This is a genomic window from Pararhizobium capsulatum DSM 1112, from assembly GCF_030814475.1.
Classification (GTDB): domain Bacteria; phylum Pseudomonadota; class Alphaproteobacteria; order Rhizobiales; family Rhizobiaceae; genus Pararhizobium; species Pararhizobium capsulatum.
Map to the genome: position 1 here is coordinate 3,637,454 of NZ_JAUSVF010000001.1, position 172,547 is coordinate 3,810,000.

General features: G+C 60.1%; 143 protein-coding genes, 1 tRNA gene, 2 rRNA genes and 4 pseudogenes (2 of these 150 running past the window's edge). 51 read left to right on the forward strand and 99 right to left on the reverse strand.

Annotated elements, in window-relative coordinates:
* The 10 genes from QO002_RS17575 to urtA form a co-directional block, all read right to left on the reverse strand.
* Positions 1 to 103 carry the beginning of a glycosyltransferase family 29 protein gene (locus QO002_RS17575; protein ID WP_307233487.1) on the reverse strand. The gene continues 536 nt to the left of window position 1, outside the view, so 103 of the gene's 639 nt are visible here — the first part of the coding sequence; its start codon is at positions 101 to 103; its stop codon lies off the left edge, out of view.
* A gap of 61 nt (positions 104 to 164) precedes the next feature.
* A complete protein-coding gene (locus tag QO002_RS17580) occupies positions 165 to 470 on the reverse strand; it encodes an urease subunit beta (RefSeq protein WP_307231986.1) in 306 nt (101 codons plus the stop codon).
* 16 nt (positions 471 to 486) lie between these two features.
* Complete coding sequence (locus QO002_RS17585) at positions 487 to 741, reverse strand: DUF1272 domain-containing protein (RefSeq protein WP_307231988.1); 255 nt, start codon at positions 739 to 741, stop codon at positions 487 to 489.
* 8 nt (positions 742 to 749) lie between these two features.
* A complete protein-coding gene (locus QO002_RS17590) occupies positions 750 to 1,052 on the reverse strand; it encodes an urease subunit gamma (RefSeq protein ID WP_307231990.1) in 303 nt (100 codons plus the stop codon).
* A gap of 26 nt (positions 1,053 to 1,078) precedes the next feature.
* Positions 1,079 to 1,906, reverse strand: a complete 828-nt coding sequence (locus QO002_RS17595; RefSeq protein WP_307231992.1) for an urease accessory protein UreD — start codon at positions 1,904 to 1,906, stop codon at positions 1,079 to 1,081.
* An 8-nt stretch (positions 1,907 to 1,914) separates the two neighbouring features.
* Positions 1,915 to 2,610 (reverse strand): urea ABC transporter ATP-binding subunit UrtE, encoded by a 696-nt coding sequence (gene urtE / locus QO002_RS17600; protein ID WP_307231994.1) that lies wholly within the window; start codon positions 2,608 to 2,610, stop codon positions 1,915 to 1,917.
* Positions 2,611 to 2,838: 228 nt separating this feature from the next.
* On the reverse strand, positions 2,839 to 3,609 hold the full coding sequence (urtD, locus tag QO002_RS17605; protein WP_307231996.1) for an urea ABC transporter ATP-binding protein UrtD: 771 nt from the start codon (positions 3,607 to 3,609) through the stop codon (positions 2,839 to 2,841).
* A 5-nt stretch (positions 3,610 to 3,614) separates the two neighbouring features.
* Positions 3,615 to 4,811 (reverse strand): urea ABC transporter permease subunit UrtC, encoded by a 1,197-nt coding sequence (urtC, locus tag QO002_RS17610; RefSeq protein WP_307231998.1) that lies wholly within the window; start codon positions 4,809 to 4,811, stop codon positions 3,615 to 3,617.
* Positions 4,808 to 6,412 (reverse strand): urea ABC transporter permease subunit UrtB, encoded by a 1,605-nt coding sequence (urtB, locus tag QO002_RS17615; RefSeq protein ID WP_307232000.1) that lies wholly within the window; start codon positions 6,410 to 6,412, stop codon positions 4,808 to 4,810. The genes urtC and urtB overlap by 4 nt, the downstream gene beginning before the upstream one ends.
* Positions 6,413 to 6,789: 377 nt before the next feature.
* On the reverse strand, positions 6,790 to 8,079 hold the full coding sequence (gene urtA / locus QO002_RS17620) for an urea ABC transporter substrate-binding protein (protein ID WP_307232002.1): 1,290 nt from the start codon (positions 8,077 to 8,079) through the stop codon (positions 6,790 to 6,792).
* A 225-nt stretch (positions 8,080 to 8,304) separates the two neighbouring features.
* Between urtA and QO002_RS17625 the strand changes: the two genes are divergently transcribed.
* Complete coding sequence (locus tag QO002_RS17625; protein ID WP_307232005.1) at positions 8,305 to 11,700, forward strand: hybrid sensor histidine kinase/response regulator; 3,396 nt, start codon at positions 8,305 to 8,307, stop codon at positions 11,698 to 11,700.
* A complete protein-coding gene (locus QO002_RS17630) occupies positions 11,693 to 12,613 on the forward strand; it encodes a response regulator (RefSeq protein WP_307232007.1) in 921 nt (306 codons plus the stop codon). Before QO002_RS17625 ends, QO002_RS17630 begins: the two co-directional genes overlap by 8 nt.
* A gap of 8 nt (positions 12,614 to 12,621) precedes the next feature.
* Here QO002_RS17630 and QO002_RS17635 read toward each other — a convergent pair whose 3' ends face one another.
* From QO002_RS17635 to QO002_RS17690, 12 genes are all read right to left on the reverse strand, one after another.
* Positions 12,622 to 13,596, reverse strand: a complete 975-nt coding sequence (locus QO002_RS17635) for a 2-hydroxyacid dehydrogenase (protein ID WP_307232008.1) — start codon at positions 13,594 to 13,596, stop codon at positions 12,622 to 12,624.
* Between the two features lie 210 nt (positions 13,597 to 13,806).
* On the reverse strand, positions 13,807 to 14,925 hold the full coding sequence (locus QO002_RS17640) for a branched-chain amino acid ABC transporter substrate-binding protein (RefSeq protein ID WP_307232010.1): 1,119 nt from the start codon (positions 14,923 to 14,925) through the stop codon (positions 13,807 to 13,809).
* A 118-nt stretch (positions 14,926 to 15,043) separates the two neighbouring features.
* Entirely contained in the window at positions 15,044 to 15,388 is a 345-nt protein-coding gene (locus tag QO002_RS17645; RefSeq protein WP_307232012.1) for a DUF6867 family protein, read from the reverse strand.
* A 24-nt stretch (positions 15,389 to 15,412) separates the two neighbouring features.
* Positions 15,413 to 16,138, reverse strand: a complete 726-nt coding sequence (locus QO002_RS17650; RefSeq protein ID WP_307232015.1) for an ABC transporter ATP-binding protein — start codon at positions 16,136 to 16,138, stop codon at positions 15,413 to 15,415.
* Positions 16,135 to 17,025, reverse strand: a complete 891-nt coding sequence (locus QO002_RS17655) for an ABC transporter ATP-binding protein (RefSeq protein WP_307232017.1) — start codon at positions 17,023 to 17,025, stop codon at positions 16,135 to 16,137. The genes QO002_RS17650 and QO002_RS17655 overlap by 4 nt, the downstream gene beginning before the upstream one ends.
* A complete protein-coding gene (gene livM / locus QO002_RS17660) occupies positions 17,025 to 18,416 on the reverse strand; it encodes a high-affinity branched-chain amino acid ABC transporter permease LivM (RefSeq protein ID WP_307232019.1) in 1,392 nt (463 codons plus the stop codon). The genes QO002_RS17655 and livM overlap by 1 nt, the downstream gene beginning before the upstream one ends.
* Before the next feature lie 4 nt (positions 18,417 to 18,420).
* Positions 18,421 to 19,323: a branched-chain amino acid ABC transporter permease gene (locus QO002_RS17665; RefSeq protein WP_307232021.1), complete on the reverse strand. Its 903-nt coding sequence runs from the start codon at positions 19,321 to 19,323 to the stop codon at positions 18,421 to 18,423.
* A gap of 304 nt (positions 19,324 to 19,627) precedes the next feature.
* Complete coding sequence (locus tag QO002_RS17670; protein ID WP_307232023.1) at positions 19,628 to 22,054, reverse strand: GcvT family protein; 2,427 nt, start codon at positions 22,052 to 22,054, stop codon at positions 19,628 to 19,630.
* A gap of 179 nt (positions 22,055 to 22,233) precedes the next feature.
* Positions 22,234 to 22,800, reverse strand: coding sequence for a sarcosine oxidase subunit gamma (locus QO002_RS17675; protein ID WP_307232025.1), 567 nt, complete (start codon positions 22,798 to 22,800; stop codon positions 22,234 to 22,236).
* 4 nt (positions 22,801 to 22,804) lie between these two features.
* Positions 22,805 to 25,765 (reverse strand): sarcosine oxidase subunit alpha family protein, encoded by a 2,961-nt coding sequence (locus QO002_RS17680; protein WP_307232027.1) that lies wholly within the window; start codon positions 25,763 to 25,765, stop codon positions 22,805 to 22,807.
* Complete coding sequence (locus QO002_RS17685) at positions 25,762 to 26,040, reverse strand: sarcosine oxidase subunit delta (protein ID WP_307232029.1); 279 nt, start codon at positions 26,038 to 26,040, stop codon at positions 25,762 to 25,764. The genes QO002_RS17680 and QO002_RS17685 overlap by 4 nt, the downstream gene beginning before the upstream one ends.
* A 7-nt stretch (positions 26,041 to 26,047) precedes the next feature.
* Positions 26,048 to 27,298, reverse strand: coding sequence for a sarcosine oxidase subunit beta family protein (locus tag QO002_RS17690; RefSeq protein WP_307232031.1), 1,251 nt, complete (start codon positions 27,296 to 27,298; stop codon positions 26,048 to 26,050).
* A 298-nt stretch (positions 27,299 to 27,596) separates the two neighbouring features.
* Here QO002_RS17690 and cysQ point away from each other — a divergent pair, with 298 nt between their 5' ends.
* Together cysQ and QO002_RS17700 are read left to right on the forward strand one after the other, a co-directional pair.
* Positions 27,597 to 28,373, forward strand: a complete 777-nt coding sequence (gene cysQ, locus QO002_RS17695) for a 3'(2'),5'-bisphosphate nucleotidase CysQ (protein ID WP_307232033.1) — start codon at positions 27,597 to 27,599, stop codon at positions 28,371 to 28,373.
* Positions 28,374 to 28,494: 121 nt separating this feature from the next.
* Positions 28,495 to 29,523: a DUF2793 domain-containing protein gene (locus QO002_RS17700; RefSeq protein ID WP_307232035.1), complete on the forward strand. Its 1,029-nt coding sequence runs from the start codon at positions 28,495 to 28,497 to the stop codon at positions 29,521 to 29,523.
* On the opposite strand, the gene QO002_RS17705 is transcribed toward QO002_RS17700, so the two are convergent.
* A complete protein-coding gene (locus QO002_RS17705; protein WP_307232037.1) occupies positions 29,524 to 29,865 on the reverse strand; it encodes a response regulator in 342 nt (113 codons plus the stop codon).
* Positions 29,866 to 30,049: 184 nt separating this feature from the next.
* Positions 30,050 to 30,805 (reverse strand): Crp/Fnr family transcriptional regulator, encoded by a 756-nt coding sequence (locus tag QO002_RS17710; protein WP_307232040.1) that lies wholly within the window; start codon positions 30,803 to 30,805, stop codon positions 30,050 to 30,052.
* Positions 30,806 to 30,993: 188 nt separating this feature from the next.
* On the opposite strand from QO002_RS17710, the gene QO002_RS17715 reads away from it, so the two are divergent.
* Both QO002_RS17715 and QO002_RS17720 read left to right on the forward strand, forming a co-directional pair.
* A complete protein-coding gene (locus tag QO002_RS17715; RefSeq protein WP_307232043.1) occupies positions 30,994 to 31,854 on the forward strand; it encodes an SDR family NAD(P)-dependent oxidoreductase in 861 nt (286 codons plus the stop codon).
* A gap of 119 nt (positions 31,855 to 31,973) precedes the next feature.
* Complete coding sequence (locus QO002_RS17720; protein WP_307233489.1) at positions 31,974 to 33,524, forward strand: VOC family protein; 1,551 nt, start codon at positions 31,974 to 31,976, stop codon at positions 33,522 to 33,524.
* 9 nt (positions 33,525 to 33,533) lie between these two features.
* Here the strand turns inward: QO002_RS17720 and QO002_RS17725 are convergent, their stop codons facing one another.
* The 11 genes from QO002_RS17725 to speB all read right to left on the reverse strand — a co-directional run bounded on the left by QO002_RS17725 (position 33,534) and on the right by speB (position 43,487).
* Positions 33,534 to 34,094 (reverse strand): NADPH-dependent FMN reductase, encoded by a 561-nt coding sequence (locus QO002_RS17725; protein ID WP_307232045.1) that lies wholly within the window; start codon positions 34,092 to 34,094, stop codon positions 33,534 to 33,536.
* Positions 34,095 to 34,188: 94 nt separating this feature from the next.
* Positions 34,189 to 35,157, reverse strand: a complete 969-nt coding sequence (locus tag QO002_RS17730; RefSeq protein ID WP_307232047.1) for a ring-cleaving dioxygenase — start codon at positions 35,155 to 35,157, stop codon at positions 34,189 to 34,191.
* Between the two features lie 142 nt (positions 35,158 to 35,299).
* On the reverse strand, positions 35,300 to 36,085 hold the full coding sequence (locus tag QO002_RS17735) for a carbon-nitrogen hydrolase family protein (protein WP_307232049.1): 786 nt from the start codon (positions 36,083 to 36,085) through the stop codon (positions 35,300 to 35,302).
* A complete protein-coding gene (locus QO002_RS17740; RefSeq protein ID WP_307232051.1) occupies positions 36,082 to 36,882 on the reverse strand; it encodes an ABC transporter permease in 801 nt (266 codons plus the stop codon). The genes QO002_RS17735 and QO002_RS17740 overlap by 4 nt, the downstream gene beginning before the upstream one ends.
* On the reverse strand, positions 36,879 to 37,733 hold the full coding sequence (locus QO002_RS17745; protein ID WP_307232053.1) for an ABC transporter permease: 855 nt from the start codon (positions 37,731 to 37,733) through the stop codon (positions 36,879 to 36,881). Before QO002_RS17745 ends, QO002_RS17740 begins: the two co-directional genes overlap by 4 nt.
* Positions 37,730 to 38,761 carry an ABC transporter ATP-binding protein gene (locus QO002_RS17750; protein WP_307232055.1) on the reverse strand — a complete coding sequence of 344 codons (1,032 nt, stop codon included), beginning with the start codon at positions 38,759 to 38,761 and terminating at the stop codon, positions 37,730 to 37,732. The genes QO002_RS17745 and QO002_RS17750 overlap by 4 nt, the downstream gene beginning before the upstream one ends.
* 211 nt (positions 38,762 to 38,972) lie before the next feature.
* Positions 38,973 to 40,061 carry an ABC transporter substrate-binding protein gene (locus tag QO002_RS17755; protein WP_307232058.1) on the reverse strand — a complete coding sequence of 363 codons (1,089 nt, stop codon included), beginning with the start codon at positions 40,059 to 40,061 and terminating at the stop codon, positions 38,973 to 38,975.
* 92 nt (positions 40,062 to 40,153) lie between these two features.
* Positions 40,154 to 40,801, reverse strand: coding sequence for an amino acid ABC transporter permease (locus QO002_RS17760; protein WP_307232060.1), 648 nt, complete (start codon positions 40,799 to 40,801; stop codon positions 40,154 to 40,156).
* Positions 40,798 to 41,466, reverse strand: a complete 669-nt coding sequence (locus tag QO002_RS17765; protein WP_307232062.1) for an amino acid ABC transporter permease — start codon at positions 41,464 to 41,466, stop codon at positions 40,798 to 40,800. The genes QO002_RS17760 and QO002_RS17765 overlap by 4 nt, the downstream gene beginning before the upstream one ends.
* Before the next feature lie 4 nt (positions 41,467 to 41,470).
* The gene (locus tag QO002_RS17770) at positions 41,471 to 42,277 is read right to left on the reverse strand and encodes a transporter substrate-binding domain-containing protein (protein ID WP_307232064.1); all 807 of its coding nucleotides are present in this window, start codon (positions 42,275 to 42,277) and stop codon (positions 41,471 to 41,473) included.
* Positions 42,278 to 42,425: 148 nt separating this feature from the next.
* Positions 42,426 to 43,487, reverse strand: coding sequence for an agmatinase (gene speB, locus QO002_RS17775; RefSeq protein WP_307232066.1), 1,062 nt, complete (start codon positions 43,485 to 43,487; stop codon positions 42,426 to 42,428).
* A 235-nt stretch (positions 43,488 to 43,722) separates the two neighbouring features.
* Between speB and QO002_RS17780 the strand changes: the two genes are divergently transcribed.
* Together QO002_RS17780 and QO002_RS17785 are read left to right on the forward strand one after the other, a co-directional pair.
* Positions 43,723 to 44,739: a LysR substrate-binding domain-containing protein gene (locus QO002_RS17780; protein WP_307232068.1), complete on the forward strand. Its 1,017-nt coding sequence runs from the start codon at positions 43,723 to 43,725 to the stop codon at positions 44,737 to 44,739.
* 19 nt (positions 44,740 to 44,758) lie between these two features.
* The gene (locus tag QO002_RS17785; RefSeq protein ID WP_307232070.1) at positions 44,759 to 45,937 is read left to right on the forward strand and encodes an aminotransferase; all 1,179 of its coding nucleotides are present in this window, start codon (positions 44,759 to 44,761) and stop codon (positions 45,935 to 45,937) included.
* Positions 45,938 to 45,994: 57 nt separating this feature from the next.
* Here QO002_RS17785 and QO002_RS17790 read toward each other — a convergent pair whose 3' ends face one another.
* From QO002_RS17790 to QO002_RS17845, 12 genes are all read right to left on the reverse strand, one after another.
* Positions 45,995 to 47,428 carry an aldehyde dehydrogenase family protein gene (locus tag QO002_RS17790; protein WP_307232072.1) on the reverse strand — a complete coding sequence of 478 codons (1,434 nt, stop codon included), beginning with the start codon at positions 47,426 to 47,428 and terminating at the stop codon, positions 45,995 to 45,997.
* A gap of 158 nt (positions 47,429 to 47,586) precedes the next feature.
* Positions 47,587 to 47,721 carry a hypothetical protein gene (locus QO002_RS17795; RefSeq protein WP_307232074.1) on the reverse strand — a complete coding sequence of 45 codons (135 nt, stop codon included), beginning with the start codon at positions 47,719 to 47,721 and terminating at the stop codon, positions 47,587 to 47,589.
* A 162-nt stretch (positions 47,722 to 47,883) separates the two neighbouring features.
* On the reverse strand, positions 47,884 to 48,798 hold the full coding sequence (locus QO002_RS17800; RefSeq protein ID WP_307232076.1) for a transglutaminase-like domain-containing protein: 915 nt from the start codon (positions 48,796 to 48,798) through the stop codon (positions 47,884 to 47,886).
* A gap of 256 nt (positions 48,799 to 49,054) precedes the next feature.
* Positions 49,055 to 50,323 carry a glycerate kinase type-2 family protein gene (locus QO002_RS17805; protein WP_307232078.1) on the reverse strand — a complete coding sequence of 423 codons (1,269 nt, stop codon included), beginning with the start codon at positions 50,321 to 50,323 and terminating at the stop codon, positions 49,055 to 49,057.
* A 6-nt stretch (positions 50,324 to 50,329) separates the two neighbouring features.
* On the reverse strand, positions 50,330 to 50,647 hold the full coding sequence (locus QO002_RS17810) for a Dabb family protein (protein WP_307232080.1): 318 nt from the start codon (positions 50,645 to 50,647) through the stop codon (positions 50,330 to 50,332).
* Positions 50,648 to 50,671: 24 nt separating this feature from the next.
* Positions 50,672 to 52,327 carry a GMC family oxidoreductase gene (locus QO002_RS17815; RefSeq protein WP_307232082.1) on the reverse strand — a complete coding sequence of 552 codons (1,656 nt, stop codon included), beginning with the start codon at positions 52,325 to 52,327 and terminating at the stop codon, positions 50,672 to 50,674.
* Between the two features lie 199 nt (positions 52,328 to 52,526).
* Positions 52,527 to 53,294 carry a 3-ketoacyl-ACP reductase gene (locus QO002_RS17820; protein ID WP_307232084.1) on the reverse strand — a complete coding sequence of 256 codons (768 nt, stop codon included), beginning with the start codon at positions 53,292 to 53,294 and terminating at the stop codon, positions 52,527 to 52,529.
* Positions 53,291 to 54,799 (reverse strand): FAD-dependent oxidoreductase, encoded by a 1,509-nt coding sequence (locus QO002_RS17825; RefSeq protein ID WP_307232086.1) that lies wholly within the window; start codon positions 54,797 to 54,799, stop codon positions 53,291 to 53,293. Before QO002_RS17825 ends, QO002_RS17820 begins: the two co-directional genes overlap by 4 nt.
* An 8-nt stretch (positions 54,800 to 54,807) precedes the next feature.
* On the reverse strand, positions 54,808 to 55,920 hold the full coding sequence (locus tag QO002_RS17830; protein ID WP_307232088.1) for an ABC transporter ATP-binding protein: 1,113 nt from the start codon (positions 55,918 to 55,920) through the stop codon (positions 54,808 to 54,810).
* 3 nt (positions 55,921 to 55,923) lie between these two features.
* Entirely contained in the window at positions 55,924 to 56,868 is a 945-nt protein-coding gene (locus tag QO002_RS17835) for a carbohydrate ABC transporter permease (RefSeq protein ID WP_307232090.1), read from the reverse strand.
* A complete protein-coding gene (locus QO002_RS17840; RefSeq protein ID WP_307232092.1) occupies positions 56,865 to 57,818 on the reverse strand; it encodes a carbohydrate ABC transporter permease in 954 nt (317 codons plus the stop codon). The genes QO002_RS17835 and QO002_RS17840 overlap by 4 nt, the downstream gene beginning before the upstream one ends.
* 90 nt (positions 57,819 to 57,908) lie before the next feature.
* Entirely contained in the window at positions 57,909 to 59,171 is a 1,263-nt protein-coding gene (locus tag QO002_RS17845) for an ABC transporter substrate-binding protein (protein ID WP_307232094.1), read from the reverse strand.
* Positions 59,172 to 59,504: 333 nt separating this feature from the next.
* On the opposite strand from QO002_RS17845, the gene QO002_RS17850 reads away from it, so the two are divergent.
* Positions 59,505 to 60,554: a LacI family transcriptional regulator gene (locus QO002_RS17850; RefSeq protein ID WP_307232096.1), complete on the forward strand. Its 1,050-nt coding sequence runs from the start codon at positions 59,505 to 59,507 to the stop codon at positions 60,552 to 60,554.
* 261 nt (positions 60,555 to 60,815) lie between these two features.
* On the opposite strand, the gene QO002_RS17855 is transcribed toward QO002_RS17850, so the two are convergent.
* Genes QO002_RS17855 through QO002_RS17875 form a run of 5 tightly spaced genes read right to left on the reverse strand, consistent with a single transcriptional unit; the run spans position 60,816 to position 66,762 of the window.
* Positions 60,816 to 62,324, reverse strand: a complete 1,509-nt coding sequence (locus QO002_RS17855) for an aldehyde dehydrogenase family protein (protein WP_307232098.1) — start codon at positions 62,322 to 62,324, stop codon at positions 60,816 to 60,818.
* Positions 62,324 to 63,103, reverse strand: a complete 780-nt coding sequence (locus tag QO002_RS17860) for an enoyl-CoA hydratase/isomerase family protein (protein WP_307232101.1) — start codon at positions 63,101 to 63,103, stop codon at positions 62,324 to 62,326. The genes QO002_RS17855 and QO002_RS17860 overlap by 1 nt, the downstream gene beginning before the upstream one ends.
* Complete coding sequence (locus tag QO002_RS17865; protein ID WP_307232103.1) at positions 63,096 to 64,709, reverse strand: acyl CoA:acetate/3-ketoacid CoA transferase; 1,614 nt, start codon at positions 64,707 to 64,709, stop codon at positions 63,096 to 63,098. The genes QO002_RS17860 and QO002_RS17865 overlap by 8 nt, the downstream gene beginning before the upstream one ends.
* A gap of 5 nt (positions 64,710 to 64,714) precedes the next feature.
* The gene (locus QO002_RS17870; RefSeq protein WP_307232105.1) at positions 64,715 to 65,716 is read right to left on the reverse strand and encodes a Gfo/Idh/MocA family protein; all 1,002 of its coding nucleotides are present in this window, start codon (positions 65,714 to 65,716) and stop codon (positions 64,715 to 64,717) included.
* Complete coding sequence (locus QO002_RS17875; RefSeq protein WP_307232107.1) at positions 65,713 to 66,762, reverse strand: LacI family DNA-binding transcriptional regulator; 1,050 nt, start codon at positions 66,760 to 66,762, stop codon at positions 65,713 to 65,715. The genes QO002_RS17870 and QO002_RS17875 overlap by 4 nt, the downstream gene beginning before the upstream one ends.
* 372 nt (positions 66,763 to 67,134) lie before the next feature.
* Between QO002_RS17875 and QO002_RS17880 the strand changes: the two genes are divergently transcribed.
* Complete coding sequence (locus QO002_RS17880) at positions 67,135 to 68,298, forward strand: dihydrodipicolinate synthase family protein (RefSeq protein ID WP_307232109.1); 1,164 nt, start codon at positions 67,135 to 67,137, stop codon at positions 68,296 to 68,298.
* Here QO002_RS17880 and QO002_RS17885 read toward each other — a convergent pair.
* The 9 genes and pseudogenes from QO002_RS17885 to QO002_RS17930 all read right to left on the reverse strand — a co-directional run bounded on the left by QO002_RS17885 (position 68,295) and on the right by QO002_RS17930 (position 76,649).
* On the reverse strand, positions 68,295 to 69,389 hold the full coding sequence (locus QO002_RS17885) for a protein-glutamate methylesterase/protein-glutamine glutaminase (RefSeq protein ID WP_307232111.1): 1,095 nt from the start codon (positions 69,387 to 69,389) through the stop codon (positions 68,295 to 68,297). The genes QO002_RS17880 and QO002_RS17885 overlap by 4 nt on opposite strands.
* 63 nt (positions 69,390 to 69,452) lie before the next feature.
* A complete protein-coding gene (locus tag QO002_RS17890) occupies positions 69,453 to 70,307 on the reverse strand; it encodes a CheR family methyltransferase (protein ID WP_307232114.1) in 855 nt (284 codons plus the stop codon).
* Between the two features lie 9 nt (positions 70,308 to 70,316).
* Positions 70,317 to 70,802 (reverse strand): chemotaxis protein CheW, encoded by a 486-nt coding sequence (locus QO002_RS17895; RefSeq protein WP_307232116.1) that lies wholly within the window; start codon positions 70,800 to 70,802, stop codon positions 70,317 to 70,319.
* Between the two features lie 3 nt (positions 70,803 to 70,805).
* Positions 70,806 to 72,482, reverse strand: coding sequence for a methyl-accepting chemotaxis protein (locus tag QO002_RS17900; protein ID WP_307232119.1), 1,677 nt, complete (start codon positions 72,480 to 72,482; stop codon positions 70,806 to 70,808).
* 43 nt (positions 72,483 to 72,525) lie between these two features.
* Positions 72,526 to 73,307: pseudogene (locus QO002_RS31130) on the reverse strand (IS5 family transposase).
* Positions 73,308 to 73,376: 69 nt separating this feature from the next.
* Positions 73,377 to 73,880, reverse strand: coding sequence for a chemotaxis protein CheW (locus QO002_RS17915; RefSeq protein ID WP_307232121.1), 504 nt, complete (start codon positions 73,878 to 73,880; stop codon positions 73,377 to 73,379).
* Positions 73,877 to 75,958: a chemotaxis protein CheA gene (locus QO002_RS17920; protein ID WP_307232123.1), complete on the reverse strand. Its 2,082-nt coding sequence runs from the start codon at positions 75,956 to 75,958 to the stop codon at positions 73,877 to 73,879. The genes QO002_RS17915 and QO002_RS17920 overlap by 4 nt, the downstream gene beginning before the upstream one ends.
* Positions 75,955 to 76,323: a response regulator gene (locus QO002_RS17925; protein ID WP_056321325.1), complete on the reverse strand. Its 369-nt coding sequence runs from the start codon at positions 76,321 to 76,323 to the stop codon at positions 75,955 to 75,957. The genes QO002_RS17920 and QO002_RS17925 overlap by 4 nt, the downstream gene beginning before the upstream one ends.
* A complete protein-coding gene (locus tag QO002_RS17930; RefSeq protein WP_307232125.1) occupies positions 76,320 to 76,649 on the reverse strand; it encodes a hypothetical protein in 330 nt (109 codons plus the stop codon). Before QO002_RS17930 ends, QO002_RS17925 begins: the two co-directional genes overlap by 4 nt.
* 354 nt (positions 76,650 to 77,003) lie before the next feature.
* Between QO002_RS17930 and QO002_RS17935 the strand changes: the two genes are divergently transcribed.
* Positions 77,004 to 78,749 (forward strand): methyl-accepting chemotaxis protein, encoded by a 1,746-nt coding sequence (locus QO002_RS17935; protein ID WP_370878513.1) that lies wholly within the window; start codon positions 77,004 to 77,006, stop codon positions 78,747 to 78,749.
* A gap of 93 nt (positions 78,750 to 78,842) precedes the next feature.
* Entirely contained in the window at positions 78,843 to 79,709 is an 867-nt protein-coding gene (locus tag QO002_RS17940) for an FkbM family methyltransferase (RefSeq protein ID WP_307232127.1), read from the forward strand.
* Positions 79,710 to 79,712: 3 nt separating this feature from the next.
* Here QO002_RS17940 and QO002_RS17945 read toward each other — a convergent pair whose 3' ends face one another.
* Positions 79,713 to 80,192: a class I SAM-dependent methyltransferase gene (locus tag QO002_RS17945; protein WP_307232129.1), complete on the reverse strand. Its 480-nt coding sequence runs from the start codon at positions 80,190 to 80,192 to the stop codon at positions 79,713 to 79,715.
* Between the two features lie 150 nt (positions 80,193 to 80,342).
* On the opposite strand from QO002_RS17945, the gene QO002_RS17950 reads away from it, so the two are divergent.
* Entirely contained in the window at positions 80,343 to 81,524 is a 1,182-nt protein-coding gene (locus tag QO002_RS17950; protein ID WP_307232131.1) for a DUF3095 domain-containing protein, read from the forward strand.
* On the opposite strand, the gene QO002_RS17955 is transcribed toward QO002_RS17950, so the two are convergent.
* Positions 81,514 to 82,890 (reverse strand): nucleotide sugar dehydrogenase, encoded by a 1,377-nt coding sequence (locus QO002_RS17955; RefSeq protein ID WP_370878514.1) that lies wholly within the window; start codon positions 82,888 to 82,890, stop codon positions 81,514 to 81,516. The two genes, QO002_RS17950 and QO002_RS17955, sit on opposite strands and share 11 nt — an antisense overlap.
* Positions 82,891 to 83,234: 344 nt before the next feature.
* Here QO002_RS17955 and QO002_RS17960 point away from each other — a divergent pair, with 344 nt between their 5' ends.
* From QO002_RS17960 to QO002_RS18005, 10 genes are all read left to right on the forward strand, one after another.
* A complete protein-coding gene (locus QO002_RS17960; RefSeq protein ID WP_307232133.1) occupies positions 83,235 to 84,581 on the forward strand; it encodes an adenylate/guanylate cyclase domain-containing protein in 1,347 nt (448 codons plus the stop codon).
* A gap of 203 nt (positions 84,582 to 84,784) precedes the next feature.
* Positions 84,785 to 86,692, forward strand: a complete 1,908-nt coding sequence (locus tag QO002_RS17965) for an ABC transporter ATP-binding protein (protein ID WP_307232135.1) — start codon at positions 84,785 to 84,787, stop codon at positions 86,690 to 86,692.
* Positions 86,689 to 88,593 (forward strand): ABC transporter substrate-binding protein, encoded by a 1,905-nt coding sequence (locus QO002_RS17970; protein ID WP_307232137.1) that lies wholly within the window; start codon positions 86,689 to 86,691, stop codon positions 88,591 to 88,593. The genes QO002_RS17965 and QO002_RS17970 overlap by 4 nt, the downstream gene beginning before the upstream one ends.
* A 2-nt stretch (positions 88,594 to 88,595) precedes the next feature.
* Positions 88,596 to 89,594 (forward strand): ABC transporter permease, encoded by a 999-nt coding sequence (locus tag QO002_RS17975; RefSeq protein WP_307232140.1) that lies wholly within the window; start codon positions 88,596 to 88,598, stop codon positions 89,592 to 89,594.
* Entirely contained in the window at positions 89,591 to 90,766 is a 1,176-nt protein-coding gene (locus tag QO002_RS17980; RefSeq protein ID WP_307232142.1) for an ABC transporter permease, read from the forward strand. The genes QO002_RS17975 and QO002_RS17980 overlap by 4 nt, the downstream gene beginning before the upstream one ends.
* A 67-nt stretch (positions 90,767 to 90,833) precedes the next feature.
* A complete protein-coding gene (locus QO002_RS17985; protein WP_307232144.1) occupies positions 90,834 to 92,042 on the forward strand; it encodes a glycosyltransferase family protein in 1,209 nt (402 codons plus the stop codon).
* Positions 92,043 to 92,051: 9 nt separating this feature from the next.
* On the forward strand, positions 92,052 to 93,293 hold the full coding sequence (locus tag QO002_RS17990) for a glycosyltransferase (RefSeq protein ID WP_307232147.1): 1,242 nt from the start codon (positions 92,052 to 92,054) through the stop codon (positions 93,291 to 93,293).
* Positions 93,293 to 94,453: a glycosyltransferase family protein gene (locus QO002_RS17995; protein WP_370878515.1), complete on the forward strand. Its 1,161-nt coding sequence runs from the start codon at positions 93,293 to 93,295 to the stop codon at positions 94,451 to 94,453. The genes QO002_RS17990 and QO002_RS17995 overlap by 1 nt, the downstream gene beginning before the upstream one ends.
* Before the next feature lie 258 nt (positions 94,454 to 94,711).
* Entirely contained in the window at positions 94,712 to 97,429 is a 2,718-nt protein-coding gene (locus QO002_RS18000) for an ABC transporter transmembrane domain-containing protein (protein WP_307232149.1), read from the forward strand.
* 111 nt (positions 97,430 to 97,540) lie between these two features.
* Positions 97,541 to 98,002, forward strand: coding sequence for a cyclic nucleotide-binding domain-containing protein (locus QO002_RS18005; RefSeq protein WP_307232151.1), 462 nt, complete (start codon positions 97,541 to 97,543; stop codon positions 98,000 to 98,002).
* A gap of 10 nt (positions 98,003 to 98,012) precedes the next feature.
* Here QO002_RS18005 and QO002_RS18010 read toward each other — a convergent pair whose 3' ends face one another.
* On the reverse strand, positions 98,013 to 99,770 hold the full coding sequence (locus tag QO002_RS18010) for a metallophosphoesterase family protein (protein ID WP_307232153.1): 1,758 nt from the start codon (positions 99,768 to 99,770) through the stop codon (positions 98,013 to 98,015).
* 224 nt (positions 99,771 to 99,994) lie between these two features.
* Between QO002_RS18010 and QO002_RS18015 the strand changes: the two genes are divergently transcribed.
* A complete protein-coding gene (locus tag QO002_RS18015; RefSeq protein WP_307232155.1) occupies positions 99,995 to 100,825 on the forward strand; it encodes an MBL fold metallo-hydrolase in 831 nt (276 codons plus the stop codon).
* Positions 100,826 to 100,827: 2 nt separating this feature from the next.
* On the opposite strand, the gene QO002_RS18020 is transcribed toward QO002_RS18015, so the two are convergent.
* Together QO002_RS18020 and QO002_RS18025 are read right to left on the reverse strand one after the other, a co-directional pair.
* Entirely contained in the window at positions 100,828 to 101,577 is a 750-nt protein-coding gene (locus tag QO002_RS18020) for a polysaccharide deacetylase family protein (RefSeq protein ID WP_307232157.1), read from the reverse strand.
* Entirely contained in the window at positions 101,577 to 102,662 is a 1,086-nt protein-coding gene (locus QO002_RS18025; RefSeq protein ID WP_307232159.1) for a glycosyltransferase family 4 protein, read from the reverse strand. Before QO002_RS18025 ends, QO002_RS18020 begins: the two co-directional genes overlap by 1 nt.
* 198 nt (positions 102,663 to 102,860) lie before the next feature.
* Here QO002_RS18025 and QO002_RS18030 point away from each other — a divergent pair, with 198 nt between their 5' ends.
* From QO002_RS18030 to QO002_RS18040, 3 genes are all read left to right on the forward strand, one after another.
* A complete protein-coding gene (locus tag QO002_RS18030) occupies positions 102,861 to 104,885 on the forward strand; it encodes a mechanosensitive ion channel family protein (protein WP_307232161.1) in 2,025 nt (674 codons plus the stop codon).
* A gap of 96 nt (positions 104,886 to 104,981) precedes the next feature.
* Positions 104,982 to 106,961 carry an adenylate/guanylate cyclase domain-containing protein gene (locus QO002_RS18035; protein WP_307232163.1) on the forward strand — a complete coding sequence of 660 codons (1,980 nt, stop codon included), beginning with the start codon at positions 104,982 to 104,984 and terminating at the stop codon, positions 106,959 to 106,961.
* Between the two features lie 203 nt (positions 106,962 to 107,164).
* Positions 107,165 to 107,539 carry a winged helix-turn-helix domain-containing protein gene (locus QO002_RS18040; protein WP_307232165.1) on the forward strand — a complete coding sequence of 125 codons (375 nt, stop codon included), beginning with the start codon at positions 107,165 to 107,167 and terminating at the stop codon, positions 107,537 to 107,539.
* Positions 107,540 to 107,580: 41 nt separating this feature from the next.
* Here the strand turns inward: QO002_RS18040 and modC are convergent, their stop codons facing one another.
* From modC to QO002_RS18060, 4 genes are all read right to left on the reverse strand, one after another.
* Complete coding sequence (gene modC / locus QO002_RS18045; RefSeq protein ID WP_307232169.1) at positions 107,581 to 108,654, reverse strand: molybdenum ABC transporter ATP-binding protein; 1,074 nt, start codon at positions 108,652 to 108,654, stop codon at positions 107,581 to 107,583.
* Positions 108,651 to 109,352 carry a molybdate ABC transporter permease subunit gene (gene modB, locus QO002_RS18050; RefSeq protein ID WP_307232172.1) on the reverse strand — a complete coding sequence of 234 codons (702 nt, stop codon included), beginning with the start codon at positions 109,350 to 109,352 and terminating at the stop codon, positions 108,651 to 108,653. The genes modC and modB overlap by 4 nt, the downstream gene beginning before the upstream one ends.
* A gap of 143 nt (positions 109,353 to 109,495) precedes the next feature.
* Positions 109,496 to 110,284 carry a molybdate ABC transporter substrate-binding protein gene (modA, locus tag QO002_RS18055; RefSeq protein WP_307232174.1) on the reverse strand — a complete coding sequence of 263 codons (789 nt, stop codon included), beginning with the start codon at positions 110,282 to 110,284 and terminating at the stop codon, positions 109,496 to 109,498.
* 302 nt (positions 110,285 to 110,586) lie between these two features.
* Complete coding sequence (locus QO002_RS18060; RefSeq protein ID WP_307232176.1) at positions 110,587 to 110,745, reverse strand: cupin domain-containing protein; 159 nt, start codon at positions 110,743 to 110,745, stop codon at positions 110,587 to 110,589.
* Positions 110,746 to 110,774: 29 nt separating this feature from the next.
* Here QO002_RS18060 and QO002_RS30915 point away from each other — a divergent pair, with 29 nt between their 5' ends.
* Positions 110,775 to 110,927, forward strand: coding sequence for a helix-turn-helix domain-containing protein (locus QO002_RS30915; RefSeq protein WP_370878557.1), 153 nt, complete (start codon positions 110,775 to 110,777; stop codon positions 110,925 to 110,927).
* On the opposite strand, the gene QO002_RS18065 is transcribed toward QO002_RS30915, so the two are convergent.
* The 4 genes from QO002_RS18065 to QO002_RS18080 form a co-directional block, all read right to left on the reverse strand.
* On the reverse strand, positions 110,909 to 112,924 hold the full coding sequence (locus QO002_RS18065; RefSeq protein WP_307232178.1) for a beta-N-acetylhexosaminidase: 2,016 nt from the start codon (positions 112,922 to 112,924) through the stop codon (positions 110,909 to 110,911). The two genes, QO002_RS30915 and QO002_RS18065, sit on opposite strands and share 19 nt — an antisense overlap.
* Positions 112,925 to 112,938: 14 nt before the next feature.
* Positions 112,939 to 113,415: a GNAT family N-acetyltransferase gene (locus QO002_RS18070; RefSeq protein ID WP_307232180.1), complete on the reverse strand. Its 477-nt coding sequence runs from the start codon at positions 113,413 to 113,415 to the stop codon at positions 112,939 to 112,941.
* 80 nt (positions 113,416 to 113,495) lie between these two features.
* Positions 113,496 to 114,749 (reverse strand): adenylate/guanylate cyclase domain-containing protein, encoded by a 1,254-nt coding sequence (locus QO002_RS18075; RefSeq protein ID WP_307232182.1) that lies wholly within the window; start codon positions 114,747 to 114,749, stop codon positions 113,496 to 113,498.
* Between the two features lie 296 nt (positions 114,750 to 115,045).
* Positions 115,046 to 119,053 carry a beta strand repeat-containing protein gene (locus QO002_RS18080; protein ID WP_307232184.1) on the reverse strand — a complete coding sequence of 1,336 codons (4,008 nt, stop codon included), beginning with the start codon at positions 119,051 to 119,053 and terminating at the stop codon, positions 115,046 to 115,048.
* Positions 119,054 to 119,603: 550 nt separating this feature from the next.
* Here QO002_RS18080 and QO002_RS18085 point away from each other — a divergent pair.
* Positions 119,604 to 121,640, forward strand: coding sequence for an O-linked N-acetylglucosamine transferase, SPINDLY family protein (locus tag QO002_RS18085; RefSeq protein WP_307232186.1), 2,037 nt, complete (start codon positions 119,604 to 119,606; stop codon positions 121,638 to 121,640).
* Between the two features lie 70 nt (positions 121,641 to 121,710).
* Here QO002_RS18085 and QO002_RS18090 read toward each other — a convergent pair whose 3' ends face one another.
* The 5 genes from QO002_RS18090 to QO002_RS18110 all read right to left on the reverse strand — a co-directional run bounded on the left by QO002_RS18090 (position 121,711) and on the right by QO002_RS18110 (position 128,112).
* Positions 121,711 to 122,694 (reverse strand): ABC transporter ATP-binding protein, encoded by a 984-nt coding sequence (locus tag QO002_RS18090; protein WP_307232188.1) that lies wholly within the window; start codon positions 122,692 to 122,694, stop codon positions 121,711 to 121,713.
* A gap of 4 nt (positions 122,695 to 122,698) precedes the next feature.
* Positions 122,699 to 123,526 (reverse strand): carbohydrate ABC transporter permease, encoded by an 828-nt coding sequence (locus QO002_RS18095; RefSeq protein WP_307232190.1) that lies wholly within the window; start codon positions 123,524 to 123,526, stop codon positions 122,699 to 122,701.
* The gene (locus QO002_RS18100) at positions 123,523 to 124,395 is read right to left on the reverse strand and encodes a carbohydrate ABC transporter permease (RefSeq protein ID WP_307232192.1); all 873 of its coding nucleotides are present in this window, start codon (positions 124,393 to 124,395) and stop codon (positions 123,523 to 123,525) included. The genes QO002_RS18095 and QO002_RS18100 overlap by 4 nt, the downstream gene beginning before the upstream one ends.
* A 69-nt stretch (positions 124,396 to 124,464) precedes the next feature.
* Positions 124,465 to 125,721: an ABC transporter substrate-binding protein gene (locus QO002_RS18105; protein ID WP_370878558.1), complete on the reverse strand. Its 1,257-nt coding sequence runs from the start codon at positions 125,719 to 125,721 to the stop codon at positions 124,465 to 124,467.
* A 66-nt stretch (positions 125,722 to 125,787) separates the two neighbouring features.
* Positions 125,788 to 128,112 (reverse strand): family 78 glycoside hydrolase catalytic domain, encoded by a 2,325-nt coding sequence (locus QO002_RS18110; protein WP_307232196.1) that lies wholly within the window; start codon positions 128,110 to 128,112, stop codon positions 125,788 to 125,790.
* Between the two features lie 126 nt (positions 128,113 to 128,238).
* Here QO002_RS18110 and QO002_RS18115 point away from each other — a divergent pair, with 126 nt between their 5' ends.
* The 6 genes from QO002_RS18115 to QO002_RS18140 all read left to right on the forward strand — a co-directional run bounded on the left by QO002_RS18115 (position 128,239) and on the right by QO002_RS18140 (position 134,459).
* Positions 128,239 to 129,285 (forward strand): LacI family DNA-binding transcriptional regulator, encoded by a 1,047-nt coding sequence (locus QO002_RS18115; protein WP_307232197.1) that lies wholly within the window; start codon positions 128,239 to 128,241, stop codon positions 129,283 to 129,285.
* Positions 129,286 to 129,507: 222 nt separating this feature from the next.
* Positions 129,508 to 129,762: a hypothetical protein gene (locus tag QO002_RS18120; RefSeq protein WP_307232199.1), complete on the forward strand. Its 255-nt coding sequence runs from the start codon at positions 129,508 to 129,510 to the stop codon at positions 129,760 to 129,762.
* Positions 129,763 to 129,878: 116 nt separating this feature from the next.
* Positions 129,879 to 130,865 (forward strand): HAD family hydrolase, encoded by a 987-nt coding sequence (locus QO002_RS18125; RefSeq protein WP_370878516.1) that lies wholly within the window; start codon positions 129,879 to 129,881, stop codon positions 130,863 to 130,865.
* Positions 130,866 to 130,966: 101 nt separating this feature from the next.
* The gene (locus QO002_RS18130) at positions 130,967 to 132,376 is read left to right on the forward strand and encodes a DUF3300 domain-containing protein (RefSeq protein ID WP_307232201.1); all 1,410 of its coding nucleotides are present in this window, start codon (positions 130,967 to 130,969) and stop codon (positions 132,374 to 132,376) included.
* Positions 132,377 to 132,400: 24 nt separating this feature from the next.
* A complete protein-coding gene (locus QO002_RS18135) occupies positions 132,401 to 133,363 on the forward strand; it encodes a DUF2950 family protein (RefSeq protein WP_307232203.1) in 963 nt (320 codons plus the stop codon).
* Positions 133,364 to 133,499: 136 nt separating this feature from the next.
* Positions 133,500 to 134,459, forward strand: a complete 960-nt coding sequence (locus QO002_RS18140; protein ID WP_307232205.1) for a formylglycine-generating enzyme family protein — start codon at positions 133,500 to 133,502, stop codon at positions 134,457 to 134,459.
* Between the two features lie 109 nt (positions 134,460 to 134,568).
* Here QO002_RS18140 and QO002_RS18145 read toward each other — a convergent pair whose 3' ends face one another.
* Positions 134,569 to 135,582, reverse strand: a complete 1,014-nt coding sequence (locus QO002_RS18145) for a hypothetical protein (protein WP_307232207.1) — start codon at positions 135,580 to 135,582, stop codon at positions 134,569 to 134,571.
* A 302-nt stretch (positions 135,583 to 135,884) separates the two neighbouring features.
* Here QO002_RS18145 and QO002_RS18150 point away from each other — a divergent pair, with 302 nt between their 5' ends.
* From QO002_RS18150 to QO002_RS18180, 7 genes are all read left to right on the forward strand, one after another.
* A complete protein-coding gene (locus QO002_RS18150; protein ID WP_307232210.1) occupies positions 135,885 to 136,688 on the forward strand; it encodes a transporter in 804 nt (267 codons plus the stop codon).
* Positions 136,689 to 136,767: 79 nt separating this feature from the next.
* Positions 136,768 to 137,739, forward strand: a complete 972-nt coding sequence (locus QO002_RS18155; RefSeq protein WP_307232212.1) for an AAA family ATPase — start codon at positions 136,768 to 136,770, stop codon at positions 137,737 to 137,739.
* A 16-nt stretch (positions 137,740 to 137,755) separates the two neighbouring features.
* On the forward strand, positions 137,756 to 138,751 hold the full coding sequence (locus QO002_RS18160) for a DUF58 domain-containing protein (RefSeq protein ID WP_307232214.1): 996 nt from the start codon (positions 137,756 to 137,758) through the stop codon (positions 138,749 to 138,751).
* Positions 138,748 to 139,275: a DUF4381 domain-containing protein gene (locus QO002_RS18165; protein WP_307232217.1), complete on the forward strand. Its 528-nt coding sequence runs from the start codon at positions 138,748 to 138,750 to the stop codon at positions 139,273 to 139,275. The genes QO002_RS18160 and QO002_RS18165 overlap by 4 nt, the downstream gene beginning before the upstream one ends.
* Positions 139,262 to 140,266: a vWA domain-containing protein gene (locus QO002_RS18170; RefSeq protein WP_307232219.1), complete on the forward strand. Its 1,005-nt coding sequence runs from the start codon at positions 139,262 to 139,264 to the stop codon at positions 140,264 to 140,266. The genes QO002_RS18165 and QO002_RS18170 overlap by 14 nt, the downstream gene beginning before the upstream one ends.
* Positions 140,263 to 141,834 carry a VWA domain-containing protein gene (locus QO002_RS18175; RefSeq protein WP_307232221.1) on the forward strand — a complete coding sequence of 524 codons (1,572 nt, stop codon included), beginning with the start codon at positions 140,263 to 140,265 and terminating at the stop codon, positions 141,832 to 141,834. Before QO002_RS18170 ends, QO002_RS18175 begins: the two co-directional genes overlap by 4 nt.
* The gene (locus QO002_RS18180) at positions 141,831 to 143,195 is read left to right on the forward strand and encodes a BatD family protein (protein ID WP_307232223.1); all 1,365 of its coding nucleotides are present in this window, start codon (positions 141,831 to 141,833) and stop codon (positions 143,193 to 143,195) included. The genes QO002_RS18175 and QO002_RS18180 overlap by 4 nt, the downstream gene beginning before the upstream one ends.
* A gap of 122 nt (positions 143,196 to 143,317) precedes the next feature.
* Here QO002_RS18180 and QO002_RS18185 read toward each other — a convergent pair whose 3' ends face one another.
* The 4 genes from QO002_RS18185 to QO002_RS18200 form a co-directional block, all read right to left on the reverse strand.
* The gene (locus QO002_RS18185) at positions 143,318 to 144,955 is read right to left on the reverse strand and encodes an arylsulfatase (protein ID WP_307232226.1); all 1,638 of its coding nucleotides are present in this window, start codon (positions 144,953 to 144,955) and stop codon (positions 143,318 to 143,320) included.
* Between the two features lie 375 nt (positions 144,956 to 145,330).
* Entirely contained in the window at positions 145,331 to 146,017 is a 687-nt protein-coding gene (locus tag QO002_RS18190; RefSeq protein ID WP_307232228.1) for a hypothetical protein, read from the reverse strand.
* On the reverse strand, positions 145,995 to 146,741 hold the full coding sequence (locus QO002_RS18195; protein ID WP_307232230.1) for a CbtA family protein: 747 nt from the start codon (positions 146,739 to 146,741) through the stop codon (positions 145,995 to 145,997). Before QO002_RS18195 ends, QO002_RS18190 begins: the two co-directional genes overlap by 23 nt.
* Positions 146,742 to 146,752: 11 nt before the next feature.
* A complete protein-coding gene (locus QO002_RS18200; RefSeq protein WP_307232232.1) occupies positions 146,753 to 146,962 on the reverse strand; it encodes a CbtB domain-containing protein in 210 nt (69 codons plus the stop codon).
* Between the two features lie 206 nt (positions 146,963 to 147,168).
* Between QO002_RS18200 and QO002_RS18205 the strand changes: the two genes are divergently transcribed.
* Complete coding sequence (locus QO002_RS18205; protein WP_307232234.1) at positions 147,169 to 147,762, forward strand: histidine phosphatase family protein; 594 nt, start codon at positions 147,169 to 147,171, stop codon at positions 147,760 to 147,762.
* A gap of 30 nt (positions 147,763 to 147,792) precedes the next feature.
* Here QO002_RS18205 and QO002_RS18210 read toward each other — a convergent pair whose 3' ends face one another.
* From QO002_RS18210 to QO002_RS18235, 6 genes are all read right to left on the reverse strand, one after another.
* Positions 147,793 to 148,776, reverse strand: coding sequence for a CRISPR-associated endonuclease Cas3'' (locus tag QO002_RS18210; RefSeq protein WP_307232236.1), 984 nt, complete (start codon positions 148,774 to 148,776; stop codon positions 147,793 to 147,795).
* Positions 148,777 to 149,158: 382 nt separating this feature from the next.
* The gene (locus QO002_RS18215) at positions 149,159 to 150,016 is read right to left on the reverse strand and encodes a transporter substrate-binding domain-containing protein (protein ID WP_370878517.1); all 858 of its coding nucleotides are present in this window, start codon (positions 150,014 to 150,016) and stop codon (positions 149,159 to 149,161) included.
* Between the two features lie 46 nt (positions 150,017 to 150,062).
* Positions 150,063 to 150,845 (reverse strand): ABC transporter ATP-binding protein, encoded by a 783-nt coding sequence (locus QO002_RS18220; protein WP_307232238.1) that lies wholly within the window; start codon positions 150,843 to 150,845, stop codon positions 150,063 to 150,065.
* The gene (locus QO002_RS18225) at positions 150,842 to 151,567 is read right to left on the reverse strand and encodes an ABC transporter permease (RefSeq protein ID WP_307232240.1); all 726 of its coding nucleotides are present in this window, start codon (positions 151,565 to 151,567) and stop codon (positions 150,842 to 150,844) included. Before QO002_RS18225 ends, QO002_RS18220 begins: the two co-directional genes overlap by 4 nt.
* On the reverse strand, positions 151,567 to 152,286 hold the full coding sequence (locus QO002_RS18230; protein WP_307232242.1) for an ABC transporter permease: 720 nt from the start codon (positions 152,284 to 152,286) through the stop codon (positions 151,567 to 151,569). Before QO002_RS18230 ends, QO002_RS18225 begins: the two co-directional genes overlap by 1 nt.
* Positions 152,287 to 152,337: 51 nt before the next feature.
* Positions 152,338 to 153,765, reverse strand: coding sequence for a M20 family metallopeptidase (locus QO002_RS18235; protein WP_307232244.1), 1,428 nt, complete (start codon positions 153,763 to 153,765; stop codon positions 152,338 to 152,340).
* A 177-nt stretch (positions 153,766 to 153,942) separates the two neighbouring features.
* Between QO002_RS18235 and QO002_RS18240 the strand changes: the two genes are divergently transcribed.
* A complete protein-coding gene (locus QO002_RS18240; RefSeq protein WP_307232247.1) occupies positions 153,943 to 154,572 on the forward strand; it encodes a GntR family transcriptional regulator in 630 nt (209 codons plus the stop codon).
* A 44-nt stretch (positions 154,573 to 154,616) separates the two neighbouring features.
* On the opposite strand, the gene fabI is transcribed toward QO002_RS18240, so the two are convergent.
* The 4 genes from fabI to QO002_RS18260 are packed head-to-tail and all read right to left on the reverse strand — an operon-like array spanning position 154,617 to position 159,823.
* Entirely contained in the window at positions 154,617 to 155,402 is a 786-nt protein-coding gene (gene fabI, locus QO002_RS18245) for an enoyl-ACP reductase FabI (RefSeq protein WP_307232249.1), read from the reverse strand.
* 29 nt (positions 155,403 to 155,431) lie between these two features.
* Entirely contained in the window at positions 155,432 to 156,610 is a 1,179-nt protein-coding gene (locus QO002_RS18250) for an acetate/propionate family kinase (RefSeq protein WP_307232252.1), read from the reverse strand.
* A gap of 3 nt (positions 156,611 to 156,613) precedes the next feature.
* Positions 156,614 to 157,570, reverse strand: coding sequence for a phosphate acetyltransferase (locus tag QO002_RS18255; RefSeq protein ID WP_307232254.1), 957 nt, complete (start codon positions 157,568 to 157,570; stop codon positions 156,614 to 156,616).
* Positions 157,571 to 157,591: 21 nt separating this feature from the next.
* Positions 157,592 to 159,823 (reverse strand): DUF3141 domain-containing protein, encoded by a 2,232-nt coding sequence (locus QO002_RS18260; protein ID WP_307232256.1) that lies wholly within the window; start codon positions 159,821 to 159,823, stop codon positions 157,592 to 157,594.
* Between the two features lie 160 nt (positions 159,824 to 159,983).
* Between QO002_RS18260 and QO002_RS18265 the strand changes: the two are divergent.
* Positions 159,984 to 160,088: pseudogene (locus QO002_RS18265) on the forward strand (AraC family transcriptional regulator); the annotation flags it as partial.
* A gap of 289 nt (positions 160,089 to 160,377) precedes the next feature.
* On the forward strand, positions 160,378 to 161,373 hold the full coding sequence (locus QO002_RS18270; protein ID WP_307232258.1) for a Gfo/Idh/MocA family protein: 996 nt from the start codon (positions 160,378 to 160,380) through the stop codon (positions 161,371 to 161,373).
* Between the two features lie 414 nt (positions 161,374 to 161,787).
* On the opposite strand, the gene QO002_RS18275 is transcribed toward QO002_RS18270, so the two are convergent.
* Positions 161,788 to 164,784 (reverse strand): beta strand repeat-containing protein, encoded by a 2,997-nt coding sequence (locus QO002_RS18275; protein ID WP_307232260.1) that lies wholly within the window; start codon positions 164,782 to 164,784, stop codon positions 161,788 to 161,790.
* 530 nt (positions 164,785 to 165,314) lie between these two features.
* Here QO002_RS18275 and tnpA point away from each other — a divergent pair.
* The 3 genes and pseudogenes from tnpA to tnpC all read left to right on the forward strand — a co-directional run.
* Positions 165,315 to 165,677, forward strand: a complete 363-nt coding sequence (gene tnpA / locus QO002_RS18280) for an IS66-like element accessory protein TnpA (RefSeq protein ID WP_307226568.1) — start codon at positions 165,315 to 165,317, stop codon at positions 165,675 to 165,677.
* Positions 165,674 to 165,994 (forward strand): IS66 family insertion sequence element accessory protein TnpB, encoded by a 321-nt coding sequence (gene tnpB / locus QO002_RS18285; RefSeq protein WP_307226570.1) that lies wholly within the window; start codon positions 165,674 to 165,676, stop codon positions 165,992 to 165,994. Before tnpA ends, tnpB begins: the two co-directional genes overlap by 4 nt.
* 98 nt (positions 165,995 to 166,092) lie before the next feature.
* Positions 166,093 to 167,447, forward strand: a pseudogene (gene tnpC, locus QO002_RS18290) (IS66 family transposase); the annotation flags it as partial.
* A gap of 284 nt (positions 167,448 to 167,731) precedes the next feature.
* Here tnpC and QO002_RS18295 read toward each other — a convergent pair.
* The gene (locus tag QO002_RS18295; protein ID WP_307226573.1) at positions 167,732 to 168,853 is read right to left on the reverse strand and encodes an IS110 family RNA-guided transposase; all 1,122 of its coding nucleotides are present in this window, start codon (positions 168,851 to 168,853) and stop codon (positions 167,732 to 167,734) included.
* 56 nt (positions 168,854 to 168,909) lie between these two features.
* Here QO002_RS18295 and QO002_RS18300 point away from each other — a divergent pair.
* Together QO002_RS18300 and QO002_RS18305 are read left to right on the forward strand one after the other, a co-directional pair.
* Positions 168,910 to 169,146 (forward strand): annotated as a pseudogene (locus QO002_RS18300) (transposase domain-containing protein); the annotation flags it as partial.
* A complete protein-coding gene (locus QO002_RS18305; RefSeq protein ID WP_307226575.1) occupies positions 169,146 to 169,472 on the forward strand; it encodes a hypothetical protein in 327 nt (108 codons plus the stop codon). The pseudogene QO002_RS18300 and the gene QO002_RS18305, both read left to right, overlap by 1 nt.
* A 129-nt stretch (positions 169,473 to 169,601) precedes the next feature.
* On the opposite strand, the gene QO002_RS18310 is transcribed toward QO002_RS18305, so the two are convergent.
* The 3 genes from QO002_RS18310 to QO002_RS18320 form a co-directional block, all read right to left on the reverse strand.
* Positions 169,602 to 169,678 (reverse strand) — tRNA-Met (locus QO002_RS18310).
* 311 nt (positions 169,679 to 169,989) lie between these two features.
* Positions 169,990 to 170,104 (reverse strand): 5S ribosomal RNA (gene rrf, locus QO002_RS18315).
* Positions 170,105 to 170,466: 362 nt separating this feature from the next.
* Positions 170,467 to 172,547 (reverse strand): 23S ribosomal RNA (locus QO002_RS18320); it runs 855 nt beyond the window's last position.

Below are 172,547 nucleotides of genomic sequence, written 5' to 3' on the forward strand. Positions count from 1 at the left end.
CTGCCTCGCCGAAGGTGCGGCAATCGTTGAAGCGGATGACAAGATCGGCGGAATCGATGAGCGTTGCCGCTCCCGGAGGCACCTCACCATTCCCAACGATCATGATCTTCTGTTTCATGTCGCTCCCGAAGCGATTAGCCGCCCCATCGTCACACCATTGGCAGTCACAGTTTCCCCATGACCTTCTGACGAAAACCATAGACCTCACGTTTTCCGCTCAACGGAATAAGCGTCACGGTCCGCGTCTGGCCGGGTTCGAAACGCACTGCCGTTCCCGCCGGGATATCGAGCCGGCGGCCATGCGCGGCTTCTCGGTCAAAGGCGAGACCCGCATTGGTTTCGGCGAAATGATAGTGGCTGCCGACCTGCACCGGCCGGTCGCCGGTGTTCGATACATCGATCGAAACGGTATCCAGCCCGACATTCAGCTCGATCTCGCCCTCGGCAGCAATGATTTCTCCGGGTATCATGGTCATCTTCCTTTTATCAGGCGGCCTTGACCGGCACGCAGCCTTCGGCTTTCAGCACACGCTCTGTCGAGGCCGGAAATTTATCGAGCTTGGATGCGGGCCGGATTGGCCGGCGCACCAGTTCGCCGCTGCAATTCGGGCAACGGCTGTCGAGCACGTTTTCCACGCAATCGAGGCAGAAGGTACATTCGAAGCTGCAGATCATCGCCTCGCGGCTACCCGGCGGCAGATCCTTGTCGCAGCACTCGCAATTGGGTCGAAGCGCAAGCATGGCGGGCCTCAGCGAATGGGTTCGTGGACGGTCACCAGCTTGGTGCCATCGGGAAAAGTCGCCTCGATCTGGATGTCGTGGATCATCTCGGGGATACCCTCCATCACCTGATCGCGGGTGATAACATGGGCGCCGGCCTCCATAAGCTCGGCAACCGAGCGGCCGTCGCGCGCGCCTTCCACGACATAATCCGATATCAGCGCGATCGCTTCGGGATGATTGAGCTTGACGCCGCGCTCCAGCCTCCGGCGCGCCACCATCGCGGCCATGGAAATCAAGAGCTTGTCTTTTTCGCGAGGAGTGAGGTTCATGCGTGACCACCAGTTTTTATTATAGGCTACAGGGTCCAGACTTTCGGCACTGACGCCCCTTTGCGCAAGTGTGAAATGACCGGGATCAGGATTTTTCTAAGCGCAAAGCCGTCGGCAGCGACAAGGCGCGCCATAAGCTTCTCTTGCCCGCAGATTTCCACACGGCTGGCCCCGCCAGCGTCTCCAATCTTCGATCGGATCGCCGCAAGCTGCGCCTCGCAATCCGGCCCCGTATAGAAAAGCGTCGCAAAGGCCACCTGCCCGCCGAGAACCGGCACCCGCCGCGAAAGGTCTCCAACGGCATCGGCAAGCCGCAGGTTTTCCGCATGCAGCAAAACACCACCCTTGCGAATGCGCCAGCGATCCTGGAAAAGCCCGTTTTCCATCGTCTCGCCCATCGCCTTTCGGCCGAGAAGCACGGCCTCGACGGCAAGGAACTGGGCATCTTCGGCGATGTCCACTTCCAGAGTTCGCGACATCGAGGCGTTGTCAAACAGGATGGTTTCCTGCGGCAGCCAGTGCACCGTCGCACCGGCGCCGACATCGATGCGGGTCGCAACCGTCGCCGTGCCGGCGCTGGCCTTGTAGATCTTTTCGCAGGCCTGGGTGGTGAGCGTCAGGTGGGTATTCTCGCCGCTGTTGAACTCCCAGCCGATCCAGTCGCCGCCGGTCAGGCCGCCGGAACTGTTGATCAGTACAGCTTCCATCGTGTGGTCGAAAGTGTCGGGAAGCCGGATCTTGGCGCAGCCTTCCTGATAGAATTCCGATAGCCGGGTGCGGCCGGCAAAGGGTTTTGCCGTCAGCCGTCCCTTGCCCCATGCTCTTTGCGGAGCGATCGCCGCCGCTTCTGCCATTTTTGACCCTAAACCGTCAGGTGACGGCGCGCTTCCGGAGTATCCAGCGTTTCGGCCGGTCCCTCATGCACGATCTCGCCCCGATCCATGATGTAGACATGGTCGGCAAGCTCCCGGCAGAAGTCAAGATATTGTTCCACAAGCAGAATCGCCATCCCCGTGGAATCACGCAGATACTGGATCGCCCGGCCGATATCCTTGATGATCGACGGCTGGATGCCTTCCGTCGGCTCGTCCAGAACAAGGATCTTCGGCCGTGTCACCAGCGCCCGCCCGATAGCAAGCTGTTGTTGCTGGCCGCCCGACAAGTCACCTCCCCGGCGGCCGAGCATGGTGCGCAGGATCGGGAACAGACTGAAGATATCGTCTGGAATATAACGGTCCTTGCGCGGCACCGGGGCGTAACCGGTCTCGAGGTTTTCCTTCACGGTCAAAAGCGGAAAGATTTCGCGGCCTTGCGGCACGAAACCGATGCCATGCTTGGCGCGATTATAGGGCGCCAGGCCATTCAGCGTTGCATCGTTGAAGGTGATCGTGCCGGCGCTGGTCGCGGCCTGACCGGTGACTGCCCGGAGCAGACTGGTCTTGCCGACGCCGTTACGGCCGAGGACACAGGTGATCTTGCCCATCGGCGCCATGATCGACACACCGCGAAGAGCCTGCGCCGCGCCGTAGTGAAGATTGATGTTGTCGACGGTCAGCATCGGGCGGCTCCTTTTGAGATTGCGGAGGCTTTACCCCCCCCTGTCGCGCCGCTTGCGGCCTCTTCTCCCCAGCGGGGAGAAGGTGGCGCGTAGCGCCGGATGAGGGAGACGGCTTCCTCGGAGTTCGCGGCAAAGCCCCCCTCATCGCCTCGCCTGCGCTCGGCACTTCTCCCCGCTGGGGAGAAGAGGGTGTTCGCCGCAAACATAGAAACGTTATAGTGCATCGCCTTACCGCCCCAGATAGTTTTCGATCACCTTCGGATCGGAACTGACGAAATCGATCGATCCCTCCGCCAGCACCGAACCTTCGGCAAGACACGTCACCTTGACGCCGAGATCGCGGATGAAGCCCATGTCGTGCTCGACCACCACTACGGAACGGGTCTTGGCGATCTCCTTCAGGAGCACCGCCGTCTCCGCCGTTTCCGCATCCGTCATACCGGCCACCGGCTCGTCGACCAGCAAAAGCTTCGGTTCCTGCGCAAGCAGCATGCCGATTTCCAGCCACTGCTTCTGGCCGTGGGAAAGATTGGCCGCAAGGTCGTCCTTGCGGGCGGTCATGCGCACGGTTTCGAGGATTTCCTCGATGCGCGCCTTGTCCTCCGGCGTCAGCTTGTAGAACAGGGTGGCGAAGACACCGCGTTTGCGGTTCAGCGCCAGTTCGATGTTGTCCCAGACTGTGTGGCTTTCGAACACCGTCGGCTTCTGGAACTTGCGGCCGATGCCGAGCTGGGCGATCTCGGCTTCATCCTTCTGGGTAAGATCGACCTCACCGTTGAAGTAGACGATGCCCTCGTCCGGCCGGGTCTTGCCGGTGATGATGTCCATCATCGTCGTCTTGCCGGCGCCGTTGGGGCCGATGATGGCGCGAAGCTCGCCAGGCTCGACGACGAAGGACAGGGAGTTCAGCGCCTTGAAGCCATCGAAGGAAACGGAAACACCATCAAGGTAGAGGATGCTGCTGGTCGTCTTCAGACTTGCCGGTTTGATGACAGTCATGACATTCACTCCGCGGCCTGGGTATGGGCAGATACGATGGCGTCGTCGCCGGCAGATTTGGCGGATTGCGCCTGATAGGCATGTTCCTTCGCAGCCGCCACCTTGAGCTCGTCGCGGTTCTTGGCGAACTGTTGGAACGTGCCGACGATGCCCTTGGGCAGGAACAAGGTGGTCGCGACGAACAGCGCGCCCAGCGCAAACAGCCAGAATTCGGGGAAGGCAGCGGTAAAGACGCTCTTGCCGAAGTTGACCAAAACCGCGCCGATGATCGGGCCGATCAACGTGCCGCGCCCGCCTACTGCAGTCCAGATGACCACTTCGATGGAGTTGGCCGGGGCGAATTCGCCCGGATTGATGATACCGACCTGCGGGACATAGAGTGCGCCGGCCACGCCCGCCATCATCGCCGAGACGGTGAAGATGAAGAGCTTCATGTTCTCGACCCGGTAGCCGAGGAAGCGAGTGCGGCTTTCCGCGTCACGCACCCCGACCAGCACCTTGCCGTATTTCGATTTGACGATGGCTGAGCTGAGGAGAAGCGCCAGAGCAAGGGAAATCGCCGTTGCCGCGAAGAGCGTGGCACGGGTGCCGCCGGCCTGGATGTTGAAGCCGAGGATATCCTTGAAGTCGGTCAGGCCGTTGTTGCCGCCGAAGCCCATCTCGTTGCGGAAGAAGGCGAGCAGCAGCGCGTAGGTCATCGCCTGGGTGATGATCGACAGATAGACGCCGGTGACGCGCGAGCGGAAGGCGAGCCAGCCGAAGACGAAGGCAAGCAGGCCGGGCACAAGCACTACCATCACCGCCGCAAACCAGAACTGGTTGAAACCGTACCAGTACCAGGGCAGCTCCTGCCAGTTGAGGAACACCATGAAATCGGGCAGCAACGGATTGGCATAGACGCCGCGTGGGCCGATCTGGCGCATCAGGTACATGCCCATCGCATACCCACCGAGCGCGAAGAACGCGCCGTGGCCGAGCGAGAGGATGCCGCAATAGCCCCAGACGAGATCAAGCGCGAGCGCCAGAAGTGCGTAGCTCAGATATTTGCCGAGCAGCGGCACCAGATGGTCCGGTACATGCAGCGGGTTGCCATCCGACAGCAGCAGGTTGGAGAGCGGCACGAAGATCGCCGCCAACAAGATACCGAAGGCGAACCAGAGAACCTTCTTGTCGTGGGTGCGAAACAGCATTTGCGTGATCATTGTTCGATCGCCCTTCCCTTGAGCGCGAACAGACCGCGCGGCCGCCGCTGGATGAAGAGAATGATAAGCACCAGGATCAGGATCTTGCCAAGCACGGCGCCGGCATAGGGCTCCAGAAACTTGTTGGCGATGCCGAGCGTCATGGCGCCCACCAGCGTGCCCCAGAGATTGCCGACACCGCCGAAGACAACGACCATGAAGCTATCGATGATGTAGTTCTGGCCGAGGTTCGGCGAGACGTTATCGATCTGCGATAGCGCCACGCCCGCCATGCCGGCAATGCCGGAGCCGAGGCCGAAGGTAAAGGCATCGACCCAGGGCGTGCGGATACCCATGGATGAGGCCATGCGCCGGTTCTGGGTCACGGCGCGCATCTGCAGGCCGAACTTGGAGCGCTTCAGCAGCAGCAGCAGCGCGAAGAACACCGCGATTGCAAACACGATGATCCACATCCGGTTCCAGGTGATCGACATGCCGCCGAGATCGAAGGTGCCGGACATCCAGCTCGGATTATCGACCTGCCGGTTGGTGGGGCCGAAGATCGTGCGGATCGTCTGCTGCAGGATGAGGGAGAGGCCCCAGGTCGCCAGCAGCGTCTCAAGCGGTCGACCATAGAGCCAGCGGATGATGCTGCGCTCGATGGCAACGCCGATCGCGCCGGTGACGAGGAAGGCTGCAGGAACGGCGAAGGCGAGCGAGAAATTGGTGAGCTCCGGCGCCGCTGCGCTGATCGTCTGCTGCACCACATACGTCGTATAGGCCCCGAGCATGACCATCTCGCCATGGGCCATGTTGATGACGCCCATGACACCGAAAGTGATGGCAAGGCCGATGGCCGCGAGAAGCAGGACCGAGCTGAGTGAGAGGCCATACCAGATATTCTGCACCACATCCCAGACCGCGAGGCTGCGGTTGATACTGTCGATATGCGCCTGGATGGCCGGCTGCAGATCGGCCGGGGCGCTGGAGAAGGCGGCGTTCAGGATATTGACGGCATCACGGTTGTCGCGGGCGGCGATGGTATCGATCGCAGCTTTCTTGTCCTCGAAACTGGCGTCTGTTTTCAGGAGGATGACGGCGCGGGCTGCCTCCATCGTCGCCTTGATCTCAGCATCCGCTTCCTTGGCGAGTGCGGTGTTCAGAAGATCGAGATTTTCGGGGTTGGCGTCCTTGAGAAGATCCTGTGCTGCGGCATAGCGTGCACCGCGATCCGGGCTCAGCAATGTCAGCTGGCTCAGCGCTGCGCCGATCGCTCCGCGCAGACCGTTGTTGAGGCGGATCTTGGCAAGATTGCTGGGGACATCGGTCACCGCAGCGCCCGTCAGGACATCGGCATAACCGCCGCCATCGGCTTCAAGGAATACGGCGCCCCCGGTTTTGGGCGCATAAAGCTTGCCGTCGTTCAGATATCCGAGGATTTCACCGACTTTGGGATCGCCGGAGGCGGCAAGCGCCTCGACGGCCTCGATCTTCTGGGGGAAACCGCCGGTGCCCAGAGCATCGACCAGCGGCCGAATGTTTTCCTGGGCCCGCACGCCGGTCGCAAGGGCGCTGATGATCAGGCAGAGGGCGACGAGAAAAATCTGGATCGTGCGATACATGGTTCTTCCGTTCCGTTGGCGTTTTGAGCGATGAGCGCCCGCAACTGCCTAAGATTTCCGCATTCCGCCCACATGCCGCTCACTCTGGCCACGCAATCCGGCCAATGATCTGAAAGAGAGCGGCGCCTGCCAGCCGGATCTATCCATCCGACATTTACAAAGCAGGAAGCGTGCCAACCAGCCGTTGGTGGCTTTTCCGGACTTCCAGGTGAGCCGGCGGATCAAGGGGCTTCCGCGAAAATCCCTCCGTCCCGGTGGGAGACTGGAACGGAGGGCTGTTCATGAAAAATCAGTTGGTAAATTTAAGGATGTCCGAAGCGGCCTTGTGGACCGCTTCGTCGTTACGCTGGCCTTGATAAAATCAGGAGCCCCGATACTCAGGAACCCTTGCCGCCGCACTTGCCGGTGGCAACGTTGAAGTTGCCGCAGGACATCGGCTTGCGCCAATCGGAGATCAGGTCCTTCGAGTCCGGCAGGTAGTCGGACCATTCGTCGCCGACGACTGGAGGCGTTTCCTGGACGATTTCGAACTGGCCGTCTGCCTGGATTTCGCCGATCAGGACAGGCTTGGTGATGTGGTGGTTCGGCATGACGGTGGCATAGCCGCCCGAAAGGTTCGGAACGGTGGTGCCGATGATCGTGTCGAGAACAGCATCCGTGTCGGTCGTGCCGGCAGCTTCTACAGCCTTAACCCAGGCGTTGAAGCCGATATAGGCAGCTTCCATCGGGTCGTTGGTCACGCGCTTGTCGTTCTTGGTGTAGGCATGCCACTGCTTGATGAACTCGGCGTTCACGTCGGCATCGACGGACTGGAAGTAGTTCCAGGCAGCGAGGTGACCGACGAGCGGCTTGGTGTCGAGACCGGCGAGTTCTTCTTCGCCGACGGAGAAGGCGATAACCGGGATGTCGGTTGCCTTGACGCCCTGGTTGCCGAGTTCCTTGTAGAACGGAACGTTGGCGTCACCGTTGATGGTGGAGACGACGGCGGTCTTCTTGCCGGCCGAGCCGAATTCCTTGATCTTGGCAACTTCCGTCTGCCAGTCAGAGAAGCCGAACGGCGTGTAGTTGATGATGATGTCTTCCTTCGGGATGCCCTTGGCGATCAGGTAGGCTTCCAGAATCTTGTTGGTGGTGCGCGGGTAGACGTAGTCCGTGCCTTCAAGAACGAAGCGCTCGACGCCTTCGGTTTCCATCAGGTAATCGACAGCCGGAATGGCCTGCTGGTTCGGCGCGGCACCGGTGTAGAAGATGTTGCGCGAGGATTCTTCACCCTCGTACTGGACGGGGTAGAAGAGGATCGAGTTCAGTTCTTCGAAGACCGGCAGAACCGACTTGCGCGACGAGGAAGTCCAGCAACCGAAAACGGCCGAAACCTTGTCGACGGAGATTAGCTCGCGGGCCTTTTCAGCAAACAGCGGCCAGTCGGACGCCGGATCAACGACGACAGCCTCAAGCTTCTTGCCGAGAAGACCGCCCTTTTTGTTCTGCTCTTCGATGAGCATCAGCATGGCGTCCTTGAGCGTCGTCTCGGAGATGGCCATGGTGCCGGAAAGCGAATGCAGGACGCCGACCTTGATGGTGTCGTCGGCTGCAAAGGCACCGGTGATTGCGGTCGTGGTGAGCGCAGCGGCGAGAAACGCGCTGTGGATGTGAGATGTGAATTTCATTGTGAACCCCTCTCGTTCTTTTGGCGACGGCATTTGGGAGACATTTACCGTTCGCTAACGAACTATCGGGCAGCGGCTTGGGAAACTATATACGTCAATTAACGTAGGTGCCGGGGCGAAACGTGCAGCTTTGAGCACCAGCCCACCCTTAAGCACCGTGATCTTCTGTGCTACGACCGAAGCCAGCAATGCCGTTTCAGGGTTTTGAGGGAACAGACGTCACCGATGACAGCACGCCAGCGCATCATTCCGGTTCGGCGCGAGTATAATCGCTGGGTCGCCAACCAGACGCTGGAAGACTACGCGCTGCGCTTCACCGCCAAGAGCGCGCGGCAATTTTCCTCGCAGCGCATCTCGCAGACGGCCATCGGCGCCATCTCCTTCCTGGCGCTGGAGGCGATCGGCGGCGCGATCACTCTCTCCTACGGCACGACCAACGCCATCATCGCCATTTTGGTCGCCAGCGTCGTCATGCTCGTTGTCGGGCTGCCGATCGCGCGCTACGCCATCCGTCACGGCGTAGATATCGATCTTCTGACCCGTGGCGCGAGCTTCGGCTATATCGGTTCGACCATCACCTCGCTGATCTATGCCAGCTTCACCTTCATGCTGTTTGCGATCGAGGCCTCGATCATGTCCGCTGCGCTGGAGCTGGCGCTCGGCATTCCGCTCTGGATCGGCTACATCATCTCCGCCGTGATGGTGATCCCGCTCGTCACCCACGGCGTCCGGCTGATCAGCAAGTTCCAGCTGATCACCCAGCCCTTCTGGATCATTCTCAACATCCTTCCCTTCATCTTCATCGCGCTCGCGGATTGGAGCAAGTTCGACCTCTGGCTCGCCTTCACCGGCGCCGGCCATCCGGAAGGTGTGCCGGGCACGCTCGCCCCGTTCGCGCTGGTGGAATTCGGCGCCGCTTCCGCCGTCATCCTCGCCTTGATGGCGCAGATCGGCGAACAGGTGGATTTCCTGCGCTTCCTGCCGCCAGAGGGCCAGAGCCGCCTTCGCCACCGCTTTGCCGTCTTCATGGCCGGTGCGGGCTGGGTCGTTGTCGGCGCGCCTAAACTGCTGGCCGGCTCGTTCCTCGTTGTCCTGACGCTCGGCTCGGGCGTGCCAGTGTCCGATGCAGCTGATCCCGCCCATATGTATCTGACCGCCTTCGGCTACATGATCCCGTCCCATACGGCGGCGATGCTGCTGATGGCGGCTTTTGTCGTTGTCTCGCAGCTCAAGATCAACGTGATGAACGCCTATGCCGGCTCGCTCGCATGGTCGAATTTCTTCTCGCGCCTCACGCATAGCCATCCCGGTCGCGTCGTCTGGCTGATTTTCAACGTCGCCATCGCGCTTCTCTTGATGGAACTCGGCATCTACAAGCTGCTCGAAGAAACACTCGGCATCTTCTCGATCATCGCCATGTCCTGGCTCTGCACGATCTCTGCCGACCTTTTCGTCAACAAGCCGCTGGGGCTGGCGCCGCCGGATATCGAGTTCAAGCGCGCCCATCTCTATGACATCAACCCCGTCGGCGTCGGCGCGATGACGGCTTCGGCCTTGGTGGCTCTGACCGCCCATTTCGGCCTGTTTGGCGAAATGGCTGCGTCGCTAGCCCCCTATATCGCCCTTGTGACGGCCTTCATCGTCTCGCCGCTGATCGCGTGGCGCACCAAGGGTAAATACTACCTCGCCCGTCGGCAGCGCCATAGCTGGAAGAAGCTCTCTACCGTCACCTGCTCAATCTGCGAGCATCCTTTCGAACACGAGGATATGGCCTGGTGCCCCGCCTATTCGGCGCCGATCTGTTCGCTCTGCTGTTCGCTCGACAGCCGCTGCCACGACATGTGCAAGCCGCATGCGAGCTTCAACGCCCAGACGGCCGTGGTCGCAAAAACGCTGCTGCCGCCGAAAATCATCGAAACCCTGTCGAGCCGCCTCGGGCGCTACGGCATCGCCGTGGTGCTGGCGGTCGCCGGCATCGGCGTCATCCTCGCCATGATCGCCCACCAGACGGGCACCGCATCGCCGGAAACCGCTGTCGTGGTCAACCGAACGGTCGGCGTCGTGTTCTTTGTCTTTTCGGTCGTCGCGGGTGTCGTCTGCTGGTTCTACGTGCTTGCCCATGACAGCCGGCTGGTGGCCGAGGAGGAATCCTCACGCCAGAACACGCTTCTGCTCAAGGAAATCGCCGCCCATAAGAAGACGGACGCCGCCTTGCAATATGCCAAGGAAACGGCCGAAGCTGCGAACCGGGCCAAGAGCCGCTATGTCGTCGGCTTGAGCCATGAGTTGCGCACGCCGCTCAATGCCGTGCTCGGCTATGCCCAGATCCTCGAGCGAGACGAAACCATCCCCGCCCCGCGCCAGTCGGCGATCAAGGTCATCCGCCGCTCGGCCGACCATCTCTCCGGCCTCATCGACGGATTGCTTGATATCTCGAAGATCGAGGCCGGACGTCTGCAAGTCTATTCCAACGAAATCAACATCCAGGATTTCCTCGACCAGATCGTCGATATGTTCCGTCCGCAGGCGCAGGCGAAGGACCTCGCCTTCGATCATATCCGGGCGCCTGCCCTGCCGCGCTATGTCCGCACCGACGAGAAGCGGCTGCGCCAGATCCTCGTCAACCTGCTCTCGAATGCCATCAAGTTCACCGATCGCGGAACCGTCCGCTTCGAGGTGAGCTATCGCAGTCAGGTCGCGACCTTCACCGTTTCCGATACCGGCCGAGGCATTTCTGCCGAGGACTTGCCACGCATCTTCGAACCATTCCAGCGTGGCGAGGCTGAGCATATCCGGCCGATGCCCGGCCTCGGGCTCGGGCTGACGATCACCCAATTGCTGGCAAATACCCTTGGTGGGGAAATCTCCGTGACCAGCGAGCGCGACAAGGGCTCGACCTTCCGGGTAAGGCTCATGCTGTCGGCCATCGAACGGCCGCGCGCGCTTGCTCCCTCGGTGCGCAAGATCGCCGGCTATGCCGGCGCCCGACGCACCATCGTCGTGGTGGATGACAACGAGGATCATCGCGATCTGATGCGTGAAGTGCTGATGCCCCTCGATTTCATCGTCCTGACGGCATCCGGTGGCGCCGAATGCCTGACGTTGATCGAGGGCATCAAGCCAGACCTGTTCCTCATCGACATCTCGATGCCCGGCATGAACGGGTGGCAACTGGTGTCACGGCTACGCGAATATGGCCAGAGCGCGCCAGTGATCATGCTGTCGGCCAATATCGGTGATGGCACGGCCGCCGCAGCCGGCGATGCCGACTACAACGACACGCTGGCGAAGCCCTTTGATATCCGCCAGCTCAACGACAAGCTGGCGCTGCATCTCGGCCTTGAATGGCTGTACGACGATGAGCAGCGCCCGCCCCCATCGGTTCGGCCCATCCGGCCCGTCCGCACGCCAGGCCCTGCCCATGTCGAAGAGCTCATCCGACTCGGCGAGATCGGCTACATCAGGGGCATTGAGGCCAAATTGAACGATTTGGCGCGGATCGAGGAAAACCAGCCGTTTACCGAAGTCGTGCGTGTCTATGTGCAGGCCTTCGATCTTGCAGGCTACGCCACATTCCTGCAGAAGATCAGCGACAACAACGGGAGACTCGCCGGTGAATGAGGCTGCGCATCCGCGCAATATCGTATTGATCGTCGATGATTCCCCCGAAACACTCGGCTTCCTCACCGATGCACTGGAACAATCCGGTTTCTCCGTGCTGATCGCGACCTCCGGCAATGCGGCCATCAACGTCGTCGAGCGCATCACCCCCGATATCGTGCTGATGGATGCCGTCATGCCCGGCATGGACGGCTTCGACACCTGCCGCCGACTGAAGGCGAATGCCGCGATCGCGCAAGTCCCGGTGATTTTCATGACGGGCCTCACCGAGACCGAGCATATCGTTCACGCGCTCGAATCCGGGGGCGTCGATTACCTCTCCAAGCCGATCAATATCGACGAGCTGCGTGCCCGCATCCGGGTGCATCTCGCCAACGCCCGCTCGACCCAGTCGGCCCGCGTTGCGCTCGATGCCGCCGGCCGTCATCTGCTGGCCGTGCGCGGCAATGGCACGCTGCAATGGTCGACGCCGCAGGCGACGCGGCTGATCAATGCCGCAACCGGCCGTGACGACGGCATGGAAACGCTCGCCGGACATATTCGCCTCTGGACACAGGAGCGCGAAAAACATGGCGGCCGGAGCGAACCGCTGATCATCCAGCAGAACGGCCAGCCGGTGCTGCAGCTCGCCTATCTCGGCGCGATCGGCTCCGACGAATTTCTCTTCCGGCTGACCGGCATCAGCCAGACCAGCGACGATGAAATTCTGCGCCGTGCCTTCGCATTGACCGTGCGCGAGGCGCAAGTGCTTCTATGGATCGCCAAGGGCAAGGCAAACCGGGATATCGGCGAGATCCTGGGCCTCAGCGCCCGCACGGTGAACAAGCACCTTGAGCAGATCTACGTGAAGCTCGGCGTCGAAAACCGTGCCTCCGCTGCCGTCAAGGCCGCCGCCGTTCTCTATCAGGAATAGGCTTCGCCTCAGGCGACCCGATCCGGAGGCTCGCGGCCTTCGAAGAACGCGGTGATATTGTCCACCACCTTCATACCCATGGCCGTTCGGGTTTCGTCGGTCGCGCTGCCGAGATGCGGCAGCAGCACGACGTTCTGCAGACGTCGCAACGCTTCCGGCACGCCGGGTTCGGCCTCATAGACGTCGAGGCCCGCGCCACGAATGGTCCCGGCCTCCAGCGCCGCAATCAGCGCGGCTTCATCCACGACATCGCCACGTGCGGTGTTGATGAGGAATGCGCCCCGTTTCATCAATGACAGACGCTTCGTATCGATCAGATGCCGGTTCTCACCGCCGCCTGGGCAATGGAGGGAAACGAAATCCGAGACAGCCAGCACCTCCTCGATGCTATCGAGTTGCCGGGCGCCGTAGCGTGCAGCCTCGGCCGGATCGATCCGCGAACGGTTCTGGAAAACGATATCCATATCGAAGCCGAAATGGCAGCGCTTGGCCATGACCTTGCCGATGCGGCCAAAACCGATGATGCCGAGCGTCTTGCCGGTCACCTTCGATCCAACCATGTGGGTGGGGCGCCAGCCTGTCCACTGGCCGGCCCGAACTTCCCTCTCCCCCTCGCCCGCGCGCCGAGCAACCGACAGAAGCAGCGTCATGGAGATATCGGCGGTGCAATCCGTCAGGACGTCGGGCGTATTGGTAACGACGATGTCAGCAGCTTTTGCGGCAGCAATGTCGATATGATTGTAGCCGACGCCATAATTCCCGAGGATCTTCGCCTTCATCGATGCGTTTGCAAAGACCACGGCAGGCAGCTTGTCGGATACGGTCGGCAGAACCGCATCGAAGGTCTGCAAGGCCGCGCCCAGCTCAGCCTCAGACAAGGGAACATCCGTGGCATTCAACGCAGCGTCAAAGCGCTCGACCAGCACATTTTCCACCGCCTTTGGCCATTTGCGAGTAACGAGGATACGTGGCTTGGCTGACATTTCGGACTCCGAGGCTTTGAGATTCGCTGTGCGAACGCACTAAACCAAGGCCGCCCCTCGAACACCAGCAGGTTTCGCAACTTTCGTCCGCAGGGACGCACATCGCGCATGACCCGAACCCCAGCATTCCCAACGCAAAAGGCCCGGCAATGCCGGGCCTTCGCGATCTGACGATCCCTTCGAAAACCCAGTGGTTTTCGAACGAAAACCTTACTGGTTTTCGAAGTAGCTGTACTTGCCGTCTTCACCCTTCTTCCAGGTGTACATGACGTAGTCCGGGCGGGTGATGTCGCCCTTTTCGTCGAAGCCGAGTTCGCCGATTGCGGTTGCAAACGGACCCTTGGCCTTGATCGCTTCGGCAACAGCCTGCGAGTCGTTGCCGCCGGCAGCCTTGGCAGCTTCAGCGATAACCTGCAGAGCAGCGTAGGCGTAGAGCGTGTAGGCTTCCGGTTCGAAACCAGCAGCGCGGAACTTCTCGACGAGTTCCTTTGCAGCCGGGTTCTTGCGCGGATCCGGAGCAAACGTCATCAGCGTGCCGTTAACAGCGTCGCCAGCGATGGAAGCCAGTTCGTTCGAGACGATACCGTCGCCCGACATGAAGGCAGCCTTCAGACCCTGGTCGGCAGCCTGACGTTCGATCAGACCGAATTCAGTGTGCAGACCGCCGTAGTAGACGACCGTTACGCCGGCTTCCTTCATCTTGGCGATCAGAGCCGAGAAGTCCTTGTCGCCGGTGTTGATGCCTTCGTAGATGACTTCAGTGACGCCGGCTTCGTTCATAGCCTTCTTGGTTTCGTCAGCAAGGCCCTGGCCGTAAGGCGTCTTGTCGTGAACGACAGCGACCTTGCCGTCCTTGAAGTTGGTGGCGATGTAAGCGCCGGCAACTGCGCCCTGCTGGTCGTCACGACCGCAGGTACGGAAGGTGTTCCACAGCCCACGCTCGGTGAAGGTCGGGTTGGTGGAAGCAGGGGTTACCTGAAGGATACCGTTTTCGGCGTAAACTTCCGAAGCCGGGATCGAAACGCCCGAGTTGAAGTGACCGACAACAAACTTGACGCCATCGGCAACGAACTTGTTGGCAACCGAAACGCCCTGCTTGGCGTCGGAAACGTCATCGCCGAGAACGACCTTGATCTGCTCGCCATTGATGCCGCCAGCAGCATTGATGTCAGCAGCAGCCTGCTCTGCACCCTTCTGGAGCTGTGCGCCGAAGGCTGCATTCGGGCCGGTCAACGGGCCAGCGACGCCGACGATAACGTCAGCCCATGCGGCGCCGCTGAAAGCGACCATTGCACTGAAGGCAACGGCCGACAAAAGTGACTTCTTCATTTTGTTACTCCCAAATCTCGAGCGGGTCTGGTTTCGATATCCGGCGCAATACCCACCTTCATTGCGCCGGTATTTTTACTTCCGCCCCGGTGTTTGCACCGTGAGCCGGAATCCCTCTTTATTTATTCTTCCACGAAAAGGGCGAGGCCTTCTCATAGAGCCAGTAGTAATTGCTGGTCATCTGCCGCGTCCTGTAGAAGCGGAAGCCCGCGGTAGAAAACAGCAAAAGAACGATCGTGTCTATCAGGTAGTAGTGGAGGCTGAACATCGTACCGCCAAACAGCGCGTGATGGACGAAACGGATGCCGACGCCCAGAAGAAGGGTGTAGATCAGCACCGTGCTGTAGTTCTGCCATCCCTCTGCGACGCTCTTGCCCGTGCGCCAGGCGGTCCACCCACCGATGATGCAGCTGACGAAGAGAAACTGCAGAAACGAGGCTTCTTCGTAGAGAATACCCTGCATGTCAAAAACTCCTGAACGGCGCCATCAATGGCGACCGCCTTCCAGATAGGCTGCGCGAACTTCCGGATTGGCAAGAAGTTCCTTGCCGCTGCCGCTCATCGTCACCAGGCCGTTGACCATCACGTAGCCGCGGTCGGAAAGCTTCAGCGCGCCGAACGCATTCTGCTCGACGAGGAACACAGTGAGCCCCTGTTCCTTGTTCAGCTTCTTGATCGCTTCGAAGATGCCCTTGACGATCAGCGGTGCGAGACCAAGCGAAGGCTCGTCGAGAAGCAGAAGCTTAGGACGTGCCATCAGCGCGCGGCCGATAGAGAGCATCTGCTGCTCACCGCCCGAAAGCGTACCGCCGCGCTGCATCTGACGTTCCTTGAGGCGCGGGAAGAGCGTGAAGATCTTCTCAACGTCCTCGTCGAAATACTTCAGGTTGTCGAGGCTCGCGCCCATCTGAAGATTCTCGAACACAGTCATGCGTGGGAAGATGCGACGACCTTCCGGCGACTGCGCGATGCGCAGACGGGCAATCTCGTGAGTCGGCAGGCGGGTGATGTCCTGGCCGTCGAAAATAACGGAGCCGGTACGAGCCTGCGGACTGCCGCAGATCGTCATCATCAGCGTCGACTTGCCGGCGCCGTTGGCGCCGATCAGGCAGACGATTTCGCCGCTGTTGACTTCGACATCGACGCCGCCGAGTGCGCGGATGTTGCCGTAATAGGCTTCGACGGACTTAACCTGGAGAAGCGGACCGCTCATTTCAGGCCTCCTGCTTCGCCTTCAACCTCGGCAATCACTTCTTCGACCTCATCGTCTTCGACACCGAGATAGGCCGCGATGACCTTCGGGTCGTTTTTCACAAATTCAGGGTTGCCGTCGGAAATCTTCTGACCGTACTCGAGAACGACGACGTGGTCAGAGATTTCCATGACCACCGACATGTCGTGCTCGATAAGCAGGATCGATGTGCCCGTATCCTTGCGAACGCCCTGAAGCAGATCGTTGAGCGCAAGCGATTCACGCGGGTTGAGACCAGCAGCCGGCTCGTCGAGGCAGAGCAATTCCGGGCCGGTGCACATGGCGCGGGCGATTTCCAGGCGGCGTTGTGCGCCGTAAGGCAAGTCGCCGGCCGGATCGTCTGCACGGTCGATCAGCGACGCGCGTTCAAGCCAGTGCTTCGCGAGTTCGATCGATTCCTTCGACGCTTTCTTGTAAGCCGGAAAGCCGAACAGTCCGAGGATCGTGTAGCCCGAGGCGCGCATCAGCGTGTTGTGCTGGGCGACCAGCAGGTTTTCGAGAACAGTCAGGCCCGAGAACAGCCGTATGTTCTGGAAGGTACGGGCGACCTTGGCCTGCTTGGTGATCTCGAAGTCAGGAAGACGCTCAAGGAGATACTCCTTGCCGGCCTTCTGGCGCATGGTGATCATGCCCATCGTCGGCTTGTAGAAGCCGGTGATGCAGTTGAACACCGTGGTCTTGCCGGCGCCGTTCGGACCGATCAGCGCGGTGATATCGCCGCGATAGGCTTCGAAGGAGAAGTCGTTGATCGCCATCAGACCGCCGAAGCGCATCGACAGGTGTTCGACCTTGAGAATAACGTCTTTTGTCATTGTCGTTGCCGCTGTTGTCGTCGTTGCGGAAGCCATCAGCCGTGCCCTTCCTTGGTGAAGCTGCCGGAGACGGACTTGCGCTCATTGAGGAAGGCTGTCGGCTCACGAGAACCAACGAAACCACGCGGCTTCCAGACCATCACAACCACCATCGCCAGGCCGAAGATCAGCATGCGGTAGAGTTCAGGCGTGAAATCGGGACCGAAAATGGCCTTCAGGAAGGAGAGTTCACGCAGGATTTCCGTGCCGCCGATCATGACCACTGCCGCAATCGCAATCCCGGTGAGCGAACCCATGCCGCCAAGGACCACGATGGCGAGGATGACCGCCGATTCCAGGAAGACGAAGCTTTCCGGCGAGACGAAACCCTGACGCACAGCGAAGAACGAGCCAGCGAAACCACCGAACATGGCGCCTGTCGCAAACGCCGTGAGCTTGGTCGTCACCGTGTTGATGCCGAGCGAGCGGCAAGCGATCTCGTCTTCGCGCAAGGCCTCCCAGGCACGCCCGATCGGCATCCGGCGCAGGCGGATCGTGACGTAGGCCGTCAAGGCTGCCAGAGCCAGGATGAGATAGAACAGGAAGATCTTGTAGTAGGCCGAGGACATCGGCAGGCCGAAATACTTCGCGAAGTTGTTCGGTGCGCTGACGTCGAAGGACAGGATACCGAAGATCGAAGCCTTGGCGATGCCGGAGACGCCAAACGTGCCCTTGGTCACTTCCGTCCAGTTGATCAGGACAAGGCGGATGATCTCCCCGAAGGCAAGCGTCACGATCGCCAGATAGTCGCCACGAAGGCGCAGGACCGGGAAGCCGAGCACGACGCCCCAACAGGCAGCCAACAAACCGGAGATCGGCAGCAGCAGCCAGAAGGAAAGGCCGAGATAGCTGGACAGCAGCGCGTAGGAGTAGGCACCAACGGCATAGAAAGCCACGTAACCGAGATCGAGCAGGCCAGCCAGACCAACGACAATATTCAGGCCCCAGGCCAGCATCACGTAGATCAATATCTGGATGCCGAAGTTATCGACCCACTTCAGCGAGCCCTGCGCGCCGAAAAGGACGACAGCAAGGATCGGATAGAGGACGAGCAGGACGCCGGCGATGGCCGTGAAATTACGCTTGATAAAGCCTTCCCGTGTTTCCACCGGAGCCGCCGCATCCTTCGATGCCTTGCGGCTTGCGTTCCAGGGCTGCAGGTAGGCAACCACCGCGAAGCGCCCGACCGCCGCAATGATCACGAAGATCGCGAGCAAGCCCCAGCGTTGCACGAGGATCAGCTCGTTCAGGATGTTCTGGTCGGACTTCAAACCCACGAAGAGGAAGAAGAGACCGAGCGAAATGAGGCCCGCGAAGAACGCCTCGCGCAGAGCCCGCGCCGTCAGATCCCCGCCGGCGTTCTCAAGTTTATTGGTCATGTTTGCCATGAAATTATACCTTCTCGACTTCCGGCCGGCCGAGAATGCCCGACGGCTTGAAAATCAGAACGATGGCCAGGATGGAGAATGTCGCAACATCTTTGTAGTCGATGCTGAAATAGGCCGACCAGAGCGACTCGATAAGGCCGATCAGAAGCCCGCCGAGCACAGCCCCCGGCAGAGATCCGATGCCGCCGAGAACGGCTGCCGTGAAGGCCTTGACGCCCGGAGTGAAACCGTCGGTGAAGACCACAACGCCATAATACATCAGATACATGGTACCTGCGACGGCCGCGAGTGCTGCCCCCATGACGAACGTCACGGAAATCGTGCGATCGACATCGACGCCGAGCAGAGCCGCCATCTTGCGATCCTGCTCCGTGGCACGCTGGGCGCGACCAAGTGGCGTCTTGTTGACGATGTACCAGAAGATCGTCAGCAGAACGGCCGTAACCACGATGATGATAATCTGTTTCAGCGAGATCGAGATGCCGAAGACGTCGTAAACCGAGGAAACCAGCGGGGGGATCGGCTTGTTGCGCGGACCCTGGGTTACCTGGATGAAGTTGGACAGCGCGATCGACACGCCGATGGCCGTGATCAGCGGCGCAAGACGGAACGAACCGCGCAAGGGCCGATAGGCAACCTTCTCGATGGTCCAGTTCCAGAGCGCCGCCGTCAGCATGGCAACGAGCATCATCACGAGAAGCGCAAGCACGACAGGAACGCCGGCGAAAAGGCTCGTCAATGCGAGAAACACGATCAGAGCAGCAAAGCCACCCAGCATGAAGATATCGCCGTGGGCGAAATTGATCATGCCGATAATGCCGTAAACCATTGTGTAACCAATGGCGATCATGCCGTAAATAGAGCCCAGAGTCAGCCCGTTCACGAGCTGCTGTACAAAGTACTGCATCAATTATCCCCCGGACCGGATCCCGTGATGGGTCTGGTCTCTTGTTCTTGTGGAGCCATTTAAGCCCCGGTGATTAAGAGGATTCCATAACGCTTTCGCTTGAAAAGTGAAGCCTAAAAGTGCGCCATCGACAGAATCTTCGCCAGATTTGATTAATTGGCGAATTTGAATCCAGAAAAATCAAAAAACGTGCACAAAAAGCTCGCCGATTGGGCATATCACCGAATGCTTGCGCGGATGGTCCGAAACGGCACAGCCGGGACTTTTGACCCGGCTGTGTTGTTAATCTTTGCAATGGCTTAGGTTACGAGCGCATGCGCGAACCATTGGCGTCGAAGAGCGGTTGGGACTGCAATCGGGCCGGCAAATCCTCGCCGAGAATTTCGATCGACCAGCCGTCAATTTCCTCGGCGACTTCTTTTGGTACATAGCCGATTGCTACCGAAACGCCGGATGCATGGGCATAACCGCCCGACGTTACCCAGCCGCAGACCTTGCCGTTCAGTGCAATCGGTTCGTCGCCGATGACATCGGCATCCTTGGCATCGACGACGAAGGTGCGCAGGCGAAGCGACCCGCCTTCGGCTTTTTCCTTCGCCGCTGCCGCCTTGCCGATGAAGTCGGTCTCCTTCGACAAAGCGACGAATCGCGAGAGTCCGGCCTCCAGCGGCCCATAGAGCGGCCGGAATTCCCGAGACCAACTGCCGAAGGACTTATCGAGACGAAGCGCGTTCAGCGCCCGAAGACCGAAGAGGCGAATGTCAAACTCCTTGCCCGCCTCCATGATCAGGTCGAACAGGTAGCGCTGATATTCCGGTTTCATCCAGATCTCGTACCCGAGATCGCCGGTATAGCTGACACGGCCGACGATGGCCGGCGCCATGCCAAGATCCATCCTGCGGATCGCCATGAAGGGGAAAGCAGCATCGGACATATCGAGATGGGTGAGCTTCTCGATCACGGCGCGGGAATTCGGCCCGGCAATCGACAGGCCGGCCAACCCGGCATTCAGCGCCGTGAGCGACACGCTGCCATCTTCAGGCAAATGGCTCTCGAACCAGCGCATGTGATAATCTTCGGCAATGCCGGAGCCGATCAACAAGAAGTCATTTTCGCCGAAACACGCGAGCGTGAAATCGCCGATCAGCTTGCCATCATCCTTGAGCATCGGCGCAAGCACCATGCGGCCGGGAGCCGGAATACGCGATGCCAGCAGCCGGTCGAGCCATGCGGCAGCCCCCTTGCCGGTGATGGTGTATTTCGCAAAGCCCGAGGTCTCCATAAGGCCGACGCTGTCGCGCACGGCCTTTGCTTCTGCGCCGACTGTCTCGAAGTCCGTCGAACGGCGCCAGGAGAAGGCATCCTCGACATCAGCCGGCGCAAACCACAGCGGCTGTTCCAGCCCGTAGGACGCGCCGAAGACGGCGCCTTCGGCCTTGAGCTTGTCGTAGATTGGGGTCGTCAGGAAGGGACGCGCACCCGGCAGTTCCTCGTTCGGGTAGCGGATCGAGAAGCGGCGGGAATAATTTTCGCGCACCTTGGCGTTGGTATAGCCGAGCGTGGCGAAATCGCCGTAGCGGCAGACATCCATGGCAAAGACGTCGAAGCCCGGATCGCCATGGATCATCCAGTTGGCAAGCGCCAGCCCGACGCCGCCGCCTTGGCTGAACCCGGCCATGACGGCGCAGGCCGACCAGAAATTGGTCATGCCGCGCACCGGCCCGACCAGCGGATTGCCATCCGGCGAGAAGGTGAAGGGACCGTTGATGATCTTCTTGATGCCGGCGTTGTTGAAGGCCGGGAAATGGCGAAAGCCGACTTCGAGTTCGCTCGAAATCCGCTCCAGGTCTTCCGCCAGCAGTTCATGGCCGAAATCCCACGGCGTCGTGATCGGCGACCACGGACGGCAGGCCTTTTCGTAGGTGCCCATCAGCATGCCGTTGCGCTCCTGGCGGATATAGATCTCGCCATCGAAATCGACGCAGTGCATCAGCTCCTTGCCGGAGGTCTCGTTGAACTCGATCACCTCCGGCATGTCCTCGGTGATGAGGTACATGTGCTCCATGGCGAGCACTGGCAGCTCGAGCCCGACCATGCGGCCGACCTCGCGCGCCCAGAGACCGCCGCAGTTGACGACATGCTCGGCGATGATCTCGCCCTTGTTGGTGATCACCCGCCAGCTGCCATCCTCGCGCTGCACGAGGTCTTCGACCTTGGTGTGCAGATAGATGTCCGCACCGTTCTTCTTGGCGGATTTCGCATAGGCATGCGTGGTGCCGTAGGGGTCAAGATGACCTTCATGCGGGTCGAACACGGCGCCGACAAACTGGTCGGGGTCGAGAAGCGGCATCATCTCATAGGCTTCGCGCGAGGAGATCAGGGTCGCCTCGCCGCCGGCATATTTTCCCTTGGCCAGCAGCGACTTCATCCAGTCGAAACGCTCGTTGGTGGCGGCAAGCATCAGGCCCGAAGTCATGTGCAGGCCGATGTCCTGGCCTGAATAATCCTCGATCTCCTTGTAAAGCTCGACCGTGTATTTCTGCAGCTTGGCGACGTTGGGGTCGCCGTTGATCGTGTGCATGCCGCCCGCGGCATGCCAGGTTGAGCCGGAGGTAAGTTCGGAGCGCTCGACCAGCACGACATCGGTCCAGCCGAACTTGGTGAGGTGATAGAGCACGGAACATCCAACGACGCCGCCGCCGATGACAACGACCCTTGCATGGCTCTTCATGATAGTCTCCGGTTTGTCGGGCAATGCCAAAGCAGGGCCACACATGGACGATTGGAACAGAGCCTATTTTGAAGCCTGTCGCTGATAAAGACGCAAGCGCGAAACCATCTTGCCGGTTTCCGCCATCCTATCGGATGCGACACGCAGAAATGCGCCATAAAACGGCGCATTCGATGCCATCACACGGGATCGGCGAGGCCACTGGAAAAACCATAAGACAGATCGAACTCCCGGCCCATCACCAGAAGGTCTTCGAACAGGGATTCGGTAAAGCTTCTGAACACCACGAGCTCGAATTCGTTCTCGCCGGAGCGGGCAAAATTCACAGCGACATGGCCGCAGCGCAGGTTGGCTGACTGCCCGACCGCGAAGGCCGAAGGATCGAGGTCGATCGCCACGCCCTTGGCAAGAATACGCCTCGCATTCGGCCCCGAGAGCCGGAGAAGCACCCTGCCCTCGCTCTGGTCGACGACATCGGCGATATCGGTCAGCAGGCCCGCAAGCCGGCGCTGCAGACTATCCGGCAGATCAGTATGCGAGAGTACCAGCCATTCTCCCGGTGCAACATTGCGCATCACCAGATCACCGGCAGGGGCAAAGCCCGCAATGACAGTGGCGTTATCCGTTTGGCGCGACAACACGGTCACGATCTCGACGGAACGCGGGATTTCCAGATGATCGACGGCGCGGATGGACGAGCCGGAGTCGACCTTGCTTTCGAGCGGATGGCGGGAAAGAAACGGCATCGCCTTACACCTTGAGCTTTGTGGATTCTGGATCGACGAAAACGGGGTCGCAGACCTCGGCAACCGTCTCCTCGTTCTTCAATCGATCCCAGACGACGATGCGTTCGCCATAACGCTCACGGCCGGATTTCAGGAAAGCGAGCGCGATGTCGTGACCCAGCGTCGGCGAAAAACCGGCGGAGCTGACGTAACCCTGGTCATTGATGGTTGAGGGTTTTGCACCTTCGCGCAGCAGATGCGCACCCGCCCGAATGGGCTCGTCCTTCTCGACCGGCTTCAGTCCAACCATCTGCATACGGTCTGCAGCTGTCAGGCCATAGCGGGTGGAAAGCCTCTTGCCGATGAAGTCCGGCTTCTGGGCGGAAACCATGCGGCCGAAGCCGGCATCATCAGGCGTCACGCGTCCATCGAATTCGGCATGGGTGACATAACCCTTTTCAAGCCGCAGCACGTTCAACGCCTCAAGCCCATAGGCGCAAATGCCATACGCCTTGCCGGACTCCATAACGGCGTCCGCAACACTCTCGCCATAACCGGCAGGAACAGCCAGTTCGTAGGCCAGCTCGCCAGAGAAGGAGATGCGGAAAAGACGCGCCTTGAGGCCGCCTTTCAGCGTTACCGCGCCAGCGGACAGATACGGAAACGCAGCGTTGGAAATATCGTCCTCGACCAGAACTTGCATGACCTCCCGCGCCTTCGGTCCGGCAATCGACATCTGCGCCCACTGATCGGTGACGGAGGTGAAGCGCACGTCGAGTTCCGGCCAAAGCACCTGGGCGCAATATTCCATATGGCTCAGCACGCCCACAGCAAGCCCGGTCGTCGTCGTCACGAAGAAATGGTTTTCACCGAAGCGGCTCACGGTGCCATCGTCATAGACGATGCCATCCTCGCGCAGCATCAGGCCGTAGCGCGCCTTGCCGACCGGCAGTTTCAGTATCGGATTGCAATAGAGCCTGTTCAGGAACTCAGCCGCATCCGTCCCGAAGACCTCGATCTTGCCCAGCGTCGAGACATCGCAGAGACCGACATTTTCGCGCACGTTCAGAACTTCGCGGTCCGTCGCCTGCCGCCACGTCTTCTCGCCCTCGCGCGGGAACCAAGATGAGCGATACCAGAGGCCGGCCTCGACAAAGACCGCCCCGTTGCGCTCAGCCCAGCCATGCAGCGGCGAAACCCGCTTGGGGGCTGCGTGCATGTCGCGCGCTGTGCCGGCCAGCGCCCCGAACGAAACCGGCGTGTAGAACGGCCGGAAGGTCGTGATACCGACTTCAGCGGGGCTGACGCCGCGCATGCCCGCCAGAATGCCGGCGGCGTTGACGCCGGAAAGTTTGCCCTGATCCGTCGCCATGCCATTGGTCGTATAGCGCTTGGCATGCTCTATATGGCCAAACCCCTCGCGCAGGGCGAGGCCAAGGTCGCGGGCATGAACATCGTTCTGGAAATCGACGAAGGCCTTCGACTTTGCACCCAGCACATACCAGAGCGCAGTGAAGGACGGATCGACCTCCTCGCCCACCGACGGCACGTCGAAAGTCGCAGCTGTAAAACCGAGATCGGCTGCGATTGCCCGCGCCTTCTCCGCGCCATCGACTAAGCAAGCGGACAGGGTGTAGCGACCGGCTGCGGCACCGGCAACCGAAAGTCCCGCACCCACATCCGGTGCCAGAAACGTATCGAGTTCCGCCGACCAGACAGGCCGCGCGCCGCGCTGGCAGGCGAGGTGGATCACCGGATTGGAGCCGCCGGACATGCCGATGGCGTCGCAGGCGATCACCTCCTCATAACCGGAGCGTTCAAAGACGAGCGAGTTTACACGCTGCCCGCCCGCTGTATCAACAATACCCGCGCCGCGGATGATGCGAACGTCCTTCAGGCCCTCGACATCAGGCGCATCCCGCCTCGTATCGATGATCGCCGCAATCCCCACGCCGCAGCGAACGAGATCCACGGCCGTCCGATAGCCGGCATTACCATTGGTGAAGACCGCGACGGACTTGCCGGCCGCGACGCCGAATCTGTTGGCATAAGTGCTGATCGCCCCCGCAGTCATCACGCCGGGGCGGTCATTGCCACCAAAAACCAGCGGCCGCTCCTCGGCCCCGGTTGCAAGTAGCGCCCGCTTCGCGGCGATGCGCCAAAGACGCTCCACCGGCAGCTTGGCAAGCGGCTCGGCGACATGCTTCTGCACCCGCTCCACCGCACCAAAGACATTGTCGTCGTACCAGCCGAAAACGGTGGTGCGCGGCATCAACGTCACGTTCGGCAGGGTCGCGAGTTCCGCAAGCGACGCCGTGGCAAAAGCAGCCGCCGATGCGCCGCCAATCGCCGTGCTCTCCGACAACAGCGCGCCGCCCATGCGAAAATCCTGCTCGGCCAGCACGACGCGCAGGCCAGCACGGCCGGCCGTCAGGGCCGCCGAAAGGCCGGTTGGCCCGGAGCCGACGATCAGTAGGTCGCAATGTGTCCACGACTTCTCATAGGTTTCCGGGTCGCGCTCCAGCACAGCACGGCCGAGGCCGGCTGCGCGGCGGATCACCGGCTCGTAGAGTTTTTCCCAGAATGCTGCCGGCCACATGAAGGTCTTGTAGTAGAAACCGGCCGACAGGAACGGCGACAGCAGATTGTTCAGTGCACCGACATCATGCTTCAGCGACGGCCAGCGGTTCTGGCTGCGCGCTTCCAGCCCGGCATAGAGCTCCATGACGGTTGCGCGCGAATTGGCATCCGTGCGGGCGCCGCGGCCAGTGGTCGTCAGCGCATTTGCCTCGGAAGGACCTGCCGTCACCAGCCCGCGGGGACGGTGATACTTGAAGCTGCGGGCAAGCAGCAGCTGGTCGTTTGCCAGAAGCGCCGAAGCGAGCGTATCGCCGGAATGGCCCTTGAAGCGCTTGCCGTCAAAGCGGAATTCGAGTGTCGTCGCGCGCTCGACAAGGCCCCCATGGGGAAGACGATACGCCGTCATCGACCACCACCCCGCGCAACGTCAGAACCGTCGCTCACCCCATAAACCTCGTGGGTAACGGTATCACGCTCGACGACGAGAAACCGCCGGCAGCCGAAGACATGCTGCCAGTGTTCGCGGGTGCGACCGCGGGGATTGGCGCGGATGTGGACGTATTCATGCCATGCCTCGTCGGATGCTTCCGGGTCCGGGCGCACGACGGAGGCATCGCCCCTGACGGTGAACTCTTCCTTCGGCCTGACGCCGCAATGCGGACAGTGAATAAGGCTTGCCATGAAACTCTCAGTGCAGGTTGGGCTGGGGACCAGCGCCATGTTCGTCGATCGGATAGCCCCGCTCGAAGCGATCGAGCCGCAGGAACCGCGCCGCAGGATGCGTTTCGCCCTTGGCGATCAGGTGGGCAAAACAGAAGCCGGAGGCCGGCGTCGCCTTGAAGCCGCCGTAGCACCAGCCGCAGTTCAGGTAGAGATTGTCGATATCCGTGCGGCTGATGATCGGTGAGCCGTCCATGCTCATGTCCATCACCCCCGCCCAGGAACGCAGCACGCGGACACGCGACAGGCCGGGAATCATCGTCACCCCCTCCTCCATCACATGCTCGACCGTCGCCAGATTGCCACGTTGGGCATAGGAACTGTAGCCATCGATCTCGGCGCCGAATACCAGGCCGCCCTTGTCAGACTGGGAGATGTAGAAATGACCGGCACCGTAGGTGATGACATGATCGATGCAGGGTTTTAGCCCTTCCGTCACAAAAGCCTGCAGCACATGGCTCTCGATGGGGAGCTTCAGCCCAGCCATCTGACCAACGACAGAGGTATTTCCGGCCGCCGCCAAGCCCAGCTTGCCGCAGCCGATAAACCCGCGCGAGGTCTCGACGCCCATCACCACGCCATTTTCCCGGCGAATGCCCGTCACCTCGCAATGCTGGATGAGGTCGACACCGTGTCGATCGGCGCCGCGGGCAAAACCCCAGGCGACGGCATCATGCCGCGCCGTGCCCGCCCGCTTCTGCAGCAGACCGCCCATGATCGGGAAACGCGCATGGTCGAAATTGAGGAAGGGCATCATCTTCTTCAGCGTCTCGCGATCGAGAAGCTCGGCCGGGACGCCCTCCATCCACATGGCATTGCCACGCCGGATATGGGCGTCGCGATCGGCGTCATTGTGGAAGAGGTTGATGATGCCTCGTTGAGAAAGCATGACGTTGTAGTTGAGATCCTGCTCCAGCCCCTCCCAGAGCTTCAGCGAGAACTCGTAAAACGGCTCATTGCCGGGCAGCAGATAGTTGGAGCGCACGATCGTCGTGTTGCGGCCGACATTGCCGGAGCCAAGATAGCCCTTTTCGAGCACGGCGATGTTCTTCACCCCGAATTCCTTGGCGAGATAATAGGCCGTCGCCAACCCATGCCCGCCGCCGCCGACGATAATCACGTCGTAATGCGCTTTCGGCTGGGGCTCACGCCAGGCCGGCGTCCAGCCCCGGTTGCCTTGAAATGCCTGCTTGATCAGGGCGAGTGCCGAATAGCGCATGCCGTTTACCGTTCCATGATTTTCCCGCCACATTGGCATATCAAGCGGTGGGTGCAAGGTCAGATCGCGGCACGTTTGGCGATTCCTGCAGCGACCTTTTGTCCGTAGCGCGGGGGCAACACTCTCCGCTTTGTGTTGCGATGTCAGCCACAAATCCAAATTTCGACTAACCATTCCTAAGCATGCGGAATGACTGCATTAACGTCCGCGTGTATAGTGTTGCAGAGCAGGCAGATATTCTATAGGGCTCGCCGCCGCAAGAAATCACCGACGCACGCAAAAGGGGCACGAAGAGCAGATGCTCGACATTCTGGAAGAGGCGGCCGTCGCGGCAGGCAAGGCGATCATCGACGTCTACAATGCCGGCCCCGACATTGCCTACAAATCGGACTGTTCCCCTGTGACCGATGCCGATGAAACGGCTGAGCGGATCATCCTCGATAAGCTGGTCGCCGCTTTCCCCGACATTCCTATCGTGGCCGAAGAATCGGTTGCAGCCGGCCATGTTCCAGACATTGACGGCAAGACCTTCTTTCTGGTCGATCCACTGGACGGAACCCGCGAATTCGTCAATCGTCATCACGACTTTACCGTCAACATCGCCCTGATCTCGAAGGGCGAACCGATCGCTGGTGTCGTCTATGCGCCGGCACTGGGCATCATCTATGCCGCAGATCACGGCAAGGCAAAGAAGTCGGTGGTTTCGGGCCTGACCAGCATTGGACGTCCGGTGGTGATTGGCTGTCGAAACCGCGGCGACCGGATTGTCGCCCTGGCGAGCCGCTCCCACAACAGCGAGGAGACGGTTGCCTATCTCGCAGAACACGGCATCACGGATTACGAATCCGTCGGCTCCTCCCTGAAATTCTGTCTGCTTGCCGAGGGGCTGGCCGACATCTATCCGCGTCTCAGCCGCACCATGGAATGGGATACGGCAGCGGGCGATGCCGTTCTGCGCGCAGCCGGCGGCGAAACCGTGACCATGAATGGCGACCCCCTCACCTACGGCAAGCGCAATCAGGCGCATGATGCCGATTTCGCAAACCCGTTCTTCGTTTCCCGCGGCAGAAGCTGACAACATGCGAAGGCCGGGCATCGGTTCCCGGTTTTTTCGTTTTGTATCACGGCCCACAGTACCCGTTCGTCCCCGCCGTCGGTGTTCCCCTTAGGCTTCCCAAAACGCCAAGGAGAGCACCATGAGCGAAACGACCGCCAATCTCGAAATGCCCTATATCCTGCCCTCGCAGGCCCAGAAGCATGTGACCCACAACGAAGCACTGCAGCGCCTCGATGCGATCACGCAACTCACGATCAAGGCCTCGCTTGCGGCGCCGCCGACAGGTCCGGAGGAAGGCGGATGCTATCTCGTTTCGACCGGGGCAAGCGGTGCCTTTTCCGGCAAGAGCGGCAAGCTGGCCTTTCGCCAGGATGGAAGCTGGATTTTCATCACCCCGAAAGCGGGCTGGCACGCATGGTTCATCCAGGATGAGGCCTTGAAAATCCACGATGGCAGCTCCTTCGCGCACGACGCGATCGGCACCCCCGACTTTCTCGGCATCAACACGTCGGCCGACAGCACCAACCGTCTTGCCGTTGCGGCGGATGCGAGCCTGCTCACCCACGACGGAGGCGACCATCAGTTGAAGATCAACAAGGCGGCGGCTACCGATACGGCAAGCCTGCTGTTCCAGACCGGATGGTCCGGGCGCGCGGAGATGGGCCTTGCCGGAAACGACACCTTTTCCATCAAGGTCAGCGGCGACGGAACAACCTGGCAGGAAGCGCTTGATATCACCGCTGCCGGTCAGGTGCTGACGCCGAACCGTCCGCTTGCACGGGCGACCCGCGGCGGCGGCGTCATCACGCCTTCATCCGGCAGTCAGACGGGTTTCTCCACCTTCAGCATCAATCAGGGCGGCTCCAGCCTTGGCGCATCCGTTGCGGGCGGCGGCAACCGGCTCCTCATTCCGGTGACGGCAGCCTATCTCCTCTGCCTCGCCGTCGAGGCCAATCCGGCAGGCGCCTTCAGCGTCTCCGTCAAGTCCGGCGGCACGACCACAATAACAGGTATCAAGGACAATGATGCCGCAACGGCCAGCTACAATGGCGTGGCGGTCGGGCTCGCACTGCTTTCCGCTGGCGACTGGCTGACACTGGAGCATACGGGTTCCACGTCGATCGATTTTGGCGCGGGGAAGACGGAGCTCACGGTTATCATGATGTGATCAGACGCCGCTCTGCGGCGCCATCGTCAGAAGATCACGCAGCATCTCTTCGTTGAACGGTTTTGGCAGGCGCGGATGACCACGCAACGACGGCGGAAAATCTGTATTGTCTTCATAGCCGCTGACAAAACCGAATGGAGTTCCAAGCGTCACGAGCTTCGCTGCAAAATCGAAGCTCGTCTCGTGGCCAAGATCGACATCCAGCAAGGCGAAGTCGAACCTGTGCTCTGCAATCAAAGCGGTTGCCTGAGTCAGATTGATTGCAATTTCGACATGCTCGACCCCGAGTGTCTTCAGCATGTCTTCCGCATCGAGAGCGATGAGGAAATTATCTTCAAGCACAAGTACCCGCCTGGTCGACAAAGGAAATTGCGAATTCACCGTTTCATCCAATTCTAGCTTCCGACCGTAGGCACTCCCTTCGATTCGGACCCAGCGCCGAAACTATTCGACCGCCGACATCGTCCGCAATTAAATAAGACATACCGCGGAATTTTCCGACCGAGGCCGCGGCCTGATGGGCGGCTCAAACGAAAGGCCGCTCAATCTCCTGAATGCCCGACCATCCCGCAATCTGCGCCAGCCCTTTGTCATCGAGAATATCGCACCCTCTCTCCGCCCAGCGGATGAGTTTGCGGTCGGCAAGCTTGCGAAGCGTGCGGTTGGTGTGGACGATCGAAAGACCGAGCGTATCGGCGATATGTTGCTGGGTAATGGGAAGCGAAACACGCTGGCCTTCGAAAAGGCTGGTTGCTTCCGCGCGCCTGTAGAGGAAAGCAAGAAGATAGGCCGCTCGCTCCAGTGCGGAGCGCCGTCCCAGACTGAGCAGATTCTCGTCAAGGATGCGCTCTTCCTGCGCGGCGATCCAGGTCATGTCGTAGCCAAGTCCGGGATGATTGGCGAACAGCTTATGCAACTTGTCGCGCTCGAAGACGCAAAGCGTCACAGGAGAAAGCGCCTCCACCGAATGCTGCATCTCATGCATCAGTGTCCCCTGAAGGCCAATGAGATCGCCGGGCATCATGTAGTTCAGGATCTGCCGGCGGCCGTCATCGAGCATCTTGTAACGGAAACCCCAGCCGGAAAGAACGGTGAAGAGATGGGCGCTGTTTGCCCCCTCGGAGAGGATTGTGGCGCCGGCATCGACCGCAAGCTCACCCATCTTGAAATGGGATACGAATTCCAGTTCCTCCGGCGTAAAATCACGAAAGTGATCAAGCGCCCGCAGGGGACATTGCTGGCAGGGTGTCTGTTTACTTTGCCTTTTTTTGAATGTGGCCATTCAGGAACCTTGCTATGAAACTGACGCCCAGCGCTTTCGCGGGGCCGCCCAGCCAGCACAATTAGCGCTGCCGGCCATTTCGGCAAGCGGTTTCGAATCGCGCTTCGAAACCAGGGATAGATGGTAGACTTCGCCGAGACGGGGCCGTAGGTTCTCCACCGCCTCGCAACCTTGCTATGGATACCACCATGACCCATCCCGCTTTCGCTCAAAAGCACGTCGCCGTTGTCACCGGAGCCGCGTCCGGCATCGGTCTCGCTGCCGCCAAACGCTTCGCTGGACTTGGTATGAACGTGGTTCTGGCAGACCTTGCCGGAGAGAAACTCAATGCAGCCGCACGCGAGGTGGCGGATGTATCAGCCGAGGGTGGCAACGCCGTTCTCTCAGTCGCGACCGACGTATCGAACCTTGCCTCGCTTCAGGCACTGGAAGACGCGGCGCGCGATCGTTTCGGTGCCGTACATGTGCTGATGAACAATGCCGGCATCCAGCCGGGCAGCGCCATGTTCGGCCCGCTCGGCAGCTGGGAAAGCACGCTTGCCGTCAACATGTGGGGCGTCATCAACGGATCGCGGGTCTTTGCGCCCGGCATGATCACCGATGGCGGACCGGGGCTGATTATCAACACCGGCTCGAAACAGGGCATCACCACCCCGCCCGGCGACCCCGCTTATAATGTCTCCAAGACCGGCGTCAAAGCCTTCACCGAGGCGCTGGAGCATGAGCTGCGCAATACCGAAAACTGCAAGGTGAGCGCTCACCTGCTGATCCCGGGCTTCGTCTATACCGGACTGACGGCGGGCAACCGTACGGAAAAGCCGGCCGGCGCCTGGACCTCGGAAGAGACCGTCGACTTCATGTTTTCCAGTCTCGAAAAGGGCGACTTCTACATCCTCTGCCCGGACAATGATGTTGATCGCGCGACCGACGAGGTCCGCATTCTCTGGGCCGCCGGCGATATCGTCGAAAACCGGCCGCCGCTGTCGCGCTGGCACAAGGATTATGCCGAAGCCTTCAAGACGCATCTCACTGAAAGCCTGAAGCGCTGAGCGACTTTCGAGGTTGCGGAGGAACCTTCTATCCGCAACGATTTGAACGGCGATAAAGAGCATACGCAAAGGCAGCGGAAATGCTCCAGGCAACCGAAATTTCAGACAGGCAGGCCCCGATGACCAGCGGCATCCACCACATCACCCTGATTGCCCGCAAGGTGCAGGCCAACGTCGATTTCTATGTCGGCTTTCTCGGGCTGAAACTGGTCAAGCGAACGGCCGGTTTCGAGGATGCGGCCCAGCTTCACCTGTTCTACGGCGATGCCATCGGCTCTCCCGGTTCGCTCGTCTCGTTTCTAGTCTGGGAAGACGGCGCACAGGGCCGTGTCGGTCATGGACAGCCGAGTGAGATCGCCTTTGCAATCCCGTCCGAAAGCATCGGCTTCTGGCTGACGCGCGCGCTCCGCTTCGGTATCGCGACAAGTGGCCCCGCCCAGGAATTCGGCGAGCCGGTCATTCGGCTGAAAGACCCCGACGGCGTCATCGTCAAGCTGGTCGGAACCGACGTCTTCTCATCGAAGCATGTCTTCGACAATGGTGAGGTTCCAAAGTCCGACGCCATTCGCAGGCTGCGCGGGGCAACTATCCTGACCGAGAAGCCCTCGGAAACGACCGAGGTCATCACCCGCCACTTCGGCTACCGCGAACTCGCAGCAACCGACGCCATCCAGCGGCTCGTTTCCGATAGCGGCGATATCATCGACGTGCGCAATGCCGGCGGCTTCTGGACGGCTGCACCCGGCACGGGAACGATCGATCACATCGCCTTCCGCGCCGTCGACAAGGCAGAGGTCAAGGCACTCAAAGATACGCTCGCGGCGGAAGGCGACGACCAGACCGCCGTTCACGACCGCAAGTATTTCTTCTCGCTCTACATGCGCGAGCCTGGCGGCACATTGTTCGAATTCGCAACCGATGCACCCGGCATGGCCGTGGATGAGGAAACACTCGGCAGCCACCTCTTCATCCCCGCCCATTTCACCGGCGACCGGGAAGCGATGACGGTGATGCTGCCGCAATTCGCTTTGCCCGGCGAAGAACGCTTTGCCGCGCGCGAGCTGCCCTTCGTGCACCGGCTGAACCAGCCCGACGAACCGGATGGCAGCACGCTTATTCTCCTCCATGGCAGCGGCGCCAGCGAAACCAGCCTGCTACCGCTTGGCCGCAAGGCCGCACCGCATTCGCTGCTCTTCAGCCTGCGCGGGCGCAGCACCGAAGAAGGTGCGCCACGCTTCTTCCGCCGCCTCACGCCCTTTACCTTCGATCAGGCCGACATCGCCTCGGAGACCGAAGCCTTTGCCGCGACGATGGAAGATGCTGACGTCGGCTACGGCCTCGACGCTGCCCGCATGACCTTCCTCGGCTATTCCAACGGCGCCAACATGATCACGGCCACCATGCTGCTGCAGCCGGGTTTCATTCGCCGTGCAATCCTGCTGCGCGCTATGAACCCCCTGACGAAACTTCCCGATGTCGATCTTTCCGGCATCGAGGTCCTTATCGTGACGGGCGCGACAGACCCATATGCACCACATGCGCCGGCACTCGAAAATCTGCTACTGGAACGCGGGGCGACGGTCGAGGCGATCACCATATCCGCGGGCCACGAGATCGGGGACGCCGACGCGAAGATCGCCGCGGAGTGGTTGTCATCACGAAACGGCTGACGAAGAGCGCTACCGCTCCTTCGTCTCCATCACGTATTCAGCGAAGGCCTCGACAAAGGCCTTCAGCCTGATCTTGGCTTCCTCGTCGGTTAATTTACCGTCCTTGTCGAACAGCGAGCCAGCCTTCGGCAGCATCAGCCGCTTGCCGGCCCAAAGGTCTGCTCCCAGCGTGCGAAACACCGGAAGCCAGGCATTCTGGCTCAGCAGCGTGCCGAACGGACCGGGCGAGGTACCCACAAGCGCGAAGGCCTTGCCGGCGAAAACGTTGGGCGCGCCCGTCATTGACGAACTCGCCCAATCGATCGCATTCTTGAAAACGCCGGGCATGGAATTGTTGTATTCGGGGGTGAAGAGAATGACACCATCCGCATCAGCGATCTGGTCCTTCAAGAGCTGTACCGGCGCCGGCACGCCCTCGCGCTCGATGTCGGCATTGTAGAGTGGGATGCCCTCGATCGTGCCGGCCGTGAAGCGGACATCGGTCAATCGAAGCTCCAACGCCGCATGGAGCAGCGCCTTGTTGAAGGAGCCCTTGCGCAGACTTCCGGAAATGCCGAGCAGCTTGATCATCGTGTCATCCTTTTCGCGATGGAGAGGATGATGGTGCTTGATGCCAAAAAGTCGAGATGGAAAGCCGGATTATCCCGGCTTTCCTGTTGCAGCTTCAGACGAGTGGCTTCAGCCGTGCCTCGATCTGCGCACGGCGATCTTCCAGGAACGGCGGCAGCGAAAGCCCCTCGCCCAGTGTTTCCAACGGTTCATCGACAGCAAAGCCCGGCCCGTCAGTGGCGATCTCGAACAGGATGCCGTTCGGCTCGCGGAAATAGAGCGAGCGGAAATAGAAACGCTCGACTTCGCCGCTCGACGGCAGATGGAAGCTTTCGAGCCGCGCCGTCCATTCATGCAGAGCGCTCTCGTCCGGTGCGCGGAAGGCGACGTGGTGCACGGCACCGGCGCCCTGCCGCGCTGGAGAAAGCCGCGGCTGGACGGCGACATGAAGTTCGGCGGCCGGACCACCCTCGCCCATGCGGAAGACATGCACCGTTCCCTCGCCATCCGGCGAAGGGTAGCGACGGTCTTCCACCATGTTCATCACATGGCTCAGGATCAGTTCCGTGTTGGTGATATCGGGCACGCTCATGACGATCGGCCCGAGGCCCTTGATCTGGTGCTCGGACGGAACCGGGCTCTTCTCCCACGGATGGGAAGGCGCCAGACCGCCGTCGTCGATCAGGCGGAATCTCTGACCTTCGCTGTCCTCGAAGGCCAGCGAGGCACGGCCATCAACCTCGGCGACGTCGCCGGACGTAACCTTAAGTTCATCGAAGCGAGCCTTCCACCAGACGACGCTGTCGCGACTACCGACCCGAAGGCTCGTCGCGATAACGCTGTGGGTGCCGCGCGTCTCGCGGGCAACCGGCCAATCGAAGAAGGTCAGGTCCGTGCCGGGCGTCGCCAGACCATCGGCGTAGAACAGATGGTAGGCGGTCGTATCGTCCTGGTTGACGGTCTTCTTGACCAGCCGCATGCCGAGAACCTGCGTGTAGAAGCGCAGATTTTCCGGCGCATTGGCGGTGATCGCCGTCAGGTGATGAATTCCAGTCAGTTGCAGACTGGTCGGTTGCAGGCTCATGGCCGCCTCCCTTTCAAGGTTTACTTGGGAACCAATATCGCCCCGCCGGAATTTTATACAAGGCAGCCGTCGTCGACGGATTGTTCACTGGACGTGAACGATGAGCCCCTTGCCTCGCAGTCTCTGCACACCCCGAGGCAGCTCACTGTGCGTGGCGGTTGACATCATGGAGATAGGTGTTTTCCGCGCGGGATACGTTGAATTCGGCGGGATCGACCTTGACCAACATCAGCATCTCATCGCGCGGCCCGCCGCTGGCGAGCAGGTTGCCATCCGGCGAGGCGATGCGTGAAAGACCGGCGAAGGAGAAGCGTTCGTCGGAGCCGCAATGATTGATATAAGCAACGAAGACCTGGTTTTCGAAGGCGCGGGTCTGGATCATGTGATCGGCGATAAAGGTGCCCGACCAGCCGGCTGGCAATGCCGTCGGCACCAGCACGGCCTCGGCGCCGGCCAGCGCCAGCCGCCGCACGTTTTCCGGAAATTCGACATCGTAGCAGATCAACATGCCGCATGTGACGCCGCGATGATCGAAGAGATACGTTGCTGGCTCACCCGGCTCGAACAGGCCGCGCTCGTAATCGCCGTAAAGATGGGACTTGCGGTAGACAACCGGCGTCTCGCCGCCATCGACATAGACGGCGCTGTTGAACACCGTACCGTTGTCCAGCTCCGCGAAGCCGGCAATGAGGGCAATGCCGGTCTTCAGCGACAGGGTCTGGAGCGCCTTGACGATCGGACCATCCACGGGCTCCGCCAACAGGCCCACCGCCTCGCCGCCACCATAACCCGTGATGCCAAGTTCGGGGGTGATGAGCAGGCTCGCACCCTTCGCCGCGGCCTCGATGGCCGCCTTTTCGATGCGCGCCAGATTGGCGGAGACATCGCCGCTTTCGGATTTCATCTGCAGTGCCGCCAGTGTGATCATTTGTCGTCAGCCGCCATTGCGCCAAGCAGTTTCGGAAGATCGCCGAAGCGGGCGACCAGCGAGAAGATTACGGCTGCCGTTGCCACGAACAGCACCGTCACCGCCGCCATGGTCGGCGTGTAGCCGTAGCGAAGCGCGTTGAAGATCTTGATCGGCAGCGTTTCCATGGTGAAGCCGACGGTCATGTAGGCAACGATATATTCGTTGAGCGACAGCACGAAGGCAAAGGCATAGCCCGAGACCATATAGGGCAGGATCAGCGGCAGGACGACGGTGCGGAAGATTGTTTTGTCATCAGCTCCCATGGTCGCCGCCGCCTCGACCAGCGAGCGGTCGATGGCGGTGAAGCCGAGCGAGAGCGTCACCAGCGGCAGCGTCACGAAGAAGATCGCGTGGCTGATGACTGCCGTCCATGGCTGGCCGTAGAAGCCGGTGGTCGCCCAGAAGGTCAGGAGCCCGAGCGCGGTGATGACTGGCGGCAGCGTGAAGGGCGCGATGCCGAGAAGCTGGAAGATGTTTGCCCATGGCGCGATCCGCCGCCACAGGAACCACGCGAGCGGCAAGGCGATCGCTACGGCCAAGGCGGCCGAGAGAACTGCCAGCGTCAATGAGGCGAACAGCGCGTTGCGCCATTCGACGTTGAGGAAGATCTCACCATACCAGGACAGCGAAAACCCCTTTGGCGGAAAGGCGAGCGTCTGCTTGGCGTTCACCGAAACGCCGGCGACGACGATCATCGGCAGCGCCAGGAACAGGCCGATGACAGCGAAATAGAGATTGCGAAGCACGTTGTTCATGCGGCTTCTCCCTTGCGGCCGGCAATGACGGTGAGCGCGACAAGGCCGAGCGTGACGAGCACGAGAAACACAGCCATGGCAGCGGCAAACGGCATGTTCGACTGGTAGATCGCCTGATCGGTGATCAGCACCGACAGTGTCCAGTGCTGCGGTCGGCCGAGAAGCTGCGGCAGGAGATACGAACCGAGCGCAAAGATGAAGACCATGATCAGCGTCGCCGTCAGCGTGTTGCGCAGCGCCGGAACGACAACAGTGAAGAAGGCCTTGAGCGGCGATGCACCAAGCGTACGCGCAGCCTCCGTCAGGGTCGGATCAAGCCGCACGATCGCCGGATAGAGGACCAGCACGGTGTATGGAAATGCCTGATAGACCATGCCGGTCAAAACCGCACCGAAGCTTGGCAGCAGCGCCTTGGCCTCTGCCATGATGCCGGCTGCGACCAGCAGATTGGTGATCCCTGCGGTGCGTGACAGAAGCGTCGACCAGGCAAAGCCGATGATGACTTCTGACAGCGACAGCACCGATAGCAACGCAACCAGCCAGACGATCTGCGCCTTCCGCGACATGCGCGCCAAGAGATAGGTGAACGGCACCGCCAGCAGGACGCAGCAGATGGCAACCGTAATCGCCAGCATCAGTGAGAAGCCGAGTACATTGGCAAAGAACAGGCTGATGAAGCGCTCGTAATTGGCAAACTGGAAGGCCGGCGTATAGAACCCGGCCTGCTCTCGCTGGAAGAAGCTGACCGCGATCATCGTCGCGAAGGGAATGACGAAGAAGACCGTGAGCATGATTGCCGGAAAGGCGATCGGCGCATAATCAAGGAGGCTTTGCGGCTTTTCCCGTCTCATTTGGAGAGCACCACGCAGACATCGGGAAGAAGCGTCACGCCAACCGGCTGGCCAACCGTCACATCCGGCCGCGCACGTGGCGTGGAGACCGCAACGATCTGGCGTCCGGCAACATCCACAAAGGTCTCGATCGTGCCGCCGAGATCGCGCACGAAGGTCACCGTCCCGGAAAGTGCGCCGTTTCCAGGCGCCGTCAGGTGCACATCCTCGGGACGTACCGAAAGGGTCGCCTTGCTCGCTGAGCCCAGCGAGATGCCGGACACCGGCTGGCCGAGAACGGTGACTGCGCCAGCCTTTGCCTCGGCTTCGAGCAGATTGGTCGAACCGATGAAATCGGCAACAAAGGTATCGGCTGGACGGCGATAGATCTCGATCGGCGAGGCCGCCTGGCGGATTTCGCCCTTGTTCATGACGACGACGGTATCGGCCATGGTCATCGCCTCGCGCTGGTCGTGGGTGACGACGATGGTGGTGATGCCGAGCTTCTGCTGCAACTGGCGCAGCTCCACCTGCATCGCCTCGCGCAGCTTGGCGTCAAGCGCCGACAAGGGCTCATCAAGCAGGAAGAGTTTGGGGGAAATCGAAAGCGCCCGGGCAATCGCCACGCGCTGGCGCTGGCCCCCGGAGAGCTTCGACACCGGCCGGTCGGAATAACCGGAGAGATGGATCATGGCGAGCAGTTCATCGACGCGCTTCTTCTGCTCTTCCTTGGCAACTCCTCGGATGCGCAGCGGATAGGCGATATTTTCACCAACCGTCAGGTGCGGAAACAGCGCCAGCGACTGGAACACCATGCCGAGATTGCGCTTGTGGGTGGGTACGCGGGTGATGTCATCGCCGTCAAGCTTGATCGCACCGGAGGTCGGAAGATCGAGGCCGGCGATCATGCGCAACAGCGTGGTCTTGCCACAACCGGAAGGGCCGAGCAGGCAGACGAAGGTCCCGTGTGGCACCGTGATGTCGACATTGTTGACGGCGGTGAACGAGCCGAATTCCTTGGTGACGTTGCTGAGCGCGAGGCCTGACATGGGTGGTCCTTTTAGAAGCCGCTGTGATGCGACGCTTATCAATCAATACTGTATCTGCCTCCCTCTGCCCTGTCGGGCATCTCCCGCTCAGGGGGAGATCGCAGGAGGCGAACCCTCTTCTCGACCGCAATGGCAGAGAGGGAAAAAGAACAATCTCCCCCCTTGAGGGGGAGATGTCACGAAGTGACAGAGGGGGTGAACCCGCCTCCCCTTAGCCGACGATCAGCTCGGTCCACTTCTGGTTCAGCCAATCCGACTTGGTCTGGTAGAGATCGTAGCGCGGAATGATCGGTTCGATATCGGAGGAGACGGCTGCAAATTCCGCATCCGTCAGGTCCATCAGCTCGCGCTTGACAGTCGGAGACGTGCCGACCTTGCGCGACAGGATCGCCTGGATCGACGGCTGGCTCATGTAGTCGATGAACACATGTGCTTCCTCGACCTTTTCAGAAGCGCGCGACAGCGCCCAGCAACCACTATCCTGAATGCCGCCTTCCTTCGGGAAGGTCGAGCGGACCGGATTGCCGTCGGCGGCAGCAAGGCCAGTGACGTCGTGATAATACTGGCCCATCGGGATTTCGCCCGACTTCAGCGACTGCTCGAACTGGGCTTCGTCACGATACCAGAGACGCACGTTCGGCTTGACTTCGGCAAGCTTGGCGAAGGCCTTTTCAAGCCCCTCGTCGGTATCCAGCGCATTGGTGCCGCCGAGATAGGTCTTGGCCGTCACTTCCAGCAGGAAGGAGTTGGAGACCAGCGCCAGCAGGCCAAGCTTGTCGGCATTTGCCGGGTCCCAGAGGGCTTCCCAGGACGTCGGCGCTTCCTTGTAGGCGTCGGTGTTGGTGACCAGCGTGATGTACCACGACACGGCACCGATACCGGCGATGCGGCCATCCGGATACTTGTTGACGAAGCGATCGAGCAGGTTCGAAGCGTTCTTGAGCTTGGCCGTGTCGAGCGTTGCCCAGAGGTCGGTTGCCTGCCCCTTCAGCATCGCGACCTGCGACATCATCGAGACGTCGGCCGGTGCCTGGCCTGCCTTGGCGGCCTGCTCCAGCTGTACCAGCCAGGCTTCGCCCGTCGGCTCGGCGATGGATTCGACGGAAATGCCGGTCGCCTTGGTGAAGTCCGGGAAGATGTTCTTGTCGAACGAATCCTTGAAGTAACCGCCATAGACGCCAACCTTCAGCGACTTCTCCTGCGCCCGCAGGATCGACGGCATCGCCAGCATTGAGACGCCGGCAAGGCCAGCACCCAGCACGCCGCGGCGGCTCACGCCGGATTTCAGAAATTCAGTCATCGTCTTTCTCCTTGTGGTTCCGGTGCCGGTTTTTTGGCTTCCGGTCTGTTCCCAATTTTTGTCCGGCCTTGCAAGATCGAACGAACTCTTGATCAGCGTTTAAGTGCCCGAAGTTCCAGCATTTTTGCGTATCGCGTCAGTGGAAAACACAGCGCGAAATAGATCAACGCAACAAATCCGTACACCTTGAAAGGTTCGAACGTCGCATTGTTGATGGCATTCGAGGTTCGAACCAGTTCCTCAAAGCCGATGATCGATGTCAGCGCCGTGCTCTTGATCAGCTGCACCAGGAAGCCGACCGTCGGCGCCCGCGTCATGGCAAAGGCCTGCGGCAGAATGATCAGCCGCAACTGCTTCAGATAATGCAATCCCAGGCTGCTGCCGGCATCCCATTGCCCCAGCGGCACCGCTTGCACGCCACCACGCCAGATTTCCGCCAGAAAGGCGCTGGCGCACAGGGTAAGCCCGAGCACGGCGGCCGTCCAGGGTTCGATGCGCAGCCCGAGAAGCGGAAGGCCGAAAAACAGCAGGAACAACTGCATCAGAAGCGGCGTGCCCTGGAATAGGCCGATGTAGTATTCGGCGAACCGTCGTACCCATGGCCGCTTGGAAATGCGCATGAACAGTATCAGCAGCCCGACGACAGTGCCGCCGGCAAAGGCGACGATCGAGAGCAGGATCGTCCAGCGGGCCGCCAGCAGAAGATTGCGGATGATATCCCAGAGGGTGAATTCAATCATGACACGCCTCCGGAAAGAAAACGATTGCCACCGGCAACCAGCAGCCGGCGCAGGCCGATGCTCATGGCGAGATAGACGAGCGTGACGATGAAATAGGTCTCGAAAGCGCGGAAGGTGCGGGCCTGCAACAAGTCTGCCTCATAGGTCAGCTCGCGCACGGCGATCTGTGAGACAACGGCCGATTCCAGCATCATGATGACGATCTGGCTGGTGAGCGCCGGAAAGATAACCTTCAGCGCCTGCGGCAGCACGATCTTAATGAAAACCTGACGCGGACGAAGGCCGAGCGCCAGTGCCGCCTCACTCTGCCCCTTCGACACGGCATCGAGACCGGCACCAACGATCTCGGTCGTATAGGCCGTCATATTCAACGTCATCGCCAGGATTGCGGCAACCACCGGATCAAGCCGGATGCCAAGGCTGGGCAGCCCGAAGAAGATGAAGAACAATTGCACCAGGAAAGGCGTGTTGCGGATAAGCTCGACATACCAGCCGATTGCCCGGCGCAGCAGGGCGTAGCGACTACGCCCGCCGGCCGCGCCCAGCACGCTGAGCACGATGCCGGCAACTGCCGACACCGCAATCAGGAAGATCGTCATGGCTGCACCGCTTGCGATCAGGGTGATAGCATCGTTCAGCCAGCCGAAATCGAGCGTGTAACCCAAAGGATTAGTCCTTGAGGTTTTCAGGGTTGAGCGGAACCTTCAGCCAGGCTTCCGAGCTCTCGTTCAGCTTGCCCTCGGCAAGCATCTTGGCAACCGCGTCGTTGATCGCGGTCTTCAGGCGATCCTCACCCTTGTTCAGGGCGAGATGCGACGGAGAGGTCATCAGCTGGAACTTCTGCTCCGGCTTCAGGGCTTCCTGACGAGCCAGCACCTGCGCACCGACGTCATTGCCGACGACCATCAGGTCGGTCTGGCCGGAAATAAAGGCCTGGATGACAGAGTTGTAGTTGTCGAAGCGCTTGATATCGGCATCCGAAGGCGCCGCTTCCGTCAGCGAGGTATCTTCGAGCGTGCCGCGGTTGACGGCGATGCTCTTGCCGGCGAGGTCTTCCTTACCCTTCACCTCCATGGCGGCCGGCCCGATCACGGCGATGTAGTAAGGCGCATAGGCCGCAGCGAAATCGATGACTTCGGCGCGCTCCTTGCTGTAGCCGACGCTGACCAGCATATCGACGCGCTTTTCGGTGAGGTACGGAATGCGGTTTTGGCCGGTGACCGGAACAGGAACCAGCTTCACCTTGAGGCTGTCGGCAATGTACTGTGCGACGTCGATGTCGTAGCCCTTGAGGCTCATGTCGGCGCTGGCCGAGGAGAAAGGCGGGAAATCGGCGAAGACGCCAACGTTGAGCACGCCAGCCTTGGTGATGTCATCGATGGCATCGGCCTGGGCGACGGATGCAAAGCCGAGCACGGCACCGCTCAGCAGCAGCGCAGCGGCAAGGCCGGATTTCATGGTCGAAAGTTTCGTCATTTTATTCCCCTTGTGAGTTTTGTTTATAGGCAGGCACGGTATCGGGCGTGGCTTGGGTCTCACCCTACCTCTCTCCCCGAGAACGGGGCGAGAGAAATATTGGCTGGTCCCCCTTCTCCCCGATGGGGGGAAGAGCGGCCAACTGCCCTCAGTCTCTGTTCCCGTTGACGAACGGGCTGAACACCATGAGGCTCAGGATTTCGAACAGGACCTGCGATCCCGCATGGGCGGTATTGGTCGTCGAGTCATACTGCGGTGCGACCTCAACCACGTCGCCGCCGACGAGATTGATGCCCTTCAGGCCCCTGATCAATTCCAGCACCTCGCGGGTGGTAAGGCCGCCGATTTCCGGCGTGCCGGTGCCCGGTGCAAAGCTTGGATCGAGGCTATCGATATCAAAGGAGAGATAGGTCGGCCCATCACCGACGATCGCCTTCGCCTTTTCGATGATGGCGGGAATGCCGAGCCCCGTCACTTCCTCCGCATGGATAACCGTCATGCCGGATTCGTAGGAGAACTCCCACAGATATTCCGAGGACCCCCGGATGCCGATCTGGATCGTGCGGGTCGGGTCAAGCACGCCGTCGAGTACCGCATTGCGGAACGGGCCGCCATGGTGGAACTTGGTGAGATCGTAGGCGCCGCCGGTATCGCAATGGGCGTCGATGTGGATCATGCCGACCGGGCGCTTCTTGCCAACGGCCTTCAGGATCGGATGGCTGATCGAATGGTCTCCGCCGACAGACAAAGGAACAACACCGGCATCGACGATCTGGTTGATGCGCTTTTCGATGTCGTCGTGGCTGAGCTCCAGCCGGTAGCGGCTCTGGAACGGCACGTCACCGATATCAGCGACAACAAGATCATGCACCGGCGCGCAGCCGAGAACATGGTTATAGGGTCCGATGCGCTCGATGGTGCGCATGGCGCGGGGTCCAAAACGCGAACCGGGACGATTGGTCACGCCGAGATCCATCGGAATGCCGACCATGGCAACCTGCAGGTTGCCAAAATCCGGCTCGTTGGCATCGACCGGCATATGTGGCGCCATCAGGAAGGTGGGAATGCCGGAGTAAGGCGCAAGCCGGGTGCCGTTCTTGGAAAAGATCTTGTCGGCGACCTTGCGGAAGGTCGGGTCGAACATCTCGCCGCCATGGGCTTCACCGTATTTCGCCTTCAGGTCCTGCAGCTTCTGATCATCTAAGGCCATGCCGTTATCCCTCCTTCTCGGTACCCGGGGAAGAGCGGCATCTTTTCCAATCGGACAGCGTCGGACAGGAAGCGGTCCACCGCTGTTTGCGGGTGGCGTCGAATGCAGGTTCCCCAGGCTTTTTGCCCTTGTTGGCGATATTAGCAGTCAATTTGATTGGAAAATCAATTGACAATGTTATAGCGTTTTGTGTGAGAAATATTCACGTTCAACCAATCCCGGAATCCTCCCGCCCGTGACCAGTCGTCTGCCTCCGCTCAATCCGCTGCGCGCCTTCGAGGCGACGGCACGACGTGGGTCCGTTTCGGCGGCCGCGCGCGAACTGAACGTCACCCACGGCGCCATCAGCCACCAGATTCGCGCCCTGGAACTCTCTTTTAATGCGCCGCTGTTCGAGCGCGGGGCCAAGCGCATGAAGCTGACGCCGCAGGGCGCATTGTTGCTTCCGGCCGTCACCAATGCCTTTGAGGGGATCGCCGCCGCCACGGCCGCCATGCTGCGACCAACGACCAGTGGAGATCTGCGGATCACCTGCGTTGCGGCTCTTCTGTCCTTCTGGATGATACCACGGCTGCACTTGTTCACCGAACAATATCCCGACATCCGGTTGACGCTGACGGCGTCCAATGATGCGGCGAACCTTTTTTCGCCGGATGTCGATATCTGCCTGCTTTATGGCGATGGCAACTGGGGCGACTGCTGGGCGCGCCTCTGGAGCCGGCTTGAACTTTTCCCCGTGGCCAGCCCGACACTCCTCAACATGCGTCCTCTTCGATCCGTGAAGGACCTTCAGGATCATGTGCTGCTGCATGGCGACGACGGCCGCGAATGGAACACCTGGCTGACAGCCGCCGACGGAAACGACGTGCCACGCGGCCGCCAGCATTTCATGAGCGATGCGCGGCTTTCAACCGAGGCAGCCCTGCACAATCAGGGCGTAGCGCTGGGTGATAATATCACCGCCGGCAGCCTGATCGCCAAGGGCGAACTGATCGTTCCGTTTGCCCTGGCCGTGCCCGCCAATGACGCCTTTTACGTCGCGTGCCGCAACGAGGCGCGCGCCGCCCCGATCGTCAAGGTGTTCATCGACTGGCTGTTTTCCGCGCTGGAAAGTGACCCCATGCCGGAGATGCAGACCTCGGCTCGAACGGTCATTCGCGCCCGCCCCGCCAAGGACAGTTTCCAACCCGTTTCTTCACCTTCGCGCGCCCGTCGTCCGGAAATGACACCGAAGCGCCGCGCAAAATCTTGAGAACCACAGGACATTCCTCATGCCGCATTTCAATCCGCTGATCGCTCGACTGTCACCACCGCCAGTTCCGTCCGTCCTCGCCTGGGCAAAAGCCTATGACGGTGCACGCGGCCCGTTGATCGATCTCAGCCAGGCTGTTCCCGGCTACCCCGCCCATCCGGATATGCTGAAATGGCTCGGCGAGGCAGCAAGCTCGACCGCCTATACCGGCTACGGCGCCATCGAGGGCGAAGCCGTGCTGCGCAGCGCCTATGCCGAACATATGTCAAAGGTTTACGGCGCCAATGTCTCGGCGGATAACATCCATATCACGTCGGGATGCAATCAGGCCTTCATATGCACCGCGATGGCGCTTGCCGGCACCGGCGATACGATCCTGATGACCAACCCCTTCTACTTCAACCAGGAAACCACGTTGTCGATGCTCGGCATCGATATCGAACTCGTGCCCTGCGACCCGTCACGCGGCTTCCTGCCGGATGTCGAAGCCATTGCCCAGGCTCTGCGCCCGGGTATTCGGGCGCTGGCTCTTGTGTCACCCAACAATCCGACCGGTGCCGTCTACCCTCCAGCTCTGCTTGCCCGCATTTTCGAACTGTGCCGCAAGAACGGCACGTGGCTCATTGTCGACGAGACCTATCGCGACTTCCTGCCGGAAGGATCAGTCGCGCCGCATGATCTGCTGTCAATGAATGGGTGGCAGGACAGTCTCGTCTGCCTTTACAGCTTCTCCAAATCCTTCTGCATTCCCGGCCACCGGCTGGGCGCCATCACGGCCAGCCCGGCTCTGGTCGAGCAGATCGCCAAGATCATGGACAATCTGCAGATTTGCGCGCCGCGCTCGGCGCAGGCAGCGCTTGCGAAAGCACTTCCTGCCCTCGACGACTGGCGAGCCGGAAATCGGGCGGAAATCAGCAGGCGAGCCGATGCGTTGCGTCAGGTCATGGCCAAGACACCTGGCTGGAAGCTGCAGGCGATCGGCGCCTATTTCGCCTATATCCGTCATCCCTACCCCGATATCCGCTCCGATTTCGTCGCCGAAAAGCTCGCCAAGATCGCCGGCATTGTCTGCTTGCCCGGCGATTATTTCGGCGAGGGCCAGGAAGGCTATCTGCGCTTCGCCTTCGCCAACGCCGACACAGCCACGATCCTGAAGCTTGAGGAACGTCTGAACGGATTTACGCTGCCGGGCATCTGAAAAACGCTCCGGCAATATTTCGAAACCCGCCGCGCTGGCGGCGGGTTTCTGGATCATTCAAGCCGCGTCGGGCCGATGGATGGTCTTGACTTCGAGGAAGTCTTCAAGCCCGAACAGACCACCTTCTCGGCCGTTGCCGGATTGCTTGTAGCCGCCGAACGGGCTGCCATAGCGGTGCGGCCCGCCATTGATGTGCACCATGCCGGCACGCAGCCGTGAAGCGACACGCTCGGCGCGGTCGGGATTGCCGGTCTGCAGATAGGCCGCCAGCCCGTAGGCCGTGTCGTTGGCAATCGCGATTGCTTCTTCCTCGGTATCGAACGGAATGATCGCCAGCACCGGGCCGAAGACTTCTTCCCGGGCAATACGCATATCGTTGTTCACGTCAGCAAAAATCGTCGGGCGGACGAAGTAGCCAGTCTCATAACCTTCCGGCTTGCCGGGGCCGCCGACGACGACACGCGCGCCTTCGGCAACACCCGCCTCGATCAGCGCTTGCACCCGACCGAACTGGATATGGGATACAAGCGGCCCGATATGGCTGCCCTCTTCCTCCGGATTACCAACTCGCGCTTCGCGGCCCGCCTTTTCTGCTATGGCGACGGCTTTGTCATAGACCGAACGCTGCACCAGCATGCGGGTCGGCGCATCGCAGGACTGGCCGGAATTGTTGAAGCATTCGGCGACGCTGGCCGCCACGCGATCTTCAAGATCGGCATCCTCGAAGACGAGGTTCGGCGATTTGCCGCCAAGCTCCAGCGTCACCCGCTTGACCGTATCGGCCGCATCTTTGCTGACGGCGATGCCCGCGCGTGTGGACCCCGTAAACGACATCATGTCGATGTCCTTGTGCCGGGAAAGGGCCGAGCCGCATTCGATGCCGTCGCCATTGACGAGGTTGAAGACACCGGCCGGGAAACCTGCTTCCTCGACCATCTCGGCATAGAGAAGCGCATTGAGCGGCGTGAATTCCGACGGCTTCAGCACGCAGGTGCAGCCCGTCGCCAGCGCCGGCACGACCTTGAGTGCGATCTGGTTGATCGGCCAGTTCCAGGGCGTGATCAGGCCGCAGACCCCAATTGCCTCGCGGCGAACCACATCGCCATTCGGCAGGACTTCGCGACCTTTCAACCGCTTCAGGCCGTCAATGAAGCCCTGCAGATGGCCAACGCCGACATCCGCCTGCTGCTCGGTGCTCATGGTGATCGGCGCGCCGAGCTCCAGCGTAATTGTGCGGGCCATTTCATCGTAACGCCGCTTGTAGATCGCCAGCAGCGCCTCAAGCAGCGCGATACGCTCGTCGAGCGAGGTCTGGCTATAGCTTGGGAAAGCGGCCTTTGCAGCGGCAACAGCGCGGTCGATATCGGCAGACGTGCCCATGGAAATGACCGCAATCGGCTTTTCCGTTGCCGGGTTGATCACGTCCAGATCACGCGTCTGCAGGGGATCGACCCACGCGCCACCGATAAAGAATTGTCGTTTGTCCAGCATGCTGTTCTCCCGTCATTGCTTTTGCTTCGCCGCCATCCCTGGCGGCGGCGCATGGTGGTCCGGCGAAAATTTCGGGTCAAGCCATGAGCGGACGAGGAATCACCAAAAAAGGCCCATGGCAACGCCACGGGCCTTTTCCAACATTTTATCATTAGACGTCAAATCGCTCCGCAAACCAGTGCGGTAACAAACAGGAACGCTGCGGCAAGGGCTGCGCCCTGGGCGGCAGTATTCCAGGAATACGGAACAGCGGAAATGGGTCGGTTCTGTGCAAGCGGCTTAGAACTCTGCATTCTTGCTCTCCCTATGTTTCTGCCGGCCGGACTTTAAATCCTCTTCTCCGACATTCTCTCCCTATGTTATCCAAAATTTTCCAGTAAGTTTATAGATATTATTTTTCGATTTTTCCCGAACCGAAGAAAAATCAAACCACAAGCAGAAACGCGACGGGCGGCTCAATGTTCCTGGTGTTCGCGCTCGATCACATGGCGCGCCCATCGTTCGCTGAACCAGGGATTCAGCAATGACACTTCGCCATGGCTCGGCGGTTCTGTCAGCGCGGCGTCGGCATCGCGGTAGGTCCAGACACGGAACGTCGTCAGTTCGTGTTTTCCGAAGGTCTGGATCAGCGGAATGTCGGCCGCATCGCAACCCCGGGCAGCCGCAATACGACCGATCATCGGCGCATTGTTACGTGCATCGAAGGTGTACCACCTGTCCTCCAGATAGACCTCGAACCACGAATTGACGTCCATCGGCGCCGGGTTGCCGGCAGTGTCATTTTCGGCCAGATAACCATTCACATACCGCGCCGGCATGTTCATGCAGCGGCAAAGCGTGATGGCAAGATGGGCATAATCCCGGCAGACACCGGAGCGCTCCTCATGCGCCTCCATCGCCGTGCGCATGACGGAGGAATAACCGTAGCTGAAGGTCAGCCGCTCGTGCACATAGTCGCAGATCGCCTGCACGCGCTTCCAGCCGGGCTCGATATCGCCGAAATTCCGCCAGGCGAGCGCTCCGAAACGATCTGTCTCGCAATAGCGGCTCGCTGACAGATACGGAAGACACGACGCCGGGAGCTTTTCTACAGGGACGGCGCCCGCGCCGATTTGCACGTAATCCGGGCGGCCGCTGTCACGAATGACGGCGTCGTAGGACAGGACCGTCTCGCCTTCCGGCAGCACCATTCGTACGCAGACATTGCCGAAGGGATCGGTGATCTCGCCCATTTTAATCGGGGGTTTGGCTATCGGCCCTCTCTCACCGATGATATCGCGCCGACGCTCGTGATCCACTGAAAGATAGGTCATCAGAGGTGTCGGCTGTACACAGCGAATCCCAATTTCGTATCCGAACCGGATGAACATGTTCGACCTCCACAACCCGCGGAAAACGTATTTTCCGCCCGTTTGTTCCGACCTGAAGTTTGAACTGGAGACGATTTTCCGGACCACGCCTCCCTACTCGGGCAAGACAGACCGCACAGGAATCATCCGGGACAAAGTCAAAGGCTGTCTTGGCACAACGCGCCGCACACGGTGCGCAACAGCGCAAGCGGCCCGGTCAATCTAGCGCAGAACGCGGCAAAGAGGAATGGAAAGTTCCGTAAGCGATAGGTCCCGCTCAGAGCACCAGCATGGCGCGGAAATCGTTGACATTCGTTCCCGTCGGCCCTGGCACAAAGAGATCGCCGCTGGCGTTGAAGGCGTTCCAGGCATCGTGGCGCGCAAGATGGTCGCGCGGATCGGCACCGGCTGCGCGCATCGCTGCAACAGTGCCGCCATCGGCAAAGGCACCGGCATTATCCTCGGAGCCGTCGATACCATCCGTATCCGCCGCCAGCGCGTGGATGTTGGCAACGCCATCGATGTCGAGCGCCAGCGACAGGAGCAATTCGCTGTTGCGCCCGCCTTTTCCATATTGATTGCCGGAGATGGTCACAGTCGTCTCGCCGCCGGAGAGGATAACCACGGGCCTGGAAAACGGTCGATCACGCAGCGCCGTCTCGCGGGCGATTGCCGCATGCATGCGACCGATATCACGCGCCTCGCCCTCGATGGCATCGGACAGGATAACCGGCTCGACACCAAGCGCCCGCGCCTTCGCCGCAGCCGCCTCCAGCGAGACGCTCGCAGACGCGATCACATGGCGTACATGGTTCCGGAAGGCCGGATCGTCTGGCCGGGGTGCCCGCGCCTGTTCCGACTTGAGATGCCGCATCACCGCAGCCGGCAGGTCCATGCCATAGCGGGCGACGATCGCCAAAGCCTCCTCCGGCGTTGATGCATCGGGAATGGTGGGGCCTGAAGCAACAAAGGCAGGGTTGTCGCCCGGCACATCTGAAACGATCAGGCTCACGACACGGGCGGGCGCTGCTACAAAAGCCAGCCGTCCACCCTTGATGCGGGAGACGTGCTTTCGCACAACATTCATCGCCGAGATCGGTGCACCAGAGGCGAGCAGCGCCCGGTTAACGGCAATCTCGTCTTCCAGGGTCAGCCCTTCAGGCGGTGCCGGCAGCAGCGACGAGCCGCCCCCGGAGACCAGGGCAATGACGAGATCGTCCGCCGTCAGCCCTTCGACCAGTCTCAACAACTCCGCCGAGCCGGCAAGCCCCGCCTCGTCCGGCACCGGATGCGCCGATTGCAGCACGCGGACACGCTGGCACTCTGCAATCGGCCCATGACGCGCTACAACCGCACCTTCCAGCGGCCCATCCCACAGGCTCTCGAAAGCCGCCGCCATCTGGCTTGCCGCTTTACCCGCGCCGACGACGATGGTGCGTCCCTTGGGCCGTTCCGGCCGATGGGCACGGATGGCGGCCAGCGGATCGGCAGCCGAAACAGCGGCCTCGAAAAGACTGGTCAGGAACGGCCGAGGGGCAAGGGGCATCGGCAATCAATCCGCAATTTCGATATCATAGACGAGCACACCGTCGACCCCACCTTCGCAGGCATCGACAATCCGGCCACCGACCTTCTGGTGTTCAGGATGAACGAGGTAGGCATCGCGGGCGCCAGCATCGGCAAAATCGATGATGAAGCCGCTGGAATAACCTTTGTCCATGCCGGTTTCCGGGCTGACATTCGGCCCGATATGAGCAGCTACAAAGCCGGGGACCAGAGGCTTCAACGCCTCGATCGCGTGGAAGATTTCTGTCTTCCGGCCATCGGGATAATCGGACTTGAAGCGGAGAAAGACGCAGTGGCGGATCATCGGAACTCCTATCTCACGGTGGCGCTATCTTACATCGGCTCTGGCGCGCGGACGCTGGTCGTTGCTCTCATGGCTGAAGATCACGGCCGGCAGGGGCTGTAGGCCACGGATGATATCCGAACCCTTCTCACCCATCATGATCGTCGGACCATTGGTGTTGCAAGAGGGAACGCGCGGCATGACGGAACTGTCGCAGACGCGCAGACCTTCAAGCCCATGCACCTTCAGATCAAGCCCAACGACCGCATCCGCGCCCGTGCCCATCTTGCAGGTGCCGACCGGATGGTGGTCCGTCTTGGCATTAGCGCAACCATATTGGAACAGCTGCTCGTCGGTAACAACGCCGTTGCCCGGCAGCCGCTCCTCCTGAATGAACGGCTTCAGCGCCGCCTGCTGGAAGATCTCGCGGGCGATCTTCAGACCCTCGATCGACATCTTGCGATCATGCGGGTCTTCCCAGTAGTTCGGGTCGATCAGAGGGGCGGCGGCGGGATCGGAAGATTTCAGCCGCACCGTGCCGCGCGAGCGGGGATGCAGATAGGCGGAATTCAACGTCACGCCGGCGTTCTTCAGCTTCTCGACGCCTGCCTCGATGCCGGAACCGAGACCAAGGTGGAACTGGATATCCGGCGAGCGCGCATCCGGATCGGCATACCAGAATCCGCCGGTCTCGAAGAGCGACGAGGCGACCGGGCCGGAGCGAAACAGCACATATTGCAACCCCGCCCAGAGCGTACGGTGCAGCTTTGCCACGCCGTCATAGGTATGGTCACCGGTGCATTCGGAGATGACGAAAAGATCGAGATGATCCTGCAGGTTGGAGCCGACGCCGGGCAGGTCGTGCTTCACCTCGACGCCGACAGAGCGCAGGTGATCGGCCGGGCCGATGCCGGATTGCTGCAAGAGCTTCGGGGAACCGATGGCGCCGGAGGAGACCAGCACCTCGCGCTCGGCGCGAATTGTTTCAAGCCCCTTTGATGTGGCGATCTCGACGCCCACGGCGCGGCTTCCTTCGATCAGGATGCGCGTCACCCGCGCCCCGAGCCGCACCGTCAGGTTCTTGCGGCCGCGGATCGGGTTGAGATAGGCGAGCGAGGCGGATGAGCGGCGGCGGTTTCGCTGGGTCAGCTGATAAAAGCCGACGCCGGCCTGCTGCTTGCCGTTGAAATCATGGTTGTAGGGAATGCCGAGCTCCTGGCCGGCGCGGATATAGGCGTCGCAGATCGGCAGGCCCGATACCGGCATGGAGACGCCGAGCGGCCCACCATAGCCGTGATAGTCGTCGGCGAAACGCTGATTGTCTTCGGAGCGCTTGAAATAGGGAAGCACGTTGCGATAGTCCCAGCCCGTGCAGCCGTCTTCGCTTGCCCAGAGGTCATAGTCGGCCGCATTGCCGCGGGTATAGAGCTGGGCATTGATCGAGGAACCGCCGCCGATGACCTTGGCCTGGGTGTAGCGCAGCACGCGGTTCTTCATGTGCTTCTGCGGCACCGTTTCCCAGCCCCAGCTGGCGACGCCCTTCGTCATCTTGGCAAAGCCTGCTGGCATGTGGAACAGCGGGTTCCAGTCGCTTCCGCCGGCTTCGAGGAGAAGCACCTTCACATCGGCATCTTCGGTCAGGCGGTTTGCCAGCACGCAGCCCGCTGGGCCGGCTCCAGTGATGATGTAGTCGTAGGTCATGTGTCTGTCCTCAAAGTCTCTACCGATCTTCCCTTGGGAACAGGAAGCCGGCCAAATATTCCGTGCCCACTTCTCCCCCGCGGGGAGAAGTGCCGAGCGTATGCGAGGCGATGAGCGGGTCTTGACCGCAAACTCCGAGCCAGCCGCCCCCTCATCCGGCGCTGCGCGCCACCTTCTCCCCGCCGGGGAGAAGAGGCCCTCACAATTTTCCGATCGACAGCGCTCCATCCGCATTGATCACCGAGCCCGTCGCAAACCCGAACCGGCCGGACGCCAGCGCCGAGACGATATCGCCGATATCCGACGGCTCGCCCCAGCGCTTCATCGGCACCAGCCCGCCATCGATCAGCGCGTCGTATTTCGTGGAAACCCCCGCCGTCATCTCCGAGCGGATGATGCCCGGCCGGACCTCGAAAACACCGATGCCGGTATCGGCAAGCCTCAGCGCCAGCCCTTGCGAGAAGGCCGAAAGGCCCGCCTTGCTGATGCAATAGTCCAGACGTTCCGGCGAACTCAGCGAGGACGAGACCGAGGTGATGTTGACGATGGAACGTGCACCCTTCCCGTCGCTCGACAGCATCGCCCGCAGCACGGCTTGCGTGAAAAATACCGTGCCGCGCAGATTGGTCGAAACGATCGTGTCGAAATTCTCCGGCTGCATATCAAGGAAATCGCCGCGCACCACCGAAGCCATGCCGGCATTGTTGACGAGACAATCGATGCGCCCGAAACGCGCGATGACACTATCCACCGTCGCCTGATGCCCGGCGATGTCTGAAAGATCAGCCTGGAAGAAAGCCGCCTCCGCCCCGAGCGCAGCCAGTTCATCGATCACCGTCGAAATGCCCGCACTGTCGCCGATGCCGGTGATGGCGATATCGAAGCCTTCGACGGCAAGCGCCCTGGCGATGCCGAGCCCAATGCCGCGGCGTCCGCCGGTGACGATGGCCACGCGCCGCGCCGTCATGCCCCCAGATCCTTTTCGCGGATATGCGCCCCGACCCTCAGCGCCTGCGCCGCCACCGACAGTGCCGGATTGACGGCGGCCGACGTCGGCAGATAGGAGGCATCAACCACGAAGAGATTGGGATGGTCATAGGCACGGCAATAGACATCGAGCGGTGCACTTGCCGGATCGTTGCCGATTCTGACGGTGCCGCACTGGTGCGACGGCGTGCGCTTGTCGAAGGGACGCGACAGCACGATCGGGAAACCGGCCGCCTTCAGCGCCGCCTTGAGCTTCTTCACCAACATCAGGTGCGCCGGCCAGTTGGTGCGCACCCATTGCAGCACGATGCGCTCGCCATCGACCATGATCCGGCTTTCGGGATGCGGAATATCCTCGCTCATTGCATAGAAATCGATCGCATGGGCCGAGACCTGGTTCAGCATCCATTCCGGCACCGATGGCATCTGCGCCTTGAGGATCGGGCCGGAGATGCGGCCGAGAAGCTGGACATTGCCGAGCGGCGCCCCGCCCTCCCCATCCGAGAGGTAATAGTCGTTGAAGCCGAAGCTCTTCTGGTAGATCGAGGTGTTGCGATAGAAGGGAGAAACCCCGATCACCGCACTCGAATTGTGGTTCATGAAGTTGCGGCCGACCTGATCGGAGCTATTGGCAAGCCCCTTCGGATTGGCATCATTGGCCGAACGCAGCAGCAGAACGGAGGACTGCACGGCGCCTGCCGAGAGAATGACGAGCTTCGGCGAGATCGATTGCTCGGCGCCGTCCTTGACGTAATACACCGTCTCGATGCGCTTGCCATCAGCCGCAGTCTGAAGGCGCGTGACCCGTGAGCCGGTCTGGAGCCTTACATTCGGATGCTGCAGCGCCAAGGCCAAAGCCACCGTCTCTGCATCCATCTTGCCGTCGAAGCTGTTCGGATGGGCATCCCACGGCGTCTTCGCCTTCTTCAGCCACGCATCGATATCGATGCCGAGCGGCAGGGAATAGGGGTGCAGGCCGTTGCGCTGCATCTTTTCGCGCACCGAGGCGATTGCGGGTTCATCCGGCACCGGAGAAAACGCATAGCCCTTCGAATGGGCTGGTTCCGTCGGGTCCTGCCCCAGCGCACCACGCACCTGATAGAGTTGCTCGGCGGCGCTGTACCACGGCTCCAGTTCCTCATAGGGGAACGGCCAGGCGGGCGAGACGCCTTCCAGATGCTGCATCTCCTCGAAATCCTCGCGGCGGTAGCGCACCAGCACCGCCCCGTAGAATTTCGAATTGCCGCCAACATTGTAGTAATTGCCGGGGTTGAACGCCGTGCCATCGGTTTCGTACCAGCTTTCCTTCGGCCTGAAATGACCGCGCTGGAAGATCGCCCTGGCATCGCGGTTCTCCGGCCGGTCCTGGATATGGCCACCGGCCTCGAGGATCAGGATGTCGGCACCAGATGACGCCAGCGCCGAGGCGATGGTGGAGCCGCCGATGCCGGAGCCGATGATGACGATATCGGGCTGCTTGACCATGACAGCAATCAGCCGATGCGCTGCTGGCTTTGCGGATCGAAGAACACCGCCTTGTCCAGATTGAAGGCAAGCCGCGCGGTCTGGCCGGGGGCAATGCGGGCGTCGGCGCGCAGGCGGGCCACCACTTCCTTGCCGCCGAGCTTGGTCACCGCAAATGTATCCGAACCGGCAGGCTCCACCACGTCGATCAGGCAATCGCCTTCGAACAGCGACTGCGCATTGCGGTCGGCACCATCCGGATCGGTCAGCGCTTCCGGGCGGATGCCGAAGACGACCTGCTTGCCGGAATAGGCGGCCAGTCCACGGATCTGCGGCACCGGCACGCGGAGAGGCTCGGCTTCTGGCCGCAGCAGCGACACATGCAGGTCGTTGCCGCCGCCTTCGATCGTCGCGGTCAGAAGATTCATCGCCGGCGAGCCCATGAAATCCGCAACAAACAGGTTCTTCGGATTGTTGTAGATTTCAGCTGGCGTGCCGAACTGCTGCACCTCGCCATCGCGCATGACGGCGATCTTCGTGGCCAGCGTCATCGCTTCGATCTGGTCGTGGGTGACATAGACGATGGACGTGCCGGTCGCCTGATGCAGCCGCTTGATCTCGATGCGCATGTCGACGCGCAGCTTGGCATCGAGATTGGACAGAGGCTCATCGAACAGGAAGAGTTTCGGGTCGCGCACCAAGGCGCGCCCCATGGCGACACGCTGGCGTTGGCCGCCGGAAAGCTGGCTCGGCTTGCGGTCGAGCAGATGGGTGATCTGCAGCACCTTGGCGACCTTGTCGATCGCCTTCTTGCGTTCCTCGACCGGCACGCCGCGCATTTCCATGCCGAAGGAAATATTGCCGGCGACGGTCATGTTGGGATAAAGCGCATAGCTCTGGAACACCATCGCGATATCGCGCTTGGACGGATGCAGATCGTCGATCGCCCTTCCATCGACGCGGATCGTGCCCTCGGTGATCGATTCGAGCCCGGCAATCGTGTTGAGCAGTGTGGACTTGCCGCAGCCGGACGGACCGACGAGCACCAGGAAGCCGCCCTTCTCGAGCTCAAGGTCAATGCCCTTGAGGATTTCCAGGGAGCCGAAACGCTTTCTGAGACCGGATATTTCGAGGAAAGCCATGTGTTATCCTTTGACGGCGCCCGCCATCAGTCCGCGAACGAAATAGCGGCCGGCGAGAATGTAAACGAGAAGCGTGGGCATGGCGGCGATCATTGCGGCGGCCATATTGACGTTGTATTCGACCACCCCGGTCGAGGTGTTGACGACGTTGTTCAGCGCCACCGTCATCGGCATGGACTCGCCCGTTCCGGCATAGGCCGAGGCGAACAGGAAGTCGTTCCAGATATTGGTGAACTGGTAGATCACCGTGACGACGATGATCGGCAGCGAGTTCGGCAGCATGATGCGCCGGAAGATCTGGAAGAAACCGGCACCATCCACTTGCGCGGCCTTGACCAGCTCGGTCGGGAAAGCCTCGTAGAAATTGCGGAAGAACAGCGTCGTAAAACCGAGACCATAGATCACGTGGACCAGCACGAGATTGACGGTCGGATTGCCGAAACCGAAGCTGAGACCCACGGTATTCTGCAACATCACGCCGAAACGGCCGAGACTGCCGAGAATGGTCGCCATCGGGAGAAGCACCGACTGGAACGGGATGAAGCAGGCAAACAGCATCAGGCCGAACACCAGCGTATGGCCACGAAAACGCCATTTGGTCAGCACATAGCCGTTCAGCGCGCCCAGGATCGTCGAGATCAGGACGGCCGGGATGACCATTTTCAGCGAATTCCAGAAATAGCCCTTGATGCCGGCGCAGGTAAGGCCAACGCAGGTCTCGCCCCAGGCCTTCACCCATGGCTCGAAGGTCGGCGCGCTCGGAAGCGCCAGCATGTTGCCGTTCTGGATTTCGTCCATGGTCTTGAACGAGGTGACCAGCATGACGAACAGCGGCATGAGATAGACAATGGCAAAGAATGCCAGCAGCCCATAGATGAAGACGCGATTGAAGATGCGCGCGCCATTGCTGCGGCGTGCCGCCGTGCCCGAGGAGACGATCGCGCTCATCGTGACTTCTCCCTGAGTTCGGAATAGAGATAAGGAACGATGATCGCCGAGATCGTCATCAGCATGATGATGGCGCTGGCGGAACCGACGGCCATTTCATTGCGCTTGAACGTGTATTCATACATGAAGTTGGACGGCAGCCAGGCCGAACCGCCGGGGCCGCCGGATGTCAGCGCCACGACAAGGTCGTAGGACTTGATCGCCATATGGGCGAGCACGATGAACGCGGACAAAAAGACCGGGCGCAGCAACGGTATGATGATGCGGCGATAGAGCTGGATCGTGGTCGCGCCATCAATCTGCGCCGCCTTCATGATCTCACCGTCAATGCCGCGCAAGCCCGCGAGGAACATCGCCATGACGAAGCCCGAAGCCTGCCAGACGCCGGCGATGACGACGGTATAGATCACGAAATCCTTGTTCTTGATCCAGTCGAAATGAAAGCTCGTCCACCCCCATTGATGCAGCGTCTGCTCCAGGCCAAGACCGGGATCGAGGAACCATTTCCAGGCGACGCCGGTGACGATGAACGACAGCGCCATCGGATAGAGATAGATCGGCCGCAACAGGCCTTCGCCACGGATTTTCTGGTCCAGCAGGATAGCAAGGAACAGGCCGAGGCCGAGGCAGATGCCGATATAGAGAAAGCCGAAAATACCCATATTGGTAATCGACGTGTACCAGCTCGACGGCGGGTCGCTCTCGAAGGTCCAGCGCCAGAGCCGTTGATAGGCGCGCGGACCCGTCAGCACATAGGACGGAAATGTCTTGGAATTGGTAAAGGACAGGAAGCCCGTCCAGATGATGAAGCCGTAGACAAAGACCAGCGTGATCGCAAAACTTGGCGCCAGTACCAGCTTGGGCAGCGCATCCTGCAGACGAGAGCGCAGGGAATTGCGCGACGAGCGCTCCGGCGTCAGCTTGATCTCGGTGGTCGCAACAGTGCTCATGAAAATCGTCCCCTCCCAGGGCCGTCATTCGTATTCGTATCTGGAGACCTCCCCCGCTTGGCGCGGGGAAGGGTCCTGTTCAGATGGATATCAGCGTGCGTCGTCGATCGCCTTGACGAGTTCCGTCACGGCTTCGTCGGAGGTCTTGATCTGGCCATGCACGAACTTGGACACGACGTCCTTGTAGGCATTGGCGATGGCCGGAGGAGCGCCGTAACCCTGGGCCAGCGAGCCGAACAGCGTGCCGCCGTCGTTCGCTGCCTTCAGGTCGGCGATGCCTTTCTTGCCGCAAGCGTCGAAATCCGTGTCCGGAACGTCGGTACGGGCAGGAACCGAGCCCTTGACGACGTTGAACGCCGACTGGAAGCTCTTCGACAGTGTTGCCGTCGCGAGCGCGACCTGAGCAGCCTTCTGGTTGTCCGGAACGTTGAACATGCCGAACATGTCGGAGTTATAGATCACGCTGCCGTCGGTGCCGGGGAAGCGGTAGCACAGGAAGTCCGTATCCGGGGTCTTCTTGGCAGCCACGAATTCGCCCTTGGCCCAATCGCCCATGACCTGCACAAGGGCATCACCCTTGATGACCATGGCGGTTGCAAGGTTCCAGTCGCGGCCCGAGAAGTTCGGATCGACATATTTGATGATCGTTGCGAGGTTATCGAACGACTTCTTCATCGTGTCGGACTTGAGCGACTCTTCATCGAGATCGTTGAACGCCTTCTTGTAGAACTCGGGGCCGCCCGTGGAAAGGACGATCGAGTCGAACATCGTGGCTTCCTGCCAGTTCTGGCCGCCCAGTGCGAGCGGGATGACGCCGGCAGCCTTTGCCTTGTCGAGCAGGGCAATCAGGTCGTCGAAGGTCTTCGGCTGCGTGCCGCCGATCTTGTCCATGACGGCCTTGTTGATCCACAGCCAGTTCACCGAGTGAACGTTGACCGGGGCAGCAACCCACTTGCCGTCATAAACAGAGAACTTCTGCAGCGCTGCCGGAACTGACTTGTCCCAGCCTTCCTTCACAGCCGTTTCGGTGAGGTCGCCCATCACGCCGGCAGCCGCATAATCAAGCACTGTGTAGCCGAGCATCTGCGACGCTGTCGGATAGGTGCCAGCGGCAACCATGGCCTTCAGCGCCGTCATCGCCGCATCGCCGCCACCGCCGGCAACCGGCACGTCTTTCCAGGCAAAGCCTTCCTTGGAAAGATCGCCCTTCAAGACGTTCAGAGCAGCCGCTTCGCCGCCCGACGTCCACCAATGAAGCATCTGGACTTCCTTGACGTCCTCGGCCTGGGCGGCAAGCCCGCAGCCTGCCAACATCAAAGCTGCCATTGCCGTCGTCGTCATAAACTTGCGCATCGTATTCCTCCCGTTTGCAAGTTCCCGGCGGTGGATCTTCTCCCCGCCACTACCAAAACCGACCGCCCCAAGCGGCCGATGATCTATCGCGGCTCCCCGCCGCTGCTTCAATTTAAAACGTTATAAATTCACGCAAGTCAAGCGCATGTGCGAAACTTCGAAAATTTGCTTAATTGCATTGATTAATAACGGTAATTTCTCGAGCATGAATGCTGCATCGCAGCATGAACAGTTACATTTTCCGCATTTAAAACGTTTTCACAAACCAAGATTGCGCCTTCGTCTGTTGCGGGTTACAAAGGCGCCCTGTCCCTGCCTTCCGTGAGTCACTCCTTGGCCGAAACTCCTAAATCCGCTCCTGTCGACGCCCCGCTCAAAGCGGCCAGGCCGACCTTGCGCACGATCGCCGATCTGACGGGTTTCGCAGTCACCACGGTCTCGCGCGCCTTGAGCAATGCGCCGCAGATTTCCGCGGAAACCCGCCGGCGCGTGCACGAGGTCGCAAGCGAGATCGGCTATCTTCCCGACCGGGCCGCGCAGCGCCTGAAAACCGGCCGCACCAACGTCATCAGCGTGCTGCTCGACCCGCATGAGGAAATCCTCGGCTATGGCACATCGCTGATGCTCGGCATCGCGCGCGCGCTGAAGGACACACCCTACCATCTCATCGTCACGCCAAGCTTCGCGGCCACCAGCAATGCCGATGCCATCAGTCATATCATCCGCAACGGCATGGCGGACGGCATCATCTTCTCGCGCACCGAGCCCTTCGATCCCCGCGTCCGCCTGCTTCTGGAGCAAGGGTTTCCGTTCGTCACCCACGGCCGCACGGAATTCTCCACGCCGCATCCTTATGTCGACTACGACAACTTCACCTTTGCCTATGAGGCGACGAAGCGGCTGATCGCCCGCGGCCGCCGCAAGCCGACGATCATCCTGCCGCCCAGGCGCATGACGTTTTGTCAGCACCTGCAGCACGGCTTCATGACCGCCGTGCGCGAGGCCGGCGCCGCCTACGAAATCCCTGATGACATCAACCTCGACTGCCCCGTCGATCAGATCCGCGACTTCGTCAGCCGCCGGGCTGGCATGCCCGATGGCCCGGACGGTTTCGTCTGCGGCGGCGAGGTCTCGGCGCTCGCGACCATCACCGGCATGAGCGACCGCGGCCTCACGCTCGGCACCGAATACGACATTGTCGCCAAGCAGACCTCGAAGCTTCTCGTCAACATTCAGCCGAAGGTGGAGACGATCTACGAGGATCTGGTCGATACCGGCTTTCGCATGGGCACGACCCTGCTCGCCGCCATCGGCGGCGAGACTGATCCGGAGAGGCTGCAGACGCTGCTGAAGCCGACGATCGAATTCCCCGAAGGCAGCTGAACTTGCTCCCTCTTCTCCCCAGCGGGGAGAAGGTGGCCCGAAGGGCCGGATGAGGGGGAGCCACAGGCTCTGAATTTGCGGGGGCACCCCCTCATCGCCTCGCATCCGCTCGGCACTTCTCCCCGCTGGGGAGAAGAGGGAGATCGCGGCGGCCCTCGCCATTGCATATGACCTGAGCAGCAGACGGACTAGCGGCATCGCCTTCTCGTCCAGCCGCTCTCCTTTCCGCAAACCTGCCATCGCCATTGCTCTACCCGTCCCCTAGCGCGGCATCCACCAGCCGGTACGCTGGCCGATGTGCATGTTGAGTGTCTTGGTTTCGGTATAATCCTCCACCGCATGGCGCCCGAGTTCACGGCCAAGGCCGGACTGTCGGTAGCCGCCGAACGGAAGCTCGGGCGTGCCGTCCATGAAAGTGTTCATCCAGACAGTGCCGGCGCGCACCTTGCGGCCGATGGTCATGCAGGTGTCGAAATCCCGGCTCCAGACGCCGGCCGAAAGGCCGTAGTCGATGGAATTGGCGATGCGTATCGCCTCGTCCGTCGTCTCGAAGGAGAGAACGGAGAGCACCGGCCCGAACACTTCCTCGCGAGCGACAGCCATGTCCGGTTTCACTGCCGAAAGAATGGTCGGAGACATGAACTGACCGAGCCCGAGATCGAGCGATGAGCCGCCATGGAAGACGGTTGCCCCGTTGCCGGCGGCCGCCGAAACGTAACCGACGATCTTCTCCAGATGCTGCGGCGTGATGATCGCCCCGACCTGCGTTTGCGGATCGAGCGGATCGCCGACCTTAACCTTGGCGGAAAGGGCAGCGACACGGGAGACAACCTCATCGGCGATATCGCGGTGGACGATCAGGCGCGAACCGGCGTTGCAGCATTCGCCGGCGTTGAAATAGGCGCCGAAGACGGCGGCATCGATGAATTCGTCAAGATTGGCGTCGGGAAATACGATCTGCGGGTTCTTGCCGCCGAGTTCCAGCGAGACTTTCTTGAGCGTCTGCGCGGCATTGGCCATGGTGAGCTTGCCGACGCCGGTCGAGCCGGTGAAGGACACCATGTCGACGTCAGCATGGGTCGTCATGATCGCGCCGACATCCGGGCCGGTGCCGGTGATGATATTGACGACACCGGCCGGGACGCCTGCGGCTTCCAGGATTTCGCCAAGCAACAGTGTCGAGCCGGAGGTTAGCTCGGACGGTTTGACGACCGTGGTGCAGCCGGCAGCGAGTGCGAAGGGCAACTTCTGGCTGACGATCAGGAACGGGAAATTCCAGGGCGTGATGATCGAGACGACACCGATTGCCTCGCGCAGCACGACGCCGAGCGTGCCGTCGCCGAGCGTATTGTAGCTTTCGCCGTGAAGATCGCGGGCAAGGGCGGCAGCATAGCGCCAGATATCGGCGGCACCGCCAAGTTCGGCCTTGGCCTGGCTGATCGGCTTGCCGGATTCGATGCAATCGAGATAGGCCAGCTCGTCGGCGCGGGCGGCGATGAGATCGGCGGCCTTCAGCAGCACATGCGAACGCTCGGAGGCGGCCATGCGCGGCCAGGGGCCATCTTCGAAAGCGCGGCGGGCGGCGGCAATGGCGCGCTCGGCATCGGCCTTCTTCGCGGCCGGATAGCGGCTGACGACGACGCCATGACCGGGGGCGACACGCTCCAGCGTTTCGCCGGCTTCCGCCGCCACCCATTTGCCGTCGATCAGCATATGGAAATCGTGCACCGCGATATCACCAAGCACCTTGGGCTTTACCAGAACCGTCATTACCATTCTCCCTTGAATTCGGCCGGGCGCTTGGCGGCAAAAGCCGCGACGCCTTCCTTCATGTCGCCGGTCTTGGCGGCGAGGATCGAGCCCAGCGCCTCGACGGCGGCCCCATTGTCCTCGCCATTGGCGACCGCGATCATCAGCTTGCAGATTTCCAGCGCCGCCGGCCCACGCGCGGCGATTTTCTGGGCCTGTTCCTTGGCCTTCGAGAGCGCAGAACCCGTCCCGACGACGTGATCGACGATGCCAAGCGCACGCGCATCTTCAGCCGTAAACATCTCGCCCGCCAGCACCATCCGGCGCACCGCCTGCACGCCAAACCGCGCCACTAGCCGCTGCGTGCCCGACCAGCCCGGCACCATGCCAAGGCCCGTTTCCGGCAAGCCGATCTTGATCTGCGTTTCGGCGATGCGGACATCAGCGACGGCCGCAAGCTCCAGCCCGCCACCCAGCGCATGGCCGTTCATGGCCGCAATGACCGGCATGCGCATCGTGGCCAGACGCTCGAACACGCGATGGCCGAACCGCACCCAGGCATGACCAAATTCGTTGGGGCTCATCGCCCCCCAGGCCTTGATATCGCCACCGGCGGAAAAGGCCTTGCCCTCCCCGGTCAAGATCGCGACGCGAATTTCCGCATCGTTCTCGATCTCATCGCAGGCAGCAGACAGCCCCCTCAGCATCTCGATATCGAGCGCATTGAGCTTATCGGGCCGCGCCACCGTCAGGATCGCAACATGATCTTCCCTGTCGATACGGATGCGTTCGTCAGCCATGCTGCGCTCCAGTCAACGTCCGCGCCGGCTTTTCCGGCAGCGAAAGACCGATCAGCGCCTCACCGAACAATGCAGCATCCATGACCTTCAGCTTGTCCGAGACGATCAGCGGGAATTCCGATTGGTCGAGAATATGCGTCTGCAGTTCGATGCCGGGTGCGATCTCCGTCAGCATGATGCCATCCGGTGTCAGCTTCAGCACGCAACGCTCGGTGATATAGGTAATTTCCTGCCCCTGCGCCACGCTGCGTGGGCCGGAGAAGGTGACGTGTTCGACAGCCTCGACCAGCTTCTTCAGCTTGCCTTCCTTCTCGATGACCAGCTTGCCATCGGCGACCGAAAGCTTGGCGCCGGCATTGAACATGCCGGAGAAGACGATCTTCTTTGCCCGCGCGGTGATATCGACGAAGCCGCCGGCCCCGGCCGTCACATGCGGTCGGAAGGAGAGCTTCGACACATTCACCGACCCATCGCTGCCGATCTCCAGGAAGGAGAGCAGCGAGGCATCGAAGCCGGCGCCCTGAAAATAGGTGAACTGGTAGGGCGACGGCATGTAGGCATCGGCATTCGAGGCGCAGCCGAAGGCGAAATCGAGAAGCGGAACACCGCCAACAGCACCCTGCTCGATCACCCAGGTCACGGCGCCATGAAGTCCCTCTTCCAGGAGGATACGCGGCACATTGGCCGAGATACCGAAGCCGAGATTGACGCAGCTGCCGCCCTGCAACTCCTGCGCCACGCGGCGGGCAATGACCTTCTGGATGTTGAATTCCGGTACCCGGAATGTCTCGAGCGGCCGGAAAATCTCGCCGGATATAGCCGGATCGTAATCCGTCAGCGTCGTCTGCTTCTGGTCGGGATCAACAACGACATAATCAACCAGCATGCCGGGCACGCGCACATCATGGGGCTTCAGCGATCCGGATTTGGTGATGCGCTTCACCTGCGCGATGATGATGCCGCCATTGTTGCGGGCGGCAAGCGCCTGGTCGAGGCCACCGAGATAGGCGCCCTCATGCTCATAGGTCAGGTTGCCGCGCTCGTCCGCCGTCGTCGCGCGGATGATTGCCACTTGTGGCACGATCGCCTTGAAATAAAGCCACTCCTCGCCCTCGAACTCGACCTTCTTGACGACAGGTTCCGCCGCCGCCTTGGCATTCATCGCGCAGCCCTCGCGGGCCGGATCGACGAAGGTGTCGAGGCCGACTTTGGTCAGCACGCCCGGCCGCTTGGCGGCGGCCTCGCGATGCATGTCGAAGAGAATGCCGGAGGGGATGTTGTAGGCCGGGATATCGTCGTTGCCGATCATCTGCCAGATCACAGGTGGCTCGGACGAGGACGGGCCTGAGGGATAGGAGCCGCCGATGATCCGGGCGAGCAGGCCTTTCCTGGCGATATAATCAACCCCCTTGATGCCGCTCATGTCGCCAGCTGCAATCGGATGCAGCGTCGTGATGTTCTGCGGATGCCCGGTTGTGTCAAAACGCTCGCCGATTGCCTTCAGCATCAGGTCCGGGCAGCCGAGACCGCTGGAGGAGGAGACGGTGACAACAGCTCCATCCGGGATCAGGGCGGCAGCTTCAGCCGGGGTAATATGCTTGCTCATGGGTCTCACAGTCCGGATTCGATCTTGACGCTTGCGCCCGATGCCGCCGCCTTGGTGACGGCAAGGCCAGCCGCGAGCGACCAGATGCCATCCTCGCCGCTGCAGAGCGGCTTGCCCCTGCCGGCAATGGCGGCATCGAAGGCGATGAGCGTGTTTTCATAGAGATTGCCATGGTCTATCGGCAGCTCCTGCTCGCCTTCGACATTGCGCAGGGTCACGGTGCCACCGGGCTTCTGGATCATGCAGTTGCGGCCGAAGAGCGAGCCCGCTGAACCATGCACCTCAAAGCTGGTCACCGCATATTTCGTGGTGAAGCTGTCGTGGAATTGGGCAATGAGGCCAGACTTGAAGCGCATGGCACCCATGACCGCATCCTCCAGCCCCGACTGTGCGAGGCCACCATGCTGGCCGAAGGCAATCGCCTCGACCGGATCATCGCCCAAAACGAAGCGCAGCGTATCCGTGTCGTGCACGGTAATATCGAGAATGACACCGCCGCCGGCTTCCGGCCTGTCGAGACGCCAGCCCTGCAGATGCGCCGGAAGCAGGCCGGCATGGCAGACGCGGGCGGCAAGCGGCTTGCCGATCTGGCCAGCGGCAATCGCGTCACGCATCGCCTGATGGGTTGCGGCACCGCGAAGATGATGGTTGGCCGCCATGACCACACCGGCAGCACGCGCCGCATCGACCATGGCATGGGCATCGCCCAGCGAGGTCGAAAGCGGCTTTTCGCAGAGAATGTGCTTGCCGGCCTGTGCTGCGGCAATCACCTGATCGCGATGCAATTCATTGGTCGTCGAAACATAGACAGCATCGACATCGGGATCGCCGACCAGATCGACGAGCGTCGTCACCGACTTCGGAATGTCGTGATCCCGAGCATAACTCGCGCCGCGCTCGGCGCTTGTACTCATCACCGAAACGATCTCGCCGCCGACGGCGCGGATTGCATCGATGACCCATTCATGCGCGATCGTGCTCGCGCCGATCAAACCCCACCGTGTCATATGAGAGCCAGCCTTTCCCTCTTGTCTGCCGAACTGCCGCAGCTCTGGCGAATGACGAGCCGTACCGAGCCGACGATTGCCTCGGCATCTGCCTTGCCGGCATTGATCTGCTTGAGAAGCAATTGCGCGGTGCGCCACCCCATGCCCTGCGGATCGACGGACACCGTCGTCAGTGCCGGCACCGCCGTCTTCGCCTCGATCACGTCGTCGAAGCCGACGACGGCGAAATCCACACCCGGCTCCAGCCGCTTTGCCCTAAGGCCATCGCAGGCGCCGAAGGCAACCGCATCATTGAAGCAGAGCGCTGCTGTCGGCTGCACCGGTAGCGCCAAGGCGCGCTCGACCGCCGCAACTCCACCGGCCCGCGATGGCGCGGAGCCAATGACGAGATCCTCACCGGCATCAAGACCGGCATGGATCAGCGCGTCGCGATAGCCCTGGAAACGCTCATGAAAGACTGCCGTATCGGCAAAGCCGCCGAGGAAGGCGATGCGACGATGGCCAAGCCCCGCAAGATGGGTGACGGCCGCATGGGCGCCGGCATGATTGTCTGAAATCAGCGAAGAGACCTTCGCGCCGACCACCTGGCGCACGACATTGACCACCGGAATGCCGGCCGCCACCAGCGGCTTCAGGTCCGAAGCCTCCGTGCCGCGTGCCGGTGACAGGATCAGGCCGGAAATGCCATGTTCGCGCATCGAGGCGATAACCTCGCGCTGGCGATCGAGACTTTCACCCGTATTGGCAAGGAACTGCACATAGCCGGCCGATTGCACGACCATGTCGATACCGACGGCAAGCTCGGCAAAGAAGCTGTTGGTGAGATCGTTGACGACAACGCCGATGATTTTCGACTTGGCATTGGACTGACGGAGATTGGCAGCGCCGCGGTTATAGACATAACCAAGCTCGCGAATGACGGCATTGACCTTGGCGCGCGTCACCTCGTTGACCAGAGGGCTTGCCTGAAGAACAAGCGACACGGTCGACTTCGACACGCCGGCGGCGCGCGCAATATCGATGACGGTGACCCGTTCCTTGACCAAGATAATTTCCTCCGATCGAGGTCTCCGCCTCGAGTTAGATTACAAAATAATTGGAACGTTCCAATTTTGTCAAGCGCGAACGTGAAAAAATGATTGGCGCCGTGGTTTGAAGGAAAGAAACCCTGCAACACAGGGGGTCGTCATCCTCGGCCTTGCGCCAAGGATCTACCGGAACTTCGGTAAATCAAAGCCTTGCAGATGTTCGCGACAAGCTTGAGCATGACGGAGGATTCGTTTTCGGACTTTATAAATAACCAAATACGCTCCTCCAAACACAACATACCCAACGTCTCTCCTTCGTCGTGAGCAAAAACAAGACTTGAAATTTGGAACGATCTAAATTATTCGACCGTCATGCCTGAGGAGGAACTGATGTCCGAAGCCCTGATGCTGCCCCGCGCCGATGGTACGGTCGAAACCTATCGCTTGTGCGGAACCCCGATCTTCCGCCCCCCAGCCGCCCCACGTTTCAACCGCATCGCCTATGCGGCCGCGCATGTTGTTTCCGATCCTCTTCGCGACCGGGAACCCTGGGGAAGCCCGGCAATCGACTGGGACACGACACTCGCCTTCCGCCACCATCTCTGGTCGCTCGGCTTCAAGATCGCCGAAGCGATGGACACATCGCAGCGTGGCATGGGATTGGATTGGGCAGGTGCGCAGGAACTGATCCGCCGCTCGCTGGCGGAAGCCCGCACCGTCGAGGGCGCCGATCTCGCTTGCGGCGCCGGCACCGATCATCTGGCACCGGAAAACACCCGTTCGCTGGACGACGTGATCAAGGCTTATGAGACCCAAGTCGGCTTCGTGGAAAAGGAAGGCGGCCGATCGATCATGATGGCGAGCCGGGCGCTCGCCCGTATCGCCCGCTCGCCGGATGATTACCGCAAGGTCTACCGCCATATCCTCAGCCAGACGAAGGATAAGGTGGTGCTGCACTGGCTCGGCGATATGTTCGACCCGCAGCTCAAGGGTTATTGGGGCTCGGAGGATTTCGAGACTGCACTGGAAACCGTGCTCTCGATCATCGAGGAGAACAGGTCCAAGGTCGAAGGCATCAAGATCTCGCTGCTCGACAACGCCTATGAGGTGGCGCTGCGCAATCGCCTGCCGGAAGACGTGCTCTGCTTCACCGGCGACGATTTCAATTATGCCGAACTGATCGAAGGCGACGGCAAAAGATACAGCCACGCGCTGCTTGGCATCTTCGACGCGGTCGCTCCCTCGGCCTCAAAGGCGCTGGCATCTTTGGCGGAGGGAGACATCACAACCTTCCGCGCCGTGATCGAGCCGACCGTGCCACTCTCGCGCAAAATCTTCGAAGCACCGACACAATATTACAAGGCGGGCGTGGTCTTCCTCGCCTGGCTGAACGGCCACCAGAAGCATTTCACCATGCCGGCTGGCATGCAGTCGGCCCGTGGCGTGTTGCATTATGCCGATATCTTCCGGCTTGCCGACAAGGCCAACGTTCTCGACCGGCCCGAACTCGCCGTCAAGCGCATGAAGGCGTTTCTGACGCTGCAGGGAATCTAGAACTTCGCCTGCGTCATCAGGATTTCCTGAGCGATTTTCTCCAGCGGCACGACCTTATCGACGCCACCGCGAGCGATGGCTTCTTTCGGCATGCCAAAGACGACGGAGGTCGCTTCATCCTGCGCCACCGTGAAAGCCCCGGCCTGCTTCATTTCCTCCATGCCGCGGGCACCATCGTCACCCATGCCGGTCATGATCACACCCATGGCATTGGCACCAGCCGCCCGCGCTGCCGAGCGAAACAGCACGTCAACCGAGGGCCTATGCCGCGACACCAGAGGCCCGGTCTTGACCGACACATGATAGCGCGCACCCTGCCGCTCCAGCAGCATGTGCTTGTCGCCGGGTGCGATCAGCACATGGCCGCGCAACACCGGATCGCCATCCTCGGCTTCCTTGACCTCGACTTCGCAAAGACTGTTCAGCCGCTTGGCAAAGGCGGCGGTGAATTTTTCCGGCATATGCTGGACGATGACCATGCCCGGCGCATTCGCCGGCAGGGCTTCCAGCATCTCGCGCAAAGCTTCCGTTCCACCGGTGGAGGCGCCGACACAGACGACCATTTCGGTCGTCTTGGCCATAGCGCGTCCGGTCGGCGGCGGCAGCATTGCGTCCGCGGTCAGCTTTGCCGCGGGTCCCGACGCCGAGGCGCTGCCTCGTGCCGAAGGCCGACGCACGCCAGAAATGCGCGCCTGGGCCGCACTCTTGACCACTTCTCGAATCCGCATGCCGCTTTCGGCCAGATGATCGGCCGCACCGATTTTCGGCTTCAGGATGATATCGACCGCCCCTGCCTCCAAAGCCTGCAGCAATGTTTCCGAACCCGCCTCCGTCAGCGACGAGCACATGACGACCGGAATGGGATGCTGCGCCATCAGCTTGCGCAGAAAGGTAATGCCGTCCATGCGCGGCATCTCGACATCCAGCGTGATGACGTCGGGGATGTCGTCCTGAATGCGCTTTGCCGCCATGAACGGATCTGAGGCTGCCCCCATCACCTCGATATCGGGGTCCTGCTGCAACACTGCCGTCAGTGTCTGGCGGACGCTGGCGCTATCGTCGACAATCAGAACCCGGATCTTTTTTCCCATTTCGATCTGCCTTTCAGCATCTTCGGGCGAACTCCTCCGCTCGCCGAAAACGCATGCTTGAGATTAGACGCGCTGAAACACCGTGTTGGAGACCTGTTTCAGCGGCAGGTCGAAGCCGATGATCGATTCCGAGTGCCCGATGAACATATAGCCCCCCGGCAGAAGGCAATCCGTCAGACGGGAAAGAACCGCTGATTGTGTCGGTTTGTCAAAATAGATCAGCACGTTGCGGCAGAAGATGATGTGCATGGGATCGCCCACCGGATATTTGACGTCCATCAGGTTCATCCGCCCGAAACCGATCCTGGAGCGCAGCCGCGGCGATATACGCACCTCCCGGTTGCGCGGACGAAGCGAGCGCATCACATACTTGCGCAGCATCTCCGGGGGTACCGGCGCGACAAGCTCTGCAGGGTAGATCCCCTGATGGGCCGTCTGCAGCACATCCGTGCTGAGATCGGTCGCGAGGATCGAGTAGTTCAGATCGTTACGACGCTCGACGAACTCCTCAAGGACCATGGCGATCGTATAGGGCTCCGCCCCCGTCGAGCAGGCCGAACTCCAGATGCGCAGATTGCGGTGTCCCTGCTTTGCAAGCGTCGGGAGCGCGCTCTCGCTCATATAGTCGAAATGCTTGGATTCCCGAAAGAAATCCGTCTTGTTCGTGGTCACGGCGTCGATGAGGTAAACCGCCTCATATTCGATCCCGCCATCGTTGAACAAATAGTCGCAATAGTCGTCGAAGCTGACGATGTTGGTTGCCCGAAGGCGGCGGCGAAGCCGGCCTTCGAGCATCGTCAGCTTGCTCTGCGGCATCTTGATGCCGCTATAGTCGTAGATATACCGGGCAAGACGATCGAAGTTCCGTTTGCTGATACGGTCGTTCACCGCCTGCATCGGGCGCGCTACAGCATTCATCTGTTATCCTCAGGCGGCTGCACCCGGCAGGGTGAGAAGAGCGGTTTCCTCGCGCGACAGCAGGCTTGCGAGATCGATGATCACCACAAACCCACCCTCGCGGCGAACGACGCCGGCGATGTAGCCGGAGCGCCAGCGGACCCCGATATCGGGGGCAGCCTCCACCTGATCCTTCCGGAACGGCGTGACTTCGAAAACCCGGTCAGCCACCAGGCCGAGGCAAAGCATGCGGCTTTCCAGGGGCACATCCATGACCAGAACCCGCGTATGGGATGTGGGGATGGTCTTGGAAAGGCCGAGCTTCAGCCTCAGATCGATCGTCGGAACACCCTGCCCGCGCACATCGCGCAGGCCGAGCAGATAGTCGGGACCGTTCGGGATCTTGAAGGCCTCCTCGTAGTCGAGGATCTCCCGGACCACCTCGACGGGAACAGCGAAGACTTCCTCGCCGAGGCTGAACGTCACGTATTGGGATTCGAGAGATGGTGTAACCATGGTTTAAGCGCTTTCCCTGAAGTCGGCGTCGTCAGCATCCGGGCCGCCCATGGAGAGATCGAGGGCAAAGCCCTTGACCCGAGCCTGCTGGGACGAAACCGAGTTGGGTGCCGAAGGCGGACGGCGAACAGCGGCCTTGGCAGCAGGCTTTGCAGCCTTGCGTACTCCACCGCCAACCTTGACGCCGGCACCGTCGACCTTGAAGAAGGCAATCGAGGTCTGCAGTTCTTCCGCCTGTGCCGCAAGTTCTTCCGAAGTTGCCGACATCTGCTCGGAGGCACCAGCGTTCTGCTGGGTTACCTTGTCGAGCTGCTGGATCGCCTCGTTGATCTGGCTGGCACCGATATCCTGCTCGCGGCAAGCAGCCGAGATTTCGGAAACCAGTTCCGCGGTCTTGCGGATATCCGGCACCAGACGGTTCAACATTTCACCGGCTTCGGCAGCCGCCTTGACGGTATCGCCCGACATCTGGCCGATTTCTGCGGCGGCCGACTGCGAGCGTTCAGCAAGCTTGCGGACTTCCGAGGCAACGACCGCAAAGCCCTTGCCATGCTCGCCGGCGCGAGCCGCTTCGACTGCAGCGTTCAGAGCAAGAAGGTCTGTCTGGCGCGCGATTTCCTGCACGATGGAAATCTTCTCGGCGATGGTCCGCATGGCGCCGACGGCGCGGGTGACGGCCTCGCCGCTCATCTCGGCATCCTTGGCCGACTGGCGAGCGATCTTTTCCGTCTGGGCGGCATTGTCGGCGTTCTGCTTGATGTTGGCGGCCATTTCTTCCATCGAGGCGGAGGCCTCTTCGGCAGAGGCTGCCTGCTCGGTCGCACCCTGGGAAACCTGCTCAGAGCTTGCCGAGAGTTCCTGGCTACCGGCCGAGACGTTATCGGCAGCCGACAGCGCATCGCCTACGACACCGCGGAGACGCTCGATCATCACATTGACGTTGCCGAGCAGAACCCCGATTTCGTCGTTGTTGGTAATCTCGACCATCTTGGTTAGATCACCTTCAGCAACATCGCCAACGGCTGTTGTCGCACGACGAAGACCCCTGCCGATTGTGACCGAAATCCAGATCGCGGCAGCGATGGCAATCAGCACGGCAAGACCGGCAGCCGCCATCATCATTAAACGGGTCGTGGCATAAAGCTCATCGGCTGCAGCATCGGCTTCCAGCAGACGCCCTTCCTCGAGCTTGACGATTTCGTCCAGGATCGTATCCATTTCGTTGGCGCTGGCGCGGGCCGTGGTCACGGAGATGTTCTCCGCTGCCGACGCATTCCCCGCCGTAAGCAGGCTGCGGATCTGCTGCTCGGCCTCATCCGACTTGACGGCGAGTTCACGCAGCTTGGACCATTTTGCCTTGCCCTGTTCGGTCGCCTTTGCTTCCGCCTCGCTCAGAAGCTGATCGAAAGCCTGACGCGCAACGTCCCCCTTGGCGCGAGCCGATGCCATTTCCTTTTCCGTCGTCGCCGCAAGCAGGTTCTTCTGCTGACGGATCGCCTGCAGTTCCTCGATATTGATCTTCTGTGCCAGTTTCAGGCGGGCAGCAGGTCCCTGCAGAACCTGCTCCAGATTGTCGTTGAGCGTGCCGAGACTGACGATACCGTATCCGGCCGTCCCCAGAAGCAGGGCGATGACGAAGCCAAAGGCGATCGTCAGTTTAAGCTTGATCGTAAATCGCATTGTCAAAGTTCCTTCTCGGTGAACCGCAGTGGCGGCTTCGGTTCTAGGTTCTGTTGACAAAGTAGGGTAGCCAAATCTTTGCGGCAGCCAACGCGAGGAAGGCTTCAAAGGAAGCTCTGGTCTTATCGTATCTGGTGGCGATCCTGCGAAACTGCTTGAGACGATTAAACATCCGCTCGATACGATTGCGATCCTTGTATGCTCGGTAGTCACAGGCAGGCGGGTTCTTCCGGTTCGCTTTTGGCGGAATAACGGGACGGATGCCGCGCATCAAAAGCTCTTCCCGGATAGAGTCGCCGTCATACCCCTTATCTGCCAGGAATAGCCTGGGCTTGTTGACTGGCATGGCCAACAGAGCCGGAACGGCATTGTAGTCCGAGGTCTCGCCACCCGTCAGGATAAAGCCAAGAGGGCGTCCCTGACCGTCCGCTCTGGCATGGATTTTTGTCGTAAAGCCGCCGCGTGATCGACCAAAAGCCTCCTTATGAGTCCCCCTTTAGCGCCCGCTGCCTGCGAATGGCCGCGAACTGTGGTGCTATCGATCATGTGCTGCCAGTCGTCAGTCAGGCCAAGGCCGACCAATGTTTCCAGAAGGGCATCCCAAACGCCGTGCTCAGCCCATCGCCGGAAACGGACATAGACCGAATTCCATTTGCCGTATCGTTCGTGCATATCCCGCCAAGGGCATCCGACGCGCAGAACGTGCAGCATCCCGTTTAGAAAGCGCCGATTATCATGGGCAGGACGGGATTTTCGTCCGCGCTCCGCAGGCAAAAGCCCTTCAATAATCCGCCATTCGACATCCGAAAGATCGCCACGAGCCAAAGCAGCCTCCTAAAAGACAGCGTTGAATCATGCTTCAGGTGATTTGCAAACCCACTTTGTCAACAGGACCTAGGCTTCTTTCCTGAAGGAGAAGATGGCCTGTAAATTCGGGAGGATGATGAATTGTCCGTTACGCTTGACGAGGCAGTTGATGTAGTCCGCCCGCCAGCGCATGCCGATGCTCGGCGGCGGCTCGCTCATGGCTCTGGAAAGGGTGGTGACTTCATTCACCTTGTCTGTTCTCAGGCCGACCAGAGTACGTTCGCCCTGCAGTTCGATTTCGATGACGATGATACGACTGTCGATCGTCGCTTCCCCGGCTTCCATGCCGAAAGCCAGGCGAATATCCGCAAGCGGAATGACCTTGCCGCGGAAATTGATGACGCTGCCGACGAAGGGCATGGCGCCGGGAACCGTCGTCTCCGGCAGGAGATCGAGAATTTCCTGCACCATGATTGCTTCGAGCGCGAAGGTTTCGCCGTGCAGATCGAAGGTCAGCACCTCCAGCTCGCCTTCGGCATTCCAGTGATTGTGGGCGTTCTGCCCGAGTTCCGTCTGAAGCCTGTCAATCATCCCGCGGCACGCAGATGCGCCTCCTGTTGCTGTCCGGCCGCCACAAGGTGGGCGACATCGAGAATAAGGGCGACGCTGCCGTCCCCGAGAATGGTTGCGCCCGAGAAGGTCGCGACGTCATGATGCAGCTTGGACATCGACTTGATGACCGTCTGGTGATCGCCGATGATCTGGTCGACGACCATGCCGACCCGCTCGGTACCGGTGGAAATGACCACAACCTTCTGATGCGTGTCCGGCTTGGTGCCGGTGCGGAACAGGTCGCGCAGGCGCAGGAACGGCACGAGACTGTCGCGCAGCGAGATGAAGCTGCGACCACGCGAACGCAGATCCTCTTCGAGCGATAGCTCGAGGCACTCCTCGACCGCGGAAAGCGGAATGACGTAGCGTCCTTCCCCGACCCGAACGAGCAGACCATCGATGATGGCGAGCGTCAGCGGGATGCGAAGCGCAACCTCGGAGCCCTGCCCCGGCTTGCTGGTGACGTCGATGGCACCACGCAACGCCTCAACCGTCTTCTTGACCACATCCATGCCGACACCGCGGCCGGAAAGATTGGTGACCTGGGCAGCAGTAGAAAAGCCTGGCTGGAAGATCATCTGCAACAGGTCCTGATCGGAAATCTGCTGCCCCGGCTGCATCAGCCCGGAGGATTCGGCCTTGGCACGGACCCGTTCGCGGTTGATGCCGCGGCCGTCGTCCTTGATGGTGATGATCACCTCGCCGCCAGCCTGACGGGCCGAAAGCAACACCTTGCCCGCCTCTTCATTGCCGGCCGCACGCCGTTCTTCCGGCGTTTCAAGGCCGTGATCGATCGAGTTGCGAACGAGGTGGACGAGCGGATCGGCAAGACGCTCGATCACGGTCTTGTCGACCTCGGTGGTTTCGCCTTCGGTTTCCAGCTCGATGATCTTGCCGGTTTCGCGGGCCAGATCATGCACGAGGCGGCGGAAGCGGCCGAACAGACTGCCGACCGGCACCATGCGCAGAACCATCATTGTGTCACGCAGTTCGCCGGAGAGCCGTTCGATTTCCTCGGACACCGAACGCAACTGGAGATCCATGCTGGTGCTGGCCAGCTGGCGCAGGCGCGACTGGGCAATGACCAGCTCGCCGACCCGGTCCATCAGTTCATCGAGGCGTTCGGCCGGCACGCGAACGTTCTCAGCCGCTTTAGCTTGACGCTGATCGCCCCCGGATGCTTCGGGTGCTGGTGCCGGGCGTGCGGATGGTGCAGCAACCGCGGCAACGGGAGCCGGTGCGACGGCGACTTGAACGACCGGCGCCGCCGGAACAATCGATACAGCTGCAGGTGCCTCAGCAGCAGGCGCTGGAGCGACAGCCGGGGCCTCAGCGACGGGCGCAATGTCCTCGACCTCAAGCTGCATGTCATCGAGCACGAAGATGAAGACATCGTCGATCGCCGAACGCGGCTGATCCGTTGTCAGCGTCACATCCCAGGAAACATAAAGCTCTGTCGGAACCAGAACGTCGAGAGAGGGAATAGCCGACGTATTGGCCACGACGCGGCATTCGCCGAGATCGCGCAGCTCATCGAGCAGACCCAAAGGATTGGTGCCGTTGACCATGGAGTTGAGCGGCAGGCTGAAACGGATGCGCCAGATGTGGTGCTGAGCGGCGGAGGTCACAACCTTGGCCGGAGCGGCAATCACCACGGCCGGCATGGCCTCAGCTACCGGAGCATCACCTTCCACTGCCTGGCGCAACTGGGCAAGCAGTACTTCGCCGATGGCACCGTGGTCATCGGTCGGGTTTTCGATCAAGGCGCGCATATGATCCTGCGCAGCAAGGACGGCGGCGACGAGTTCGCTGGTGGCTGGCTTCTCGCCCTTGCGCACCCGGTCGAAGGCGGTTTCGCAATGATGAGTGAAGGCTGCGAGCGCATCGAAGCCGAACATGGCTCCCGATCCCTTGAGCGTATGCAGTCCGCGGAAAACCGCGTCGATCTGGTCCTTGTCGTTGAGCCGATAGGTTAGATCGAGCAGGCCGGTTTCGATCTGCTCGAGCAGTTCGGCCGCCTCGATACGAAAGACAGCTACGGGATCGGTCATACTCATTTTCCGAGGACCTTCTTTACGATCTTCACGAGGTTTTCGGGATCAAAGGGCTTTGTCAGCCAGCCGGTGGCGCCAGCAGCCTTGGCTCGCGCTTTCAGGTCCGCATCCGATTCCGTCGTCAGGAAGATGATCGGCACGCCCATATGGGCCGGCAGCTTGCGCAGTTCCTCGATCATCGTCAGGCCGTCCATCACAGGCATGTTGAGGTCAGTCACGATCAGGTCGAATTCACCCGCCTTGGCCTTCTCCAGGCCCTCTGCCCCGTTGACCGCTTCGGTGATCTCGTAACCCGCGTTGGTCAGGGTTACCTTGGTCGTCAGCCGAATGCTCGCACTGTCATCGACCGTCAAAATCCGTCCGCTCATTGCTGTGCCTTTCCATGAAACCAGAATTTTTCGTCCTCTTCCGAGAACCCGGCTGTAAAACCCCCGCGGTCGAGGACACTGCGCATCTGCGCGTTTGCCACTTGAGCCAGGCTCAAGATCACACCTGAAGATTTGGCGCGGATTCGCGCGGACTCGATCAGTTGAACGAAACTAAGATCGACCTCTGAATCCTCAGGAACATGTATAGTCAAACTCTTGCCAATGGCTAATTTATCCAAAATAATACTACGAACATCAAATATAGTTTTGATATTGAGCTTATTTGGCAAATTTATCGAATAATTAACGACGCTATTTTCGCTCATTTCAGCTCCGCGAAACGATGAATACTATTGAACCTTCTTCTGGAATCTCATGCCAGCCTTAACATGGGGTAAAGACAGGTTGCACCCGACTGCACTTATTGCGAGTCTGTTCACTATGAAATTTTACCTGGGAGATTTCACAATCGCACGTCAATCGACGTAAATAATAAAGTTATATCAGTGTCTTAATAGATGAATATAGGAATCTGGCGAAATGTGACATGGCAAACGGGCACGTCGGCATACCTCTCGTGACGTGTTTCGAGGTGCAACGCAGGCGAGTCTGGAATTTACCAGACGTTTGCATCCTTCAACTATCGATTGGCGCAACAATATTTGAAAGTCGAGGTTCCCGTGACACAGTATGCAGCCCTGGTTCGACACCACGATCACGGTACAGCCAGCCGGATCGGCGACAAGCTGGAGGCCGCGCGCGGCAAGGTCGAACAGCGTTTCCTCGAAGGTGGCAACGTCCTGCTCTCCGTCATGGATGTCCTGAACCGGCTGCTTGCCTCGCTTGATAATATCAGCCGTTCGCTGGAAACCGGCTCGGCCGACGACACGATGGCCGACCTGCTGGCGACCGTACGCAACCTCTCCGACCTACCGCAGATCCAAAGCAGCCGTCAGACGCATCTGGAAGTTCTGGCGAAGGCCGGGGGCGGCATGCGCACCCATGTCGCCGACATGCAGGAGACAATGCGCTACCTTCAGACCTTTGCCGTGACTGTGAAGATCACCGGCGCCGGACTGCCCGAATTCTCGGGCTTCGCCGAGGAAATCCTGGAGCGCATTCGCTCCGGCACCGGTGAGGTCAACAGTTTTGCGACCCAGCTTGCGGCCCTTGAAAAGGAACTCTCGCTCGCCCGCAGCTTCGGCACCAATATTTCCAAGCAATATGCCCAGACCGTACCGGACGTCGCAAAGGCGCTGGAAAACGATGTGAAAACGATCACCGAGCACCGCAAGAAGCTGGGCGTCATCGCTCGGGAAGTCAGCGTGCTGGCACGCGGCATCCAGAGCAAAGTCGGAACCACGCTTTCCGCCTTGCAGATCGGCGATATCACCCGCCAGCGCATCGAACATGTGCAGGCGGCCTTGTCGATGCTCGACACTTGTCTGGACGGTGACGAATGCAAGGTCCTTGACTTCGATGCCCGCGGCAGGCTCGTCAACATCATCCATCATCTCTGTGCCGCACAGATGGTCGAGATGGTCGAGGACTTCCAGCGGGATTCCCGTAACGTCGTCCAGACCATTGCCAGCTTCGGCGGCGATACCCAGGAAATCCTCAACCTGCGTGCCCAGATGCAGGGCAATGGCTCGGATGGCCAAGACAACGTCATGCGCGCGCTGGAGGAAAGCGTCACCAAGGCGCTCGGCATCGTCAAGCAGGTCGAAGCCGCCAGCCTCAAGGCGGACCAGGTCAGCCAATCCACGACCGAGACGGCCTCCCGCCTGCTTGAAGGCATCGGCAATATCCGCGGCGTCAAGATGGATATCCACTACATGGCGCTGAACACCAATCTGCGCTGCAGCCGTCTCGGCGAGGCTGGTCGGTCGATCAACGTCGTCACCGGCGAGCTTCGCATCTTTGCCGCCAAGCTCGATGAATCGGCCGACGCCATCGTCGGAGGCCTGACACAGCTCGACACGGCAGCCGAAAACATCGCCTCGGCCGGAAGCGCCGGTTCCCTGCAGCTTGGCGAACGGTTGAACGGCGCGGTCTCCAACATCCGCACCACCGCCAACGCCATGGAAGAGGAACTGGCAAATCTTTCCGAACACGGACGGCGGGTGGCAAGCCAGATCAGCCTGATGATCGCCAAGCTCGACTTCCAGCATGATCTGGGCGAAATCCTCGCAACCTGCGCTGACGAACTGTGCGACATCGCCGGGCCTGATATTGCCGGAGCCGAAGGTCTCGAAGCCATACTTGGCGGGCTTTCCCAACGGGTTTTCAAAACCTACACCATGGTCCAGGAACGCAACGTGCATAACGCGGTCATCCCCCAGATAGAGGCTTTTGCACCCCTCACTGCCGCCCCCGTGCAGGCCGCGCAAAGCGACGAGGATCTCTTCGAAGACGCATTGTTCTGATGGTTTTTTGAGTGGGATCGTGCTGTAAGGCGATGGGTCTGCCACCGAAAGGTGGGTACGACGCCCTCACAATATCGCGCGAGCCTGAGAAGCATGACGAAAACCACCGACCTGCTGCGCAAGCGATTTCGGAAATGGCGCAATCGCCTCGCCCGACGGTTTCTCAATACCCGCACCGGCCGCGACATGCTGATCGCCTCCGTCAGCCCCCGGGTCATCACCATGACCGCCGACTGCGGCGACCATGTCATGACGTTTTCTCCGCATGACTATGTCGGTCACAAGATCTATCGGAAGGGACACTTCGAACGCGATCACGTCGATCGGCTGTTGGCGATCCTGAAGGAAAAGTCTGTGCTTGGCGAGGGCAGGACGCTGCTCGAACTCGGTGGCAACATCGGCACCCAGACGATCTATTTCGCGCTGTCCAAAGCGTTCGATCACATCGTCAGCGTCGAACCGGACCCGCGCAATTTCGCCCTGCTTGAAACCAACATCGCCCAGAACAACCTGTCGTCCCGGATAACGGCCGTAAACTGTGCGGCCGGCGAAACGGAAGGTGAAATCGCCTTCTTCCAGCACCAGGCCAATCACGGCAAGAGCAGCGCCATCCGGCAGAGCGCCGGTGATATCGAGATGAACGTGCCGGTGCGTCCGATCGGCGCGATCCTCGCCCAAGCCGGTGTCGATGCGAGCACCGTCGGCCTCATATGGATGGATATCGAAGGCTATGAACCAATAGCATGCCGCTCGATGGAAGCCCTGATGGCAAGGCGCGTGCCGCTCTACATGGAGTTTTCGCCGACCTTCTACGGGCGCGAAGGCACCAGGGCCTTCGCCGCCCAGCTTGCCCGTTTCTATGAGGACTGCATCGTCTTCCACGAGGACGAGCGGACGGTCATGAAGGTGAAGAACATCCCACTCGGCGAAGAGCAGTTCGACCTCTTCCTGATGCCCTGACGGTTAGCGGCGACGGTAGAGAAAGTAGCGCCCGACATCGACGGTTGAAGGCAGCGGCAACGGCTCCAGATCGGGATGCTCCAGTGGCAGCCCGGAGGCAGCCATGCCCCCTTTCGCCAGCGCGCCAGCGGCAAGCTGCGGCAACCATGTCAGGGTGATCGCATCCTTGTCATCATAGCCGGTGCCGATATCCGCATGAACGAGCGCCGCATTGACGCCCACATAGGGCTGGGCGGTTTCGCGAATTTCGCCAATGACGAGATCTTCCGCCGAAGGCGTAGACGAGGCATGCGATCCGAGCGCCCGGTCGAAGGCGATGATGCGATGGTCCGGAAACAACGCCCGCAGGTGATCGAATGTCCGCCCGTTTCCAAGCCCGATCTCCAGAATAACCCCGTCGATCTGCCGCGCCTCGTCGCTGATATGGTTGAGGACATCGCGCTGGGCGCTCAGGCGGCGGATGAAACTATCGAGGCGGCTCATGCGTACTCATTCCATGTTGCTTGCTGTCCCACCCCGCTTATCATGCCTCCCTGCACCCGGTCGACCACCGGCGCAGTTATTTTCTCGCGCCGTGACCACCCTCGGGCGAAAGCGATTTCTGTTTCCTCACCAATGCGCTAGCCTGTCGCCATGACCCAGCTGCCGACCGACAATTTCTTCAGTGCTCTCCCCGTCTTCACCGATTTTGAAGGCGTGGCCGACAGTGCCAATTATCGTCCGCTACCGGAAGACTGGGCCCTGGCGACGGCCGATATCGTCAATTCGACCGGAGCGATCGAAACCGGCCGGTACAAGGCGGTCAACATGGCGGGTGCGAGCGTCATTTCCGCCATTCTCAATGCCATCGGTCAACACGACCTGCCCTTTGTCTTCGGGGGCGATGGCGCGCTCGTGGCGGTCCCGCCGACAGCGGTTGCGATTGCCCGTGAAGCCCTGGCGGCGGTCCAGAACTGGGTTCAGGAAGAGCTGGATCTGACCCTGCGCGCAGCTCTGGTCCCGGTTATCGATATCCATCGCGCCGGCCTCGATGTGCGGGTCGCACGGTTCCAGGTAAGCCCCGGCGCGTCCTACGCGATGTTTTCCGGTGGCGGTGCGAGTTGGGCAGAGGCCCGGATGAAGGAAGGGCTTTTTGGCGTCCTGGCCGCACCTCCCGGATCACGACCGGATCTAAAAGGGCTGTCCTGCCGCTGGAACCCGATCCAGTCTCGTCACGGAGAAATCGTCTCAATCATCGCCTTGCCCGGCGCGGAGGCAACGTCCGAAAATTTCACCGCTCTGGTCAGTGATATCGTGGCTCTCGCCGGCGGCGAGGAACGGGGAGGACATCCGGTCGGGGAAAACGGACCGGAGATTGGCCTGTCGCGCGCCGGCCTTGACGCAGAAGCACGCGCGGGCGCCCCCAAAGGCCGCCGGTTAAGGCAGAAGGCCTTCATCATCGCGCAGTACCTGTTGACGGTGACGCTGTTCCGGCTCAATCGCAAGCTCGGGCGTTTCGATGCCGCCCAATATCGTCGGGACGTCGGCCTCAACTCGGATTTCCGCAAATTCGACGACGGCTTGAAGATGACGATCGATATCGACGCCGAAAGAAGGGCTCGTATCGAGGCACGGCTTGAGCAGGCCGCACGGCTCGGTATTTGCCGCTACGGCCTGCACCGCCAGGATTCCGCGTTGATGACCTGTATCGTGCCCACCCCTCTCAGCAACGATCACATGCATTTCATCGACGGTGCGGCAGGCGGCTATGCCATGGCCGCGAGCCGCATGAAGAAGCTCCTGCCGGGCGATGCGATTTCCGGTGTCACGCCTTGACGATGTTGTCTGCTTCTATGCTCCGGCGGGCAAAGACATTGCGCGTATCCACGACCAGTGGCGCCCAGCCAGCCAGATTGGCATAATCCACAGCATCATGATCGGTCGCGATCAGCACTGCATCAAAAGCCCCGACGTTATCGGCATCAATCGGCACCGACCGGCGTCCCTTGAGATCAAGATATTCACGCGTCTTCGGAATTTCCGGCACGAATGGATCGTGATACGAAGCGCTGCCGCCACGTTCCTCGATCAGCTCGATCAGCTTCAGGGACGGGCTTTCGCGGATATCCGGCACGTTCTTCTTGTAGGCAAGACCGACCACGAGGATCTTCGAGCGGCTGAGCGCTTTGCCCAGCCGGATGTCGAGCGCCTCGGCAAGACGGCTGACGACGTGGCGTGGCATGGATGAGTTGATCTCGCCGGCAAGCTCGATGAAGCGGGTCGGCAGCTCGTATTCGCGTGACTTCCAGGTGAGATAGAACGGATCGATCGGGATGCAGTGACCGCCGAGCCCCGGGCCTGGATAGAACGGCATGTAGCCGAAAGGCTTGGTCTTGGCCGCATCGATCACTTCCCAGATATCGATGCCCATCGCCTCGTAGACGACCTTCAACTCGTTGACGAGCGCGATATTGACCGCGCGAAAAATGTTCTCCGTCAGCTTCACCGCCTCTGCAGTGGCCGTCGAAGACACCGGCACCACCTTCTCGACAACGGCTCCATAGAACGCCGTGACGAGTTCGGAGGCCTCACGCCCCTCACCGGCCACGACTTTTGGAATACTCGAGGTCTTGAAATCGCGGTTGCCGGGGTCTTCGCGCTCCGGCGAAAATCCAAGGAAGAAATCACGTCCCGAGACAAGCCCCGTACGTTCGAGGATCGGGCGCACAACCTCTTTCGTGGTGCCGGGATAGGTTGTGGATTCAAGAACGATCAGCTGCCCCGGCCGAAGGGTCGCCGCGATCGCTTCACATGTCTTGATGATGAAGGAAAGATCGGGATCGCGGTGCCGTGTCAAAGGCGTCGGCACGCAGATGATGATGATATCGCAGATCGCGAGCTTGCTGAAATCATTCGTAGCACTGAAACGACCGGCACCCACCTCGGCGACCAGAATCTCGTCCGGCACCGCCTCGATATAGGAGCGCCCCGCATCGATCGCGACCATTTTCTCCGGATCGACATCGAAGCCCGTCACGGAAAAACCGCTTCTCGCGACCGTCATCGCAAGCGGTAAACCCACATAGCCGAGACCGATGACACCGATATGCGCCTTGCGACTGGCAATGTCGGACAGCAGGGTTGCAGACAGCTGGCCGGGCTCGTTCGGGAAGGTATTCAAGGGCGTGCTCACTGGGCTCATCTTGGCGCGACGTATCGAAATGCGAGACGTCTTGACGGTCGTCAGTTGAGGATAATTTTCTTGAGTGTCAAGCCGGGCGCGGTCACCCACAAGACATCGGGTCAACGATCAACACCCGGCGCCTGGCTCATTTTCGATGGGAAATTTCAAGCGAGCACAACAGTTTGCGCGTACCCGGCGCGAAGCGCGATTTCGTTATGAAAATGTGATCGGCAGAATCTGGCATTCCCGTTTGCCGTACTTATATGCGATGGGGTGCGTGCACTTGCTCACACCGGATTTTCAGTCGTCGCATACGGGCGTCGGCACATATCCCTGTTTGCGTGAGAAAGACGACTGAAGCGATGAACCTCCATCACAGCCGCGTTTCCTCCCATCTGCTTGATCGCGTCTCCGGCTGGCTGAAACAGTCCGCGTTGAACGGCGATACCCTTGAAACCATCGTGACCGGCTTCTGCGAGCGGCTTGCCGCTGCGGGCCTGCCGCTCAGCCGCATCCACCTTAGTTTTTCGATGCTGCATCCACTGTACGATGCCTTGGGTTTCACCTGGCTGAGAGGCCAGGGCATGACTGTCGAAGGCTTCCGCGCCGGCGAAGACGACGACGATTCCAACCGCTTCCTGAAAAGCCCCTACTACTATCTGCTCAGCAACAATCTCGAACATCTGCGCCGCCAGATCACGCCGCTGACACCGAACGAATTTCCGATCTTCGAAGAATTGAAGGAGATGGGGACGACCGATTACATCGCCTTCGTCCAATCCTTCGGAGAAGCATCCGGCCAGGGCATGATCGGTTCCTGGGCGACAGATGCACCCGGCGGCTTCAGCGACGATATCATCGAAGCCTTGCTGCGGGTGCAAAACAGCCTCGCCGTTGCCGCCAAGATGGCCGTCCTCGGCAAGCTCGCCGACAACATGCTGACCACCTATCTCGGGACCAATGCCGGCAAGCGGGTACTGTCGGGTCAAATTCGTCGCGGGGATGGCGAGACCATCCGCGCGGCGCTGGTGATGGCCGACATGCGCCAATCGACCATGCTCGCCGAAAAGGAAGGCCGGCAGGTCTATATTGATACGCTCAACGAATTCTTTGACGCGATCGCGACCCCCTTCAACCGCGAAGGGGGCGAAATCCTGAGCTTTATGGGCGACGGCTTCCTGGCAGTGTACCCCTGCGGTCGCCATCGCGAGCCGTCACAGGTCGCCGTTCATAGCGCCATGACAGCCGTACGCCAGGCCAGCGCTCGCATGACCCAGCTCAATGCCGGCCGTTATAAGAAAGGCCTCGGCGAAATCCGCTATGGGATCGGCCTGCATGTCGGCAATGTCATGTTTGGCAATGTCGGCTTGAAGGATCGCCTGACGTTCTCAGCCTTCGGATCGGCAGTCAATGAAGTTCAGCGGTTGCAGGGACTGACGAAAAAGTTCAACAGCTCCATCGTCGCAAGTCAGTCCTTCGCAGGATATTGCGGCGGCGACTGGGAGACGCTGGGTGACGAGAAGCTGCGCGGCGTGCGCCAGAAGGTTACACTTTTGAAGCCCAGCGAAGCACATCTTCAGCTGGATTTTGCCGAAGCGATGCAGAGCAAGGCTCTTGAGACCCGCTCCGAGGCCGAGCAGGTCATGCTCCTTTACCGTAACAGCAGGAAACCGCAGACCCGCGATCTGTGGAACAAGCTGCTTCAATAGCTGACGATGAACAACAGGCGGAGAGTAAGCCTGAATAATTTCACGGTCTTACCCTCCCCTTGAGGTGTCCTGCCCAATTTGCGCGCACGGTCATGGACAGGCCCATGACCGTGCGCTAGTCTCGTTCCAGACAAGGCTAAAAAAGCCGGAACCGTCGGGGTTACTTTGGCGGTTAAGTAAGACGGAACGGAGAAAATTCAGGGATGGATACGGGCGCGGACCTCCTGCGGATCGAGGATCTGAGCATTTCGTTTGCCATGATGGGCGGACAGATCGATGCTGTGCGCAAGGCGAGCCTGCGAGTGCTCCCGGGCAAAGTCACTGCTCTCGTCGGCGAAAGCGGATCGGGAAAGTCAGTGATCAGCCAGGCGGTCATGGGTATTCTGCCGAAAACCGCATCGGCAACCGGCCAAATCCTCTTCTGTGACCCGAAGCTTTCGACCGGACCTGTCGATATTCTGCAGATGCCGCCTGATGGCCCGCAAATCCGGGCGCTTCGCGGCAACCGGATGGGCAAGATTTTCCAGGAGCCGATGACATCGCTGTCGCCACTGCACACGATTGGCAACCAGATTCAGGAATCCCTGAAGATCCATACCGATCTGACGGCCAGGGAACGCCGCCAGCGCAGCGAGGACATGCTGGGTATGGTCGGTTTTTCGAAACCGTCGCGCGCCTTTGACATGTACCCGTTCGAGCTTTCCGGCGGCATGCGCCAGCGTGCCATGATCGCCATGGCCTTGGTCTGCCAGCCTTCCCTGCTGATCGCCGACGAACCCACCACGGCGCTCGACGTGACGATCCAGGCGCAAATCCTCAAGCTCCTGCGCGACCTGCAATCGCAATTGAACATGGCGATGCTGCTGATCACCCACGATCTCGGTGTCGTTGCCAACATGGCCGATGAAGTCGTCGTCATCTATCATGGCGAGATCATGGAGGCCGGGCCGGTCGAAACGATCTTCCGAAAGCCGTGTCACCCGTATTTGAAGGGTCTGATGGCCGCGGTTCCCCATTTCGACATGAAACAGGGTGAACGCCTGAAGGCATTGCGGGAAGTCCCCGTCGATGCCAGCAGCCTCCTGGGTCGCACGCCCGCAACCCAGGCCAACGCGGCGATCAAGCTTCAGTCGGACGTGCTTCTCTCGGTGCGGGACATCTCCAAAACCTTCACGACCCGCAAGTCAAGCTGGTTTGCCAAGGCGGACAATCAACCGCACAAGGCCGTCGATGGCGTCAGCTTCGATATTCGCCGCGGCGAATGCCTGGGGCTCGTGGGAGAAAGCGGCTGCGGCAAGACCACCGTCAGCAAGATCCTCATGCGCGCCGTGACCCCGGATTCCGGCTCGGTCATGCTGAGCAGCGCCGAAGGCCCGATCGACGTTCTGGCCGCCCAGGGCGATGCCCTGCAAAAATTGCGCACCAAGATGCAGATGGTGTTCCAGGATCCGGTCTCGTCGCTCTCGCCGCGCATGACCATCCAGAACATCCTGAGCGAGCCCCTCGAAATCCATGATCGCGGCAGCGGAAAGTCGCGAGCCGAGACCGTCAAGGCCCTTCTCAAGGCAATTGGCCTCGACCAGCGCCACCTCAACCGCTATCCGCACAGCTTCTCGGGCGGCCAGCGGCAACGCATTGGCATTGCGCGCGCCCTGGCACTTGGCCCTGAGCTTCTGATCTGCGACGAGCCCGTCTCCGCGCTCGACGTCTCCGTGCAGGCCCAGATTCTCAACCTGCTGAAGGACCTGCAATCCGAGCTGGGTCTGACCTATCTCTTCATTTCCCACAATCTTGCCGTTGTCGACTACATGGCCGATCGTATCGCGGTGATGTGCGCGGGCCGGATCGTCGAAATCGCGCCCCGCGAAATCCTGATGCGGGCGCCGGTGCACCCCTATACCCGCTCGCTGCTTGCAGCCGTTCCCTTCCCCGATCTCGATCGGCCACTCGATTTCCAAACGCTGAACACCGGCGGCGCCTCGGATATGCGCAACTGGAACGCGGCTTTCCGCGACGACGAGGCCGAAGCTGCGCTTTCGGCAGCCGATCTGGGCGAAGGGCATTTTGTCCTTGCCAATAGAAATGCCGATGTCAGGGAGCTCAGACCATGATCACCAGACGCACGACGCTCGGCCTGCTCGCCTCCGCCATCATGCCCGGCACACTGCGTGCCGGCGTCAACGAACCGGAGTTTCTGAGACCGTATCTACGCGCTCAACGTATGCCTGCACTCAACGAGCGGGTGCCCGTCAATCCGCGTATGATCAATCTTTCCGCCATGGGCCGCAAACCCGGACGCTATGGCGGAACGGTTCGCATGATCATCGGCAGCCAGAAAGATATCCGGCTGATGACGATCTACGGATATTCCCGGCTCGTCGGCTATGACCAGAACCTCAACCTGCAGCCCGACATTCTGGAGAGCTTCGACGTACAGGAAGGGCGAATCTTTACCTTCAAGATTCGCGAGGGGCACAAGTGGTCGAATGGCGCGAAATTCGACTCCAATGATTTCCGCTATTGCTGGGAAGACGTCATTCTCAACAAAGATCTGCGCAAGGGCGGTCTTCCGACCTATTTTCTTGCTGACGGCAAGCCGCCGGTCTTCGAAGTCCTGGATCCCCTTACCGTTCGCTACACCTGGGAAACGCCCAATCCGGACTTTCTGCCCAATCTCGCCGCAGCCTCCCCGGCCACGCTCTTCCTGCCCTTCCACTACATGTGGCAGTTCCATCGCAAGTATCAAGACGATTTCCGTCTTTCCGCCTTGATGAAGGAACAGCGGGTCAAGAAATGGGCGGACCTGCACATCAAGATGTCGCGCACCTACCGCCCGGAAAATCCTGGCCTGCCGACGCTGGATCCCTGGCGCAACATGACCGCGCCGCCGGCTGATCAGTTCGTGTTCGAGCGCAACCCCTATTTCCACAGGGTCGATGAAAATGGGCTGCAACTGCCCTATATCGACCGTTTCGTGCTGAACGTCAGCTCCTCCAATATCATCGCTGCAAAGACCGGCGCGGGCGAAGCTGACCTGCAGGCAAACGGCGTCGATTTCGTCGATTACAGCTTCCTGAAGGAGGCTGAAAAGCGATATCCGGTCAAGGTCAAACTTTGGAAACGCACGCAAGGGGCGCGCGTTACGCTGCTGCCCAATCTCAATTTCGGCGACCAGATCTGGCGCAAATTCATCATCGACGCCCGCTTCCGCCGCGCTCTTTCGCTTGCCATCAACCGACATGAAATCAACATGGTGGCTTTCTACGGCTTGGGCCGGGAAGTGGCGGATTCGCCGCTACCGGAAAGCCCGCTCTTTAAGGAAGAATACGCCTCGGCCTGGGCCAATTTCGATCCCGACAAGGCCAATGCCCTACTCGATGAAATCGGTCTCGACAAACGCGGCGACGATGGCATGCGCCTCCTTCCGGACGGTCGCACTGCCCAGATCGTCGTCGAGACGGCCGGCGAAAGCACGCTGGAAACGGACATCCTCGAACTGGTGACCGACCATTGGCGTGCCATCGGCATACCGCTGTTCATCAAGACGTCGCAGCGTGAAGTTCTCTTCAACCGCGCGCTCGGCGGCGAAATCATGATGGCCACCTGGACCGGCATGGAAAACGGCATTCCGACACCCGAGATGAACCCTGGACAGCTTGCACCGACCATGGACGACCAGCTGCAATGGCCAGCCTGGGGTCTGAACTTCCTCTCCGGCGACACAATGGCCAGCAAACCGGATATCGAGGAAGTCCGCCAGCTCTCAGCCCTGCTCGAAGAATGGCGTCACGCCGCCGATGTCGGCGAAAAAACCCGGATCTGGCACGAAATGCTGAGTATCTACACCCAGCAGGTGTTTTCCATCGGCGTGGTCAATGGCACGCAGCAGCCGCTTCTGCATTCGGCCCGCCTGCAGAACGTGCCGGAAGAAGGCCTGTACGGTTTCGAACCCACTTCCTATCTCGGCGTGTACATGCCGGATACCTTCTGGTACAGCGACGAGGTAAGCTGAATATGCTGCGATACATCCTGTTGCGTATCGCCGCGATGGTCCCCACTCTCCTGATCATCTCGGCCCTGGTCTTCACGATCATCGAACTGCCGCCCGGCGACTATTTCGAAAGCTACATTGCCGAACTGCGCGCCCAGGGCGAGAGCGTCGATACGGCGGAAATCCAGGAACTGCGTGAGCAATACGGCTTCGACAAGCCGCCGGTGGAGCGTTACTTCTACTGGCTCGGCGGCATGTTGAAGGGTGATTTCGGCTATTCCTTCGAGTATCAGCTTCCCGTGAGCGAAGTGGTCGGCGACAGGATGTGGCTGACGATCATGGTGTCTTTCGTCACCATTCTGTTCACCTGGCTCATTGCCTTTCCGATCGGCATCTATTCCGCAACCCATCAGTACAGCTGGGGCGATTACGGCCTGACCTTCCTCGGCCTGCTCGGCCTTGCCATTCCGAATTTCATGTTCGCGCTGATCCTGATGTATTTCGCCAACATCTGGTTCGGCACCACTATCGGTCACCTGATGGATCAGAAATTTCTCGGCGAGGCGATGAGCTGGGACAAGTTCAAGTCGATCCTCGAACATCTGTGGATTCCCGTGATCATCATCGGCACGGCAGGCACAGCCGGCATGATCCGTCGGCTCAGGGCCAACCTGCTCGATGAACTGCAGAAGCAATATGTCGTGACCGCGCGGGCCAAGGGGCTTCATCCCTTCAAGACGCTGATCAAATATCCTCTACGCATGTCGCTCAACTTCTTCATCTCGGATATCGGCTCAATCCTGCCGGCAATCATCTCCGGCGCTGAAATCACCGCGATCGTGCTCTCGCTCGAAACCACTGGCCCCATGCTCATCAAGGCATTGCAGAGCCAGGATATGTATCTCGCCGGGTCATTCCTCATGTTCCTCGCGTTCCTGACCGTCATTGGCGTTCTTATTTCCGATATTGCGCTCGCCCTTCTCGATCCGCGTATCCGGCTGCAGGGTGGGAGCACCAAGTGACATCATTGCTTCCGAAATCCGGCGCTCCGCTGGAGCATTACGTATCGACTGCGCCTTTCGACCCCTTGTCCGTGGAGGCGATGACAGAGGCGCAGACGAAGGTCTATCAGGCCTCGCAGCTTCGATTGATGTGGTGGAAGTTCAAGCGCCATAAGCTGGCGCTGGTTTCGCTGTTCTTTCTCGCAGCGCTCTACGCGATGATCACGATCGTCGAGTTCCTGGCGCCCTACAATCTGCATACCCGCAATGTCGATTACATCCACGCGCCGCCGCAACGGGTGCATCTGTTCGACAAGGGCGAGTTCGTGGGTCCCTTCGTCTACGGGCGAACGCTGACGCTCGACATGGACAACCTGCGCCGCATCTATACCGACGATACGAACAGGGTCGAGAAGCTGCGCTTCCTCTGCAGCGGCGACAAATACCGCTTCTGGGGTCTGGTCGAGGGAAGCTTTCATCTCGTGTGCCCCGCGGAGAGCGGACAGCTCTTCCTTCTCGGTAGCGACCGCCTCGGCCGCGACGTTCTGTCACGCATCCTTTATGGCGCGCGTATTTCGCTTACTATCGGCCTCCTCGGCGTGACCATGAGCTTCGTGCTCGGCATTGTCATCGGCGGCATCGCCGGCTACCGCGGCGGCACCTTCGATCTGATCACGCAGCGTGTCATAGAGGTGTTGCAATCCATCCCCAGCATACCGCTGTGGATGGCGCTTGCCGCCATCATGCCCGTAACCTGGAGTCCGATCCTGATTTATATCGGTATCACGGTCATTCTCGGCATGCTGGACTGGACGGGCTTGGCGCGTGCAGTACGCTCCAAGTTGCTGGCACTGCGCGAAGAAGATTATGTGCTGGCTGCCCAGCTGATGGGCGCCAGCGGCAGCCGTGTCATCGGCCGCCACCTCATTCCCGGCTTCATGTCTCACCTCATCGCTACCGCGACAATGTCGATCCCCGGCATGATCCTTGGCGAAACAGCGCTGAGCTTCCTGGGACTTGGCCTGCGTCCGCCGATGACAAGCTGGGGCATCCTGCTTACCGAAGCCCGCAGCGTCAGCGTCATTGCGTTCTATCCCTGGCTTCTGCTGCCGACAATTCCGGTGATCTTCGTGATCCTGGCGTTCAATTTTCTGGGAGACGGCTTGAGAGACGCCGCCGACCCCTATAAGTGAGTGGAATGCTTATGCAGACACATCCAACAGGCGAACACTTGTTTCGGACACGGTGGAGTAGCCACTCATGACGCGCCGGATCGAAGATGCGCGCATCCTCATGTACAGCCACGATACATTCGGCCTCGGTCACCTGAGGCGATGTCGCACGATTGCCCACTCGCTGGTCGAGGACTATCGCGGGCTACAGGTGCTGATCATTTCGGGCGCCACCATTGCCGGTGCCTTCGATTATCGTGCGCGCGTCGATTTCGTGAAAATTCCAAGCGTGATCAAGCTGCGAAACGGCGAATATACGTCAATGGACCGGCATATCGATCTTCAGGAAACCCTGAAGATGCGCAAATCGATCATTCGCCATACCGCCGAGACCTTCCAGCCGGACATCTTTATCGTCGATAAGGAACCGATGGGCCTGCGCGGCGAAGTGGAAGACACGCTGACCTATCTGAAGGCGCAGGGAACCAACCTCGTACTCGGGTTGCGCGAAGTCATGGACGCCCCGCATCTGCTCGAAGAGGAGTGGAAGCGCAACGACGTGATGACCAAGATTGGTCGCTTCTACGACAAGATCTGGGTCTACGGCCCTCCGGATTTCTACGACCCGCTTGTCGGTCTCGACGTTCCACCGCAAGTCCGCGCCAAAATGGATTTCGTCGGCTTTCTGCAGCGCAGCGTTTCCGCGGGCGGGGAATCCGAGCACAAGCAGAAGGAAGATTACATCCTGATCACCACCGGCGGCGGCGGTGACGGCTCCGATCTCATCCACAACGTCATTGACGCCTATCAGGAAGATCCGACACTGAAACAGCGGGCGTTGATAGTGCTCGGTCCCTATATGCCGGCAAAACAGCGCCACAGGCTTCTCGCCAAGGGCGCTGCCATCCCCTACGTCGAAGTCATCGAATTCGACAATCGCATGGAAGAGCTGATTGCCGGTGCGCAGGCCGTGGTCGGCATGGGAGGCTACAACACCTATTGCGAGATCCTGTCCTTCGATAAGCCGGCGCTGATCGTGCCCCGTGTCGCGCCGCGCGAGGAGCAGCTGATCCGTGCACGCCGCGCCAACGAGCTGGGCTTGATCGACATGCTTCTTCCTGAAGAGGCGGCCGACCCGATGCGGATGGCCGAAGCCCTCAGAAACCTGAAGAACCGGCCGGCCCCTTCGCAGAGCGCCAAGAACATGACGCTCGACGGTCTCGGCAACATATCGCAGATCGTCGGTGAATGGCTCGGCCGTCGCGGCCATGAGCATCTGGCCGTCGTGAAGGGATAGTCGGAACGCATGCGCCCCCGCAAAGTCATCGTGGTGCTGAAGGGCTATCCGCGCCTGTCTGAAACTTTCATCGCCCAGGAATTGCTAGGGCTTGAAAAAGCGGGCTTCGATCTGACCCTGGTGTCGCTTCGTCGTCCAACTGACGCCAAGCGCCACCCGATCCATGACGAAATCCGCGCGCCGGTCATGTACCTGCCGGAATATCTGCATGAAGAGCCGCTACGGGTTCTGAAGGGCCTGATCAACTGCTGGCGAAAGCCGGGCTTCAAACCGGCCTTCTTCGCCTTCCTTGGCGATTTTCGTCGCGATATCAGCCGCAACCGTATCCGCCGCTTCGGGCAGGCGCTGGTACTGGCCGCCGAATGGCCTGATGGCGGCGAGTGGCTGCATGCCCATTTCATCCACACACCCGCCTCGGTGACGGCCTATGCCAGCATCATCAACCGGGTGCCGTGGACCTGCTCGGCCCATGCCAAGGATATCTGGACATCCCCCGCCTGGGAACTGGAGGGAAAACTCGCCAACACCCGTTGGGCCGTGACCTGCACCCATACAGGCTTCGACTATCTGCGGTCGCTGTCACCCCACGAAGAACGGGTGCACCTGAGCTATCATGGCCTCGATCTTTCCCGCTTCGACCACTTCGCCGGTGAGCGTCTTCCTCTGGATGGAAGTGACGCGGACCGCCCTGTGAATATCCTCAGCGTCGGCCGCGCCGTCACGAAGAAGGGCTATGATGTGCTGCTGCGTGCATTCGCCCTTCTCCCGAAGGATCTTCATTGGCGCTTCGAGCACATCGGTGCCGGCGAACAGCAGAAATCGCTTAAAATCCTGGCGACCGAGCTTGGTATCTCCCGGCATATCGAGTGGCGCGGCGCGCTTGCTCAGAAGGAAGTGCTGGAACGCTATCGAAATTCCGACATCTTCACCCTCGCCTGCCGCATTGCGCCTGACGGCGATCGCGACGGCTTGCCCAACGTTCTGGTCGAGGCATCGAGCCAGAGGCTGGTTTGTGTCTCGACGGATGTCTCGGGCGTGCCCGAACTCTTGAGCGACGGCGAAAACGGTTTCGTCGTTCCGTCGGAAAACCCGCAGGCGCTTGCCAAGGCACTGGAGAAGGCGATCCGCAATCCCGACCTGCGCCGTACGCTCGGCGATGCCGCAGAGGCGAAGGTTCGAAGCGAGTTCGATCACAATGTCAGCATAAGACAGCTGAAAACGCTTTTTGAAAACGAATGGAAGGCTGCCTGATGGAGACCCGCCGTCCCGGCCCGGGCCGCATTCTTTTCTACGTGCAGCATCTGCTTGGCATCGGCCATATTGCCCGGGCAAGCCGCATCGCCAGCGGACTTGTCGAATCCGGCTTCGACGTGACTGTCGTTTCCGGCGGCACGCCTGTAAGCAGCTTCCCAGGCCCCGGAGTTCGGCATATTGCCCTTCCGCCCGTCGTCTCCGGGGTTGGCTTTTCTGGACTGGCTGATATCGACGGCAACCCGATCGACGATGCCTTCCGCGAGGACCGCAAGGAAAAGCTGCTCGCCGCCTATCGCGACGCGGAGCCGGATGTCGTCATCATCGAAGCCTTCCCCTTCGGCCGCCGTCAGGTGCGCTTCGAACTCCTGCCGCTTCTTGATGCCATTACCGCTTCGAAGCCGAAGCCGCTGCTGTTCTCCTCGCTGCGCGACATCCTGCAGGAGCGCACGAAACCCGGCCGCGACGAAGAAACGGTGGCCTTGGTCAAGAACCATTTCGACCGCATTCTCGTCCATGGCGATCCGACCTTTGCCCGCCTGGAAGACACGTTCCGGCTGGCATCCGGTGTTCTGGACAAGGTGGTTTATACCGGACTTGTTGCAGCCCCTCCGCCTTCCCCACCTTCCGAGCGGTTCGAGGTGATTGTTTCTGCCGGCGGCGGCGCGGTCGGAAACGCGCTGATTCGAGCGGCACTCGGAGCCTCCAGGACGATCGGCGGCACGGCGCCCTGGGCGCTCATCACCGGGCCGAATTTACCGCAGGCGGATTTCGACGCGATCTCCGTTGAAGCCCCCTCACATGTCGGCGTGTTCCGCTTCCGTCAGGACTTCCCAAGCCTTCTCGGCGGTGCGCGGCTTTCCGTTTCGCAAGCGGGGTACAACACGGTCTGTGACATTCTGCGAGCGAGATGCCGTGCGCTGCTCGTGCCGTTCATCGCGGGCGGCGAGACCGAACAAACGGCGCGGGCAGAGCGGTTGCACAGACTGGGGCTCGCGTCGGTGCTGACCGAAACCGAGCTCTCGGAGGCGACGATGACGGATGCGATCAGGACGGCGCTTGCGGCCCCAGACGCCCCACCCGTTCCTCTCGATCTTGACGGTGCCCACCAGACGGCGCGCCTGATCGGCCAGTTTTTGCAAGAACGCGGCATCGCCTGAACACGTTTCAGTGATGCATAACCCCATTACCGGAGCCTTTAAAAGCTCCTGCTCCTGATAGCTTAAATCGGGTGGCCTTCGTCATGTTGCTGTTGTAATCTGTCGCTTTCAGAAGCGAGGGAATGCACCAGATGCCGGCGAGCACCACCTTCGTTCCCTCGTCCCATCGTATGCACAGCGCAAGCGCGGCACCGCTGCCGGTTCGTCTTGCCTTCATACAATCCATCCGCGTTTGTCATTCGGTTCTCTAAGCCATCCATGGAAAAACGTCTCTCCCGCTACATCTGGAAGCATACCCGGGGCCAGCAGCTCTGGATTCTGCTGGTCGTCGCCATCTCGATGATCCCTTATTTCCTGTCCTTTGACCTGCCCAAGCAGATCGTCAACGGGCCGATTCAGGGCGATGGCTTCGACAAACCCGGCGCCCGCCAGACTTTCATGAACATCAATTTCGACCTGCCTTACATCGGCAATGTCGAATTCTTTTCCGGGCTTGAACTCACGCGAATGCAGATGCTGTTTGCGCTCAGCCTTGTGTTCCTGGCGCTGGTCATCATCAACGGCCTCTTCAAATTCTACATCAACACCTACAAAGGCCGCCTCGGTGAGCGGCTGTTGCGACGCATCCGCTTCGAACTCGTCGACCGTATCCTCCGCTTCCCGCCGCAGCAGTTCAAGCGCATGAAGGGGGCGGAAGTCTCCAGCATGGTCAAGGACGAGGTCGAGCCGCTCGGCGGTTTCACCGGCGATGCCTTCGTCTCACCGGCGCTGCTCGGCGGCCAGGCGCTGACGGCGTTGTTCTTCATTTTCATGCAGAATGTCTGGCTCGGACTGATCGCCGCCGTGATGGTCGGGGTCCAGGCCCTGATCATCCCGCGGATGCGCCGGCGTCTTCTTATCCTGGGCCGTGAGCGCCAGATCACGGCGCGCGAACTCGCAGGCCGTGTGAGTGAAATCGTCGACGGTATCGGCACGATCCATGCCTATGACACCTCGAACTACGAGCGCGCCGACATTGCCTCACGCCTTGGTCGCATCTTCAAGATTCGCTACGACCTTTATCAGTGGAAGTTCCTGGTCAAGTTCATAAACAATTTCCTGGCCCAGCTGACCCCCTTCCTGTTCTATTGCATCGGCGGCTATCTCGCGCTGCAAGGCCAGCTCGACATCGGCCAGCTAATCGCCGTCATCAGCGCCTACAAGGATTTGCCGGGACCGCTGAAGGACCTGATCGACTGGGATCAGACGCGCCAGGACGTTCAGGTCAAATACGTGCAGGTTGTCGAGCAGTTCAGCGCCGAGCAGATCATCGACCCCAAGATCCAGACCCTGGCCCTGAAAGATTCAGGCCCCATGCCTTCCCCGCTTGCTGCAGTAAACCTGACGCTGGCCGACGACAGTGGCGCGCGTCTTTTAGAGCGTGTTTCCGTTCAGATCAAACCCGGCGAAACGGTCGCGATCATCGGTGCCGCCGGTGGTGGCGGCGATGTATTGGCGGAAGCCTTCGCCCGCCTGATATGGCCTGAAACCGGCAAGATCACCGTTGGCGGAGAAGATATCCTCGAAATGCCGGAATCTGTCGTCGGGCGTGGAATTTCCTACGTGTCGTCCGATGCTTATTTCTTCTACGGCACGCTTGGCGAAAACCTTCTCTACGGCCTGAAACACGCTCCGCTCGGCGAGCGGGAGTACAAGGGCAGCGACATCGCCCAACGCAAGTGGGATGTGAATGAGGCCCGGCTGGCCGGCAACCCCGATTACGACACGAAGGCGGACTGGATCGACTATCGTGCGGCCTCCGCCACGGGACGCGACGACCTTTTCCCGAGCCTTCTGGAAGTGCTCGACACGGTGCAGCTGTCCAAGGATATCCTCGACCTTGCCCTGCGCACCGTTATCGACCCCAACAACTATCCCGAACTGGCCTCCGGCATCGTCGAAATGCGCCATGCGCTGAGAGACGAGCTCGAGGAAGCGGGATTGAGCGGCCTGGTCGTGCCCTTCGAACCCGGCGCGTACAATATGGAGGCGACAGTTGGCGAAAACCTGCTCTTCGGCACGGTGGTCGATCCCAATCTCACAGGGCGCGGCATTGCGCGCAACGCCTATTTCCGCTCGGTCGTCGGTGGAAGCGGGCTCGATCATATCCTGTTCGACATGGGCTACAGCATCGCGGAAAACGCCGTGGAACTGTTCTCCGACCTGCCGCCGGACCATCCGTTCTTCCAGCAGCTCACCTTCATGACGGCCGATGATATCCCGACCTATCAGGCTATCCTGCAGAAGTTGAAGGGTCGTGGCTTCAGCGAAGCGACGCCGGACGAGCGCTCCGCCATCATCCGGCTGAGCTTCTCCTATATCGAACCTCGCCACCGCTTCGGTCTCTTGACCAACGAACTGATGGCCAAGATCGTGGAAGTTCGCCAGCAGTTCTACGAAGGACTGCCGAAGGAGATGGAAGGCGCAATCGAGCGCTACGACCCGGAGCGCTACATGGCCTCCTCCAACCTGATGGACAACGTGCTCTTCGGCCGCGTCAGCCAGAAGCATGCCGATGGCTCCAAGCGCATCCGCTCCATCGTGAGCTCGCTCCTCAACACCATGGGTCTGCTGGATGACGTCATGCATATCGGGGCCGATTTCAATGTTGGAGCCGGCGGCAAGCGCCTGACGGCGGTGCAGCGCCAAAAGCTCAACCTCGCACGCGCTCTTGTGCGACGCTCCGATTACTACATTTTCAACAAGCCGCTGCCGGGCCTTGATCATCGCCTGCAGGACGAAATCGTGCGTGATGCCATGAAATTGCTACGGCGGGACGGCCGCGAGCCGGCCTTGATCTGGGTGCTTTCCAACACCTCGCTCACCAGCCTTTTTGATCGCGTTCTGGTGTTTGACCGCGGACTTCTGGTGGAAGACGGAACGCCCAAGGCGCTTGCAGAAAAGAACGGTGTATTCAAGGAACTTGTGTCATCATAGTGTAAGAAAAAAAGGCCATGCGTGCGGCCTCACGCGGGCGTAAAATGTCGATCTACCGCAAACAACAACAAGGCGGGGACCGTCAGACGTAAACGGGGAATGGGTACTGAAATGCTACTGAAAGACGAAGTACAAATGTTGCGGAGAGTTCCGCTTTTCGCTGGTGTAGAACCCGGGAAGCTGAAACTGCTCGCGTTCACTTCGGATCGCGTGAGCTACGATGTCGGGGAAGCGCTTTTCCAACAGGGCGATACGGGCGATGCGGCCTATGTCGTGCTGGCCGGCAAGGCGGATATTATCGTCGAATCCTCATCTGGCCCGATCAAGGTCGCCGAAGTCGAGACCAACTCGATCGTCGGTGAAATCGCCATTCTCTGCGACGTATCGCGGACTGCGACCGTGAAGACCACGACGGCGCTGGAGGCCCTTCGCATCCGCAAGGATCATTTCCTCAAGCTGCTGACGGATTTTCCCGAGATCACCATCGAGATCATGCGCGTCTTGGCCGATCGTCTCAGCCACACGACCACTGAACTCACGGAAGCGCGCAGCCGCGCCCGTCAATCCGACTGATCACATCAGCCTATGATTTTCGATCGATGATCGCGCCGCTGGCGCGGTCCATGGCGAAGTTGTCGGAAGGCAAACCCGACCTGTAGCGATCGAACATTGAAAAAAGACGAGCTATCTTCGCCTGGGCCGAGTGTTTCTCCCATTGACCACCGCGGTATAACGCACCGACGTTCTGATAGACGCTCATCCTCGCGGGATCGATCCAGGGCAACGCCAGTTCGCTTGCCATTCTCAACCGATACCAGTCGCGCAGAAAATCCATCGCAGTCAGGGATCGGCATGCGAGGACAAGCGCCTTGATCTCCGACTGCAAATCGCTTTCAAACCGCTCAGTTGCGGTTCTTGCGTCCCGCAAGGCAATGGGTTCAGCGATCTGCGAAAGAATGACGAGATCACAGAGGCTGGCCGCACGCAGCATGTCGGCAAGCGGTTTCGGCCATTCGCGTTTCAGATGACGGCGGCCGACGAGATGCCCCAGATGCGCGGAGAGGAATTCGCCATAGGTTTGAACGGCCTTCAGACCCTCGACATGCAGCCCCGTAGTGGCAATCTCCCTGTCATAGCAGCGGGAGATGGTCTTATCGACGGGGATATCCCCGATCTGGCGGGTCTCGATTTCCAGCCGATCGTCGAAAACGCTCAAGACCTTGTAGCCGGAGGGAAACGCCACAAGCGCTGGGACGGCGACATTGATGAGGAAACGGCCATCGTCACGCTCAGCACGGGCCGTGTCGTTCACATGCAGGTGGCCGCTGAAGTGCACGGAAATCCCCGCCTCCATCAGTGCCTCTGCAACAGCAGGCGCGGGAATACGGCCGGTCATGCCGGTCTCGCCAAGAAGCGCAACCTCGTCATTCCGGGTTCCGTCCAGGGGATCGAGTGCCGGATAATGCGAAAACGCCAGAAGACATTTTCCCTGCTCCTCAGCGCGCCGGGAAACGTCTGCCAGCCAGTCGAACACGAAGGTCTTGTGCTGGAGCATGCCGTTCCAGCCCGCACTTGTGCTGTCGGCAAAATCACCTGGCTCGCCGGGCAAGATGCCATCCATGGGAGCAAACACATTGACATCGATCATCAGCAGCCAGACACCGTCCATCGGTTCGACCAGATAGGAGGCATCCATCAACCGCCGGACGATTTTACCGTCAGCCGAACGAACCTCGTAAAGGCGCTGCTCCGCTGCTGCTTCCATTCCGAACGGCGTTTCCCAATGACGCTCGTCGCCGCGCGGAAAGAAGCCAAAGGCAGCCATCTCGGACAATCCATCCGGATAACCACGGCAATACATCGCCTCGCTCACCGCGATGACGGCAGCTGCAGGGTCGCTAAGAGAGGCATCACTGGTCGCAAGAGTGTAGCCACCATCAGCATTCAGAAACCGCTTCGTCCGATGTCGCCCATCAGCCGCAAAGATATCATGATTGCCGACGGTCGCATGGAAGCGCAAACCAAGGCGCGCCTCGAAATCCTCGAGCAGCAGGCGAACGCTACGGACGGTCTCGACCTGTCCGTCGTCTGAATAGTCGCCCAGAAGCACGACATCGTGAATGCCTGCCGCTGCGATATCTTCCAGCGTTCGATGCAGCGCCGCATAGCTCTCGTTGAAGACACGGGTCGATTTCACCGTATCAGCAAGGAGCCGCACGCTCATTTGCCGCCCATCATCCTCGGAAATTCCACCGACCCCGTAATCGCCGTAAAGATCGTGGAAATGAGCGTCTGCTACGATGGCGAGACGTGGAACGGGCAGATTGCGCGAAAGCGGCATGCGGGCGGCATTTCCGTCGTTGATTTCGAAGCGGATTCTTTTCCCGTGGTCTGTGCCATATATGGAAAGAAAAAGCGAATTTCAGTCTCGCTTAACCCTGAGGGTTTGGATAACATGGCCAAAATGAGGCCGGGACAAAGGAAACCCGCTCCGGAGATGACGACGAGACTTCAAAAGGGAAGTTGCAGCCGGATTGCGCAAGCAGCCGTGACTGGGGCGAGAGAGTGAACGAAAACGTGTTTCGGGTACGGTTTTGGGGTGTGCGAGGCAGCCTTCCCGTATCGGGTGCTGAATTCCAGCAATATGGCGGCAACACGATCTGCATTGAAATGCAGGTGGGGCAGCATCATCTGCTTTTCGATGCCGGCTCAGGATTGATGCCGGCCGGTCAGGTGCTGCGCAATGAAGGCGTCAACGACTTCAACCTGTTCTTCAGCCATTGCCACTACGACCACATCATCGGCCTGCCCTATTTTTCAGCCCTCTTCGATCCGCATGCGACCGTCACCCTTTGGTCCGGGCACATGGCTGGCCGCATGTCGACGCGCCAGATCATCGGCGAGTTCATGCGCCCGCCGTGGTTTCCGGTCGAGCCGGATATCTGTCGCGCTTCGCTCAATGCCCGCGATTTCCGCGCCGGCGATGTCCTGGCCCCCTACCCGGAGGTCTCGATCAAGACTGGCAAGCTGTTCCACCCCGGGGGCGCCATCGGGTATCGGGTCGAATGGGGCGGCCGTTCGGTTGCCTTCATTACTGACACCGAGCATCATCCAGGCACCCTCGATCCTGTCGTTCTCGAACTGATCGAAAATTCGGATCTTTTCATCTACGATTGCACCTATTCCGACGACGAAATGGCCCGTCATATCGGCTATGGCCATTCCTCCTGGCAGCAGGCTATCCGGCTCGCCAAGGCCGCAAATGCCAAGCGCGTCGCCTTCATCCACCATTCACCGCTACGCACGGACAGCGCCCTGAACGCCATCGATATAGCCGGCAAGGCGCAGTTTGCGGGCGCGTTTGTCGCCCGCGACGGCCAGATCATCGACGTCTGAAATCAAGGCGCAGGCGCCAGCAGCTCGGCAACGGCAACCCAGCGGCAGCCCGGATGATCTGACGTTGCCTCAAACAGCGCCTGCATGAACGACCAGACCGCTTCATCGTGAACAAGGTGGTGCGTCAGCAGCCCCATCGCACTGCCAGTGTCGAACATCGTTGTAAGCCGCGCTACGATTTCGCCAACCAGCGCTCCGGCATCGCGGCCGCCACGTGTACCGTGCCAATCCATCACGTCCACATGAGTGTTGACCAGAGGTATCGCCGCCTGCTTTTCGCGCCCATAGACTGAAAGCGCGCGAAAGCCGAGTTCCGGCAGCCGCGGAACCAGTGCCGAATCAATCCGGTTCCATGGTGGCACGAGAAGCGGCACGAAGCGTTGGCCATGCAGGTCCGCCAGCAGTCTGTACCCCTGAGAAAGCTCGTCGAGCACGACGTCTGCCGGACGGTGAGCACCCAGTTCCTGCTTCTTCTCCTGTAGCCCTGCATGGTTGGTATGCGACCAGCCGTGGACGGCAATTGATATATACTCTTCAGACGCCAGACGTTCCGCGAGCTGCGGCCCCGTGCCTGCGGGAATGACAGCAAGCGTGGCTGGGATAGGGTAGCGGCCGGTCAAGCCAAGGAAACGATCGAGCGCTTCCGTCGGCTTGATGGCATCGTCGTCCCGCAGCCAGAACGGAGCAACCCGCCCGGAAGCTGCCCAATGATCAAGCGCCTGCTGCAAGGGGGCAAAAACCTGGTTCGACATCAGCGCAAAGGCTCCACATAGATCTGGAAGATTTGAGCCAGCGTTTGTGAGGCTCGAACAATCGAACGCTCCTCACCGGCAAAATTACGCGCCGCAGCCGCCATTGCCTGCCTCTTCTCGCCATCTTCAAGCAATCCGGCAATCGCCGCCGCGTAGGCCTCTATATCGCCGGCTGGCGCCAGCCAGCCGGTTCGGCCATCTTCCACGACTTCCGGTACACCGGCGGTTTCCTGCGCGACAACCGGAAGGCCTGCGGCCTGTGCTTCCAGATAGGCAAGGCCATAGGCTTCGCCGCAGCCCGGCCAAACATAGAGTGCGGCGCGTGGCAGGATAGTCGCGATCTCGGCAGGTTGCCGCTCCCCCAGCCACTCGACACGATCGGCGGCAAACCCGGCAAAAGCTGCCTTGACCTCCGCTGCCGCCACGCCGTCCCCCACGACCGAGAGACGCCAGGGCAGATGATCCAGCCGCGAGAGGGCTGCAGCCAGCAGGCGGAAGCTGTCGAGCTTGTCGCCGGGGCGCATCATCGCCACGCAAACGAGTCGATTTGGCTCCGGTTTCGGCACCTCTGCCAGAAAAGAAGAAGCATCAATGAAGGGAGCCAGTCTCACGAAACGCGCCGTCGGTGCGACAGCCGCGAGCCCAATTCGATCGCGCTCGGTCATGCAGATATTGACGGCGGCCTGCTGCAGACCTTCGATCAGCCGCGCCTGCGACGACGCCCATCCACCCTTATCGCGCCGCGGCGAATAGGACGCCTCTGCAGTGACATAGGCAATTCCCGCCTCCGCCGACAGGCGGGGTCCGAGGAGATCGGGCGCCTTGTAGTAGGGATGGTAGGTAAACCAGGCATCGGGTTTGCCGTGCTGTTCCCATGACGCCTTCAGTCGCTCGATTTCAAACGCGACATCGGTATCACCGTCAAGATCGCGCGGTTCCTTTGAAAAAGTTCTCAGTTTGGACGCGACACTCACCTCATGCCCCGCCCTATCCAACGCCGCCATCAACTGGCGACCCATCAGCCGGTCACCTGACGGCACGGGATGATGAGGCGATTTGAGGGGGGAGTAAAAGGCGATCTTCATGAACGGAGATTTAGAGCATTTCATTCCCGAATGGAACAATTCTGTTGTTTCCTGTTCGTAGGCGGCTGCAACAGAAAGCCCCTGAAAAAACGATTGGTTGTGCTTTTGCCTCTTGGAGCAGGGCTGCAGTCCGTGCATTGATGGTGGCAGGGGCCTTTATCGCCGGTAGCTACGTTCGTTTCTTGCAGGGGTGCAGTCATGCGTTACGTGTTTTCGACTCTTCTCCTTGTATTGCTCATGCTTGGGACGGAAGGATCATCCGCCTATGCGCAAGCTGCAGCCGCCCCGCCACCCGAAAAGCTTTCCGAGCTGATAAAGCTCCTTGATGACCCTGCAATCCGCAGCTGGATTGCAAATCAACAGAAGGCCGAGGTCCAGTCCCCCACAGTGGAGACGCAGGACGTCGAGGCATGGGAAGCCCGCGCACGCAGCCGCTTTGCGGCCTTGGTTGCCGCGGTTCCTGCAGTCCCTTCAGAAATTGCTGCCGCCTCCGCGCGCGTTCGCGCTGAAGCGTCCGGAAGTGGATTTGCCCCGACTTTCATCCTGCTTGCCGCCATTCTGGCAGCCGGCCTCGCGATCGAATGGATCTTCAAACGCTTTAGCGGCCACGCCCGCTTTGGCAGTGAAATCCTCAACAAGCTCCTGCTTGAAGCCGGACCGACCCTCGTCTTCATCCTGACCGCCTCGATTATCTTCCTTGCGGTCCCCTGGCCGCCGCTGGTAAGGCCGGTGGTGCTGTTTTCTCTGCTCGCCGTTTTCGCCTTCAGGATTATCCTGGGCGTCGCCCGGCTGGCATTGGCAGCGGGCGCCGCCAGCCAGATCATCTACCGGCGCCTCATGCTTTTCACCGGCGTTCTGCTGTTCGGCATGGTGCTTGCTGCGCTCGGCATGAAGCTGGGCGTCAATCCTGACGCGCGCATCGTCATTTCGCTCGTCATATCGGTCGTTCTGCTTGCAATAGCCGTTGCGACCGTATGGCGTGTCCGCGGATTCGAAGGTGATGAACAGCCCAAACTTCTGACAAGGGTTTTCCGCACACTTGCGCTCGTCGCGCTCTGGCTTCTCTGGGTCTTCAATTTCGAAGGCCTGTTCTGGCTCGGAATCTTTGCCGCGATCCTGCCGCGCATATTACCCGCAGTCGACAGCATGACGCGTGCCTTCGTGGAAACCCGCTGGCAGGATGAGAAGGTCAATAGCCCGCGCGTGGTGCTGATTTCCCGTGGCGCCCGCGCTATTGTCATCGGAGCGGCAGTCGCCTGGCTTGCCTTCATCTGGCACTACGATCCCAACAATCTGGTACAACGCAATCCGATGGTCGACACGATCGTCGGCGGCCTGTTCAAAAGCGTCGTCATTCTCCTGCTGGCTGACCTTTGCTGGGAACTCGCCAAGAGCTTCATCGACCGAAAGCTGAACTCCGTCGCAAACCAGGAATCGCTGACCGCAGTCGAGATTGCCCGCGGCAGCCGGCTGCGAACCCTGCTGCCGATCTTCCGCAATGCGCTCGCAGCTCTCGTCCTCGTCACCGCAGCACTGATGGTTCTCTCCGAAATGGGTGTCGCCATCGGGCCGTTGATCGCAGGCGCTGGCGTTTTCGGCGTTGCCATCGGCTTCGGGTCGCAAACGCTGGTCAAGGATATCGTCAGCGGCGTGTTCTACCTGATGGACGACGCCTTCCGGGTGGGCGAATATATTCAGAGCGGCAGTTACAAGGGCACGGTCGAATCCTTCAGCCTCCGCTCAATCCGCCTGCGCCATCACCGCGGCCCGGTCTTTACCGTGCCGTTCGGAGAGCTCGGCGCCGTGCAGAACATGAGCCGCGACTGGGTCATCGACAAGTTCCGCCTGCGTGTGAAGTTCGATACCGATATTGAAAAGGCGAGGAAGCTCACCAAGAAACTCGGCGCGGAACTGCTTCAGGATCCCGAACTGGGTCCGATGCTCATCGAGCCGTTGAAAATGAAGGGCGTCGAGCAGATCAGCGACTTCGGCATCGAAATCAGCTTCTCCTTCACGGCCAAACCCGGCACACAGACGATGGTACGCCGCAGGGCCTACGCGATGATCCGTCGATCCTTCGCGGAAAACGGCCTCGAATTTGCGCAGCCAACCGTACAGGTCGGCGGCGATGAAAAGGCCGACTCGACTGCCGCCGCGGCCGCCCTGCGAAACCATCAGATGGCAACGGAGGCAGCGCAGGCCGCCGCCGCAGAAGGAAGCTGATCGCTCGCCGGATGCAAGGAAAGCCATGCCTGATCGGGCGATGAGGCGTGAAATAGCCCGAAAGCGTGGCAGAATCGGCATGAAAGGAAGACCGCCGTGAGGGAGAGGCAAGTCGGGGCAAGCAATAACAACGCGGCGCCATGGGTACGGCCGCTCCGGTTTCATCTCAGCATCATCATTGTTGCTCTTCTCGTTGCAATCTCCGTCCCGATCATCTGGCTGACGCATCAACAGGGCAGCGCTTCGGCGCTGGGCGCTGGCGAGCAGCAGATGAAGGCGCTTAGCCGCCGGACGATCGAGCGTTACGAAAGCGTCTTCAGCAATGGTTATACAGCAATCAGCGCCACATCCGTTTTGCAGCCGATGCTCTCGGCACCGCCCGCCGAGTTGAACGCCAAGCGCGAATTCATGATGAAGGTTCTTCAGAGTTCGCCCACCATCGACGGCCTCTATCTTGGTTATCCGGACGGCAGTTTCATTCAGGCCGTCAACGTAGCTGAAAATCCGGTCTGGGCGAAACGGCTTTCAGCGCCGCCGAACTCCGCGCTGGCCTTGCGAACGATCGTCCGCCAGTCGAATGGAACACTGGCCTTCTGGGTATTCTTCGATGCCAGCGGCAGGCCCATCGATCAGAAGCCGATTGAAGATTCTTCATACGATCCAAGACGACGTCCCTGGTATAATGCCGCGCGAAGCCAGGGCGCCCCGGTCTCTGTCGGCCCCTACGCCACCGCAACGACAAACGCCTTGAGTCTGACGCTCGCCATGCCGATGCAGAAAAACCCGGATGTCATCGTCGGCGTCGATGTTCTTCTGCAAACGGTCAGCAAGCTTCTCGCCAAGGAGATGGTTTCGGGCAACGCGCGTGGCTATGTCTTCGATGCGGAGAAAAACCTGATCGTCCATTCCGACCCTGCCGAAATGGAAAAGCTGCTGACAATCCTCTCCGCTCCACCGAAGGTCGCGGAGGATCTCGTGCCGATCCGCGACCCCGTTCTGGATGCCGTCCGACATCTGGACTGGAGTTCGGATTCGACCGAAGGCAAGATAACGCGCTTCACGGTTGATGGCGTAGACTATGTCGCACAGATTTCGGCCGTTTCCTTCTCTGGCCTGATGCGCGGCAATACTATCGTCATCACGGCTCCCCTCAGTGACTTTACAGGCCCAACCGAGGCTTTGCTCCGCAAAACCTTGCTGGTTGCGCTTGCCTTCCTCGCGGCCGGGATCATCGCCGCGCTGCTGATCGCGCGGCTGATCAGCAATGCCTTGTTCTCGCTTGCGGGCAATGCCCGGCGCATGGGCGATCTCGAGTTCAGCGGCTTCGAGAAGGTGCAGTCCTGGGTGCTGGAGATCAACATGCTCGGCGCTTCACTCGCCTCAGCCAGCGAGGCGATGAAATCCTTTGCGCTGTACGTTCCGCGGGAACTGGTGCGCAAGATCATTGCCTCCGGGCAGGCCATGGCAAACACTGCCGCGCGGCAGGAAGTAACCGTGCTTTTTACCGACATCCGGGATTTCACCACGATTTCCGAACAGCATTCGCCGGAAGAGATCGTCGATATGCTGACGGTCTATTTCGAGCTGATGAACGAAACGGTCGAGGCGCACAATGGCGCGATCATCCAGTATCTCGGCGATTCGATCTTCGGCATGTGGAATGCGCCCACAGCCAACCGCGATCATGTGGCTGATGGCTGTCGCGGCGCGCTTGCCCTCAAGAAGCGGATCGACAATTTCAACCGGGAAAACCGCGAAGCCGGCAGGCCTGAACTCGTCACCCGCTTCGGCCTCCATACCGGCGTCGCAGTCGTCGGCAGCGTCGGTGCACAATCGCGCCGGCAATATACGGCGATGGGCGATACCGTGAATGTCGCCTCGCGGCTTGAAGGCATCAACAAGCAGTTCGGAACCACCATCATCGCCAGCGGCAGCATCCGCGCGGTGGCTGGAGAAGCATTTGGCTTCCGCAGCCTGGGCGATGTTCAGGCAAAGGGGCGCATGGAACCGATCGAGATCTATGAACTTTACGATCTCGCCGAACCGCCCCCTGAGGCATCTCCCGAAAAGACCTGATAACGGCGGCGTATCATCTCAAAATCCTGTCCCGCCACGCAGCGATGTACAGCTCCGGTCGCCATGTTATAGCTGGGGCGACTAGAGTTTGTCAGGGAAAAGTGGAAACCGGTTTTCCCGAAAAGACAAACGGAAACAAAAGAAACTAGAGGATGTCTGGTTCAATCTGAACCAGACATCCTCTAGAAATGGACCCGATCTTCATGGCCGATATCAGCACGCCCCCGCTGCGCACCGTTCTGCGCATCCAGTTTTCCAAGGACCAGCGGTTGGGGCGCGGCAAGGTCGAACTGCTGGAACATATCAAGGCAACCGGCTCTATTTCAGCCGCTGGTCGGGCGATGGATATGTCCTATCGCCGGGCGTGGTTGCTGGTCGAGGAGATGAACACCATGTTCGATCAGGCCGTCGTTGCCTCTCAACGCGGCGGCAGTAGAGGTGGTGGTGCTGACGTCACACCCTTTGGTGAGGCAGTGGTTGCCCGGTTCCGCACGATGGAAGAAAAAACGGCTGCGGCGATCCGTGTGGATCTCGACTGGCTGGAGGAACACCGGAGTGCGGACATCACCGAAGCATAAGCAAGTTGCTCGAAAATGGGCCGCAACATGCTTTCAAGCCATCACGGCCGCTCGAACGCGACTGTCTTGACGATCGCATAGACCGGCTTGCCGATCGCGAGCTCCAGTCGCTCGGTGGAAAACCGGGTGATGCGGGATTGAATGAGATCGCCGCCGCAATCGATCGAAATATCCATCGTATCGCTGCTGCCGTAGGTCAGGCCCACAATTTCCCCGTCGAGCACATTGAGCGCGCTGATACCTTGAGGTTTCGTCGTCGCCAGCATGACGTCCCGCGCCGGGATATGCAGACGCACGCGTCTTCCGATCTCATGGCGGCCGGGAATCAGGATCATCGCATTCTTTAGCGCAACCGTGGTCAGTCCATGTACATCATCGACGGCCCGTACGGTGCCTTCCAGCAGCGCCCCCGTCTCGCGCCGCTCGGCTGCGATGGAAACCGTATTGTCACCGAGGATATCGGCCGCTGTGCCGAAGGCCCGGACCTTGCCGGCCTCCATGACCACCACATGATCGGCAAGCCGCGCAACCTCCGCGACCGAGTGGCTGACATAGACGATCGGCACGCTCGTCTCGTCGCGCAACCGCTCCAGATAGGGCAGGATTTCCGCCTTGCGCTCTTCATCCAGCGCCGCGAGTGGCTCATCCATCAGGAGCAACCGCGGCGTGGACAGCAGCGCCCGTCCGATGGCGACACGCTGTTTTTCGCCGCCAGAAAGATTGGATGGCCGCCGCTCCAAAAGCGCCTCGATGCCGAGCAGATCGACGATGCGGGCAAAATCCTCACCGCACGTAGACTTCGGTGCAAACCATCGGCCGTAGCCGAGGTTCTTGCGCACCGTCAAATGCGGGAAGAGTCGCGCCTCCTGAAAGACGTAGCCGAAGCGGCGGCGATGGCAGGGCACGAATCGCCGCGCATCCGTATCCACCAGCACATCGTCATCCAGCGTTACCTGTCCCTGCTGCGGCGCTGTCAAGCCGGCGATGATGCGCAGGAGCGAGGTCTTGCCCGAACCGGAGCGCCCAAACAGCGCCGTCACGCCGCCTTCGGAGGTGAAAGACGCATCAAGCGAAAATTGGCCCAGCTGATGCCGGGCTTCAACGATCAGGCTCATTCGACGTCGATCCTCCGTCCGACGAACCGCGCCATGAACTCGGAGGCGAGCAGCGCAGCCATGGAAATAGCAATAGCAACGAGCGTGAGCCGCATCGCGCCGAGATCGCCGCCCGGCACCTGGGTAAAGGTATAGATCGCCGCCGAAAGCGTCTGGGTCTCGCCGGGAATGTTAGACACGAAGGTGATAGTCGCGCCGAACTCGCCCATCGCCTTGGCAAACGAGAGGATCATGCCGGCGATCACGCCCGGCAGGATCAGTGGAAGAGTGACGGTCGCAAACACCCAGAGCGGCGAAGCCCCGAGCGTGCCGGCCGCCTCTTCAAGCTTGCGATCCACTGCCTCGATTGACAAGCGGATAGAGCGTACCATCAGGGGAAAGCCCATGATACCGCAGGCAAGCGCCGCCCCTGTCCAGCGGAAGGAGAGCACGATGCCGAACCAATCCGCGAGGAAAGACCCCACAGGGCCGCGCCGACCGAACAGCAGAAGCAGGATGAAGCCGGTAACGACAGGTGGAAGGATCAACGGCAGATGGACGACGCCGTTGAGCAGTGACTTGCCCCAGAAGCGACCGCGCGCCAGCGCCATGGCAACGAGAATGCCGAAGGGCAAGCTCGCGAGCATGGCGACAAGCGATATCCGAAGGCTCAGATGGATCGCCGTCCACTCCGCGTCGCTCAGTGCCAGCCAGTCCAATAGTTTACCTCGTTTATACCGGCCTCGCGGCATCCCTCATGAAATCTCATCAGGATCAAAGATGAGACAAGAGCTCGCCGCCGGCCACCTTCTCCCCGCCTGCGGGGAGAGGGAACAATGGAGTTTGCCGCTCTTTGTACCGTCTATTTCAGGAGGGTGAAGCCCTGCTGCGTAAAGAACGCCGCAGCCTTGTCGGATTTCAGGAATTCCAGATACGCAGCCGCATCCGCATTCTTCGATTCAGAGAGAATGGCGACCGGATAGATGATCGGCGGGTGGCTCTCTTCCGGGAAGGTGCCAACGACTGCAACACCCGGATCAGCGGCCGCATCCGTCTGGTAGACGATGCCATAGGGAGCCTCACCACGCGAAACGAGCGCCAGCGCCGCCCGAACGCTTTCAGCACCCGCAACCTTGCCTTCAACCGAAGCCCAGACACCGAGCTTTTCAAGGGCCGCCTTGCCGTATTTACCGGCCGGAACCGAATCCACGGCGCCCATGGCAAGCTTGCCATCACCGACGAGGCCGGCAAGGTCGAAGCCTTCCTTGATCTCGACCGTCTTTGCCCCATCCTTCGGCGCAACGAGGACGATGCGATTGCCGAGCAGGTTGGAGCGGGTATCGTCCTTGATCAGCTTCTTTTCAGCGACGTAATCCATCCAGGCGAGGTCGGCAGAGATGAAAAGGTCAGCCGGCGCGCCGGATTCGATCTGTTTGGCGAGCGCCGATGAGGCCGCATAGGAGACGGTCGTCTGCTTGGCGCTTTCCTTCGTCCATTCGGCATTGGCCGCATCAAGTGCGTTCTTCAGGCTGGCTGCGGCAAAGACGGTGACCGTGTCGTCGGCCATGGCCGGGCTGGCAATGGTGGTAAAGCCGGCAACGGTGACAGCAACGGCAATCTTCGTCAGCCTGCCCAAAAGATGAAATGTCATGGAATATTCCCTCCGGTTTGATCGAAATATCCGAATGGATATAGCGAAGCCGAGTGGATGACTAGCGTTATATTCAGATAAATATATTGCTGGAAAAAAGAAGGCCGCGCGGTCGTCGCGCGGCTTGCCCTTCCTGACTAAAGCGTCCTATCGAAACAGTTTTTCCACGTCCTCCCGTCCGATCCCGATCTTCTCACAGTGGTCACGACAGAGGGCGACGTAGTTGTGCACATCGAAGAAACCGTTCGGCTCGCCGCTCTCATCGAGCCAGATCAGCAGCCCCTTGACCTGGAAGAATACCCTTATCGGCTGCTCGTGTTCATCGGCAACCAGCGTATGCCCCCGCCCGGCGTCTCATGGACGAAATCGCCGGCCGTCGCCGTCCAGTCATGCTCCAGATAACCCCACACGCCGGAGATCGTGTAGGCAAAGACTTCACGCGGATGGTAATGGCGGTTCACGAGACCTGCTGGACAGTTCAACCCTGAAGATATCGGAGGCAGCCGAAGCGCTCGGCTTCAAGGATGCCGCTTATTTCGGCCGCTTCTTCAAGCGCATGGCGGGCGTCTCCCCCCGCGCATACCGACAAGGCATCCCACTGAAGCATGTCCGGTCCGAAACGAGCTACGCCGCCTGGCCATAAAAGCCGTAGAGCACCGGCATCAGGCCCGCCAAGGCTTCGAACCGCTTAAAGGACTTGTGCTCGTCGCGCGTCCAGGCGGTTTCGGCCAGGGCCGAAAGCCGCGGAAAAACCAACCTGTCAAAAACTGCCCGGTCGCTCATCGGCTCCGACCAGATGCAGCACTGGACGCCAAGCAGGCGCGTCTTCTGCTCTTCGCTCCAGCCCTCGACCGGATCGAAAGTGTAGAGCTTCTCCGGGCTGGACCACCCCACCCAGCTTGCTCCGGGCTCGGACCACGCGGTGCTATTCGCCATGTCCAGATAATAGACTTTTCCAGGGCAGACGACGAGATTGTAGCCCTCGCCAGCCAGCGCCGCCGAAGCCTCAACCGTGCGCCATCCAAACAGCAGCGACTTCGCCTTGTCGATTACGTTGCCATGGGCAGCCTCCTGCCAACCGCCGGTGACGCGCCCCCGAGATGCTAGGAACGCCTGAATACGTCCCAGAAAGGCCGATTGCAGCACGGCCGCACCCGAACCTTCGATATCGTCGGCCCCGTGATGGTTGGTGATGACATCAAGTCGTTTGGCATGGCCATCGGCCAGGGCATCGCCGCCAATCGCCCTCAATTCGCCCAAAGCCTGCGGCGAGCCGGACCACGCCCCCAGCGGCACCTCGTCGGCACCGACATGGAAGACGGCGCAGGGGAAAAGCTCGATCAGTTCGTCAAAGATCGTTTCGAGCGCGCGGTAAGTGTCCTCGCGCGCCGGGTTGAGGCAATTGTTGGGGAAACCCTGTACCGAGTGATAATTGCCGTGTTCGGCCGGATCGCGCAGTTCCGGAATGGCTTGCAGCATCGCGTAACAATGACCGGGCACATCAATTTCCGGCATCACCTCTATGCCCAGGTTCCCCGCCAGTGCGACGATCTCCCGGATCACCGCCTTGGTATAGTACCCTCCGCTCCGCTGCGGCGCCGAGCCGAGCAGCGGCGGGATGGCAAGCCCGTGGCCGCGCCAGGCACCGATTTCGGTCAAGGCGGGATAAGCCTCGATCTCCACCCGCCACGCCTCGTCATCGGAGAGATGCCAGTGGAAGCGGTTCAGCTTGTTCCAGGCGAGAATATGCAGGAAGCGCTTGATTTCCGCAGCACCGTAGAATTGCCGGGCGACATCGAGATGCGTGCCGCGCCATTCATGTAAAGGCGTATCGACGATCTCGCCTTCTCCGGGAAAAATGAAGGTTCCCGGATGAAGCCGCGCGCCGCGCAGGATTTGCCCGAGTGTGATCAGGCCGTAGAGCAGCCCGCCATGCCCACCGCCCGCAACGGCAACCTCATTGGGCGCGAACCGCAAAATATAGGCTTCCGACCCCAAGGGCTCGTCCCTGCTCAGCGTCACCGGCAAACCGCCCTCGCTGGCGGAACGCACGATGCCTTCGGCGGGAAACAGATATTCGACAAGCTGCGAAAAAGCATCGGCAGCCTTTGTCGCGTCTCGTCCCTCCGGTCGAAGCGCAAAACCGGGTGGTGGAGGGGCGTTGCCTGATACGTTGACGGACTGCGGCCAGGGAAGAATGGAAACGGAGACAGGAGCCGCGACCGGCACCGGATAAACCAAGGCGCCACGCTTCAACTCCGCATTGTTGCCGCTGTTTCCCATAGGCGACACCGCAACCGTGGCAGAGGTATCGTCAGCGAGAACAAGATAGGCCGCCGTCACACCATCAGTCCAATGATTGAGCGGATCGCTCATCCGTCGGATCGTCACCGCCCATGAGGCGCCTGGCTCAAGCACGAAGCCTTCCGGCGGCCGCAATTCCGCGTGGTTGGAGAGCCAGTGCACCAGAGTGCCGCCCTCGATATCAGCGCCTTGACCGATCCGTGCCGGACCTGACACGCAAAGCCGGAAATTGCGGATGGGAGCATCGGAAAGGTTTGCAAGGGTCAACCGATAGCTGCCGCCCTGTTCATCAGACACCCAGAGGTTTTCGAGCCGAAAAGAGCATTGGTTCGTCATGACACACCTCCCGTTCACTCGACCGAAGTCAGCATGCCGGCATAGATACCGGGTGCCGAATTCGGAATCGGCATCGCACCCACCGCCCGCTCATAAAAGGCTGCCGGCCCGACATCGCCGATAATCGCATAGGCATATCCCATCGTCTTGAGATCGATCAGCGATGCCAGCAGCAGCGCTTGGCCGATGCCCTGCCCGCGTACGCTCTCGTCGACACCCGTCGGCCCGAAGAAGCCGCGGGCAATCGATTCGTGGCAGGCGAAGCCAACGAGCTTGCCCTCCTTCGTCGCCAGGAAACAGCCCGGCGGCTGGCGGGAAAAGGCAACCGCTGTTTCTCCTGCCCAACCCGCGCCAAAGCGGCTGCGCACCCAATCAGTCACCAGTTCCAGCTCCGGCGCCAATGCCCGCCTTATCATGACACCGGTATCAGTCACGCGGGCATCGACTGCCGGATCGGCTGAAACGAGCGAAAGATTGACCAGATAATCCATGTGAGACCTTGCAGATAATCGGGCTATCCGTGTGGAGCGCCCGGAAGAAGGGATGAAGCGTTCAAACCGCCCACTTCAAGCTAATGTCCGCTCGTCTGGAGCGTGACGACGTCACCCGGCAAGGTAAAAACATGAACGGGCTCGCCAACGCCCTTCAGCGGGAACGAACCCAAGCTCTCGAGTTCCACGTCGTCGCGCACCATTTCCGCAAAAGCAGCGGACAATAAAACCGGCCGGCCGGTTTCTTTCGTCAAGGTTTCAAGCCGCGAGGCGATATTCACCACGGGACCGATAACCGTAAAATCCAGCCGCTTGCGCGATCCGATATTGCCATACATCACGTCGCCGACATGGACGCCGACACCATAATCGAGCAGCGGACGATTGCGTTCGGCGTTTTCGAGATTAAGGGCAGTCATCGCAGCTCTCGCCTCTGTAATAGCATTGAGCAAATCGAGACCGGCCCTGGGGTTGCTGAGCGGAAAGATGGCAAGGAGGCCATCGCCCATGAATTTCAGGATCTCGCCGCCATGGGCCTCGATCGGTTCGGACATGGCGTCGAAATAGGCATTGAGCAGGTCAATCACCTCGTCGCGCGGCCAAAGGTCGGAAATCGTCGTGAACCCTCTGAGATCGCAGATCAGAATGGCGGCCTCGACGGTGACGCCGCTGCCGCGCGTCGTGGCGCCAGCGAGAATCTGCTCACTGGCATGCGGGCCGACATAGGTACGAAGGAAAGTACGCGCCAGAATGTTTTTCAACCGAATTTCGGTAACAAGCGTCAGCGCGGGTGTCAGATCCCTCAGGAATGTCAGATGCTCTTCGAGAAATCCGCCCGGACGGTCGCTGGCAAACGTCATGACATGACGTTTGCCAAGCGTGTGATCCATCGGCCAGGCAACGTAATCCGTCAGTCCCTCCCTGCTGAGTTCAACATAGAGTGAATAGGGATGGCCGGTTTCAGCCAACCCCTCGAGGTTTTGGCGAACCTCTGGCGTCCCGCTCAATATCTCGTTTGCCGGGCTGCTTTGAAACTGAGGGGTCGCTTCCACCCCGTAACCGAAGAAGCTGATCTTCGCCTCATCCATCCCCGTGCGCCAGAGGATGCGGGCACCCAGCCATTCGGGATGGTTGGTGCGAAAATGCAATGTCGCTCGGGCGACGGGGACACCTGCAGTCCGCAATCGGGTACACATTTCAGTCACGATATTGTCGATGAAGCGCTCGTCGCGCGTTCCCTGGATCAGCCAGTCGAGAATGGCCCGCCGCTGAACAGGCCATTGCCCCTCGACATCCCCCTGAGGAACCGCGCTCGTCTCCGTTTCAGAATCCATGACGTCGCCGCTCCCGTAGCATCGATGCGCGAAGGTCTGTTTGTCCTTACGCCGGATACCGATGACTAGATTTCTAGGGAAGCTGCAAGTCAAGAACCGGGCACGCCAAATGGAAACAGATGGCTCAACTCTTTCTCGGCGTAAAGCTTCCGGTCATTGCGATGCACAATACCCGAAAAAATGCAAAAAGACCTCTCGCGTCGCGCAAGAGGCCTTCCGTATTGGGTCTGGACGTCGGGAATATCCGAAATCCGGAAAAGGGAATGCGGCGCGGTCGGGACCGCGCCGCCTGTTTCTTAGAAGCTCTGGTAGGCCACGATGACGGCGGCAACCTGGTCGGTATCGAGAGCTGCGAGCTGCGAGGACGTCAAAGCCTGCAACTGGTTGCTCGTCAGGTTGGCGATATCGTCGGTGGAGAGGCCCGGGAGGGCCTTCACATTGATCGCAGCGATGTCATCGGTCGAGAAGGTTACCAGGTCTTCCGTTGCGAAGGCGCCGATTGCTGCCGAGCTGAGAGCCGCGACCTGGTTGGAGGTCAGAGCCTCGACCTGGTCGGTCGTCAGCGCCTGGATCTGAGCGGTCGTCAGTGCAGCAACCGCCTTCGAGTTCAGAGCGATGATCTGGTTGGTGCCGAGAACCGCGATGTTGTCGGTGCTCAGCGCAGCCACCTGCGTCGAGCTCAGGGCATTGACCTGACCGGTCGTCAGGGCGACGAGCTGGTCGGAAGTCAGGGCCTGAACCTGGGCAGTCGTCAGAGCCAGAAGCTGGGCGCTGGTCAGGGCCGCAACCTGCCCCGTACCGAGGGCCGCAAGGTTGTCCGTGGACAGACCTGCCAGAGCCTTGGTACCGATCGAGGCGATATCCGCGGTGGACAGCGTAACCACGTCGTCCGAACCGAGTGCACCGAGCGCTGTCGAGCTAAGTGCAGCGACCTGGCCAGTCGTCAGGGCTTCGACCTGATCGGTGGTCATCGCACCGATCTGAGCGGTGGTCAGGGCCGATACAGCCTTGGAGCTGAGAGCGGCAACCTGGCCGGTAGACAGTAGAGCGACGTTATCGGTATCGAGAGCCGGGATCTGAGTCGCGGTCAGCGTTGCGACCTGTGCAGTCGACAGAGAGCCGATCTGGTCGGTCGTCAGGGCGCCAACCTGCGCCGAGGTGAGCGACATGATCTGGTTCGTGGTGAGAGCTGCAACCTGACCGGTGGACAGTACCGCAATGTTGTCCGTCGTCAGCGAAGCCAGTGCCTTCAGGCCGATGGCTGCGATGTCGTCGGTCGAGAACACTGCGATCTGATCCGTCGATAGGGCGGCGATTGCAGTCGAGCCCAGCGAGCCGACCTGACCAGTCGTCAGGGCAGCTGCCTGATCCGTGGTCAGCACGCCGATCTGAGCGGATGTCAGGGCGGCAAGAGACTTGGAGCTGAGAGCAGCAACCTGGCCCGTCGTAAGAACGGCGACATTGTCGGTGCTGATCGCTCCAACCTGCGTCGCGCTGAGCGCCGAAACCTGCGCGGAACTCAGAACAACAGCCTGGTCGGTGGTGATGGCACCGATCTGAGCCGTCGTGAAGGCGGCCATCTGGGTGGCGGTCAGAGCGGCGAACTGACCCGTGGAGAGTGCTGCGACATTATCCGTGGACAGCGAAGGCAGATACTTCACACCGATCGAAGCGACGTCTTCAGTCGAGAAGGTTGCGAGGTCTTCCGTACCGAGTGCACCGATTGCTGCGGCACCGAGAGCGGCGACCTGCGTCGAGCTCAAGGCTTCGACCTGGTCGGTCGTGAACGCATTGATCTGGTTCAGCGTCAGAGACGCGACGGACTTCGCGCTGAGCGCCAGAACCTGGCCGGTCAACAGCAGCGCGACGTTGTCGGTGCTGATAGCTGCGGCCTGGGTGCCGGTCAGGGATGCAACCTGCGTGGTGGTAAGAACGCCGACCTGGTCGGAGCTCAGGTTACCGACCTGCGCCGTAGTGAGCGATGCAACCTGTGCCGTGGTTAGAGCAACAACCTGGGCCGTCGACAGCGACGCGATGCTACCGGTGGAGAGTGTTGCCAGCATCTTGGTGGAGATGGCGGCGACGTCTGCGGTGGAGAATGTAGCCAGATCATCGGTGCTAAGCGCACCGAGAGCAGCCGCGCCGAGAGCAGCGACCTGCGTCGTCGTCAGGGCTTCGACCTGATCGGTCGTCAGGGCGTTGATCTGGTCGGTGGAGAGCGCAGCAACTGCCTTCGGGTTCAAGGACGCAACCTGATCCGTGGTCAAGGCCGCAACATTGGCGGTATTCAGGGCACCGATCTGAACTGTGCTCAGCGCCGCAACCTGGCCACTTGACAGGGCCACGACCTGATCGGTCGTCAGAGCCTGGATCTGGGTGGTCTTCAGCGCCAGAACCTGGCCCGTCGACAGTGCGCCGAGCTGACCAGTGGTCAGGATGGCAATGTTATCCGTGCTGATGGCGCCGATCTGGGTAGTGTTGAGGGCGCCGATCTGGCCCGCGGTCAAGGAGACAGCTTGGTCAGTCGTGAGGGCACCGAGCTGGGCGGTGGTCAGAGCCGCTATCGCGCCAGTGGAGAAGGCGCCGAGCTGCTCTGTCGTGAGAATAGCCACGCTGTCGGTTGACAAGCCGGCAAGCGACTTGGCGTTCAGGGCAGTAATGTCGGCCGTGGAGAGGACAGCAACCTGATCCGTGCTCAGGGCGCCAAGCGCAACCGAGCCGAGAGCTCCGAGCTGGCCTGTCGTCAGAACACCGACCTGATCAGTGGTCAAGGCATCGATCTGGGTCGAGGTGAGAGCTGCGACAGCCTTGGCGCTGAGTGCAACCACCTGGTCGGTGGAAAGCAGAGCAACGTTGTCGGTGCTGAGTGCTGCAGCCTGGGTTGCGCTGAGAACAGCGGCTTGAACCGTCGTCAGAGCGCCGATCTGATCGGTCGTCAGAGCTGCAACCTGAGTTGTCTTCAGGGCAACGATCTGACCGGTGGTCAGGGCGGCGACCTGGCCGGTCGAGAGCGAAGCGAAGCTCGCCGTGGACATCCCGGCCAGCGTCTTGCCGCTGATCGCGGCAACATCGGCGGTGGAGAACACGGCCAGTTGATCGGTCGACAGAGCGCCGATGGCGGCAACGCTCAGGCTGGCAACCTGTCCGGTGGTCAGGGCTTCAGCCTGTTCGGTCGTCAGGGCGCCGATCTGGCCGCTCGTCAGGGCCGAGATCGTCTTCGAGTTCAGTGCAACGACCTGGTCCGTCGACAGAGCGGCAACGTTAGCAGTGCTAAGCGCAGCAACCTGCTTGGCGCTGAGAGCAGCGATCTGCGCAGAGCCGAGAACGCTGACCTGATCGGTGGTCAGAGCGCCGATCTGAGCCGAGCTCAGGGCAGCGACAGACGCTGTGCCAAGAGCGGCAACCTGGTCGGTCGACAGCAGCGCAACATTGGCCGTCGTCAGGCCGGCAAGAGCCTTGGTGCCGATGGCGGCAACGTCACCGGCGGCAAGAGCGCCGAGTTGATCGGAGGTCAGAGCACCGATGGCAGCGGAACCGAGGGCTGCGATCTGGCCGGTGCTGAGGGCGGCAACCTGATCAGTGGTCAGGACTGCAACCTGTGCGGAGGTGAAAGCGGCAACAGCCTTGGTGTTCAGGGCTGCGACCTGATCGGTCGAGAGCAGAGCGACATTGTCGGTCGACAGCGCAGCAATCTGGGTGCCGGTGATGACGGCGGCCTGCGCGGTGGTGAGCGAACCGATCTGGTCGGTGGTGAGAGCATGGATCTGAGGGGTTTTCAGGGCTGCGACCTGACCGGTCGTCATGGCCGCGATCTGGCTGGTGGAGAGAGCAGCGATGTTGGCCGAGGAGAGGCCCGAAAACGCCTTTGCACCGATGGCAGCAATGTCATCGGTGGAGAATACGACGATGTCGTTGGTGGTGAGCGATGAGATGACGCTGGAGCTCAGCGAGCTGACCTGCGAAGCGGTTAGCGATTCGACCTGCTCGGAGGTCAGGTTCTGGATCTGGGCGGCGCTGAGTGCGGCAACCTGCGACGTCTGGAGGGCCGCGACATTGGCGGTGTCCAGAATGGCCAGCTGGCTGAGTGTGAGACCGGCAATAGCCTTCGTCGAAATCGCACGAAGCTGATCAGAGTCGAAAGCAGCAAGATCTTCAGTCTCGAAAGCTGCGAGCTGGCTCGAGCTGAGCGTGGCGATCTGCTTGGTGGAGAGCGCTGCCACATCTTCGGTGTTCAGCGATGCGATCGTTGCGGTTGAGAGCGACCGGATCTGATTGGTCGTGAGGGAAGAAACTATCGAGGTCATGGACGCGCGCCTATATGTTGACCGATTGCACATGCCATTCCGCTCCACCAGCAAGCCGGTGTCAGACGTATCCCGCGCCTGCCGATCAATCGCCCGTCCCATGGACTTGAGCTATTGGCATCGACCGTCCGGTCGCCTGTTGGAGAAAAACGACGTTCCGTGGAACATGGCTCGTAGGAGCCAGCGCGTTGGGAGGGCATCATGCAGCCAGGGCTTGCGCTCTGTTTCCCACGCCTGAAGATGTCTGCGTCTCGCGGAAAGCAAGAGTTTCATCGTCAACTGCTTTCGACACCGCAATCAATCGAGGGTCTGGGCAGAGGCCTTGGCACACATTTAATTCGCCAGTTTCTAATTTTGGGTTAATGCGACTATTAAATTGTACAGGATTGAGGCAACTGCCGCGTAAGGATTGCACCAGTATGGAACAACGACGGAAATCCTGCAGAAACGGCAACACAAGCCCAAAGCAAGCTACCGCTGATAAAAGCCCAGAACGCTTCTGCGCGTCGTTCAACGTCTGCCGTCAGGCGGCCTCTTTCTGGGATGCCCCATGCTCAACGATAATGCATTCGCCTCTAACACTGGTACGCCGCTGGTTGACGCCCTGACCCGTGCACGTAACCAGCTCATGCCGCTGGCCGAGCTGTTCCAGGTTGCCGAGAGCTTCAACATCACCGGAGAACGCTCTACCGCCGCCGAGATCTACAAGACCTGGGTCGCCTACAACGACGGCAATCCCCTGCTTCATCTCGCCTATTTCAATTATTCCGTGACCCTTCGGCAGATGGGCGATCTTGCCGGCGCGATCCAGACGCTGCAGGCCTGCCTGAAAATCGATCCCAAGTTCGGTCAGGCGCATATCAACCTTGGCCGCGCTCTTGAAGATTCCGGGCAGCTTGTTCAGGCTATCCAGCAGTGGAAGAAATATGTTGAAACCACCTCGGAAATCACGCCGGATCGCGTCAACCATCGCCTGATGGTGCTGCAGCATATCGGCCGCGTGCTGGAAAACGCCGGCCTTCTTGAGGAGGCCGAAAACACGCTTCGCCAAGCTATGGAACTGCGCCCGGACAAACACGAATCAGGGCACCATTGGACCTCGATCCGTCAGCGTCAGTGCAAATGGCCGACGCTGGTGCCTTCCGAGAACGTCACGGTCAAGCATCTACTCGATTCCATGTCGCCGCTGACGCTGGCCTGCTTTGCAGATGATCCGCTGTTCCAGCTCGCCAAAGCCTACCGCTACAACAAATCGCTGATCGGACGGCCCGACCTGCACGCCTTCCCGCTGCGCAAGCCGCGGCAGAAGAGCGGCACCCGGCAGCGTCTGCGCGTCGGCTACGTCTCGTCCGACCTGCGCGACCACGCCGTCGGCTTCGCCCTGAGCGAGGTTCTGGAACTGCACGACAAGAAGAGCGTCGAAGTCTTCGCTTATTACTGCGGCGATAACCGCACCGAAGATGCGACCATGCGCCGGATGAAAGCCGTCGTTGATCACTGGCGCGATATCGCGGGTGTTGGCGACCAGGATGCCGCAACCATGATCGTCAATGATGAGATCGACATCCTCATCGACGTCAACGGCTACACCAAGCATGCGCGGACAAAGATCTTCGCCTATCGCCCGGCCCCGGTCATCGTCAATTTCTGCGGCTATCCCGGAACCATGGGCAGCCCCTTCCATCAGTATATCATTGCCGACGAGCACATCATTCCGCCGGAAAACGAGCTTTACTATACCGAGAAGGTGCTTCGCATTCCCTGCAACCAGCCGGTCGACCGCAAGCGTGTGATCGGCAACAAGCCCACCCGCGCAGAAGTCGGCCTGCCGGAAAATGTCTTCGTCTTCGCAAGCTTCAACGGCATGCAGAAAATCACGGCCGAGTGCTTTGCACGGTGGATGCAAATCCTTGCCGCCACCCCGGACAGCATCCTGTGGCTGCTTGCCGGCCCGGAAGACGTAAACCTGCGCCTGCGACAGGTCGCGAGCCAGCACGGCGTCGCGCCCGAACGGCTGATCTTTGCACCCAAGGCAGGCAACCCACAGCATCTGGCCCGCATCGGCCTTGCCGATCTCTTCCTCGACACTTTCCCCTACGGCGCACATTCCACAGCAGCCGATGCATTGACCATGGGCCTGCCGATCGTAACGGTCCCCGGCAAGAGCTTTGCCTCGCGCTTCTGCGCCAGCATCGTCGCATCGGCCGGCATTCCGGAAATGATCGCAACGGATTTGACTGATTACGTCGCCAAGGCAATCGCACTCGGCAACGATAGGAAGAAGCTCGTCACCATCCGCGAAACGCTGCTGGCCAAGAAGGAAAAGAGCATTCTGCGCGATATGCCGGCTTCGGTTCGTCGCCTGGAAGAGGTCTACTGGCAGATGCAGGGCGAATGCGAGCGTGGCGAAACCCCGATGCCGGATCTCAGGAACCTCGACACCTATTACGAAATCGGAGTCGAACTTATTGCCGCGGAAACTGGTTGGGACAGCGAGGAAAGCTATCGAGCGCGTTACCTCGACAAGCTCACCAAGTGGAACACCTATGCACCGTTGATGCAGGACAAGCGTCTCTGGTCCAAGTAAGACCACGCTCGTCACTCTGAAATATCGAAATCCCTTGGCGGCCAACCGCCAAGGGATTTTTTGATGCCCTTCAGATATTGAAACGATGTTCCTTCGCCGTGTCCGGCGTCGCCCAGACGGTCTCGCCCGGCTGGAAACTCGCGCTGCCCAGCGTGCGGGCGACCATATCGCCAAGCCCCTCGACCCGGAAATAGACGAGCGCATCCGCGCCCAGTCGCTCCACATGCCGGATCTTGCCACTCCAGCGGCCGCGCTCGGATGACAACGTCAGGTCTTCCGGCCGGATACCGTAGGTCTTGCAGCCCAGGCCTTCGGCTGCCGCCCCAGTGTAGAGGTTCATTTTCGGACTACCGATGAAGCCAGCGACAAAGGGAGTTGCCGGCTTGTTGTAGAGATCCATCGGGCTCCCGACCTGTTCGATGCGGCCGCCGTTCAAAACCACGATCTTGTCGGCCATGGTCATCGCCTCGACCTGATCGTGGGTGACATAGATCATAGTCGTGCCGAGCCGCTTGTGCAGGTCGGTAATTTCGAGCCGCATCTGGGCACGAAGCGACGCATCGAGGTTCGACAGCGGCTCGTCGAACAGGAACACCTGGGGATTGCGCACGATGGCGCGGCCAATCGCGACGCGCTGGCGCTGGCCGCCGGAAAGCGCCTTGGGCTTGCGGTCGAGCAGATGCGTCAGCTGCAGCGATTCCGCGGCGTCGCGCACCTTCGCCTCGATCTCTGCCTTGGGACGGCTGGCAAGAGACAGGCCGAAACCGATGTTCTCGGCGACCGTCATATGCGGATAGAGCGCATAGGACTGGAATACCATGGCGATGCCGCGCTTGGACGGCTCGGCATAGGTCACGTCCTGCCCGCCGATCGTCAGCATGCCGGAGGTGACATCTTCCAGCCCGGCGATCATGCGCAGGAGCGTGGATTTCCCGCAGCCGGACGGGCCGACGAAGACGACGAATTCGCCAGACCTGATGTCGAGATCGATGCCCTTGATGATCTCGAGCGCACCAAAACTTTTGCGGATGTCCTTGAGTTCTACGCCTGACATGCACTTAGCCTTTCACGCCACCGGCGGTCATGCCGGCAACGATCTGTCGATTGAAGAAGATGAAGACGATGAGCGGCGGGATCGTCACCAAGAGGATGTTCATGAAGAGCAGATTGTACTGGCTCGTGTACATGCTCTGGAAATTGTAGAGCGTCAGCTGCACCGTCACGTTTTCCTTGCCCGGCAGGTAGTAGAGCGGGTTGGTGAAATCGTTGAAGATGGCAATCGACTGCACGACGATATTGGTCACCGTCACGGGCTTCAAAAGCGGCATCACCACCCGGAAGAAGATCTGCCAGGGTTTTGCGCCATCGATCAGCGCCGCCTCGTCCAGATCACGCGGAATGGTGCCGATGAACGAGCGATAGAGCAGTGTCGAAAAGGAGAGATTGTAGGCGACCTGGATCAGCACCATGCCGGTCATCGTCTTGAACAGGCCGATCGATTGCAGAAGCCCGATAGTCGGCACCACGGCCGGCGGCATCATCAGGCCGATCAGCAACGCCGTCTGCGCCACGCCATTCCAGCGGGACCGACGACGCTGCATCACATAGCCAACCATCGCCGAAAGCACGACGAGGATCGTCACGGAGAACACAGTGATGACAGTGGAATTGAAATAGGCGAGCAGCAGCTGATAGTTGCGCGCCTCGACGACCGCGACCAGATTGTCCCAGAGCAGCCATTCCTTCGGCAACGCGAAGTTGAGCCGCGAGGCCTCGGAGCGGGACTTGGCAGCCTGCAGCGCGATGAAAAGGAACGGCACGATGAAAACAACGGCAGCGACGGCAAGCGAAATGCCGCCGACGACGACCGGACGATAGCGCCTCATTGCTCGATCTCCCGTCGGTTGAACATGATGGTCAACGGCACCATGATGACTGCAATCAGGGCAAACAGGATGACATTGCCCGCGGTCGAGAGACCATAGAACCCGGCCTGATACTGCTTGTAGATGACGGAGGCGACGACATCGGAGGAGAAGCCCGGCCCGCCCCGCGTCATCGCCCAGATCAGATCGAACGACCGCAGGCCACCAATCAGCGACAGCGTGACGACCGTCACCGTCGCCGGCCGCACGAGCGGCAGGGTGATGCGGCGGAACTGCTGCATGCGGGTCGCGCCGTCGATGCGCGAGGCCTCGTAATAATCCGGGCTGATCGCTGCAAGACCAGCGATGAAGATCAACGTCGCGAGACCAACCCCCTTCCAAAGATCAACAAGCGCCACGGAAAACAGCGCGAGCGCCGGATCGGTAAGCCAGCCCGGCCCATCGATGCCGATGGCTTCCAGCGCCACATTGATGATGCCGCGGGTCGGGTGCATCATCACAGTGAAGGCGATGCCGATGCCGATGGTCGAAACGAGAACGGGGAAGAACACGACCGTGCGCAGGAAGCCGCGGGCAATGATGTTGCTGGTGAGCAGAACGGCCAGCAGCAGCCCGAAGATCGTCTTCAGCCCCGAGGTCATGACGGCATAGATCAGCGTGTTGATCAGGCCCTGCACCAAGAAGGGCTCGGAGAAGAACTGGCGGAAGTTCTCAAGGCCGATGAATTCAGCCGTCGTCAGGTCCCAGCGCGTCAGGCTGTACCAGAAGGACGTCGCCGTCGGCACGAGGAAAAGAACGCCGTAGATCACCGCTGCCGGCAGGAAAAACCAGAGCGGATAGGGCGATGTGCGTTTCGTGGCCTCGACCATGGGTCCTCCTTCCACGGCATGGGGGAACCGCCCGCTGTCGCGGGCGGCTTGTTCTTAAAGCAGATCAACTCACCAGCTGGGAATGCCGAGCTGCTTGGCCTGCTTGCGCACATCTTCATCGTAGAGCGCGGCCGCTTCCGCTGCGGGTCGCATGCCCGAGCCCACCTCGACGGTGATCTGCTCCAGCGCCGGCCCCTTGATCGGCGACAGGAACTCCAGTGCGGGGGCAGTCTTGCCCTCTTTAAAGTAGGGGAGCATGTCGGTGATGGCGGCAGGCACGTCCGCCGGCAGATCGCAGCCGTCAATCAGCGGCGGCCCCTGCACGGTATTGACGGCCATGATCGCCTTGCAGCCATCGACGCTGCCGACGAAATCGGCGAATTTCTTCGCCTCTTCCACATTGGCCGTCGTCTTCGGAATATAGACCGCCGGCGGCATCCAGACCGTCAGGCCGTTGTTGGCTGCGTCATCACCGGGCTGGGCGAAGAAGCCGACATCCGCCATTTCATCGGGATAATTCTGCTTCAACGCGCCGATGGCGAAGGACAGCATCGGATAGTGAGCAGCCTCCCCGGTTGCCACCATGCGCAGACCATCATCATAGGTGCCTGCGCCAAAGTCCTCGTTCAGAAGGCCCTTGTCATGCACTTCCTGCAGACGCTCGAAGCCTTTGACGGCTGCCGGCGTCGTTGCGTATTTCGCCTTGTTGGCCGTGTAGTCGGCTGCGAAATTCGGCACCTGCGCCTGCAGATTGTAATAATCCGCCAGCACGAAGAGCTGCGACGTCCAGGTATCGCGATAGGTCTGGGCAACGGCAACCTTGCCGGCGGCCTTGACCTTTTCGTTGTTGGCCATGAACTCAGCCCAGGTCTTGGGCGGCGTCAGGCCAATCTCGGAATAGATCTTCTTGTTGTAGAAGATGCCACCGGCCATGGTCGTGCCGTAGGGCACGCCGTAAACCTTGCCATCGGCCGAGACGACCGATTTGAAACCATCTGCAATCTTCCCCTGTGACGACAGGTCGCTCAAGTCCAGCAATGATGTCTCGGGCTTTAGCGCCTGCAGCAGCGAGCCGGAATTGTAGAGAAAGACATCGGTCATCTCGCCGGTCGCAAGCCGGGTCTTGACGATATTGTCGCCCTCGCCGCCGCCCGGGCGCTGCTCGACCTCGACGGTCACATCAGGGTGCTTCTCTGAATAGGCGGTCGCGAGCGCTTCTGCGGCCGCAACCGAATCGGCGTTGTTATCGACGAGAAAGCTGAGCGTGGTGTCAGCGAATGCCGTTCCAGACAGCAGAAGCGCTGTCAGGGCCGTCACAGTCGTCATTTTTGTCTTCATACGCAATGTCATGATGTTCCTCCTCCGAACAGTAAGACGACACGATGGAATGCATTAGTTGCTTTTCGGAATTTCAAAGGTGATCAGATGGCGACCGGCCGCCATCAGGGTATCGCCGGTAACGGGCTTGCCATCCAGAACCGGGTTGACGTGCCGCACCGTCGGCACGAACAGCCCCTCGCAGCCTTCGGGAAGGCTGACGATGTATTCGACCTTGCCATCGGCCATCGTCCACGACGCCTCGATCCGACCCTTGGCGATCTCGTGCCAGGCCGAAACGGGATTGAGCTTTTCGAGCGGCGTCGGCGAAATTTTTACACGGGCAAAGCCAGGATGCTCGGGATCGGGCGAAATGCCCGCCACGCTTTCAAAAAGCCATTGGCACACCGCCCCATAGGAATAGTGGTTGTAGCTGTTCATGTCGGGATCGTAGATCGTCCCGTCCGGCGCCATGGAATCCCAGCGCTCCCAGATCGTGGTCGCGCCCTGCTTCACCTGATAGAGCCAGCCCGGAACCTCTTCCTGCAGAAACACCTTCTCGGCCAGATCGTCCATGCCGAGCTTGGTCAGCGCTGGCAGAAGTGCCGGCGTTCCGATGAAGCCAGTGCCGATCCGGTAGTCCGCATCCTCGACGACGCGGCGGAAATGCCCCCTGGCTGCGTCCCAATGCTCAGCCGGCACGAGATCGTGCAGGAAGGCCAGCGCATAGGAGGTCTGGTCATTGTGGGCGAGACGGCCCGATGCCGAAATGTATTCAAAGGCGAAGGCCTCGCGGATTTCGCCGGCCCGGCGCTCCATCGCCTGCCGCAGATCATCGCGTCCCAGCACGCCGGCAATGCGGCCCAAAAGCTCGGTCGAGATGAAGTGATAGAGCGTTGCGGCGCAATCGTCGGCAATTGTCGGGCGTGGCTTGCGGTTGTCGCCGACGGGCTGCAGCCAGTCGCCGAAGGTGAAGCCGCGATCGCCCCAATGAGGCGGCGGGCGAACGATCGGACCATCCGAAATCGACCAGACGAAATCTACCCAGCGCACCATGGCATCGAAGCATTCGCCGAGCGCAGCGCGATCACCGTAGTGGGTGTAGAGAACCCAGGGAATGATGACAATGGCATCGCCCCAACCGGTGGAGCCGGCATAACCCGGAAAATGTTCGGGGTGCAATCGCGTCGGGTCCGGCGACACATGCGGGATCGCGCCGTCCGGGCGTTGATCGGCCATAACGTCACGCAGGTACTTGCGCAGGAATTGTTCGCTGTCGGCCAGCCAGCACGCTGTGGGCGCGAAGACTTGGGCATCTCCGGTCCAGCCGAGACGCTCATCGCGCTGCGGGCAATCGGTCGGCACCTCGATGAAGTTGCCGCGCTGCGACCAGACGGCGTTGAGAACCAGCCGGTTTACGAGGCCGGAGCCGCTTTCGAAACCGCCCTTGATCTCGGCGACCGAGGTGATCGGCACGGAGGAGATCGAAACGATCTCAACCTCGCCGGTGATCGTCACGCGGGCATAACGATAGCCCTGGAAGGTGAAGTAAGGCGCATAGGTCTCATCCCCATCACCCGCAAGCGTATAAAGCGTTTCGGCAACAGCGGTGCGGTAATTGCGATTGTCGAAAAAGCGATCGGGACCAAGCACTTCGGAATGCTCGACGCGCACCTGCGCACCTGCGCTGCCGCGCACGGTATAACGGACATAACCGCCGACATTCTGGCCGAAGTCATAGACCAGACGCCCTTCGTCATCGCGCCACTGATCGACCGGCACAAGAGCCGCCAGCTCGCGCACCGCTGCAGCCTCATGGGCAACAAGCAACGCCTTGTCGAAGGCGATGACCTCGCTGCCATGGGTTTCGCTCAGCGCCGCAAGCCGCGCGTCATAGACCTCGCCGAAATAGATCCCGGACTTCACAATCGGCAGGGCGCCACTCTTCCAGTTCGCATCGGTGGAAAGCAGAGTGCGACCACCGGCAACGAGCTCGGCAATCGCCGCGATCCGGTCGCCCCAGCAATTCGGAATGGCATCCTTGCCCCACATGAGCGGCGAACGGTACCAGCCATCCGCGAGCCAGATCTCGATGTGGTTTTCACCGGCGACCAGAAGCTGCGCGACGTCGTAGCGCTGATAGGCGATGCGGTGGTCGTAATTGGTCCATCCGGGGGTCAGCAGGTCTTCTCCGACACGCTTGCCATTGATGAAGCAGCGATAAAGCCCCTGCGCGGAAATGAAGAGTTCAACCGCAGCCGGCACGGCTTCCAGCGAAAACGTCTTCGAAACAAAACTCGCAGGACGACCGACGCCCTCATCCGACAACGGCGCGATCATCTCCGCAGCCCAGTTGCGCTGCTTCAGCCCCTTGCGGCTGGCGGTCGCGTGCATGTTCATGATGTCCTCCCTGACGTCGTGTAGAACGGTCTATGTATAACGTTCTACATTTTTTGCCCGGATGCAATAGAATTTTTTCGCGGCATCTGCCATGGTGGCAAAACTGTAGGGAATCCGGGGAAAAGAATGTCGCAGCGAGACGAGATCGCCATCACCAGGGAGCGAGTGACCATCAGGACGGTCGCCGCCCATGCGGGCGTCTCGGTGGCCGCCGTCTCCAAGGTTCTGCGCAATGCCTACGGCGTCAGCGAGGCACTGCGCAGCCGCGTCCAGACCTCGATCGGCACGCTCGGTTATCGCCCGTCGCGCACCGCGCGGGGCCTGCGCGGCAGCACGTTCACCATCGGCCTCCTGCTTGTGGATATCCGCAACCCGTTCCTGCCGGAGGTGATCGACGGGGTGAACGGTGTGCTTGCGCCCTCCCATTACAGCGCCATGATCGGCGTCGGCGAAGCCAAGGCACAGCTCGAAACGTCACTGATCGAATCGATGATCGACTACAAGATGGACGGCCTGATCCTCGTCGCCCCCCGCCTGCCCTCCGAGATCATATCGCGCTTTGCCGAACAGATCCCGATCGTCGCCGTGGGCTATCACGACCCGACGGCTGTGAATTTCGACACTGTCAATTGCGATGATCAGCAGGGTGCGACGCTCGCGGTGGAGGCTTTCATCGAGCGCGGCTATTGCAGGATTTCCATGCTCACCCTCGGTTCGCGCGAGGGCCATAGGGTCTCGGTCGTGCGCCAGCGCGAGATCGGCTATCGCCAGACCATGGAAGCGGCAGGGCTTGCTGCAGAAATCGACATCCACAGCATACCCGTTGCCTCGCCGGAACGGGAGGAAAGCATGCGCGCGTTCCTCTCGCGCCCAGACCGCCCCGAGGCCGTCTTCTGCTGGAGCGACATCGACGCGGTCACCTTCCTGAACGTCGCCGCCGAGATGGGCATCAGGGTTCCGGAAGACCTCGCCGTCATCGGCTACGACAATTCCCCGACTGCCGCACTCAGCCTGATCAACCTTGCCAGCATCGACCAGTCCGGCCGGGCGCTCGGCGTGCTCGCCACCGAGACGCTGTTGTCACGGATCGAAGGCCGGGAAGCGCCGTTGGCCCTTGCCAATGCCCCGTCCTTTATCGCTCGCCGCAGCCTCGGGCGTACAAAAACGAGCTGAAACGGATCTCTCTCCCACGATTGCTTGCCCCGCTGTCCCGGCCAGTCCCTGCCGAGCACGATGGGCCGGGAGGCCCTTTCCCGCAGGGGGCGCTTGCACATATCTTGCGTGAGACGGTGAAGCCCAACTCAGAGGAACATGTTCGTACATGTTCCCACCTCCCCCATTGCCAAAAACAGGTAATAGTCTTCCATCGAAGGGGACTAGTCCGAGGTTGCCGTCATGTTGGCCACGGTTGTCAGGAAATTTCCAGAGCACGAACTGATCGTTCGCAGGCTCTATGTGCGCAAGCCGGAATTCCGGAGCCTTTGCGAAGACTATGCCACGGCAAGAGCCGCACTCGAACGCTGGCAGGCGGATACTGGCAAGATGGAAGAATTTCAGCAGCTGGTCGAAGAGATTGAGGCGGAGATCGAGGACGTCATCCATGGAGCGCTGGACGCGCTGCGCAATACCCACCCGCAAGGGGAGACATAGCCCTGATGAGAATATGGGGAATACTCAGCCACAAATGTTGTTGCGTGGCCAAAGACAGTCAAGCCAATATCGTCCCCGCTCACGCGAAGTTAGGGCAAACACTCGGAGGTTTCTTTATGTCCGGATTACACAGGTTGGCAGCGATCGCTGCAGCAGCCATGCTGGTGCTGGCGCCGCTTTCAGTGCGGGCGGACGATCTCCCTTCCTGGAACGACGGCGCAGCAAAACAGGGCATCGTCGATTTCGTCTCGGCAGTGACGACGGCCGGCGGCACTGACTATGTGGCGCCGGACGAACGCGTCGCCGTTTTCGACAATGACGGAACGCTCTGGAGCGAGCAACCGATGTATGTCCAGCTCGCTTTTGCACTGGACCGGGTCAAGGCGCTCGCGCCGGAGCATCCCGAATGGAAGGATACCGAGCCGTTCAAGTCTGTCCTCGCCGGCGATGCCGCCGGTGTCGCGGCAACCGGTGAAAAGGGCCTGGTTGAAATCCTCGCCGTCACGCATGCCGGCATGACCAGCGATGAATTTACCAAGATCGCTACCGACTGGATCAGCACGGCAAAACATCCCAAGACCGGCAAGCTCTATACCGAGATGGTCTATCAACCGATGCTGGAACTTATCTCCTACCTGAAAGCCAACGACTTCAAGGTGTTCATCGTTTCCGGGGGCGGCATCGAATTCATGCGGCCGTGGACTGAACGCGTCTATGGTATTGGGCCGGAAAACGTCGTCGGCTCCTCGATCAAGTCGAAATACGAGGTGCAGGATGGCAAGCCCGCGATCGTTCGTCTGCCAGACGTCGATTTCGTCGATGACGGTGCGGGCAAGCCGATCGGTATCTATACGCATATCGGCCGGCGCCCCATTGCTGCCTTCGGCAATTCCGACGGCGATTTCCAGATGCTGGAGTGGACGACGTCACGAACTGGGCGTAGCTTCGGCCTGATCGTTCATCACGATGATGGGGATCGGGAATATGCCTATGATCGCCAATCCCATTTTGGAAGGTTGGACAAGGGCCTGGACGAAGGACCGAAACACGGCTGGACAATTGTCAGCATGAAGAACGACTGGAAACAGATTTATCCGGAATAGGCTTCGATGGGCGCGGCAAGACGATCACGAGCCGCGTTTCGCCCATGGGCGCGTAAAGAAGAACAGGTGCATTCAGAATCCACGGATTGGGAGTTGATAGCATGCCAGACATTTTCAGCCTTATCGGACGCTCACTCGGCACGGCAGCGCTTTTGCTGTCGGTCGCAGCTGCGCCGATTTCAATCCCCGAAGCCAGGGCACAGGACACCCAGGCCGCAGCAGCTGCTCCGAGCGCAGATGCTGATGCAGACACGCCCGATCTTCTGACAGAAGATGAACTGGAGGTGCTCGTCGCCCGCATCGCCCTCTATCCGGACGAGCTGGTCGCCGTCATCACCTCCGCCTCGATTTTCCCCCTGCAGATCGTGGAGGCGCAGCGGTTCCTCGATCAATCGAAGGCCAAGAAGGACCTGAAGCCCAAGGACAGCTGGGACGGCAGCGTCATCTCCCTTCTGAATTACCCCCAGGTCGTCAAGATGATGAGCGACGACCTCGAGTGGACACAGTCGCTCGGCAGCGCCCTCACCTATCAGCAGAAGGATGTGCTGATCGCCATACAGACGCTGCGCGACAAGGCGGTCGCCGACAACGTCATCAAGAGTGACGACAAGATTACCGTCGTCAATGAGGGCGACAATGTCGTCATCCAGTCCACGAACCCCGAAAAGGTCTACGTGCCGCAATACGAGCCGCAAATGCTCTATGAACCGAGCTATGCTCCGGCTCCGATCAGCTACTATCCTGAACCCTACCCCAATTATTACTACCCGACGGCAACCTTCTTTGCAGGCGCGGTGACGGGTGCAATCTGGGCCTCAGCGGTCGATTGGGACGATTGGGGTGTATGGGGAGGAAACTGGGGCGGCGGCGATGTCGATATCGACTGCGACAACTGCTTCAACAACGTCGATATAGATCGCGACAAGTTCAAGATGGGTGATGTCGACTGGAAGAATGTCGACCGTTCCAAGATCAAGTTCGACAAGAACCAGTTCAACAATATCGATCGCACCAAGATGCGTAACGATTTCAAGGGAAATCGCGAAAACAACATCGGTGTCAAGGCAAAGGATTTGCGTCGCGACGGCGGTAACACCATCGCCAACAATCGGCCTAAGGTTACCACAAACGACATTCGCAAGAGCAAGGTCGATGCGGATCGTGCTCGCAACAAGAGCGCTAGTGCCGGAAATCAGCGACCGGGCAAGGGGCAGAACGCTGCCAACCAGCGGCCGGGCAAAGCACAGAACGCTGGTGCCAATCGTCCAAAAGCTTCACAGGGGGCAAACCGTTCGAACAAGCAAGTCAACCGGCAGGTCAAGCAGCCAAAGGCAGGTGCTCGTACCCAGAATCGCTCCCCGAAAAACAACTCCGTGCTCGGCAATCCAGGCAATCGCCACCAAACGAACATGTCATCCAATCGCGGCAGACAGTCGATGGGCGGCGGCCATCGCGGTGGTGGCGGTCATAAGGTGGTGAGACATGGCGGTGGCGGCGGACGTCGCCGGTAATTCGGGCGCAAAGGAGAAACGACGATGAAAACAGAATACAGAACTATTCTTCGCACGTTGGCCTGCGCCGCAGTCTTTGCAGGCACAACGCTGGTACCGGTTGTCAACGCGCAGACCGCTGACGACAATATGTCCATTTCGGACTTCGCGTCGAAACAGGAACCACCGACTTTCGCCACCCCCGAAGAGGCTGTCGCGGCGTTCAAGTCGACCGTCGAAGGTGGCGATATCGACAAGCTCGCCGCCCTGCTCGGTCTCGATGCCGCAAAAACCAAGGCGGCCAGTGGCGTGGCGGAAACCTACGAAGACATCAAAGCCCGCCTGAAGGAAAAGCTTGATGTCACGGATGTGAACAACCGCAAGGTTCTGGAAATCGGCAACGAGCGCTGGCCTTTCCCCTTCCCGATCTCCAAGGGTGACGACGGCAAATGGGCCTTCGATACCTTTGTCGGGCTTGAGGAGGTCGCAAATCGCCGGGTTGGAGAAAATGAACTTTCGACCATCGACACCATCAGCGACTATGTCGGAGCACAGGAGCAATATGCCCTTGCCGATCACGATGGCGATGGCGTTCTCGAATATGCGCAGAAAATAATCAGCACCGAGGGCACCCAGGACGGCCTCTATTGGCCAGCCGCGGCGTTCGACGGCGAGGAAAGCCCGGCTGGCGCAGCGCTTGCCGGCGGGGATGCGCTCAAGGCAGCCAAGGCAGGCGAAGGCTTCAATGGCTACCGCTACAAGATCCTCACCCGACAAGGCGACGCGATTGCCGGGGGCGCTTATGACTATGTCATCAACGGCAACATGATCGCCGGTTTCGGCCTCGTGGCCTGGCCCGTCCATTATGGCATAACCGGGGTCAAGACCTTCGTCGTCAACAAGAACGGCATCGTCTATGAAGCCGATCTGGGCGACGACACGTCGAAAATCGCGTCGAAAATCGAAACCTTCAATCCTAACGACGATTGGCAGATCGTGGAGGACTGACGCGGTGACTCGGTCGCGAGACGGGAGAGAACCAGACAGCGGCCGCGGTCGACAAGAAATAGCTGAACTGTAATGCCCGGCTCCGCATTTGCGGGGCCGGGCATTATGCCAGCCGACACCGTATAGGAAGACGACTATGCAGACATCCGAACTACGTGTCGAACAGCAAGCCGAACGACCGGGCATGGCCTGGATCGAAGGCGGAACCTTCATGATGGGGTCCAACGATCACTACCCCGAAGAAGCACCCGTCCACCCGGTCAAGGTCGATGGCTTCTGGATCGACGAGGTTCCCGTCACCAACCGTGACTTCCTCGCCTTCGTCAACGCGACCGGCTACGTCACCTTTGCCGAAAAGCGCCCTGAGGCGCGCAACTACCCCGGCGCACCGCCGCAAAACCTGCGGGCGGGCTCACTCGTCTTCACGCCGCCGACAAAGCCGCTTCAGGGGCGCGATGTCTCGCAATGGTGGGTGTTCACCCACGGCGCCACCTGGCGCCGGCCGCTCGGCCGCAAGAGCAGTATCGGCACGATCCTCGACCATCCCGTCGTGCATATCGCCTTTTGCGACGCCGAAGCCTATGCCGCCTGGGCCGGCAAGGAGCTGCCAACAGAAGCAGAATGGGAGTTTGCCGCCCGAGGCGGCCTCGACAAGGCAGAATTTGCCTGGGGCGAAGAGCTGACACCCGACGGAAAACACATGGCCAATACCTGGCAAGGGGGGTTCCCGACCCAGAACCTACTGGAGGATAGGTTCGATCGGACGTCGCCGATCCGCTCTTACCCAGCCAATGGTTACGGCCTCTACGACATGATCGGCAACACCTGGGAATGGACGACAGATTTTTGGACGACACGCCATCCGGAGGCGGCGGCAAAGCCCTGCTGCATCCCCTCAAACCCGCGCAACCTCGATGCGGATGGAAGCATCAACCCGGCGCAGGCGGACCTTGCCATCCCGCGCCGCGTTCTCAAGGGCGGCTCGCACCTTTGTGCCCCGAACTATTGCCGACGCTACCGTCCCGCGGCGCGCCATGCGCAGGAGATCGATACGACAACGAGCCATGTCGGCTTCCGCTGCGTCCTGCGCAGATAGGTAGCTGTCAGCAAGAGGGTAAACGCCCCCGATGCCGGGCTCCGCCTCGCGATGGTTTCGCCCCAGCCCCACGGCAGGCATTCATTACTCGACGATGGGGGACGTTGGGCTATAGTCCGAGCACTTCGTCAACACGCATCCTGCCGTCGGGCTGACCAATAACCGAGGCGACCGAGGGGGCGATCTCGCGTTGCAGGGCGTTAAGCCGCTCCGCCGAGTAGCTCCGGTCGTAGCTGCCGATCCAGAGAATTCTTTGGCTGCGCACATCGATCAACCGGACATTGACCCGCAACATTTTCTCGGCAGCAGCATTGATCGTGCCATTCACCACGTAGGTAAGGTTCAGCCGATTGCCGAATTCGATCGGGTCTGGGCCTGACAGGCTCTTGTCGGCAGCTGAGGGCATGTAAAGGTGTATCCCCTCAAAACGGCTGAGCCCGTTCATGATTTCGTCGGCCATGTCCTTTGCAAGCGCTGCATTTGCCGGATCATCGCCTTCCGTTTCAAATGGCAGCACGGCAAGCGCCGTGCTGTTGACGGCCGAACTCCGGCTGAACGAACCTGGCTGGGAAAACACCGTCGCGTAGATGACGGCGGCGAAGATCAACACGATCGCAATGGCGGCAGCCAGCGTGGCGCGGCGAAACAGCTTGGATGAAACAGCCGTATTTTCTGGTCCGAGCTCCGGGGCGACGTATACACCTTCTGTTGCGGCTGACGTTACAGGCACCGCAGGGGTGTCCGTATCGGCTTTTTCGATCGTGGGAGCATATTGCCCCTTCGGAATGGAGATACGCAGCGGATTTCCGCGCCCGGCCGAAACATAGTAACTGTCGAGATCATGGCGCAGACGGCGCGCTTCCAGCCGTACTACGGGATCGGTCTGCGGATCGAAGCTCTCGTCACGCCCGAAAACGAGCGTCGCGATCGTATAGCCTTTCAGCTCGTGTCCACGACCTGCGAGCAACTCTTCGACAAGATAGCGCAGAAGCTTCTTGCGGCGCGGCGTCGCCTTGAAGGCGCTGCTCTCGATAATCCGCTCCAGTTCCTGTCTCACGCCTTCCTCGCCGGGGAAGGGATAAACGGGCTCCTTGGCCCGCTCTTTCGGCCAGCTCGTCAGCATGCGAATTCACCCCTGTGACCGATTGCTCGGAAACTGCCCGCGTATTCAACTGCGAAGTTGAAAGAAAAGCCAGCGCAATTCCAACTTGCGGATCGTTTTGGTTGCCGAAGAGTGATCACATAACCGTGCGTCAGTAAAATGATACAGGTTCGCACCTGTTCGTACCTGTCCAGGATAGGGGAAGCCTGATCTCCTTTTTTGGGGAGCTAAGCCTTCAACAGAACGTTTCCGGCATGCGCTATACCAGCCGATGAGACCGATGCTATACCGAATCGGAATGCATCGGGCGAATGAGGAATGTAATGATTTTAAAGCCGTTTCGAGCCACAATTGCAGCAACGATTGCTCCCTTCGCGATTGCTTCCTTTGCCTGCGCCGAGGACGCCGATCTTGCCAAACAGCTGTCCAACCCTGTTGCTTCGCTGATCAGTGTTCCCTTCCAGTTCAACGATGACAGCGGCTACGGCCCTAACGATGGCGACAAGGCGGTTCTCAATATACAGCCTGTCATTCCTTTCTCGCTGAACGAAGACTGGAACGTCATCTCGCGCACTATCATGCCCGTCGTCTGGCAGGATGATATCGCGGGTGATTCCGGCAGCCAGTTCGGTCTTGGAGATACCTTGCAGAGCTTCTTTTTTTCGCCGAAGGAGCCCACCGCCGGCGGCGTGATCTGGGGAGCGGGGCCAGCTTTCCTTCTGCCGACAGCGACGGATGAACTCCTGGGCGGCGAAAAATGGGGCCTCGGCCCCACAGCCGTTCTACTTAAACAGGAGGGACACTGGACCTACGGGGTGCTCGCCAATCACATATGGTCGGTCGCCGGCGACCATAACCGCGCCGACGTCAGCTCGACCTTCCTGCAGCCCTTCCTCTCCTACACCACCCCGACCGCGTGGACCTTCGCGCTCAATACGGAAAGCTCTTACGACTGGAAGAACGAGCAGTGGAGCGTGCCGATCAATTTTTCTGTTTCCAAGCTCACCAAGTTCGGCGAACAGCCGGTCAGCCTGCAGATCGGCACCCGTTACTGGGCGGAAGCGCCTGATAATGGGCCGAATGGCTGGGGCGTTCGCGCGGGCATCACCTTCCTGTTTCCGGAGTAAACCCGAACGGGAAATCACGTCGCATCAACAATCAGGGTTCACAAGACTGGCCGGTTCAAGACGTATTCAGGGGACTAGGATGGCAAACAGGGAAGATATTCAGGCACTTAGAAAACGCATCGGGCAATCGATCATTGGCCAGGAAGCCATGATCGAACGGTTGCTTATGGGCCTGTTGGCCAACGGCCATCTTCTGGTGGAAGGCCTGCCGGGGCTTGCCAAAACTCGCGCCATCAAGAGCCTCGCCAAGAACCTTCAGGCTGAACTCTCTCGCATCCAGTTCACGCCGGACCTGCTGCCCTCCGACATCACCGGCTCGGAGGTCTATTTCAGCGCAGACGGCAAGGGCGAGTTCAAGTTCCAGGAAGGACCGATCTTCGCCAACCTGATCCTGGCCGACGAAATCAACCGTGCGCCGGCCAAGGTGCAATCGGCTCTTCTCGAAGCGATGGAAGAAAGACAGGTGACGGTCGGCGGCAAAAGCCATCCGCTGCCGGAGCTTTTCCTCGTCATGGCCACGCAGAACCCGATCGAGCAGGAGGGCACCTATCCCCTGCCCGAGGCCCAGCTCGACCGCTTCCTCATGCATGTGCGCGTCGATTATCCCGATGCAAAGTCGGAAGCAGCGATCATGGAACTCGTGCGCTCGGAAGAGAAACAATCCCATGGTCACAGCGATGGGTCGGAGAAGCTCGCCGCCGACGTGGTGCTCTCCGCCCGCCAGGAAATCTCCGATATCGCCGTCTCGAAAGCCGTCGAGGACTATATCGTGGCGCTGGTCATGGCCACCCGCTATCCCGACAAGATCGATGCGGAGCTGGCCAAATGGATACAGGTCGGCGTCAGCCCACGCGGGGTGATCGGCCTCGACAAGGTTTCCCGCACCCATGCCTGGATGAACGGCCGCGATTTCGTCACGCCCGATGATGTGCAGCAAACGGTTCACGATGTCTTCCGCCACCGGTTAGTCCTCTCCTACGAAGCCCATGCCGGAGGCATCACGGCGGATCAGGCGATCGACCGGATCGTGGAAAAGGTAGCGACCGCCTGAGCGGGAGGGACTGCAAATGGCAATTTCTCTGCCCACCTTTGGCCGGACAAAGGGTATCAAGCGCTCGACGGAAACCGGCGCGAAAGGCGTTTACGTCAGCGTTGATGACCTCGCGGCGCTTGAACCGATTGCCCGCGACCTGACCTTCCTGCGCAAGGCGCCGGTCCACCGCCTGCTCGCCGGGCGGCACGAATCCCGCATGCGCGGCCGCGGCCTGAGCTTCGAGGAACTGCGCAACTACCTACCCGGCGACGATATCCGCACCATCGACTGGCGCGTCACCGCCCGCACCGGCAAGCCTTTCGTGCGCGTCTATGACGAGGAAAAGGATCGCCCGGCGCTGGTTATCGTCGATCAGCGCATCAACATGTTCTTCGGCAGCCGCCGCTCGCTGAAATCGGTTGCGGCCGCCGAAGTCGCAGCACTCTGCGCCTGGCGCGTGACAGCGCTCGGGGACCGCGTCGGTGGCCTCGTGTTCAACGATGTCGAGGATGAGGCCCTGCGTCCGCACCGCAGCCGCGAAGCCGTCATTCGGTTCGCAGAAGCGATCTCCAACAAGAATAATACGCTCAATGCGACGTCCGACATGCCAAGGACACCCGCCCGGCTCGATGCTGTGCTGTCAAAGGTCGCAGCCGTGGCGCAGCATGATCACCTGATCATAGTTGTCTCCGATTTCGACGGCCATAGTGCCGCTACCCGTGATCTTCTCCTGAAGATGTCGGTCGCAAACGACGTCATCTGCATCCTCGTCTATGATCCCTTCCTGCTCGAACTTCCCCGCCAAGGCGAGATGGTGGTGAGCGGCGGCGCGCTTCAGGCCGAGCTTCAGTTTTCACGTAATTCCGTGCGCGATGCCGTCGATAGTTTCGCGCGCAATCGCGGCCGCGAGCTGCGCTCCTGGCAGCGTGACATGGGATTGCCGATGCTGGCGATTTCAGCCGCTGAGGAAGTCGCCCCTCAACTGCGCTCGATGCTCGGCCAGCTTGCCTGGCGACAACGGAGACGATGATGGACCCGACTATGCCGCCAAAAGACCCGATGCTTCAGGCCACCCTGCGGCAGATGGCCGATATCACCCTGCCGCCGCCGGTCTCCATGATGCCGGCGACCTGGGGCTGGGCCGCACTCGCCGGCCTTGTCGTCCTCGTTCTCGCCTTCGCCTTCTGGCGCTGGCATCGTCGCCGTGCCCAAAACCGTTATCGCCGGGATGCACTGGCTGATCTCGCCGCCCTGGAATCCGGCAGCGGCAGCGACGCCGGCCGCTTGAAGGCATTGAACGCCCTGCCCGCCCTCATCAAGCGTACTGCGCTTGCCGTCTGGCCCCGCGAACAGGTCGCATCCCTGAGCGGTCCAGGCTGGGTGAACTTCCTGAGGACCAATGCTGGCAAGGCAAAGATAGAACCCGAGGGTTTCGCATTCTTCGCGGAAGCCGAATATCGCCTTGCAAACGACGACGTGCCCGACGAAGCAACGGCCCGGCGCGTCTTCGCGGCAGCCCGCCAATGGATCGAGGGACATCATGTACACCCTTGATCACCCCTGGCTGCTGCTTCTGCTGCCGGCGCCGATCCTTATCTGGTGGCTGCTGCCGCCCTACCGCGAGCAGACGCCGGCGGTGCGCATCCCGTTCTTCGACGACATTACCAAGGCGGCCGGCATCGATGCCACGGAAGGCTCCGTCGTGCCTCGGGCCAACCTTTTGCAGAAGATCATCGCACCCCTCTGCTGGCTTCTCGTCCTGCTGGCTTTGGCCCGGCCGCAATTCGTCGAGCCGCCGATCGAAAAGACCGAGCCGCAACGCGACCTGATGTTGGCGCTCGATCTGTCGCAATCCATGGACACCAAGGATTTCCGCGATCCGCAGGGCAATCTCCAGGCCCGTGTCGATGCGGTGAAGACGGTCGTCGCCGATTTCATCGAAAAGCGGCCCAACGACCGCCTCGGCCTGATTGCCTTCGGTGATGCGCCCTATCCGCTCGTGCCCTTCACGATGGATCATGGCACGATGCGTATGATGCTTGCCGATACGCTGCCCGGCATGGCTGGCCCGAGGACTGCTCTCGGCGACGCGATCGGCCTGTCGATCAAGCTCTTCCAGCAAAGCCAGGCGCCGGACAAGGTTCTGATCGTCCTGACAGACGGCAACGACACGGCGAGCAAGATGACGCCGGACAAGGCCGCCGACATCGCCAAGGAAAACCACATCCTCATCCACACTGTCGGCATCGGCGATCCGGCAGCCCAGGGCGAAGACAAGCTCGACCCCGCCACGCTGGAGAAAATCGCCACCACCACCGGCGGCCGCTATTTCTTCGGCGGCGACGAGAAGGCGCTTGCCGATATCTACACCCTGCTCGACCGGATAACGCCCGCCAACCAGAAGACGCTGAGCTGGCAACCACGCCTCGAGCTGTTTCACTATCCGCTCGGCGCGGCGATCCTGCTCGTGCTCGGCTATCACCTCCTGATGTGGGGGTACGCGACCAACGCCTCACGCAATCGGGATGAGGAGGCCGAAGCATGATCGCCGACTTCCATTTCCTGCGCCCCTGGTGGCTCCTGGCCGTGGTCGCGGCAGCGCTTCTCGTCTGGCTGCTCGACCGGCAGACGGACATGAGGGCGCGCTGGCGAAACCTGATCGCCCCCAACCTGCTCAAACATCTGCTGATCGACCATGTCCAGAGCCGCGGTCTGCGGCCTGTGCATCTGATCGCCGGGTTGCTCGCCCTTTCGGCCATCGCCGCGGCGGGTCCGACGTGGGAGAAGGAACGCCCGCCCTTCGTCGAGGACCGCGCACCCCTTGCCATCGCCATCGACCTTGGCCCGACCATGGACTCTACCGACATCTCGCCGACCCGGCTGGAGCGCACCAAGCTCAAGGTGCAGGACATCATGGAGCGCCGCAAAGGCGCTCGCACCGCCCTGTTTGCCTATGCAGGCTCCGCCCACATGGTACTGCCCCTTACCGACGATGCCGCCTTGATCGCGACATATCTCGCAGCACTTTCTCCGGCACTGATGCCGGTGGAAGGCAAGAATACAGCCAAGGCACTCAATGTCATCGAAGCCGCACTGGCGGACGAAACGGCTCAGGGAACAATCCTGTTCATGACCGACGGCGTCGAGCACGGCGCGTTCAAGGCCTTTGCCGATTACAAGGGCCGCAACGACCTGATGGTGCTCGGCATCGGCACACCGGAAGGCGGACCGGTCAAAATCGCCAATGGCAACTACCTCACCGACGCCGGTGGTGCGCGGGTGCAGGCCAAACTCGATGTCGAAGCGCTGAAGGAGTTGCAGTCGGATACGTCCGTGCAAGTCGCCACCGTCATGCTCGATGATGCGGATGTCGACTGGATCGTTCGCCGCATCCAGAGCGCCTTTACCCAGAAGACGGATGAGGGCCTGCAGCGCTGGCGCGATTTCGGCTGGTATCTGACGATCCCGATCGCCCTGCTGGTCATGCTGACATTCCGTCGTGGCCACAAGATCCATTGGCTGGACGCGTTCGTCGCCTTGCTGCTTCCGCTCGGCCTTACGCCAAAGGCCGAGGCTGCCGACTTTGTCGACGCATGGCTGACGAAGGACCAGCAAGGCCAGCGGGCCTTCCAACAGGGCGATTACGCTGCCGCCGCCGATCATTTCGAAGATTCCGCCTGGCGTGGGGCCGCCCTTTATCGCGCCGGCCGCTATCAGGACGCCATCGACGCCTTCGCACAATCGACCGACCCGGAAAGCTACTACAATCAGGGCAACGCGCTGATGCAACTGGACAAGACCGACGAAGCCATCGCCGCTTATAAACAGGCGCTGAAGCAGCAGCCGGACTGGCCGGAAGCCGCGGCCAACCTGAAGCTCGCCGAACGCCGCAAAAAGGAAAAGGACGATCTGGAGAAGGAACAAGAGCAGGAACAGGCCGGCATAGACCCCGACCAGATTCAGTTCGACGACAAGGGAAAGAAGGGCAAGGAGGGGCAGGTCGATCTGGCAGCGCAAACCGCCGAAATGTGGATGCGCAACATCCAGGTGTCGCCCGCCCAGCTTCTGGCCCGCAAGTTCGCAATCGAGGCTGCAAGGGACAAGCCGCAATGAGCACCCGGACCTGCTTTCTTCACATGGTTCCAGCCCTGATGTTCTGGTGCATTGCTACCACGACATCAGCGCTTGCGGCTGACCCGATCGCCCGCGCAACGTTACAATCGAAGGGCACGCTTTATGTCGGCCAGCAGGTGCTGGTCGATGTCGATGTGCTTGTGCCCAATTACTTCCTGCAGCCGCCCCAATTTCCTGAAATCGATCTGCCGGGCGCCATCGTGACGCTTCAGGACGGGCGCGCCATGAACCTCAACGAAACGATCGGCGAGGACAGCTATTCCGGCATCCGTCGCACCTACGTCATCACTCCGCAACAGGCTGGCAACTTCACCCTGCCGCCGGCGGAGATCACCTTCGGCTATGCCGCCGTACCCGGCCAGATGACACAGGGAAAGACAAGCCTGCCGTCGCTCAGCTTCACCGTGGAAGCCGCCCCCGGCAGTGCGACCCAAGGGGCAAACCAGGGGCCTGGCGTCGTGGCCGCGAAGGTGACCCTCACCCAGGATTTCGACCGCGATACCAAAACCCTCAAAGCCGGCGATACGCTCACCAGAACCATCACCATCCGCGCCGAGGGCCTTCGCGCCATGATGATCCCGGAGCCGGAATTTGAAACGCCCGAAAGCATCCGCGTCTATCGGCAGGACCCTGTCCTTTCCGAAGAAATGGACCGAACCGATCAACCCGTCGCTGGTGTGCGCAAGGACGTGGCGCAATATCTTTTCCAAGATGTGGGACAATTCGATCTGCCGGCAGTCGAGCTCAGCTGGTTCGACCCTGCCACGGCCAAGACCGAATCCGCGTCGGCACCGGCCGTCACAGTCTCCGTAGCTGCAGCTCCCGCCGCCACGACCGAGTTGGCACCAGCGGTCCCTGAGCCGGAAGCCGCCCCCTTCAACTGGTTCCTCGCCTGCGCGATGGCTGCTGCAGCCCTTATCTCTGGCGCAGTTATCTGGATTCTCGCCCAAGGATTGTCGCGGTTGGAGATTTCTTGGGAAACCCGCCGATCCGACCAGCGCGAGTCCGAAGCCGCTTATTTCCGCCACGTCGAACAGGCTTGCCATGGCGGCTCCCCCGCGGAAATCGAAAATGCGTTGGATCGTTGGTCGCGCAAAGCCGGAGTAGTACCATTGCGACCCTGGCTTTCTCGCTACGCGGATGAAGAAACACGTCAAGCCTACGAAGCCCAGCAGCGGTCGGTTTACGCAGATAACCCCCTGTCGCACGCTGATCCGCATGCATTGGCGAAAGGCCTGCAAAAGGCCCGCAATGGCTGGTTCGCTCGGGTCGACAGGAAGCCTCGCCGCTGGCACAGCCGGGTCTTGCCCCAACTCAACCCTGACTGGGAAAGCCGATAGTCGGCAGCGTACGGAGCGATTTTCGCAGCCTTATATAGCGGCACGACGAAAAACTGCGAAACCGCTCGACACGAAAAGGGCGAGGCAAATGCCCCGCCCTTTGTTGTTGGGATCGCTACCAATCAACGCGGCGCGAGCTGCTCCAGTTCGTTCAGCTTCTTGAGCGCTGCCTGCTGCTGCAGCCACCCATAATTGATCCCGCTCGCATTCAACGTGCTTCCGGACTGATACGGATACTCGTTGAAATCCTGGAAGAACTCCTTGATCTTGCCCTGGATCGGTACCAGCAGCCACATGTTGCGGCCGACGAACTCCATGGCACCACCGCCTTCTTTGATACCCTTTTCATAGGGATCCATGCGCAGGTTGGTTATCATGGCCCAGCTTGTCACTTCGCGGGTTGCAGTCGCGATGTTGCCCTCGCTGGCCTGGGCAAAAGCCAGCTTCCAATCGTTCCAGCGGATCGCGTTGAGATTGCCGCCCTGGTCGAAATAGTACACCGATTCCCGCGGCGGCTTATCCGACTCGCCCTTCAGCAGAGCGGTAAGGTCAAAGCCGTCGAGGTGAACCTTGAAGGTCTTGGTGCCGGCCTTGTAACCCGTCTTCATCTGTTCCTTGATATCAGGAACTCCAGCTGCGGTGGCGAAGGTTGGCAGCCAATCCATCAGCGTGACGGGAGCGTTGATCTGCGTGCCCGGCTTTACCACGCCCGGCCAGCGAACCATCATCGGAATGCGGAAGCCACCTTCCCAGGTCGTGCCCTTCTCGCCGTGGAACATGGTCATGGCACCATCCGGCCACAGGGCAATTTCGGCGCCGTTGTCGGTGGTGTAGAGAACGATGGTGTTTTCAGTGATGCCGAGATCATCGAGTTGCTGGAGAAGCTGGCCGACGTGACCATCGTGCTCCACCATGCCATCGGCGTGGATACCCATTCCCGTCTTGCCCATCGACTCCGGCTTCAGGTGCGTGAAGACGTGCATGCGCGTCGAGTTGAACCAGCAGAAGAACGGCTCGTCCGCTTTCGCTTTCCGGTCGATGAAGTCCTTGGCCGCTGCCAGGAATTCCTCGTCGATGGTCTCCATGCGCTTGGTGTTGAGCGCGCCGGTATCCTCGATCTTGCCATCCGCAGTGGACTTGATGACACCCCGCGGCCCATATTGTTTACGGAATGCCGCATCCTTCGGATAGAAATAGCCCTCCGGCTCTTCCTCAGCGTTCAGATGGTAGAGGTTGCCGAAGAATTCATCGAAGCCGTGGTTGGTCGGCAGGTGTTCGTCGCGGTCGCCAAGATGGTTCTTGCCGAACTGATCGGTCGCATAGCCCTTCGATTTCATCACATCAGCGATGGTCGGCATCCAATCTTGAATACCATGCGGATCGCCCGGCATACCGATGGTCAACAGACCCGTGCGGAACGGTTCCTGACCAAGGATGAACGACGCGCGGCCGGCCGTGCAGCTCTGCTGGCCATAGCTGTCGGTGAAGATCGCGCCCTCGGCCGCGATGCGGTCGATGTTCGGCGTGCGATAGCCCATGAGCCCCATCGTATAGGCGCTGATCTGCGGAATACCGATATCGTCGCCGAAGATGACAAGGATGTTCGGTGTCTTGGCTGTGCCGGCCGTTGTGGATGTCTGGGCCTGTGCAGTCGTGGCAACTGCGCCACTTGCAGCAGCAGCCGCGGCCAGCATCGTGCCGCCCAAAAGCAGGTCACGCCGATTGATACTCAGAGATTGGTCTTTCTTTTCAGGGCTCATGCTCTGCTCCTGGTGCGGATGAAAGTCTCGAATGCTTCGCGAAATGCCCCGTCCGGCGCTGAATGCCGGCACGTGTCGAAAGATGAACGCCGGAGACCTGACAGACATGCGCCGGCCATTGCCCGACAAGTATCCACAACAGCAGTTGCGCCTTTTCCGTCCGTCCAGCGTGCAAGGGAAAGCGACAGTTCACGCATGCCGCCAAGCACTAAAATGCTGCAACCGCAGCCACGCGTTTGGCAGCTCAACTATGGCGCTCAGATTAAAATGCGGTAGGTGCGAACAGGTACGAACATGTTACCGACTGGCCACGGTGCCGCATCGGCGCAACAAACGCCGACAGTCTCGGCGGCCGAAGCTCACATCGTCTTCGGATCAATGTTTCATAGACAAGGAAGATCGATGCGCAATACCGAGAAAAATGGGAAAAACCAGCACAATCAGCATACCGGTGACAACGGCCATTGTCGGCATGTGAGCGGGAACGTTTTCCCAATGTGGCGTGAGAAACTCCGCGGTATTGAAGGATTCACCCGAATATTTGCAGCCGATAAAGGCCGCCCCCGCCTCGATCATCTCCCGATCGATTTTCGACACGAGTTGGGCGATGGCGAAACTCGCATCCGGCATGTCGCGCATATGAAGAAGGAGGGCCTTGCCTGCCGCGAGATAGGCGTGGGCACATTGGTTGAATGGGCTTTCTTCGTCCGTAATCGCGCCGGGAGCGACACCCCAGAGGCAATAGGAATATTGAATTGCCGCATAGTTCTGCAACCGCCGGAAAGAGGGATCCGTGCGTGTGACCCTATCGGCCGCGCCCATGATATCGCCGTGATACTTGGTCAGCACCGCCATCTCGCCATGCGAGAGGTTGGGAATAGGAATGCCCGAAACAGGGCCGCCTGCAAGCCTTCCGCTGTGCGCTAAGACGTCAGCAGCCTGGAGAAAGACGAAAAGCAGGAAGACGTATCGCAACCACCGCTTCATGCTGCCCGCGTAAAACAGGCGCCGCGCGTTTGCGGCGCCCATCGACGTGTCGTCACCGCGCAGCAGCAGGCACACGATAATTGCCGGTCTGGCTTAAAAGCCGTTCGGCAAGATAACCGAACAACAACGAGATAACTGTCCAGATCGTCGCCTGGAGACCGAGCGTCGCCAGGCGGAAGTTATAGAGGTTCATCGCCGAAAAATTCTCCGGCACCTCGTTGATCGTGGGCAGCAGCTTATGGACGATCGCAATGAAAACAACATAGGCGACGCCGGCAATGATCGCAGCGTTCCAGGCGCCGAAACGCTCTTTCAGGTTCTTAGCCACGGCAAAAGCCAGCGCCATTGCAAAGATCGACGCGGCAATCATCACGAAAAACAATTGCGTGCGAACACCGATTGTCTCGGGACTGCCAACCGCAGGCGGATTGGGCGCATATTTGAGATCAGGTACGATGATCAGCGCGATGAAGGTGGCGACGCCGAGGACGGCGGCAAGACCACGGGGGCCGAGGCGACTTGCGCGGCCATAAAGCCCCGCGAAGACAAGCGAAAACACGCCGCCCATGGCAACGCTGTAGGTCATCACGCCTGTGAAAAGCCCGATACCGGCTTGCGTTTCGCGGCTTACGACCGCCGGCTCTTCAGGCGCATTTGGATTTTCAACGGCGGCCATCCGTTCTTCGAAGGCAATGGCAAGATCAACTTGAGGCTCACCAAACACCCGGGCGAAACCAAATGCCAACAGGCCAGCGATGAGGCCGGCAATCATGCCCCTCACCAGGAGACTACCAGTCATAGCAACCCCTTTCAGTGGCAAGGAAAGCCGAGGAGATGGCGACCGTCATGAACGAATTCATGGACTTCCATGCCAGGAACCATCCGCATCGCACCTTCTTCGGTGCTGACGAAATAGAGTGCTATCAGCAGCAGGAGGCCACCGAAAATTGCCCATGGAATGAGCTGCCCGACCGGAATTGGTGTGGCGATTGCCTCTGGTGCATAACTGATATTAGACATGTAACTTCCCCTATGAATGGCGCGTTCAATTTCTCTGGTCTATCGTAGTCGGGGTCTGGCTTTCGATGTTCGATTACAGCGGCGCGACCGCGCCAGAATTTCACTGGCTTCCCGAAGACAATGGTCAACTGTTATAGGCTTGCTCTAAGTACTGTCAATCATTGGAGCTTGCGCAGGACCATCCGCCGCTCTCACAAGAGGCTGCCGTGAGCAGAGCCACCCGCCTGACCTTGATCTGCCGCGGAGAAACCGCATCGGCGAAACTGTCCAGGTTCTCGTCCGACGAGCCCCTGCTCGAAGGCGAGCATGACAAAGCCGCGGCCGTAGCAACCACGCTTCGGACCATCGGTCGGCTACTGACGGCACCTGAGCAGAGCGCGCAGGAAACGGCTGCAGCGATCGGCGGAACGCCCGTGGTCGATCCCGTTTTTCGCGATTTATCCTTTGACCGTTGGCAAGGACGAACGCTTGCGGATATCGCAGCCTCGACGCCCGATGAACTTGGCCTGTGGATGACGGATCCGAGCGCCGCCCCTCACGGCGGCGAATCGATCGCCCAGCTGTTTGACAGAACTGCGCACTGGATGGCGGAAAACCGCGCCGCGGGTGGCCACACCGCGGCCGTGACACATCCCGTCGTCATCAGGGCCATTGTTCTATCGGTTCTCGACGCCCCCCTCAGTTCATTCTGGAAACTGGATGTCGGCCTTCTGAGCCTGACCGAGCTGACAAGCGACGGCCGCAGATGGGTTGTCCAATCCCTTGGAAAGGTGCTCCACGGCCGGGAGACAGTTCAATAGCAGCTCAACGGAAACAGCGAGCAGTTGTTTCTACCCAGGCCTCCGCGAAGGAGGCGACCAAGAACTACCGTCGCGAATGGGACGATGATCTGTTTCGATCCACGCCTCCGCGAAGGAGGCGACGCGGCCTGCTGCTGCGCCTGCTCGATCATATCGAGTTTCGATCCACGCCTCCGTGAACGGAATGGTGTATATGATCCGGCTATGGCCGTGGGCCTTTGCGTGATCGAGCGCAAAGGCGAGCGATGTCAGCGCCTTACCGCCCCCGGTCGGCACTGTCAGCGTGAAAAGTCCCGGCGTCTCCTGTGCCTTGTCACGAACATGCGCAAGGATATGCGACCGCAGCCTGTTGAGATCGCTGTCAGCGCCCGCCCTGCCCGCAATATGGGCTTCAAAGCCGGCCAGAAAACCCGGCAACACCGCCTGGAGAGGCTGCCATTGTCGATCAACCTGACGGCCTTCCAGCTTTGTGTAAAAAGCCTCGGTATCCTTGTAGTCGGCATCCACAAGGCAGGAAAAAAGCATGCGGCCGCAAAACGCCACCTGGAAGGCTAGCCAGTCCTTTTGCCATGAAAAACTGGGCGCCAACCCCGAAGCGCCCCAGGTCAATTCGGTTTGCCACGCCGGATCGAGCGTTTCGCTCCTGAAGCCCGCGATACGCTCCGTCAACGCACCGTCCATGCCGCGCATGTCAGGAAGACCGGCATGATGACCCAGAATGACATAGGCGATCAGCTCCGCAACAAATCTGTCCTGCCCCTGAACCGCTTGAAGAACGTGCCACCCACCCGCCGTGGAATGGTCCACACGGATTTCGGCGCCATCGAGCCGTTTCTGGAACTCGCGGGTGTATTTGCCGAGATCATGGAAGAGCCCGGCCAGGAAAGCCGCCTTTTCCAGCCCCATGGACGCGGCCATCTGGCCCGCCAGATGCGCCACGGCATGCAGATGTTCCCCCAATTCCTGCCAGTCATTTTTGTCGTTAGGCGTCCCAGAATGCGCGTAATAAGACATGTAGCCCTCCAAAAACCCTCTTAGGTTTTGCAAACGGCACAGATTCTGTCAATGCGGGTATTGTCGGAGGAGGCCTTTTATGGATTTCGAAGTCAGCGGCCTGATTGCGCGGAGCCTTGCCGTCTCGAGGCCCAACGCTTCACGCAATCATCCGACTAGCCGCCAGCGCTGGCCGGCTGCCGGGCCGCACGGCAGGTCGCTGAGTCCGGTAATCCCATCGGCGGGCATGCCCGGGCTGGGATACCCAGACACAGAAAGTCCGGCGAGCATCGCTGCCCGCCGGACCCAAATGACACTATTGATTTTGCCTAGAGTTTGTCAGGGAAAAGTGGGAACCAGTTCTCCATAAAAGACAAACGAAAACAATAATCTAGAGGACTTCTCAAAGCGGCGTAACGTCAAACCCGAACCACTTCTCGGACAGTTTCTTGATCGTACCGTCCGCCTTGGCGGCTGCGATCGCGTCGTTGAACATGGCCTTCAGTTCCGGGTCGGTCTTGCGCAGGCCAACCGAGCTGCCGCGTCCGAGAAAGCCGCCCTGGAAGCGCGGGCCTGCGGTTGTCATGCCTTCGTTGCCGGGCTTTTCGGATGCCGTGGTCAGATAGGCCATCGATGCCATGACAACATCGACGCGGCCGGCGGCCAGGTCGAGGTCATGCTCTTCGGTGGTCTTGTATTCACGAACTTCGACGACACCCTTGAGGTACTTGTCGACAAAGGAAGCCCCCGTCGACGCGGTCTGCACGCCGATGGTCTTGCCCTGCAGCATCGGCTTTACCTTTTCCAGGATAGCCATGGCGCCGGCCTCGTTCGAAGCCAGCGAGAAGACTTCGCCCTTTGACGGCATGCCGGCCAGCGGGCTTGATTTCAGGGTTGCAAACGCCTGGCCGGTCGAACCGTAAGAGTTGCTAAAATCGATGACTTTCTCGCGCTTTTCCGTTGCCGACATGCCGGAGATGATCGCATCGAACTTGCCGGCATTCAACGCGGGGATCATGCCATCGAAATTCTGGACGACAATCTCGCATTCGACTTTGATATGGTCGCAGAGATACTTGGTCAGCTCGATTTCGTAGCCATCAAGGGTGCCGTCCGGCTTGGTAAAGTTGTAGGGCTTGAAGGCGCCTTCGGTCGCAATCGTTACATGCGTCCACTTCTTGTCTTCGGCATGGGAGCCGGTCGCTGCCAGCATCAGCGCGGAGAAACAGGCCGCCTTGACGATTGATTTCATGATTTTCATTCTCGCATTCCCCTTTTTTGGTCTGTGGTTGGAGTAGTCGCGGCAATCATCCCTTGATGAACTGCCGGAAACGGTCGGATTTCGAATTCTCAAAGACGTCTTTCGGGCTGCCCTCTTCCTCGACGCGCCCCTTGTGTAGAAAGATGACCCGGCTGGAGACATCGCGCGCAAAACCCATTTCGTGGGTGACGATCAGCATCGTGCGCCCCTCTTCCGCGAGCGACCGCATGACGCGCAGCACCTCGCCGACGAGTTCCGGGTCGAGGGCGGACGTCGGCTCGTCGAACAGCATGACCTCCGGGCGCATCGCAAGCGCCCGGGCAATAGCGGCGCGCTGCTGCTGTCCGCCAGACAGATGGGACGGATACTGATTGCGCTTGTCAGCAATCCCGACCTTGGCAAGCAGGGCTTCCGCCTCATCGAGGCATTCCTTGCGCGGCCTTTTCTGCACGTGCACGGGCGCTTCGATGACGTTTTCGAGGATCGTCTTGTGGGACCAGAGGTTGAAGCTCTGGAAGACCATGCCGAGCCGTGAGCGGACGCGGTCCACCTGCGCGATATCGGCCGGCTTGCTCCTGCCATTGCCCACGGGCCGCATCCGGATTGTTTCGCCACTGACGGTCACACTGCCTGAATCCGGCGTTTCAAGCATGTTGATGCAGCGCAGGAAGGTCGATTTGCCGGAACCGGACGAGCCGAGGATCGAAACCACCTCGCCCTCCCGCGCGTCGAGCGAAATCCCCTTGAGGACTTCAACCGGGCCGAAGCTCTTGTGAATATCCTTGACGCTGAGCGCCAGAGACCCTGCCGCAGACAAGGGAAGGTTCATCGCGCATCTCCTGCAATAACCGCTGCCGCGGCGTTTTCCGGTTGCCGCAAATGCGGATTGAGCTTGAATTCGACCAGCTGAACGAGACGCGTCAGCAGGAAGTTGATGGCCAGATAGATGAACCCCGCGACAACAAACACCTCGATGGCACGATAGGTTTCGGAGATGATCCGCGCGGCCACGCCGGTAACCTCCATGAGGGTGATGATGGAGGCGAGCGACGTCGACTTGATCATGGAAATCATTTCATTGCCGTATCCCGGCAACGCCTGGCGGATCGCCAAAGGCAGCACGACACGGCGAAAGACCATGAGCCGAGGCATGCCGCAGGCGCGCGCGGCCTCGACCTGCCCATGCGGCACCGACTGCAATCCGCCGCGAATGATCTCGCTGGCATAGGCGGCGTTGTTGAGGGTCAGCGCGATGACAGCGCACCAGAACGGTTCGCGCAGCACGGGCCAGAACAGGCTCTCCCGAACGGCCGGAAACTGGCTGAGACCGTAGTAGATCAGGAAGATCTGGACGAGTAGCGGCGTGCCGCGAAAGACGAAGACATAGGCGCGGGCAAACCAATCCAGCGCGAAGATGCCTGAGGTGCGCGCAAGCGCCAAAGCGAGCGCAAGGATGGCGCCCAGGGCGATGGATGTGCCGGCGAGCGCCAAGGTCAGCGGCAACGCCGAAATGAGACTGAGGAACGTTTCCCGCGTAAATTCCCAATCCATCAGCCTCTCCTCACGCCGCGGTTGAAATGGCGTTCGGCCTGCCGCAGGGCGACGCTGGAGACAGTCGAAATGGCGAGATAGATCAGGCCCGCGATCAGATAGAAGTCGAACGGCAAGCCCGTCGATCCGGCGCCGATCTGCGACTGCCGCAGAAGCTCGACCACACCCGTGATGGAGACCAGCGCCGATTCCTTCAGCACGACCTGCCAGACATTGCCGAGACCCGGCAGCGCATGCCGCAACGTCAGCGGTGCGATAATGCGGCGGAAGCGCAAGGCGCGTGACATGCCGCAAGCGATCGCAGCTTCGATTTCACCGCGATGCACCGCCTTGAACGCGCCACGAAACACTTCCGTGTGCTGCGCGCCCGACGTGATGCCGACAGCCAGCGCGCCGGCCAGAAAACCGGGAAAACCGATGAACCCTTCCGAGCCGAAAAGCCGACCGACTGCGGTGATGGCCGCACTACCCCCGAAATAGAGAAGATAGATGACGAGCAGGTCCGGAATGCCGCGCAGGACGGTGGTGTAGGCATCGGCCGCAACACGCAGCGCACGGCCGCCGGAAATCTTTGCCCAGGCGCCGAATGTGCCGATAACCGCCCCGATCGTATAGCCCGACAGCGCGATGAGAATCGTCATCCACGCGCCGGCAAGCAGCGCTTTTGCCCAGCCGTCAGGCCCGAAGCTCAGAAGATCGAGGAATCCAGGCTGGGTCATGTCGGATCTACCCCGGACTGGAGGCATATCTTTGAGCCCGGAAAGATGGGCTTACCGGCCATCACTGTTCTCCGGCAGGGGCGGCGAAACGTCATCCGGTATGGGGTTGACGAACGGATTTCCGTCGAGGCGCGCCCTGTGGTCGGCTTTGGCCGCCGCGATGAGAGCGGGATCGCCAATGAGGTCGAGCGCGGTGCTCGCCATGACCTTTGCCGCGTGTTCCATGCCCTTGTGGGCGGCCGGCAAGGTGCCCTGGGCCACCAGTTGCCAGGAATGCCCCGGCGTCCCGATCGCATAGGTGGCGCCGCGCATCTGCACGGTCGGCACGACCCAGCTCACGGTACCGACGTCCGTGGAGCCGACGATCGAGCCATCGCCTCCGCCCAGCGGGTAGATGATATCACAGAGAGCCTGATCTTTCTTCGGCGTCAGGCCGAAGCGCGCATAGGACGCCGAAATGTCCTCCCGTGAGAATGTCTTCTGAAAGGCGCGTGCGGTCTCATTGTCGGCAGCATCGAAGACCGGTGGCCCCAGGCGCTGGAGGTTGGCGAACATGCGCTCCTCGAGCGGGGTGTTGCCGACGAGATTGGCGTCGCCGCTGATAATTTCGCTGCGCACGGTGGTCTCGGTCATCATGGCCGCACCCTCGGCGACTTTCTTGACACGTGCGACAAGCGCCAGCAGTTCCGTCAGCGTCCGGGCGCGGATCAGATAGCGCACCGTCGCACGCGCCTGAACGACATTCGGCGCGGCCCCACCCGCATCGGTAATTGCGTAGTGGACGCGCGCCGTCGATGGCATGTGCTCGCGCATGTAGTTGACGCCGACATTCATCAGTTCGACGGCATCGAGCGCGCTGCGGCCGAGATGCGGCGTCGCCGACGCATGCGACGCGCGACCGCTGAAATGGAAGTTGAGCTCGTTGCAGGCAAGCGAAATCGGATTGTTGACCCCGGCAAACGCGGCCGGATGCCAGGATATGGCGACATCCACATCATCGAAGACACCGGCCCGCACCATGAAGCCCTTGGAGGAGCCGCCTTCTTCGGCAGGGCAGCCATAGTAACGAACGCGCCCCTTGATACCGTTTGCCGCCAGATAATCCTTGACCGCGGCGGCGGCCATCATCGAGCCCGCACCCAACAGGTTATGGCCGCAGCCATGACCGTTGCCGCCGGCGACAACCGCTCGCTCCTCGGCTACACCCGCTTCCTGGCTCAGTCCCGGCAGCGCATCGAACTCGCCGAGAATGGCAATGACAGGACCGCCTTCCCCCGCCTCGCCCATCACGGCCGTCGGCAGCCCGGCCACATCGCGCTCGACGCGAAACCCTTGCTCGGCCAGCAGCCGCGCATGTTCCTCGCAGGAGCGGAACTCCTCGTAATTCGTTTCCGGCATTCCCCAGATGCGATCGCTCAGCGCGGAAAAGACATCGCGTTTTGCTTCGACAAAATTCCAGACGGAATCGGAGTTTTTCATGGATTTAGGGACCAGTTTGCTTTATAGAGTTACCAAAATTGGTGCCAATTTAGGATACAAAAATAAATTGCGCAATCGGGGCTTTTGAATATTTTTGCTTGAGTAGCTGCAAACCAAGCTGGCTATAAGAAAATCAGGTCGACATGAGCCATCCGGGCGATCAGAACAGGTAAACTAATGAGTGAAGTTGAAAGCCAGGCGGCCGAGCGCGACGTTACCGAACTCGTTCTTCAGGATATCCTGACGGGCATGCTGCCCGCAGGCACGTGGCTGAAACAGATCGACCTTGAGCGTCGATATGATTGCACACGACCGGAGGTGCGACGCGCCCTCGATCGGCTATCGCAAAAACGGCTGGTCGAGCATGTTCCCAACCGCGGTTACCATGTCTATCAGCCCGATGGCCGGCGCGCCGACGAGGTCAGCGATATCCGCGTCATTCTCGAAACGGCCGTGGCCGACAGGATGATTACCAATGCGACGCCGGACAGCATCGCCACCCTGCGCCGGCTTGCTCGACATTTCGACGACATGACGCTGACGGGCACCGTGCTGGAACACTATGAAGCGAACCTGGCCTTTCATCGGGAGCTTCTTCTTCTGGGCGGCAATCAGGAACTGGTCGATCTTGTTTCGGAAATCCGCCAGCGCACATCCTCGGCCCCCGTTTCGCAATGGCGGACACGCGCACGGATCGAACAATCCGGCCGCGAGCATCACATGATGATCAACGCGCTCGAAGCAGGTGACGCCGGGGAATTGAGGCGGCTCATCACCCTCCATATCCGCCAGCCGAAGGGCGCGTAAATTCTTGAGGCGCGCGCCGACAGCACTACCCGAAGAACAATCCATCAATCGATGATGTGATAGCCGCCGTCCACGTAAAGGACCTGACCGGTGATCAGGCGTGCGGCGTCATGCGCGAGAAAGGCCGTCGCAACGCCGACGTCATCGATACTGATGAGTTCCCTGGCCGGCGACTTCGTCTTTGTCTTTTCCAGCAACTCATCGAATTCGGGAATGCCAGAGGCGGCACGCGTCGCCAGCGCTCCCGGCGAGATGGCGTGGACCCGGATATTCTTTGGTCCCAGTTCCGCCGCCAGATAACGGGCGGCGCTCTCCAGCGCGGCCTTCGCCACGCCCATGATGTTGTAGTTCTCGACGACCTTTTGCGAGCCGTAATAGGTCATCGTAAACAGCGTGCCGCCATTCTTCATCAGCGGCTCGGCGAGATGGGCCATGCGAATGAAGGACCAGCAGGAAATATCCATCGTCTTCAGGAAGCCGTCGCGTGGGACGTCGACAACCCTGCCGCCCAGCGTATCCTTCGGCGAGAAGGCGATGGAGTGCACGACGAAATCGAGTTCGCCCCAGGTCTTTGAAATCGTGTCGAACACAGCTTCGAGCTGGCCCTCAACCGCCACATCCATCGGCAGGAAGATCGGACTTTCGACCTCCCGTGCGAGAGGCTCCACGTGCGGCTTGGCCTTGTCATTGAGATAGGTGATTGCAAGCTCGGCGCCAAAGGCACGAAATGCTCGTGCGCACCCCCAGGCTATGGAACGATCATTGGCGATGCCCACGATCAGCCCTTTCTTGCCCCTGAGGAGCTGCGCATTGACGACCGGGATGGACATGAGCTGTGCTTCTCCTGTGAGATTTGGCTTCAGGACGCAGTGATCAGTGCAAGCGTATGGCGCGCGATCATCAGTTCCTCATCCGTCGGCAGGACATAGAGCGCGACGCTGCTCGCCTGGGTGGAAATCAGCATCGCACCTCTTTCGTTGGCGTCAGGATCAAGCTCTGCGCCAAGCCATGTCAAGCGCTCGGCAATGCGCGCCCGGATAGCCGGCGCGTTTTCTCCAACGCCAGCGGTGAAAACGAACGCATCCAGACCTCCCAGCGCGCCAGCGAGCATCCCGACACTCAGCGCGCAGCGATGTATGAAATGATCGATCGCAAGGGCGGCGCGTGGATGATCGCTGGCGAGCAGGTCACGCATATCGCCGGAAATGCCAGACAACCCCTTGAGGCCAGACGCCCTATAGAGGAGATCCGTGACGTCAGCGGCGCTCATGCCCTTCTGGTCGAGCAGATAGAGAACGACGCCGGGATCCATCTGGCCTGGCCTTGTGCTCATCGGCAAGCCGTCAAGAGCCGTGAAGCCCATGCTCGTCTCAAGGCTGCGACCGTCCCGCAACGCGCACATAGAAGCTCCGCTACCGAGATGAGCAACAATGACGCGACCCTGCGCGATTTGGGGCGCAACCTCCGCCAGCCGCTCCGCGATGTATTCATAGGAAAGTCCGTGGAACCCGTAGCGGCGAATGCCCTCCTCGTAAAACGCCCATGGCAAGGCGTAGCAGTCCGTATGGACCGCATGGTCACGATGGAAGGCCGTGTCAAAACAGGCGATTTGGGGAACATCCGGATTGATGCCCATGGCAAGGCGGATCGGTGCCAGATTGTTGGGCTGGTGCAACGGTGCAAGCTCCTGAAAAGTCGCGAGCTTGTCGAGAATATCGTGGTCGATCAGGATCGGTTGCGCATAGTCCGGCCCGCCGTGAACCACGCGGTGGCCGACGGCGCTCAGCGTGATACCCTCCAGCGATTGCAGCCAGGTGCGGGTCTCCGCGATAGCTGCGGGCAGATCCTTCACCACATCAGGCTCGTAGCTGCGATCGACCAGCGTCGTGGCATCGACGGCGGTAGCGCGCAGTCGTGGCCGGGTTCCAATCCCATCCATCTGCCCGCGGATGCGACGCTCCAATCGAACGCCGGCGATCTCGAAAATCTGAAACTTGAGGCTTGATGAGCCAGCGTTGACGACGAGGATAGTGTCCATGCGTCAGGCCACCACCTGTACCAGCTGGCGTCGCGCGGCTGCGTAGAGGGTTGCAACAGCGCACGAAGCCAGGCGGCTGCGCACGGAATCCGCCCGCGACGTCAGCACGATCGGGACGCGCGCACCCAGTACGATGCCGGCCGCATCGGCACCAGCGAGAAAAGTCAGGTTCTTGGCCAGCATGTTGCCGGCTTCCAGATCAGGCACGACGATGATCTGTGCCCGGCCGGCCACCGGCGAGGTAAGTCCTTTGATTTCTGCAGCTTCCGGACTTATCGCGTTGTCGAATGCAAGCGGACCGTCGAGCAATCCACCGGTGATCTGGCCGCGCTCGGCCATCTTGCACAGGGCCGCAGCCTCGATGGTCGAGGGGATCTTCGTGGTCACGGTCTCGACAGCGGACACGATCGCCACCCGCGGCTGCCCCAGACCTATCGTGACCCAGAGGTCGATGGCATTCTGCACGATGTCCCGTTTGACATCCAGATCGGGAAAGATGTTGATTGCCGCATCGGTGATAAAAAGCGTGTCCGCGTGGCGGGGAACATCCATAACAAACACGTGGCTGATGCGCCTTTCTGTTCGAAGGCCGGTGGCTGAGGCGGTCACTTCCCGCATCAGTTCGTCGGTATGCAGGCTGCCCTTCATCAGGAGATCGCCCCTTCCCTCCCGGATCAGGGCTACTGCCTTTGCAGCCGCCGCATGGCTGTGCGGCACGTCGATGATCTCGTGCTCCCGCAAATCAAGGCCACTGGCGGCCGCCACCCCCCGTATCTTGGCTTCAGGCCCGATCAGCACCGGGACGATCAGGCGATACTCGGCGGCTTCCAAGGCGCCGCGCAGGGAGGTTTCGTCACAGGGGTGCGCCACGATCGTGACGGCGGGCGTCGCCTTCTGTGCGGCCGCAATCAGGCGGTCGTATTTTGATGGCTCATGGGTCGTCGCAGCCGTGTCAGCCAATGGCAACTCCTGGCATCTTGATTATGCGCTGCGGTTGCGCGGTGTGGTGCGGGTCGGAATGCGGGTAGGCTCGCTGGCCGCCTCTTGCCTTTTTCCAACGTCAAAAAGCTCGGTCACGTGCTGGAAACGCTCCGCCACCGCTTCAGTCAGCGCCCCGGACGCCTCGAGCACACCGCGAAGAATATCCAGCGCTGCTCTACGCTCATCGATGTCGTTTGGCAGCATCGGCGCGATTGCAGCAAGCGCTGCGGCCTCATCATCATCAAGGATGTAATACTGTTCCCGCACCAATGCCTTGAACTCCGACGGGTTCAGCCGGCTGGCATCTTGATGCTCGCGCCGGATCCGGCGGATCATCTCGAATCCACGTTCGTCGGCACCCTCTCGCGCCTTGCCGACAAACAGCAGCGATCGCATCAAAGCCTCCAGCGTTCCACCTTGGGCTATCTTGTCTCTCAACGCTCCGGTTCGAGCTTCGACCAGCGCGCTGGTCAACATGCTCTTAGGCGCCTGGCGCGGCGGGCGGTTCGACTTGGTATCGATGCCGAACGCAGCTTGCAACGCGGATGAACCATACACGGCGTTGAAAGTCTGTTCCGCAATCCGTTCGGACATCTTGCGCCAGTTTTCCAGCCCCTCGACGATCCGTCCGGAAACCTGTTCCTGGAGCGCCAGGAACGGATTGTCGCTCTCTGCGGGGCGTCGGTTCTCCCGAACAAGCTCGGCCGCTCCCTGAACCCAGGCAAGATATGGATTCGAAGAACCAAACAACTCGTAGCTCAGGCGAAGCGGATGCAATCGCCGCATTGCCTCGGCCCAAGATGGGTTCACGGCAGCCTTCACCGCCGGCTGGAGGAAGGTCCGGTAGAGTGCGAGATTGATCTCCGAGAGCCGCGCCGCCGCGGCAAAGCTGTTGTCATCCTCGATGTCATTGCCGCCAAGTGCACGGATATCGTCGAGGGTGCGCCTTTCGCAGCGCATGAGCCATTCGCCGGCCACCAGCTCCGGATGCTCAGTTGCGTCTCCCTTCGGCTCAAGGACCGCTTCGTAGAGACCTGGAGGAAGTACGTCGATCAGATCGATGTTCGAAGCGAACTCGTCATGCTCCTTGCGGGCGACACCGGCGGAAACGAAGATCCCCAGATGACCGACCTTTTCGTGCACGACATAGGCGATCGTCTGGCCGAGCGAACGAATTTCATCGACGCTCTCATAGAGGTCAAGAATCCAGCCGAGCGCCTGCTGCGGCGGTGTGATATTGTCGCCCTTCGAGCAAAAGACCACGATCGGCGAGCGGATCGTGCGCAGGTCGATGGTCGTCCCGTCGGAGGTGCGGATTTCTCCCACGGCGAGCTTGTTCCCGACAAAGAGCTCATCGACGATAAACTGCATCTCCTCCGCGTTGAGCGTGACATGCCCGCCCCACCAGCGCTCGAAACCCAGGTAGCGTTCGGCCTCCGTATCGACCTTGGAATAGAGGTTGTACTGTTTGCTCCAAAGGGTATTGGCCGGATTCTGGTTTTCGAAATTCTGGGCAAGCCAGGCGCCATCGAATTTTCCAGCGCCAAGATCGCCGACCAGGGCCGTCAACCAGCTGCCGCCGAGAAGTCCGCCGGAATAGCGCATCGGATTTTGTCCATGCACGCCCGCCCAATAGGCAAGCGGCGAACCTGCAACGATAATCGGCCCGAACAGCTCCGGCCGCACGGCGGCAAGCATCATCACCGCCCATCCCGCCTGGCAGTTGCCGATGACGCACGGCTTCCCATCGGCCTCGGGGTGACGAGCAATCACGATTTCCAGAAACCGCGCCTCAGCCCGTGCGATCTTCTCAATCGTCTGGCCGGGCACAGGATCAGGCAGAAAGCCAATGAAGTAGCAGGCATGACCCGCTTTCATCGCTACGCCGATTTCACTGTCGGCCTTGAAGCCGCCTATGCCGGGACCGTGCCCCGCACGCGGATCAACGATGACAAAGGGGCGCTTGAGCGGATCAATCACAACCCCGGCTGGCGGGACAATACGAACGAGGGCGTAGTTGACCGGCTCCTCGAAAGTCCGGGCGTCAGAGATGAGCTCGGCCTCATAATCCAGTACATGTGGTGCCTTGCGCGCGGTGTGCTCCTCATACTGCTCGGCACGCTGCCGCATCACGTCAAGAAACAGAATCCAACGTTGCCAAGCATCGATTGAGTAGTTCGCCGACGCATCGGCAAACGCCGGAAACGACGATACATTGGATAGCTCGGACATTCTGTCCACTCCTTTTGCGACCGGAATGAAATCATCGGAAGGTCTGCGCGACACCGCCGCGGCGCTGGAAATACAAAGCTAATTCAACAAATGAGATATATGAAACTGCACAATAGCACTGGATTGTTGCATTCATTTTATAGCGAGACAAGTTGGAATTGGATGGGCAGCGCGCGACTTTCCAATCTAGTGCCAGCGGCTGAGCTTCTTCCCGGAGGTGTCGGAGCATGAGGCGGTCGCCGAACTGTTTTTACCGGTGAAATAACGCCATCTGCTGACAGCCGGTGGCTCCTGATTGCAAGAAACGGACAGACTTCCGTCCACCATTATCAGACGTGGGGCTTGGCTTCGGGCCGTGAGCAATCATCAAGCCATTCCGGCGCTATCGGCAGAGGGTTCCGGAAAGTTGCGTATCGAGAACACCTTGACCAACTGTTTCGGGCCACAGTTCGCAACGCTCGGCGTTCTATTTTCGCTAGGGAGAGTGTGCGTATCCCGTAGCGGCCCATGTCCACATGTGCTCCAAAGGGAATACGTTCGGACGCTTTGGAGGATTGAATGGAAAGAAGCTGGGGTGGGGTATCCTCGCGACAGGATGGATCGCAGAACTCTTCACGCAGGACTTGATTTCGTCCGGGTTGAAAGTTGCCGCAGTCGGGTCGAGACATCTCGAAAAGGCGAGTGCTTTCGCCGAGCATTTCGGAATACCGAAGGCACACGGGAGCTATGAGGACCTTGTCGCTGACCCTGAGGTCGATATCATCTACATCGCGACGCCGCACCCGCAACACGTCGATGCGGCGCTGCTTGCCCTCGACGCAGGCAAGCACGTCCTTGTCGAGAAACCCTTCACCCTGAATGCGCTGGAGGCCCGGCAGATCGTTGATCGCGCTTACGCGGGAAAACGCGTCGTGCTTGAAGCGATGTGGACACGGTTTCTGCCGCACATGAAGCGTATTCATGAGATCATCGATGCCGGGACGCTGGGGACATTGCGTTCGCTTTCCGCCGAGCATAGGCAGTTCTTGCCGACCGATCCCAAGCACCGCCTGAACGCGCTGGAACTGGGCGGCGGAGCGCTGCTCGACCTTGGCATTTATCCGATTTCCTTCGCCTTCGACATCCTGGGTGCCCCAAGGTCGGTTCAGGCCACGGCCCGCTTCAAGGAAACCGGCGTCGATGCCGAGGTTGCGACGGTCATGGAACACCGTGACGGAGCCATTTCCACAACGGCGTCTGCCCTGGATTGCGCCGGACCCAACACTGCCGTTATCTACGGCTCAAAGGCCCGTATCGAGATCGCTTCCGTCTGGTACTCGCCGACATCGTTCCGCGTCATTGATCACAAAGGCGACGTTCTCGAAGAATTCGCGGAGACGGTTTCAGGTCGAGGCATGCAATTCCAGGCCTTCGAAATGGAACGCCTGATCAGGTCCGGCACGTCTTCGGAAGTGATGGCACCTGAAGACACAGTCGCTATCATGGAAACGCTTGATGCGATCAGGAAGCAAATCGGCCTGGTCTACCCGTCCGAAAACGTCGTCGGATGACAATTTCAAAAGAGGCAATGGCGGCGGACGCGAAAATCGGTCGGCCGTTCATTATCGGTAATTAGAGTTTGTCAGGGAAAAGTGGAAACCGGTTTTCCCGAAAAGACAAACGGAAACAAAAGAATCTAGAGGATGTCTGGTTCAATCTGAACCAGACATCCTCTAAGCGTCGAAGTTTGGCTCCGACGCCCTTTTGCCGAGGGTGGCTAAGTTGCGCAGAATAATCATGCCCGCAGCAGGCCGATTTTGGCGCGTTCATAAATCTGGCGCGTGATGAGTTTCAGGCGCCAGATTTAGCCTTCCGTCTGACCATTTGACCATGGTGAGACAATCGCGCGGAGGTCAGACGCATCGGTTCAACGACAGAACTGATGCCCGGCTGCATGGCTTTCGAGCCGATTCCGGGCTCAAGCCTTACACCACCAGAAAATCGGCATGCGTCATGGTCAGGCCGGTGCCGAGGGTTGCGAAGCGGACTGCCGCGCCTGCGCCGACGCCGTCGGCATCGTAACTCAGCGCGCCTGTCGCCGAATTGTAGATGATCCGATCACTGGCATCGGCCGCCGCAGTTCCAATGTGAAATGCTGATGACACCAGTGCGCCGGCTGCACCGAGCGTGGTGAAGATAGCATTCTCCAACTGGATCGTATCGCCTGGTACGGAGAAGTCGGTGATCCTGTCGACATTGGTCGCAGAATTGAGCGCCGTGTTGAAGACAAAACTGTCCGCGCCGGAACCGCCGGTCAGCGTGTCACTGCCGAGCCCCCCCATCAGCCGGTCGTTGCCTCCCTGGCCCTGCAGTATGTCGTTTCCTCCGCCGCCATCGATCACATTGGCCCCGTTGTTGCCGATAATGGTTTGGGCAAGCGCGTTGCCGGTCAGGTTGAGGGCCTTGGTGACAAGCGCGTCGTCGGTGGCAAACAGCTCGATCGACGCATTGGCTGCCAGTGTATAGCTGACACTGGTCGCAACCCGATCCGAGCCGGCGCCGGCCGCTTCGATAATCACGTCGTGGGCATTGTCGACGAAGTAGATGTCGTCGCCAGCGCCGCCGGCCATCGTATCGGCGCCAAGGCCACCAATCAGCCAGTTTGCGCCGCTGTTGCCGGTGATCTGGTTCGCCAGGTCGTTACCAGCACCGTTGATCGCGGCAGACCCCGTCAGAACGAGCTTTTCAAGATTGGCGCCCAGCGCATAGCTCACGGAGGACTGAACGGTATCTACCTGCCCCACGTTCGCCGACGTTTCCAGAACCATGTCTCCGGCACTGTCGACTATGTACAGGTCGTTGCCGTCGCCACCGGCGAGCGCATCGTTGCCGCCGCCGCCATTGAGCACATTGTTTCCGCTTGTGCCGCTGATGGCGTTGTCCGCGCCGTTACCGAAACCATTGATGTTGCCCGATCCCTCGAGTACCAGATTTTCGACATTCAGACCGAGCGTGAATGTGACTTTCGCCCGCACCGTGTCGGACCCTTTACCGGCAGCTTCGACAACGACGTCATTGATGTTATCGACTATGTAGTAGTCGTTGCCGGCCCCACCTTGAAGGATATCTGCGCCTGCTCCACCATCAAGGACGTCGTCACCGGCTCCGGACTTGATGACATTGGCAATACCGCTGCCGACGAGGTATGGTCCGGTCTGAGCAGTGCCCGTCAACGTCTCGATGTCACCGCGGATGTTGGAAGCCGCGAGGCTGTAATATGCACTGCTCGTGCGGATCTCGTCTTTGCCGGAACCGCCTGTTTCGTCGACAGTGTCGATCGCGTCTACAAGGTAGATGTCATTGCCCGCTCCGCCGCGGAGCGTATCTGCGCCTGCGCCGCCATCGAGCCTGTCGTTCCCCGCACCGCCCCTTATCTGGTTCGACGCGCTATTACCCACGAGCGTCTGGCCGGTTGAGGAAAGTCCGGTCAGGTTTTCGACGGCGCCACGAACATTGGCGTTGACGAGACTGTAAGAAGCAAGCGTCGTGCGAATTTCGTCAACGCCGGAGCCACCCGTCTCGCTGACGATATCCCCGACCTCGGCTACAATGTAGATATCATTGCCGCCGCCGCCGCTCATGGTATCAGCGTTTGCGCCCCCGTCGATCTTGTCAGCGCCCCAACTCCCGGTGATGACATTCGCGGCGGCATTCCCGGTCAGCGATTGCCCTGTCAGCCCGGTACCGGTAAGATTTTCAACGCTTCCCTGAACGTTTGATGAGCCAAGACTGTAGGCTGCAAGTGCAGTTCGGACTTCATCGACGCCATTTCCGCCTGCTTCATCGACGCGGTCTTTTAGGCTGTCTACATAGTAGGTGTCATTGCCCGCATTGCCGCGCATGATGTCGTCGCCGCTACCGCCGACCAGGGTGTCATTGCCGCCGGCGCCGGCCAGTATATCCTGTCCAGCGCCTCCGACGAGACGGTCCGCTGTCGCTCCCCCCTGGAGGGTATCATCGCCAGCCGTACCGACGACAAGCACCAGATCCGAGCCGCCATGCGCATCGACCCAGGAATCGGTCTCGGCAAGCAGATTTTTCCAGGTTTCGGAACTGGCGTCCTTGAGATGGCTCTGGCCCCACCAGAAAACGACCGCGGCGCCTTCGGTCGCCGCAAGCATGTCGTGCATTTCCTGCGCGGTCGGCCCGCGGGACGCAGCGATCAGATCAGGGTCCATTTGCGCGAGGACATCCGGGGAGAACAGGTCCTCCGGAGAAAAACCCTGCAGAACCATTGTATGTAACTTGTCTGGAAGATTTTCCGCCAGCCACATCATATAGTCGCGGACCGCCTGCGCCGGCGAAACAAGCTTGCCATTGCTGTACGGGGTCGAGGCACCGACGGAAGCGCCGACCGGGTAGACATCGAAGCCGACGATGTCAGCCCATTTGGCATGAGCGAGGACGTCGGCGAAATACGCATCGCGACCTTCCTGCGTCTGCATCACCGGGTCTTCTTCGTCGATAGACCGTTGAACCTGGATAACCGGCAAGCTGGCGTCGATCGCCTTTATGTGTTCGTAAAGCCGCTGGGAAACGGCTGGGTCCACGTTGCGGAAGGCTGGTTCGTCCGGCCCATATACGCCATAGAGAAGATCGCGCCCGGCTGCTTTGATAAGGGCACGAAGGGGATCAAGCTCAGCCGATGGGAATGGCTCATTCAGGTCGTATAATAATTCGGCGTTAACGGCGAGTTTGATGCCATGCGCCCGCATAGCTTCGAAAACGCTCGGATCAGCGGTACCAAAGGGAGGGGGCAGAAAATCCGTCTCAAACCCGAGGCTCTGGGACGTCGGATTTTCCTGGTATTGGGTGAACGGAAAATAGACCTTGACGCCTGCAGCTTCGAGCTGGCTGAAAATAAGATCGTAATTACGGGTCGCCCCAAGTTCTAAAGGCACACCTGCCATTCCGACAATCATCAACACTCCAGTCGCCGATCCCATGATTCGGCCAATTCAATCACTGGCTGGCATGTACCCGACGCAGCTTGTGCGAAGCAACCCAGAGGCAACCTGACAATCCGCCCATCCCCAGGCGAATGCTTCGGTGCACGGGCACTCGGAATGACCACCGGCGTCCGGCCGCACGAAGGTACCAAACCAAAACTTTGTCCCGACGCAGCGCCATCAGCTCCGCGAAAGTGTGTCGCGATCTTCCCGATTCGCTTTCCACGCCTTAGCTCTTTGTTTTTGCGTATGTCGTTATCGCAAAACCGCTGCGCACTCCCGCGCAACATACTTTAGTTCGGCCTGAAATGTCGAGATTGCCGCAATCGTGGGTTGCTCAAGTTTCACGGGTATGCTTGCCATTTCGACAATCATCCCGCTGATCGGACCCGTTAAAAAGTAAGCGTCCGGCGAGCAGATTTCTCTGATCGGCCAAATCAGGCGATGTTCTGGCATTAGAACCAGCATTAGTGCTGACATTAATTCCAGATCAAAGAGGTTTCATGGCTCGAATTGAGATCATGTCCGGGACTGAGCGCAGACGGCGTTGGTCGGACGAAGCGAAACTGAGGATATTGGCAGAAGCGGATCAACCTGGTGTTCGCATTGGTGATGTGGCTCGCCGGCATGACATTCATCCTGGCCAAATCCGTTTGTGGCGGCAGTCCTTCAGCTATGTTGGTCGACCAGCGATGTTCCTTCCGGTGGAAATCACCGAGGAAGTGAGCGCTACCCAGGCACCTGATACGCCACCGACGCCAGCGGTCATTGAGATCTCGCTACGAAACGGTCGGGGCTTGAAAGTCCCGATTGATGTTGAGCTGAAGCTGCTTACGTCGCTGGTGGCCTGTCTGGAGGCGGCATGATCGGACCTTCCGGGAATGTGCGGGTCTATCTGGCCTGCGGAGTAACGGACATGCGGCGTGGCATTGATGGTCTATCGGCGCTGGTCGAGACGGCGATTAAGGAGGCACCGGGCTCGAGTGCGATCTTCGGCTTCCGCGGAAAGCGCGCCGATCGGATCAAGCTTCTCTGGTGGGATGGCCAAGGGTTTTGCCTATTTTACAAGGTTCTTGAGCGCGGATACTTTCCATGGCCGACGGCGAAAGAGGGCGTTGCGCACCTGACGCAGGCGCAGCTCTCGATGCTTGTGGAAGGGATTGATTGGCGCCGACCTGCATGACTTCGGCCCCGGCGAGAACGGGCTAAAACGCTTATTTTGCAGGGAAATCCGGGGCAAAATTCTGGCGCTCCAGGGGCAAATCTGCTACGTTTACGGGCATGGGAACAACGCCTCTGCACAGTCAGGACGAGCTATCTGTTTTGCGCGCACTCGTCGCGGAACAGGCGGCGAAACTTGAGAGCCAGGAAGCCGAAGTCATCAAGCGCGACTCCATTATCGGGCTGTTGCGGGCGCAACTGGAATTGCTCCGACACCGGCAGCATGGCGCGTCTTCGGAAAAGATCGACCGGAAGATCGAGCAGTTTGAGCTGATGCTGGAGGAGATCGAGGCCTCTCGTGCCGAGGCTGAACTGCGCTCCGGGAAAACCCCTCTGCCGGAGTTGGACGACACATCCGAGAAGCCGAAGCGCAAGCCATTGCCAGATGGTCTCGCCACCGAAGAACTGGTCTATGCAGCTCCCTGCAATTGCCCGACCTGCGGTGGCACCTCGTTCCTGAAGGCGGCCGACAGGGTGGTCCAGGTGCTGGAGCACGTGCCGGCGTCGGTGAAGATTGTCCGCCATGTCGAAAAGCGCATGATCTGCAGGGAATGCGATACGACAGTGGCTGGCGAGATGCCGACCCTGCCGATCGAGCGCGGCAAACCCGGACCGGGATTGCTCGCCCATATCATGGTCGCCAAGTTCGACGATCACATCCCCCTCTACCGCCTGTCCGAGATGTACGACCGGTTGGGGATAGACATCTCCCGATCCGTGATGGCGGACTGGGTCGGTCGCGTCTCCGTTCTACTGGCTCCTCTCATCTTGCTGATCAGAGCCCATATCGCCGCGCTTGACCGAATACATACGGACGATACCCCCGTCGATGTTCTCGACCCCGGACGGGGCAAGACAAAAACCGGCAGGGTCTGGGTCTATGTCTTCGACGGCAGTGGCTATCGAGCCGCCACTCCCGGTGCCATCGCTTATTACTATAGCCCTGACCGCAAGGGCATGCATCCGGCCGACCACCTCGCAAACTTCAGCGGTGTGATGCATGCCGATGGCTATGGGGGTTACAAGAAGCTCTACGGCAACCAGATCGTCGAGGCCGCCTGCATGGCGCATGTGCGCCGCAAGTTCCATGACGTGATCAAGCTGAAGCCGTCTCCGATCGCTGAGGAAGCGTTGTCGCGGATCGGAGCGCTCTACGATATCGAGAACCGTATCCGCGGCATGTCGGCTGACGAGCGGCGTACCCTGCGCCAACAACATGCCAGCTGGGAGAGTTGAAGGCCTGGATCGAGGCGACGCTTCCGATGCTGCCACAGAAGCAGAAGCTGGCCGAAGCAATGCGATACGCCCTCTCGCGATGGACAGCCTTGAGCGTTTACATCGACGATGGCCGTGTCGAAATCGATAACAACATAGCTGAACGAGCCATGCGTCCACTTGGAATTGGAAGGAAAAATTCTTATGACCATTATCAAGTATTGGGACGCACTTTAAAGCGCCACCCACCACGCAGGCAGCGTATAGCATTGCGTCACGGTCGGGATGGGTCAGAGCGCCAGGAATACTCGACGGTTGCTCAAACTCTTGTCCTGGGATTGGCTACCCAATGGTGACGATGCGTCGGAAGGCTGCCTCGATCTGGCTACGGACATAGGATAAACCCGTCCAAATTTTTGCCCGAGGATTCCTTCTCCGCTCCCGACGCTCTGACCATTCCCGATCGCTGATTATGGGCTAGCTCTCAAGCAGCAGGTGACATTGTTTCGACTTCCGTTTTGCGAGCAACATCCCATAGGAAGCCGACAAGCTCGCGAGCGACCGCGGTGATGGCCACGTTGCTCTTTTTACCTGATCCGACCAATTTGCGGTATCGAGAGCTCAGCCGCACCTGTGCTTTCCAGGCGATGTCATTAATGGCCTGCGGGACGTCCGGGCGTCGCTTATGCATCCAGTTCCCAACCTTGGCCTGAACGCGGTAGGACCAGGCAGCTTCGAAGAGCAAGGCGCGAAGGGCCGAGTTGCCTGTCTTCGTTATCCCGCGTGGTCGAACGGAACCGCCGCTTGAGTGCTCTCCAGGGACCAGTCCAAGGTATGCCATGAGCTTCCGGGGACTGTCGAAGCGAGAAAATATTCCGACCTCGGCGACCAGTGTTGCGGCAATGACCAAGCCTATGCCTTTGAAGGCCTGCAGGTTCATCACTGTACGTGCCAGGGACCATGTTTGAGAAATGACAGCGATCTGATCCTCCAACTCCTTTTTGCGGGCCTCGGCCTGTTCCAGTCGATTTAGATAGCTTTGAAACGCGATCTGCTGTGCATGATGTTGGAAATGTCGGTTGCGTAGCCAGGTTCTATGCCTCGAAGTCCATGACTTGGCTGAATACCGGAGGTCATGCTTTAACAAAAACAGTTGGATCAATGTTCGTGCTTTCCGCGCATCGTGAGACGCGACAGACCGGGCTCGCACTAGGTCACGCATCGCCTCGTGCACGACATCAGGAACCCAAACGAAGGTAAGTTCTCCGGCGCGCAACAGCCTTGCAAGCATCATGGCGTCGCGAGTGTCGTTCTTCTGCCGATTGCCCGGTCGGACAGGGGTATGGCTTGGCGCGACTACCCGGCAAACAAACCCCAACGCCTCAATTTGCCGAAAGACGTTGTATCCACACGGCCCTGCCTCGTAAACAAACTCTACCCGTCCGTGCCTGCTCGAAAGTTTCTTTACAAGTTTGGAGATCGCGTCTGGCTCGTTCGGAATCGCTCCGAATAGACGGACCTCGCCAGAACGGCCAGCGTCTGCAATGGCAACGGAGATCGAGTCTTTGTGGACGTCCAACCCAATATATGCATCGTAGTCAGTCATGACGAATCCATCCTCCCCATCGGCCGAAATGGCACCAGGCTATGCTGCGCTCAACGAATGACATCGCAAGGAGGAATGGTCATAGCATCTGGTTATTCGCAGGCTCGGACAAGGGTGGCGATCGCATCGCCAACATCCTGACCATCATCGAAACGGTCAAATTGCACGGCCATAATCCGGAGGTCTATCTGACAGATGTCCTGATCCGGATCCAGGATCACCCCAAGGACCGACTTGAAGACCTGTTGCCCTGGAATTGGACACCAGCAAAAGCCCGATGCGAGGCCGCCTGATGGCACGCTCGACCCGCGTATACACGATCAAAGCCGTCGCGGACCTCATCGACGAGGATATGGAGCTGCTCGAAGAGATCACGTACAATTCCGACAACATCGACTACGGCGAGATGATCCACATAGAAGACGGGTCCGAAGATGGCATAACCGGATTTACAGATCGCGGCATCGAATGCATAGAGGAACTCCTGCGCGATGCCCGGAGCTGGAAGGGCGGACTACGAAGCTTCCTGGTCGCGGATCATTGTGACCCGGAAACGATCGAACGCATCATGGCTAAAGAACAGGTTCGAATCGAGGCTCAAAACCGTAAGCAGGCATAAAATCTATTCGCCGGACGCTTACGTTAAAAACGGGGGGATTACCGGAGCAGAAACAAAAAAAGCTCCTCGACGGTTATGTCGAGGAGCTTTCTGTAAAACGACTTGCCCGGGCGAATTTGCAAGTCTCAGTGGTTGCGGGGGCAGGATTTGAACCTGCGGCCTTCAGGTTATGAGCCTGACGAGCTACCGGGCTGCTCCACCCCGCGCCAATTTTTTGCCTTTGGCAAAAAGATTGCTGCGACCCTTTGGTCGCTTCTGCCGAGTTTTGGCAAAGCCAAAATCTCGTTTGAGTTCTTTTATCGGCGCTTTTGCTTATTGCAAAAGCTCGATTGACCAACATTTCGTCTGTTTATGCGGTTTAATTTACCGAAGCAAAAAGGCCGCTTGAGGGCGGCCCGTTGTTTCGGCTTGGGCCGGCGTTTGTTGAGAGAAGATATGGTTTTTTGTTGAACATGCAGCTTATCCTCAGCCTTACGGCATCGGGCGCATGTTATCGGTTTATTCTTGCCTTTTGCAGACCTGGCAGCGACCTACTCTCCCGCGTCTTAAGACGAAGTACCATTGGCGCTGGGGCGTTTCACGGCCGTGTTCGGAATGGGAACGGGTGCGGCCACCCCGCAATAACCACCAGGTCGGCAAAGGGCAAGATTTACACCTGCAATGCAGGTGTAAATCTCGCTCTTTGCTTGTCCGATACTCCTTGTCCTGTTCGCTTGGCGCTCACAGGGGACATCGGACGGCCATACGGTCATCTCACGAGGAGGCGACTTTGGGCCAGAGCGATTTTCACACCGCAGATGCGGGTAAAACCGATATTTGAGAAGCTGGTTGAAGCCTGCGTAAACCGCCTGCGGTTTATCGCTTTTGCTTCATTTGTCTTATGTGAACACGTCTTTTTTTGATGGCTTATGGTTCAGTCGGACGAAGACTTCGTCTTCGCCGAGTATCGGACAAACGCTTTGCGTTTGCCGAGTGATGAACACAAGCAATGGGAACGATCAAGCCAATCGAACGATTAGTACCGGTAAGCTTCATGCATTACTGCACTTCCACACCCGGCCTATCAACGTGGTAGTCTTCCACGGTTCTCAAGGGAATACTCGTTTTCAGGTTGGTTTCCCGCTTAGATGCCTTCAGCGGTTATCCATTCCATATATAGCTACCCTGCTATGCGGCTGGCGCCACAACAGGTCCACCAGAGATATGTCCATCCCGGTCCTCTCGTACTAGGGACAGATCCTGTCAATATTCCTACACCCACGGCAGATAGGGACCGAACTGTCTCACGACGTTCTGAACCCAGCTCACGTACCGCTTTAATTGGCGAACAGCCAAACCCTTGGGACCTGCTCCAGCCCCAGGATGCGATGAGCCGACATCGAGGTGCCAAACAACCCCGTCGATATGGACTCTTGGGGGTCATCAGCCTGTTATCCCCGGCGTACCTTTTATCCGTTGAGCGATGGCCCTTCCACACGGGACCACCGGATCACTATGACCGACTTTCGTCTCTGCTCGACTTGTCAGTCTCGCAGTCAGGCGGGCTTATGCCATTGCACTCGACGACCGATTTCCGACCGGTCTGAGCCCACCATCGCGCGCCTCCGTTACTCTTTCGGAGGCGACCGCCCCAGTCAAACTACCCACCATACACTGTCCCGGATCCGGATAACGGACCGCGGTTAGACATCCATGACGATAAGGGTGGTATTTCAAGGATGGCTCCACCTGAACTGGCGTCCAAGCTTCAAAGCCTACCACCTATCCTACACATGCCGACACGAATGCCAGTGTAAAGCTATAGTAAAGGTGCACGGGGTCTTTCCGTCTGACCGCAGGAACCCCGCATCTTCACGGGGAATTCAATTTCACTGAGTCTATGCTGGAGACAGCGGGGAAGTCGTTACGCCATTCGTGCAGGTCGGAACTTACCCGACAAGGAATTTCGCTACCTTAGGACCGTTATAGTTACGGCCGCCGTTTACTGGGGCTTCGATTCAAAGCTTGCACCTCTCCTCTTAACCTTCCAGCACCGGGCAGGCGTCAGGCCCTATACGTCGTTTTGCAACTTCGCAGAGCCCTGTGTTTTTGATAAACAGTCGCTACCCCCTGGTCTGTGCCACCCTGACATACTTGCGTACGACAGGGTCACGCTTCTTCCGAAGTTACGCGTGCAATTTGCCGAGTTCCTTCAGCATAGTTCTCTCAAGCGCCTTGGTATACTCTACCTGACCACCTGTGTCGGTTTCGGGTACGGTCTATACGGTGGAGCTATTTCCTGGAACCGCTTCCCCGCCCGGACAATCCAATAAGTCCGAACAAGTTACGCAATCCGTCACTACCACCAGGCCCACGAATATTAACGTGGTTCCCATCGACTACGCATTTCTGCCTCATCTTAGGGGCCGGCTAACCCTGCTCAGATTAACTTTAAGCAGGAACCCTTGGTCTTTCGGCGAGGGGGTCTCTCACCCCCTTTATCGTTACTCATGTCAACATTCGCACTTCCGATACCTCCAGGACCCCTCACAGGTATCCCTTCACAGGCTTACGGAACGCTCCGCTACCACAGCGTCTTCGTGAGAAGATCGCTATCCTCAGCTTCGGTGCATGGCTTTAGCCCCGTTACATTTTCGGCGCAAAGACCCTTATTTAGACCAGTGAGCTGTTACGCTTTCTTTAAATGATGGCTGCTTCTAAGCCAACATCCTGGTTGTTTTGGGATCCTCACATCCTTTCCCACTTAGCCATGACTTGGGGACCTTAGCTGGAGGTCAGGGTTGTTGCCCTCTTCACGACGGACGTTAGCACCCGCCGTGTGTCTGCCGACTAGTACTCCTCGGTATTCGGAGTTTGGTTAGGATCAGTAAGACGGTGAGTCCCCATAGCCCATCCAGTGCTCTACCCCCGAGGGTATTCGGTCGACGCACTACCTAAATAGTTTTCGCGGAGAACCAGCTATTTCCGAGTTTGATTGGCCTTTCACCCCTAGCCACAAGTCATCCCAATCTATTGCAACAGATGCGGGTTCGGTCCTCCAGTTGGTGTTACCCAACCTTCAACCTGCTCATGGCT

Excerpts from the sequence above, each read along its gene's own strand:
- QO002_RS17580 (WP_307231986.1), bottom strand. The coding sequence starts at position 470 with ATGATACCCGGAGAAATCATTGCTGCCGAGGGCGAGATCGAGCTGAAT.
- QO002_RS17585 (WP_307231988.1), bottom strand. The coding sequence starts at position 741 with ATGCTTGCGCTTCGACCCAATTGCGAGTGCTGCGACAAGGATCTGCCG.
- QO002_RS17590 (WP_307231990.1), bottom strand. The coding sequence starts at position 1,052 with ATGAACCTCACTCCTCGCGAAAAAGACAAGCTCTTGATTTCCATGGCC.
- QO002_RS17595 (WP_307231992.1), bottom strand. The coding sequence starts at position 1,906 with ATGGCAGAAGCGGCGGCGATCGCTCCGCAAAGAGCATGGGGCAAGGGA.
- urtE (WP_307231994.1), bottom strand. The coding sequence starts at position 2,610 with ATGCTGACCGTCGACAACATCAATCTTCACTACGGCGCGGCGCAGGCT.
- urtD (WP_307231996.1), bottom strand. The coding sequence starts at position 3,609 with ATGACTGTCATCAAACCGGCAAGTCTGAAGACGACCAGCAGCATCCTC.
- urtC (WP_307231998.1), bottom strand. The coding sequence starts at position 4,811 with ATGATCACGCAAATGCTGTTTCGCACCCACGACAAGAAGGTTCTCTGG.
- urtB (WP_307232000.1), bottom strand. The coding sequence starts at position 6,412 with ATGTATCGCACGATCCAGATTTTTCTCGTCGCCCTCTGCCTGATCATC.
- urtA (WP_307232002.1), bottom strand. The coding sequence starts at position 8,079 with ATGAAATTCACATCTCACATCCACAGCGCGTTTCTCGCCGCTGCGCTC.
- QO002_RS17625 (WP_307232005.1), top strand. The coding sequence starts at position 8,305 with ATGACAGCACGCCAGCGCATCATTCCGGTTCGGCGCGAGTATAATCGC.
- QO002_RS17635 (WP_307232008.1), bottom strand. The coding sequence starts at position 13,596 with ATGTCAGCCAAGCCACGTATCCTCGTTACTCGCAAATGGCCAAAGGCG.
- QO002_RS17640 (WP_307232010.1), bottom strand. The coding sequence starts at position 14,925 with ATGAAGAAGTCACTTTTGTCGGCCGTTGCCTTCAGTGCAATGGTCGCT.
- QO002_RS17645 (WP_307232012.1), bottom strand. The coding sequence starts at position 15,388 with ATGCAGGGTATTCTCTACGAAGAAGCCTCGTTTCTGCAGTTTCTCTTC.
- QO002_RS17650 (WP_307232015.1), bottom strand. The coding sequence starts at position 16,138 with ATGAGCGGTCCGCTTCTCCAGGTTAAGTCCGTCGAAGCCTATTACGGC.
- QO002_RS17655 (WP_307232017.1), bottom strand. The coding sequence starts at position 17,025 with ATGGCTTCCGCAACGACGACAACAGCGGCAACGACAATGACAAAAGAC.
- livM (WP_307232019.1), bottom strand. The coding sequence starts at position 18,416 with ATGGCAAACATGACCAATAAACTTGAGAACGCCGGCGGGGATCTGACG.
- QO002_RS17665 (WP_307232021.1), bottom strand. The coding sequence starts at position 19,323 with ATGCAGTACTTTGTACAGCAGCTCGTGAACGGGCTGACTCTGGGCTCT.
- QO002_RS17670 (WP_307232023.1), bottom strand. The coding sequence starts at position 22,054 with ATGAAGAGCCATGCAAGGGTCGTTGTCATCGGCGGCGGCGTCGTTGGA.
- QO002_RS17675 (WP_307232025.1), bottom strand. The coding sequence starts at position 22,800 with ATGCCGTTTCTTTCCCGCCATCCGCTCGAAAGCAAGGTCGACTCCGGC.
- QO002_RS17680 (WP_307232027.1), bottom strand. The coding sequence starts at position 25,765 with ATGACGGCGTATCGTCTTCCCCATGGGGGCCTTGTCGAGCGCGCGACG.
- QO002_RS17685 (WP_307232029.1), bottom strand. The coding sequence starts at position 26,040 with ATGGCAAGCCTTATTCACTGTCCGCATTGCGGCGTCAGGCCGAAGGAA.
- QO002_RS17690 (WP_307232031.1), bottom strand. The coding sequence starts at position 27,298 with ATGCGCTATTCGGCACTCGCCCTGATCAAGCAGGCATTTCAAGGCAAC.
- cysQ (WP_307232033.1), top strand. The coding sequence starts at position 27,597 with ATGCTCGACATTCTGGAAGAGGCGGCCGTCGCGGCAGGCAAGGCGATC.
- QO002_RS17700 (WP_307232035.1), top strand. The coding sequence starts at position 28,495 with ATGAGCGAAACGACCGCCAATCTCGAAATGCCCTATATCCTGCCCTCG.
- QO002_RS17710 (WP_307232040.1), bottom strand. The coding sequence starts at position 30,805 with ATGGCCACATTCAAAAAAAGGCAAAGTAAACAGACACCCTGCCAGCAA.
- QO002_RS17715 (WP_307232043.1), top strand. The coding sequence starts at position 30,994 with ATGACCCATCCCGCTTTCGCTCAAAAGCACGTCGCCGTTGTCACCGGA.
- QO002_RS17720 (WP_307233489.1), top strand. The coding sequence starts at position 31,974 with ATGACCAGCGGCATCCACCACATCACCCTGATTGCCCGCAAGGTGCAG.
- QO002_RS17725 (WP_307232045.1), bottom strand. The coding sequence starts at position 34,094 with ATGATCAAGCTGCTCGGCATTTCCGGAAGTCTGCGCAAGGGCTCCTTC.
- QO002_RS17730 (WP_307232047.1), bottom strand. The coding sequence starts at position 35,157 with ATGAGCCTGCAACCGACCAGTCTGCAACTGACTGGAATTCATCACCTG.
- QO002_RS17735 (WP_307232049.1), bottom strand. The coding sequence starts at position 36,085 with ATGATCACACTGGCGGCACTGCAGATGAAATCCGAAAGCGGCGATGTC.
- QO002_RS17740 (WP_307232051.1), bottom strand. The coding sequence starts at position 36,882 with ATGAACAACGTGCTTCGCAATCTCTATTTCGCTGTCATCGGCCTGTTC.
- QO002_RS17745 (WP_307232053.1), bottom strand. The coding sequence starts at position 37,733 with ATGAGACGGGAAAAGCCGCAAAGCCTCCTTGATTATGCGCCGATCGCC.
- QO002_RS17750 (WP_307232055.1), bottom strand. The coding sequence starts at position 38,761 with ATGTCAGGCCTCGCGCTCAGCAACGTCACCAAGGAATTCGGCTCGTTC.
- QO002_RS17755 (WP_307232058.1), bottom strand. The coding sequence starts at position 40,061 with ATGACTGAATTTCTGAAATCCGGCGTGAGCCGCCGCGGCGTGCTGGGT.
- QO002_RS17760 (WP_307232060.1), bottom strand. The coding sequence starts at position 40,801 with ATGATTGAATTCACCCTCTGGGATATCATCCGCAATCTTCTGCTGGCG.
- QO002_RS17770 (WP_307232064.1), bottom strand. The coding sequence starts at position 42,277 with ATGACGAAACTTTCGACCATGAAATCCGGCCTTGCCGCTGCGCTGCTG.
- speB (WP_307232066.1), bottom strand. The coding sequence starts at position 43,487 with ATGGCCTTAGATGATCAGAAGCTGCAGGACCTGAAGGCGAAATACGGT.
- QO002_RS17785 (WP_307232070.1), top strand. The coding sequence starts at position 44,759 with ATGCCGCATTTCAATCCGCTGATCGCTCGACTGTCACCACCGCCAGTT.
- QO002_RS17790 (WP_307232072.1), bottom strand. The coding sequence starts at position 47,428 with ATGCTGGACAAACGACAATTCTTTATCGGTGGCGCGTGGGTCGATCCC.
- QO002_RS17795 (WP_307232074.1), bottom strand. The coding sequence starts at position 47,721 with ATGCAGAGTTCTAAGCCGCTTGCACAGAACCGACCCATTTCCGCTGTT.
- QO002_RS17800 (WP_307232076.1), bottom strand. The coding sequence starts at position 48,798 with ATGTTCATCCGGTTCGGATACGAAATTGGGATTCGCTGTGTACAGCCG.
- QO002_RS17805 (WP_307232078.1), bottom strand. The coding sequence starts at position 50,323 with ATGCCCCTTGCCCCTCGGCCGTTCCTGACCAGTCTTTTCGAGGCCGCT.
- QO002_RS17810 (WP_307232080.1), bottom strand. The coding sequence starts at position 50,647 with ATGATCCGCCACTGCGTCTTTCTCCGCTTCAAGTCCGATTATCCCGAT.
- QO002_RS17815 (WP_307232082.1), bottom strand. The coding sequence starts at position 52,327 with ATGACCTACGACTACATCATCACTGGAGCCGGCCCAGCGGGCTGCGTG.
- QO002_RS17820 (WP_307232084.1), bottom strand. The coding sequence starts at position 53,294 with ATGACGGCGCGGCGCGTGGCCATCGTCACCGGCGGACGCCGCGGCATT.
- QO002_RS17825 (WP_307232086.1), bottom strand. The coding sequence starts at position 54,799 with ATGGTCAAGCAGCCCGATATCGTCATCATCGGCTCCGGCATCGGCGGC.
- QO002_RS17830 (WP_307232088.1), bottom strand. The coding sequence starts at position 55,920 with ATGGCTTTCCTCGAAATATCCGGTCTCAGAAAGCGTTTCGGCTCCCTG.
- QO002_RS17835 (WP_307232090.1), bottom strand. The coding sequence starts at position 56,868 with ATGAGCGCGATCGTCTCCTCGGGCACGGCGGCACGCCGCAGCAATGGC.
- QO002_RS17840 (WP_307232092.1), bottom strand. The coding sequence starts at position 57,818 with ATGAGCACTGTTGCGACCACCGAGATCAAGCTGACGCCGGAGCGCTCG.
- QO002_RS17845 (WP_307232094.1), bottom strand. The coding sequence starts at position 59,171 with ATGCGCAAGTTTATGACGACGACGGCAATGGCAGCTTTGATGTTGGCA.
- QO002_RS17855 (WP_307232098.1), bottom strand. The coding sequence starts at position 62,324 with ATGACGGTTCTGGTAAAGCCCAAGGTGCTTGGTGATATCGCGGTGCAC.
- QO002_RS17860 (WP_307232101.1), bottom strand. The coding sequence starts at position 63,103 with ATGGCTGACGAACGCATCCGTATCGACAGGGAAGATCATGTTGCGATC.
- QO002_RS17865 (WP_307232103.1), bottom strand. The coding sequence starts at position 64,709 with ATGAGCAAGCATATTACCCCGGCTGAAGCTGCCGCCCTGATCCCGGAT.
- QO002_RS17870 (WP_307232105.1), bottom strand. The coding sequence starts at position 65,716 with ATGACACGGTGGGGTTTGATCGGCGCGAGCACGATCGCGCATGAATGG.
- QO002_RS17880 (WP_307232109.1), top strand. The coding sequence starts at position 67,135 with ATGTCCGAAGCCCTGATGCTGCCCCGCGCCGATGGTACGGTCGAAACC.
- QO002_RS17885 (WP_307232111.1), bottom strand. The coding sequence starts at position 69,389 with ATGGGAAAAAAGATCCGGGTTCTGATTGTCGACGATAGCGCCAGCGTC.
- QO002_RS17890 (WP_307232114.1), bottom strand. The coding sequence starts at position 70,307 with ATGAATGCTGTAGCGCGCCCGATGCAGGCGGTGAACGACCGTATCAGC.
- QO002_RS17895 (WP_307232116.1), bottom strand. The coding sequence starts at position 70,802 with ATGGTTACACCATCTCTCGAATCCCAATACGTGACGTTCAGCCTCGGC.
- QO002_RS17900 (WP_307232119.1), bottom strand. The coding sequence starts at position 72,482 with ATGCGATTTACGATCAAGCTTAAACTGACGATCGCCTTTGGCTTCGTC.
- QO002_RS17915 (WP_307232121.1), bottom strand. The coding sequence starts at position 73,880 with ATGATTGACAGGCTTCAGACGGAACTCGGGCAGAACGCCCACAATCAC.
- QO002_RS17920 (WP_307232123.1), bottom strand. The coding sequence starts at position 75,958 with ATGAGTATGACCGATCCCGTAGCTGTCTTTCGTATCGAGGCGGCCGAA.
- QO002_RS17925 (WP_056321325.1), bottom strand. The coding sequence starts at position 76,323 with ATGAGCGGACGGATTTTGACGGTCGATGACAGTGCGAGCATTCGGCTG.
- QO002_RS17930 (WP_307232125.1), bottom strand. The coding sequence starts at position 76,649 with ATGAGCGAAAATAGCGTCGTTAATTATTCGATAAATTTGCCAAATAAG.
- QO002_RS17940 (WP_307232127.1), top strand. The coding sequence starts at position 78,843 with ATGACGAAAACCACCGACCTGCTGCGCAAGCGATTTCGGAAATGGCGC.
- QO002_RS17945 (WP_307232129.1), bottom strand. The coding sequence starts at position 80,192 with ATGAGCCGCCTCGATAGTTTCATCCGCCGCCTGAGCGCCCAGCGCGAT.
- QO002_RS17950 (WP_307232131.1), top strand. The coding sequence starts at position 80,343 with ATGACCCAGCTGCCGACCGACAATTTCTTCAGTGCTCTCCCCGTCTTC.
- QO002_RS17955 (WP_370878514.1), bottom strand. The coding sequence starts at position 82,890 with ATGAGCCCAGTGAGCACGCCCTTGAATACCTTCCCGAACGAGCCCGGC.
- QO002_RS17960 (WP_307232133.1), top strand. The coding sequence starts at position 83,235 with ATGAACCTCCATCACAGCCGCGTTTCCTCCCATCTGCTTGATCGCGTC.
- QO002_RS17965 (WP_307232135.1), top strand. The coding sequence starts at position 84,785 with ATGGATACGGGCGCGGACCTCCTGCGGATCGAGGATCTGAGCATTTCG.
- QO002_RS17970 (WP_307232137.1), top strand. The coding sequence starts at position 86,689 with ATGATCACCAGACGCACGACGCTCGGCCTGCTCGCCTCCGCCATCATG.
- QO002_RS17975 (WP_307232140.1), top strand. The coding sequence starts at position 88,596 with ATGCTGCGATACATCCTGTTGCGTATCGCCGCGATGGTCCCCACTCTC.
- QO002_RS17985 (WP_307232144.1), top strand. The coding sequence starts at position 90,834 with ATGACGCGCCGGATCGAAGATGCGCGCATCCTCATGTACAGCCACGAT.
- QO002_RS17990 (WP_307232147.1), top strand. The coding sequence starts at position 92,052 with ATGCGCCCCCGCAAAGTCATCGTGGTGCTGAAGGGCTATCCGCGCCTG.
- QO002_RS17995 (WP_370878515.1), top strand. The coding sequence starts at position 93,293 with ATGGAGACCCGCCGTCCCGGCCCGGGCCGCATTCTTTTCTACGTGCAG.
- QO002_RS18000 (WP_307232149.1), top strand. The coding sequence starts at position 94,712 with ATGGAAAAACGTCTCTCCCGCTACATCTGGAAGCATACCCGGGGCCAG.
- QO002_RS18005 (WP_307232151.1), top strand. The coding sequence starts at position 97,541 with ATGCTACTGAAAGACGAAGTACAAATGTTGCGGAGAGTTCCGCTTTTC.
- QO002_RS18010 (WP_307232153.1), bottom strand. The coding sequence starts at position 99,770 with ATGCCGCTTTCGCGCAATCTGCCCGTTCCACGTCTCGCCATCGTAGCA.
- QO002_RS18020 (WP_307232157.1), bottom strand. The coding sequence starts at position 101,577 with ATGTCGAACCAGGTTTTTGCCCCCTTGCAGCAGGCGCTTGATCATTGG.
- QO002_RS18025 (WP_307232159.1), bottom strand. The coding sequence starts at position 102,662 with ATGAAGATCGCCTTTTACTCCCCCCTCAAATCGCCTCATCATCCCGTG.
- QO002_RS18030 (WP_307232161.1), top strand. The coding sequence starts at position 102,861 with ATGCGTTACGTGTTTTCGACTCTTCTCCTTGTATTGCTCATGCTTGGG.
- QO002_RS18040 (WP_307232165.1), top strand. The coding sequence starts at position 107,165 with ATGGCCGATATCAGCACGCCCCCGCTGCGCACCGTTCTGCGCATCCAG.
- modC (WP_307232169.1), bottom strand. The coding sequence starts at position 108,654 with ATGAGCCTGATCGTTGAAGCCCGGCATCAGCTGGGCCAATTTTCGCTT.
- modA (WP_307232174.1), bottom strand. The coding sequence starts at position 110,284 with ATGACATTTCATCTTTTGGGCAGGCTGACGAAGATTGCCGTTGCTGTC.
- QO002_RS18065 (WP_307232178.1), bottom strand. The coding sequence starts at position 112,924 with ATGACGAACCAATGCTCTTTTCGGCTCGAAAACCTCTGGGTGTCTGAT.
- QO002_RS18070 (WP_307232180.1), bottom strand. The coding sequence starts at position 113,415 with ATGGATTATCTGGTCAATCTTTCGCTCGTTTCAGCCGATCCGGCAGTC.
- QO002_RS18075 (WP_307232182.1), bottom strand. The coding sequence starts at position 114,749 with ATGGATTCTGAAACGGAGACGAGCGCGGTTCCTCAGGGGGATGTCGAG.
- QO002_RS18080 (WP_307232184.1), bottom strand. The coding sequence starts at position 119,053 with ATGACCTCGATAGTTTCTTCCCTCACGACCAATCAGATCCGGTCGCTC.
- QO002_RS18085 (WP_307232186.1), top strand. The coding sequence starts at position 119,604 with ATGCTCAACGATAATGCATTCGCCTCTAACACTGGTACGCCGCTGGTT.
- QO002_RS18090 (WP_307232188.1), bottom strand. The coding sequence starts at position 122,694 with ATGTCAGGCGTAGAACTCAAGGACATCCGCAAAAGTTTTGGTGCGCTC.
- QO002_RS18095 (WP_307232190.1), bottom strand. The coding sequence starts at position 123,526 with ATGAGGCGCTATCGTCCGGTCGTCGTCGGCGGCATTTCGCTTGCCGTC.
- QO002_RS18100 (WP_307232192.1), bottom strand. The coding sequence starts at position 124,395 with ATGGTCGAGGCCACGAAACGCACATCGCCCTATCCGCTCTGGTTTTTC.
- QO002_RS18105 (WP_370878558.1), bottom strand. The coding sequence starts at position 125,721 with ATGACGACTGTGACGGCCCTGACAGCGCTTCTGCTGTCTGGAACGGCA.
- QO002_RS18110 (WP_307232196.1), bottom strand. The coding sequence starts at position 128,112 with ATGAACATGCACGCGACCGCCAGCCGCAAGGGGCTGAAGCAGCGCAAC.
- QO002_RS18115 (WP_307232197.1), top strand. The coding sequence starts at position 128,239 with ATGTCGCAGCGAGACGAGATCGCCATCACCAGGGAGCGAGTGACCATC.
- QO002_RS18120 (WP_307232199.1), top strand. The coding sequence starts at position 129,508 with ATGTTGGCCACGGTTGTCAGGAAATTTCCAGAGCACGAACTGATCGTT.
- QO002_RS18125 (WP_370878516.1), top strand. The coding sequence starts at position 129,879 with ATGTCCGGATTACACAGGTTGGCAGCGATCGCTGCAGCAGCCATGCTG.
- QO002_RS18130 (WP_307232201.1), top strand. The coding sequence starts at position 130,967 with ATGCCAGACATTTTCAGCCTTATCGGACGCTCACTCGGCACGGCAGCG.
- QO002_RS18135 (WP_307232203.1), top strand. The coding sequence starts at position 132,401 with ATGAAAACAGAATACAGAACTATTCTTCGCACGTTGGCCTGCGCCGCA.
- QO002_RS18140 (WP_307232205.1), top strand. The coding sequence starts at position 133,500 with ATGCAGACATCCGAACTACGTGTCGAACAGCAAGCCGAACGACCGGGC.
- QO002_RS18145 (WP_307232207.1), bottom strand. The coding sequence starts at position 135,582 with ATGCTGACGAGCTGGCCGAAAGAGCGGGCCAAGGAGCCCGTTTATCCC.
- QO002_RS18150 (WP_307232210.1), top strand. The coding sequence starts at position 135,885 with ATGATTTTAAAGCCGTTTCGAGCCACAATTGCAGCAACGATTGCTCCC.
- QO002_RS18155 (WP_307232212.1), top strand. The coding sequence starts at position 136,768 with ATGGCAAACAGGGAAGATATTCAGGCACTTAGAAAACGCATCGGGCAA.
- QO002_RS18160 (WP_307232214.1), top strand. The coding sequence starts at position 137,756 with ATGGCAATTTCTCTGCCCACCTTTGGCCGGACAAAGGGTATCAAGCGC.
- QO002_RS18165 (WP_307232217.1), top strand. The coding sequence starts at position 138,748 with ATGATGGACCCGACTATGCCGCCAAAAGACCCGATGCTTCAGGCCACC.
- QO002_RS18170 (WP_307232219.1), top strand. The coding sequence starts at position 139,262 with ATGTACACCCTTGATCACCCCTGGCTGCTGCTTCTGCTGCCGGCGCCG.
- QO002_RS18175 (WP_307232221.1), top strand. The coding sequence starts at position 140,263 with ATGATCGCCGACTTCCATTTCCTGCGCCCCTGGTGGCTCCTGGCCGTG.
- QO002_RS18180 (WP_307232223.1), top strand. The coding sequence starts at position 141,831 with ATGAGCACCCGGACCTGCTTTCTTCACATGGTTCCAGCCCTGATGTTC.
- QO002_RS18185 (WP_307232226.1), bottom strand. The coding sequence starts at position 144,955 with ATGAGCCCTGAAAAGAAAGACCAATCTCTGAGTATCAATCGGCGTGAC.
- QO002_RS18195 (WP_307232230.1), bottom strand. The coding sequence starts at position 146,741 with ATGACTGGTAGTCTCCTGGTGAGGGGCATGATTGCCGGCCTCATCGCT.
- QO002_RS18200 (WP_307232232.1), bottom strand. The coding sequence starts at position 146,962 with ATGTCTAATATCAGTTATGCACCAGAGGCAATCGCCACACCAATTCCG.
- QO002_RS18210 (WP_307232236.1), bottom strand. The coding sequence starts at position 148,776 with ATGTCTTATTACGCGCATTCTGGGACGCCTAACGACAAAAATGACTGG.
- QO002_RS18215 (WP_370878517.1), bottom strand. The coding sequence starts at position 150,016 with ATGAAAATCATGAAATCAATCGTCAAGGCGGCCTGTTTCTCCGCGCTG.
- QO002_RS18220 (WP_307232238.1), bottom strand. The coding sequence starts at position 150,845 with ATGAACCTTCCCTTGTCTGCGGCAGGGTCTCTGGCGCTCAGCGTCAAG.
- QO002_RS18225 (WP_307232240.1), bottom strand. The coding sequence starts at position 151,567 with ATGGATTGGGAATTTACGCGGGAAACGTTCCTCAGTCTCATTTCGGCG.
- QO002_RS18230 (WP_307232242.1), bottom strand. The coding sequence starts at position 152,286 with ATGACCCAGCCTGGATTCCTCGATCTTCTGAGCTTCGGGCCTGACGGC.
- QO002_RS18235 (WP_307232244.1), bottom strand. The coding sequence starts at position 153,765 with ATGAAAAACTCCGATTCCGTCTGGAATTTTGTCGAAGCAAAACGCGAT.
- QO002_RS18240 (WP_307232247.1), top strand. The coding sequence starts at position 153,943 with ATGAGTGAAGTTGAAAGCCAGGCGGCCGAGCGCGACGTTACCGAACTC.
- fabI (WP_307232249.1), bottom strand. The coding sequence starts at position 155,402 with ATGTCCATCCCGGTCGTCAATGCGCAGCTCCTCAGGGGCAAGAAAGGG.
- QO002_RS18250 (WP_307232252.1), bottom strand. The coding sequence starts at position 156,610 with ATGGACACTATCCTCGTCGTCAACGCTGGCTCATCAAGCCTCAAGTTT.
- QO002_RS18260 (WP_307232256.1), bottom strand. The coding sequence starts at position 159,823 with ATGTCCGAGCTATCCAATGTATCGTCGTTTCCGGCGTTTGCCGATGCG.
- QO002_RS18275 (WP_307232260.1), bottom strand. The coding sequence starts at position 164,784 with ATGATTGTCGGAATGGCAGGTGTGCCTTTAGAACTTGGGGCGACCCGT.
- tnpA (WP_307226568.1), top strand. The coding sequence starts at position 165,315 with ATGGCTCGAATTGAGATCATGTCCGGGACTGAGCGCAGACGGCGTTGG.
- tnpB (WP_307226570.1), top strand. The coding sequence starts at position 165,674 with ATGATCGGACCTTCCGGGAATGTGCGGGTCTATCTGGCCTGCGGAGTA.
- QO002_RS18295 (WP_307226573.1), bottom strand. The coding sequence starts at position 168,853 with ATGACTGACTACGATGCATATATTGGGTTGGACGTCCACAAAGACTCG.
- QO002_RS18305 (WP_307226575.1), top strand. The coding sequence starts at position 169,146 with ATGGCACGCTCGACCCGCGTATACACGATCAAAGCCGTCGCGGACCTC.